This is a genomic window from Pelagimonas sp. (assembly GCF_050633425.1).
Taxonomy (GTDB): domain Bacteria; phylum Pseudomonadota; class Alphaproteobacteria; order Rhodobacterales; family Rhodobacteraceae; genus Pelagimonas.
In genome coordinates, this window is record NZ_JBOEGM010000020.1 from 226,255 (window position 1) to 435,962 (window position 209,708).

General features: G+C 56.4%; 207 protein-coding genes, 1 tRNA gene, 1 other RNA gene, 1 pseudogene and 1 riboswitch (1 of these 211 running past the window's edge). Of the genes and pseudogenes, 101 read left to right on the forward strand and 109 right to left on the reverse strand.

Features of this window, described 5'->3' with window-relative positions:
- Positions 1-306 carry the final stretch of an acyl-CoA dehydrogenase family protein gene (locus ACRBB0_RS16835; RefSeq protein WP_431375610.1) on the forward strand. Its footprint begins 1,263 nt before the window's first position, so the window shows 306 of its 1,569 coding nt (coding positions 1,264-1,569); its start codon lies beyond the left edge, outside the window; the stop codon is at positions 304-306.
- A gap of 107 nt (positions 307-413) precedes the next feature.
- On the opposite strand, the gene ACRBB0_RS16840 is transcribed toward ACRBB0_RS16835, so the two are convergent.
- The 8 genes from ACRBB0_RS16840 to cobA form a co-directional block, all read right to left on the reverse strand.
- Entirely contained in the window at positions 414-932 is a 519-nt protein-coding gene (locus ACRBB0_RS16840; protein ID WP_431375611.1) for a GNAT family N-acetyltransferase, read from the reverse strand.
- Entirely contained in the window at positions 910-1,143 is a 234-nt protein-coding gene (locus ACRBB0_RS16845) for a hypothetical protein (protein WP_431375612.1), read from the reverse strand. The genes ACRBB0_RS16840 and ACRBB0_RS16845 overlap by 23 nt, the downstream gene beginning before the upstream one ends.
- Positions 1,140-1,850 carry a CbiX/SirB N-terminal domain-containing protein gene (locus ACRBB0_RS16850; RefSeq protein WP_431375613.1) on the reverse strand — a complete coding sequence of 237 codons (711 nt, stop codon included), beginning with the start codon at positions 1,848-1,850 and terminating at the stop codon, positions 1,140-1,142. Before ACRBB0_RS16850 ends, ACRBB0_RS16845 begins: the two co-directional genes overlap by 4 nt.
- 138 nt (positions 1,851-1,988) lie before the next feature.
- On the reverse strand, positions 1,989-3,212 hold the full coding sequence (gene nirJ, locus ACRBB0_RS16855) for a heme d1 biosynthesis radical SAM protein NirJ (RefSeq protein ID WP_431375614.1): 1,224 nt from the start codon (positions 3,210-3,212) through the stop codon (positions 1,989-1,991).
- Entirely contained in the window at positions 3,212-3,700 is a 489-nt protein-coding gene (gene ahbB / locus ACRBB0_RS16860; RefSeq protein WP_431375615.1) for a siroheme decarboxylase subunit beta, read from the reverse strand. The genes nirJ and ahbB (ACRBB0_RS16860) overlap by 1 nt, the downstream gene beginning before the upstream one ends.
- Positions 3,697-4,170: an Lrp/AsnC family transcriptional regulator gene (locus ACRBB0_RS16865; protein ID WP_431375616.1), complete on the reverse strand. Its 474-nt coding sequence runs from the start codon at positions 4,168-4,170 to the stop codon at positions 3,697-3,699. The genes ahbB (ACRBB0_RS16860) and ACRBB0_RS16865 overlap by 4 nt, the downstream gene beginning before the upstream one ends.
- Positions 4,170-5,243 (reverse strand): siroheme decarboxylase subunit beta, encoded by a 1,074-nt coding sequence (gene ahbB, locus ACRBB0_RS16870; RefSeq protein WP_431375617.1) that lies wholly within the window; start codon positions 5,241-5,243, stop codon positions 4,170-4,172. Before ahbB (ACRBB0_RS16870) ends, ACRBB0_RS16865 begins: the two co-directional genes overlap by 1 nt.
- Before the next feature lie 35 nt (positions 5,244-5,278).
- Positions 5,279-6,103, reverse strand: a complete 825-nt coding sequence (gene cobA / locus ACRBB0_RS16875) for a uroporphyrinogen-III C-methyltransferase (protein WP_431375618.1) — start codon at positions 6,101-6,103, stop codon at positions 5,279-5,281.
- Positions 6,104-6,443: 340 nt separating this feature from the next.
- Between cobA and ACRBB0_RS16880 the strand changes: the two genes are divergently transcribed.
- Positions 6,444-7,637, forward strand: coding sequence for an NnrS family protein (locus ACRBB0_RS16880; RefSeq protein ID WP_431375619.1), 1,194 nt, complete (start codon positions 6,444-6,446; stop codon positions 7,635-7,637).
- A gap of 137 nt (positions 7,638-7,774) precedes the next feature.
- Here ACRBB0_RS16880 and ACRBB0_RS16885 read toward each other — a convergent pair whose 3' ends face one another.
- From ACRBB0_RS16885 to ACRBB0_RS16910, 6 genes are all read right to left on the reverse strand, one after another.
- Positions 7,775-8,743: a hypothetical protein gene (locus tag ACRBB0_RS16885; protein WP_431375620.1), complete on the reverse strand. Its 969-nt coding sequence runs from the start codon at positions 8,741-8,743 to the stop codon at positions 7,775-7,777.
- Positions 8,740-9,468 (reverse strand): sugar phosphate nucleotidyltransferase, encoded by a 729-nt coding sequence (locus tag ACRBB0_RS16890; protein ID WP_431375621.1) that lies wholly within the window; start codon positions 9,466-9,468, stop codon positions 8,740-8,742. The genes ACRBB0_RS16885 and ACRBB0_RS16890 overlap by 4 nt, the downstream gene beginning before the upstream one ends.
- 485 nt (positions 9,469-9,953) lie before the next feature.
- Positions 9,954-10,928, reverse strand: coding sequence for a glycosyltransferase (locus tag ACRBB0_RS16895; protein WP_431375622.1), 975 nt, complete (start codon positions 10,926-10,928; stop codon positions 9,954-9,956).
- Between the two features lie 21 nt (positions 10,929-10,949).
- A complete protein-coding gene (locus tag ACRBB0_RS16900; RefSeq protein ID WP_431375623.1) occupies positions 10,950-11,936 on the reverse strand; it encodes a glycosyltransferase family 2 protein in 987 nt (328 codons plus the stop codon).
- A 24-nt stretch (positions 11,937-11,960) separates the two neighbouring features.
- On the reverse strand, positions 11,961-12,881 hold the full coding sequence (locus tag ACRBB0_RS16905; protein WP_431375624.1) for a glycosyltransferase family 2 protein: 921 nt from the start codon (positions 12,879-12,881) through the stop codon (positions 11,961-11,963).
- Between the two features lie 2 nt (positions 12,882-12,883).
- Positions 12,884-14,122, reverse strand: a complete 1,239-nt coding sequence (locus tag ACRBB0_RS16910; protein ID WP_431375625.1) for an oligosaccharide flippase family protein — start codon at positions 14,120-14,122, stop codon at positions 12,884-12,886.
- A 205-nt stretch (positions 14,123-14,327) separates the two neighbouring features.
- Between ACRBB0_RS16910 and ACRBB0_RS16915 the strand changes: the two genes are divergently transcribed.
- Positions 14,328-15,551: a polysaccharide biosynthesis/export family protein gene (locus ACRBB0_RS16915; RefSeq protein WP_431375626.1), complete on the forward strand. Its 1,224-nt coding sequence runs from the start codon at positions 14,328-14,330 to the stop codon at positions 15,549-15,551.
- On the opposite strand, the gene ACRBB0_RS16920 is transcribed toward ACRBB0_RS16915, so the two are convergent.
- The 3 genes from ACRBB0_RS16920 to ACRBB0_RS16930 all read right to left on the reverse strand — a co-directional run bounded on the left by ACRBB0_RS16920 (position 15,544) and on the right by ACRBB0_RS16930 (position 20,120).
- A complete protein-coding gene (locus ACRBB0_RS16920) occupies positions 15,544-18,093 on the reverse strand; it encodes an ATP-binding protein (RefSeq protein WP_431375627.1) in 2,550 nt (849 codons plus the stop codon). The genes ACRBB0_RS16915 and ACRBB0_RS16920 overlap by 8 nt on opposite strands.
- 26 nt (positions 18,094-18,119) lie before the next feature.
- Positions 18,120-18,608 (reverse strand): molybdopterin-dependent oxidoreductase, encoded by a 489-nt coding sequence (locus tag ACRBB0_RS16925; protein ID WP_431375628.1) that lies wholly within the window; start codon positions 18,606-18,608, stop codon positions 18,120-18,122.
- Positions 18,609-18,710: 102 nt separating this feature from the next.
- Positions 18,711-20,120, reverse strand: a complete 1,410-nt coding sequence (locus ACRBB0_RS16930; protein ID WP_431375629.1) for a WecB/TagA/CpsF family glycosyltransferase — start codon at positions 20,118-20,120, stop codon at positions 18,711-18,713.
- Positions 20,121-20,368: 248 nt separating this feature from the next.
- Here ACRBB0_RS16930 and ACRBB0_RS16935 point away from each other — a divergent pair, with 248 nt between their 5' ends.
- From ACRBB0_RS16935 to ACRBB0_RS16980, 10 genes are all read left to right on the forward strand, one after another.
- Complete coding sequence (locus ACRBB0_RS16935; protein WP_431375630.1) at positions 20,369-20,983, forward strand: response regulator transcription factor; 615 nt, start codon at positions 20,369-20,371, stop codon at positions 20,981-20,983.
- A gap of 124 nt (positions 20,984-21,107) precedes the next feature.
- Complete coding sequence (locus tag ACRBB0_RS16940; RefSeq protein ID WP_431375631.1) at positions 21,108-22,595, forward strand: hypothetical protein; 1,488 nt, start codon at positions 21,108-21,110, stop codon at positions 22,593-22,595.
- Positions 22,595-23,860 (forward strand): O-antigen ligase domain-containing protein, encoded by a 1,266-nt coding sequence (locus ACRBB0_RS16945; protein WP_431375815.1) that lies wholly within the window; start codon positions 22,595-22,597, stop codon positions 23,858-23,860. Before ACRBB0_RS16940 ends, ACRBB0_RS16945 begins: the two co-directional genes overlap by 1 nt.
- 879 nt (positions 23,861-24,739) lie before the next feature.
- Positions 24,740-25,189 (forward strand): c-type cytochrome, encoded by a 450-nt coding sequence (locus ACRBB0_RS16950; protein ID WP_431375816.1) that lies wholly within the window; start codon positions 24,740-24,742, stop codon positions 25,187-25,189.
- A 12-nt stretch (positions 25,190-25,201) separates the two neighbouring features.
- The gene (locus ACRBB0_RS16955) at positions 25,202-26,569 is read left to right on the forward strand and encodes a cbb3-type cytochrome c oxidase subunit I (protein WP_431375632.1); all 1,368 of its coding nucleotides are present in this window, start codon (positions 25,202-25,204) and stop codon (positions 26,567-26,569) included.
- Positions 26,570-26,586: 17 nt separating this feature from the next.
- Positions 26,587-27,396 carry a CbbQ/NirQ/NorQ/GpvN family protein gene (locus tag ACRBB0_RS16960; protein WP_431375633.1) on the forward strand — a complete coding sequence of 270 codons (810 nt, stop codon included), beginning with the start codon at positions 26,587-26,589 and terminating at the stop codon, positions 27,394-27,396.
- Positions 27,397-27,404: 8 nt separating this feature from the next.
- Positions 27,405-29,375 carry a nitric oxide reductase activation protein NorD gene (locus ACRBB0_RS16965; RefSeq protein WP_431375634.1) on the forward strand — a complete coding sequence of 657 codons (1,971 nt, stop codon included), beginning with the start codon at positions 27,405-27,407 and terminating at the stop codon, positions 29,373-29,375.
- Positions 29,372-29,938, forward strand: coding sequence for a cytochrome c oxidase subunit 3 (locus ACRBB0_RS16970; RefSeq protein ID WP_431375635.1), 567 nt, complete (start codon positions 29,372-29,374; stop codon positions 29,936-29,938). Before ACRBB0_RS16965 ends, ACRBB0_RS16970 begins: the two co-directional genes overlap by 4 nt.
- 11 nt (positions 29,939-29,949) lie before the next feature.
- Positions 29,950-30,195, forward strand: a complete 246-nt coding sequence (locus ACRBB0_RS16975) for a cytochrome C oxidase subunit IV family protein (RefSeq protein ID WP_431375636.1) — start codon at positions 29,950-29,952, stop codon at positions 30,193-30,195.
- A gap of 14 nt (positions 30,196-30,209) precedes the next feature.
- A complete protein-coding gene (locus ACRBB0_RS16980; protein ID WP_431375637.1) occupies positions 30,210-30,890 on the forward strand; it encodes an NnrU family protein in 681 nt (226 codons plus the stop codon).
- A 13-nt stretch (positions 30,891-30,903) separates the two neighbouring features.
- Here ACRBB0_RS16980 and ACRBB0_RS16985 read toward each other — a convergent pair whose 3' ends face one another.
- The 4 genes from ACRBB0_RS16985 to ACRBB0_RS17000 all read right to left on the reverse strand — a co-directional run bounded on the left by ACRBB0_RS16985 (position 30,904) and on the right by ACRBB0_RS17000 (position 34,434).
- Positions 30,904-31,467 (reverse strand): DUF4202 domain-containing protein, encoded by a 564-nt coding sequence (locus ACRBB0_RS16985; RefSeq protein ID WP_431375638.1) that lies wholly within the window; start codon positions 31,465-31,467, stop codon positions 30,904-30,906.
- Positions 31,464-32,165 (reverse strand): Crp/Fnr family transcriptional regulator, encoded by a 702-nt coding sequence (locus ACRBB0_RS16990; RefSeq protein WP_431375639.1) that lies wholly within the window; start codon positions 32,163-32,165, stop codon positions 31,464-31,466. The genes ACRBB0_RS16985 and ACRBB0_RS16990 overlap by 4 nt, the downstream gene beginning before the upstream one ends.
- Before the next feature lie 98 nt (positions 32,166-32,263).
- Positions 32,264-33,748, reverse strand: coding sequence for a glycerol kinase GlpK (glpK, locus tag ACRBB0_RS16995; protein WP_431375640.1), 1,485 nt, complete (start codon positions 33,746-33,748; stop codon positions 32,264-32,266).
- 83 nt (positions 33,749-33,831) lie between these two features.
- A complete protein-coding gene (locus ACRBB0_RS17000; RefSeq protein WP_431375641.1) occupies positions 33,832-34,434 on the reverse strand; it encodes a response regulator in 603 nt (200 codons plus the stop codon).
- A 228-nt stretch (positions 34,435-34,662) separates the two neighbouring features.
- Here ACRBB0_RS17000 and ACRBB0_RS17005 point away from each other — a divergent pair, with 228 nt between their 5' ends.
- Positions 34,663-35,187: an oxidoreductase gene (locus tag ACRBB0_RS17005; RefSeq protein WP_431375642.1), complete on the forward strand. Its 525-nt coding sequence runs from the start codon at positions 34,663-34,665 to the stop codon at positions 35,185-35,187.
- A 35-nt stretch (positions 35,188-35,222) separates the two neighbouring features.
- Positions 35,223-37,838 (forward strand): ATP-binding protein, encoded by a 2,616-nt coding sequence (locus ACRBB0_RS17010; protein WP_431375643.1) that lies wholly within the window; start codon positions 35,223-35,225, stop codon positions 37,836-37,838.
- Between the two features lie 48 nt (positions 37,839-37,886).
- Here ACRBB0_RS17010 and tsaA read toward each other — a convergent pair whose 3' ends face one another.
- The 5 genes from tsaA to glpD all read right to left on the reverse strand — a co-directional run bounded on the left by tsaA (position 37,887) and on the right by glpD (position 42,082).
- Complete coding sequence (tsaA, locus tag ACRBB0_RS17015; RefSeq protein ID WP_431375644.1) at positions 37,887-38,360, reverse strand: tRNA (N6-threonylcarbamoyladenosine(37)-N6)-methyltransferase TrmO; 474 nt, start codon at positions 38,358-38,360, stop codon at positions 37,887-37,889.
- A 12-nt stretch (positions 38,361-38,372) separates the two neighbouring features.
- Entirely contained in the window at positions 38,373-39,221 is an 849-nt protein-coding gene (locus ACRBB0_RS17020) for an SMP-30/gluconolactonase/LRE family protein (RefSeq protein WP_431375645.1), read from the reverse strand.
- A 216-nt stretch (positions 39,222-39,437) separates the two neighbouring features.
- Positions 39,438-39,974: a DUF4166 domain-containing protein gene (locus tag ACRBB0_RS17025; RefSeq protein ID WP_431375646.1), complete on the reverse strand. Its 537-nt coding sequence runs from the start codon at positions 39,972-39,974 to the stop codon at positions 39,438-39,440.
- A complete protein-coding gene (locus ACRBB0_RS17030; protein ID WP_431375647.1) occupies positions 39,971-40,435 on the reverse strand; it encodes a thiol-disulfide oxidoreductase DCC family protein in 465 nt (154 codons plus the stop codon). The genes ACRBB0_RS17025 and ACRBB0_RS17030 overlap by 4 nt, the downstream gene beginning before the upstream one ends.
- A 60-nt stretch (positions 40,436-40,495) precedes the next feature.
- Positions 40,496-42,082 carry a glycerol-3-phosphate dehydrogenase gene (glpD, locus tag ACRBB0_RS17035; RefSeq protein ID WP_431375648.1) on the reverse strand — a complete coding sequence of 529 codons (1,587 nt, stop codon included), beginning with the start codon at positions 42,080-42,082 and terminating at the stop codon, positions 40,496-40,498.
- Positions 42,083-42,293: 211 nt separating this feature from the next.
- Between glpD and ACRBB0_RS17040 the strand changes: the two genes are divergently transcribed.
- From ACRBB0_RS17040 to ACRBB0_RS17075, 8 genes are all read left to right on the forward strand, one after another.
- On the forward strand, positions 42,294-42,878 hold the full coding sequence (locus tag ACRBB0_RS17040; protein WP_431375649.1) for an ANTAR domain-containing response regulator: 585 nt from the start codon (positions 42,294-42,296) through the stop codon (positions 42,876-42,878).
- On the forward strand, positions 42,875-44,053 hold the full coding sequence (locus ACRBB0_RS17045; protein ID WP_431375650.1) for an ABC transporter substrate-binding protein: 1,179 nt from the start codon (positions 42,875-42,877) through the stop codon (positions 44,051-44,053). Before ACRBB0_RS17040 ends, ACRBB0_RS17045 begins: the two co-directional genes overlap by 4 nt.
- Before the next feature lie 273 nt (positions 44,054-44,326).
- Positions 44,327-45,694 carry a CmpA/NrtA family ABC transporter substrate-binding protein gene (locus ACRBB0_RS17050; RefSeq protein WP_431375651.1) on the forward strand — a complete coding sequence of 456 codons (1,368 nt, stop codon included), beginning with the start codon at positions 44,327-44,329 and terminating at the stop codon, positions 45,692-45,694.
- Between the two features lie 114 nt (positions 45,695-45,808).
- On the forward strand, positions 45,809-46,894 hold the full coding sequence (locus tag ACRBB0_RS17055) for an ABC transporter permease (protein ID WP_431375652.1): 1,086 nt from the start codon (positions 45,809-45,811) through the stop codon (positions 46,892-46,894).
- A gap of 17 nt (positions 46,895-46,911) precedes the next feature.
- On the forward strand, positions 46,912-48,606 hold the full coding sequence (locus tag ACRBB0_RS17060) for an ABC transporter ATP-binding protein (RefSeq protein ID WP_431375653.1): 1,695 nt from the start codon (positions 46,912-46,914) through the stop codon (positions 48,604-48,606).
- Positions 48,607-48,610: 4 nt separating this feature from the next.
- Positions 48,611-51,061 (forward strand): nitrite reductase large subunit NirB, encoded by a 2,451-nt coding sequence (gene nirB / locus ACRBB0_RS17065; RefSeq protein WP_431375654.1) that lies wholly within the window; start codon positions 48,611-48,613, stop codon positions 51,059-51,061.
- Complete coding sequence (gene nirD / locus ACRBB0_RS17070) at positions 51,058-51,390, forward strand: nitrite reductase small subunit NirD (RefSeq protein ID WP_431375655.1); 333 nt, start codon at positions 51,058-51,060, stop codon at positions 51,388-51,390. The genes nirB and nirD overlap by 4 nt, the downstream gene beginning before the upstream one ends.
- The gene (locus tag ACRBB0_RS17075; protein WP_431375656.1) at positions 51,387-54,002 is read left to right on the forward strand and encodes a molybdopterin-dependent oxidoreductase; all 2,616 of its coding nucleotides are present in this window, start codon (positions 51,387-51,389) and stop codon (positions 54,000-54,002) included. The genes nirD and ACRBB0_RS17075 overlap by 4 nt, the downstream gene beginning before the upstream one ends.
- On the opposite strand, the gene ACRBB0_RS17080 is transcribed toward ACRBB0_RS17075, so the two are convergent.
- Genes ACRBB0_RS17080 through ACRBB0_RS17100 form a run of 5 tightly spaced genes read right to left on the reverse strand, consistent with a single transcriptional unit; the run spans position 54,003 to position 59,766 of the window.
- Positions 54,003-55,232, reverse strand: coding sequence for a Tm-1-like ATP-binding domain-containing protein (locus ACRBB0_RS17080; protein ID WP_431375657.1), 1,230 nt, complete (start codon positions 55,230-55,232; stop codon positions 54,003-54,005). It lies immediately after the preceding gene.
- A gap of 8 nt (positions 55,233-55,240) precedes the next feature.
- A complete protein-coding gene (locus ACRBB0_RS17085) occupies positions 55,241-56,707 on the reverse strand; it encodes an aldehyde dehydrogenase (protein ID WP_431375817.1) in 1,467 nt (488 codons plus the stop codon).
- Positions 56,590-58,233, reverse strand: a complete 1,644-nt coding sequence (locus ACRBB0_RS17090) for a tripartite tricarboxylate transporter permease (RefSeq protein WP_431375658.1) — start codon at positions 58,231-58,233, stop codon at positions 56,590-56,592. The genes ACRBB0_RS17085 and ACRBB0_RS17090 overlap by 118 nt, the downstream gene beginning before the upstream one ends.
- A 6-nt stretch (positions 58,234-58,239) precedes the next feature.
- Entirely contained in the window at positions 58,240-58,770 is a 531-nt protein-coding gene (locus ACRBB0_RS17095; protein WP_431375659.1) for a tripartite tricarboxylate transporter TctB family protein, read from the reverse strand.
- 54 nt (positions 58,771-58,824) lie between these two features.
- Complete coding sequence (locus tag ACRBB0_RS17100; RefSeq protein ID WP_431375660.1) at positions 58,825-59,766, reverse strand: tripartite tricarboxylate transporter substrate-binding protein; 942 nt, start codon at positions 59,764-59,766, stop codon at positions 58,825-58,827.
- Between the two features lie 165 nt (positions 59,767-59,931).
- On the opposite strand from ACRBB0_RS17100, the gene ACRBB0_RS17105 reads away from it, so the two are divergent.
- From ACRBB0_RS17105 to ACRBB0_RS17115, 3 genes are read left to right on the forward strand one after another with little or no spacing between them, the layout of a single operon-like run.
- Positions 59,932-60,708, forward strand: a complete 777-nt coding sequence (locus ACRBB0_RS17105; protein ID WP_431375661.1) for an IclR family transcriptional regulator — start codon at positions 59,932-59,934, stop codon at positions 60,706-60,708.
- Positions 60,705-61,367, forward strand: a complete 663-nt coding sequence (locus ACRBB0_RS17110) for an HAD-IA family hydrolase (protein WP_431375662.1) — start codon at positions 60,705-60,707, stop codon at positions 61,365-61,367. The genes ACRBB0_RS17105 and ACRBB0_RS17110 overlap by 4 nt, the downstream gene beginning before the upstream one ends.
- A complete protein-coding gene (locus ACRBB0_RS17115; protein ID WP_431375663.1) occupies positions 61,364-62,716 on the forward strand; it encodes an aspartate aminotransferase family protein in 1,353 nt (450 codons plus the stop codon). Before ACRBB0_RS17110 ends, ACRBB0_RS17115 begins: the two co-directional genes overlap by 4 nt.
- An 11-nt stretch (positions 62,717-62,727) precedes the next feature.
- Here ACRBB0_RS17115 and ACRBB0_RS17120 read toward each other — a convergent pair whose 3' ends face one another.
- The 4 genes from ACRBB0_RS17120 to ACRBB0_RS17135 form a co-directional block, all read right to left on the reverse strand.
- Positions 62,728-63,096, reverse strand: coding sequence for a VOC family protein (locus tag ACRBB0_RS17120; protein ID WP_431375664.1), 369 nt, complete (start codon positions 63,094-63,096; stop codon positions 62,728-62,730).
- Positions 63,097-63,158: 62 nt separating this feature from the next.
- Positions 63,159-63,470, reverse strand: coding sequence for a 2Fe-2S iron-sulfur cluster-binding protein (locus tag ACRBB0_RS17125; protein WP_431375665.1), 312 nt, complete (start codon positions 63,468-63,470; stop codon positions 63,159-63,161).
- A gap of 9 nt (positions 63,471-63,479) precedes the next feature.
- A complete protein-coding gene (locus tag ACRBB0_RS17130) occupies positions 63,480-64,769 on the reverse strand; it encodes a glutamine synthetase (protein ID WP_431375666.1) in 1,290 nt (429 codons plus the stop codon).
- A 35-nt stretch (positions 64,770-64,804) separates the two neighbouring features.
- Entirely contained in the window at positions 64,805-66,061 is a 1,257-nt protein-coding gene (locus tag ACRBB0_RS17135; RefSeq protein WP_431375667.1) for a cytochrome P450, read from the reverse strand.
- An 81-nt stretch (positions 66,062-66,142) separates the two neighbouring features.
- Between ACRBB0_RS17135 and ACRBB0_RS17140 the strand changes: the two genes are divergently transcribed.
- Positions 66,143-66,865 carry a type 1 glutamine amidotransferase gene (locus ACRBB0_RS17140; protein WP_431375668.1) on the forward strand — a complete coding sequence of 241 codons (723 nt, stop codon included), beginning with the start codon at positions 66,143-66,145 and terminating at the stop codon, positions 66,863-66,865.
- On the opposite strand, the gene ACRBB0_RS17145 is transcribed toward ACRBB0_RS17140, so the two are convergent.
- From ACRBB0_RS17145 to ACRBB0_RS17200, 12 genes are all read right to left on the reverse strand, one after another.
- The gene (locus ACRBB0_RS17145) at positions 66,845-67,495 is read right to left on the reverse strand and encodes a GntR family transcriptional regulator (RefSeq protein WP_431375669.1); all 651 of its coding nucleotides are present in this window, start codon (positions 67,493-67,495) and stop codon (positions 66,845-66,847) included. The genes ACRBB0_RS17140 and ACRBB0_RS17145 overlap by 21 nt on opposite strands.
- Positions 67,496-67,540: 45 nt before the next feature.
- Positions 67,541-68,557 carry a histone deacetylase family protein gene (locus ACRBB0_RS17150; protein ID WP_431375670.1) on the reverse strand — a complete coding sequence of 339 codons (1,017 nt, stop codon included), beginning with the start codon at positions 68,555-68,557 and terminating at the stop codon, positions 67,541-67,543.
- 51 nt (positions 68,558-68,608) lie between these two features.
- Positions 68,609-69,220: an urease accessory protein UreG gene (ureG, locus tag ACRBB0_RS17155; RefSeq protein ID WP_431375671.1), complete on the reverse strand. Its 612-nt coding sequence runs from the start codon at positions 69,218-69,220 to the stop codon at positions 68,609-68,611.
- Positions 69,217-69,858: an urease accessory protein UreF gene (locus tag ACRBB0_RS17160; RefSeq protein WP_431375672.1), complete on the reverse strand. Its 642-nt coding sequence runs from the start codon at positions 69,856-69,858 to the stop codon at positions 69,217-69,219. The genes ureG and ACRBB0_RS17160 overlap by 4 nt, the downstream gene beginning before the upstream one ends.
- Complete coding sequence (locus ACRBB0_RS17165) at positions 69,848-70,423, reverse strand: urease accessory protein UreE (RefSeq protein WP_431375673.1); 576 nt, start codon at positions 70,421-70,423, stop codon at positions 69,848-69,850. Before ACRBB0_RS17165 ends, ACRBB0_RS17160 begins: the two co-directional genes overlap by 11 nt.
- Positions 70,424-70,442: 19 nt before the next feature.
- Entirely contained in the window at positions 70,443-70,649 is a 207-nt protein-coding gene (locus ACRBB0_RS17170; RefSeq protein ID WP_431375674.1) for a hypothetical protein, read from the reverse strand.
- Between the two features lie 146 nt (positions 70,650-70,795).
- On the reverse strand, positions 70,796-71,389 hold the full coding sequence (locus ACRBB0_RS17175; protein ID WP_431375675.1) for a hypothetical protein: 594 nt from the start codon (positions 71,387-71,389) through the stop codon (positions 70,796-70,798).
- 35 nt (positions 71,390-71,424) lie between these two features.
- The gene (gene ureC / locus ACRBB0_RS17180; RefSeq protein ID WP_431375676.1) at positions 71,425-73,134 is read right to left on the reverse strand and encodes an urease subunit alpha; all 1,710 of its coding nucleotides are present in this window, start codon (positions 73,132-73,134) and stop codon (positions 71,425-71,427) included.
- Entirely contained in the window at positions 73,134-73,439 is a 306-nt protein-coding gene (locus ACRBB0_RS17185; RefSeq protein ID WP_431375677.1) for an urease subunit beta, read from the reverse strand. Before ACRBB0_RS17185 ends, ureC begins: the two co-directional genes overlap by 1 nt.
- Positions 73,436-73,585, reverse strand: coding sequence for a hypothetical protein (locus tag ACRBB0_RS17190; protein WP_431375678.1), 150 nt, complete (start codon positions 73,583-73,585; stop codon positions 73,436-73,438). The genes ACRBB0_RS17185 and ACRBB0_RS17190 overlap by 4 nt, the downstream gene beginning before the upstream one ends.
- Before the next feature lie 20 nt (positions 73,586-73,605).
- Positions 73,606-73,908: an urease subunit gamma gene (locus ACRBB0_RS17195; RefSeq protein ID WP_431375679.1), complete on the reverse strand. Its 303-nt coding sequence runs from the start codon at positions 73,906-73,908 to the stop codon at positions 73,606-73,608.
- Between the two features lies 1 nt (position 73,909).
- On the reverse strand, positions 73,910-74,698 hold the full coding sequence (locus tag ACRBB0_RS17200; protein ID WP_431375680.1) for an urease accessory protein UreD: 789 nt from the start codon (positions 74,696-74,698) through the stop codon (positions 73,910-73,912).
- A gap of 429 nt (positions 74,699-75,127) precedes the next feature.
- On the opposite strand from ACRBB0_RS17200, the gene urtA reads away from it, so the two are divergent.
- From urtA to urtE, 5 genes are all read left to right on the forward strand, one after another.
- Entirely contained in the window at positions 75,128-76,411 is a 1,284-nt protein-coding gene (gene urtA / locus ACRBB0_RS17205; RefSeq protein WP_431375681.1) for an urea ABC transporter substrate-binding protein, read from the forward strand.
- 71 nt (positions 76,412-76,482) lie between these two features.
- Complete coding sequence (gene urtB, locus ACRBB0_RS17210) at positions 76,483-78,408, forward strand: urea ABC transporter permease subunit UrtB (protein ID WP_431375682.1); 1,926 nt, start codon at positions 76,483-76,485, stop codon at positions 78,406-78,408.
- 162 nt (positions 78,409-78,570) lie between these two features.
- Positions 78,571-79,734: an urea ABC transporter permease subunit UrtC gene (urtC, locus tag ACRBB0_RS17215; RefSeq protein WP_431375683.1), complete on the forward strand. Its 1,164-nt coding sequence runs from the start codon at positions 78,571-78,573 to the stop codon at positions 79,732-79,734.
- Positions 79,731-80,471, forward strand: coding sequence for an urea ABC transporter ATP-binding protein UrtD (gene urtD / locus ACRBB0_RS17220; protein WP_431375684.1), 741 nt, complete (start codon positions 79,731-79,733; stop codon positions 80,469-80,471). The genes urtC and urtD overlap by 4 nt, the downstream gene beginning before the upstream one ends.
- 3 nt (positions 80,472-80,474) lie before the next feature.
- Entirely contained in the window at positions 80,475-81,173 is a 699-nt protein-coding gene (gene urtE / locus ACRBB0_RS17225) for an urea ABC transporter ATP-binding subunit UrtE (protein ID WP_431375685.1), read from the forward strand.
- Here the strand turns inward: urtE and ACRBB0_RS17230 are convergent.
- From ACRBB0_RS17230 to ACRBB0_RS17290, 13 genes are all read right to left on the reverse strand, one after another.
- A complete protein-coding gene (locus tag ACRBB0_RS17230) occupies positions 81,170-82,279 on the reverse strand; it encodes a hypothetical protein (protein WP_431375686.1) in 1,110 nt (369 codons plus the stop codon). The genes urtE and ACRBB0_RS17230 overlap by 4 nt on opposite strands.
- A complete protein-coding gene (locus tag ACRBB0_RS17235; protein WP_431375687.1) occupies positions 82,260-83,315 on the reverse strand; it encodes a Gfo/Idh/MocA family protein in 1,056 nt (351 codons plus the stop codon). The genes ACRBB0_RS17230 and ACRBB0_RS17235 overlap by 20 nt, the downstream gene beginning before the upstream one ends.
- Positions 83,308-84,315 (reverse strand): Gfo/Idh/MocA family protein, encoded by a 1,008-nt coding sequence (locus ACRBB0_RS17240; RefSeq protein WP_431375688.1) that lies wholly within the window; start codon positions 84,313-84,315, stop codon positions 83,308-83,310. Before ACRBB0_RS17240 ends, ACRBB0_RS17235 begins: the two co-directional genes overlap by 8 nt.
- Before the next feature lie 195 nt (positions 84,316-84,510).
- The gene (locus ACRBB0_RS17245; protein WP_431375689.1) at positions 84,511-85,524 is read right to left on the reverse strand and encodes a Gfo/Idh/MocA family protein; all 1,014 of its coding nucleotides are present in this window, start codon (positions 85,522-85,524) and stop codon (positions 84,511-84,513) included.
- Positions 85,521-86,615, reverse strand: coding sequence for an ABC transporter ATP-binding protein (locus ACRBB0_RS17250; RefSeq protein WP_431375690.1), 1,095 nt, complete (start codon positions 86,613-86,615; stop codon positions 85,521-85,523). The genes ACRBB0_RS17245 and ACRBB0_RS17250 overlap by 4 nt, the downstream gene beginning before the upstream one ends.
- A complete protein-coding gene (locus ACRBB0_RS17255) occupies positions 86,612-87,694 on the reverse strand; it encodes a carbohydrate ABC transporter permease (RefSeq protein WP_431375691.1) in 1,083 nt (360 codons plus the stop codon). Before ACRBB0_RS17255 ends, ACRBB0_RS17250 begins: the two co-directional genes overlap by 4 nt.
- 97 nt (positions 87,695-87,791) lie before the next feature.
- On the reverse strand, positions 87,792-89,216 hold the full coding sequence (locus tag ACRBB0_RS17260) for a carbohydrate ABC transporter permease (RefSeq protein WP_431375692.1): 1,425 nt from the start codon (positions 89,214-89,216) through the stop codon (positions 87,792-87,794).
- Between the two features lie 79 nt (positions 89,217-89,295).
- Entirely contained in the window at positions 89,296-90,591 is a 1,296-nt protein-coding gene (locus ACRBB0_RS17265; RefSeq protein WP_431375693.1) for an ABC transporter substrate-binding protein, read from the reverse strand.
- A 292-nt stretch (positions 90,592-90,883) separates the two neighbouring features.
- Entirely contained in the window at positions 90,884-92,089 is a 1,206-nt protein-coding gene (locus ACRBB0_RS17270) for an efflux RND transporter periplasmic adaptor subunit (RefSeq protein ID WP_431375694.1), read from the reverse strand.
- A gap of 4 nt (positions 92,090-92,093) precedes the next feature.
- Entirely contained in the window at positions 92,094-94,454 is a 2,361-nt protein-coding gene (locus ACRBB0_RS17275) for an FtsX-like permease family protein (RefSeq protein WP_431375695.1), read from the reverse strand.
- Positions 94,455-94,457: 3 nt separating this feature from the next.
- The gene (locus ACRBB0_RS17280; protein ID WP_431375696.1) at positions 94,458-95,186 is read right to left on the reverse strand and encodes an ABC transporter ATP-binding protein; all 729 of its coding nucleotides are present in this window, start codon (positions 95,184-95,186) and stop codon (positions 94,458-94,460) included.
- Between the two features lie 79 nt (positions 95,187-95,265).
- A complete protein-coding gene (locus ACRBB0_RS17285) occupies positions 95,266-96,075 on the reverse strand; it encodes a metallophosphoesterase (protein ID WP_431375697.1) in 810 nt (269 codons plus the stop codon).
- Positions 96,076-96,160: 85 nt separating this feature from the next.
- Complete coding sequence (locus ACRBB0_RS17290; protein WP_431375698.1) at positions 96,161-97,072, reverse strand: Gfo/Idh/MocA family protein; 912 nt, start codon at positions 97,070-97,072, stop codon at positions 96,161-96,163.
- Between the two features lie 194 nt (positions 97,073-97,266).
- On the opposite strand from ACRBB0_RS17290, the gene pobA reads away from it, so the two are divergent.
- From pobA to ACRBB0_RS17320, 6 genes are all read left to right on the forward strand, one after another.
- Positions 97,267-98,436: a 4-hydroxybenzoate 3-monooxygenase gene (gene pobA / locus ACRBB0_RS17295; protein ID WP_431375699.1), complete on the forward strand. Its 1,170-nt coding sequence runs from the start codon at positions 97,267-97,269 to the stop codon at positions 98,434-98,436.
- Between the two features lie 12 nt (positions 98,437-98,448).
- A complete protein-coding gene (gene pcaC, locus ACRBB0_RS17300; RefSeq protein ID WP_431375700.1) occupies positions 98,449-98,832 on the forward strand; it encodes a 4-carboxymuconolactone decarboxylase in 384 nt (127 codons plus the stop codon).
- Positions 98,829-99,554, forward strand: a complete 726-nt coding sequence (gene pcaH, locus ACRBB0_RS17305) for a protocatechuate 3,4-dioxygenase subunit beta (RefSeq protein WP_431375701.1) — start codon at positions 98,829-98,831, stop codon at positions 99,552-99,554. Before pcaC ends, pcaH begins: the two co-directional genes overlap by 4 nt.
- Positions 99,555-99,556: 2 nt before the next feature.
- Positions 99,557-100,177: a protocatechuate 3,4-dioxygenase subunit alpha gene (gene pcaG, locus ACRBB0_RS17310; RefSeq protein WP_431375702.1), complete on the forward strand. Its 621-nt coding sequence runs from the start codon at positions 99,557-99,559 to the stop codon at positions 100,175-100,177.
- Positions 100,178-100,185: 8 nt separating this feature from the next.
- On the forward strand, positions 100,186-101,031 hold the full coding sequence (locus tag ACRBB0_RS17315) for a 3-keto-5-aminohexanoate cleavage protein (protein WP_431375703.1): 846 nt from the start codon (positions 100,186-100,188) through the stop codon (positions 101,029-101,031).
- Positions 101,032-101,162: 131 nt separating this feature from the next.
- Positions 101,163-101,972 (forward strand): ABC transporter substrate-binding protein, encoded by an 810-nt coding sequence (locus ACRBB0_RS17320; RefSeq protein ID WP_431375704.1) that lies wholly within the window; start codon positions 101,163-101,165, stop codon positions 101,970-101,972.
- Between the two features lie 91 nt (positions 101,973-102,063).
- Here the strand turns inward: ACRBB0_RS17320 and ACRBB0_RS17325 are convergent, their stop codons facing one another.
- Entirely contained in the window at positions 102,064-102,576 is a 513-nt protein-coding gene (locus ACRBB0_RS17325; protein ID WP_431375705.1) for a hypothetical protein, read from the reverse strand.
- A 238-nt stretch (positions 102,577-102,814) separates the two neighbouring features.
- On the opposite strand from ACRBB0_RS17325, the gene ACRBB0_RS17330 reads away from it, so the two are divergent.
- From ACRBB0_RS17330 to ACRBB0_RS17355, 6 genes are all read left to right on the forward strand, one after another.
- Entirely contained in the window at positions 102,815-103,633 is an 819-nt protein-coding gene (locus ACRBB0_RS17330) for an amino acid ABC transporter permease (RefSeq protein ID WP_431375706.1), read from the forward strand.
- A complete protein-coding gene (locus ACRBB0_RS17335; protein ID WP_431375707.1) occupies positions 103,633-104,361 on the forward strand; it encodes an amino acid ABC transporter ATP-binding protein in 729 nt (242 codons plus the stop codon). Before ACRBB0_RS17330 ends, ACRBB0_RS17335 begins: the two co-directional genes overlap by 1 nt.
- Before the next feature lie 134 nt (positions 104,362-104,495).
- Positions 104,496-104,903: a rhodanese-like domain-containing protein gene (locus ACRBB0_RS17340; RefSeq protein ID WP_431375708.1), complete on the forward strand. Its 408-nt coding sequence runs from the start codon at positions 104,496-104,498 to the stop codon at positions 104,901-104,903.
- Between the two features lie 112 nt (positions 104,904-105,015).
- Positions 105,016-107,247: an SH3 domain-containing protein gene (locus tag ACRBB0_RS17345; RefSeq protein ID WP_431375709.1), complete on the forward strand. Its 2,232-nt coding sequence runs from the start codon at positions 105,016-105,018 to the stop codon at positions 107,245-107,247.
- 33 nt (positions 107,248-107,280) lie between these two features.
- Complete coding sequence (locus ACRBB0_RS17350; protein WP_431375710.1) at positions 107,281-109,689, forward strand: hypothetical protein; 2,409 nt, start codon at positions 107,281-107,283, stop codon at positions 109,687-109,689.
- Between the two features lie 14 nt (positions 109,690-109,703).
- Positions 109,704-110,468 (forward strand): OmpA family protein, encoded by a 765-nt coding sequence (locus ACRBB0_RS17355; RefSeq protein WP_431375711.1) that lies wholly within the window; start codon positions 109,704-109,706, stop codon positions 110,466-110,468.
- Between the two features lie 112 nt (positions 110,469-110,580).
- Here the strand turns inward: ACRBB0_RS17355 and ACRBB0_RS17360 are convergent, their stop codons facing one another.
- Together ACRBB0_RS17360 and nudC are read right to left on the reverse strand one after the other, a co-directional pair.
- Positions 110,581-111,042, reverse strand: coding sequence for an SRPBCC family protein (locus tag ACRBB0_RS17360; RefSeq protein ID WP_431375712.1), 462 nt, complete (start codon positions 111,040-111,042; stop codon positions 110,581-110,583).
- Between the two features lie 54 nt (positions 111,043-111,096).
- Positions 111,097-112,068: an NAD(+) diphosphatase gene (gene nudC / locus ACRBB0_RS17365; protein WP_431375713.1), complete on the reverse strand. Its 972-nt coding sequence runs from the start codon at positions 112,066-112,068 to the stop codon at positions 111,097-111,099.
- A 217-nt stretch (positions 112,069-112,285) separates the two neighbouring features.
- Here nudC and ACRBB0_RS17370 point away from each other — a divergent pair, with 217 nt between their 5' ends.
- From ACRBB0_RS17370 to ACRBB0_RS17380, 3 genes are all read left to right on the forward strand, one after another.
- Positions 112,286-114,259: a bifunctional 2',3'-cyclic-nucleotide 2'-phosphodiesterase/3'-nucleotidase gene (locus ACRBB0_RS17370; RefSeq protein ID WP_431375714.1), complete on the forward strand. Its 1,974-nt coding sequence runs from the start codon at positions 112,286-112,288 to the stop codon at positions 114,257-114,259.
- A gap of 188 nt (positions 114,260-114,447) precedes the next feature.
- Complete coding sequence (locus ACRBB0_RS17375) at positions 114,448-114,786, forward strand: hypothetical protein (RefSeq protein WP_431375715.1); 339 nt, start codon at positions 114,448-114,450, stop codon at positions 114,784-114,786.
- Entirely contained in the window at positions 114,783-115,421 is a 639-nt protein-coding gene (locus ACRBB0_RS17380; RefSeq protein ID WP_431375716.1) for an HAD family hydrolase, read from the forward strand. Before ACRBB0_RS17375 ends, ACRBB0_RS17380 begins: the two co-directional genes overlap by 4 nt.
- Here ACRBB0_RS17380 and ACRBB0_RS17385 read toward each other — a convergent pair whose 3' ends face one another.
- Together ACRBB0_RS17385 and ACRBB0_RS17390 are read right to left on the reverse strand one after the other, a co-directional pair.
- Entirely contained in the window at positions 115,422-116,561 is a 1,140-nt protein-coding gene (locus ACRBB0_RS17385) for a hypothetical protein (RefSeq protein WP_431375717.1), read from the reverse strand.
- A gap of 112 nt (positions 116,562-116,673) precedes the next feature.
- Positions 116,674-117,780: a THUMP domain-containing class I SAM-dependent RNA methyltransferase gene (locus tag ACRBB0_RS17390; RefSeq protein WP_431375718.1), complete on the reverse strand. Its 1,107-nt coding sequence runs from the start codon at positions 117,778-117,780 to the stop codon at positions 116,674-116,676.
- A 112-nt stretch (positions 117,781-117,892) separates the two neighbouring features.
- Between ACRBB0_RS17390 and ffs the strand changes: the two genes are divergently transcribed.
- An RNA gene (ffs, locus tag ACRBB0_RS17395) (signal recognition particle sRNA small type) lies at positions 117,893-117,992 on the forward strand.
- A gap of 281 nt (positions 117,993-118,273) precedes the next feature.
- Here ffs and ACRBB0_RS17400 read toward each other — a convergent pair.
- From ACRBB0_RS17400 to ACRBB0_RS17410, 3 genes are all read right to left on the reverse strand, one after another.
- Positions 118,274-118,840, reverse strand: a complete 567-nt coding sequence (locus ACRBB0_RS17400) for a protein phosphatase (protein ID WP_431375719.1) — start codon at positions 118,838-118,840, stop codon at positions 118,274-118,276.
- Complete coding sequence (gene ypfJ / locus ACRBB0_RS17405; RefSeq protein WP_431375720.1) at positions 118,806-119,648, reverse strand: KPN_02809 family neutral zinc metallopeptidase; 843 nt, start codon at positions 119,646-119,648, stop codon at positions 118,806-118,808. Before ypfJ ends, ACRBB0_RS17400 begins: the two co-directional genes overlap by 35 nt.
- Positions 119,649-119,781: 133 nt before the next feature.
- Complete coding sequence (locus ACRBB0_RS17410; RefSeq protein ID WP_431375721.1) at positions 119,782-121,323, reverse strand: ankyrin repeat domain-containing protein; 1,542 nt, start codon at positions 121,321-121,323, stop codon at positions 119,782-119,784.
- A 236-nt stretch (positions 121,324-121,559) separates the two neighbouring features.
- Between ACRBB0_RS17410 and ACRBB0_RS17415 the strand changes: the two genes are divergently transcribed.
- From ACRBB0_RS17415 to recR, 3 genes are all read left to right on the forward strand, one after another.
- Entirely contained in the window at positions 121,560-123,326 is a 1,767-nt protein-coding gene (locus ACRBB0_RS17415; RefSeq protein WP_431375722.1) for a DNA polymerase III subunit gamma/tau, read from the forward strand.
- 154 nt (positions 123,327-123,480) lie between these two features.
- A complete protein-coding gene (locus ACRBB0_RS17420; RefSeq protein WP_431375723.1) occupies positions 123,481-123,825 on the forward strand; it encodes a YbaB/EbfC family nucleoid-associated protein in 345 nt (114 codons plus the stop codon).
- A gap of 164 nt (positions 123,826-123,989) precedes the next feature.
- Positions 123,990-124,586 (forward strand): recombination mediator RecR, encoded by a 597-nt coding sequence (gene recR, locus ACRBB0_RS17425; RefSeq protein ID WP_431375724.1) that lies wholly within the window; start codon positions 123,990-123,992, stop codon positions 124,584-124,586.
- 143 nt (positions 124,587-124,729) lie between these two features.
- On the opposite strand, the gene ACRBB0_RS17430 is transcribed toward recR, so the two are convergent.
- Entirely contained in the window at positions 124,730-125,539 is an 810-nt protein-coding gene (locus ACRBB0_RS17430; protein ID WP_431375725.1) for an N-acyl homoserine lactonase family protein, read from the reverse strand.
- Positions 125,536-125,817 carry a putative quinol monooxygenase gene (locus tag ACRBB0_RS17435; RefSeq protein ID WP_431375726.1) on the reverse strand — a complete coding sequence of 94 codons (282 nt, stop codon included), beginning with the start codon at positions 125,815-125,817 and terminating at the stop codon, positions 125,536-125,538. The genes ACRBB0_RS17430 and ACRBB0_RS17435 overlap by 4 nt, the downstream gene beginning before the upstream one ends.
- 537 nt (positions 125,818-126,354) lie before the next feature.
- Between ACRBB0_RS17435 and ACRBB0_RS17440 the strand changes: the two genes are divergently transcribed.
- Genes ACRBB0_RS17440 through ACRBB0_RS17450 form a run of 3 tightly spaced genes read left to right on the forward strand, consistent with a single transcriptional unit; the run spans position 126,355 to position 129,158 of the window.
- Positions 126,355-127,446, forward strand: coding sequence for an isocitrate/isopropylmalate dehydrogenase family protein (locus ACRBB0_RS17440; RefSeq protein ID WP_431375727.1), 1,092 nt, complete (start codon positions 126,355-126,357; stop codon positions 127,444-127,446).
- A complete protein-coding gene (locus ACRBB0_RS17445) occupies positions 127,443-128,471 on the forward strand; it encodes a Gfo/Idh/MocA family protein (protein ID WP_431375728.1) in 1,029 nt (342 codons plus the stop codon). The genes ACRBB0_RS17440 and ACRBB0_RS17445 overlap by 4 nt, the downstream gene beginning before the upstream one ends.
- A 9-nt stretch (positions 128,472-128,480) precedes the next feature.
- On the forward strand, positions 128,481-129,158 hold the full coding sequence (locus ACRBB0_RS17450; RefSeq protein WP_431375729.1) for a GntR family transcriptional regulator: 678 nt from the start codon (positions 128,481-128,483) through the stop codon (positions 129,156-129,158).
- A 165-nt stretch (positions 129,159-129,323) separates the two neighbouring features.
- Here ACRBB0_RS17450 and ACRBB0_RS17455 read toward each other — a convergent pair whose 3' ends face one another.
- From ACRBB0_RS17455 to ACRBB0_RS17475, 5 genes are read right to left on the reverse strand one after another with little or no spacing between them, the layout of a single operon-like run.
- Complete coding sequence (locus tag ACRBB0_RS17455; RefSeq protein ID WP_431375730.1) at positions 129,324-130,877, reverse strand: polyamine aminopropyltransferase; 1,554 nt, start codon at positions 130,875-130,877, stop codon at positions 129,324-129,326.
- A complete protein-coding gene (locus tag ACRBB0_RS17460; RefSeq protein WP_431375731.1) occupies positions 130,874-131,092 on the reverse strand; it encodes a DUF350 domain-containing protein in 219 nt (72 codons plus the stop codon). Before ACRBB0_RS17460 ends, ACRBB0_RS17455 begins: the two co-directional genes overlap by 4 nt.
- A gap of 15 nt (positions 131,093-131,107) precedes the next feature.
- Positions 131,108-131,281 (reverse strand): hypothetical protein, encoded by a 174-nt coding sequence (locus ACRBB0_RS17465; protein WP_431375732.1) that lies wholly within the window; start codon positions 131,279-131,281, stop codon positions 131,108-131,110.
- A 9-nt stretch (positions 131,282-131,290) separates the two neighbouring features.
- The gene (locus ACRBB0_RS17470) at positions 131,291-132,580 is read right to left on the reverse strand and encodes a DUF4178 domain-containing protein (RefSeq protein WP_431375733.1); all 1,290 of its coding nucleotides are present in this window, start codon (positions 132,578-132,580) and stop codon (positions 131,291-131,293) included.
- Complete coding sequence (locus ACRBB0_RS17475; protein ID WP_431375734.1) at positions 132,577-133,128, reverse strand: DUF4178 domain-containing protein; 552 nt, start codon at positions 133,126-133,128, stop codon at positions 132,577-132,579. The genes ACRBB0_RS17470 and ACRBB0_RS17475 overlap by 4 nt, the downstream gene beginning before the upstream one ends.
- 304 nt (positions 133,129-133,432) lie before the next feature.
- Between ACRBB0_RS17475 and ACRBB0_RS17480 the strand changes: the two genes are divergently transcribed.
- The 3 genes from ACRBB0_RS17480 (at position 133,433) to ACRBB0_RS17490 (ending at position 138,209) form a co-directional block, all read left to right on the forward strand.
- A complete protein-coding gene (locus ACRBB0_RS17480; RefSeq protein WP_431375735.1) occupies positions 133,433-134,824 on the forward strand; it encodes a bifunctional enoyl-CoA hydratase/phosphate acetyltransferase in 1,392 nt (463 codons plus the stop codon).
- Positions 134,821-135,996, forward strand: coding sequence for an acetate/propionate family kinase (locus ACRBB0_RS17485; protein ID WP_431375736.1), 1,176 nt, complete (start codon positions 134,821-134,823; stop codon positions 135,994-135,996). The genes ACRBB0_RS17480 and ACRBB0_RS17485 overlap by 4 nt, the downstream gene beginning before the upstream one ends.
- Before the next feature lie 386 nt (positions 135,997-136,382).
- The gene (locus ACRBB0_RS17490; RefSeq protein ID WP_431375737.1) at positions 136,383-138,209 is read left to right on the forward strand and encodes a methyl-accepting chemotaxis protein; all 1,827 of its coding nucleotides are present in this window, start codon (positions 136,383-136,385) and stop codon (positions 138,207-138,209) included.
- On the opposite strand, the gene ACRBB0_RS17495 is transcribed toward ACRBB0_RS17490, so the two are convergent.
- Positions 138,113-139,012 (reverse strand): fatty acid desaturase, encoded by a 900-nt coding sequence (locus ACRBB0_RS17495; RefSeq protein WP_431375738.1) that lies wholly within the window; start codon positions 139,010-139,012, stop codon positions 138,113-138,115. The genes ACRBB0_RS17490 and ACRBB0_RS17495 overlap by 97 nt on opposite strands.
- 152 nt (positions 139,013-139,164) lie before the next feature.
- Between ACRBB0_RS17495 and ACRBB0_RS17500 the strand changes: the two genes are divergently transcribed.
- Positions 139,165-140,028 (forward strand): helix-turn-helix domain-containing protein, encoded by an 864-nt coding sequence (locus tag ACRBB0_RS17500; RefSeq protein ID WP_431375739.1) that lies wholly within the window; start codon positions 139,165-139,167, stop codon positions 140,026-140,028.
- 37 nt (positions 140,029-140,065) lie between these two features.
- Here the strand turns inward: ACRBB0_RS17500 and ACRBB0_RS17505 are convergent, their stop codons facing one another.
- Positions 140,066-141,115, reverse strand: coding sequence for an aldo/keto reductase (locus ACRBB0_RS17505; RefSeq protein ID WP_431375740.1), 1,050 nt, complete (start codon positions 141,113-141,115; stop codon positions 140,066-140,068).
- Positions 141,116-141,232: 117 nt separating this feature from the next.
- Between ACRBB0_RS17505 and ACRBB0_RS17510 the strand changes: the two genes are divergently transcribed.
- Positions 141,233-141,829 carry an ImuA family protein gene (locus tag ACRBB0_RS17510; protein WP_431375741.1) on the forward strand — a complete coding sequence of 199 codons (597 nt, stop codon included), beginning with the start codon at positions 141,233-141,235 and terminating at the stop codon, positions 141,827-141,829.
- On the opposite strand, the gene ACRBB0_RS17515 is transcribed toward ACRBB0_RS17510, so the two are convergent.
- Positions 141,826-142,308, reverse strand: a complete 483-nt coding sequence (locus tag ACRBB0_RS17515) for a PaaI family thioesterase (RefSeq protein ID WP_431375742.1) — start codon at positions 142,306-142,308, stop codon at positions 141,826-141,828. The two genes, ACRBB0_RS17510 and ACRBB0_RS17515, sit on opposite strands and share 4 nt — an antisense overlap.
- Positions 142,309-142,464: 156 nt before the next feature.
- Here ACRBB0_RS17515 and ACRBB0_RS17520 point away from each other — a divergent pair, with 156 nt between their 5' ends.
- The 4 genes from ACRBB0_RS17520 to truB all read left to right on the forward strand — a co-directional run bounded on the left by ACRBB0_RS17520 (position 142,465) and on the right by truB (position 147,583).
- Complete coding sequence (locus tag ACRBB0_RS17520; RefSeq protein ID WP_431375743.1) at positions 142,465-143,709, forward strand: MFS transporter; 1,245 nt, start codon at positions 142,465-142,467, stop codon at positions 143,707-143,709.
- A gap of 54 nt (positions 143,710-143,763) precedes the next feature.
- The gene (metG, locus tag ACRBB0_RS17525; RefSeq protein WP_431375744.1) at positions 143,764-145,476 is read left to right on the forward strand and encodes a methionine--tRNA ligase; all 1,713 of its coding nucleotides are present in this window, start codon (positions 143,764-143,766) and stop codon (positions 145,474-145,476) included.
- A 249-nt stretch (positions 145,477-145,725) separates the two neighbouring features.
- On the forward strand, positions 145,726-146,541 hold the full coding sequence (locus tag ACRBB0_RS17530) for a LysR family transcriptional regulator (RefSeq protein ID WP_431375745.1): 816 nt from the start codon (positions 145,726-145,728) through the stop codon (positions 146,539-146,541).
- Positions 146,542-146,662: 121 nt separating this feature from the next.
- On the forward strand, positions 146,663-147,583 hold the full coding sequence (truB, locus tag ACRBB0_RS17535; protein ID WP_431375746.1) for a tRNA pseudouridine(55) synthase TruB: 921 nt from the start codon (positions 146,663-146,665) through the stop codon (positions 147,581-147,583).
- 134 nt (positions 147,584-147,717) lie between these two features.
- On the opposite strand, the gene ACRBB0_RS17540 is transcribed toward truB, so the two are convergent.
- Positions 147,718-148,536, reverse strand: coding sequence for an alpha/beta fold hydrolase (locus ACRBB0_RS17540; protein WP_431375747.1), 819 nt, complete (start codon positions 148,534-148,536; stop codon positions 147,718-147,720).
- Positions 148,536-149,213, reverse strand: coding sequence for a haloacid dehalogenase type II (locus ACRBB0_RS17545; RefSeq protein WP_431375748.1), 678 nt, complete (start codon positions 149,211-149,213; stop codon positions 148,536-148,538). The genes ACRBB0_RS17540 and ACRBB0_RS17545 overlap by 1 nt, the downstream gene beginning before the upstream one ends.
- A 200-nt stretch (positions 149,214-149,413) precedes the next feature.
- Here ACRBB0_RS17545 and ACRBB0_RS17550 point away from each other — a divergent pair, with 200 nt between their 5' ends.
- The 10 genes from ACRBB0_RS17550 (at position 149,414) to ACRBB0_RS17595 (ending at position 158,816) form a co-directional block, all read left to right on the forward strand.
- Complete coding sequence (locus ACRBB0_RS17550; protein ID WP_431375749.1) at positions 149,414-149,815, forward strand: VOC family protein; 402 nt, start codon at positions 149,414-149,416, stop codon at positions 149,813-149,815.
- A gap of 97 nt (positions 149,816-149,912) precedes the next feature.
- Complete coding sequence (locus tag ACRBB0_RS17555; protein WP_431375750.1) at positions 149,913-150,341, forward strand: FKBP-type peptidyl-prolyl cis-trans isomerase; 429 nt, start codon at positions 149,913-149,915, stop codon at positions 150,339-150,341.
- Between the two features lie 208 nt (positions 150,342-150,549).
- Positions 150,550-151,338 (forward strand): 3-oxoadipate enol-lactonase, encoded by a 789-nt coding sequence (pcaD, locus tag ACRBB0_RS17560; protein WP_431375751.1) that lies wholly within the window; start codon positions 150,550-150,552, stop codon positions 151,336-151,338.
- Entirely contained in the window at positions 151,339-152,052 is a 714-nt protein-coding gene (locus ACRBB0_RS17565) for an alpha/beta fold hydrolase (protein WP_431375752.1), read from the forward strand.
- An 11-nt stretch (positions 152,053-152,063) separates the two neighbouring features.
- Entirely contained in the window at positions 152,064-153,389 is a 1,326-nt protein-coding gene (locus ACRBB0_RS17570; protein ID WP_431375753.1) for a class-II fumarase/aspartase family protein, read from the forward strand.
- Between the two features lie 38 nt (positions 153,390-153,427).
- The gene (locus tag ACRBB0_RS17575; protein ID WP_431375818.1) at positions 153,428-154,597 is read left to right on the forward strand and encodes a TCR/Tet family MFS transporter; all 1,170 of its coding nucleotides are present in this window, start codon (positions 153,428-153,430) and stop codon (positions 154,595-154,597) included.
- A gap of 77 nt (positions 154,598-154,674) precedes the next feature.
- Positions 154,675-155,751: a zinc-binding dehydrogenase gene (locus tag ACRBB0_RS17580; RefSeq protein WP_431375754.1), complete on the forward strand. Its 1,077-nt coding sequence runs from the start codon at positions 154,675-154,677 to the stop codon at positions 155,749-155,751.
- 11 nt (positions 155,752-155,762) lie between these two features.
- On the forward strand, positions 155,763-157,007 hold the full coding sequence (locus ACRBB0_RS17585; protein WP_431375755.1) for a mandelate racemase/muconate lactonizing enzyme family protein: 1,245 nt from the start codon (positions 155,763-155,765) through the stop codon (positions 157,005-157,007).
- 47 nt (positions 157,008-157,054) lie between these two features.
- Positions 157,055-157,402 (forward strand): metalloregulator ArsR/SmtB family transcription factor, encoded by a 348-nt coding sequence (locus ACRBB0_RS17590; RefSeq protein ID WP_431375756.1) that lies wholly within the window; start codon positions 157,055-157,057, stop codon positions 157,400-157,402.
- Positions 157,392-158,816 (forward strand): amidase, encoded by a 1,425-nt coding sequence (locus ACRBB0_RS17595; RefSeq protein WP_431375757.1) that lies wholly within the window; start codon positions 157,392-157,394, stop codon positions 158,814-158,816. Before ACRBB0_RS17590 ends, ACRBB0_RS17595 begins: the two co-directional genes overlap by 11 nt.
- Positions 158,817-158,825: 9 nt before the next feature.
- Here ACRBB0_RS17595 and ACRBB0_RS17600 read toward each other — a convergent pair whose 3' ends face one another.
- Complete coding sequence (locus tag ACRBB0_RS17600; protein ID WP_431375758.1) at positions 158,826-160,706, reverse strand: acyl-CoA synthetase; 1,881 nt, start codon at positions 160,704-160,706, stop codon at positions 158,826-158,828.
- Between the two features lie 148 nt (positions 160,707-160,854).
- Between ACRBB0_RS17600 and ACRBB0_RS17605 the strand changes: the two genes are divergently transcribed.
- Both ACRBB0_RS17605 and ACRBB0_RS17610 read left to right on the forward strand, forming a co-directional pair.
- Positions 160,855-161,157, forward strand: a complete 303-nt coding sequence (locus ACRBB0_RS17605) for a DUF1992 domain-containing protein (RefSeq protein ID WP_431375819.1) — start codon at positions 160,855-160,857, stop codon at positions 161,155-161,157.
- A gap of 360 nt (positions 161,158-161,517) precedes the next feature.
- Positions 161,518-162,048, forward strand: coding sequence for an IS5 family transposase (locus ACRBB0_RS17610; RefSeq protein ID WP_431375759.1), 531 nt, complete (start codon positions 161,518-161,520; stop codon positions 162,046-162,048).
- Positions 162,049-162,361: 313 nt separating this feature from the next.
- On the opposite strand, the gene ACRBB0_RS17615 is transcribed toward ACRBB0_RS17610, so the two are convergent.
- Together ACRBB0_RS17615 and ACRBB0_RS17620 are read right to left on the reverse strand one after the other, a co-directional pair.
- Positions 162,362-163,123, reverse strand: coding sequence for a YrbL family protein (locus ACRBB0_RS17615; RefSeq protein ID WP_431375760.1), 762 nt, complete (start codon positions 163,121-163,123; stop codon positions 162,362-162,364).
- 723 nt (positions 163,124-163,846) lie between these two features.
- On the reverse strand, positions 163,847-164,473 hold the full coding sequence (locus ACRBB0_RS17620) for a flavodoxin family protein (RefSeq protein ID WP_431375761.1): 627 nt from the start codon (positions 164,471-164,473) through the stop codon (positions 163,847-163,849).
- Positions 164,474-164,596: 123 nt separating this feature from the next.
- Here ACRBB0_RS17620 and ACRBB0_RS17625 point away from each other — a divergent pair, with 123 nt between their 5' ends.
- The 4 genes from ACRBB0_RS17625 (at position 164,597) to ACRBB0_RS17640 (ending at position 169,006) form a co-directional block, all read left to right on the forward strand.
- Entirely contained in the window at positions 164,597-165,835 is a 1,239-nt protein-coding gene (locus ACRBB0_RS17625) for a class I SAM-dependent methyltransferase (protein WP_431375762.1), read from the forward strand.
- Between the two features lie 4 nt (positions 165,836-165,839).
- Complete coding sequence (locus tag ACRBB0_RS17630; protein ID WP_431375763.1) at positions 165,840-166,529, forward strand: SOS response-associated peptidase; 690 nt, start codon at positions 165,840-165,842, stop codon at positions 166,527-166,529.
- A gap of 43 nt (positions 166,530-166,572) precedes the next feature.
- A tRNA-Gly gene (locus tag ACRBB0_RS17635) sits at positions 166,573-166,646 on the forward strand.
- A 572-nt stretch (positions 166,647-167,218) separates the two neighbouring features.
- Complete coding sequence (locus ACRBB0_RS17640; RefSeq protein WP_431375764.1) at positions 167,219-169,006, forward strand: ABC transporter transmembrane domain-containing protein; 1,788 nt, start codon at positions 167,219-167,221, stop codon at positions 169,004-169,006.
- A 249-nt stretch (positions 169,007-169,255) separates the two neighbouring features.
- Here ACRBB0_RS17640 and ACRBB0_RS17645 read toward each other — a convergent pair whose 3' ends face one another.
- Positions 169,256-170,815, reverse strand: coding sequence for a bifunctional metallophosphatase/5'-nucleotidase (locus ACRBB0_RS17645; RefSeq protein WP_431375765.1), 1,560 nt, complete (start codon positions 170,813-170,815; stop codon positions 169,256-169,258).
- 304 nt (positions 170,816-171,119) lie between these two features.
- On the opposite strand from ACRBB0_RS17645, the gene ACRBB0_RS17650 reads away from it, so the two are divergent.
- The 3 genes from ACRBB0_RS17650 to arsC are packed head-to-tail and all read left to right on the forward strand — an operon-like array spanning position 171,120 to position 172,956.
- Positions 171,120-171,566: a DUF952 domain-containing protein gene (locus ACRBB0_RS17650; protein WP_431375766.1), complete on the forward strand. Its 447-nt coding sequence runs from the start codon at positions 171,120-171,122 to the stop codon at positions 171,564-171,566.
- Positions 171,563-172,621 carry a quinone-dependent dihydroorotate dehydrogenase gene (locus tag ACRBB0_RS17655; protein ID WP_431375767.1) on the forward strand — a complete coding sequence of 353 codons (1,059 nt, stop codon included), beginning with the start codon at positions 171,563-171,565 and terminating at the stop codon, positions 172,619-172,621. Before ACRBB0_RS17650 ends, ACRBB0_RS17655 begins: the two co-directional genes overlap by 4 nt.
- On the forward strand, positions 172,618-172,956 hold the full coding sequence (gene arsC / locus ACRBB0_RS17660; RefSeq protein ID WP_431375768.1) for an arsenate reductase (glutaredoxin): 339 nt from the start codon (positions 172,618-172,620) through the stop codon (positions 172,954-172,956). Before ACRBB0_RS17655 ends, arsC begins: the two co-directional genes overlap by 4 nt.
- A gap of 101 nt (positions 172,957-173,057) precedes the next feature.
- On the opposite strand, the gene ACRBB0_RS17665 is transcribed toward arsC, so the two are convergent.
- The 3 genes from ACRBB0_RS17665 to ihfB all read right to left on the reverse strand — a co-directional run bounded on the left by ACRBB0_RS17665 (position 173,058) and on the right by ihfB (position 174,473).
- A complete protein-coding gene (locus tag ACRBB0_RS17665; RefSeq protein WP_431375769.1) occupies positions 173,058-173,717 on the reverse strand; it encodes a phosphoribosylanthranilate isomerase in 660 nt (219 codons plus the stop codon).
- A gap of 111 nt (positions 173,718-173,828) precedes the next feature.
- Positions 173,829-174,188 (reverse strand): lipopolysaccharide assembly protein LapA domain-containing protein, encoded by a 360-nt coding sequence (locus ACRBB0_RS17670; RefSeq protein WP_431375770.1) that lies wholly within the window; start codon positions 174,186-174,188, stop codon positions 173,829-173,831.
- A 3-nt stretch (positions 174,189-174,191) separates the two neighbouring features.
- Positions 174,192-174,473, reverse strand: a complete 282-nt coding sequence (ihfB, locus tag ACRBB0_RS17675) for an integration host factor subunit beta (RefSeq protein ID WP_097803234.1) — start codon at positions 174,471-174,473, stop codon at positions 174,192-174,194.
- Between the two features lie 628 nt (positions 174,474-175,101).
- Here ihfB and ACRBB0_RS17680 point away from each other — a divergent pair.
- Both ACRBB0_RS17680 and ACRBB0_RS17685 read left to right on the forward strand, forming a co-directional pair.
- Complete coding sequence (locus ACRBB0_RS17680; protein ID WP_431375771.1) at positions 175,102-175,797, forward strand: hypothetical protein; 696 nt, start codon at positions 175,102-175,104, stop codon at positions 175,795-175,797.
- An 80-nt stretch (positions 175,798-175,877) separates the two neighbouring features.
- Positions 175,878-176,081, forward strand: coding sequence for a hypothetical protein (locus ACRBB0_RS17685; protein ID WP_431375772.1), 204 nt, complete (start codon positions 175,878-175,880; stop codon positions 176,079-176,081).
- A 191-nt stretch (positions 176,082-176,272) separates the two neighbouring features.
- On the opposite strand, the gene ACRBB0_RS17690 is transcribed toward ACRBB0_RS17685, so the two are convergent.
- Positions 176,273-176,536, reverse strand: coding sequence for a hypothetical protein (locus ACRBB0_RS17690; protein WP_431375773.1), 264 nt, complete (start codon positions 176,534-176,536; stop codon positions 176,273-176,275).
- A gap of 667 nt (positions 176,537-177,203) precedes the next feature.
- On the opposite strand from ACRBB0_RS17690, the gene ACRBB0_RS17695 reads away from it, so the two are divergent.
- The 5 genes from ACRBB0_RS17695 (at position 177,204) to ACRBB0_RS17715 (ending at position 180,827) form a co-directional block, all read left to right on the forward strand.
- Complete coding sequence (locus ACRBB0_RS17695) at positions 177,204-177,482, forward strand: hypothetical protein (protein ID WP_431375774.1); 279 nt, start codon at positions 177,204-177,206, stop codon at positions 177,480-177,482.
- 31 nt (positions 177,483-177,513) lie between these two features.
- Positions 177,514-178,863: a hypothetical protein gene (locus tag ACRBB0_RS17700; RefSeq protein WP_431375775.1), complete on the forward strand. Its 1,350-nt coding sequence runs from the start codon at positions 177,514-177,516 to the stop codon at positions 178,861-178,863.
- A gap of 11 nt (positions 178,864-178,874) precedes the next feature.
- Positions 178,875-179,375, forward strand: coding sequence for a hypothetical protein (locus ACRBB0_RS17705; RefSeq protein ID WP_431375776.1), 501 nt, complete (start codon positions 178,875-178,877; stop codon positions 179,373-179,375).
- Between the two features lie 63 nt (positions 179,376-179,438).
- Positions 179,439-180,089 carry a hypothetical protein gene (locus tag ACRBB0_RS17710; RefSeq protein WP_431375777.1) on the forward strand — a complete coding sequence of 217 codons (651 nt, stop codon included), beginning with the start codon at positions 179,439-179,441 and terminating at the stop codon, positions 180,087-180,089.
- A 213-nt stretch (positions 180,090-180,302) separates the two neighbouring features.
- Positions 180,303-180,827 carry a hypothetical protein gene (locus tag ACRBB0_RS17715; RefSeq protein ID WP_431375778.1) on the forward strand — a complete coding sequence of 175 codons (525 nt, stop codon included), beginning with the start codon at positions 180,303-180,305 and terminating at the stop codon, positions 180,825-180,827.
- 456 nt (positions 180,828-181,283) lie between these two features.
- Here the strand turns inward: ACRBB0_RS17715 and rpsA are convergent, their stop codons facing one another.
- Together rpsA and ACRBB0_RS17725 are read right to left on the reverse strand one after the other, a co-directional pair.
- Positions 181,284-182,963 (reverse strand): 30S ribosomal protein S1, encoded by a 1,680-nt coding sequence (gene rpsA / locus ACRBB0_RS17720; protein ID WP_431375779.1) that lies wholly within the window; start codon positions 182,961-182,963, stop codon positions 181,284-181,286.
- A gap of 231 nt (positions 182,964-183,194) precedes the next feature.
- Positions 183,195-184,553, reverse strand: a complete 1,359-nt coding sequence (locus ACRBB0_RS17725; protein WP_431375780.1) for a KAP family P-loop NTPase fold protein — start codon at positions 184,551-184,553, stop codon at positions 183,195-183,197.
- 163 nt (positions 184,554-184,716) lie between these two features.
- Here ACRBB0_RS17725 and ACRBB0_RS17730 point away from each other — a divergent pair, with 163 nt between their 5' ends.
- Both ACRBB0_RS17730 and ACRBB0_RS17735 read left to right on the forward strand, forming a co-directional pair.
- Entirely contained in the window at positions 184,717-185,145 is a 429-nt protein-coding gene (locus tag ACRBB0_RS17730) for a GNAT family N-acetyltransferase (protein WP_431375781.1), read from the forward strand.
- Positions 185,146-185,186: 41 nt separating this feature from the next.
- Entirely contained in the window at positions 185,187-185,549 is a 363-nt protein-coding gene (locus ACRBB0_RS17735) for a hypothetical protein (protein WP_431375782.1), read from the forward strand.
- A 153-nt stretch (positions 185,550-185,702) separates the two neighbouring features.
- Here ACRBB0_RS17735 and ACRBB0_RS17740 read toward each other — a convergent pair whose 3' ends face one another.
- Positions 185,703-186,338, reverse strand: coding sequence for an NAD(P)H-dependent oxidoreductase (locus ACRBB0_RS17740; protein ID WP_431375783.1), 636 nt, complete (start codon positions 186,336-186,338; stop codon positions 185,703-185,705).
- Positions 186,339-186,451: 113 nt separating this feature from the next.
- Between ACRBB0_RS17740 and ACRBB0_RS17745 the strand changes: the two genes are divergently transcribed.
- The gene (locus ACRBB0_RS17745; RefSeq protein WP_431375784.1) at positions 186,452-186,832 is read left to right on the forward strand and encodes a winged helix-turn-helix transcriptional regulator; all 381 of its coding nucleotides are present in this window, start codon (positions 186,452-186,454) and stop codon (positions 186,830-186,832) included.
- A 22-nt stretch (positions 186,833-186,854) separates the two neighbouring features.
- On the opposite strand, the gene ACRBB0_RS17750 is transcribed toward ACRBB0_RS17745, so the two are convergent.
- The 5 genes from ACRBB0_RS17750 to ACRBB0_RS17770 all read right to left on the reverse strand — a co-directional run bounded on the left by ACRBB0_RS17750 (position 186,855) and on the right by ACRBB0_RS17770 (position 191,175).
- Entirely contained in the window at positions 186,855-187,469 is a 615-nt protein-coding gene (locus ACRBB0_RS17750; protein WP_431375785.1) for a (d)CMP kinase, read from the reverse strand.
- Between the two features lie 12 nt (positions 187,470-187,481).
- Positions 187,482-187,994, reverse strand: a complete 513-nt coding sequence (locus ACRBB0_RS17755) for a hypothetical protein (protein WP_431375786.1) — start codon at positions 187,992-187,994, stop codon at positions 187,482-187,484.
- Positions 187,991-189,346, reverse strand: coding sequence for a 3-phosphoshikimate 1-carboxyvinyltransferase (gene aroA, locus ACRBB0_RS17760; protein ID WP_431375787.1), 1,356 nt, complete (start codon positions 189,344-189,346; stop codon positions 187,991-187,993). The genes ACRBB0_RS17755 and aroA overlap by 4 nt, the downstream gene beginning before the upstream one ends.
- 176 nt (positions 189,347-189,522) lie before the next feature.
- The gene (gene trmB, locus ACRBB0_RS17765; RefSeq protein ID WP_431375788.1) at positions 189,523-190,236 is read right to left on the reverse strand and encodes a tRNA (guanine(46)-N(7))-methyltransferase TrmB; all 714 of its coding nucleotides are present in this window, start codon (positions 190,234-190,236) and stop codon (positions 189,523-189,525) included.
- Positions 190,237-190,302: 66 nt separating this feature from the next.
- Positions 190,303-191,175, reverse strand: a complete 873-nt coding sequence (locus ACRBB0_RS17770) for a LysR family transcriptional regulator (protein WP_431375789.1) — start codon at positions 191,173-191,175, stop codon at positions 190,303-190,305.
- 95 nt (positions 191,176-191,270) lie between these two features.
- Between ACRBB0_RS17770 and ACRBB0_RS17775 the strand changes: the two genes are divergently transcribed.
- A complete protein-coding gene (locus ACRBB0_RS17775; protein WP_431375790.1) occupies positions 191,271-191,552 on the forward strand; it encodes a DUF1330 domain-containing protein in 282 nt (93 codons plus the stop codon).
- A gap of 81 nt (positions 191,553-191,633) precedes the next feature.
- Here ACRBB0_RS17775 and metK read toward each other — a convergent pair whose 3' ends face one another.
- The 8 genes and pseudogenes from metK to miaB all read right to left on the reverse strand — a co-directional run bounded on the left by metK (position 191,634) and on the right by miaB (position 199,684).
- Complete coding sequence (metK, locus tag ACRBB0_RS17780; protein WP_431375791.1) at positions 191,634-192,812, reverse strand: methionine adenosyltransferase; 1,179 nt, start codon at positions 192,810-192,812, stop codon at positions 191,634-191,636.
- Positions 192,813-192,815: 3 nt separating this feature from the next.
- A riboswitch (SAM-SAH riboswitch) is annotated at positions 192,816-192,863 on the reverse strand.
- Positions 192,864-192,901: 38 nt separating this feature from the next.
- Positions 192,902-194,428 (reverse strand): apolipoprotein N-acyltransferase, encoded by a 1,527-nt coding sequence (lnt, locus tag ACRBB0_RS17785; protein ID WP_431375792.1) that lies wholly within the window; start codon positions 194,426-194,428, stop codon positions 192,902-192,904.
- 197 nt (positions 194,429-194,625) lie between these two features.
- A pseudogene (locus ACRBB0_RS17790) lies at positions 194,626-195,513 on the reverse strand (hemolysin family protein); the annotation flags it as partial.
- Positions 195,514-195,526: 13 nt separating this feature from the next.
- Positions 195,527-196,033, reverse strand: coding sequence for an rRNA maturation RNase YbeY (gene ybeY / locus ACRBB0_RS17795; RefSeq protein ID WP_431375793.1), 507 nt, complete (start codon positions 196,031-196,033; stop codon positions 195,527-195,529).
- Between the two features lie 61 nt (positions 196,034-196,094).
- The gene (locus ACRBB0_RS17800; RefSeq protein ID WP_431375794.1) at positions 196,095-197,069 is read right to left on the reverse strand and encodes a PhoH family protein; all 975 of its coding nucleotides are present in this window, start codon (positions 197,067-197,069) and stop codon (positions 196,095-196,097) included.
- Between the two features lie 145 nt (positions 197,070-197,214).
- Complete coding sequence (locus ACRBB0_RS17805) at positions 197,215-197,526, reverse strand: hypothetical protein (protein WP_431375795.1); 312 nt, start codon at positions 197,524-197,526, stop codon at positions 197,215-197,217.
- Positions 197,527-197,540: 14 nt separating this feature from the next.
- Positions 197,541-198,128: an OmpA family protein gene (locus tag ACRBB0_RS17810; protein ID WP_431375820.1), complete on the reverse strand. Its 588-nt coding sequence runs from the start codon at positions 198,126-198,128 to the stop codon at positions 197,541-197,543.
- 230 nt (positions 198,129-198,358) lie between these two features.
- On the reverse strand, positions 198,359-199,684 hold the full coding sequence (gene miaB / locus ACRBB0_RS17815) for a tRNA (N6-isopentenyl adenosine(37)-C2)-methylthiotransferase MiaB (protein ID WP_431375796.1): 1,326 nt from the start codon (positions 199,682-199,684) through the stop codon (positions 198,359-198,361).
- Positions 199,685-199,871: 187 nt separating this feature from the next.
- Here miaB and ACRBB0_RS17820 point away from each other — a divergent pair, with 187 nt between their 5' ends.
- Positions 199,872-200,741, forward strand: a complete 870-nt coding sequence (locus tag ACRBB0_RS17820) for a hypothetical protein (protein ID WP_431375797.1) — start codon at positions 199,872-199,874, stop codon at positions 200,739-200,741.
- A gap of 266 nt (positions 200,742-201,007) precedes the next feature.
- Here the strand turns inward: ACRBB0_RS17820 and ACRBB0_RS17825 are convergent, their stop codons facing one another.
- From ACRBB0_RS17825 to fabB, 3 genes are read right to left on the reverse strand one after another with little or no spacing between them, the layout of a single operon-like run.
- Complete coding sequence (locus ACRBB0_RS17825) at positions 201,008-201,331, reverse strand: hypothetical protein (RefSeq protein ID WP_431375798.1); 324 nt, start codon at positions 201,329-201,331, stop codon at positions 201,008-201,010.
- Between the two features lie 13 nt (positions 201,332-201,344).
- Positions 201,345-202,136: an enoyl-ACP reductase FabI gene (locus ACRBB0_RS17830; RefSeq protein WP_431375799.1), complete on the reverse strand. Its 792-nt coding sequence runs from the start codon at positions 202,134-202,136 to the stop codon at positions 201,345-201,347.
- 11 nt (positions 202,137-202,147) lie between these two features.
- Complete coding sequence (gene fabB / locus ACRBB0_RS17835; protein WP_431375800.1) at positions 202,148-203,377, reverse strand: beta-ketoacyl-ACP synthase I; 1,230 nt, start codon at positions 203,375-203,377, stop codon at positions 202,148-202,150.
- A gap of 317 nt (positions 203,378-203,694) precedes the next feature.
- Between fabB and ACRBB0_RS17840 the strand changes: the two genes are divergently transcribed.
- Together ACRBB0_RS17840 and ACRBB0_RS17845 are read left to right on the forward strand one after the other, a co-directional pair.
- Positions 203,695-203,970 (forward strand): hypothetical protein, encoded by a 276-nt coding sequence (locus ACRBB0_RS17840; RefSeq protein ID WP_431375801.1) that lies wholly within the window; start codon positions 203,695-203,697, stop codon positions 203,968-203,970.
- A 339-nt stretch (positions 203,971-204,309) separates the two neighbouring features.
- Complete coding sequence (locus ACRBB0_RS17845) at positions 204,310-205,023, forward strand: NYN domain-containing protein (RefSeq protein ID WP_431375802.1); 714 nt, start codon at positions 204,310-204,312, stop codon at positions 205,021-205,023.
- A gap of 81 nt (positions 205,024-205,104) precedes the next feature.
- On the opposite strand, the gene fabA is transcribed toward ACRBB0_RS17845, so the two are convergent.
- On the reverse strand, positions 205,105-205,614 hold the full coding sequence (gene fabA, locus ACRBB0_RS17850) for a bifunctional 3-hydroxydecanoyl-ACP dehydratase/trans-2-decenoyl-ACP isomerase (protein ID WP_431375803.1): 510 nt from the start codon (positions 205,612-205,614) through the stop codon (positions 205,105-205,107).
- 189 nt (positions 205,615-205,803) lie between these two features.
- Here fabA and irr point away from each other — a divergent pair, with 189 nt between their 5' ends.
- The 5 genes from irr (at position 205,804) to ACRBB0_RS17875 (ending at position 208,577) form a co-directional block, all read left to right on the forward strand.
- A complete protein-coding gene (irr, locus tag ACRBB0_RS17855) occupies positions 205,804-206,220 on the forward strand; it encodes a Fur family transcriptional regulator Irr (protein WP_431375804.1) in 417 nt (138 codons plus the stop codon).
- Positions 206,221-206,272: 52 nt separating this feature from the next.
- Positions 206,273-206,611 (forward strand): hypothetical protein, encoded by a 339-nt coding sequence (locus ACRBB0_RS17860; protein WP_431375805.1) that lies wholly within the window; start codon positions 206,273-206,275, stop codon positions 206,609-206,611.
- 460 nt (positions 206,612-207,071) lie between these two features.
- Positions 207,072-207,635, forward strand: a complete 564-nt coding sequence (locus ACRBB0_RS17865) for a hypothetical protein (protein WP_431375806.1) — start codon at positions 207,072-207,074, stop codon at positions 207,633-207,635.
- Positions 207,636-207,766: 131 nt separating this feature from the next.
- Positions 207,767-208,072: a molybdenum cofactor biosynthesis protein MoaE gene (locus ACRBB0_RS17870; RefSeq protein ID WP_431375807.1), complete on the forward strand. Its 306-nt coding sequence runs from the start codon at positions 207,767-207,769 to the stop codon at positions 208,070-208,072.
- A 49-nt stretch (positions 208,073-208,121) separates the two neighbouring features.
- Complete coding sequence (locus ACRBB0_RS17875) at positions 208,122-208,577, forward strand: hypothetical protein (protein ID WP_431375808.1); 456 nt, start codon at positions 208,122-208,124, stop codon at positions 208,575-208,577.
- A gap of 627 nt (positions 208,578-209,204) precedes the next feature.
- On the opposite strand, the gene ACRBB0_RS17880 is transcribed toward ACRBB0_RS17875, so the two are convergent.
- Entirely contained in the window at positions 209,205-209,366 is a 162-nt protein-coding gene (locus ACRBB0_RS17880; protein ID WP_431375809.1) for a hypothetical protein, read from the reverse strand.
- Positions 209,367-209,708 lie beyond the last annotated feature (342 nt).

Below are 209,708 nucleotides of genomic sequence, written 5' to 3' on the forward strand. Positions count from 1 at the left end.
CGAGGTCTCAAGACGCGCGGGGGCGCAGGCCCTGACGGGTTTGACGCACTGATTGGCGAGCTTACCGACAACGCCGACATACTCGCTCTGCGCGATACGTGGCGCAACGCCCGTGCCACCATGGAATCGGCCACCGATCCATCTGCCTTGGCGCATGACTTCACGCACTTAACCTGCGAGCTGTTCTTCCGGGCGGTATGGTCCCGGCTTGCCTCAGTCAGCGATCAACAGGATATGGCAGCGCTGTTCAGCTATGTGGCCAACCGCCCGCTTCCGGTGTCGGTGACCCACTTCCAAGCCGCGTAACGCGCCAATAGATACCACAAAACAGGCCTGTTCTTGCGGGCCTGTTTTTATTTGAGCTTGTGTTTTAACGGCTGTCGTTTGGCGCACTGTCCTTGCCTGTCGTGTCGTTACCTGACGGTTTGCCCATGGCCGTCAGGATCTTCTCCCAGGTCAAACACCATCTGCGGCAAGACCCGCCCTGCGATCGATCTTGATGGAACAGCCTTAACCGTTCGCAGCCCCAGCGCCTCATAGAACGGCACAGCAGCCGGATCGGCATCCAGCCAGACACAGTGAAGCCCCTTCGCCTTTGCTTGACCAATCAAATGGTCCCAGAGTAAGCGCCCAAGCCCCTGTCGCTTTTGGTCCGGTGCCACAAACAACGCGCAGACCTCTCCCGACGGGCCGTCCGTGTCCGGCTCCAAACCGATGACACCGACAATACCTTTCGCCTCCGCAGCCCAATACGCCCGCGTTTCAAAATGCTGTTCGGTGATCAAAAGCTCTTTGCAGCACGCCTCCATAAACGCGTCGTCATAGCCATTTGATTGCATTGATCGCATCGAAAGCGCGCTCAGCGTTGCGGCTTCTTTGGGGTGGGCTTGTCTGATCCGAACGCGCAGATCACACCCGCCCTTCGCCTTCATTGATCAGCCCCTGAACCCAATGTGCTGTCATGTAATTGGCGGGGATACCCAAAGGCAGAGCGAGTATCAGCGCAACAAGCGGCGGCATCACCGGGAGACCCACCGCCTGACCTAGCAAAAACAGCATAAACAGGTTGATCGCCAGCGCTGCCGCGACAAACGGGTACAAGATCAGCTTGAGTTTAAAACTGGTTTTGCGAAGCACTATCATCCATTCTCTCCCGGATCATGTTGGGCTTGGAGGCGCAGGGCATCGGCAATGATCGTTGCGGTTTGCGGCCAGTCGATAAAGGACGGCAAGACCGGGCCAGCGAACTCAGCGGCCTCGAGGGCTTCGGGCACATCGTCAATCATATGCCCAGCCACAAGGGCGAAAAACGGCAGGCACATCGCCTGGCCTGCCCCTGTTGCGATGGGCTCCAAAAACGGCTCCTCTTCGACAAACCCGGTGCGGATTTCGCGAAAATCAAACCGCTCCTGCAACCCTTTGGCAAAATCATTGGCAGCGTTTGCGCTGCGTTTCGACACCGCAGAGCCATGCGCCGCAACCACCAACGCGGTGGCCGATGCCCGCCATCCCTGCGCGCTCAACTCTTCCAACAGACGTTCCTCAACTACGTCCAAAAGCGCTGGATCAACGCCAAAGGGCCCCATTGGGGCCAAGCCATACGCCTCGAGCCGCTTGGGCAAAACCCGCCCGGTAAAATAGCCTTGCGCCATAAAATACGGGTAGACCAACGGCCTATCCATCTGATCCAAGACCGCCTCAAGCCGCCCCGGAGCCGCCAGCGTCGCGCTGCGAATGTCCCAGCCCGGCAGCAATCCGGCCACCTGCGCCGCCAATGCGGCCAGCGCGTTTTCTTGGGTCTCGGCATCCGATGGGCTGCCGTGGGTTACGATCAGGGCGGAATGAGTCATGATGTGGCTTGTCCTTGGCGCGTCGCCCTTGGATATAGCTGCCGCGCCCGCCTCTTCAACGCCAATTGCCGCCCTTGGTCCGGTTGGCACCGGCAAATCGTATTGTATGCCCCAATTGAGGTCACAAACACCGAGACCTCACAAGAACTGATGTTTCGGATCGTGGCGTTTGCCCCGAAACGGCGTCACAACCACCCCGTCGCCAGCTCCATCGTCAATCCCAACCTCTTGGTTGGCCATATAACAGGCCGGGTCTTCGGCCCAAGGATCCCCCGTCACTTGCAATGCCCGAATGCGGGTATTGCCACCACAAACCTGCTTAAACGCACATTCTCCGCAGCGACCTTTCAAGGGACGTGGGCGTTGGCGCAGGGTCGCCAACATCGGATCATCACCTGTCCACAACTCGGTGAAGGGTGTCGATTTGACATTGCCGATGGTGTAGTCGGACCAATAGGTATCAGGATGCACCCGGCCCAGCGGATCAATATTGGCGACCCCCAAACCCGATGAATTCCCACCCCATGCTTCCAGATGCGCCTGCACCTGTGCCGCCTCGGCTGCGCTGAAATTATCTTGAACCCAGCGTAGGAAATACACTGCATCCGCATCGTTGTTCCCGGTCACGAGCTCCAAAGGCTTGCCGCTTTGAAGCGCATCCCAGCCGCGCGCAATCAGCGTATCCATCGCCTTGCGGGTGCGTTTGTGTTCTGTGTCATCACCACGATGTTTGTCGCCGCGTCCCGCATAGACCAGATGGGAAAGATAAAACTTATCAACCCCCTCTGCATCACACAGATCAAGCATATCGTCCAACATGTGGGCGCTGTCTTCGGTGATGGTAAAGCGCAGACCCACTTTGATCCCGCGCTTTTTGCATTCGCGAATACCGCGCAGCGCCTCGTCATAGGCCCCTTCTTGGCCGCGGAACCAATCGTTGAAGTCTTTGACGCCGTCGATGGAAATCCCGACATAATCAAAGTTGAGGTCCGCCACCTTGGCCACCGCATCCCCGGTCAGTTTCGTGCCATTGGTCGAAAGCGCCAGATACCGAAAATCCAATTCCCGCGCGCGCTTGGCAAGATCAAAGAAATCAAACCGCGACAGCGGTTCCCCACCCGAGAGGATCAAGGCCGGAATTTTGAACCTATTCAGATCATCCAAAACCCCCATCGCTTGCTCATGGTTCAGCTCACCGGGGAACTGAACATCGGCCGACGTTGTATAGCAATGCCGACATTTCAGATTGCAGCGTCGGGTCATATTCCAGATCACCACCGGTTTCACCCCGCCCGATCCACGGCGCACCCGCACCGGTGTCGGGGTTTTCAACTGTTGCATATATTGAGACAGACGGAACATCAGGAACGTCCTTTGGTCAGGCGCATTCCGGTCTTTTTCAGAATGCGCGTGGAATAGAGAATATCGTTGGATCGGCAGGCATCGCCCAAAATGGCAATCACCTCGGCGCGATGCGCCTCAACCTCGTCTCGGGTCGAGCCATGAAGCATTGCAAACAGGTTATAGGGCCATTCCGGCAAGGCGCGCGGGCGCAGATAGCAATGGCTGACAAAGTCCAGAGCACCGATTTGTGCGCCCAACTCTTCAGACACCGTATCGTCGACATCCCAAACCGACATGCCATTCGCCACCATGCCCAGCGCATAATGGTTGGGAGCCACGGCGATCCGGCGGATCACACCGCGCTCGATCATGGCGCTGATCCGCGCCACAACCTCAGCTTCCTCAAGCCCAAGCCAACCCGCCACCTCGGCGTAGGGCTGCGCCGTCAACGGCAACCCGCCCTGAGTGGCCGCCAAAATTTTGCGGTCGAGTGTGTCAATCGTCATGCCGAGACCTTGAAGCCGATAAAAAACTCTTTGAGTTTCGGAAAGCGCTTCACCTCAATCTCGGTTTCCGCCTCAATCCGATCCGCCACCTCGTCAATGCCGCTCGGTTGGTCACAGGCCAAAACGAACCACATATTCAGGTGATGGGCACGTTCATAATTATGCGCCACCTCCTTGTGGGCATTGACCAAAGTCATGACCTCTTCGAATCTTTCCCCCGGCACCGCCATGGCACATAGGCAAAACGCCCCGCCCATCGCTGCAGCGTCAATAAACGGCCCGAACCGGGTGATCGCACCGATTTCGCGTAGATTGGCAAGCCGATCCAACACATCACTTTCAGTAATACCCAAGGTCTCCCCGACCTCGGCATAGGGCCGATGGGACAGCGGAAACCCATCTTGCAGCCGATTGATCAACTCTCGGTCAATCGCATCCAACGCCTCAGGGGCCAGGGGTTTGCGGCGCATCAGGCGGCCCTTTCTCTTCGGTCTTGCAACACCGCCCCGGTCTGCTTGAAACAGCGCACCGAAAACAGCGGTTGATGGGGAATACCCGCCAGTTCGGGTAAAGCCGACGCGGTCTTTAAAATCTCCTGCGCCTCACTGCGCGACCGCGCATGGATCATCGAATACAGGTTGTATTCCCAGACGCCAGGGACCGTGACCCGCTCATAGCACAGGGTCACACCGGGATGCTGGGCAAGCGCTTCTCCGGCGGCCATCATCCGATCCGCCGGGACTTTCCAAACCACCATTGCATTGGACGACCAGCCCACCGAGCGATGCCGCACAATCACGCCGATCCTGGTCAGAATTCCGGCGCGCAACAACACTTCCAGCCGCGCAATCACCCCATCTTCTGACCATCCCAAATGCGCCGCCATGTCCTCATAGGGGCGCGCCACCAACGGCATGCCTTGCGACATAGCATGCAACAACGGTCGGTCTGTCTCTTCAAACGCCGTCACATCGGGCTCCCCCCGGCGCGGCGTGGTCTTGCGCGCCCCCGACAAGCGAAACCCAAGGTCAATGTTAAACGGCCGACGCAGGCGCAAGTCCAAGACCTCAAGCCCGGTGTCGCGCCGGATTGCATCCAAGCTGTCCTCGAGCGCCGCACCATTCGGAGCCGTTGCGACAAACCAAAGGTTCCAGTCGTTTTCGCGCAAATAAGAGTGATTAACACCCGCCTCTTGCCCGATCCGCGCCGCGACCGCGCCCAACCGGTCTTCGGGAATAGCCATTGCCGCAAGGGTCGATGCACCCGCCGTATTGGGGCGCACCGTGCCACCAACCCGTGCAATCCGCCCATCGCGCAATAACGCGTGCAACCGCGTCAACACCTGAACGTCGCTAAGATCAAGAGCCGCTGCAATCTCCTGAAACGGCTGAGGCACGAGCGGAAAATCGCGCTGAAACTCATCGAGCAAACGTTGGTCAATTGGATCAAGACGAGAGATCATCGTGACGCTCTCCTTTTTGTACGGGATACGGGACAGGGATGGCACGCTGGGGGGCAATGCCCCTGCTAAAAGATTGGTCAAACCGGCATCTTTTCGGGCAAATGAAAGCGCTCAGATCAGCCATAACGCACCGCCTTTGCCTGCGTCTCAGGGGCGGTGATCGCCAAGGTCTGCGCTGCGGTGGGGGACAATGACACAACATGCCCAATCACAAACAGCAACGGAGCCTCAGGCACCGCCTGCCCAACCGCCTCGGCAATATGTCCAAGATCGGAAATCACCTGCGTTTGGCGCGGGGTTGTTGCGGCTGAAACCGCCATAACAGGCAGGGACGATGCCATGCCATGGCGGATCAGTTTGGACGCAATGTCTGCGATATTCATCGCGCCCATATAAACGACCAAGGTCGTGTCTGCGTTGGCAAGGCTGGCCCAATCATGATCCAGCACCGCGTCTTGGCAACGATGCCCGGTGACATAGCGCACCCCGGCTGCCAACCCGCGATGGGTCAGCGGAACGCCCGTTGCCGCAGCCGCGCCTTGCGCTGCCGTGATGCCGGGCACATACTTAAATTCAACACCCGCCGTCTTGAGTTCGGCCGCCTCTTCGCCGCCACGGCCAAAGATCAGCGGATCGCCCCCTTTCAACCGCGCCACACAAAGCCCACGCCGCGCCAGATCAACCAGCAAAGCGTTGGTTTCATCCTGCGTTAACCTGTGATGCCCCGGAGCCTTACCCACATCAATCTGCAGCACATCCTCAGGAACCAAATCCATAATCTCGGGCGAAACCAGCCGGTCATAGACCACCACATCGGCACCTTTCAGCGCGCTCAAAGCTCTGCGTGTCAGCAAGCCCGGATCGCCCGGCCCTGCCCCAATCAGCAAGACCCGCCCCGGCTTATGGCCCCCCGGCCTTAATCCCAATGTCGTTGTCGTCATGGCTCACTCGCGGTTCGAGATGGCTGCACTTTGCGGCGGAAGATTCTGTTTCCCGCCCTGTTACCCTCAACCCTGCCGAGAACGTGTTCCGCTCTCCTTGACTTTGGTCAAAGCAAAGTCAGCCCAACTCTCTGAGGGTGCTGTTGACAGCTATTCCCCTGCACTCCGCAGCCGCAAATCGGTCTATGCCTATGCCCCTTCTGACAGTCCTCGCCGCGCTCAGCGACCCGCGCCAAATACCACCCTTCTGGCAAATCTGGACACGCCGCCCATTGCGCCCCGCAACTGTGGCAATCGCGCCCCAGAAACGTGCAAGCGCCCAGCGCCCGAGGGTTTTGCGATGATCGCTGCTCCGCTCAAACGCCTGCTCTCTGCCGGGTACCGCGTCTTCTTCCTTCTGGCGGGTTTGTCTGCCATTTGGATTATCCTTGTTTGGGAAATCTGGCAGGCCAGCTTGGGGGATATCTCGCTGCCTAGCGCCCAACCGCCGCATCTGTGGCATGCCCATGAAATGATTTTTGGCTATGGTGGTGCCGCCATTGCCGGTTTCCTGCTCACCGCCGCCCCGAGCTGGACCAAATCGGGCCCGGAGCCAATGACCTTCTTCGCAGCAACCTCTGGCCTCTGGCTTGCGGGGCGGTTGGCCATATGGTGGTCAGGTTCCCTCCCCCTCACAGCCGTCGCGCTCATCGACCTGCTCTTCTTGCCCATCCTCGCAGGCCGCATCCTGCAAACCCTTCTCAAACGCCCCAAACCTCAGCAAATGATTTTGCTCGTCGCCATATTGATCTTCTGGTCTGGCAACGTCTTGGTACATCTCGAATGGGTGGGCATCACCGCTGACACCGCTGATCGCGGCCTGCGCGGCGGATTGCTCTCTCTTTGCGCGCTGATCATGATCCTTGGTGGACGCGTCACCCCCGCGTTCACCCGCAACGCCATGCTGCGCAGTGGTCGCGAAACCGGCCTGCCCGCAAATCCCACGCCGCTTGCCGTTGCATCTATCGCTCCGGCGTTGCTCACCCCCATTGCGCTGTTAACGGGCGCGCCGCACTGGGTCACCGGCACATTGGCCCTCGCCGCCGGTATATTCGGGCTTGCGCGCACCGCTCTGTGGCGCGGCACATGGGCCTATAAACAGCCAATCATCTGGACGCTGCACCTCTCCTACGCGCTCAACGCGCTTGGGTTTGTGCTGCTTGGCGCGGCATCCTTTGACTTCGCCACCGAAATCAACGCCCTACATATGTTGGGCATTGGCGGCGTTGGAGGCATGACCCTCGCGGTGATGTCACGCGCCGCGCTCGGTCATTCCGGTCGAAATCTCATCGCGCCAAAAGCCATTGTCCTCGCCTATGTTCTGATCCCGCTGGCCGCCTTGTTGCGCACAGCCGCCAGCCTCTGGCCAACAATCTACATGACCGGCATTTTGCTTTCAGGCGCGCTCTGGGTTCTTGCCTTCACCCTCTACACCGTCGCTCTCTGGCCAGTGTTTTGGGGTGAACGTCTGCACAAGCCAAAGCCTGTGGCCTAGAAACCGGCCGCGCGTTTGGCCGTCGTTACCACATCGACAGCGCTTAAGAGCAAGACGCATCGTGGGGGACAAAATTTGCCCCCAAACAGGCCATTCAGGATGGTGGGAGTCGCTTTTCAACCATCGTATCCGGGCCTTTAAACAGTCTGTGCCCAGGTCCCGTTGGGTTCGATGGCAAACGGCACTTCTTGATGGCCATCTTTCATCAGATCCCGCACCGCATCTTGCTGGCCATTGGGGCAACACACCATAACAAAAGCGGACACTTTTCCGCCCGGCAGCTGAGCAAAAGCCCCAAGCTCACGCACATTGGCAACCGTGCGCTGCACATAATCGTCGGTGAATTTGCCGGGCAAGGTCATTTTCAGACGTTGCTGTTCGCCGATAATTTCACCCACGCGCTGAATGTCACCCGCGATCAGCGTTGGTAACAGTTCAATGCCGATGGCCTTGATCTCGTGGAGGTGATCAAGCCCCTTATCCAAATGGCTTTCCAACAAGTTCAAAGACGGTTTGCTCTTGGCGTGATGGCCGCCATAAAAGAACAACAAGCTCTCTTGGAACCGGCTTCGGACCTCCTCTGACAGCGCAACAGATTTCGGATGGATGCCATGCTTGTCATACTCGATATACCGAATATCACCCAGCGCACAGATGGCCGGGTCATGATAGCCGGATGCGCCTTCCAGCACTTCGACCTCAATATGCGCCGCTTTTTCAAGCAACTCCTGCTGGGTCTTCTCAATGCCCTGGAAACGATACATCGCGTTCAGCAACCCGACACAGACCGCCCCGGACGTACCCAAACCGGATTCCCCAGCCAGATCGGTCATCACCACAAGCTGAAGCGGCTGATCAACCAGTCCGGTCACCTTCAATGCTTCCCGGATCAGATCATTTTTGATGTCCGCATGTGTGACAACCTTTTCATGCGCATCCGAATAGCGCAGGTCAAAAAAGCCATCCATGCTGGCCTTGATGATCACATACACATGTTTGTCGATCGCCATGCTTAACGTCACACCCCCAAACTGGTGCGCGTAGGATTTGATGTCGGTCAGACCACCAGCCAGCGGCAGTCTCAGAGGCGTTTTGGTAACGATCATAGGTTTACATCCATCCCTTCCAGTTGCCTGACCCGCTGGGCAATGCGCAGCGTGTTTATCTCAGGCGTGGGTTCCGTGCCACCCAGATGCAACCATTCTTCTTCAATAAGATAGCCGATGCTTTCTCCGTCGGCGATGGCGTCTTGCAGGTTGGGCATAACGCGATACTCGACTTCTTTGCGGCCGGTCAAACGCTTCACCATCGCCTCGGAAAACTTCCAAAGACCGATGTCGACATAATCACTGTCGCCTTCCCAGGCCTTGGTCACCCGGTTGCCTTCAAGCGACACACGGATTTTCGCATGTGCCGGATCCCGATCCGCCGCCACGCTCTGAACCACCGACATGTCATGCGACAGCATCGACGCGAACTGTTCGGATTTGACATAGCCATCCGCCAACCACACCACACAGGGGCCGCTAAGCTTGGCCTGTTGGTAGGCGGTCAAAATGGCATGGCCAGTGCCCAACGCCTCATCTTGGACGACATAATTGATCTTAAGTCCATTATAAGAGTCGCCAAAATAGGATTGGATTTGCTCTTTGTAATGGCCCACCACAAGCGTCAGGCTAGAGGCCGACACATCGATACCTGATTGCGTCAAATTGCGCACCGACAGCTCAAGAAACGGTTTTAGGCCAATCGGATACATACATTTTTGCAAATAACTGCCGAGATCGCCAAAACGGCTACCCTTGCCAGCTGCGAGACAGATCAGGTTCATAAAGGTTCTTTTCTTTTAATGGTTATCATTTTGGCGGTTCGCGCGGCCCGAGCACTTGGCCCATGTCCGAGTCACGTTATAGCTCAACAGCCCAAGCGCTGCGAGTGGTGATCATCACCTGTTTCACAGCCCTTGCAACGCGATCCCAAAGCACGCGATACCGTGCGAAAACCATCATAGGCCAGCGTCTTGGTCGCCTATCCACCTGCGCCGAAACGCCATCATAGTGCTACAGATCGAAACTCTGGCACCGTCCCGCACAGGTGCCAAAACAACCCGGACCTTCCTTAGTGGTGACAAGCCTGGCATGTTTTGCCTTCGTAAACTTTCAATCCTTGTCAGCAAAGTCGTTTGATCTCGGCGGCAGCTTCCCCGTCGTGTTCTCCGCGTCGATACGATGAAACACCGCCGCCTTTTCAGAGCATCGCCTTCGATTGACGAGAGAAGGTCACAAACAAACCAAGCTCGATATTTCATCACACCAATTAGGGGGAAATGACATTTCCAGCCAGATTATCGCGCCACTTCCCCAGCATCTTTTGCTTCCAGGCATCTGCGTCGCCCCGGCCCATCGGGGTCAGTTTAATCTGTTTTTCACAGAATGATTTCAGCCCTTTGGCCCATATCCCAGCCCCGCAACCGGGCACCAAAGTGATCCCCTTTCTGTCAGGTTCCTTTAGCGCATCTACGTTTGCTGCCAAAACGGGGCGGCCCGCTGCAAAAGCTTCTGCGGCCACCAAACCAAAGGCTTCCCAACGTGATGGCATCAAGACGGCATCGACCTGTGCATAAATATCACTCGACGTGGCTGAGTGGCCAAAAAACTTGATGCGCGTATCCCCCTTCGCCAATTGTTTCAGGTGGTGTTCCTCTGAGCCGCTGCCAAAGATTTTCAACTCCAATTCCAAACCTTCGAGCCTTCTAAAAGCCTTGATTGCAATGTCGAAACCCTTTTGCCGATCCAGTCGTCCGATCAAGCCAAGCCGCCTTGGCCGTGACCCAGCCGGAGGCACATTGGAAAATGCGGTAAAATCGACGATGCTGTTGCAGGTTTCCAGCGCGTGCAGTGCAACCAGGCTTCGGCTGCGCATCCAAGTGGCTTGGGCCTCGCTCACACAGATCACGCTATCGAACACGGAATAGCTTGTGCGCAATAGGTTAAAGAAACGCCTGCGGTTCGCCACGTTCAGCGCGGTGAACGATTGGGTATAACTGTGTTCAACATGGATCATCCGCGAGCGCGGAAATCGGGCGCGCATGGCCAACAACATCGGCAAATTGCGCCAACTGACCGCAAGATGCGACACGATAATGTCAGGGCTTGGGTACAAGCGACGCCAGTCTTGGAAATCCAAGACGCTATGGCGGCAGGTCGGGTCTGGTGCGCTCGTTAGGAACGATACCATACGCATCACACCACCCGGTGTACGATCATCAATCAAGTGAACGGCAGTTTTCATCAGAGCCTCCTTACGGTAAAATTAAAATCGTTTGATGGCGGTCAACGCCTTCATCGCTTGCCGTATTCGCAAAGCACCGGCCCGCTTGAGAACCTCGGCGGCCGCAAGCGTCGTGAGCGTTTTGATCGGTTCCTCAATCAGAGGTCGGCGCGACATCTGAAGGGATTGCCACGCAAAATCATGACCACGCCGCGCGAGGTTTAGGCTGATCGCGCGACGGGCGAGATAGCGATACTGATACGCTCTTGCGGCACTGGCATAGGTATCAAAGAACCCTGGGTTAAGGTCGGTAAGTTTGGCGACCATGCGTTCCCACGCGTCCAATTGTTGATCAATGGAGGCTGAAAGGCCGTTGCTGCTGATGCGGTATTCGGTCAACATCTGCGCCACGCCCTCGATCTGCCAATCTGTCGTCAGCATCAAACGCAACCAACATTCGATGTCTTCCGACTGGCGAAAAGTTTCGTCAAAAACCCAATCGCGTTCGGTTTCAAAATGCGGTCGATATGCGATGTCGGCCAGCGCAACACGCCGCGCCACAACCGCCGAGCCATTGCCAATAGGATTGCGTTTGAACACATGCGCCGGTGTCACACCGCGCCGGCGCGGTTTTTGAACAATGCCAATTGGGGCACCTGCCTCATCAATAAGCTTTGACCCTGAATAGCTTAGCGCCACATCGCGATTGGCATTCAGGTGCCGTATATGCACGTCGAGCTTATGGGGCACCCACAGGTCATCGGCATCGCAAAACCCGACATAATCGCCGCGCGCAGCCGCGATGCCAGAGTTGCGCGCACCCGCCAGACCCCGGTTGGTTTGACGCAGAATTCTTAACCGAGGGTCGGCCTCAAACTGCCCCGCAACTTGGGCTGTCTCATCGGTTGAGCCATCATCGACAACAATGATTTCAAAATCTCGGTAAGTTTGACAGAGCAAAGACCGTAGCGTGTCAGGCAATGTCTGGCTGGCGTTATAGGCCGGGACAACAATGCTGGCGGTGGGCATTTGGCAGATCCTTTCGGGATGAGGTCAAGAAAACAAAGTTGTGCGAAGTTTCGGCGGCAAAACCAGCGCGACGACGGACGCCGCAGCCGTTGCGGCTCCGCGATGAACAGGGGTGAAAAAACCAGACGGGCTATGACCGATGCCGCGCAGGGTTAATCCCAAGGCCTGCAATCGGCTGGATTTCAACCGCAAAGAGCGCCGGGCAAGGTAACGCAGATACGCCGCCTCGGCCTTGGCATCGCCCTGCACGCCGTAGTCGCGGGCGCGCTCTAATACCGCGCGTCGGCTGCGTTCCATTTCCCTGAGATCCGACGACAATCCGTCAGGCGAACAGCGGTACCAAACCAACAGCCGATCCATTCCCCTGATCACCGCCCCAGCGCCAAGCAGACGCACCAAAAGATCAAGGTCTTCGTTGTGAACAAAAACCGGATCAAACCCACCGATGGCCTCAAAGGTCGGCTTGCGCAGGCTGAGGTTGGACAGGGTGCAAACCGGATTCTCTGACAGCATGTCCGCGATCGTCAGCGCGGCGGGTTTAACAGTTGATCGTGTGTGACCATCACCGGGAATGGTTCTGAAAAAGCCGACTTTGCCATAAACGCCCTCAACATCATCTAAGCGAAACAGGTCATCCACCTGCCCAAGTTTGTCAGGCGTCCAGACGTCATCTGCATCGCAAAAACACAAGATGTCCCCGCGCGCGCACGCCAAGGCTCCAAAATTGCGCGCCGTGCTCGGCCCTTTGCCCGGATTGCGCAACAAACGTATGCGCGGATCACGGTTTTGATAGGTTTCGATCACCCCCTGCGTCCCATCACAGGAACCATCATCAACGCATAGCGCTTCCCAATTGGTGAAGCCTTGCGCCAAAAGGCTGTCCAGCGTTTCCGCCAGTGTCTCGGCTGCGTTGAAACAGGGAATGACAATTGAAAACCTTGGCATTGTTAGACCTCGTTTGGTTTTTGGAAAAGGGCATCAAACAGGATGGGCGCTGCGAACCCGGTCATGATGAGCGCACTCACCAAGAGATAACTCCACGCCATGGTGACGAGCCCAAAGGAGGCGGTCACAATCGTGCTGATCCCAAGTGCCAGCGCCAAAATTGTGCCGACTCGCAATTCGTCTTGCGGGCGTCCGTTTGCGCGCAAAAGGCCGGCACAACCCGTCCAGATCAATCCGGGGATCGCTGCCAGACATAGGATCGACACCGGTTCGATCACCGCCTCCCACCCGTCTCCGAGCAACAGCGGAACATAAAGAGGAGCCAGAAGCGACTGAGCCAAAACAAAGGGAGAGACGACGCAAACCGAGACGATCAAACTGTGGCGCAAAGCGACAGATCGGTTTGGTGCCGAGCAGAGATGCGGAAACAAGGCGACGGAAAAAGCCTGCGTCACGGATGTTGCAAGACTAAGTCCAGCGTTGAACGCCATAAAATACAGGCCAAGGGCTTCGGCTCCAAGCAAGAGGCCGACAATCAACTTGTCTGCTTGGACGCGCAAAACTTTGACAAGCTCGATGCCAATGACCGCACTTCCAAACCGCAAAAACGGAGAAAGAGCTGCGGTTCCTGCTGCTGGATTGGAAGTCCAGGGGCGCAGTCGGCGCATACAGATCAACCAGATCGGGGCGGCGACAAGGCGCGGCAAGACCAAGGCCAGAGGCGACGGCCACAAAAGGGCAAGGATCGCAGTTGCCAGATTGGCCCCAACGATCTGACCTCCGGCGATGACGGCCGTTTGCTGCAATTTGCCTTCGCGCATCGCGAGGGCGGCCTGAACCAACCCGGCAGGCATAAAGAGGTATTCCAAGGCCAAAATCGCCAGCAAAATGCCAAGCTCTTGCGCCCCCAGCGCAAACAGACCAGCGGCGATCAGCCATTGGAAACCGGTGAGGCCAAAACACCAGTGCCGAAACAGGGACTGCGCGCGGTTGCACGTCGCTTCAAGCGCCTCTTGCGGGGCGGCGATGATCCGTTGACCGACGCCGTTTTCGCTCAGAGCTTTTAGAATGTCGCCCGCAGCCAGAGCCGCAGCGGCCACGCCGATTTGCGCCGCATCCATACTGCGGGCGACGGTGATCACGACCAAAATACGTGTCATCTTGGCCGTGATCTCGGAGGCACCAAAAGCAAGGAAGTCGGGGATAAATCCGCGACCCTGTCCGTGAGTGTGTTGCGTCATAATGGGCTCCGATCCGAGAGATACCCATGTGTAACCTGCTGAAAATTAGCAGTCTTCATCCCCTCAGGATCAAGCCTGAACACTTTTGTGCGTCGCCCTATCCATTGGGATTGCCCCGCCGTCCCGATCCCCATCTCGCAGGACCAAGAGCCTTGGCGCTAATCTGAAGCCAGCCCAAAAGGACGTATCCCAAATGGACGTATTCATGACCCGTTTTTTACCCCTGAAGATTGCCTCCACCCTTGCCCTGTCGCTGCTTCCGGGCTGCGCCAGCCTTAAAACGCCTGATAACATCGAGCCGGTCGCCCAAGGGCAGGCCTATCAGGCGCAATACCGCAAACCTGCCAAGGCAAAATCGCGGTATCTGGAGGCCCGCGAGATGAATGAAACGCCCTGCCTGCCCCCGATTGGCGGCAAGCCAGAGGACTCGATTGGCAAATGGTCAGCCCCCGGTCTCAGCCCGCTTTTGGGCGAAAAGCTCACCCGCAACGATCTTGTGCAGCTGGTGGTCGCAGGCGATGACACCTTTAGCGGTGATTACGTTGTGTCCCGTGATGGTCACTTGACCTTGCCGCATATGCCCCCGGTCCCGGCGCAGGGTAAAAGCACACGAGACGTGGAGCGCGCCGTGCAGCGGGCCTTGGTCGCCTCCGGGCACTATGGCACCGCCCCCCAGCTCTCGTTGCGTATTCTGGATTTCGCCGAGGTTAGCGTTGGTGTGATCGGGGCGGTTTTTGAACCCCATGCGGTTCGGATCGGCGCGGTTTCCGGCGATCAAACCGATCGGATGCGGCAGGGCGCGATTGGGGCCTCAACAGAAGAACGCAACCTCTCTGTGGCCTTACGGGCTGCTGGCGGCGTGCGCCCGGACGCCGACCTCTCATCGGTTGAACTACACAGGGCCGGACAAATCTATCGGATGGATTTGCGCGGCATTTTTGATGGCAGCGACCCAACCGACGTCATGTTGTTAAGCGGTGATCGCATCGTCGTCAAAAGCCGTCAGTGTTTCCAAGATGACCTGATGCGCCCGAGCCCGATCAGCCCACCGGGTGTGACGCTCTATATGTCGAACTTAACACAACCCGCCACCGGCAACGCAGAATCTGCCATTGGGCGCTCGGTCCGCGAAGTGCCTTATGGTGCGCGTTTCTTGCAAGCGGTGGTTGACACCAACTGTGTCGGCGGCGTGAAACTGACCAATGCCAACCGCCACGCCGTGTTGTTTTCCCGCAATCCCGTGACACAGGTTTCCGTGGTGATTGAGCGCAATATCGAACGGTTGCTGCGGCGGGCGGATCGGGATGATTACGACCCCTATGTCCTGCCCGGCGACGCCATTGCGTGTTATGACAGCACGGTGACCAACATCGCGGATATCGGGCGGGTCACAACGGTTGTGGGCGCGGCCGCATTGGTGCTCAAATAACGGTTGAGCGCCAGTTTTCCAGCGCGGCACGGCTCTCTTGCCAACAGCCGCGCAGATCGGGCAGCGCCTGCGCGAAAGCATCCCGCTCGCCAGCCAAACAGAGTTTTTCGAGTTCGTTCAGACACAAATGCAACCGTTGTGCGCCAAACATCGCCGCACTTCCGGCAACGTTATGGGCCCGGATGGCCGTGGCAGGCAAATATGCGTCTGGCCCCACATCCGCGATCAAGTGGTCTGCATCGGACATCATCCGCGTGAACAGGGCTTCCAAAGCCGTTGCATCCAAAGTCTTGCGCATTTGTTCCAACTGGCTCTGGTCAAGAAGGTCGCCCGACTGGCCAGATGGTGCACTTGCGCCTTCTGCTGCCACCAATGCGTTTTGCAGAGCCTCAAAAGTCAGAGGTTTGCCAAGAACACCCGACAGCCCGGCCTCAAGATAAGAGCGCGTGTCATCAGGCAAAACATTGGCGGACACAGCCACGATTGGCACGTCGGAAGACGCCCCGCCGCCTTGACGAATATGCGACGTGGCGGTGACCCCATCCATGCCCGGCATCGAGATATCCATCAAGATCACATCAAATCGCCGGGCCGCCGCTTGCTGAACCGCATCCAACCCGTTGGTGGTGCAGGTCACGCCATGCCCTTCGTGTTTTAGCATCGCCGCCATGACATCCAGATTGATCTGATTGTCATCCACCACCAGGATGTTCATCTTGGGCGGCAACGCTGCTTGGTGGTTCGGGTCCGTATCAACCGTGCTTGGGGCGGTCGTGCGTTCAACCGGCAAGGTCACGTCAAATTGACTGCCTTTGCCCAGAGTGCTGGACACTTCGATACGCCCGCCCAACGCCTCGGCAAACCGACGCGCAATCCCAAGACCCAGACCCGAACCAGGAGCGGCACGGTCCAACGAGGCATCAAAGGTTTGAAAATCGTCAAACACATTGGGCAAATGATCTTGGGCAATCCCGATCCCTGTGTCGCTGACCGACAGTTTCAGCGACATGGAATCGTCGGCGGCGGGCTCGATCTGGGCGACAATCGCAATACGCCCGTCGCGGGTGAACTTGATCGCATTGCCGACAAGGTTCAGCAAAATCTGTTCAAGCTTGTGCGCATCGCTGAGAACCCAATCCTGTTCGGTTCCGTTCCACGACCAATCAATCACATTGCCCCGTTCTGCCGCGGCCCCACCTTGGGCATCTACGATTTTCTGGATCAGCAGACCGGGGTTTAATGCATCGTCTCGCACCGAAACCGTGCCTGCCTCGGCGCTGACAATATCCAAAACGGCGTTCACATGGCGCAGTAGGGACTGGCCCGAGATGTCCATATTGCGAAGCATCTTTTGCTGCGCCTGCGTGAGCGGTTCACGTGCCATCAACTGCAAGGTGCCCAGTATTCCATTGAGAGGCGTGCGAATTTCGTGGCTCATAACGGCCAAAAAATCGGTTTTGGCTTTTTCACCCGCCAAAGCCTGATCTCGGGCTTTGATCAGCTCTTTTTCATCGGCGCGCACTTGGGACATGTCGCGCAAGAACGCGACAAACACTTCTGCCTCGTCTTCATTGACCTCCGAAAGTGCCATTTCGACCGGGAAGACCGATCCATCCTGACGACAGGCTTCCAATTGCACGCGGCCTTGACCGATAACACGCCTGTCGCCACCAGCCAACATACGGGCCATTCCGTCGCGATGGGCCTGGCGCAAATGGTCAGGAACGATCAGATCGCCGACAGGCACCCCTTGGACATCCGCCGCCAAATAGCCAAACATCTGTTCAGCAGCCGGATTCAGAGTCAGAATTTCACCGGTATTTTTGGTGACAACAACCCCATCCAGCGAGGTTTCCAAAATGCCCTGCAGTCGGGAATTGGCTTGGACGACTTTGATGCTTTGACGATGGGTCTGGCGATTGAAATAGAACAGCCCAAAACTCAACATCGCCATCACGAAAAGCATGGCCCCAGTCAAATAAACCAGATGTGTCAGGGTGACGGCGCTTTGGTTTCGATCTTGGTCAGACTGACGGGCGAAAAAGGCCACGCCGTTTAGGGCCAATTCCCGAACATCAGACCTCATGGCCAGAGCGGCTGATTGTAGGTCTGGCAAGGCAAGGATCAGCCCCGCATCCGGGCCATCCAAAGTGTCGACCAAACCATCAAGCCCTGAGCCAATCGTATCAAGCAGCGTGCCAAGCTTTGGGTCTTGTTGAAACGCCGCAAAAAGCGCGCCCTGCTCAAAAAGATCAATACGAGAATAGAACAGATCAAAGCGCAGACGGATGTCAGCAAGCTGTTGCGTCGTCGCCGTCTCTGGGGTGATCGACAACGCTTCTAGAAATCGCAGGTAATCCACTTCGCTCTGGCTCATCGACCACTCAACATTGTCTGTTTTGGCAAATTTGAGGGTCTCAAGCTCTTGTAGGGCTTCGTTATAGATGAACCACGTCAGGACGGCGAAACCCGCAACGGCCAACAAGGTTCCAAGGATCGGAAGCCGAAACCGATGTACAGCCTTTGACCTAGTGGCACTCATGTAACGACAACTCCCAATACGTGGTTTCAGTCTACCACATCCAAGCTCTTCAATTGCCAAATGCTCTGGGAATAAACAGTTTCCGTTCTAAACGCGGCATCCATGTCATAGGGAAAGACAATCCAAAGCGGGCCTTTTCCACGTCGCGGGATCGTTTTACCATCCATGCGAAAGGCCACGATCGGGGCGGTTTGGCTCAAGGATGCTATGGGAATGTCGACGGCATAATCATTGGCGGCCCGAGCTCTGATAAACCCTTGTTCAATCCCAAAAGAGCTCAAAAGCCGTGACAGGGCCACACCGCTAAATTCTGATACGCCTGAGGTCCAGATGGTTGATGTTTTAAACGTTGTCTGAGTCAAGGATTGTAGTTCAGCCAAGGTGACCGCAACAGGTTCAGAAGATGCATCTTTCTGGATAAACAAGACGGGCTCGCTCCCGCTTTGGTCCGCAACGGCCACAAACGGCGCAAAAGCCATGATTACAGCGACAAGAACAGTCAGCAATTTCGTCACGATGTGTCTCCTATCAGTCTGACCCAAGCATGCGCAAAAAGACCGCCACCCGGTATGGCTATTCCGGGTGGTGTCCTATCCGTTCGGATTAGAGGGCGGGGTTTAATACGCGCCTTGCCGCAACAGAACCGCGCGAAAGGTCAATGCCAGCAACATCAGATCAAGCCAGATTGAACGCGCTTTGATATAGGCCAGATCAAGGTCGATCATCTTGTCAAAGCCAATATCGGCCCGGCCCGACACCTGCCACAACCCCGTGATTCCCGGCTTGGCCAGCAACCGCCCGAGGGCGTGTTCTGGATAGGCCTCGACCTCACCGGGGAGTGCGGGACGCGGGCCAACAAGTGACATATCCCCCTTTAAAACATTGAGAATCTGTGGGATTTCATCAAGCGACCATTTCCGCAAGAACATTCCAACACGGGTGATCCGGGGGTCTTGGCGTGACTTAAAGCATAGGCCTTCCCGATCTGACATGGCCAGGATATCAGCCCGCCGGGTTTCCGCATCCAAATGCATCGTCCTGAACTTAAAGAGTTTGAACTCGGCACCGAACTCACCAACTCTTGTTTGCGAAAACACGGCCGGCCCGCGACTATCCATCCGTATGGCCAGCGCAATGAGACAAAGGATGGGCGACAGCAGAACGATACAAGCACTTGCCAAGACCACGTCGAGCATCCGTTTCTCGATTGTGCCTGCTGCAAGCCCTTTGATCGCATGCACGGATGCCCGTCCCAAAAAGGTGGCGTTGCCAATCAGGTAACGCCGCGCCATGCGTTTGGGTTCGCAACACAGCCGGTACAGCCATTCGGCACGGGCTTTGCGGATCGGTTCTGGCGCACGCGGCACCATACCGGACACAAAATCAAAGAGCGCCCCGACCCCTATAACGAGACGAGCCTCCAGTTGATCGCGATGCTGATCAATCCACAGCTCTTGAAGGGGAACACCCTTGGCGACAAGCACAATATCGGCACCAGAGGCGTTGATGTGCGCAACCGTCTGGCGATTGTTGGCGGATTGCGCATAGCCATCCAGAATCCCTGCAACCCGCAACCCCGGACAGCTGACCATCAGCTTGTCCGCTGCCGCTTGGGCGACACCCGCGCGCGCGCCAAACAGAAAGACCGACAGACCGCGCCGTCCTGCCTCTTGCAAAAGCTCGGGCACCAAATCTGTTCCGTTCAGGTTGGTTGTGACCTGATCCCCACACATCTTGGCGGCCATTTCTACGCCGATACCATCGGGGAACACATAGTCCGCCCGCGCAAGCGCCTGAGCATAAGTCCTGTGCCGCGCCCGTATGTTTGCGCAATGCGCATTGAGGAAAAACACCGTGTTCCTCTGCCCGTTCAGACATTGCGCAATGGCCCCCTGCGTTGTCCCATCCCACAAGGGTTGGTCTAACACGGACAGGGCCTTGTTCAGCGTTGAAGTTGCGGTCGTTTTGCTCAATTGTTCGATAGGCGTCGCGCCCACGTCAAATTCCGCGTTTGATGAATGCTGCACGGTTGATCCTCCCCCATGAAGTGTGTGGGATCAGCATGACAAACAGTGGACATTTTCCCAAAGGCGCAGGGGGATGCCCCAAGGGACATGCGGTTTGCGACAGTGAAAAACAGGGTAAAGATTTCGTAAAGGCCCCGCAGACCTATCCGAACGGATGGGCGCATAGTTCTGAATAGAACACCATGACCATTGTCGCAGCCAAACGGGCAGTGTCTAATCATCCTGACCCGTGTTGATGGAGTAGACCAGTGAAACTTTTACTTGCCGATGACCATGATTTGGTGCGCGACACCTTGGTTGCATATGTCGAATCCACAGGCGACATTGACGTCGATGCCGTGGCGAATTTTGATCAGGCTTTTGAGCGCATCAAATCCGGTGTGGCCTATGATCTGGTGCTCTTGGATTACAAAATGCCCAAGATGAATGGTCTTGAGGGGCTTCATCGCATTCTGGCCTTACAAAATCCCCCACGCGTTGCGCTGATTTCAGGCGATGCCACCCGCGAGGTTGCCGAAGCGGCTCTTGAGGCCGGGGCCGCCGGGTTTGTTCCCAAAACACTGGCCGCGCAATCGCTGATCAACGCCATACGGTTTATGGCCATGGGCGAACAATACGCCCCAATAGATTTCATGACCGCACCGGAGGCACCGCCCACACATCCCTTGGCGGACAAGCTCACGCAACGGGAACTCCAGGTGTTAGAGGGGCTGACTAAGGGTCAATCCAACAAGGAAATCGCGCGGGATTTGGATTTGGCCGAACCGACAATCAAGCTGCATGTCAAAACCCTGTACCGCAAGATTGATGTCAACAATCGCACCCAAGCCGCGTTGGTCGCGCGCGAAGCAGGATTGTTCTAAGGTCTGGCCCCTAGGACATATCCAATCGGGTAGAGGACCAATCCCAATCCCCGCGCCCCCTGCCCCGGTGGGTCGGAGCGCAAGCCCGATTGGAAGCGTAAACTCATAAGCAAGGAGAGTGCTTATGAGTTTTCAAAACCCCAAATTTTTAGCCGCAACCACGACAGACGCCGCCCCGTTCGAGACCAATGACAAGGTCAATAATAAGGGCATCAGATCATGGGCGCGGCGCGGCAAGCGTTGGATTTACACAAAAACCCGACGCAATATGCGCTATCTATCTCTGCTCGGCATGGGGCTGGTGGCAGTTTGGGTGCCCAGTCTTGGCTATCTCGCCACCGCGACACCGCGATTCACCTCGCAGTTTTCATTGATCTTGCCCGGTGCTGGTAGCTCGACCTCTGTGAACCTCAATAAATTCGGACAAGCCTCCTCCTATGCCAATTCTGCGTTTTCCAATGGGTCAATCAGCCCAACGGAAACCTATAAACGGTTGATTGTTGCCGACCGGATTTTGAATGCTGCGGCCATAGGCGAACAGGTCAGTCCCGATGATTTCGGTCGCCCAAAAATCAAACTCGTCGATCAAACCAACCTGATCCATGTCGAACTCTCCGCCGATGCGGCCCCCGCAGCCCAGTCCCGTGCTCGCGCGTTATTGGCCTCGTTTTTTGCCGAGATCGACGCTTTGCGGCACGACGAAATCATTCAACGTCAAGCCGGCGGTGAAGACGCAATCGCCGATTACGTCACCTCGGTTCGGGCCAACAGAACGTCTATCTCAGACCTGCGCGAAGACAGCGGATTGATGTCCGCCGATCAATTCAAGGGGCGGGTTGCAGCGCTCGAAATCTTGTCGGAACGCCTGCAATCATTGAATGGCAAGGTCGCGTCACAGGCATCTCGTGTAGCCGATCTTGAAACAGCGCTCCAGATATCGGCCTTGCACGCGGCCGCGACTTTGAAACTGTTTTCCGACGAAGAATACCGGGTTGCCTTGGCTGAATTGGCCGAGAATGCCGCCGTACTAACGGCCGCCCAATCGCATTTCGGACCCCGCCACCCCCAGCGGCAAGCCGCCCAAAGGGCCCACGAAACTGCCCAAAACGCCGTTCTGACATTGGCCGCATCGGTGACTGGATTTTCGATGTCAGAGGTTCGCACCCTTGATCGAGCCCCTGACGGCGCGCGGGCCGAATTGCTATCCGAATTGGTGCGTGATCATGCCACCCTCGAGGCGCTGCGCAAAGAAGCCGCCACCCTGTCCGCACAGCATCACAAAGACGCTGCCGACATTCAGCGTCTGGAACCCGTGGCATCAGAACTTGAGGACCGGCATCGCGATTTTGCCGTGGCCGAAGCGGTGTTTGCCTCAGCCATAGCCCGGTCGCAATCGTCCAAAACGGATATCTATGCCTCTTACCCTTTGGTTCAGGTGCTCGAGGATCCAAACCTCCCAACGCGCCCGTCTTCTCCCAAAAGAAAACTGGTTTTGGCGGCGGCCATTGCCGCCAGTCTGATGCTGGCTATCGCGGCGGCCTTGGGTTGGTATCGCAAAGCCCTGATTGAGCGGGTTCTGGCCCGCCCGACCCCACCGGCGAAAACGCCGTGATCCGCCCCGAAACCTTGCCTGAACGCCTCGTGTTCTGGTCGCTTGTTGCGACCTGGCCGGTCTATTGCATTGGTGGGCTGTATGTTCTTGGGCCGGTGCTGGCATGGATCTTGGCGGGGTTTGCGATGCTATCGCTCTACCTTGGTCCTGCCATCCGTCTTGATTTGCGCGCCACCGGCCCGGTGCCTTGGCTGATTTGGGGGTGGGTTATTGGCATGGCTGTGATGCTGATCGCGCTCTGGGTGGGGCATCTGAATTGGGCAATGGGGATCAAAACAACCATCAAGTCTACCATCGGTTGGGCCAAGGGCTGGGCCTTGATGTGTCTGTTTCCTCTGGCCGGGGCTGTCCTGCCCTTGCGACGCCAAATCCTTGTGCGCGCTTATTGCATCCTAGGGGCTGTTACCTTGACCCTTGCGCCCCTCTTGTTGATTGCCCCATTCATCGGGCTTCCTGAACGGATTTTCACATCACCACTTAAAGCCGTTGGCGGGCCGGGGCCGGAATATTTCACCGTGTTCCTCTACACGATCGACCCCGGATCAGGCCAACCTCGCTGGCAGTTCTTTGCCCCCTGGTCGCCGTTCGCAGCCCTGCTTGGCGTCATAATGGTGTTGTTTGCTCTTGAGGAAAAAAACCGACGCTGGGCTATGGCCGGAGTTGCAGCCGGGGTGCTGATGATCCTGGCATCAAAATCCAGAATGGGGTTGGTTGGGCTGGTTTTCTGTACAACCCTCCCTCGGCTCGCACCGTTCATATTTCGCGGTTTTGCGTGGTCAGTGTTGGCAGGCCTGACCACTCTGGCTGGCCTGTTTGTCATACCGCTCCAGAACGCCATTTTTGGAACCCTTGATGCTTTCCGCTCGGCCCGTGCGGACAGCAGCCGCGTCCGGGCAACCCTGCAAAGGATCGCCTATGAGCGATGGCAAGAAGACGCGGTTTGGTTTGGGCATGGCCGGGTGCAACCCGGACCGCATCTCGTTGAATATATGCCGATTGGCAGCCACCACACTTGGTTTGGATTGCTTTTTGTCAAAGGCGTGGTCGGGGTCGCAGCCTTTGCGGTGCCCTTTGCCTGTCATGCACTGGTGACGGTTTATGATGCAGCCCAATCCCGGCGCGGTGCCTTGCCTTTGGGAATCCTGTTGACCTTGGTTTTACTATCTTTCGGGGAAAACCTGGAGATCCAAACCTATTTGATTTGGCCAGCACTGATCATGTTGGGAATTCATTGCCGAGAGATGCAGGCTCAAACACCTGCTTAACCCAAAAGACCGCGCCACTCTCGACCAAAGTATTTCTTCATCGCAGCCAGAGCACACGCCCTTCCCACCGCCTTTCAAAACTCAGCCTCGAAAGCACATCTATCCGGGTCCGCTTTGGGTCAATTCTGGCACTGACATCAAACAATCTTACCAAATAAACTGAAGCCCGTTGTGTGCCGCAACTGTGACCGGCCGGTTTTCCGATTGGCCAGCACATATAGCGCGGGCATCACGCTGCTCGGCGATCAAGGCAATCACATCTTTGCCGTCTTAACTCTTGCGAACGAATGCAATGAAGCCATCCGGGGACACAACATATAGGTTACTGCCCTCAGCGACCGGCAAGCATGATGATGGCGGTGCGCCGGAGCGACATTTTAGATGCGTTTGTTCAGGTCTATCTGATCAAGGTGCGGGGCTGTTTGGGACACCCTTCGTTGCCGTTCCGAACGACAACTTGCCCGCCCCAAAAGGCTTACACTGACGCGGCAATGGCCATCATCGGCCCCTTGCAGGCAATATTGCAACCTCAGTTACCGCCATCTGATGCTGCGTTGTTTGCAACCTGCGCGACGCAGACCTGCAACTTCCATTCGGCCTGATTTATGAGCCTAAAACCCCCGAAACCAGCGGGGGCAATCGGCCAAAAGGGTCACAGCTTCCGTCCGATCCAGTGATTGTAGCTGCGGCCAAACACAAGCGACGACCAGTAAGGCGCTGTATTCACCCTCAAAGATCCCGCTATAAAAATATATTTAAATCAAACACTTAATCGCAAAGACGTAAAACCAAGTGATCCGATTGACTATTGTTAAGGTGCGACTCGTCCCTAGCCGCGATTTTCTGACCACCAGAAAACTCAAGGGAAGGATCAGCGCGATGCGCGAAGTCATGACCAAGAGCATGGCCCGCAATATCTTCTACGGTGGGTCACTGTTCTTCATTATCATATTCCTGGCCCTTTCGGCCCACTCTCATCGGTACATCGTGACCACCTCCACCAATGAAGCAACGCTGACCGACAGCGTCAAACTGGGCAAGCACGTGTGGGAAAAACACGCCTGCATCAACTGCCACACGCTTCTGGGCGAAGGCGCCTATTTCGCGCCTGAATTGGTCAATGTGATGGAACGCTGGGGCGTGGAAGACGCGGAAGAAGGCTACGAAGTACTACGTGCCTGGATGGAAGCCATGCCCACGGGCATAGAAGGTCGCCGCCAGATGCCCAGTTTTGATTTGACCGAAGAAGAATATCGCGGCTTGGCCGATTTCTTCCTTTGGTCTCAGACCATTAACGCCCAAGACTGGCCCCCCAACGAGGCAGGCTAAGGAGATAGGGACATGAAATACAAATCTCAGAAAATTGCATTTGCCTACTTCATCGTTGCCATGGCGCTGTTCGCCGTTCAGGTCACGATGGGTTTGGTCTTGGGCTGGATCTATGTAGACGGGAATTTCCTGTCTGACCTGATCCCCTTCAATATCGGCCGTATGCTGCACACCAACTCTTTGGTTGTCTGGCTGCTGACCGGTTTCTTTGGGGCGGCCTACTTCTTGGTTCCCGAGGAATCCGAACAGGATATCCATTCGGAAAAACTCGCCTACCTTCAGCTGCTGATCCTTGTTGTCGGCACAGCCGGTGTGGTTGTCACCTATCTGTTCAATATCGCAGAAGGTAACTTCCTCTTTGGTAAAGAAGGCCGCGAATTTATCGAGCAACCCAAATGGGTCAAAGCCGGTATCGTCGTTGCGGCGCTGATCTTCCTCTACAACATTTCGATGACTGTTCTGAAGGGTAAGAAAACCGCCATCACCAACATCTTGCTGCTGGGCCTGTGGGGCATTGCCTTGCTGTTCCTCTTCAGCTTCTACAACCCATCCAACCTGGCGCTCGACAAAATGTACTGGTGGTACATCGTGCACCTTTGGGTCGAAGGCACCTGGGAACTTGTGATGGCCTCCATCCTTGCCTTCCTGATGCTGAAGCTCACCGGTGTGGACCGCGAAGTTGTTGAAAAATGGCTCTATGTTCTGGCTGCCTTGGCCCTGTTCTCGGGCATCCTAGGCACCGGTCACCACTACTTCTGGATCGGGACTCCCGGCTACTGGCAGTGGATCGGCTCAATCTTTAGCTCGCTCGAAATCGTTCCCTTCTTTGGCATGATGGCTTTTGCCTTTGTGATGGTTTGGAAAGGCCGCCGCGACCACCCCAACAAAGCAGCGCTGCTATGGTCCTTGGGCTGTGCGACACTGGCCTTCTTTGGCGCGGGTGTCTGGGGCTTTTTGCACACATTGCACGGTGTGAACTACTACACACACGGCACGCAGATCACCGCCGCCCATGGTCACCTCGCGTTCTTTGGGGCTTATGTTGCCCTGAACCTGGCGATCATCAGCTATGCAATGCCAATCCTGCGCGGACGTGATCCGTTCAACCAAGTGCTCAACATGTGCTCCTTCTGGCTGATGGCGGGTGGTATGACCTTCATGACCTTCACCCTAACCTTTGCCGGGACCGTTCAAACACACCTTCAACGTGTGAATGGCGAGGCGTTCATGGACGTTCAAGATCAACTCTGGGTCTTCTACGTGATGCGCTTTGGCTCGGGTATTGCGGTTGTTCTTGGTGCGGTTCTCTTCATCTACGCGGTTCTGAAGCCACGTAATGAAATTATCGAAGCGGGTGCCACAAGCGCCCCTGCGGAATGAAGGCTGGGATGACCACAATGGACGGAAATCCAACCAAGTTGGAGGGGGCGGCACAAGCCCCCTTCTATCTCCCGACTGGTGATGAATGTGAGATGTTCACAGCCGCCAGCCAAAACAATCTGCCGGTCCTGCTCAAAGGTCCGACAGGCTGCGGGAAAACTCGTTTTGTGGCCCATATGGCCGCCAAGCTGAACCGCAAGCTCTATACCGTGGCCTGCCACGATGACCTATCGGCCTCTGACCTGATTGGTCGCTACTTGCTTAAGGGCGGCGACACTGTCTGGGTGGATGGCCCGCTGACCCGCGCCGTACGCGAGGGCGCGATTTGCTACCTCGACGAGGTTGTTGAGGCCCGAAAAGATGTAACCGTTGTCCTTCATCCGCTGACCGATGACCGGCGCATTTTGCCGCTGGATCGCACCGGTGAAGAGATCGAAGCCACCCCCAGTTTTATGCTCGTGGCCAGCTATAACCCCGGCTACCAAAACATCCTGAAGACGCTGAAACCTTCGACGCGGCAACGCTTTGTATCGATGGCGTTCAACTTCCCAACGCCCGAATACGAAATCCCCGTAGTGGTCCGTGAATCCGGTCTGGACGAAGAACGCGTCAAACCCCTTGTCCGTCTCGCCAACAAACTGCGCGATCTCAAAGGGCAGGATCTTGAGGAAGGTGTCTCGACCCGTCTGGTGATCTATGCGGCGACGCTGATCGCCCAAGGCATGCCGGTTGAACGCGCCATTCTGGCTGCAATGATCGAACCGCTGTCGGATGACGCGGACGTGAAACGCGGGCTCCTCGACCTTGTCACTGCTATTTTCGGGTGAGGCCGGTGGTGAGCAAGGTCGAAATTGAGCCATGGGAACCCGAAGAAACTGTCGGGAAGCTATGGCACAATTATGCCAGTCGTCTGGACGCCCCTGTCGTCCACGAGGGAGCCCGCGTCGACCTTTCTGAGGTTGGCGGGCGACTGGCGGTCTTATTTCGTGGTCTGGGCGGCGATCCGTCGATCGAGCTCAAACCCGTGGGTGATGAGGTATCACATCATCGCCTGACGCTGCGCCGCAAGCTTGGCACATGGGCCGAAGCCGTGCCACGTGCCAGCTATGACGGCATGGCGCTGCGCATGCCCGAAAGCCTTGTGGTGTTTCCAGCCCGCGAGGCCAATGCCGCGTTGTATTTATGGCTGGCCGCAGCAGCGGCAGGTGCCGCCCAGGTCAACACTCCGACTGAGCAGGATGATCCCCTACGTGCAGATATGGCGGGATTGCGGGCTGTCTTGGATACGGTCGAGCAAGCGCTGGACATCGCGCCGGGCTTTGCCAAGCTCTATCGCGATCTGTGCGATGCGACGCTGTTCTTGCGCCGCACCCCCACCCTGCCCCCGGCTGAGGCTGGGATCGAGGCGGTTATTCGACGTATTCTCGGGTCTGATACGCCGCTGAACGAACGCGCCACTGCGATGTACGATGCCATAAAAGCCGGGGAGTATCACGAGTGGCAGGCCCCGCGTGGCTATTTGCCGTTCCGCCCTGTCGCGGTTTGGCCAGACCTGCGCCAATCGGACCGATCGGAATCCATGACCGTAGAGAACCCCGATACCGAGGGTGACACCGAACAAGGTGACAGCGAAGAAGGTCGCGCCCGCAAAGCGCGCCGCCGCAAGGCCGATGCGATTGACCGCCCCGACAGCTTTATTTTGCACAAGTTCGAAGCGATCCTGAGCTGGGCTGAGTTCATGAACATCAACCGCCGGGTTGAGGATGACGAAAACGACGACGCCAAGAAAGCCGCCGATGACCAAGAGGAAATCGGCCTCGGTCAGATCAAACAAGCCCCCGCGACCCGTTTGAAGCTGCACCTTGATTTGGCCCCCGAAGATGTCGACCGAGAGATGTTGTCGGCGGTGACCACCTACCCCGAATGGGATTGCCGAACCGGCACCTATATGCGCAATCATTGCCGGGTTTTGGCCTCACAGGCTGATGCCGGTGATGTCGACGTTTTCACCCATGATCCGCGTGCACAGGCCCGAATTCATGCCGTTCGACGCCAGTTCGAAGCGCTGCGCCCGGGCCGCGTGTCAACCCATGGCCACCCGGATGGAGATGAGCTGAACACCGAACGCACAGTGCGCGCCCATGTGGAGTTTTTGGCAACCGGTGTGTCGGATGATCGGGTCTGGAACCAAACCCGCGCCGAAAAGCGCGATTTAGCGGTGTCGATCCTGTTGGATGTGTCGCGCTCGACCGAAAGTGCGATCCCTGGCCATGGCCATGAGGGTCGCAGGGTTATTGATGTCGAGCGCGAGGCGCTGGCCGCCTTTGCCTGGGGGCTGGATGCCTGTGGCGATGATTTTGCGATCAACGCCTTTTCATCGCTGAAACGCGACCGGGTCTATGTGCGCAACGCCAAGAGCTTTGATGAGCCGATGACCAAACAGGTTGAAGGGCGGATTGGCGCGCTTCAACCTGGGTTTTACACGCGTTTGGGCGCGGCGCTGCGTCATGTCTCCAAGGATCTGAGCGATCAGCCGCGCAAACGCCGGTTGTTGCTCGTTATCACCGATGGCAAACCCAACGATCTGGACCATTACGAAGGTCGGCATGGCATCGAAGACAGCCGCATGGCCGTCCAAGAAGCCCGCCGCGCCGGGCATTCGGTCTATGGGATTGCGGTGGATCGGGATGGCAAAAGCTGGTTCCCACGTATCTTTGGCAAAGGCGGCTATTCCTTGATACCTGAACCGGACAAGCTCTTGCATGCCTTGCCAAAAATCTACCGGGAGCTGGTGGGCGCGGGATGAGCCAAAACATCGAACAACACGGTTCGGCACAGGGGATTGATGCCTTGCCCGGTGATTTGATGATGTGGATTTTGATCGTCTCGGAATTGTTGGTTTTTGGCGCAGGCCTTGCCGCGTTTATGGCTGTTCGCCTCACCGACCCCGCCGGGTTTGCCGAGGCGCAAACCCACCTCAACGCCGCCACAGCCGGGATCAACACGCTTGTCTTGGTCACTTCTGGCTGGTTGGCGGCGATGGCCGTGCGATCATCTGAGTTGGGCGACACACTACGCACCCGCTTGTTGTTAACAGCCGCCAGCGTCTTGGGCGTGGTCTTCTTGGTGATCAAATGGGCGGAATACGCCACCAAATCCGCCCAAGGCATTGATTTCGAAACCCATACCTTCTTTCTTTTTTACTATATGCTGACCGGGTTTCACGCCATGCATGTGATCGCTGGTATCGTCATTCTGGCCTTGATTGGTTGGAAAACCACGCCTCGCAACACCGAAGTGGGGGCCGCGTTTTGGCATATGGTTGATCTGGTCTGGGTCCTGCTCTTTCCGATCATTTACCTGCTATGAAACACCCCACCATGACCGCTACCACCGCTTGGCTCATCCTTATGGCCCTGTCGCTGATCAGCACCGTGCTCGCTTTTTTCGGCGCGGCCGGTGTGCTTGCCAGCCTTGCTATTCTGGCATTGGCTTGGATAAAAGCGCAGGTGATTTTGGGCGTCTATCTTGGCCTGCAATTGGCCCCCGATTGGGGGCGGGGCTTTGCCTTGGTTCTGGCGATTTACATGATCGTTATTATGGGCCTCGCAATCGCGGCGGGATAAGAGCAGGAGACCAAATGGCTTGGATCGAATTTGCTGTGGCGATGGCGTTTTTTATGGCGTCACATCGCATTCCATCGGCGTTGGGTCTCAAAGATCAGCTCACGGATCGGATCGGGGCACGCGGCTACACGGCGGTGTTTTCGATCCTCTCAACAGCGCTCTTGTTGTGGGTGATCTGGGCCGCCGGGCGTGCGCCAGTAATCACACTTTGGGATCAAACAACCGCCTCGCGATGGGCCGTCAATCTGGCGATGCCAGTTGTGATCGCATTGGCGGCGTTTGGGGTCGCTGCGCCCAACCCGTTTGCCTTTGAAGGGCGCGCGGGCGGGTTTGACCCTGAAAATCCCGGTGTCGCAGGTCTGACCCGTCAGCCCTTGCTCTGGGCGCTCGCGCTGTGGTCCGGGGCACATCTGTGGGCCAATGGCGATCTTGCCCATGTTATTTTGTTTGGAACCTTCGCGGTGTTTTCGATCCTCGGCATGAGCGTCGTCGAACGTCGTCGCGCGGGGCTTATGGGCGCGACCTGGGCGGTGCAAACCGCCCGCACAGGCCTCATCCCGCTTACCGCGCTGATACAGGGAAAGTGGCGGCCTGCAGGCCGACCATCCCTGCCCCGGCTGGCCATCGCCGTCGTGGCATGGGCCGTTGTATTTCGCCTGCATGAACGGGTGATTGGCGTGATACCAACCCCCTGAACTCTAACCTATTTTAGTCCTGAAACATGCCTACAAAGGGCTCGGGCAGGTCAAATTCAACCAAGACCCGCGCACGCCCTTCGGCGGACATCTTAGCCGCTGTCCGCTCAACAATGCGCGGTAAAGCTTCGGGTTTGAGTGAATCTGCAAAGGGTGAAAAATACCATTTCAGGAATACAAAACAGATCACATCCTCAAGCGCCTGTACTTCGGCGTCTTGTTTGATACCCTCTTTGCGCAACAGAACGCCAACACGTTCTTGGTCCGCCGCATTGTAACCGGCCTCGGCCATAAGACCGGCCACCCGTTCACCATGACGCCGGCCCTGCTCCTTGCGCCACGCATAGTAACCTGCGCGCCCTTCAGGAAAGTCCTTGCGCGGCAATTTCCAACGCTCCACATGCTGACCGCGACAGGCGATTTTCAACACATCCGACGCATCGGGAAACAACCGATCCACTTCAGAGCTCATCCGTTCGCCATACAAAAGCGCTTCTGGGCGGCCCTCGCTCTTGTTGGGATCGGCCTCGTTTGCGGCATCTACCAATGCCAACGCTGTCTTCAGATCACCGCTCATTTTTGTCCCCATGCATTGGCCGGATCCTCTTCGGCGTAGGTGCGCAACGCATCCAGGTCCGAAATCTCAGCCTTGTTTTGTTTGATTTTGACCCCGTGCGATTTGAGCGCCCCAAAGGCCCGGCTTAGGCTCTCGGGTTTCATCCCCAAGCGACCCGCAATCAGCACCTTGTCATACGGCAACGTCACTTCACAGCACCCATCCTCGCAATCGGCAAGTTCCAACAAGAACTCAGCCACCCGCTGGGCGCCGGTGCGCGCCTTGAGCGCTTCGACCTGCGCCACAAGACTGTGCAAATGCGCAAAGGTGGCCGACAAAATGGCGACGGCCATATCCGGATTTGAGCGAACAAGGTGCAAGAAATTCTCGGCTTCGATCCGAACCAATCGGCAATGTGTCACGGCCTCGGCAGACACGGGATAGGTGTCATGACGAAAGGCGACCGCCTCGCCGAAACTGCGGCCTTTGGTGAAAACGCCGACCACTGCCTCGGATCCGTTGCGGGCTATGCGGTACAACTTCACCCAGCCATCTAGAACGATATAGATCGCACTGGCGCGTTCGCCTTGCAAAAACACTGTCGCGCCACGATCAAATTCGCGCACCTGTGCCCGCTGCAACAGCAACTTTTGCGCCTCCGGCGTCAGCCCCCCCAACAACAGGGAGGACGAGACAATTTCAAGGTCGACTGGTTTCATGGCGGGCCTATCAGGCTTGCATACGTGCTGTTAAGCTATTGCCCATTGCGCGGGCGCTGTCGAGGGTTAGACCCGCCAATTCCCTGAGCAAATACAGATCAAAAGGCCTGAGCAGCAGCAACAGCACGCTTCCACACGCTATATTTGCGATCGCGATCAGCATCATCCATCTTGGGTTGAAAGCGTTGTTCCAACGCCCAGGTGTCGGCAAAGCCCTGCATGTCTGGGTAAATCCCGGCGCGTTGACCCGCAAGCCATGCGGCGCCCATCGCCGTGGTTTCCAAAACCTCGGGTCGGTCCACCGGCGCATCCAGAATATCAGACAAAAACTGCATAGCCCAATTTGAGGCGCTCATACCGCCATCAACCCGCAGCGCGGTTTCACCTGCGTCGCCCCAATCAGCCTGCATTGCCTCAAGCAGATCACGGGTTTGATAGCCCACGCTCTCCAACGCCGCACGGGCCATCTCCGCCGGGCCCGACCCGCGGGTCAACCCAAACACGGCACCCCGGCATTCCGCGTTCCAATACGGTGCGCCAAGCCCCGTAAAGGCAGGGACCAAGACCACGTCTTGCGCATCATCTGCGCCCTTGGCCAACTCTTGGGTTTCGGGGGCAGAGTCAATGATTTGGAGACCGTCGCGCAACCATTGCACCACCGCCCCCGCCACAAAGATCGAGCCTTCAAGCGCATATGTCGGCTGGCCATCCAGCTGATAAGCGATCGTCGTCAACAGACGGTTGTTAGACATGACCGGGGTTTCGCCAGTATTCAAAAGCGCGAAACAACCGGTTCCATAGGTCGATTTTAACATGCCAGGTTTAAAACAGGCCTGCCCGATGGTGGCCGCCTGTTGATCCCCCGCAACGCCCAAAATCGGGATGTCCGCGCCAAGATGTTCCGCCCCCGCGACCCCGAAATCCGCCCCGCAATCAAGGACTTCTGGCAGCATGGCCACGGGAATGTTCAACAGCGCGCACATCTCAGCGCTCCATTCCCCCTCAACGATATCATAGAGCAAGGTGCGCGCCGCATTGGTGGCATCGGTCACATGGCGCGTGCCGCCGGTCAGGTGCCAGATCAGCCAACTGTCAACAGTGCCAAAGATCAGGTCGCCGGCTTCGGCGCGGGCGCGGGCCCCCTCAACATTGTCGAGCAACCAAGCCAATTTAGTGCCGCTGAAATACGGATCAAGCAAAAGGCCCGTGCGCTTGGTGACCATCGGCTCATGGCCTTCCCCCTTGAGACGCTGGCACATTTCCGAGGTGCGGCGATCCTGCCAAACGATGGCATTGTGAATGGGGGCTCCGGTTTTGCGATCCCACACCAAGGTGGTTTCCCGCTGATTGGTGATACCGATCGCCGCGATGTCGGTGGCAGAAATCCCTGCCTTGTCTATCGCAGCACGGCAGGTCGACACTGTCGTTGTCCAAAGATCATCACAGTCATGCTCTACCCAACCAGACTTGGGGAAATGCTGTGTAAACTCCTCTTGCGCAGAGGCCACGATTTTCAACCCATCATCAAACACAATCGCCCGGCTGGACGTTGTTCCTTGGTCAATTGCGAGAATGAACCCCATTCTTCCCTCCATTTTCGCCAGTATTCGTATTTTTTCGAATTGTAGCGAATTTCAGAGAGGGAAACCATAGAAAACAGGTGAGGTCAGGCCAATCCTTTGTCACGGGCAATCATCGCCACATGCGTTCTGTTGCGCGCGCCCAGTTTCCGGCTCAGGGTTTTGACATGCAATTTCACGGTTACTTCCTGCAGGTCGAGATCACGGGCGATTTCTTTGTTTGCTTTGGCTTCGCAAATCCCGCGCAACACATCCAGTTCACGCCGAGTGAGCGAACCGGTTTCATCATCCGGTTTTTGCTGCATGAACTCAACCGGGGCATAGATTTCACCCGCCGCCATAAAGCGCGCCGCAGTCAAAAGCGACTTGGCGCTGAGCGTTTTGGGAATGAACCCTTGCGCCCCGGCCTTGAGCGCGGCCTCGGCCACTTCTCGTGTTGCACTGCCCGAAATGATCGCCACGGGGCGATCTTGGTTGGCAGCTTTCATGCGTGCCAGACCATCAAGACCACTCATCCCCGGCATATTGTAGTCAAGCAGCACCAAATCGAAACTACCGGTTTCCTCAGCCGATTTCACCGCTTCCTCTAATGTTGAAACGGTAACAACCTCGTCGATCTCGGCACCCGTCAAATAGGCCGCGATCGTATCGCGAACGAGATCATGGTCATCTGCCACCAGGATACGCATATAGTTATTTCCATTCCGGGCCTGGCAGGCCACACTTTTAGTCACTCTTATATATTAAGAATAACATATGATCGATTAACAAAGTCGCAATGCCCTGTCTGAGGCGCAAACCCCAGCCTTTAGCCTGCCAGCCTATACGAAAGAGAGCAACAGATATCCGACTGCTCCGAACAAGATTTTGAATTTCACCCCACAATCCGCGCATTTGGGGATCGGAGAAAGAGACGCATGATGATTCGCAGACGACGCCATTTGCTCACCCTGTTGAGCGCGTTTTGGGTGATGACTTCAACCTCCCTTCTTGTGGCAGATCAACTCCCCTCGCCTTCGGGTGATGTGGTTTTGCGCGTCTCTGGCGGTATCGAGGTGACCAATAGCGAAGACGGTGCCGAATTCGATTTGGCCATGCTTCGCGCTTTGGACAGCCACGAGATTGAAACCACAACCATCTGGACCGATGGCGACCAGACATTCGTCGGTGTTGAGCTCGGGACATTGCTTAAATACCTCAAAGCGTCCGGCTCCATCATCAGTGCCTATGCCATCAATGACTATTTCATCGAACTTCCCTTCGAAGATGCAGAGCCAGGCGCAGCCCTGATCGCCTATGAGCGCAACGGCGTTGAGATGTCCGTGCGCGACAAGGGGCCGCTTTGGATCGTGTACCCTTATGATCACTCTGAGAGATTTCGCACCGAAGTTTTTTTTTCGCGCAGCGTTTGGCAGTTGGACCGGCTCATCATTGAGCGTTAAACTGCTTTTGAACGACAAAAAGGCAGCGGCATAGTTTGACCTATAGGGCAGAGAACGAAACCGGTGAAACCGGCCGCATGCGGCGTGGTCTTACCGCAGTTATTGTTGTGTTGTTTATTGCAATGATTTCGCTGTTGGTGCTTGATGTCCGCAAACAGCTGGAACATCTGTCCTTTGCGACATCCGACAATGTTCAATGGTTTTTGGGCCAAAGCGAAACAGAAGCCTTGTCTTTGGAATTGGCCGCACACCAAGCCCTTGCATCTGAAACAAGCGACCTGAGCGAGCTGCAAGTTCGCTTCGATGTGTTTTACAGCCGCATCGACACCTTGCGCAGCAGCCCAACGTTTGAACCGTTGCGAACTCATAAGCGCATTTCCAAACACCTTGATCACATCAACCAGTTTCTAGCCAAATGGGTGGCGATCATCGACGCAGGCGATAGCCGTTTTGCAACGCTACGCCCCGATTTCGCCCGCGAAGCCAGCGCTGCGCAGGATGCTACGCGCAACGTCGCCCTTGCCGGTATTGCGATTTTCTCGGAAATACGCGACGCCCAGCGCAACAGCATTTCGCAAACCCTGACACGGATCGCCATTTTGACCATTGCCTTGGTCACGGTCCTGATCATTGTGGTCTTGGCCATGTTTCGCTTGGCGCAAATCCGCGAACAGGATGCGCAAACCAATCTTGAAATCAGCGAACGGATGGAAGCCATCATTGCCACTGCGCTGGATGCTGTTGTCGTCACAAATCGCGATGGACGGATTGTTGAATATAATGGCGCGGCCGAGGCGATGTTTGGCTATCCGCGTCAGGCGGCGCTCGGAGCCAATATCGTTGATCTGATCATCCCCGATGAATTTCGCTCGATGCACAAAGAGGGTCTGTCGCAGTATCACCGCGACGGGTTGTCGAATGTGTCTGACACCACATCGCCGCGCATGGTTGGCCCCGGCATTGTCCAGCTAGAGGCACAAAATCAACGGGGGCGCGTGTTTCCGGTTGAATTGACCTTGGCCCGAACCGACAGCCGGGATGGAGAGATTTTCGTGAGTTTTATCCGCGACATCTCCACCCGCGTTCGCGCCGAAGAAGCGATGCGCGACGCCCGCGACCGGGCCATCGCCGGAGAAAAGCAAAAGGCCGACCTGTTGGCGGTGATGAGCCATGAAATGCGCACCCCCTTAAACGGGATGCTGGGTACGCTGGATCTGTTTGAGCCGGAAAAACTATCCAAACAGGACCAACACTTCCTAAGCGTGATGCGCAAGTCCGGGCAAATCCTGATGCGTCATGTGAATGATGTTTTGGATGTCTCGCGGCTTGATGCCGGTAAAATGAGCATGCAAAATCAATCTTTTGACCTGATTGAGCTGCTCCAAGATATCATTGAGGGTCAACGCGCCCGTGCCGAGGCACGCGGCAATGAACTCATTTTGTCACCCATGCGACCTGAGCTGCATGACGCTTATAATGACCCCGACCGACTTCGGCAGGTTTTGCTAAACTTGGTTGGCAACGCAATCAAATTTACCGAAAATGGCCAAGTCATCATTGAGGCCGAGTGCCACCAAGGGTTGGACGAGGTCGAAATTCGCGTGATCGACACAGGCCTAGGGATTTCGCAGCACGACTTGGATCGGGTGTTTGGCGACTTTGTCACCATCGACAGCTCATATGCGCGCAGCAACACAGGCACCGGACTGGGCCTTGGCATCTCGCAACGGCTTGTCACCGCATTGGGTGGCGAAATGGGGGCCGAAAGTGAACTTGGTGAAGGCAGCGTTTTCTGGCTTCGCTTGCCCCTCGCGCCCCCAGCAGAGGGCGCGATTGAAGCGCCAACCTGGCCGATGGAAGACCAAACCGATCTCGAGAATGTTGAAGCCCCTGCCCCCATGTCGATCCTTTTGGTCGAAGACAACCCCACCAACCGGATGGTCGCGCGGCAGTTGTTGGAACGTGATGGGCATGACGTCACCGAGGCCACGGACGGTGCCGAGGGCGTTGCCCATGCGCGCAATGGGTCATTTGGCGCGATTTTGATGGATATTTCAATGCCCGGCATGGATGGTATCACGGCCACCGGGCTCATTCGACAGGACGACACCGAGACGCCAATTATTGCAACAACCGCGCACGCCCTTCCGACCGAGGCCGCCCGTTTCATCGGCGCAGGAATGAATGCCGTGCTGCTCAAACCGCTTACCAAAATCAGTTTGCGCCAAACCCTGACCAAAGTAATGTCGGCCCCGTTTACCATGATCCCCGGGCTGCCGAGGTCTGATGATCTTATCAAACAAAGCTTGCTTGACGAGTTGCTCGAAGAGCTGCCCCGCGACCAGGCTTTGACCTTGTTCAAGAAGTTCAGCTCCGAGATGACCCGCTTTCAAGAGGCCTACACCGTTGGCCCAGTGTCTGATTTCGAAACACTCGGCACCGAGGCCCATAAAATGGCGGGGTCGGCTGGTGTGTTTGGTGCCAACCGATTGAATCTGTTGTTGCGCGACATACAGACCGCTGCGCAGGAGTCTCAGGGCGAGTTGCCGCCGCTTTTGGCCCAGATCACACCAATTTGGTCCGCAACATATGGCGCATTCAAACAGCTTGGGCTTATCACTGACAAACACCAAAACTTGGACAAAGGATAAGCGACCACGCCCCGTGACCGGCCCAACATCGAACCGGTCTCAAAAGTGCTAGGCCTTGGGTGGAGCTTGAACGCAATATCCCCGTCGATCAGGTTTGATGTCCAGCAGCGGCGTATCATCAAGGCAATCAAGCCCTTGGACAGTCAAAACAGGCCCATCGCAAGCGACCAGTTTCACAACGGCTGTTCCAATCGGATTGGGCCGAACCGGTGATCGCAACGCAAATGTCCCGCGGGCGTTTCCATCTGACCGCGGGCTTTGCGTTAACAAGTCACGACGCGCGCGATCGAGCCAGTACAGCACCTCAATCAACACCCCAGGCTCCAAACCTTGGAGGGCCGGTTCAAAGCGCGCCTCAACTTCGATCTGGCACTCTGGTCCGTCCAAACTGCCTTGACGCGGACACTCCCGACGCGTTGCAAATGGCGTCCTTATGCGCCCGATAAACTGCAAGGCCGCTTGGTTTTGGATTGGGGCATCCAGCACGGTTTCGCCGGGGCGTGGATCGTCGCTCGGGTCCATTTCACTGCCTTCTTAAACAATCACCTGATGTTCGGCTTGCCCACGGGCCGAGACGTCTTTGGCAAAGGTCTGGCCACGCAACGGATCCTCGTCGCCCAATCCGGTTGCTGCGGATGTTGCAAATAATGTCTGGAGATCGCGGCCGCCAAAGCTTGGGCAGCTTATCTGCAACGCTGGAAACGCCACCGCCTCCAGAAATGTGCCTTCGGGGCTGTAACATGCCACCCGCGACGCCCCCCATTGCGCATTCCAAAAATTGCCCTTGGCATCAACAACGGCACCGTCCGGGTTCACGCCTTCGGCTGTCAGATCAAGCCAAACCTCCGCCTCGCCCTCAGGCCAACCTTCGACATCCAAGGCAACCCGCTGAATTTGCTTGGTCGGGGTATCTGTAAAATAGGCATACCGCGCGTCGGGCGAAAAACAGATTGCATTGGTGACAGTCATTTCCCCAAACAGCTTGCGCAGCTCGCCTTTGTAATAGCGATAGATCGCACCGGCACCAGCTTCACACTTGTAGCCCATTGTTCCGATCCAAAACCCACCCTTTGGGTCAGCCCGACCATCGTTGGAACGTGTTGCCGGGTTATCCGCCTCAAGATCAACCAGTCGGGTTTCGCGTCCGTTGGTCAGGTCAAACGCAAAAAGATCGCGCTCCGAGGCGATCAAAAAGCGGGTCTCATCAATCCAGCCCGCAGCCGAAACAGCGCGGTCAAATTTCCATTCTTTTTGGCCCTGCTCACCATGTTCGAACAATGTGTGACCCAGGATATCGAACCAGAACAAGCTCTGCCGTTCGGGGTGCCAAAGCGGCCCTTCGCCCAGAATGCAAGAAGTGTTCGACACAACAAGACCGTCCATAATGTTAGCGCTCCAAGTTTTGAGTTTCGCGCAGTGTCCACCGATGGGCTCAGCAGGTAAAGCCCTTATCCGATTTGGTCTTACCTAATCACCATGCCGACGTGTCTTTTCCAGCCACTCGGCCAGTCACTGGGTCAGTCGCCGGGCCAGTCACTGGGTCGCACCCGACATAAACAAAAGCCCCGTGACATGATCAAACGCACCGGCCAGGGCACATCACTCCGGCAGCGCTTCACAACTGTCGATCCATCCCGAATAATGCACGATCTGCGTGCCCAAAAACGGCAAGCGGATCGTCACTTCGAACCGATACCTTTGCGCTTCGGCAAACTCCGACGCTTCAACCTGCGGGCGCAACCAGCTTGGTAATGTCAACGCCCCAATCTGAAACCCAGCCATCCGTAGCTCAAGTACGCGTCCCCGCATATTCGGCACCATCGTCACGGTGACAGGCCCAAGCTTTTCCGCCAACACCCCATCCTCAGTCACCCAAAGGGTCGATTTCATCGCGACTCCATCGACAAAACGCAGCCAGTGATCCTGGCCTCCTTCTTGGCGGGCTTCGAAAATCAGGTCGCCATTGTCGGTTGGTCGCGCAAACCCAAATTTCTGACCAATCTGGGCCAGAAACGGCAAGCGGGCATAGCTTACGGTTATACGACCCGCAAACCTCCCATATCCGGCGTGCAAATCCTGACATTCCTGAGGAAGGTCATCAAACCCTTCGCCAAGCCATTCTGTGTATACTGTCATTCGCTTATGATCCGCCGTCTGAGTTCCGGGTCCGGCAAAGCACACATGTCTGAGCGCCCAAACCAATCATATCGATTGCGGGCAAGCCGAGCATAAAGCCAGTCCTGCACGGGCAACGGCACCAGCCGCAACACCACCAAAGGTTTCAACATGACGTGCAATCGCGGCGCAATTCTCAAAATCGCGTCAAGCGAGCCATACGCCACCCCGCCGTCCACGACGAGCCAGCTTTGCGGATCTTTTGGATCAAATCCGTAGTGGCGCAAAAGCCCAGTGCCCAGTGATGATTGAACCGGTGCGATGCGCATTTGGTCATGCCGGTCCCATCTCGCAATGCGACGCGCCGAACCCGAACAAACCGCGCAATCTCCATCCATGACAAGCAGCGTGAAACTGTCATCAAAATCAGGAACTTGCGCATCGTCTCGATAGGAATAGGCGGCTTTGGGCGCTGGACGCATGACATACCTCTTGCGTCACAGATAACCCGCGCATCGCCAAACGCAACTGTGTCAAATTGGTCAGGCCGCTTTGGTTGCCTGCTTGTCTTGCATCCACGCGTCGAGCGCAGCAATTTGCGCCTGATCCAAATGCAGACCCAGCTTGCCACGCCGCCACACGATGTCTTCGGCACAGGTGGCATATTCGCGCTCCATCAACCAAACGACTTCGGCCTCGCTCAGACCCGCACCAAAATCATGGCCCAGATCCTCAAAACCGCGCGCTTGCCCCAAAACCTCTGTCGCTTCGGTGCCATAGGCGCGGAACAGTCGCAAAACGGATTTCTGCGGTAAAAATGGGTATCTCTGGGCCAGTTTGGCAATGCGCGCCTCGACCTCCTCAACCGGGAAATGCCCACCGGGCAGCGCAACACCAGCGGTCCATTTACCTTCCATTCCATCAAAAAACGGTGTCAGCTTATCAAGCGCATTTTCGGCCAATCGCCGGTACGTGGTGATCTTGCCACCAAACACATGCAACACCGGTGCGCCGCCTGTTTCATCCACCTTAAGCACATAATCCCGTGTCGCCGCAGTGGCGCTTGATGCGCCATCATCATAGAGCGGCCGCACGCCCGAATAAGTCCAGACCACATCCTCAGCGCACAGGTCTCTTTTGAAATAGTGACCTGCAAAATCAATAAGGTAATCGCGTTCCTGGTCGGTGCATACAGGGCGTTCATCAAGGTTTTCATGCTCTGCATCAGTGGTGCCGATCAGGGTGAAATCCTGTTCGTAGGGAATGGCAAAGATGATGCGACCGTCAGTCCCCTGAAAGAAATAACACTTGTCATGATCATAGAGCTTCTTGGTTACGATGTGGCTACCCCGCACCAGACGCACGCCTTCGCGCGAATTAAGCCGTAGCGTTTCTTGCAGCACTTGCCCCACCCAAGGGCCGCCCGCATTCACCAAGACCTTGGCTTTGTGGCTGCGTGTTTCACCGCTGCGTTGATCGGTGGTTTCGATGATCCAAATATCGTCTTCACGACGCGCGGATGTCACCTTGGTTTGCACCATGATTTTCGCCCCCCGCGCCTCTGCATCGCGAGCATTTAGGACCACCAAGCGTGCATCTTGCACCCAACAATCAGAATATTCATACGCGGTTTCAAACCGTTCATCTATGGGGGCCCCTTCGGGCGTCCCGCTCAGAGTCACGGTTTTGGTCCCTGGCAGAATTTTGCGCCCGCCAAGATGGTCATACATGAACAGCCCCAACCGGATAAGCCACGCGGGGCGTCGGCCTTTCATCCACGGCATAAAGGTTGTCAAAAGTCGCGATGTTGGCGTGTCGGAATCAAACCGCATGTCTTTGTGGTAGGGCAACACGAACCGCATCGGCCAGCTGATATGCGGCAACGCACGCAGCAATTCTTCGCGCTCGATCAAAGCTTCGCGTACCAGACGCACCTTGAAAAACTCCAGATACCGCAGACCACCGTGGAACAGTTTTGTCGATGCAGAAGACGTCGCCGAGGCCAGATCATTCATTTCTGCCAAGGTCACCGACATGCCACGCCCGGCCGCGTCGCGCGCAATTCCGACACCATTGATCCCGCCACCAATGACAAAAAGGTCAGAAATTTTCGAATCCGCGCTGTGCATAAAGGCCTCCTATGGCTTGCCTCCGACAAATGCCACAAAACCAGAAAAAGGAAAAGTAAAATGTTCGTAAAAGTGCGATTCAACACCAAAGCGAAAATTCACCCACGCGCGCCGCTTGTTGCCGCCTGTTTTTTAGGCACAAGGGACCGCCGCGACCTAAAATGCTGCATTGCAGCTTTACATTCCGGCGCTGAGACGATGTTCATCGCGCATGTCCAATATGCTTTCTATTGTAGTGGTCGAGCCGGACCGGGACCGTGCCTTGCAAATCATCGACAGTTTGCGCACGGCAGGTGAGTATGAAATCCGGGTGATTTCAGAAACCACCGGGTTGGCGCGCCAGGTCCATCAGCACAATCCCGACGTGGTCCTGATCGACCTTGAAAACCCATCCCGCGACATGCTCGAAGAATTGGCGCTCGCCTCTGGCCCCCAGGATCGCGCCGTTGCGATGTTTGTGGATCGCAGCAAAGAAGGCCTCTCTGCCGCCGCAGTCGAGGCCGGTGTCTCGGCCTATGTTGTTGGCGGAATGCAGCCAGAGCGCGTCACTCCGGTGCTCGAAGCCGCCATTGCCCGGTTCCGCCTGTTTCAACGCATGCGCGCCGAGTTGGCCGAAACCAAACGCGCGCTTGAAGAACGCAAAGTCATTGACCGCGCCAAGGGCATGATCATGAAAGCCCGAGGTGTGACAGAAGACGAAGCCTATGCGCTGTTGCGCAAAACCGCGATGGACCAAAACCGGCGCATGGCAGATGTCGCCGAAGCCTTGGTCACTGCGGCAGGATTACTATCATGAGAAATACACTTCTTCCGATCGGTTTCATCCCTCTGGTTGATGCCGCCCCGTTGATCATCGCCCAGGAAATGGGTTTTGCGGCCCAAGAAGGTTTGGCGCTGGATCTCAAACGCGCGCCCTCTTGGTCGAGCCTGCGGGATATGTTGACGTTTGGACAGGTCGACGCGGCCCATATGTTGTCGCCCGTTCCGGTTGCCACTGCGCTGGGTCTGGGCGGAGCAGGTGTCGCGCTGGACGCCATTATGGTCACCTCGATCAATGGCAATGTGATTGGTGTTGGCAAAGAATTGGCCGACCAATTGCATGCCGATGGGCATACCTTCGGTTTCGATGACCCGAATTGTGCAGGCCGCGCCCTACGCGCGGCGGCAAAATCGCCATTGCGCATTGGGGTGCCGTTTCCATTCTCTATGCATGCGCAACTTTTGCAGTATTGGCTCAATGCGCTTGGCCCCTCTGCGCCCCAAGATCTGGAAATCCGTACCGTCCCCCCTGCCCTCATGGCCGACGCCTTGCGCGCCAAAGAGGTCGACGCCTTTTGTGTCGGCGAACCGTGGGGCTCCATCTCTGTCGATCAAAGTCAGGGGTCGCTCTTGCTTCCCGGTTCCGCGATTTGGCAACGGGCCCCAGAAAAGGTTCTCGCAGTTCGTCAGGACTGGGCCAATTCGGAAACTGATCTTGCGCATCGGTTGATCCGGGCCATTTGGCGCGCCTGTCATTGGCTCAGCGATCCAAGCTCTCGGATTCTGGCCGCGGAAATCTTGTCGCGCGCCGTCTATTTGAATTTGCCCACCGAAGTCATAGACCGCGCCCTGTCTGGCACTTTGACCATCACTCCAAGCGGCCAGCAACGGTCAGCGCCGGGTTTTGTTGAGTTCCACAGCGGGGCGGCAAATTTTCCGTGGCGCAGCCAGGCACAATGGATCGCTGGCCAATTGGCCACGCGGTTGCGATTGAACCAAACGGAGGCAATGGACGCGGCCAAGGACGTGTTCCGGTCCGATATCTATCGTTCGGCCCTGCGCGGAGTGACCGCGAATCTACCCGGAGCATCCTCCAAGATCGAAGGTGCCAACCAGTCATCTGTTACCCTCGCATCAGAAACCGGCTCCCTGATTCTCCCTCCGGACCGCTTCTTTGACGGCTCAATTTTTGACCCTAGCCACAACGCGTGACTAAAAAATAGGCGAAAAATTCGGTCAAAGCGCTGCATTGCGGCATTTCCCTTAAAATCCTTTGCAGTGGCAGCATTCCCTAAGCCACACTCATAACTAGGGTAGCAACGACGCCACCTGACATAACATTCACCCAAAGCGCCGATAGCTTTGGGCGTTTCAGAGCAAAGCCGCTCGACATATTGCCCTCCTCCCTTGGCGATTTGTCTGCGGCTTTCTTCGTTTTCGGCCCATCCGGCCAAAACACAACATCCGAAAAAGGAAATGATCCTGATGAAAAAGCTGTTTTGCGCACTGGCAGCCACCACCGCCCTCACATCCCCCGCATTTGCCGAAATGCTGGAGCTGGAAAAGGACGAGCTGACCTTTGGCTTCATCAAACTGACTGACATGGCCCCTCTGGCCGTTGCCTATGAACAGGGTTTCTTTGACGATGAGGGGCTGTTTGTGACCCTCGAAGCACAGGCGAACTGGAAAGTTCTGCTTGATGGTGTGATCGACGGCACTTTGGACGGCGCGCATATGCTGGCCGGTCAGCCGCTCGCCGCGACCATCGGCTACGGTACAGAAGCCCATATCATCACGCCTTTTTCAATGGATTTGAACGGCAACGGCATCACCTTGTCCAACGACGTTTGGGACATGATCAAACCTGATCTACCGGTTGATGCAGACGGCAAAATCATCCATCCGATCTCGGCCAGCCACCTAAAACCAGTGATCGAAAGCTATCAGGCCAAGGGTAAGCCCTTTAACATGGGCATGGTCTTCCCAGTGTCGACACACAACTATGAATTGCGCTACTGGCTGGCTGCTGGCGGTATCAACCCCGGCTACTACAGCCCCGAAAACGTAACAGGTCAGATCAACGCCGAAGCGTTCCTGTCTGTGACACCTCCTCCCCAAATGCCAGCGACGCTCGAAGCGGGCACCATCGACGGGTACTGTGTGGGTGAGCCTTGGAACCAGCAAGCCGTGTTCAAGGGCATCGGTGTCCCTGTGATCACCGATTACGAATTGTGGAAGAACAACCCGGAAAAAGTGTTTGGTATCAATGCCAGCTTTGCCGAGGAAAACCCAAACACCACGCTTGCGGTGACCAAAGCTCTGATCCGCGCAGCCCAGTGGCTTGATGAAAACGACAATGCCAACCGCGAAGCGGCTGTGGAGATCCTGTCGCGTCCTGATTATGTCGGTGCAGATGCCGAAGTGATCGCAGCCTCTATGACCGGGACCTTTGAATATGAGAAAGGGGACAAGCGCGACGTTCCAGACTTCAACGTCTTCTTCCGTCACTATGCGACGTATCCTTTCTACTCTGACGCGATCTGGTATCTGACCCAAATGCGCCGCTGGGGCCAGATCCCTGAGGCCAAGCCAGACAGCTGGTACGACGAGGTGGCCAAATCGGTCTACAAGCCAGAAATCTATCTCGAAGCGGCGAAATTGCTGGTCGAAGAGGGTCTGGTTAATGAGGCCGACTTCCCATGGGACAGCGACGGTTACAAAGCGCCAACACCGGCGACCGATATCATCGACGGCATCGGTTACGACGGCAAAGCGCCCAACGCTTACCTCGATAGCCTGCCGATTGGTCTGAAAGCTGATCAGCGCGTCATCGGTTCCAACATCGAAGGCTAAGCCTACGCTTTCACCCAAGCGCCAAAATGGGACGGCGGGTGGGGCGACGTGCACAGCACAAGCGTCACCCCCGTCCAAAAATACCCCAAGGATATAGTCCAAGGACACCCCCCCATGACTGCCATCGACCCAGACAGCCTAAACCAAGACGCCGAAGCAGAAGCCCGCCGCGCCCGTCTTTTCACCCGGATCAACGCCGCCGATAAGTGGTTCCAAGTTCTGGGCCTCGCGTGGCTCACCCCAATCCTCAAAGCCGCCGCCGGTGACAATCCCCGCGCGCAAGTCAAAGATATCTGGACCCTTTTGGGCGTACCGGTTCTGGCCATTGCGGCCTTCCTGATGCTTTGGGCGACGCTTGCACCACAGGTTCAAACCTCGCTGGGTGCGATCCCTGGCCCTTCCGCCGTTTGGACCGAAGCCAAGCTGCTGCACCAAGACGCGATTGCCAAAGCCGAAAAGAAAGAACAGCACGAAGAGCGCGTCGCCAAGCGCAACGAGCGTTTCATCGCGCAGGGTAAGCCGGAAAAAGTCAAAGACATTCCCTACACCGGCTCGCCGAGCTACTATCAACAAATCTGGACCTCTATCAAAACCGTATTTTTCGGCTTTTTGATTGCCTCCGCCATCGCCATTCCGCTCGGTATTCTCGCGGGTCTGTCACCAAGCGCCAATGCTGCGATCAACCCGCTTGTCCAGATTTTCAAACCGGTTTCTCCGCTGGCTTGGTTGCCTATCGTCACCATGGTTGTCTCCGCCCTTTACGCCACCAATGACGGGCTGTTTTCCAAGAGCTTCCTCGTCTCAGCCATCACCGTTACGCTGTGCTCGCTCTGGCCCACGCTGATCAACACTGCGCTCGGTGTTGCCTCCATCGACAAGGATTTGATCTCGGTTTCCAAAGTTCTGAAAATGAACACCTGGACCAAAATCACCAAGCTGGTGCTGCCATCGGCGCTACCGCTGATTTTCACCGGCCTTCGTCTGTCGCTTGGTGTTGGCTGGATGGTTCTGATCGCTGCGGAAATGCTGGCGCAAAACCCCGGTCTTGGCAAATTTGTCTGGGATGAATTCCAGAACGGTTCAAGCCAGTCACTTGCCAAAATCATCGTTGCGGTTCTGACCATCGGTATCATCGGCTTCCTGCTCGACCGGGTCATGTACGCTCTGCAATCGCTCTTCACCTTCTCGAACAATCGGTGATCGCCATGACAGACCAAATGACAGCACCCACAAGCCTTCTGAAGTTCGAAAACGCCAACAAAAGCTTCGGTGAAGGCACTCACCGCACCGAAGTTCTCAAGAACATCAACCTCGACATCCAGGAAGGCGAATTCCTCGTCATCCTCGGATTTTCGGGCACTGGCAAAACAACTCTGGTCAATCTGATGGCCGGTCTGGAACAGCCAAGTTCGGGCAGTGTCACCTTCAAAGGCAAGCCAATCAAAGAGCCAAGCCCAGAGCGCGGCGTGATTTTTCAAAGCTATTCTTTGATGCCATGGTTGACCGTGACGGGCAATGTCCGCCTTGCCCTCGACTCGGTCTTTCCAAAGATGCCGACGCAGGAAAAAATACAAAAGGTTGAGCAATTTGTACAAATGGTCGGCCTCTCGCACGCCGCCCATCGCCGCCCGGCCGAACTTTCGGGCGGTATGCGTCAGCGGGTCAACGTTGCCCGTGCCTTGGCGATGGATCCTGAAATGCTGCTCTTGGATGAGCCGCTGTCAGCGCTCGATGCCCTTACCCGCGCCAATCTTGCCGATGAGATCGTCAAGATTTGGGATGAGAGCAAAAAGACCTGCGTCTTGATCACCAATGACGTGGACGAGGCCATTTTGGTTGGCGACCGTATCGTCGCGCTAAACCCGGACGGCACCCTCGGCGAAGAGTTCAAGGTCGACATCCCGCGCCCGCGAGATCGGACTGAAATGAACAATGATGAGGTGTTCAAAGCCCTGCGCGCCAAGGTCACCACCTATCTGATGGATGTGGGGATCAAGGGCAAAGTGGAAGGCTCGAAAACCCTACCCGATGTCACCCCAATCCACGGTGTACCAACAGCGGTGGTTGAGGCGCAAAAAGGTCTGATCGAAGAACGTTTCCTCGACTTTTCGCAGCTTCACAAAATCTATCCGACCCCCAAAGGGCCTTTGACCGTTGTCGAAGACTTCAACCTCAAAATCAATCGTGGTGAGTTTATCTCGCTCATCGGTCACTCGGGCTGCGGTAAATCCACGGTTCTGACCATGGCCGCTGGCCTCAACGACATTTCCAAGGGCGCGATCAAACTTGATGGGCGACACGTCGAAGGCGCCGATCCGGAACGCGCCGTTGTGTTCCAATCGCCCAACCTGTTCCCATGGCTTAGCGCCCGCGAAAACTGTGCCATCGGGGTCGATAAAGTCTATCCCAAGGCCTCCATGGCCGAACGTCAGGACGTTGTTGAATACTACCTAGAACGCGTTGGTTTGGCAGACGCGATGGACCGTCCGGCGCATTCCATGTCGAACGGGATGAAGCAGCGCGTTGGGATTGCCCGCGCCTTCTCACTCAGCCCGAAACTGCTCTTGTTGGATGAACCTTTTGGCATGCTCGACAGCCTCACCCGCTGGGAGTTGCAAGAGGTTCTGATGGAAGTCTGGAGCCGCACCAAAGTGACCGCGATCTGCGTCACCCACGACGTTGACGAAGCGATTTTGCTGGCGGATCGCGTGGTCATGATGACGAACGGACCACAGGCCACCATCGGCAAAATCACCGATGTTGATCTGCCGCGTCCGCGCACCCGCAAAGCGCTGCTCGAACATCCTGATTATTACAATTACCGGCAGGAAGTGCTCGATTTCCTTGAGGAATATGAGCACGGGGCCAAGCCCAAGCCGAAACCAGCCCCAACCACAATTGCGGCGGAGTAAACCTATGACACAGAAACTTGTTATCATTGGTGCAGGTATGGCCGCTGGCCGTGTTCTGGACCACCTGACAGACGCCCAGAAAGATGGGGAAAGCGCCGACTGGGATGTGACCCTGTTCAATTCCGAACCTCGCGGCACCTATAACCGCATTATGTTGTCGCCGGTTTTGTCTGGTGAAAAGACATATGACGACATCGTCACCCATGATGCCGATTGGTATGACGCCAAAGGAGTCGACACCAAATTTGGCGTCAAAGTCACTGAGATTGACCGCGCCGCCAAGCTGGTTCGCGGCGATGACGGTAGCGAAGTCGCTTATGACAAACTGATCTTTGCGACGGGATCAAACCCGTTCATCATTCCCATGCCAGGACATGATCTGGACGGGGTGATCGCCTATCGCGATCTTGAAGATACCCAGGAAATGATGTCGCTGACATCCGCTCAAAAAGCCGTCGTTATTGGCGGCGGCCTGTTGGGGCTTGAGGCCGCGGCGGGCATGGCGGCGCGCGGTGTAGACGTGACCGTTGTGCATCTGATGGGCCATCTGATGGAGCGCCAATTGGACGAACCAGCGGGTTATTTGCTACGCAAGGCCTTGGTTGACAAGGGCATCACCGTGAAATGCTCGGCCAACTCCAAGGAGATCATCGGCGAGAACGGCAAAGTCAAAGCCCTGATGCTTGACGATGGCACCGAACTGCCCTGTGACAAGCTGGTCATGGCGGTCGGCATTCGCCCCAATATCGCTCTGGCGCAAGAAGTCGACCTGGCCTGCGGTAAAGGCATCCATGTGGATGACCAGTTGTTGACCTCGGACGAAAACATTTTTGCCATTGGCGAATGTGTCGAACATAACGGCGATATCTTTGGCCTCGTGGCTCCGATCTTTGATCAAGCCAAGGTTCTGGCCAAGGTTTTGCAAGACGAAGAAGCCACATTCGTCAATCGCGAGGTGTCGACCAAGCTCAAGGTCACCGGCTGTGATCTATTCAGTGCTGGTGACTTTGCCGAAGGCGACGACCGCGATGACATCGTGTTCCGTGATCCGGCGCGCGGCGTTTACAAGCGGTTGGTTTTGCAAGACAATAAGATCATCGGCGCGGTCATGTATGGCGATACCGCCGACGGTAGCTGGTTCTATGGCATGATCAAAGACGGCACCGATGTCAGCGATATGCGTGACACGCTGATCTTTGGCCCGGCGTATCAGGGGGGCTCCTCCTCGGACCCGCTCTCAGCCGTTGCAGCCTTGCCGGATGATGCTGAAATCTGCGGGTGCAACGGCGTTTGTAAAGGCGACATTGTCGCGGCGATCAATGAGGGCGCAACCGATTTGGGCGCCATCAAAGCCACAACCAAAGCTTCGGCCTCTTGTGGAACATGTACTGGCTTGGTGGAACAGGTCTTGGCGGTCACTTTGGGCGACGAATTTGTCATGCCCACCGCGCAATCGGTCTGTGGCTGTACCGATCTCACCCACGAAGACGTGCGCCGCTTGATCAAGGCGCAAGAACTGAAATCGCAGGATGCGGTTTGGCAGGAGTTGGGTTGGAAAACCCGCAATGGCTGTCACGTGTGCCGCCCGGCGATCAACTATTACCTGCTGGCCGATTGGCCGTTGGACTATGCGGACGATCCGCAATCGCGTTTTGTCAACGAACGCAAACATGCCAACATCCAAAAAGACGGCACCTATTCGGTTGTTCCACGCATGTGGGGCGGCATCACCACCCCGGATGAGCTGCGCGCCATCGCCGATGCGGCCGACAAATACGATGTGCCCACCGTCAAGGTTACAGGTGGTCAACGGATCGACCTTTTGGGGGTCAAAGGCGAAGACCTGCCCTCAATCTGGTATGATCTTAATCAGGCCGGTATGGTCTCGGGTCATGCCTATTCCAAGGGACTGCGCACGGTAAAAACCTGTGTCGGATCAGACCATTGCCGTTTTGGCACGCAAGATAGCACCGGGCTTGGCATCAAGTTGGAAAAGCATCTTTGGGGGTCTTGGACACCGCACAAACTGAAGCTCGCGGTGTCAGGCTGCCCACGCAACTGCGCCGAAGCAACCTGTAAGGACATCGGCGTGATCTGTGTGGACTCTGGTTATGAAATCCACGTCGCGGGCGCGGCTGGGATGGAGATCAAAGGCACCGAAGTTCTGTGCAAAGTCGCAACCGAAGAGGAGGCGATGGAGGTGATCAGCGCGATGACGCAGATCTACCGCGAGAATGCCAAATACCTCGACCGGATTTTCAAATGGGTCGACAAGGTGGGGCTCGATTGGGTCAAGGAACAGATCGTTGATGATCTGGAGAACCGCAAAGCCTTGGCCGACCGGTTTGAAATTTCACAAAGCGTCTATCGCGCCGACCCATGGGCCGAACATGCCAAAGACAAAGCTAATATTTATCAACCCCTTGCAGATTTAACACTGGAGGCCGCGGAATGAGCTGGATCGACATCGGAGACATTAACGACATCCCTTTGCGTGGGGCCCGCGTGGTGAAAACCCCGGTTGGCTGTGTGGCCCTGTTCCGCACAGATGACACCGAAGTGCGCGCCATTTCAGACCGCTGCCCCCATAAGGGCGGCCCACTGTCCGAAGGCATCGTGCATGACAACAAAGTGACCTGCCCGCTGCACAACTGGGTGTTCGATCTAAATACCGGCCAGGCCCAAGGCGCGGATGAAGGCAGCGTTGACACCTTTCCGGTCAAGGTTGATGCGGGTCGTATCCTTCTGGATGGCGCATCCGTTGGAAACAGGAGCGCCGCATGACCAAACCTATCCGCTCCACCTGCCCCTATTGTGGCACCGGTTGTGGGGTTCTGTTGACCCCCACGCCCGACGGCCTTGACGTCAAAGGCGACCCTGATCACCCGGCCAATTTTGGACGGCTCTGTTCCAAAGGGTCGGCCTTGGGCGAAACCGTTGGACTGGGCGGGCGTTTGAAAACGCCTCAGGTGGATGGAGCGGAGAGCGATTGGGATACTGCCCTGCAATTGGTCGCTGACAAGTTCAGCGACACAATCAAAGAACATGGGCCCGATAGCGTTGGGTTTTACCTGTCGGGTCAGTTGCTGACCGAAGACTATTATGTCGCCAATAAGCTGATCAAAGGCTATATGGGCACCGCAAATGTCGACACGAATTCAAGGCTTTGCATGGCCTCCACTGTTGCCGGACACAAGCGCGCCTTTGGCACCGATACCGTGCCACAAACCTATGAAGACATCGAGGAAGCCGATCTTGTGGTGTTGGTGGGGTCCAACCTCGCTTGGTGTCACCCGGTGCTGTTCCAACGCCTGATCGCCGCCAAAGAAAAACGCGGCACCAAGATTGTGGTGATTGATCCGCGCCGCACCGCAACCTGTGAAGCGGCCGATATACATCTCCCTCTGGAGGCCGGAAGCGATGTGGCCCTGTTTGGCCACCTGCTGGTGCAGCTCTATGAGAATGGGGCCTTGGATGCAGGGTTTCTGGCCAATGTGAACGGGTTTGACGACGCACTGCGCGCGGCCTTTGGGGCCGATTTGGACGTCACGGGCCTTGATCGCAACCTCGTCGATACATTCTGCGAATTGTTCATTCAAACCGAAAAAACCGTGACGATCTTTAGCCAAGGGGTGAACCAAAGTTCCTCTGGGGCCGACAAGGTCAACGCCATTCTGAACTGCCATCTGGCGACCGGACGCATTGGCAAACCGGGCTGTGGCCCGTTATCTGTCACCGGCCAACCCAATGCCATGGGCGGGCGCGAAGTGGGCGGTTTGGCCAATATGCTGGCCTGTCATCTCGATATCGAAAACGCGGAACACCGAGCCGCCGTGCAAGGGTTCTGGCAGTCCCCTTGCATGCCGGACACGGCGGGGTTGAAGGCCGTTGATATGTTCCGAGCCGTGGGTGACGGCCGGATCAAGGCCCTGTGGATTATCCACACCAACCCCGCCGTTTCCATGCCTGATGCCGCCGCCGTGCGCGCCGCAATTGAAGGATGCGACTTTGTGGTGGTGTCTGACGTCACAGGGGAAACCGACACTGCTCGGCTGGCCGATGTTCTGCTTCCCGCCACCGCTTGGGCCGAAAAAAACGGCACCGTGACCAACACAGATCGCACCATTTCACGCCAACGCGCCGCCCTGCCCGCACCGGAACATGCCCGCCCTGACTGGGCACAATTGGCCGACGTTGGTCGTCGAATGGGCTGGCAGGAGGCGTTTTCATACGACTCAGAAGCCGATGTGTTTCGCGAATACGCTGCTTTGTCTGGAATCGCAGGCGACCTTGGGCGGGATTTTGACATTTCCGGCCTCAAGACGATGACGGATGAGGCATTTGACGACCTAATGCCCACCCGCTGGCCAATCTCTCCGCAAAAACAAGGCGGACGGTTCTTTGCGGATGGACAGTTCTTTCACGGCGATGGCAAGGCCAAAATGCTGGCTCTTGCCCACCGCCCACCAGTGGCCCGGACCGGCCCGCGTTACCCGTTCCGGCTTAACACCGGACGGGTGCGCGACCAGTGGCACACGATGACTCGCACCGCAAAGTCACCGCGTTTGTCAGCGCATTTATCCGAGCCTTTTGTCGAAATCCACCCAACAGATGCCCGCCAGCTTGAAATCGGCGCGGATGATTTGGTGCACTTGCGCAGCCCTCAAGGCAGCGCGGTGATGCGCGCAAAGATCACGGACGCCGTGCAGACCGGAACGCTGTTTGCGCCCATCCATTGGACCGGCGAAACCGCCCCCGCCGCACGGATTTGCGACACTGTCGCCGGAGAGGTTGATCCGATTTCCGGCCAACCTGAAAGCAAAGCCGCCGTGGTTTCTGCGACCCGATTCCAGGCCAAGTGGTATGGGTTTGCGGTGTCGGTTTCCGATGCCACACCGGACGCGGACTATTGGGCCAAGGTCAAAACAGAAGCCGGGTATCGGATTGAATTGGCAGGGCAAAAGACCCCCGAAGATTGGGAAACCGCCGCCCGCGATTTGTTCGGTCTTCCCGATGCTGAATTGCAGATTTTGCAAGACAAATCCCGCGGCATGGCCCGCATTGCGTTGCATCAGGACGGGGTTTTGCAAGCAGCGCTGTTCATCGCGCCTGACCCGGTTGCCTTGATGCGCGACTATGCAGCGACCCTACCGGGCCAAGAGGCGCGGGATGTTTTGACCGGCCGTGCCCCTGCCGACATGCCCAACCCCGGACCAACCCTATGTTCGTGCTTCAACGTCGGTGTGAACACGATTTTGACCGCCATTGAAACCCAGGGATTGATGAGCGTCGACGCTATCGGTGCAGCGCTTCAGGCCGGGACAAATTGCGGATCCTGTCGCCCGGAAATAGCCGCGCTTTTGGCACAGACACAGGCCCTTGAAGCGGCGGAGTGATCAGCCCAGCAGGTCTTTGGCAATCCAGTCATCAAAGACCTGCAACGCCGCCTGTGTGAAGCTAGGATCGTTGATGTGACAATCCAATTCGCGCAGCTCGACCTGCGCGGGACACTGTGTGCGCATCTCGTCGATATAGGCGGCAAGCCCCTCTGGATCACATAGGGGGCCACCGAGGCGATCCCATTCATTCCCGCCATGTAGCGGGAGTAAAAACACTGTCGGGCCAGTGGCTTGGGTCATTTTATCACACATCGCCCGCGCGACCTCGCGCCTTTGATCCGGCGTGAGCATAACGGACGAGAGCAGCCGATTATGTGCATGGCTTTCCTGTCCGCAGAGCTTTTGCGGCGGGTCCTGCCAACCGACATAATCCACCAGATCATAACACCCCGGCGCAAGCAATTGCGGCACTGCTCTGCGCCCCGCGCCGGTCATGCGATCCGCCCCGGCGCTGATGGTTGACCCCATCGTGTGGTTCGACACCTCTTGGGTGGCAAAATCCATCACGGCGCGAAACACGCCTTCGGACGCAAGGCTTTCAAAGGCCCGCCCCCCCATACCAGTGGCGTGAAACACCGCCAAATCATAGCCGCGCACGGCCAAGGCCGGTTTCAGATCAACCATATATCTCAGCACAGTTTTGCCAAAGCTGGTCATGCCAATCAGGGGTCTTTTGAGGTCAGGTTTTTCAACCGCCCGCGCCGCGCCCAACACCGCCCCAGCGGCCTGAGACAGAGAGGCTTTGCATATAGCGTTGAGCCCATAGAGCCCGCCAGCCCACAAGATCATCTGGATATCCGCCGCCAACCGTTCCGGCGGCAAAAGCGGTGAAAACGATACGGTTGAGACAACGTATTTTGGCACGCCAACCGGCAAGGCCTGACAGACATCCAGCGCCAGATCGGTCCCCATCGTACCGCCCAACGTGATCACCCCGTCAAAGGCACCTTCCCGATACAAACGCAGGGCAAGAGCAGATGCGCCATCGGCCATGATTTGCATCGCCAGATTTTCATCACCCCCATCAATCGCCGCTTGAATTGATGACCCGCCGGCCTCGGCCACCTGATGTTTCGAATAATCACAAGGGTTTGTCGGATCGCCGAGCACCGACACATCCATGGTCACAGCGCCGCCACCCTGGGCGCGGATCACATCAGCCATATAGGTGAGCTCTTCGTCCTTGGTGTCAAACGTGCCAACGATGAGAATGGTTTTATCGCTCATTTTATCCCTCACAGGCTGATCCATGCGGTTTTGAGGTCGAGATATCTGTCCAAGGCATGCAAAGACTTATCGTGCCCGTTGCCAGATTGTTTGACCCCGCCCAACGGCACCGTGCCATCGGCTCCGCCATAGGTGTTCACATGGACAACCCCGGCGCGGATTTCGCGCACCATGCGATGGGCACGGCTGAGGTTCGACGTCCAGACACCGGCGGCGAGGCCATAGACGCTATCATTGGCTTTGGCCACAGCATCGGCCTCGTCCTCAAACGGTGTGACCGCCAGAACCGGACCAAACACCTCGTGCTGAGCGATCCGCGCGCTCGGTTTCACACCGGTCAAGAGGGTCGGCTCCATGTACCAACCGCCCGTGTCTTGCAGAATTTGGTTACCGCCAAGGGCGACGGTCGCGCCATCCTCTTGTGCGCCAGTGACAAAGTTGAGATGCGCCCGAAGCTGATCAGGCGAATGCACCGCGCCAATCCCGGTCGCTAAATCCAAAGGGTCCCCGACCTTGAGAGCCGCTGTGTGACGCGCAACAGCGGCAACGAAATCGTCATGAATGTCGCGCTGCACCAAAAGGCGTGATCCCGCGACGCAGACCTGCCCGGCATTGCGAAAAATCGCGTTTGCGGCGGCTTTGGCTGCCATGTCCAAATCTGGCGCATCTGCGAAAACCACATTCGGAGATTTGCCGCCGAGTTCCAGATAGCAACGCTTGAGATTGGATTGCGCCGAATATTGCAGCAGCCGCCGCCCCGTTGCCCCCGACCCGGTAAAAACAAGGATGTCGACATCCATATGCAATGCCAAGGCTTCGCCAGTGACCGCGCCTGACCCGGTGACAACGTTCAAGACCCCCGGAGGCAAGCCAGCTTCGACCGCCAATTCCGCCAATCGGAGCAAAGACAGGGATGCGCTTTCGGCCGGTTTCAAGACCACTGAATTGCCCGCCGCCAATGCCGGAGCCAGCTTCCAAGCCCCAATCATCAAAGGGAAATTCCACGGAACAATCGCGCCGACCACCCCAACGGGTTCGCGGTGCACAAGCCCAAGCACATTCTCAGCCGTAGGAGCGATTTCGCCGCTGATTTTATCCAGCGCCTCAGCATAATAGCGAAACGTCCCCGCCGCCGAGCCCGGCTCAGCCTTGAGCGCCATAGCGATTTCGGTGCCGTTGTCGCGCACCCCCAAAACCGCCAGCTCCAAGGCATTTTCTTGGATCAAATCAGCCAGTTTGTGCAGCACCTTTTTGCGCGCTGCCGGGGGCTGGCGGCGCCAACGACCGTCTTCAAACGCCGCGCGGGCCGACGCCACAGCGCGATCCACATCCGACGCGGTTGCCCCGGCGAGTGTGGTTAACTGTCGTCCGTCGATGGGCGAGAATACGTCGAGCGGCGCGCCCTCAGCGTCTTGGCTTTTTGCGTCGATAAAAAGTCTCTGCGGCGGGACAGATGCGCCTCGAAGCGCGTCGATGCGTGATTGGTCGACCATCGCTTGGCCCTTTTTTGTTTGTAGTCTAGCCAGACCCGGCGTGCATGCAGGATCAAAACCAGAAGGATCAGTCCAAAGAGGATCGCCGCAATCGGGCGATCGATGAAATCAAGCGGGGTTTTTACCCGCGCCATAGAGGACCGCAATTTGACCTCCATAATATTTCCCAAAACCATCCCAAGGATGATCGGAACAACAGGCAGTTGCAGCCGTTTGAGGATATAACCAACGAGACCAAATACCACTGCCAGCACGCAATCCGAGAAACTGTTGCGCAGGGAATAGACGCCAACAAAGCTCAGGACCAAAATGGCCATCCCAAGGAAACGATTTGGGATTTTGACGACTTTGACCAGTTGATTGGTGGAGACAAGCAAGAAAGCAACCACCAGAATGTTGAGCAACAAAAGCGCCAAATAGAGAGCAACAACAAAGTCCATGTCGTTCTGAAAGAGCTGCGGACCGGGCGTGACATTGTGAACGTAAAACACCGACAGCATCATCGCGGTCAAGGCCTCGCCGGGGATGCCAAGCGCCAAAAGCGGGATCATCGCAGCACCGGGCACCGCATTGTTGGCGGTTTCCGCAGCGATCAAGCCTTCGGAGGACCCATGGCCAAAATCTTCGGGTCGTTTGCTGGATTTTTGTGCGTAGGCGTAGCTCATGAACTGGGCGGTAAATTCACCGACACCCGGAATCATCCCCATGATCACACCCAGGCTCGCTGAGACACCTGCGATCCGCGGATGACGGGCAAGTTCCCGAAAACCTTGGAAAAAGGAGCCCTTCATTTTGGAGAGGCGTATTTTTTCGTCCTCTCCTTGAAGCAGAATAAAGGCTTGCGATAAGGCAAACAATCCAAGCACAACAACGATCAAGTTAATGCCGGAGCTGAGGAAACTTAGATCAAAGGTATAGACCTTGGAATAGGTGGCCGCGTGCAGGCCTAAGGTGCTGAGCCAAATACCAAAACATGCCAATGCCGCCGCGATCAGACTTTGACGGCGATGGGCCGTCACCACCAAAATGATCCCCAAGAGCGCCGCCAAGAAGATCTCGCGTGATCCAAACATTGGCGCGATCTTGGCCAGGACCGGGGCCAAGATGATCAGGCAGAGGACAGAAAAAACGCCGCCGAAAAACGACGACGAATAGGCCAGAGACAGGGCGCGTCTTGCCTCACCTCGGGACGTCATTGGGAAGCCATCGTAGGTGGTCAGGGCATTGACCGCCGTGCCGGGTGTGTTGATCAAAATCGCAGGAATGGACCCGCCATACATCGAACTGCCATAGATACCGAGCAGCACCGTCAGGCCAACAATCGGATCCATACTAAACGTCGCAGGAAGCAAAATGGCGATGGCGACCGCCGGGCCGACGCCGGGAATGGCTCCGATCAGCACGCCGCCGACCGAGCCAACCAGCAAAGCCAACACCACGTCCCAGCGCGCCAAAAGCGAGCCACTGGCCGAAACCTGGGCGAAAAAGTCTGTGAAAAGTTCGGTCATGCTGGCCTAGAGATAAAGGATCAAGAAGTTGCGGATCGCAGCGGGGAAGATATCATAAATCGCACCACCGGGGATTTTGACTTGCAAAAAAGTCTTGAATAACAAAACCGTGGCAAGGCCAAACAACAAGGCTGCACCAATCATCCCGCGCGAGCGATAGCCCATGCGCCACGTCAATGCGACAGCGAGCACCAATGTCACCGGCAGGTAGCCAAGCCAGGGAACCAGCCACACATAGGCTATGAACCAAACCGCATATTCGCAGACAAGCACCCATCGCAGCGCCTCGTCTCGGTCTTCGCGGATCACTTTGCGACGCGGCAGATGAAGCAAATGGAGCGCCCCAAAGCCCAGCATCCCAAAGACACCAACCGCAGGCCAAAACCGGGCTTGGGAAAACAGGTGTTTCCCCTTCCTCCAGACGGTTTGATCCCAAAGCTGAGAGGCCAGAAGCGCCGCCGCAACCACCAACACGATGGCAAAGATCATTTGCCCGCGCTTTGGAACCCGCGCGCTTTCCAGGAATTCGTCGCTCATAAGAAAGGCCTTGGCAAAGGCCGGGGCAACATGGGGTCGCCCCGGCGGATTGGATTATTCCAAGATGGTCGCAATATGCGCGCCGGTGGTTTTGTCGACCTCAATCCGGGCGGCACTGTCTTCGGCATTCATCCAGTACACCAACGCCCCGGTTTCAGCGGCAACGGCTTGGGCACGTTCGCTCATCACGGTTTTCTGTGCCACCGCTGCAATCTTGTCACGCACATCTTGCGGGGTGTCTTTGTGAACAAACAGACCGTTCCATAGCGCGATATTCAAGCTTGCGTCGACTTCGCCGATAGAAGGCGTATCCGGGATGATGGAAATACGTTCATCGGTAACGGCTGTCAGCACTTTGATGTCATTCAGGCACGGCAGAACGAGTTGCAACGTTGTGTTGATCACATCCGCATCCCCTGAGGCGAGCGTGTTGCAATCCAGCGCGTCAAATGCCGCGTCTGAGCCCCATTCAAAGCCCATATTGACCGCCAAAGCTTTGGTTACCTTGGTCGGCGTCAGCACGTCGCCAAAATGCCCCAGAGCCACTTCATTTGATTTCGCGTATTCTGCCAGTTCAGCCATTGTCGAATATGGCGCGTCACCTTTCGTCGCGATAACAAAGGGATAGGTCAGGAAAATGCCGATAGGGTCAAATTTCTCGGGGGCCAGTTCGTCGATGCCGATCTCATGGCCAACCACAGGAACGGCCGGAACAAAGGATCCGATCGTGTAGCCATCCGCCTCGGCTGTTGCGACATCAATCGCACCGGGGAATGGGCCGCCTCCGCCGCCAGGTTTGTTAACCACAGCTGCTGCGATGCCGTATTCGGCAGCGAAATCTTCGGCGATCATCCGGGTCAAAACATCTTCCAGATCACCGGGAGGCCATGGGACCACAAAGCTCACTGGTTTTTCGGGATATTCTGCTGCCGCAGCTCCGGTCAACGCAGTTAGTGCAAGGGCCAGCGCCCCACCCATCAGGCTCTTTGTCATCATGTCTTTCTCCCTGTGTTCCGCATCTTATGATCGGTTCATTTATTGAACCGTTGGTTCTTTTTTAGATTGACAGAGGCCTTGCGAGTCTGTCAACAAAAAAGAAACTCGCCGAATGCAACTTTGATGCGTCGGCCTAAAAATTGACGTCACACAAAGGCCCCGCATATGGGAACACCCTCCAAAGCCCTGTCTTTGCTTAGCTATTTCAGCCGCGCCAATCCGCAGATTGGCTTGAGTGATTTGGCGCGCCTATCGGGTTTTAACAAAGCAACGACCTTTCGCCTGATGACAGAATTGTCAGACTTCGGGTTCGTTGAGCAGGTCGGATCGGGCCGCGAATACCGTCTTGGCCCTGCATTTTTGCGCTTTGCCGCCCTGCGTGAACATAATGTCCCAATGCGAGAGACGGCGCACAAAGCGTTGAAGCGGATGTCCGAAATCACGGGCGAAACCGCGCATCTATCGCTTCTTGAAGGCGACAAACTGGTAACGCTGTCATACACTTATGGGCAGGCGCATGGCATCAGCGTTCGGATGGAAGACGCCGAGGTTTTATTGCTCCACGCCACCAGTTCCGGCCATGCGGTTTTGGCCTTTGGTGCCCCCGAACTGGTCGAGCGCACCCTCGCCGCTCCGCTTGAGGCCCGCACCGATCAGACAATCACAGATGCCGCCGCCATCCGTGAACTTTTGCCCCAGATCAAGCAAAACGGATATGCCGTTTCAACAGGCGGGTTTGAAAAAGACGTTTGTTCCCATGCTGTTCCGCTATTTGATGCGGCTTCTAAATGTATAGGTGCAGTGGCGATTGCCGCGCCGGAAAATCGTGTCACCGATGCGTTGCGCCAGACGATTGTGCACACTGTTCAAAGCCACACATTGCAACTCACCCGCGCCTTGGGCGGTTTCCCCCCGCCAGGCTTTCCAGAGGTATCCATATGACCCGCGCCCTTGTGCTTGATTTTGGCGGTGTTGTGTCGCGCACATTGTTCGAAACCCATGACCTAAGCGAGGCCGCACTTGGGCTTGAGCCGGGCACGCTGGATTGGCGTGGCCCGTTTGCCCCCGACAGCGATCCGCTTTGGCAAAAGATGCAGGCGGATGAAATTTCCGAGCGCGACTATTGGCAGATGCGCACCCAAGAGGTCGCGCAATTGACCGGCAACACCTGGACCGAGATGAGCCAGTTTGTTCGTGCAGCCCGTGGTGCAGAGCCCGCCAAAATCATCCGCCCCCAAGCCTTGGAAGCCATTGCTAGAACCAAGGCAGCGGGCCTGAAACTTGCCATCCTTTCCAATGAGTTGGATCTGTTTTATGGGTCCGACTTTCGCGGCAAGCTCCCCTTTCTTGCCGATTTTGACGTTATCCATGACGCCACCCATACCGGCATTCTCAAACCCGATCCGCGCGCCTATACCGCCTGTCTCGATCTTCTTGGCCTGCCTCCCCAGGCCTGCGTTTTTGTTGACGATCAGGCACGAAACATAAAAGGCGCGCAGGCGGTGGGGATGGCGACCGTGCAATTTGACGTTGCGCGCCCCGCTGCCAGTTATTCCGAGGCCTTGCGCCTCCTTGGTCTCGAACAGGAGAACCTCCGATGAAATCCTCGAACTTTCTCAAAGAAAACAATGCCCGTTCGCTTTGGCATCCGATGGCGCACCCTGCCGATAGCCAAAAGAATCCGCCCACAATTGTGACCGGTGCATCGGGCGTGCGGATCACCGACGTTGATGGCCACGACGTCGTCGACGGTGTTGGCGGTCTTTGGAACGTCAATTTGGGCTTTAGCTGTGATCCGATCAAAAAGGCGATTGCAGATCAGCTTGAGCGCCTGCCTTATTATTCGATCTTTCGCGGAACAACCAATGATTGTGTGATTGAGCTGAGCGAAGAGCTCAGAACCTTCTTTGAGCCAGACGGGTTAACCCGCGCGTTTTACACCTCGGGCGGCTCGGACAGTGTGGAAACCGCCCTGCGCCTTGCCCGGCAATATCACAAGATCAAGGGCGAGCCCGGACGGACCAAGTATCTCAGCCTCAAAAAAGGGTATCACGGCACCCATTTTGGTGGGGCCTCAGTCAATGGCAACGCTAATTTCCGCACGGCTTATGAACCGCTGATGGCCGGATGTTTCCACATTCCAGCCCCTTACACCTATCGCAACCCGTTCAATGAAACAGACCCCGAACGGTTGGCCCAGCTCTGCTTGCAAGCCATGGAAGACGAGATCGCCTTTCAAGGTGCCGGCACGATCGCCGCCATGATTATGGAACCCATCCTAGGGGCCGGTGGTGTTATTCCCCCGCATCCAAGCTTTATGCCCGGCGTGCGCGATATCTGTACCCGCCATGGCATTTTGCTCATTGCCGATGAGGTGATTACCGCCTTTGGCCGCAGTGGCAGTTGGACTGGCTCGCGTCATTGGGGTGTGCAACCCGATCTGATGAGCACTGCCAAAGCCATTACAAACGGCTATTTCCCATTCGGCGCTCTGATGATTGCCGAGCACGTCGCGCAGGTCTTCGAGAAGGATGAAACCGGCAAAGCCGCCATTGGCCATGGGTATACCTATTCGGGCCATCCGGTGGGGGCTGCTGCGGCCCTTGCCTGTTTGGAGGAAACCAAACGCTTGAAAGTCAACGAAAACGCCGCTGCGCGCGGGGCTGAGTTGTTTGGCGGATTACAAGCATTGGCCGAGAAATATGATGTGATCGGCGATGTGCGCGGTGGCCATGGGTTGATGTGCGCATTGGAATTGGTGTCGGATCGCACCACAAAATCATCCATCGACAAGCCGCGCATCAGCAAAGTTCAAGAGGTCACCTATGAGGCTGGTGCCATGGTGCGTGTGTCGGGCCCCAACATCATTTTGTCGCCTCCTTTGGTGCTGACATCGGACGACGTGCAGGTGATTTTAACGGCGTTGGACAAGGGGTTTGCGTCGCTCTAAGTGGCGTTTGATCACCGGTGCTGATCTATCAACACCGGATTGCCATCCGGATCGGTGACGACAAAGCTCGCCGGTCCGCTATCGCCTCCGGTTTCCTGCGTAATTTCAAGCCCTTTGGCCAATAACGCGGCTTTGATGCCATGAACATCATCGTACGGGTCAACAGCGCCTGCGGATTGATCCCAACCGGGGTTAAAGGTCAGCATGGCGTTTTCGAACATGCCTTGAAACAGGCCGATCAAAACCTCGCCGTTTTTCATGATCAGATAGTTGTGCTCTTCTGACCCGCCAAAGCTTTGGAACCCCAGTGCCTGGTAAAACGCTTTGGACGCGGCCAAATCCTTGACCGGTAATGAAATCGAAAATGCCCCGAGCTGCATGATACCCCCTTTTGCCAAAGCTTACCCATAGGAACCTTGCGTCTGAGGGTATCACATTTTGCCTATTGAGGCACGCGCAGCACAATCCCATCCAGCACATCCGACATCACAATCTGACACGAGAGGCGTGATCCCGCTTCGCGCACCGCCTCGGTCATATCGAGCATGTCATCTTCGGTGTCTTCGGCACTCCCGGCGGCCGTGACCCAATCCGGGGCAACGACCACATGGCAGGTGGCACAGCTTAGAAACCCACCGCAGTCACCTTTTACACCCGGGACATTTGCAGCCAGAGCAGCATCCTTGAGCGTCTCTCCCGCCGCAACATCCGCTGCGATCCGTTGGCCATCGGCCAGCTCCCAAGTAACTTTCATCGCAACACCTCAGACATAATAGACATAGAAATCGCGCAACTGATCCCCTTCGAGATCACGGGTTTTGCGCACCTCTTTGCGTTTCATATAGACGTGATTATAGACCAACAAACGCCCAACCGCATCGCCAAGCGCACGGTCCTTTTCCAGATCATCCATCGCCCGTTTCAGATCAAGCGCCACGCCGTCCTTGGCATCGGTATTTTCGAACCCATCGCCAATCTCATATGCGGGCAAGTCATAGTTGTTTTCGAACCCAAGTCGCGCCGCCTGCAAAACCGCCGCCACTGCTGTGTATGGATTGGCTGATGCATCCGCCATGCGGTGCTCAAGTCGACTTTTCGCGCCACCTTCAACCGATATTCGGGTGGTGACATTGCGATGGTCCCCGGCCCAATTGCGCCAATACCCGGCCAAGGCCCCCGGCTGCAAGCGTTGATAACTGTTCGCTGTTGGGGCAACCAAACCGGCCAACCCCTTGTGATGATGCATCAATCCCGCAATCGCACCGCGTGCCAGATCGTTCATGTTCTCCGGTCCGGCAACCGGCCCATTATCAAGCGCATTGCGCCCATCCGCATCCGCAAAGGAAAAGTTGATGTGCATCCCTGACCCGCCGGCCTCAGCAATAGGTTTGGGCAAAAACGACAAAACGACCCCATGATCCAATGCAATTTCCCGCGCCATCTGGCGAAACAACACGATGTCGTCCACAGCCTTCACAGCATCATCAAACCGCAAGGTCATCTCAAATTGCGGGCTGTCATATTCTGCGGTCAGCATCTCAAGGTCAAAGCCAAGCTCTTCGGCACGTTCCCAAATTTCATCGGTAAACCGCAACGGATCAGCAAAGGGCCCGGTCCCATAGACCACCGCCCCCGGCGTGTCGTAGGGCACCAAGCGCCCCTGATCATTGGTCACCAGCGCAAAGCATTCCAGCTCAATCCCGACCTTGGGGGCAAGCCCATGTTTGCCCCAATCGGCAACGGCCCGTTTGAGCGCCCCACGTGGACAAAGGCCAAGCGGCTCACCTGCACCATCAAAAAGATCACCCAGCACAATCTTGGTACTGCGTTCCCAGCCATCGCGGATCTCATCCCCGCGCCAGCGCATGACCATGTCGGGCATGCCATCCATCATTTTGGCCCCCGGAGCGTCGAGCAGATCTTTGTCGTAATGAACTCCAAAAACCGTTTGCGAAAACCGCGTTTCACCATCGCCAATTTTGGAGCCGGGAAGGTATTTTCCGCGCAAAATACTTAGGTGATCGCACCACATGGGGCGGAGTCGGTCTTTCATGTATAGTCTCCCGGTGTGGTCATGTGGGTGCCCGATTAGGCCGCGCGTATCCGCAGTGGCAGCGATTTTATCCCGCCGACAAAGTTTGAACGCAGGAATTGTTGCGCCCCGTCAGGTTCGATGCTCGAGATGCGTTTGGCAAGCTCTTGAAACATCACCCGCACTTCGAGACGCGCCAAGTGCATCCCCAAACACACATGCGGCCCACCTTGGCCAAAGCTGACATGTGGATTTGGCCCGCGCATCAGATTGACACGAAACGGGTCATCAAACACCGCCTCATCTCGGTTGCCCGATGCCCACCAGAACAATACTTTGTCGCCTTCGGACACGTTTTGCCCATGCATCTCAAAATCGCGCGTTGCGGTGCGACGAAAATACAGCGCCGGGGTCGCCCAACGGATGATTTCGTCCGGGGCAGTCTTCCACACGTCGCTGTTTTGCATTTGACCCAGCAACTCGGGCTGATGCGCCATCGCTTGCAGCCCGGCGGCGATAGAATAGCGCGTCGTATCATTTCCCGCCGCCACCAACAGACAGAAGAAATTGCGGAACTCATTTTCCGGCATGACATTGCCGTCCCGATCCGGCTGCAAAATCATATGCAGCACACCTTTGGTGTCTCCGGTGCGGTTTTTCTCTGCCATCAGCCGTTTGGCATAATCAAACAATTCCGCCCCGGCAGGTGAATTAAAGGGCATCATCCGATAGGCATCCGTGTCCATTTTGTCGAGCACATGATCGGTAAAATCCGGGTCGGTATTTGCAATCAGCGCGTCGCCCTTTTCAACCAGCCACGGCAGGTCTTCATCTGGGGTACCCAATATACGACCGAGCATCATCATCGGCAATTGTCGGGCGATTTCCTTTGTCCCATCAATATGTTCCGACTGAAGGGCCGTATCCAAAATCTGGTTGGTCAGGTCACGTAATTGCTGTTCAAAACCGGCCACAACAGGCGCAGAAAACGCCTTGGCCACCTTGATCCGCGTTTTCATATGCTCGGGCGGGTCGGTTTCTTGAAAGGTTCGACGAGCCAGATATTCTTCATAGCTCTGATCCTCCATCCGAATACCGCGGGCGGATGACATCAAAGCGGTGTCCTTATTCAGCGCCAGAATGTCGGCCTGTCGGGTGACATTCCAAAACCCTTTGCCACCCTCCCAGTCTTGCCAGCTCAGCGGAGCATCACGGCGCAACCGGGCAAACGTGTTCTGAGGGGCACCGTTGGTAAAACTGTCATGGCTCGACAGATCGGCAAAGCCATCGTCATTGGGCGTCCAGACTGTCATGTGCGCCTCCCATTTGGCATTGTGGTTTCCTATTATTATAAATATATATATGTGGCATTAAATTATGTAAACGAGGAAATCATGCGGCTCGCTATTCTGATGACCAACACCGACGATAGCGACTTTTCCCAATCTCATCCGTTGGATGGGGAAAAGTGGTGCCGTGCAATCCACGCTGTGCGCCCCGATTGGAAGCTGGACGTCTTCGCGGTCAAGGACGGCATTTTCCCCGAATCATTCGACATTTTTGACGGAGCAATCATCACCGGCAGCCCGGCCTCGGTGCACGATCAAACCCCATGGATGGTGCGCTTGTCCGACGTAATCCGCCGGTCTCATGCCGATAGATTTCCACTGTTCGGAGCCTGTTTTGGGCATCAGGCCATCGCTTTGGCTTTGGGGGGCGAGGTCACGAAAAACCCGCAAGGCTGGGCATTTGGCACCGTAGAGGTTGAGACGCTCTCCCCTCCCGACTGGATGGGACCAGGATCGCTCACCCAATATGCTGCGCATATCGAACAGGTTTCAAAACTGCCGGAAAATGCCAGACCGGTTTTGCGCGCTGCCGGGTGTGAAACGGGCGGTTACACCATGGGACATCACATTTTCTGTAGCCAATACCACCCGGAAATGAGTCATGAATTCATCACCGCTTTGGTTGAGGAACTCGCCGAGAGCAAGCCCGCAGATGTGATTGAACGCGCACGCGATAGTCTCAAAACACATGCGCAGAACGTGTTATTTATGGGCTGGGTTGCGCGGTTCTTTGAACAGGCCAAACCCTCAACCCAGAGCGGCCAATAAATCCATCGCGGTGACTTGGTCAAATTGCACATGCCGGGTCATGAAGGCAGCAGCCTGATCCGATTTACGCGCGGCGATCAAATCAAAAAGCGCGCGATGCTCAACGGCTGAATCTGCAATCGCCCCGGCATACTGATAGCGCGCTCGGTAATAGGCCAGAAGCTTCCGTGCGTTGGTCTTGATCATATCAACCAAAAAAGGGTTGCCCGACCCTTCGGCGATTGTTCCGTGAAATCTTAGGTTTAGCTGATAATACCCGTCGGGGTCATCATCCCCTTTTTGCGCAGCATGTTTTTCGCAATCCACGACGACCTGTTCCAAAACCGCCAAATCAGCACCAGACATGCGCCGCGCAGCAAGCCCCGCCGCCTGCCCCTCAAGCTGGGCATGCACTTCCAGAATCGCAACAAATTGCTCAAGTGTTGGCTTGAACAACGTCGCCCCTTTGCGCGGCAGTCGGACAATCAATCCCATAGCCTCAAGCCGGATCATTGCTTCGCGCAGCGGTGTGCGCGACACGCCGCATGCCTCAATAAGCGCATCTTCATCAATGGCACTGCCAGGGGTCAGAACCCCTTGTTCGATGTCATCTAAAACACGCGTCAGGATCATTTCGGTTTGATTGGCCATGGCCCTTTGTTCCGTGCAGATCGTCAAAATGCAAGTCGATGCGGGCTAGCCTTGGGCGGCAATCAAAACCTGTGTCAGGTTCGGCCCCAAAGCATCGGACATATATCCACCCTCTTGAACATAAAGCGTCGGCAAGCCCATCGCGGCAATCGCCGCGCCGATCCGGGCAAAACCTTGGTCCGTCACGGCAAAGCCCTGAAACGGATCATCAATCGAAGTATCCAACCCCAGAGCCACGACCACCGCGTCGCAGCCAAATCCCTGGATGCGTTGCAGGGCATGGGCGAGAGCCTCTAGATACGCATCATCCTGCGTGCCTCGCGGCAGGGGAATATTCAAGTTCGCCCCAAGCCCGTCACCAATGCCTCTCTCATGGGCATGCCCCCAGTAAAAGGGATAAAACGCGTCTGGGTCAGCATGAATGGACACGGTCAAAACATCGCTACGGGTCTCAAAAATGCCCTGTGTGCCGTTCCCGTGATGGACATCGACATCCAAAATCGCAACCCGCGCGCCTTGCTCTTGGAGGTCTTGCGCAGCGATGGCAGCATTGTTGAGAAAGCAAAAACCGCCGGCCTGATCGTGATAGGCATGATGCCCCGGCGGGCGCGACAGCACATAGGCGCACTCCTCTTCGCCCAACGCCCGCGCCCCGCCAATCGCACTTTGCGCCGACCAATAGGCCGCGTCCCAAGTATGCGCCCCAATTGGGCAGGCGGTATCGGCCTGATGATACCCGGCCTGGCCCACGGGTGATGTGGGATAGCTATCCGTTCGCGCACGCGCGTGGATATTTGGGATCACTTCATCCGAAGCCCCATCCAGCGCCTGCCACCGTCCATGGATCGTCTGCAAAAAGCTCAGATATTCGGAGGTATGGATCGCCGCAATCTGTGCGATCCCGGCATCCTCTGGTGCTTCAAACACACAGCCAGCAGCCTCAGCCCCCGCTTTAAGCCGGGTAATGCGTTCTGGTTGCTCGGGGCTCACGCGCTGCTGGCCCAGAACCAGAAAACTCTGAGGGTTATGTTTGGTTTGGCGAGGGTCGAGAAAGGCGCGCATGCGGTTGGCTCCGGGCTGATGTCTGCTCACCCTGCCCGGATTTTAGGCGCTTTACAATCCAGCCAAATCCTTGACCTGCCCTATGATCTCTTCAACCCCTTTGCTGTGCCGGAGGGCTGAGAAAACAAAGGGCCGTCCGTCGCGCATCACCGTTGCATCGGCGCGCATCACATCCAAACTCGCCCCGACATGTGGGGCCAAATCGGTCTTGTTGATAACCAACAGATCGGATTTTGTGATCGCCGGCCCGCCTTTGCGCGGAATCTCTTCGCCAGCGGCAACATCAATGACATAAAGCGTCAAATCAGCCAGTTCGGGGCTGAACGTGGCGCTGAGATTATCACCACCGCTTTCGATCAAAACGATTTGCACCTCTGGGTGACGCTCTTGCATCTGCGCGACAGCGGCAAGATTGATCGAAGCATCTTCGCGGATCGCCGTATGCGGGCAACCGCCGGTTTCAACACCGATCACCCGATCCGAGGGCAGGATTTGCATCCGCATCAGCGCTTCGGCGTCTTCTTGGGTGTAAATGTCATTGGTGATCACCCCGATCGAGTAATCATCCTTGAGCTTCTCGGCCAATCGGGCGGTCAGCGTGGTTTTGCCAGCGCCGACCGGGCCGCCGATCCCAATGCGCAAAGGGCCATTAAACTGGGTCATGATTGGAACAGCCTTGGTTGGAGAGTTTCGTGTTTCATCGCGGCTATATCGGACAAGAAAGCGTTGGACCACAGGTCATCCGGGCTTGCGCCGCGGGTCGCTACCGTCAGACGCAAACAAAGCGGTGTCATCGCCGAAACCACCTGCTGAGCCGGGGTTTGACCAAGCGGCATCAACCGTTGCGCGGCCGAGACGAGATTGCCAATAAACGCATTGAGATAGAGCGCAACAACCGCATCACCATCCATTCGTTGTCTTTGCGCGGCGGCCCCGACGGCCAGTGGCAAAAGCAGATCGGGAAAAGACGTATACCAAACCGCATTGACTGTTTTCACAAAGGCCGCGCCTTGGCGCTCTGCCTCGCGCAAACGTTCCGCCGCTGGTAAATAGGCGCGCGCCAATGTATCCAAGTCCGACAGATTGGCGTCGTCCGACATGGCAGACCGAATCCAGATGGCATCACTTCGCCCCGACCCTTGGTCCAGCACCGTCTCGAGCCAATTTTGCAGGCTGACCACATCATGTACCCACCCTGCCTCAATCGCGGCCTCAAGCCCATGCGAATAGGTAAAGGCCCCGACCGGAAAGGCAGGAGACAACCATTGCGACAGGGTCAACAGGTTGCCGTCAATGCTCATGAGAATGCCCGTGATGATGGTTGGGATCGTGGGTGTGACCGTCGTGTTCGTGCCCGTGACCATGGCTGGGATCGTGGCTGTGCCCGCTGGAATGATCGTGGGCACTGTTCCCATGATCATGGCTGTGGGTGCGTCCGTGCCCATAGGCCCCGCCTTCGGGGGTAAACGGTTCTACGGTTTCGGTAATTTCGGCCTCCAGGTGCTCAAGCATGTGCCGGATCACCGGATCACGCTGGATCAACAACCGGGTGGTTTCGACCTGACAAGGCGTGTGACGATTGCCGATATGCCATGCCAGTCGCGGTAGGTTGCCTGTGATGACCAGCACATTTTCAGCCGCAGCACGCACCTCAACCAATTGGCCATCGGACAGTTGCAACGCATCACCCGCATCCAAGGATGTGGTCTTGCCCAGATCAACGACAAAACTCAGACCGCCATCACAGGTGAGCTTTTTGCGTCGCAAAAACCGCGCATCATAATCCAAGGTCACGGTATCTGTCGCACCGGACCATTCGCCTTTGCGCAAGAGAACCTGCGCCACGGGGAGCGCCGCGCCGCTCATGCTGCACACCATTCGGTTTTCAGCTGTAAAACAGGTCGCCGAAATGCCGATCGACCACATCCGGGCGACGCAATCCGCGTTCTGCCAGGTCGGCGTCGCTTAGCGCCAGCTCTTGTGCATGACGGGCATTTTTGCTGTTGACGATTGTCCGTTTGACGAAGTCGATCACCGGGTGAAACAGACGTGCCACGGCGCGTGAAATAGGCCAATTGGCGACAAAAGCCATGAGATGCGCTTCCCTTCGTTGTTATAGGCGACGTCGTGGGCGACGTCTTGGGAGAACTCGCACCAAACGGATAAATTGGTCTCATTTTCACGTCTACTTCTCTTTCTTCATTCCGGTTACCCGTTCATTGCTTAGGTCGGCTTAGATCACCGAACGGCTTCGATACTGGTATAATCAAAGCGATCCAACTGGCCGTTTTCTTCCAGCCCTACAACGTAAGCAAGCCCCAGTTCCGGGAGATAATTCAGCAGTTCAATCCGCCCGGCTGGATCAAAACTCACCTCAATCGGGATCATGTCATAACTGCAGCTGCCAAAGGTTTTCGTGCCCTGCTCTCCAAAGGCATAGATCGCGACTTCCATGCCGTTTTCATAGCCCCCCCAACTGTAAGTCTGGGCCCGCCAATCTCCGCCTGCAACAGGTTTTGGCATAGCCGACGCCGCCATTTCATGCGCGAAGGTCAAACGCGTATGAGGAACCAAATGTCCGTCTTCCACGTCGATTATTTCAAGCAGATAGACCCCTTGGCCGAGCATCGAACGCATGCCCGTCATGTCCGGGTCTGAATAGTTTGACGCCACAACTCCGTCCGTCCATTGCACAAACGTTTCCATAGCGCCGTCATCGCCTTGAAACCGAATACCCTTGTCCAAATCAGCCGCGATCGGACAATCCGCATGACAGATTGTCGCCGTTAGGCCGAGCACCGCTAGGCCATAAATAACCCTGTTCACCTTCATTGCCCCCTCGTTAAACATGTATAATGGGCAAAAGGTTAGAACAGAAAATAGCGCTGCGCCATCGGAAGCTCGGTTGCGGGTTCACAGGTGAGCAATTCGCCATCTGCGCGCACCTCATAGGTCTCAGGATTCACCTCTACATGGGGCAATGCATCGTTTAGCTTGAGGTCTTTCTTGCCAATGCCGCGGGTGTTTTTGACCGCCAAAGTCTGTTTGGCCAACCCCAAAGACTGTGCAATCCCGTCCGCTTGTGCCGCCTCGGATACAAAGGTCACAGCCGAGTTTTCAACGGCCCGGCCATAGGCTCCAAACATCGGGCGGCTATAGACCGGCTGCGGCGTTGGGATCGAAGCGTTCGGATCACCCATTTGCGCACAGGCAATGGTGCCCCCCAACAAGACCATTTCGGGTTTTACGCCAAAGAACGCCGGGTTCCAGAGCACGAGATCGGCGCGTTTGCCTTCTTCAATCGACCCAATCTCATGCGCCAATCCATGCGCAATCGCCGGGTTGATGGTGTATTTGGCAATATAGCGGCGCACACGGAAATTGTCGTTTTCGCCCGTTTCATCCGCCAAACGCCCGCGCTGTTTCTTCATCTTATCAGCAGTTTGCCAAGTACGGATCAGCACTTCGCCAACACGGCCCATCGCCTGACTGTCACTCGCGATAATCGAAAACGCGCCCATGTCGTGCAGAATATCTTCGGCGGCAATTGTTTCGCGGCGAATCCGGCTCTCGGCAAAGGCCACATCCTCGGGGATGGATTTGTCGAGGTGATGGCAAACCATCAGCATGTCGAGATGCTCTTCGACCGTGTTCACCGTGAAGGGGCGTGTCGGGTTGGTCGAGCTGGGGAGCACATGCTCCTCTCCGCAGATTTTGATAATGTCCGGCGCGTGACCACCACCCGCCCCTTCGGTGTGAAAGGCGTGAATGGTGCGCCCCTTCATCGCCCCGACGGTGTGTTCCACAAAGCCGCTTTCGTTCAGCGTGTCAGTGTGAATCATCACCTGCACATCCATGGCGTCGGCAACTGTCAAACAGCAATCAATCGCAGCCGGGGTCGTGCCCCAATCCTCATGCAATTTCAGCGCGCAGGCACCAGCCTTGATCTGTTCCTCAAGCGCAGCCGGCAGAGACGCATTGCCCTTGCCCGCAAAGGCAAGGTTCATCGGAAAAGCATCCGCCGCCTGCATCATCCGACCAATATGCCATGGGCCGGGGGTGCATGTTGTCGCCAGCGTCCCATGGGCCGGACCAGTGCCGCCGCCCAGCATAGTGGTGAGGCCAGAATGCAACGCGTCTTCAATCTGTTGGGGACAAATGAAGTGGATATGGCTGTCAAACCCGCCCGCCGTCAGGATACGCCCCTCGCCCGCGATCACTTCTGTGCCGGGGCCGACGATGACGTCGACGCCGGGCTGTGTGTCTGGGTTGCCCGCTTTGCCGATCTTGTGAATGCGGCCGGATTTGAGACCAACATCCGCCTTGTAAACACCGGTGTGATCAACAATCAGCGCATTGGTGATAACCGTATCGACCGCACCCTCGGCCCGTGTGACCTGGGATTGCCCCATACCGTCGCGGATGACTTTCCCGCCGCCAAATTTGACTTCTTCACCATAGGTGGTCAGGTCGCGTTCGACCTCAATGATCAGATCCGTATCCGCGAGACGCAGTTTGTCACCCGTGGTTGGGCCGAACATCGCGGCATAATCGGAGCGTTTGATTGTTGCTGGCATCAGAGATCCCCCATCACTTGACCGTTAAATCCAAACACCCGACGCGCGCCTGAAATCGGTATCAGGTTCACCTCGCGGCGCTGCCCCGGTTCAAAGCGCACCGCGGTTCCGGCTGCGATGTCGAGACGCAAACCGCGGGCCGCGTCCCGATCAAACTCAAGCCCAGGGTTTGCTTCAGCAAAGTGATAGTGCGATCCAACTTGCACAGGACGGTCGCCCGTATTGGCGACCATCAAGGTGATCACCTCTGCGCCCTCGTTCAATGTCAATGTCCCTTCGGCAGGGAACAGCTCGCCGGGGATCATTTGCGCACCTTTGCTGCAATCAAGGCCGCGCCCGCCAGAACAGCGACAACACCAAGCCACATGCCGCCATCATGCGGATGCACATGGGCACCTTCATGGGCAACGGCAGGAGAGGCGAACAGAACGAGGAAGGGAAGATATTTCATGGAATGTCTCCTGCTGAGAATTATCGAATAGGGTTGTGGACGGTCACCAGCTTGGTGCCATCGGGAAAGGTTGCCTCGACTTGCACTTCCACAATCATCTCGGCGATGCCGTCCATACATTGCTCGCGCGTGATCACTTCGGCACCCGCTTGCATCAGATCACTGACCGAGCGCCCATCGCGTGCGCCTTCGACAACCGCATCGGTAATAAGCGCAATCGCTTCGGGATGGTTTAGCTTCACGCCACGTTCAAGCCGCTTGCGGGCAATGATGGCGGCCATGGCCACCAACAGCTTGTCTTTTTCGCGCGGGGTCAGTTGCATATCAAAGTCTCCAAGACGTGGGCAGTGTGTCGCCGCTAAGGCGATCAAGAATGGGAAGCAAGGCGCAGCGCAGTTCAAAACTGTCATCTGCGACCAAACGAATGGCCAAAAGATCGGGTTGCAAAAGCGATGCGCCCCCCGTTTCGGGCAACATGGCGCGCACGGCGTTCAGATGTCGTTCGGCATCGGGCGCGACGAAAACCAGACTGGCCATGGCCCCGGCACCGCGCGCCAAACGCGCCATCTGTGCCACCAAATCGCCATCCAATTGCACCGCGTCTCTATATAGGGGCGCACCGTTGCGCGAGATTTCAATGCGATCATGGAACGACACATGATGCAGCCGCTCTCCCATGGCCGCACGGCCAAACACCACGGGTTCCACCATCAACAACTGCGTATCGCTTGCCAGTTCGATCCGCAAATTACGACGCAGTGCCGCGCCTTCGAACAAGATCAACTCTTGGGGCAACCAACTCAACTGCGCGCCGGCCTCGACCGTCAGGTGACTGTTTGCGACCGCATAGCCTTCGGCGCTGCGATAGGCCCGTTCGGCGGCTTGCGTGGTCAGCGACACATGCGCCCCGGTTTCTGCAACCGCATTAAGTGAGACGCGGTCCCCCCCGGTCAACCCACCGGCGGTATTTATAACAATGGCCTCAAGCGCATGTTGGCTGCGCGGAAACAGCGCCTTCATACAGCCAGATGACCGCAAATGCCCAATCGCACTGCGGCCTCCGCGGGCTTTTGCCTTTAGGGTCAGCGCTCCAATCGCGCGAGGTTGCCTCAAAGCTGTATTAGCCTCTTTATGTCTCAACGTGGCGTTGATTGGATTACCCTCAAATCATCTCGTTTCGCCACTTTGTTCAGCACGTGACCCCGATTCCGGCAATGTTTCTGGCAAAAAGAGAATGAACGACCGGGCATTGTGTCTAATTTTTAATCGAAACCGCAGGAAACTGCCCAAATATTCACCAAAAACGAGGGAGTCACCGCCCATTTTCGCGCCGCAATTGACCCTAGGCCCGGCTAACAGAATGACTAAGGCACCCGCCGGGGACGCTAGGAAACGCATTATCGGAAAACGGGTGTGTGACGACCCATATGAATTGGACCTCAGCAGGGCCGCCACACGAGATGCAACAAATGTTGCGGGACAAAGCTAAGCCTTCGCCTAAACGGGCGCAATGGCAGCATAGCGTCCCGCAGGGAGAATGTGATGAACTGCTTCACCAAACTGCTCACCAGCACCGCCACTCTTGCTGCCCTGTCAGCTCCGGCTTTTGCCGAATGCGCCGACCCAGTCAAAGTTGGCGTTCTGCACTCGCTGTCCGGCACAATGGCGATTTCTGAAACCACACTAAAAGACACCATGCTGCTGCTTATCGAAGAGCAGAACAAAAAAGGTGGCCTGCTGGGCTGCGAGATCGAAGCGGTTGTTGTTGACCCGGCTTCTGACTGGCCCCTATTCGCTGAAAAAGCCCGTGAGCTGATCTCGGTACATGATGTAGACGTGATTTTCGGCAACTGGACATCGGTATCGCGCAAATCGGTTCTGCCGGTCATCGAAGAGCTGAACGGCCTGCTGTTCTACCCTGTTCAGTATGAAGGCGAAGAAAGCTCCAAGAACGTCTTCTACACCGGTGCCGCCCCCAACCAACAGGCGATCCCGGCCACTGACTATTTCCTTGACGAGCTGGGTGTTGAGAAATTCGCACTGCTGGGCACTGACTATGTATACCCACGGACAACCAACAACATCTTGGAATCCTACCTGAAATCCAAGGGCATCGCGGCCGAAGACATCTTCGTCAACTACACACCATTCGGCCATTCCGACTGGGCAACAATCGTTGCTGACGTTGTGAAGCTGGGTGAAGACGGCAAGCAGGTTGGCGTTATCTCTACCATCAACGGCGACGCCAACATCGGCTTTTACAAAGAACTGGCCGCGGCTGGCATTTCGGCTGACGACATCCCAGTTGTCGCGTTCTCGGTGGGTGAAGAAGAGCTTTCGGGCCTCGACACAGCCAACCTGACCGGCCACCTTGCCGCTTGGAACTACTTCCAATCTGCGGAAAGCGACGCCAACACCGCATGGATCGACGCATGGAAAGCCAAAATGGGCGAAGAGCGTGTGACCAACGATCCAATGGAAGCCCATTTCATCGGCTTTAACATGTGGGTAAACGCAGCGACTGCGGCTGGCACCACCGATGTCGACGCCGTGCGCACCGCGATGTACGGCCAGGAATATCCTAACCTGACCGGCGGTACAGCGACCATGTTGCCTAACCACCACCTGGCCAAGCCGGTTCTGATCGGTGAAATCAAAGCCGATGGTCAGTTCGACATCATCAGCCAAACTGCCGAAGTTCCTGGCGATGCATGGACAGACTACCTGCCAGAATCTGCGGTTCTGAAGTCCGATTGGAAAGACCTGGAGTGCGGTATGTACAACACCGAGACATCCTCCTGCGTTCAGATCAAATCGAACTACTAAGCTAATCTTTGGGTGCGCGTTTGGCGCGCACCCTTTTTGCCCAGACGCCCCTCCCCAACAGGTAATCTCCTATGCTCCGTGCCCTTCTCACGGTCTTGACCCTGCTGTGCCTGCCCGCTGCAGTCCTTGCCCAAGACCTTCAGTCGATCCTGCAAGAGCATTCCGCTCAGATTGCCAAACCTTCGCGCAAGAAAATCGGCCCGGCCCTTGACGCGCTTGCCGCATCTGGTCTTCCGCAAGCGCCTGAATTCCTTGAGCGCTGGCAAAACAAAGAGGTCTATCAGCGCAGTGAAGACGGGTTGTTCTTCTACGCTGCCAAGTCCGATACCGGACTGACCCTCACCGATATTGACAGCGGCGACCAGACCCAAGCCGCTGATCCCAAAGCCTTAAAGCAGATCAAACCCAATGGCGGCGTGCGCAAAGCCATCGCCCAAGCCTTGGTCCAATTTCAACTCTCCTCCCCCGACCTTCAACGCCGCCAAGACGCCGTCGCCGCTTTGGCTGGCAAGCTTGATCCCGCGCAACTCGGCGCGCTTGAGGCGTCTATTGACGGGGAAACCGACCCGGCCCTGAAAATTCGCAAGCAAAAGCTTGTGACCTACCTCGCCGCCAAATTTGGTGACACGCCTGAGGCCCGGATCAAGGCCATCGACGGTCTTGCCGGTGACATAAGCGTCGAAACCCGCGCCGTGTTGTCCCAGATCCTGACAACCAAGACCGTCGCCGCGCAATCAGAGCCGGATGGCAATGTCGCCGGTGTGATCGACCTCCCGCGTGATGAGACCTATGCCCTATTGGTCGACACCCAAGGTCTCCCTGCGCCAATCACGTCCGATGACATCCGCAAAACTCTTGAGGCCAATGTCGACGGCGGCAAGGTCGGCACGGTATCCACCGTTTTACTGAACACAGAAGCCGCCCGGATCACTGCCTATGATCTGCTCGCCGATGCAGGTAAAACTCAGCCCCGCGTGTCGGATGCAGACATCACCCAAGCTCTGAGCGACTGGCAAATCTACGAAATCTACGACGAACCCAACGCCGAGATCACGACAGCCGCCAAAGCCGCGCAGGATGAAGTGAACACCCGCGTTAACGTAAGCCAATCCGCAGACCTCGCGCTTGACGCGATCTCGCTCGCCTCAATCTATTTCCTGGCGGCAATCGGTCTGGCCATCACCTTTGGCGTGATGGGCGTCATCAACATGGCCCATGGCGAATTCATCATGATGGGGGCCTATACCGGCTATGTCGTCCAACAGATCATCCCCAATTACACCGTGTCGCTGATTGTTGCCCTGCCACTGGCCTTTGCCGTCACCTTTGCCGCCGGTGTGGCGATGGAACGTCTGGTCATTCGCTGGCTCTATAACCGCCCACTTGAGACATTGCTGGCGACATTCGGTGTTTCAATCGTCCTGCAACAGTTGGCCAAAAACATCTTCGGCACCCAGGCCCGCCCCCTGACCTCACCTGCATGGCTCGACGGCGCGCTGGTCTTTAACGACGTGATCCAGATCAGCTATATCCGCATTGCCATTTTCGTGCTCGCTGTGATGTTCCTTGGCTTGCTGCTCTTTATCCTCAAACGCACCCGCCTTGGTCTCGAAACCCGCGCCGTGACACAAAACCCAAACATGGCAGCCTCCATGGGCATCAATCCCGAGCGCATCAAAATGCTCACCTTTGGCCTTGGCTCTGGAATCGCCGGCATCGCCGGTGTGGCCATCGGTCTCTATGCCAAAGTCACCTCGGAAATGGGGTCTGATTACATCGTCCAAAGCTTTATGACCGTGGTCGTCGGCGGGGTTGGCAACATTTGGGGCACCCTTGCCGGGGCCAGCATGATCGGCAGCCTGCAAAAGGGCATCGAATGGCTCAACCCGTCCAACACGTTGGCCGCGCAAACCTATATGATCCTCTTCATCATCCTGTTCATCCAATTCCGGCCCAAGGGCATCGTCGCCCTCAAAGGCCGCGCCGCAGGAGATTGATCAGATGTCTCGCCTCTTATCCCCGTCTTCAACTTGCCCCCGACACTCCGCGGGAGCGCCACAGGCCCCCTTTAAAAATGCGCCTCTGATGCATCGGCAGCACCTCCTCCCCCCGTGCGAGGGGCACGCCCCGCGCGAACTCTCCCCCACCGGAGCCCAGACATGAGCCAGACCTTTATCACGCGCCATCCCTCAACCCTCTGGGTTCTTGCGTTTCTCGGGCTGTTTACCTTGCTGGTGTCGGTCTTCTCCGAAGCCTCCGGTGTCGGCCTGATCTCCACCTCCTTTGTGAAAACGCTGGGCAAAACCCTGTGTTTGTGCCTGATCGCCATCGCCATGGACGTGGTCTGGGGCTATTGCGGCATCCTTTCGCTGGGGCATTTCGCGTTCTTTGGCATCGGTGGATACGCCATCGGCATGTGGCTGATGTATGCCCGCACCGAAGCCATCGTCGCCAAGAGCCTGTCGGCCAATATCATCCCCCCCACCGATGCAGAAATCTCAAGCGCCATTGGCAACCAAATCTTTGGCGTTGTCGGCTCGTCTGATTTCCCGTGGATCTGGGGGTTTGCCCACTCACTGCCACTGCAACTCCTGATGATCCTGATTGTTCCCGGCTTGCTTGCCCTCATCTTTGGCTGGCTCGCCTTTCGCAGCCGCGTCACCGGTGTTTACCTCTCAATCCTGACCCAAGCCATGACCCTCGCTCTCGCGCTCTACCTGTTCCAAAACGACAGCGGCTTGCGCGGCAACAACGGTCTCTCGGGGCTGCAAAACATCCCCGGATTTGAAGCCACACCCCAGGCGACCATCTCGATCGCCTTCTTCTGGGCCTCGGCCGCCGCCCTTGCGCTTGGGTATGTCCTCTTCGTTTGGGTCACCGCTGGCAAAATGGGATCGGTTATCCGTGCCATCCGCGATGACGAACGGCGGGTCCGGTTTCTGGGCTATCATGTCGAAAGCTACAAGCTCTTTGTCTTCACCCTCACAGCTGTGGTCTCTGGCATTGCGGGCGCTCTCTATTACCCGCAGGCGGGCATCATCAACCCGGCTGAAATCGCCCCTATCGCCTCAATCTATCTCGCGGTGTGGGTCGCCATTGGGGGGCGCGGCAAACTCTATGGTGCCGTGATCGGCGCGGTCTTTGTCTCGCTGCTCTCAAGCTACTTTACCGGCGGTAGCGCCCCTGACATCAACCTTGGCGTCTACATCATCAAATGGACCGACTGGTGGCTAGTCCTTCTCGGCCTGTCCTTTGTTGCCGTCACCCTGCTCCTCCCCGGCGGCATCGCCAGCCTGTTTGACAAATTCACGAGGAAATCATGAGCACGCTTCTCGAAATGTCCGGCGTCTCGGTCTCGTTTGACGGGTTCAAGGCGATCAACAACCTGTCCTTTCAGATCGCCGAGCCAGAAATGCGCGCGATTATTGGCCCCAATGGCGCAGGTAAAACCACCTTTATGGACATTATCACCGGCAAGACCAAACCAGACGAAGGCCGGGTGATTTTTGGCGAAAAATCTGTGTCGCTTCTTGGGATGAGCGAAAGCAGCATCGCCCGTATTGGCGTTGGTCGCAAATTCCAGAAACCCACGGTGTTCGAAGCACAAACCGTGCGCGAAAACTTTGCGCTGGCCTTGAAAAACCCCCGCGGTCCCTTTGATGTCTTGCGTCACCGCAAAACCCGCAATGGCGCAGAGCGGATCGAAGCCCTCGCGACGCGTGTTGGCTTGATAGACGAGCTGCCCCGCCTTGCCGGAGAGCTGTCGCATGGTCAAAAACAATGGCTCGAAATCGGGATGCTTCTGGCCCAAAGCCCACGCCTGTTATTGGTTGACGAACCCGCCGCCGGTATGACCCCGGCCGAGCGCGAAAAGACCACCGATATTCTGGTCGACGCCGCCAAGAGCCACGCGGTTGTTGTTGTCGAACATGACATGGAATTTGTCCGACGCCTGAATTGCAAGGTCACTGTCTTGAACGAAGGGTCTGTTTTGGCCGAAGGCAGTCTTGACCATGTCACCCAAAACCCTGACGTCATTGACGTTTATCTGGGACGCTGAGCCATGCTTGATATCAAAAATCTCGACCTGCATTACGGCCATTCGCAAATCCTGTATGATGTTTCCATGCAGGCCGATTTGGGCAAGATCACCTGTTTGATGGGCACCAACGGGGTTGGCAAAACCTCACTTCTCAAGGCGATTTCAGGCACCCATAAACGCTCAAACGGTGAGATGGTGATCGATGGGCAAGCAACCTCCACAACCACTCCGGCGCATGCGTTGGCACAGATGGGGGTTGGCTATGTTCCACAGGGGAGGGATGTGTTTCCGCTGATGACCGTGCGCGAAAACCTTGAGACCGGGTTTGCGTGTCTGCCCAAGTCAGAGCGCTTTGTCCCCGACGAAATTTTTGAGCTGTTCCCGATCCTCAAAGACTTTATCAATCGTCGCGGCGGCGATCTGTCAGGCGGTCAACAACAACAGCTCGCCATTGCCCGTGCGCTGGTTGCCAAACCTAAATTGCTGCTGCTGGATGAACCCACCGAAGGGATCCAACCCAACATCATCAAACAGATCGGCGAGGTCATCAAATATCTGCGCGACCGTGGCGATATGGCGATCCTCTTGGTCGAGCAGTTCTTTGATTTTGCATATGATCTTGGGGATCACTTCGTGGCAATGGAGCGCGGAAAAGTCATCCACGATGCCAGCGCAGATCAAACCGAACGCAGTGATCTCCTGGCAAAGGTTTCGGTTTAATCGCCGAAAACCTCTGTCAGAAACGGCAAGACCTGCGCCCAATCCTCGGCCAGCATATCATGCCCACCTTGGCGCATATGATAGCCTAATGCCCCGTTACGATGCGCGCGGGTTGTGCCAAACAAACTCTCCACGTCGGGCCATGCGCGCGGCTCTTGCCCCCATGCGGAACTGGATTGCGTCAAGGAAAAATAGCTGCCTAGCGGATCGGCCCATTGGTCATCGTCTGCCTCACTCAGATAGACCCCACGCGGCGCGCAAAGCGCCAATAATTGGTGCTGATCCGAGCTTAGATCGTCGGGCGTGATCACCGCCCCCTTCCGCAACCAATGCGGAAAACGGCTGTGAAGCTGTTGCAATGTCTCCCCCACCGGGTGACGCGCAGGTGCCGCCCCCGCGCAGCCGGAATTGTTCGCCCAGACCGCAGCGATCCTTGGGTCATTCACCCCCGCCCAAAGCGCTGTTTTGCCCAGCCGGGAATGCCCCGCCACTGCAATCGCCTCGCTGTCGATTTGCGGCAGTTGCACCGCAACATCGACCATGCGCATCAAGGCCCATGCCCAGAGCGAAAACGCCCCTGTGTCTGGCCCGCCCAACAGGGGTGAAACCCCGTGTTGTCTCCACAATTCGGGATGATCCGGCACCCAAGAGCCATAGCAGCTCACCATCACTGCAAACCCGGCTTCGGTAATCATTTCAACCGGCCAACGATAGGCAAACTGCCCGGCCATGGCCGCCGTCAGATGCCCGTCGGCCTGCCATTTCGGTTCACTATAGACCCGCGCATTTGGGTCTAGCGCAAACTGCCCTTGTGGTACAATTCCAAACGGACCGGAAAAATCCAGCGCCGCAACAAGCGGCGCAGGATGCCCGGTCTTGGGCAACCACAAGCCCACCGAAACAGTCAGGGTTCCGCCATTCGCAGCACAGGTTATATCAAGCTGAGTAAACCCCTGTTTCTCGACAGCCGACCAAGTGACGTTGTCAGGTGGCGGCGGCACCGCCCCATATAAATCCGTCTCAAAAATCGCACGCGCATCAGCCGAGGCCACCAAGTCTGGAAGCTCCGGCGCGCCCGCCCAAAGGTCACTCAGGGAGCCAGCCATGATACATCTCATGATCTGCGCCAAGTGGTAACGTCACTGGCTGGTTGCTACGAGACGAGGCATAGATCGCCGTCACAAATTCAATAGAGTCGCGCCCATCAAGAGCGGTCACTTCGCGCCCTCCTTTGCCATCCAACGCATCTGCCACGGCGGTGAACAAGCCCGGAAAACTGGTTAAGGCCGGGCCGACCGTGGCCAAAACCGCGTCAATCTGGGCCTGCGTGTTTGGGGCCCGCGCGGTGAACGTCCATGGCTCGGCGGCAGGCGCATAGGGCGACGCCCCGCTTTCAACCGTGAACCCTTCAAACATCAGCCGCAGGTGGCTGTAATCCAACGCCGAGCCCAAAGTCACCGATGATGTCACCAACGCCCCGCTCTCAAGCCGGATCGACAGCGCGGCACAGTCTTCGACTTCGATCTCGTTCACGCGTGTGCCCAGGTCGGCAAAGACCTGCGCCACCGACCCCAAGAAGGCCGGAATAAAGTCATGGATATGAATGGCATGGCCCAAAATACAGCCGCCATTTTCACCAGCCCAAGTACCGCGCCAATCCACAGCATAATAATCGGCATTGCGGTTCCAATGGGTCTCAATTGAGCCGGCATAAAGCTTGCCCGCAAGGCCTGCGTCCTGCAGCGCCTGAAACTGGGCCGTGCCGATCCCATAGCGATACTGGAACACCGGAAACAGGTTTTTGCCGGTCTCTTTGACCTTGGCCATCAACAGATCCGCATCGCGCACCGAGGCCACCAGCGGCTTTTCACACACCACATGTTTGCCCGCCTCAAGAGCGTCGATACAACTTTGAAAGTGCAGATGCGGCGGCAGGCAGATATCTACGATATCAATACTGTCATCGGCCAAAATCTGGGCAAAGTCATTGGTAAAACCAACTCCATTTGCCTCGGCCACCGCCTTGCCGCGCTCTTCGTTCAGATCGCAAATATAGGTGACGTCAAATCGCTCAGGCAGGGCCTTGTACCCCGCCAAATGTTCCTTGCCGATCCCGGCCCCAACGATTGCGACTTTATACATTTTCTTCTGCCTTCATCTGCGCCTTGATACAGACCTCCATCGTCAAAAACGTATGCGCCTGCGGGCATGCCGTTTCTGTTCGGTCCTGAACATCTGCCGCAAGCCGTGGAAAATACGGCAAATCGACATCGCGGCAGTCAATATAGGTGTTCTCGGTACCATTCACCAGAAAGAGGTTATCTGTCCGATGCGGCTGGCCAATATCGGTGTATTTGCGGCATTCAATCGTGCCTTCGGTGCCAAGCAAAAACAGCCGCCCATCACCCCACGTCGGCAATCCATCCGGCGTAAACCAATCAAGCCGCATATAGCCGTGGCCACCATCGCCATGCAGAGTCATTTCGCCGTAATCCTGAAAGCCAGGATATTCGGGCCGGGTGGTGTTTTCCACATGGGCCGCAGCGACGGTCACATCGGTCGAGCCGGTGAAATGCAGGAATTGATCGACCTGATGGCTGCCGATATCGGTCAGGATGCCGCCATAGCGTTCACGCTGAAAATACCAATCCGGGCGGGTTTTGAGATTTTGCTTATGCGGAGCCAAAGTGACAACTTGGATGACCCGGCCAATGGCCCCTTGGGACACCAATTCACTGGCTTTGGTGGTGGCGCGCACTTCAAATCGTTCAGAGAAGTTCACCGACCAAATGCGCCCCGTGCGGGCCTGACATTCCTTGATCGCCTCAAGCTGTTCCAAGGTAGTGCAGCCGGGTTTGTCGACCATCACATCCTTGCCCGCTTCCATCGCTTGGATGGCCAGCGCGGCACGATCGGCGGGCACGGCCGAGATCAGGACCATGTCGATATCCGCATCGTCCAAAATCGCACGGTGATCCGCGACTTTGGTGAGCTCGGGAAATGTTTTGGTAAACTTGTCTTCGGTGACCGCCGCGCCGTCTGTCCAATAGGCGTCACAGGTGCAGCCCTGCGCCTTCATATTGGTGAGCATCCCAAAAATATGGCCGTGATCGATACCCAATACGCCGAGTTTGAATGGCATGTGTTTTGTCCCTGTTTGTCCGCTTTTGCAGTTGTCATCAGGGGGAATTGTCCAGCCCGGCCATGGGCCAGGCCGCGCCCGACCTCCCCCAGGAGGGCGCGTTTGCGACGTTTCAACAGACGGCACCGTTGCCCATTTTGCGCTAACAGTCCATCCAAAGATGTTGGGAAACGCCCACCAGGTCGGGCGCGCCCCTTAGCGTTTGACCTGAACCGTTGTCCCGGATTTCCCCGACGCTTCAAGCGCCGTTATCAGACGATGCACTTCAAGGGCGACGCGCCCCGGCACCAATGGCGCGCGGCTGTGCGTTACCGCCTCGGCGAAATCTTCGATCACAAAGCGGTGCCAATCGCTGGTAAAGGCCATCGGATCGGCCCCTGCCCCAGACGAGGCCGCCTGCCCCACGGTTTCAGATCGACCGTCTTGCCAGTTGATCTCCAACAATCCGGCCTCAAGATGCACTGATCCGGCGGCAAAATGCAGGGTGATCGTTTCCCCTTTGCCCGGAAAGCTGGATGTCGTGGCGAACAATTGCCCAACGGCACCATTTTCAAACCGCATCCCGGCACAGACGAAGTCTTCGGATTCCATATCGTGAAAATCACTGGTGGCCGTCATGGCCGTGACCTCGCTCACCGGGCCGGTGAGGGACAGCATCAAATCCATCGTGTGGATCGCCTGCGAAATCATCACCCCGCCGCCGTCACGCGCATAAGACCCACGCCCCGGTTCGTCGTAATAAGCCTGCGGGCGCCACCACGGCACGTTAACTTCGGCCATACGCAGCGCACCGAGTTCAGGCAGCAGCTTGCGCAAATCATCAACCACCGGCCGGGCGCGGTGCTGCAACATAATGCCCAAAGGCACGTTTGCTGCCTCGCAGGTTTCGACCAGTTTGATCGCGCCTTCCAACGTGCGCTCCACCGGTTTTTCCATCAAGATCGGCTTGCCCGCGGCGACCAATTCTTCGACGATCCCGACCCGCGCATTCGGCGGTGTGGTGAGCAAGACAAAATCGACATCCGAGGCGGCGATCTCCGCCACAGATGTTGCCTCAACCGCGCCCAAATCTGGCCAATCCGCCAAAAACCGCGCCCGGCTTTCGGCCGAGCGCGCATAGACATAGGATAGTTCAACAGCGTCCGAATTCCGAATGGCATCACCAAAGGTGCGCGACACCATCCCAAGCCCAATCAAGGCGACCTTCATCTTGTGAGCTCCATGGAGGCGTCGGACGCATCAAACAAATGGAAGCTTTCGGTTGGAAAGCTTACCCCAATCTCCTGACCTTTTTGGAGCGGAATCTGGTGGGCGTGTTGCACGGTCAGCGTGTCGCCGTTGGCAAAGGTCGCATAAATATAGGTGACCGCACCAAGCTGTTCAAAGTTCTGAACCCGGACCGTTTCGTCGCCCTTGCCCTCCAAGTCGACAAGGATGTTTTCGGGGCGAATGCCCAATGTGACCTTGCCGTCACCGGGCTGCGCCACCGGAACATCGCGCACCATGCCACAGTTCAAGGACATGACATTGCCGGCCAATGTCCCCTCAAGAAAATTCATCTGCGGCGCGCCAAGAAAACCGGCCACAAACTTGTTCTTGGGATGGTTATACAGATCGAGCGGGCGACCCACCTGTTCGATATTGCCGCCGCGCAGCACCACAATCCGGTCGGCCATTGTCATGGCTTCGATCTGATCATGGGTCACATAGATCATGGTGTTTTTGAGTTTGGCATGCAGGTCCGAAATCTCGACCCGCATCTGCAAGCGCAGCTCGGCGTCAAGGTTCGAAAGCGGTTCGTCAAACAGGAAGATCACCGGTTCGCGGACAATGGCGCGACCAATGGCAACCCGCTGGCGTTGCCCCCCCGAAAGCTGACCGGGGCGCCGCGACAACAGGTGATCGATTTGCAACAACTTGGCGGCGTCGTTGATCCGCTTGTCGATCTCCGCCCGATCCATCCGCAGGTTTTCCAACCCAAAGGACAGGTTTTGCCCCACGGTCATATGCGGGTAAAGCGCGTAGGATTGAAACACCATCGACAGCCCACGTTCAGACGCAGGCACGTTGTTGACGCGTTTGCCGTTGAGGTTGATGTCACCCGACGTCGGATCATCAAGCCCCGCAATCAGACGTAGCAAGGTGGATTTCCCACAGCCTGACGGGCCAACAAAGACGATGAATTCGCCCTCTTGGATTTCCAAGTCGATGCCGTGAATGACATCCACGTCGCCAAAGCTTTTGCGGATATCGTTGAGTTGAAGCGCCGGATCTTTTGCGGCGTGTGCTGTGTCGTTCATTTCATACCTGTCGTAGCAATGCCGGTGGTGATGAAGCGTTGAAGCCAGACGAACACCAGCGTGATCGGGATCAACGTCACCACAGTCATGGCGAGAATATAGTGGAAGTTGGTGTCAAACTCACCGGCGAATTGGGTCAAGCCCAATTGCAGCGTGTGCGCGGCGGGGTCCGAGATCAGCACGATCAGCGGCCAGAGGAAATCATTCCACCGCCAAATGACCGACAGGATCGCCAGAACCGACAAAGCCGGAAGCGACAGCGGGATGATGATCCGCCAGAAAATGCGCCATTCGCTGGCCGCATCCATCCGAGCCGCTTCGAGCAGTTCGTCGGGGATAGTCAGCATGTATTGGCGCAGCAAAAACACCCCGGTTGGCGTCGCGGCGGCGGGAATGATCACCCCCCAAAGCGACCCAAAGAGACCAAAGCTCCAGACCACAAAGAACAGCGAGACAAGGATGATCGAGCTGGGAATAAGCAATGTCGCAACGATCAGGATCGTAAAGGTGAGCCGCCCTCGAAAGCGGTATTTCGACAAGGCAAACGCGGCCATCGCGTTGATCAACAAGGTCACCAATGTCGCAGCAACGGTCACAAAGACTGAGTTGTACAGATAGGTGAAGAAATGGAAGTTATCCTGCCCGTGTTGTTTCAGGATCGGATCAAGATAGTTCTCAACCGCGACCCGCATTTCTTCATGCGGAGCGAGGCTTTTACGCGGAACTTGGAACACCGCTCCGGGGTCTTCCACGGGCGCGACATCGGTCAATTTCCGCGTTGGACCCGCTTTGTAAACCAGCTGGGTACTGCCATCTTCTGCGGTATAGACCCAGACATCCTTGTCGCCGACCTCTTCGATTTGCTGCGAAATCTGATCCATCGGCAGAAGCCGCGTGTCAAAGCTTTCGACCGCCGTGTCGGATTTGATCGAGCTAAAGAACGTCCAAAGCACCGGGACCAGAATGACCAACACGCCAACCAATAGGTAAGAATAGGCGAGGAAATCCTGAATGGAGAAGGTTTCGGCCTTGTCCTTGTTGCCCGCGGTGCGGGTGAGGAAAGTTGTTAAACGGCTCATTTAATAGCCTCCCGGATCGCGCGCTTGGAAGGATTGGATGCCTCCGGCGGGGATATTTGGGGAAAGTAGAAACACGGGGGCGTGGGGGAAAAACACATCATAAGTCAGATTGCCTCCGTGTCAGCCACAGCTGGAAGAAGGTGAACACCGCGATCACAATCGCCATGAGGATCGAGCCAGCCGCGGCTTGTCCATAGTCGGGGTGATCGTTGGCGAAGGCCACTTCGTAGATGTTTTGAACCACCATGAAGGTTTCGCGGCCCGGCCCGCCCCCTGTGAGCAGATAGACTTCATCGAAAATCTGAAAACTTCGGATCAAGCTGAGCACCAACACCACAGTGAGCGTCGGCATAACCAAAGGCAAAGTGATGCGATAAAACGCCCGGAATGGTTTGGTCGCGTCCATTTTCGCGGCTTCATATAGATCGCTTGGGATGGCTTGCAGGCCTGCCAAAAGGATCAGCATATAAAACCCCATATGGCTCCAGCAGAACACAAAGACCAGCCAGAAGAACGGCCAGCCTGTTTTGGGGGTGACCAGCCAATTGATTGGGCGGTAGCGGCCAAAACTAAACACGGCGTCGAATTGGATCATCAAAAGCAAAATCACGGCGAGGATGCCCGCGCCAATAATGGCCATGCGTGCAAAGCTTTGTTCGGTCGAAACCGCCCAATACAGCGCAGCCGCCAGAACAAGGCCAAGCCAGCCAGAGCCGGGCAAACCAATCACACTCAGCGGCTGTGACCAATAGACCAGCATCGCAATCAGCACGCCAAATACGGCGGTCCAAGATGCCGATGGTCCGTCATTTGAGCGCAAGCTGCGTTCAGACACGATCAAGAGGATCACGGCAAAGATCACTGTAGCGACCATGTCAAATCCGCTGAGCCCTGCAAGGCCGGTCATGGCATCACGCGCTTCTCCGATGCTGGCGTTGAGCGCGCCTTTGCGGTGCAAAACCCAGTTCCAGATATTGGCGATAACCACCGGTGACAGCATCACAGGGTAAAAGAACATCGCCCGCCAAAACCCGCGCCCACGGATGTTTTGATTGACCACCAGCGCAGTGATAAGCGCCGCGACGCACAGGATTGGCACTTGGATCAACACGAACCACAGCGTGTTAAACATGCCGGTCCAGAAATTATAGCCGGGGTTCGAACAGGACTTGGGTGACAAGAAGTTTTCGCAGGTGAAGATATCTGCGTATTTTTCCCAACCAACCCAGGGGCGATCAAAGAGTGAGATCGACGCGCCGCCTGTGAATGAGACGTAAAAGTTAAGGATCATCGGCAAAAAGGTGAAAAAGCCAAAGATCAGCATATTCGGGAGCAACAGCGCATAGGGAACGCCGGCGCGGCCAAACAGGCTTTGGGCCAGTTCCACCGGAAAACCCAGGAGATCCATAAAGAATTGCGGTATCTGGCGAAGCGTATATCTCCGCCGCATAAGGAGCCAGATCGCCCCGCCCAAACCCCAAAACAGGGCGGCGAAGGCTACTGTAAAGCCTGCTGGTGTCATGAAACGTTCCGATCAAAACGCCCCTTTGGGGGGCAAAAGGGCGGGCACCGCATAGGCACCCGCCCCATTTTAAAACGCCTTACTGGTTTGCGTTTGTGTCCAGCTCTTCTTGAACTTTGGCCATGGCCTCATCCAAGGACAGCTCACCGTTCAGGGCTGCGCCAACATACTGAACCGTTGCGTTATACATCACAAAACCCTTTGGGCTGCCCTGCAGCTGGTAGGCTTGTGGTGTTTGTTCAGCGGCAGTGGCTGCCATCGCGGTAAAGGCGGCAAGACCATCAGACACGGCTTGGCTTGCGCCATTGCCAATGTAATCAAGCCCTTCGGCCTGAAGACCGGCATGCGCAGGAATCGCGAAGGTTTTGGAATACCATTCGCGTGCGATGTCGGTGCTGCCCATCCAAGCAACAAACTTGGCGGCCGCTTCTTCTTGGGCTGCGTCACCTGATTTAAACGCAACAAGACCGGAACCGCCTGGCATCACGCCGCAACCCGCTGGGCCACAGGGCACGGGTGCCACGGTCCAGTCAAACTTGTCGCCGACGTTGGATTGTACGTTGCCGGTGTTCCATGAGCCAGACATGTAAAAAGGCACGTCCGAGTTGAAGAACATTTCGTTGCCATTGGCGTATTTGGCACCCGAAACCGCAGGCCAGACGTCTGGTGGCATCAAGCCCGATGTGTGCCAATCAATCATCAGCTGCGAGAAGGCTTTGAAACCGTCATCCGCAATCAGCTTCCCATCGGGGCTGAAATACGCCGCGCCGTAAGACATCGCGGGGCCCGCCATGCGGTGGCCCGAACGGTCCATGACCATACCGGCATAGGATCCGGTGTTGTCCATAACTTGTTGCGTGGCATCCGCCCACTCTTCCCAAGTCGCGCCAGCCGCAGGAATCTCGACCTCAGCTTCTTCAAACATGGTCAGGTTCACATAAGGGCCGGTCACGGTCATTTCAGTGTGGAAACCGAAAATACCATCCGGTGCGCCTGCACGATACCACGGCAGCACCGCGCCATAGTTGGCTTCCCACTCGGCCGCATCCACATGCGGGGTCAGATCCACATAGAACGGGTTCAAACCGCCCAAGTTGGTGACAAAGGCCAGATCAGGGCCGGTGCCGGCCTCTAGCTGAACAGCCAGCTGTTCGCGAATGACGTTATATCCAACAGCGTTGATGGTGATCTTGGTGTCTGGATTAGCTTCCTGATAACGCTCGGCCAATTCTTTCACCAGACCGGCTTTGCCGTCGACGTCTGAGATCATCAAATCAATCTCGGCAGCCGATACGGCCCCGGCAACCAGCATCGCAATCGCAGACACAGAACCCGCTGCAACTGAGCGCGCAGTCATCCCTTTGACATGCATCATTTTCAATTTCCTCCCTTAATTTTTTTCCTGCCTAATGTGCAGGTGATGAGACGATAGTGTGAAACCAAACACGTCCGGTCAACCGCTGACCGCAGCCCGAAGACAAAAATTGATCCATTATTGCTACACGTTTTGCTTTACAAATGCCCACGTAGACAGATCGCCGCTGCGAACAGGGGCGAAAATTCGGTGAAATCCGCGATCAACAGGCGAATCACCCCGTTTCAGGTCGAATCGCCACCAGTCCAAAATATCACATGGTTTGTAACAGCCGAGTGTATCAATTCGCCTTTCACGATTGCACGCGCAGGGTGATAAGCGTGCCCTCCAGAACGCTATCGGGGGGATGCATGATCACCTCTGCCCCGGCCTCGATCCCACTCAAGACTTCCGCATGACGGCCATCGCGCCGCCCCAGATCAATTGCGGTCTCACGGGCTTTGCCTGCGTCGTTCACATAGGTCAGCCATTGACCATCCCTTTGAAAAACCGCTGACAATGGGATCAACAGCACATCTTTGCTGTGCCACTCCTCAATCCGAACATACACGGCAAAGGCCTCTCCTAGCCCGGTCCAGTCCTGCGGGTCCGACACAAAGTCCAAAACCGCATCCACCCGTTGCTCTTCGATCCCAAGCGCCGAGACCACCGTGCGCGCTGCTGGCTCGATCAGCTTCAACTCCGCATCCAGCGCTGCCCCGCCCCAGCGCTCAACCGATGCGGGGGCACCGGCAACAAGGCGCGTCGCCTCCGAGGACAGCAGATCAACCACAAGCTCCAAATCGCGCGGATCGCCCACGCTCAACAAGGGCGCACCGGCTTGAACCGGGCGTTCGCTGCTCCCGTTTATTGCGACAACAACACCATCCGCCGGGGATAGGATTGGCAAACAACACTTGCCATTGCCCCTGTGTAATTCCGGTTCGGCCAGCGCCGCTTTGGCCCGCTCAACAGCAGCCTCCGACATCGACAAACGCGCCTTTGCCGAGGCATGGACGGCTTGGGCCAGCGCCAACCGCTGTGCCGCATCCTCCAAATGGGTGAGCGAGGCCGTGCCGCTTTTGGCCAAGGCTTCGGCCCGATCCATCTGGGCCTGAGCATAGGTTTCAGCCGCTTGTGTTCGGGCTTGCTCGGCCTTGGCATATTCCACCGAGGCCTCCGCTTCGTGCAACGCGGCTTCGGCTTGTGCTCGCGATCGGGCGTCCAAAAGCGGTGCGGTGGCGGGCTCAACCTGCGCCACCATGGTTTCACCCGCGACAACCACATCGCCAACGGCCACCGGCAGGCGTTGCACCGTGCCACTGATCGGCGCTGAGACTTCATAGATGTCGCGGATCCGGGTTTTGCCTTCGGCATTTACCGTCACGCTCAGATCACCGCGCGTCAGGCGCGCCATGTCGACCGCGACTGGATCATCGCCAAATGCGGTCGAAACCAACCCCGCAACAATTGCAAGGCCAAGCGCCGAAAGGCCTACAGTTCGCAAAGAGAGTGTCATCGTGTCATTCCCTTGTTTTCATAACAGAAATAAGATCAAGCCGCGTCAAACGCCGCGCCACCAGCGCCACAGAAATCACCGCTGCACCCAGCACAATCAGGCTCGCCTTGGCATAGGTGGCCCCGCTCAACACAAGCGGCATGGAATAGAGATCAGAGGAAAACCCGTCGGTCATCAGGCGGGCAATACCGCCGCCGATCCACCACCCCACCGGCTGTGCAATCAGCGCAAGCAGCAACACTTCACCAGCCAGAATATAGGCCACCTCACCCTTGCTAAAGCCAAGGATGCGCAGGCTGGCCAGTTCCCGCGCCCGCTCAGACAGCTGCACGCGGGTCGCATTATAAGCCACGCCAACCGTAATGATGGTGCCAAGGATCGCGTAAACCGTGGTCATCACCAGAATATTGCTCGATAGCGTTTCAAGAAAGCTCTTGCGGTTCTCGGTCATGTTGATGGTGCCCATTAACCGCGGAAAGTCCTTGATCCTGTCTTCAAAGGCCTCGGCGGCGTCAGGATCGGCCAAGGTGACGTTGACGGTGGTGGTTCGGTCAGACTGACGCAACAGCCGGTTCAGCGCGTTCAGGTCCACATAGGCCCCAAGGCCGAAAAACTGGGTCACAATGCCCGAAACCGGCAGGTCATAGGTCTCGCGTCGGCCGTTTTCAAAACGGATCTGCACCATGTCACCAATTTCAGCATGGAGCGCTTTGGCCAGACGATCCGACAACATGACACCATGGGGATCGGGTGTGATCACCCGGCCGTCGCCATCAATCACCCGTGCCAAATCTGACCCTTTGGGCGATGACGTCAGGCTGACCTGCTTCTCAAAAGGCCCGCGCGACAAGGTCGCGGGTTGGTATTGCTGCGGCTCGACCTGAAGCACCCCCGGCAGGCGCGCAACCTCATCCAACGCCGCCAATGGCACGTCTGGATCAAACAACAGCAAGACATCTTGCCGGTTCGATTGGTAAAACGCGGTGTCGATGATCTCATCCATTGAATCAGGGAAAAAGTTCGACGCGACCAACACCGAAACCGCCAAGGCCATGCCAAGCATTGTCATGGCTGCGCGCAACGGCCATCGCATAAGGCTGCGCAAAATCATGCGGCTGGGCTGTGACAGGCGTATTTTCGCAACGGCCCAGTCGACGATATTGCGCTTGTAATTGGGCGGCGCGGGCGGGGACATTGCGACAGCCGGGGCCAAACGCGCCGCGCCCAGCGCGCTGCGCAGCGCCCCGACCGACGTCGCCGCCAAGCCCAAGACCGCTGAAAATGCATAGACCGACCACGGCACGCCAAAGACCAAAAACGGAAAGCTGTAATACTGAGCGTAAATTCGCGCCATGCTTTGCGCCAACCAGGTGCCCGCGCCCCAGCCAACACCAACACCGATCAAGGCAATCAACCCGGCCAACATCAGATAGTGCAGGCAAATCTCAAGGTCCGTGTAGCCAACCGCCTTGAGCAGCCCAATCTCGGCGCGTTCCAATTGCACGATCCGGCCCATCACCATGTTGACCAAAAACACCGTGATCCCCAAAAACACCGGCGGCAAAACATAGGCCAGCACTTCAAGCTGGGTGATCTCGGTTTCCAGAAACGCGTTGGATTGCTGCTGGTCACGCCCCATCGGCGTTGCCGCTCCATAGGGATCAAGCAGGTGTTCCACCTGATCTTTGATCGGCTCAATCGACGCGCGTGGCAGCACCGTCATAGCCAGCGAATTGAACGCCCCAGACATCCCAAACCCGGCATCCATCACGTCATCGGGCAACCACAAAATCCCAAAGCTTTCGTTTTGTGGAATCAAGGCACCGGGACCGATTGTATAGACAAACTCAGGCGATAGCGCTGTGCCAATGATGGTCAGTTGCTGTTTCCGACCGTTCAGATTGACCCCAAACTGATCCCCAAGTTCAAAGCCATTTGCATCGGCGAACGGTTCGTTCACCACCACTTCACCCGATGCCATCGGCCAGCGACCGCTGCGCAGCAACGGCACGTTCAGCAATGGCTCGCCGTCTTCGGGCCGCGAAATCAGCAACCCGGTGGCCGATTTTGCCTTGCCGGGAATATCGAGCACAGCGTAACTGCGCACCTGCGCTTCAATCTGTGCCACACCGTCGATAGCGCGCAACTCACTCATCAAACTGTCCGGGGCCCGCCGCGCCGAGGCAAAAACATGCGCAAATCTATGCTGGTCATAATAGGTCGCGCGTGTCTCGTTTAACGCCCGGCTCATTCCGACCGACATCAAAATAACCGCCACCCCGGCCGCAAGAACCAACGCAATCGCCGCGCCTTGCATCCACAGGCGGCGAAAGTCTCGGAGCAGTTTGAGATCAAGCGCTTGCATGGTTTACCACACGATCTCGGATGGGGCGATTTGGCTGTCGTTGACCTCGACACTTGCAATATTGCCGTCTGCAAACCGGATCACCCGATGCGCCATTTGCTGAATGGCCGCATTATGGGTGATCACCACCGTTGTCGTGCCAAAATCCTGGTTCACCCGGCGCAGCGTCTCAAGAACCTGCGTCCCGGTTTTACTGTCAAGCGCGCCCGTCGGTTCATCGCACAGCAACACTTCGGGTCGTTTCGCAATCGCGCGCGCAATCGCCACCCGTTGTTGTTCCCCGCCCGACATCTGCGCCGGAAAATGATCCATCCGATGGGACAAGCCAACCAGATCAAGCGCTTCGGCTGGTTTCATCGGGCGTTTGGCCACATCGGTAACCAGCTGCACATTTTCACGCGCTGTCAGGCTTGGGACCAGATTGTAGAACTGAAAAACAAAGCCGACAAATTCGCGCCGATAGCGCGTCAGTTGGCGATCAGTGGCCTGGGTGAATTCTTTGCCGCGAAACCAAAACTTGCCACCTGACGGATGATCAAGCCCGCCCAAAATATTCAACAGGGTCGACTTCCCCGACCCCGACGGCCCAAGCAAAACCGCCAGTTCCGCCGCATAAAGACGCAAGTCCACCCCGCCAAGGGCGCGGACTTCCACATCACCCGTCTTGTAAATCTTGGTCAACGCCTCGGTACGAAACACCACGTCAGCGCGATTTTCGACTCTGCCATCCATGGGCACACCCCGCACATATCACCGCCAAGCTAATGCGATTCCAGTGGGGCGCGTTGATCCGGATCAAGCGGACAAAGCCTTATTGCCAGTCACCCCAATCATTGCCATGCCACGTCACCTCGCCGTCCCAGGCAAAGGGGATTTGGTGGATCACAACATCCTCCCCACGCAGCAGGACAACCCGATACGACGGCTCAAGCGGGCCCGAAGGTGACTTGTTAGACGGAGCCAAAACCGGGATCGTTTGATGCATGGTCGACGCCACGCCGGAAAACGGAATGCCCGCCAAGGTCCCACACAGCGGCTCATGGACATGGCCGAAAAAGATGTGGCCAATCTTGTGGCGATACGCCTTGAGCACGGCACGCAGTTCCGCTTGATCAGCCTTATCCAGCGACAGCTCATCGGTGCACGGATCGCCTAGATCCAGAATATTGTGGTGGAAAAACAAATACGCCGTTTCCGCCAGTGCCAATTGCGACGCCAACCACGCGCGGCGCGGTTCACAAAACGCCCCGGCATGGGATTTGTCACGCACCGTGTCACAATAGATAAACCGCACCCCCTGCACCTCTTCGGCATGGTTCACATAGCCATTTTCATCTTTGGAGTGGTCTGGAAACGCGTTGAAAAAAGCCTGCCGATCATCGTGATTTCCAAGCATCAAACGCACCGGCATCGGCAAAACCCTGAGCGCGCTCTGAAGCGCACCATAGGCAACCGGATCGCCGTGATGGGTCAGATCACCGGTGATGACCAATCGCGCCGCATCGGCGTGATGCTCGGCCATATGGCCAAAGGCCCGCGCCAAGCGATCATAGGGATCAAGCCCTTCAATCAATGCGCCCGGCGCACCCAGATGAATATCCGACAGATGAATAAATTTCATGTCACCCTCGCAAGTTGGCCCAATCAAGCCAACCCTTAGCGACAGGCTCTAACAGCTTTGCGACAGCACGTGGCGCAAACGCAGATTACCAGTCAAACGCCTCGACCTGGACGCGTTTACCCAACATGAATGCATCGGCCACGTGACGCAGTGGGGACACATCCATCTCGCTTGCTCCTCTGGCAACCAAATCCGCCATCTGCGCATAAAGTGCCGGGTATTCCCCTGCGATAGCCGGATCATGCCCGGCGTCCTTCCCGTCGATGGTCATATGTGCGCCGCCTTGGGTCAGATGCAGTTTTCCCGCAGTGGTCCAGACCTCCACATCCCACGTCTGAGGCCCGGTTTGACGCCAATCAAAATCCGCCGTGGTATTGCCGGTGAACTGCAACTGCACCGCAATTGGCATCTGGCGGTTGGCTGGAAATTCCAACTCAGCCCCTAATAAATGAACCGGCGACGGCAAAATTTTTGTCATCACCGACAACGCATTAATCCCCGGATCCATCACCCCCATACCGCCCGGTTCAAACACCCAATCCTGATTGGGATGCCATGTGCGCACGTCTTCGCGCCATGTGATATGGGTCTTGGTGATCTCTTTGTCTTGCAACCAATCACGCGCCGCCGACACCCGCGCCGCTTCGCGCGAATGCCAGGTTGCAAAAATCGACACCCCGGCCGCGCGCGCCATGTCTTCAAGGGCATGGCATTCTGACAGGGTCACACCGGGTGGCTTTTCCAACATCACATGACGCCCTGCCGCAATGACTTTGCGGGCGAATTCATAGCGCGGCACAGGCGGCATGCATAGCGACACAACTTGAATGTCGGGGTGGGCCGACATCATGTCCTCGAGATCGGTATAGGCCGGAATGCCATCAATATGGCCCGCGCGCGAACAGGTGGCCGCCAACGCCCAATCCGGGCTGGCTGTGATGCTGGGCACATGTTGATCGCGGGCGATCTTGCCGATTCCAACGAGGGCAATTTTCATGGCGGGCATCCTTTGGCGCTGATCCGGTGCCTGCCTGTTAGCGCAAAAGCTCAGACAGGGTAAAGACATCGCTCCGCACTCAAAAGGCACACCTCGCCAAATACTTTCCCTTTTTGGCAAGTATTTGGCCGAACAAGTCATTTTACTTGTCAAATCATATCAGTCACTCTCATCATAACGACTGGGAGAGAAACATGCGGACACAAGTGGCAATCATTGGCGGCGGACCATCTGGCCTGTTATTGGGTCAACTTTTGCATCGTCAGGGCATCGACAATATCGTTCTTGAACGCAAAACCCGCGACTATGTGCTCGGCCGCATTCGTGCTGGCATTTTGGAAACCGGATTGGTTGACCTGATGCGCAAGGCGGGCGTTTCTGAGCGGATGGATCGCGAAAGCTTTGTCCATGACGGCACGGTCATCACCGATGGCAACACACATTTTGAAATCAATTTCAAAGAGTTGACGGGCGATCACGTCATTGTCTACGGCCAAACCGAACTGACCCGCGATCTCTATGATGCGCGCGAAGAATGTGGTGCACAGACCGTCTTTAATACGGAAAACGTGCAAATTCACGATGCCGACAGCGACGCCCCCTATGTGACCTACGAGGTTGACGGCGAACAGCACCGCATTGATTGCGACTATGTTGCCGGTTGTGATGGGTTCCACGGTGTCAGCCGCAAAACCATCCCCGAAGACGTCCGCAACGAATATGAAAAGGTTTATCCCTTTGGATGGCTCGGCATTTTGTCCGAAACACCCCCCGTGCACGACGAGCTGATCTATGCAAATTCCGAACGCGGTTTTGCGCTTTGCTCAATGCGCAACGAAAACCTCAGCCGCTACTACATCCAATGCTCGCTGACCGACAGCCCCGAGGATTGGTCCGATGACGCGTTTTGGGAGGAACTCAAACGCCGCATTCCCGCCGAAATGGCAGACAAGCTCGTTACCGGGCCGACGATTGAAAAATCCATCGCACCGCTGCGCTCCTTTGTGACCGAGCCGATGCGCTGGGGCCGTCTGTTTCTCTGTGGCGACGCGGCCCATATCGTGCCGCCAACCGGTGCCAAGGGGCTGAACACCGCCGCCAGCGACATTCACTATCTGTTTGAAGGCCTGTCCGCATTTTACGCCAACGGCGATGCCTCTGGCCTTGATACCTATTCCGAAAAAGCGCTGTCCCGGATTTGGAAAGCCGAACGGTTCAGCTGGTGGATGACCAACATCCTACACCGTTTCCCCGATCAAACCGATTTTGACATCAAAATGCAGCGCGCAGATTTGGACTTTTTGCGTTCTAACCGCGATGCGCAAAAAGTAATGGCACAAAACTATATTGGCTTGCCGTATTAAAGGAACCCACCGATGACAGACATCGAAACCGGCATGCAGGTGCGCCGCAACGTTCTGGGCGACGCCCATGTCGACCGCGCCGAAGCTGCCAAAACCGAATTTGATACGCCGTTTCAGGACTTGATCACCAAGAGCGCGTGGGGCACCGTTTGGGCCGGCGATGGCATCTCGGACCGCGACCGCTCTATGTTGACCTTGGCGCTCTTGGCGGCGCTCGGAAATTTCGAAGAAATTCCGATGCACATTCGTGCCACCGCCCGCACCGGAGCAAGCAAAACTGACGTGCTCGAAGCCTTTCAACACGTTGCAATCTACGCCGGAGTCCCGCGTGCAAATCACGCGCTGAAACTGGCCAAAGCCACTTACGCCGAAATGGAACAAGGGGATCAGACATGAAACCAGCCGAGTATTACCAGCGTGACCGCCAGTGGCACGCCCCTGCCCTCACGCCAGATTACAAAACCTCTGTCACCCGCTCGCCCAACTTTGCGGCGATCAGCCTTGACAACACCGTGTCCGAAATCACCGGCCCACGCTTTGGCCATTCGGACATTTCACCAATCGACAACGACCTGATCCGCAACTACGCGGCAGATGACGCAAGCCCGATTGGCGAACGCATCATCCTGCACGGCCGGGTTCTCGACGAAAACGCGCGCCCCGTGCCAAACACCATGGTTGAGATTTGGCAAGCCAACGCCGGCGGACGGTATCGCCACAAAAAAGATACCTATCTTGCCCCGATTGATCCCAATTTCGGCGGCTGCGGGCGCACAATCACCGATGAAAACGGCTATTACTTTTTTCGGACCGTCAAACCCGGAGCCTACCCTTGGCGCAATTGGGTGAATGACTGGCGCCCGGCCCATATCCACGTGTCGATTTTCGGCTCGGGCTTTACACAACGCTTGATCACGCAGTGCTACTTTGAAGGCGACCCGCTGATTGCGAAATGCCCGATTGTACAAACCATCCCTGATCCTGCTGGCGTTCAACAACTCACGGCGGCGCTTGATCTCAATGCGACAATCCCATTGGATTCAATCGCTTACAAATTTGACATTGTGTTGCGCGGCCGCCGTTCAACCCTGTTTGAAAACCGTTTGGAGGGCAATTAATCATGGCACAGCCGCTCGACTATCTCAAAGAAACACCCTCTCAAACTGCTGGTCCCTACGTTCACATTGGCCTAGCGCCCGGCGCTGCTGGCTTTGACATTTACGACCAGGAACTCGGCAAAGACATTGCAGGGCCCAACGCCGCAGGTGAACGTATCACCGTCGAAGGCATTGTCATTGATGGCACTGGCTCGCCGATCAAGGACGTGTTGCTCGAAGCATGGCAGGCGAACGCCGACGGCAACTATGCCCACCCCGAAGGCGGCGGCGACGTCGAAGACGGGTTTCGTGGTTTTGGCCGTGTGATCACCGAATTTGAAACCGGTGAATGGACCTTTGACACGATCAAACCGGGGCCCGTCCCAGGGCGCAGTGGTGCCACACAAGCCCCCCACATCAACCTGTGGGTCGTGGCGCGTGGCATCAACCTTGGTCTCAACACCCGTGTGTACTTTGAAGACGAAGCCGAGGCCAATGCCGCCGATCCGGTGCTCAACCTGATCGAATGGGAAAACCGCCGGGCCACGCTGATCGCCAAACGCAGTGACCGCGATGGCAAAACCGTCTATCGTTTTGACATTCGCGTCCAAGGCGACGGCGAAACAGTCTTCTTCGACATCTGAGGCCATCTATGCAAACCCCAAATGACTCCGGCCCCTGCATCATCTGTGTTGCTATCACCGGATCGGTTCCGCGCAAGGAAAACAACCCGGCGGTGCCGATCACTGTGCCCGAACAAATCGAAAGCACACAGGCGGCATTTGAGGCGGGGGCCAGCATTGCCCACTGCCATGTCCGCCTAGATGACGGCACGCCCACAAGCGACCCAGAGCGGTTTGGCCTGCTAATGGAAGGCATCCAAAAGCACTGCCCCGGCATGATCGTGCAGCTGTCAACCGGCGGCCGGTCCGGTGCCGGAACCGAGCGCGGCGGCATGTTGTCCTTGCGCCCGGACATGGCGTCGCTGTCGGTCGGGTCCAACAATTTCCCGACCCGCGTCTATGAAAACCCGCCGGATTTGGTCGATTGGCTCGCCTCGGAAATGCGCAAATATGACGTTATGCCCGAAATCGAGGCCTTCGATTTGTCGCATATCCACCAAGCTGTGGCGCGCAAACAAAAGGGTGATATCGCTGGCAAACTCTATGTTCAGTTTGTCATGGGCGTAAAAAACGCCATGCCGGTCGATCGCGATGTGTTTGATTACTATGTCAAAACCATGCAACGCCTTGCGCCAGACGCCCAATGGTGTGCCGCCGGTGTTGGCCCCGGCCAGATCATCGTAAACGAATGGGCCATTGCAGCGGGCGGACACACGCGGACCGGCCTTGAGGATAACATCCGTCTGGACGGCAAAACCCTCGCCCCCTCCAACGCAGCACTGGTCGCACGCGCCGCATCCCTATGCGAGAAATACGAACGCCCCGTCGCCACATGGCAGCAGGCGCGCGATATTCTCGGGTTGCGCCCAAGCTAGGTCCAGACCCTCAGGGCAAGGCTTACCAAGTGATCAAAACACCCCCATGTGGGGTGTTTTCCTATGTCTAAACACTGGACATTGCCGCAGCAGACCGGTCAACTGCTGGCACAAATCAGTGAGGGATGATCATGAAATTCTGGACAACCGCCGCCGCCATGATGCTGGCCACCACCGCCTATGCCGACAGCTGCGCCACCGGCAAAACGCTGACCGAGGGCACCTTGACCATCGCCACTGGCAATCCGGCCTATTATCCGTGGGTCATGGATGATGCCCCCGAAAGCGGTCAGGGCTTTGAAGCTGCGGTCGCCTATGCCGTTGCCGCCGAAATGGGTTTTGGCGCCGATGCCGTCACATGGATCCGCACAAGCTTTGATCAGGCGATCCAGCCCGGTGCCAAAGACTTCGATATCAACATGCAACAGTTTTCAATCACGCCCGAGCGTGAGGAAATGGTCGACTTTTCCGTACCTTACTACACTTCGGCGATGGCTGTTTTGACCACCAAATCGGTTGTTGATGGCGGGGCGTCTGCTGATGTTGCCTCGCTTAAGTCGTTGATCTGGGGGGCGGATGCCAACACCACGGCGGTCCCGATGCTTCAGGATTTGATCGCCCCGGAAAAAGATCCGCTTTTGTATGATGACAATGCCGATGTCACCGCCGCGATGCAAGCCGGTCAGATCGACGCCGCCCTGTTTGATCTGCCCACCGCTCTGTATCTCTCGGCGGTTGTGCTAAACGACGGTGCCTTGCTCGGCCAATTCCCGGCGGATCGCAGTGAAAACCCGGATCAATTCGGGATGTTGATGGCCGAAGGGTCTGCGCTCAAAGAATGCGTTGACGCCGCCATCACGACGCTCACCGACAACGGAAAACTGGCTGAAATCGAAGCAAAATGGATGCAAGCCACGACTGGCGTCCCGCTGATCAAGTAGATTTTTATTAACCCAAGTTACTGAAAATTAACGAAGTTGACAGCTGTCAACTTCGTTAACACACCGTTAGAAAGCGGTGTTTCAGGGCCTCTTATTTCGTCTCACTGATCTTGAGGATCGTGTAAGAATTCCCTCGAATATATCTGACATTCCCAACCTGCCGCACTCTCGGATTCCGGGCGACCTGATCATAGACCAAAACATCGAATGTCTGCCCCTCCAAACGATAAACACCTTCGTACCGACCAGAGGATTTTTGCGTCAGCGCGTCCTGCGGCGAAGACGGTTTAAACCCTTGTCGCGCCAAACTCGCGATGGCTTCGGCATGTGCTGATTTTGCGAATGTCCCCACGCGTTTGAGCCGACAAGACAACAACCTTGTGTCCCAGGTCCGATCCCCTTTGGCAGGTTTGGAAACAACTTGACCAATCATAATGTCGGCCGAAAACTTTGAGCGAGCGCTTGAACTTCCCCGCGTATAGGGCTCCCGGTGTGAAACCTCGGCCGCTCGGAAAACGTCAATCGCTTGGCGCATACTGCGCTTAGGATTGAGGCAACCTTTTTCAAAAACAGACGCCACTTCACGTGTTCTCATGTCTGTCACAGAATTGCCTCCTGCTTGGTCAGACATACAGCCACCCAGGGCCAATGTGCTTAAAAGGAGAAGTGGAAAAACATGTGCTTTTACAGGCATTAAAATCGTCCTAGGGAATGAGAATTGCCACAATTTTTGTCAAGGCGTGAGACCTGCCGCAACCGCTTAATATTAAACGCCTCTTGCATCCCATATTGGACCCTGACACCTTGCCCCGAGGACTCCGCCGTTGACAGGACCGATGGATATGCCCACACAAACTCGCCGTCAGATTTTTGAGGCCCGACAGCGCAAACGCGCCAATTGGATCGCCGCCTTATCGACATGTGCGGTACTTGCCGTGATCATCATTTTGATCCCGTTGACCCCCGGCTGGGAAAACGTCAAACGCAGCTTTTTCAACGGTGCGGTGTTTGCCAAAACATTCCCCGGATTGCTTGAAGCCTTTGTCATGGATGTGGCGATCTTTTTGTGGTGCGCGCCTTTGATTGCGGCGCTCGGGCTCGCCATTGCCATCGCCCGTGATTTACGCAGCCCGGCGCTTTATCCGATCAAGCTTTTTGCCATCGCCTTCACCGATATTTTTCGCGGTTTGCCGGTCATTCTGGTGATTTACCTGATCGGCTTTGGCATCCCCGGGCTTGGCCTGCCACGGCCTTGGAATTCGCCCTATATCTGGGGCTCTTTGGCGTTGATATTGGTCTATAGCGCCTATGTGGCCGAGGTGATCCGATCCGGGATTGAATCCATCCATGACAGCCAACGTAACGCGGCGCTGTCGCTTGGGTTATCGTCTTCGGATACAATGCGTTACGTTATTTTGCCCCAGGCCGTGCGCCGTGTTGTTCCGGCCAATATGAACTTGTTCGTTGCCTTGCAAAAAGACGTCGCGCTATTGAGTTTCATTGGCCCGGTTGAGATCTTTCGCCAAGCCGGTGTTTACAAATCCCTGATGGCGAATTTCACCCCCTATGTCGGGGCTGCGCTGATATTTTTAGCTCTGACAATTCCCGCAACGCGTTATGCGGATTACCTGATGAACAAACAGTCAAAGGCGCGCAGTTGATGGCCGATCTCAGACTTGAAAATGTCCAGAAGTCCTTTGGCGACAATGCGGTCATCCGGGGCATCGACCTGTCAATATCCAAAGGGGACATGGTCTGCCTGATTGGGGCTTCGGGTTCGGGGAAATCGACGCTATTGCGCTGTATGAATCTGCTCGAACCGATTGATGACGGCCGGATTTTGCTGGACGGGGATGATATTTCAGAACCGGGCAAAGACCCACAGCCGGTGCGCCAACGCATTGGAATCGTGTTTCAAAGTTACAATCTCTTCCCTCATATGACCGCGTTGGACAACGCCCTGTTGGCCCCGCGTCGGATTATGGGGAAATCCAAGGCCGAGCTGCGCCCTGAGTTGGAAGAGATGTTTCATCGCTTTGGCTTGGGCGACCGGATGACCCATTTCCCCGACCAGCTTTCTGGCGGGCAACAACAGCGCGTGGCGATTATTCGGGCGCTGGCGATGCAACCCGAGATTATGCTTTTTGATGAGATCACATCGGCGCTCGACCCGGAATTGGTTGGTGAAGTGCTCGACGTTTTGCGCGATCTGCGCGCCCAAGGCATGACGATGGTTCTGGCCACCCATGAAATGGGATTTGCCCGCGAATTGGCAGACAAGGTCTGCTTTCTCGATCAGGGGCGTATCTTGGAAGAAGGCCCGCCGGAACAGATTTTCGAAGCCCCCAAACAAGAGCGAACACAGGCGTTTTTGGCACGGGTCTTGTGACCAGTTGCGGCCACCTAAGCGGCGGACGAAAGCCGGACGCCTGACCGTATAGGGTGTCTTTCAGCGCTTGCGCAAAGACATTTGGCCATTCAATCTGGTGCAAAAGACCCTCGCATAGAAGAGAAAGGTCACCGATGCGCAAACTCAAAATCACAGCCGCCGAAATGGTTGCCCGCGCCCGCGCCCGCATCACCGAATTTGAAACGCCCGATCTGATCAAACGCGTGGATGACCCTAAGACCGTGATTGTAGACATTCGCGATGTGCGCGAACGTCAGCGCGCCGGCTTTATTCCCGGCGCATTCCATGCCCCGCGCGGGATGCTGGAATTCTGGGTGGACCCAGACAGCCCCTATTTCAAAGAGATTTTTGCCCGCCAAGACGGGGATGGCAAAACCTTTGTGCTGCATTGCGCGTCGGGATGGCGATCCGCCCTAAGCGCGGCGACCTTGAGCGATATGGGCTTCGAAGTTTCCCACTTGCGCGAAGGATTCTCGACTTGGGAAGCTCAGGGTGGGCCGGTGGAACACGTCAAAAGCTGACATGTCACAAACAGATACCCTAGGGTCAGGTTTTCCCTCGTTGACTCATTTGCCCTGACTGGTCGATCATCAAAGCACTTGCCAGACAAGGCTTTTTTGAAAGGGTAGTTCCGTGCGCAATTTTGTCGCCATTACAGCATTGATAGCAGGCCTCGCCGCATCAGACCCGGCACAGGCGCAGGACATTGTCGGATTTGACCGTGGCGATTTTGGCAATATCGTTCTCAATCGCAAACAATCTGCCGCCGCCGGTGACATCGAATTTGAACTGTCGGTGGGGGACTACAATAACGAGAGCATTCGTAATTATTCGCCGCAAAGTATTTTCGCCAAGATCGGACATTCGGTCGGGCGGTTGGATATTTTAACCGACAAGGGCATTTTTCCCTGCACGGCGTTTATCGTCGACAAGAAACATATCCTAACCAATTACCACTGTGTTCCGGGGATTTTGGACAATGAACGCGCCGGGGCAACCCGGATTGACGCGGTGCAATTTGTCGCTGGCTACACCCAACAAGGTGTCGAAGAAGGCACCAAGAAATTCACCGTCAGCCCGACGCCGGTTGAGGCGCATCAAGATCTTGATTACGCCCTGCTGGAAGTTCTGGGCGATCCCAGCGCCGAATTTGGCATGTTGAAACTGGCTTCGGCCACCCCCCATGATGGTGATCCCTATTGGGTGATCGGCCATCCCATGGGTGAGGCCCAGCGCATCAGCCGTGAGAAATGCAAAGCCAACAACCCTGCCCTGTCCAATGCCAAGCTATTGCACACTTGCGATACGCTGCCGGGCAATTCCGGGTCGCCGGTGATTGATGCGTCTTTACAGATGGTTGTCGGCCTGCACCATGCCGGATCCAAGCGCGACAGTGTCAATTTCGCCATTCCCATGTCGGATATTCTTGAGCGCTCGGACGTGCTTGTTGCGGCGCTGACCACACAAGATGATGTGACGCCGGTGGACCCGACCCCGCCGACTGAGCCGGTTGATCCCGTTGAGCCGCCCAAAGATACCCCCCCCGCCCCTGTGCCCGATCAGGACGAAGCCGGTGCGCTTTGTGATGCGCTCTATGCCGAGGCCAAGGGATATGGCGAATGCTTTGCCTATCGCGCCTATGCCGAGCAGTGCCAGGGCCATAAATTTGCCCCCTTCGCCCAGAGCTTTATCAACCACCAATGCAAAAGCGCTGAAGTGACACCGCCTGTGACGCCGGCCCCGATCGAACCAACGCCGGTTCCCCCCAAACCTGTTACCTATTTGCGCCCATGGTGCAGCGCGTCGCATTTGAATGCGACAGAGACAGCGATTTGTGGCGATGCCTATTTGGCCGGTCTCGATGAGCGGCTGAGCCGCGCCTATAGCAACCAAAGTGGCCGGAGCACAGCGCGCGAACAATCCAGCTGGCGCACCGCGACCCGTGACGGCTGTGGCAGCAACACATCCTGTATCGGGCGGGTTGTATTGAACCGGATCACCTATCTGGAGACCCCAGTCGCGACGCCTCCTCCCAGCAATAACAATTACCGGATCGTTAAAGGCTCTTACCGCCTGCCATCGAGCCAGTGCTATATCGTGACCGCATCGCGCCCCTCGATTGCCGAAGCCGTCGCCTTTGCCAAACAGTGGTTTTCAAACCGCTCGGGTGTGCGGTTGTTCCAGTCGACCAATGGCTATTACGCAATCACAATCCGCACCGTCGCCAAATCGGAATCAGACTGGCAGATCAACCGCTTAAAGTCGCAAAATGCGGTGCCAAGCGATAGTTTCTGTTCCTCTGGGCGCCGCTATGTGGCCGAGGTTTTGTGGCAAGGTGGCTCTGCAAACGCCCCAACGCCAGTGCCTGCGCCAGCGCCCTCCAACCGTATCATGTATGCGGACAACAATAACGACGGCGGGCTGAACGTCCGCCCCGGACCAGGCACCCAATACCCGTATTTCACCGAAATCGACGCGGGCACCAAATTGAGCGTCATCGGCGTATCGGGAAAATGGTCCAACGTGATTTTGCCAACCGGCCGCAAAGGGTGGGTCTATAGCCCGCTTTTGACCGCCACCAAGCCATATGTGCGCCAATGCAGCGCCCGTGTCGTGAACCTTGATCCCTATTCCAGCCGCACCCGCGCCTCTGGTTCTGGCTATTTGAATGTACGTTCCAAACCATCACCCAAAGGCAAGAAATTGACCGAAATCTATTTGGGCGATCAGGTGCGGGTGCTGGCCCAGCGCAATGGCTGGGCACGGCTTGAATGCATCTCGGGGCAGTGTTTGTCGCCCTATGCCGGACGCGCAGGTCAGCGCGGCTGGTCTTCGAAAAAGTACCTTTCCATCAGTTGCAGATAATTTCGCCACCCTCTCGGTAGCAGGAGACTTGATATGAGACATCGCCATTTATTTACCGCCAGTGTGCTGGCCATCACGGCCTTTGTCGCCGCCCCCGCCAGCGCCGAAGCCCCAGCCCTGTCGATGGATGCCAGCGAGAACGAAAAAGCCGCTTATGCGGTGCTCGACAAATACTGTGCAGGATGCCACCAGGACGGCGTTTTGAACGAAGGTTTGACCAAAGCCAAATCCGGGTTTGGGCATGTTTTGGACATGAACCGTCTGGCCCATGACCCCAAGTTTGTGTCACTGGGTGATCACACCAAATCCAAGCTGTATCAAGTGATTGCCGGGGGATCTCCGCCCATGCCCGACAATTGCTGGGACGCGGATTGCACCCCAACGGCGCAAGAGCTTGAGGTTTTAAAGCTGTGGATTGATGAGCTGGATGACGGCGTCGAGGAGAAGAAATTTGTCTCGCTCGAAGATCTGCACCGCATGGCCCACGAAGACCTGCAAAAGCAGCCCACAAACCGCCGCGACCGCATTCGCTATATCTCGCTCAGACCATTGTACAACGACAAAGATGTCAGCGGCGAAAACTATGAGGGGTACCGTCAGGCCACGATCAAGCTGATCAACGCGCTGAGCTGGAATCCTGAGCCCTACACATGGGAAAAGGTTGATGAATACGGCGTTTTGATGCGCATTTACCTGCCGGAAATCGACTGGGACAGCCATAAGTGGCACAAGTTGGAAACCATTTACCCGTATGGTTACACCAGCGATACCGACCCCTATTTGAACCCGCTCAAGCATATGGCCGGAACCAATATTCCGATCATCCGCGCCGATTGGTTTGCCGCCACTGCGCCGGTGTCGCCGCTCTATTATGACCTGTTGGATATGCCGGATACGGTCCAGGGGCTTGAGGCGTTGTTGAACCTTGATATGGCCAAAAACATCGCCAACGAACAGGTGGTGCGGGCGGGCTTCCAGAATTCTGGCGTCAGCACCAACAACCGCCTGATCGAACGTCATGCGCTGGGAACCGGATTTTTCTGGACATCCTACGACTTTGCCGGATCAAAAGGGCGTCAAAGCTTCTTTGAATACCCGCTTGGCCCCAAAGAAGTTTATGGCGAGGAGCTTGCCTTTAACCATGATGGTGGCGAGTCAATCTTTACCCTGCCCAATGGGTTCCACGCCTATTATCTAAACACCGCCGAAGGCACGCGTTTGGATGTCGGGCCAACCAGCATTGTGCGCGACGACGATTATTCGGACGGCACTGGCGAAGTGGTCAATGGTATCAGCTGCATCTCCTGCCATTCCAAGGGGATCCGGTACAATGACGATGCCGTGCGCGATGTCGCGCTGAACAATCTCGCCCTCTCGTCTGAGGCCCGTCAGACCATCGACGCGATCTACCCCGGTCAGGATGTGGTGCAGGATTGGTTCAAAAAGGACGAAGCCGCGTTTTTCGACACGTTGCGCTCGGCCGGAATTGACCCGGAAACCGCAGCGGGGGGCCTTGAGCCGATCCGTGGCTTGTTTGTCTATCATGTCGATCACTTTGTTGACCTGCAACAGGCCGCAAATGAGCTTGGCATGGACGAGGATCAGCTGCGCAAACGTATGCCCTTTGTTGGCCACCAGTTTGCCAGCCTGATGACACGTCTGGAACAGTCGCCGATTGCACGCGATGAATGGACTGCGGCCTATCCCGCCTTGCTGGAGAAGCTGACGGATTATCGCCCAATCATCGGTGATCACAAGGCCCCGGCCAACCTGACGGCCTCGGTTGCCGCGGTTGTCAAAGACACGCCCTATGCGCCGCCTGCCGCAGATCACGCCGCCACCTATTCGGCGCCGCCTGCGAAGAAGGACACGCCGATCACCACCTATGCGGATGTGGCCAAGCCTGATCACAAACCCCACAATCCGGTCGCGCATTCGGTGCCAAGCCAAAGCCATTTGACGGTCTACACCGACAAGCCGGTTTATACCGTGGGCGAAGGGCTAAAAGTGTTCATCGAGCCGCGTCATGATTGCCGCCTGACCCTGATTTCGATTGATGATCGTCACCAGAGCTGTGTGCTTTATCCGTTCCCCGGCTTGGATGACATCGTGATCAAGGGCGGTTCGCAATATGTGTTCCCACCACGTGGCACGCTGAAAACCACCCATGCTGGTCTGGAGACCATTCTGGCGGTGTGTAACGGTGGCCATGACGCGATTGACCTGCACACCCGCGATACCTCGAAGGTGTCTTGTGCCGCCGATCATAAGCCTTTGACCAAGGACCAGTATTCCGAAGTCGTGAATGAGGTGCTGGCGCTTGATCTGGGCGACGACGGCAAAGACAAGCACAATGTCGCCGGGGTCGATTACCGAGGTGTCAGCGATCACAACCCTGATGTGGTCAAATCGCAAATCTCGGTCGTCGTGACCGCACATTAACAAGGAGACAGCAGATGTTGAAGTTTCTAGCAACCTCTGCCCTCTGCCTGGGGCTGCCGATGGTGGCCCTGGCGCAAAGCGGAGAGATCTTTATTCCCGGCGCGGACAATGCCGTGCCAATGATGAAACCCAAACCAACCAACCCTTTGGCGCGTTGTATGTTTGACGCCTCGGCCGCGAATTGCGCCGATGTCGGACGAAGCGACGATGGGGTGCAGTTCGAAAGCGCGGTGGTGCCTCAGTATGAGACGCTGGTGCTGGATTTGAATGACCACAAAGTTGCCATCAGCACAGAACCACCGGCCAAACCGCCGGTCTATGATGCGCCGCCGGTCGATGATCATGTTGTGGGTCACAGCGATCACAAAGACCCCAATTACAGCGGAGGCAAAGTTGCGCTGCCGTCTGTCGCGATCTCGATCGAATTTGATTACAACAGCGATGGCATTCGCGCCGATCAGCTGGGCAAGCTGACGCAATTGGTGCAGGCGCTGCAAGATCCGGCCCTGTCAGGAACACCCTATGCGGTGATCGGCCATACGGATGCAGTGGGATCGGCAGGTTACAATTGCGATTTGTCGCTGCGCCGTGCCGCGTCGGTGACACAAGCGCTTGAGCTGAGCTATGTGCAACTGCCGCTCTATCCGGTCGGTTTTGGCGAGCATGTGCTCAAGGATGAGTATAATCCAAAGGCTGCCGCAAACCGGCGGGTGACATTCTTGCGTCTGCCCGATCATCCCGGTGCTGTGTTGCAAACTGCAAGCGCGGTTTGCCATTGAGGGCTTGAATGGGCGGGGCAGGGTCGCAGCTGGCGTGGATGCCCGGCGATCACGCCCCGCCCAAATTTCCCCGCCCAAATTCCATGAATGGATTTTGCAAGTTTGGGGGGCGTTACCCTTTGAGGCGGTTTTCCAGATCACCGGCCAGATGCGCCATCCGAGATTTGAAGCGTTTCTCCAAACCACCTTTGGCCAGTTTCAAGGACTGAACAAGCAAACGCGCCGATAGCGTTTTGGGGGTGAATTCGGTCAAAACACCGATCCGCGTGCGTGTGCGTGACAGGGCCACCAGATCCACGGTGGTCCGCGCTTCAAGCCCGCCGGACACGCTTTGGAACACCATTTGTTCCGGCGCGCTGAATTCCGACAATTCAATTTCGGCGGTGCGGGTCTTGCCACGAAATTTAAAGCCAGCTTGCCAGCTTAGCCCCTGCCCCACCTCACCCGGGTCATTGGTGCGCTGCACCTCAATACCACGGCGCAGAATTTGCCGTTCAATTCCTTCGAAATTAGTGATCTCTGCAAACACCCGATCAAGGGGCGCTTCGATATCTTCGCGTGCCTTCAGTTCCATCTGTCCCGCCTGCCTATTGTTTTTTGTTTGTGGATTGATACCCCAAAAAAATGGTTAATCCAATCGGTCAGCAAGCCAATTTCGCAGAAGAAAATGCGCAATTGCGCCTTTTCGGCCCGGAAGAATGTCCTTGCGCTGTCCGGCATAGGCTTGGATCATGTCTTCTCGGGTGACCCAGCGGGCATCTTCGATCTCGTTTGGATCAAGGGTAATGTCATCGCTGGTCGCTTCTCCGTGGCAGCCAATCATCAGCGAGGATGGGAAGGCCCAAGGTTGGCTGGCGAGGTATCGAACCGGACCAACCGTCACACCGGCTTCTTCAAAGACTTCGCGCCGAACTGCGGCTTCGATGGTTTCGCCCGGCTCAAGAAACCCGGCGAGACAGGAATACATTCCCTCGGGCCACCCCGGTGAGCGGCCCAGCAAGGTTTTATTGCCGCGTGTGATCAACATAATCACAACAGGGTCGGTGCGCGGAAAATGCTGCCCACCGCAATCGGGACAGACCCGTTGCCATCCAGCCATGAACAGCTCAGATTTTGACCCGCATTTGCTGCAAAATCCATGACTGGCGTGCCAGGCAAATATGGATCGCATCGTCGCGGCGAGTTCCGCATCGCGGGCAGACAGACGCACCATAATGGCCCGCAATTCGGCAAATCTCTCGTCGCCGTCAAAGGCGGGGTGGCGTTGTTCCGACGGGTCAAGGAATTGCCCCATTGCTTCGGCATCAAGCTCCGGTGGCTCCCATGCGATCAACTCATGAGCGAAAACGGCAGCCCCATCATCTTCGCGCCCCATAAAAATCGGGGCGTCGCGCGACGCCGATAAAACCGGATGATCCATCGGGACCCGCACCAATTCAAGCGCCCCATCGCCGCGAACCATAGGCTTGCCGCGCCAAATCAGGAGACACCGCGCGCGGGCCTCTTGCATCAATGCCGCCAGTGCCGGAATATCACCGCGCAACTCCGCCGCCCGGTCAAGCCCAGAGCCGCCAAATGTGACCTCTTCGGCATGTTTCATACTGTGTGCCCCAACGTCTCGTTACCTGTCATGATCACCGTTCTTGATGACCGTTTGGGGCGACTGTGCCGCGCTGCGCTTGGGGATGCAATAACCATCACACCATGCAATCAATCGATGATGGAAACGCACGGGGATGTGATACCCTTTCACAATCCTGTTGAGATTCGCTGTCATGCAGCTTTTGGGATTAATCATAAGAATCAAGAGGTGACTCATGTCCAAGTCTTTGAATTCGCTAACGCGCCGTCAGTTTCTAGCCAGTACAACAGCCGGAGCGACCGTCATCGCGCTGCACCCATACTCTGCCTCTGCGGCCACCAATCAGGCCCATCTACGTATCCTTGAGACCACCGACATTCACGTTCATGTGCATCCGTACGACTATTACGCGGACAAGCCGCGTGACACGGTTGGCTTGTCGCGCGCCGCCTCGATTATCAATGACATTCGCGCCGAAGCGACCAACTCGCTCCTTGTGGACAATGGCGACTTTTTGCAAGGCAACCCGATGGGCGATTACATTGCCTATGAGCGCGGCATGAAAGAGGGTGACATGCACCCGATCATCACCGCGTTCAACACGTTGGGGTATGACGCCGCGACCATCGGCAACCATGAATTCAACTACGGTCTAGACTTCCTGATGAAGTCGACCGCCGGTGCCGAGTTCCCCATCGTTCTGGCGAATATCGCCAAGGAACAAGGGGCAAGCGCGCGGGAAGACACCACGTTGTTCAAACCCTATTCAATTCTTGAGCGCACTGTCACTGACGGCAATGGTGACAGCCACCCGATCAAGGTCGGCGTCATCGGTTTCACCCCTCCCCAGGTGATGAACTGGGATCGCCGCCATCTCGAAGGCAATGTCTCTGCGCGTGATATTGTTGAAACCGCCAAGGCCTATATCCCTGAAATGAAAGAACAAGGGGCCGATATCATCATCGCCCTGTCGCATTCTGGCATTGGGTCGGCAGATCATTCAGATGGAATGGAAAATGCGGCTGTTCCGCTGGCGGCGGTTGATGGGATCGACGCTTTGGTCACCGGTCACTCGCACCTTGTGTTCCCGTCGGCCACCTATGCAGATTTCGCCGCTGTCGATGCCGAGAAAGGCACACTCCATGGCAAACCGGCCGTCATGGGCGGTTTCTGGGGCTCGCATTTGGGGGTGATTGACCTGCTGTTGGAACGCGATGGCAACGCCTGGCGTGTTATCACCACAACGTCGGAAACACGTCCAATCTCAAAGCGCAACGAAGACCGCTCCATCACGGCCTTGGTCGAAGACGATGCCGCCGTGTTGGCGGCAACCGCGACCGATCACGAAGAAACGCTGGCCTATGTGCGCCGGGCGGTCGGCAAAACATCCGCGCCATTGCACAGCTATTTTGCGCTTGTTGCCGATGACCCGTCGGTTCAGATCGTCTCCATTGCGCAAAAATGGTATGTTGAACAGATGCTTAAGGGCACAGAGCACGAAGGCCTGCCGGTTCTGTCAGCCGCAGCACCGTTCAAGGCCGGTGGTCGTGGCGGCCCAGAATATTACACCGACGTGGCAGTGGGCGATGTGGCGATCAAGAACGTTTCCGACCTGTATTTGTACCCCAATACTGTACGAGCCGTGCGGGTTACTGGCGCGCAGGTCAAAGGCTGGTTGGAGCGCTCTGCCGGGATGTTCAACCAGATTGAAACCGGATCCAAGGATGCGCTTTTGCTCAACCCCTCCTTCCCATCCTACAACTTTGATGTGATCGACGGGGTGACCTATCAGATCGACCTGAGCCAGCCGTCGCGCTTTGCCCCCAAAGGCGAACTGCTGGATGAGGCCGCAAGCCGGATCGTCGACCTGAAATTCAACGGAGAGCCGGTGACAGATGATATGGAATTCATCATCGCCACCAATAACTACCGTGCGTCCGGCGGCGGGAACTTCCCGGGCACCAAAGACACCATCGTGTTTGAGGCTCCAGACACCAACCGCGACGTGATCGTGCGCTATATTGTTGAGCAAGGCACCATTGACCCTAAGGCCGATGCCAACTGGTCTTTTGCGCCGCTTAATGACACCTCGGTTCTGTTCGAAACCGGGCCCAAGGCGCGCGACTACATTGGGGATGTCAAAGGTGTGGTGATCGAAGATGCCGGTGACGGTGCCGACGGTTTTGCTGCGTTCCGGATCAAGCTTTGATGCCCTAAGCCACGACACATCAACAGGCGCGGTTCCCTCCGTGCCTGTTTGACAAACGAGAGAGCGACAGCCATGGGACGGCGGGCGGGGCGATGTGCCCTATGGGGCACGAGCGTCGAACAGCCTCCCCGTGACAACTCCCAACGGCTGGCTTATGTCTGAGATGGAACGCTCAAACAGGACCACTTATGTACAAGTTTCTCGCTGGTATGCTCGTTATGGCCGCACTCGGGGCCTATTTTACCAAACCCACCAAAGATGACGCCTATGAAGAAATTGCACATCTGACCCGCGTCAACCTTGAACAACAAAAATTGCACGAAGCCCAAGGGGTTCGCGCTGCCGCGCTTTTGGCCTGTCGACTGTCGCCGCAATCCTGTATCGAGCTGTTGATTTCCGGCCTTGATCTCGATTACCAAGACCGACACCTCTATGCCAAAATCGATTTGGAAGGGTTTGGCATGTCCGCCAATTGTTACGGGCTTTATACAAAATTTTATTGTCCTAACGGTCTGGTCAAAGAGTGACCTACCGCGCGGCTATATTTGACCTGGACGGCACCTTGCTCGACACCGAGGCCCAAGCAATCGAAGCAGGCCGCCGCGCGTTTGACCAATTGGGGATCGCAGTGCCCAATGGCTTTTTCCAGCAGCTGGTCGGCGTCGATTTTCACACCGGTATGGCCCGGATCATTGATCAGTGGCCCGATATCGACACAGGCGCGCTTGACAGGATTTGGTCAAAAGAAGCGCGTGCTCTGCACGCAGAAGGCATCCCGCTCAAGCCTGGGGTGACATCCCTTTTGGACAAGATAGACGCTTTGGGATTGCCCAAAGCCATCGCCACCTCATCTTTTGCCCATTCGGCCAAGCACAAATTGGCCGCATCCGAATTGGAAGGTCGATTTGACATCGTCGTGTCGGTCGACTGTGTCACACATGCCAAGCCACACCCAGAGCCCTACCTGCTCGCCGCAACAAGATTGGGCATGTCGCCCGAGATGTGCCTGGCTTTCGAAGACAGCGAAACCGGTTCAAAATCCGCCCATGCCGCAGGCATGACGGTTGTCGTGGTCCCGGACGTGGCGCAACCCTCAGGTGATTTCGCCCATCACATGGCGACAGACCTTATCCAGGGGGCCAAATTGGCCGGCTTGTTCTGATTACGCAGCCAAAGCACTGAGCAACCACTCACGCATATCTTGATCTTCCAGTGCGTAACTGCCCCGCCCCGGTTTCCAGACCAACCCTTTGTCGCGCAATGCATCCAAGGCTTTTTGCACCTTTGGGGCGGTGGGCATGTCGCCCATACGCTCACCGATGCGCTCAAGTGTGCGCGCCGCAAAGGGCGAGAACCCATTTCCGTCCTCAATGAGCAATGTCAAAACGGATCGCTGCATCTCGTTCAGGGTGCCAAACCCATCTTGATGTTGCTCCCAGATTCGGCGGCGCAATATGTCAGGGCTCCGCGTCACGGTTTGTCGGAGGCCGTCACTCCCGGCCGTGCCCATTGCATGCTCCATCAACACCTGGGTGAGTGTCTGCGGCTGGTAGCCGAGCAATTCAAATGCGGCCTCGACATCCTCGGTATTGAGCTGATTGGCCGACGCCAATCGTGGGTTTACCTCACCAACGAGCGCTTCGATAAAATCGCGGCCCAGACGTGTAAATTCCCGAACCTCGGCCCCATAAAACGGTGCATTGCGTTTGTGAACAAGCGCCCCAAGCTTGCCGCGATGGGACCCCGCAAAAATCAAGTGTAGTCGTGCTTCGCCTTTCGGTCCAAGATCACGAGACGCCTGTCTGAGAGCCGCTAGAGCCGCTTGACCGGTCGAGGTTTCCCATGCCTCCTGAACTTCGTCGACAATGAAAACGACAGGTTTGCCGCTATAGGTCGCGATCTCGCTCAGCGCGGTGGACAAACTGCCTTTGCGACGCCCACCGACAACAGGAAGCGCGGACATATAGCTCCCTAAGGCCACTTTTGAAATCCGCAGGTCAGTGAGTTTTACACCGTGCTGCACGGCTACATCCGTCAGTTCCCCGGCCAGAAAATCCGCCAGTGCCTTGCCTGAATCCTTGTTTGGCTGAGCCCATAAATCAAAATAGAGCGTGTGATACCCAGAATCTCGTAACAATGGGATAAGATCGCGCTTTAAGAACGCCGTTTTTCCGGTGTGCTGAGGTGAGGTCAAAAACTGAGCGTAAAAATCTGACGGGTTTTGGGCTGCTTCGCCACTTGTCAATTTGTCCGCAATAAGTTCGGCCTGAAAGGGACGGGAATAGTAAAAATCATGGCACATTTTGAATACCAACATACAAAAGTTAACGGAAACCGCTCATCTATCCTTGAAAAATAGACAGGACGACAAACACAATTTCATCTTAAGGTTTAAATTTTGATAACACTAGACGCTAAAGTGCGTCAACCTGGTAAAGCTTTACCTTGAGCCCCCCAAAGGAGATCGCAGGCCCGGATTTAAAGGGTAATCCAGATGATTTCGCCAAGCCAGCATCGCTCGTAACCATGCCAACACGCCAGCCAGAAAAACGGTCTTTCAGAGTTTTACCAAGACTTCCATACAATGAAAACAATAGCTTGCGGTTTCCAATACGTGCGCCGTAGGGCGGGTTTACGATCACCAATCCCGGCTTGCCTTGGGGGCGCTGCAAATCAGACACCGCAGCCCGATTGAAATGGCAATACGCATCAACACCCGCCCGTTTTGCATTGGACAAACTGGATCTGATCGCCCCGTCATCACGATCTGAGCCACAAAAAGCGGCCCCTACGTCAACTCTCTCTTTGGTTGTTTGACGCAAATCAGCCCAATGGTTGGCGTCAAAATTGGCCAGTGTCTCAAAGGCAAAGTTGCGCGATCGTCCCGGCATCAAGCCCGCAGCAATTTCTGCCGCTTCGATCACAAAGGTCCCGGAGCCACACATCGGGTCAACCACGGTTTCCGAGCCGGTGTAGCCGCATTGGCGCAAAAACAACGCCGCGAGATTCTCGCGCATCGGGGCCTTGCCGACGGCTTCTTTGTGGCCGCGCCGGTGCAATGGTTCGCCCGAGGTATCCAGGCTGATGGTGACGAGATCGTCTTCGATGCGCACCATCACGCGCAGGCTCGCCTCTGCTGAAATTTGCGCGCCCAACGTTTCCTTGATCGCGGTTTCAACCCGCTGTTTGGCGGCGCGATCATGGTAAATTTTCGACTCGCGGCAGGTGACTTCGACACGCACCGGCACATCCGGGCGCAGCACCGCCGCCCAATCAAACTTGCGCGACCGTTTGTCGAGCTGCGCCAAATGAAACGCCCGAAAGGACCCTATCCGCGCCAGCACCCGCCCGGCCCCGCGCAAACAAAGATTGGCGCGCCACACGTCGGGCCATCCGCCGCGAATGGTGACACCCCCCGCAACCGGCTGCGGATCGGCAAAACCGGCATCGCGCGCCTCGTCGGCCAAAATGGGTTCCAGCCCAGGAGGGGCAGCGAGGAAAATTTCAAAATCGTTTGTCATGCTTCCCTTTAGCCCCAAGCGCCAGTCGGGGCGAGCAGAAAGGCGCAAATGCAGATTACGGCAGATTTGAAACAGGGCATTGCAAAAGCTGTCGCGCTCTCTTAAATGGAGCGCTGAGAGGTTGCGCGGGCGAACGCCTCGCCAACCTGGTCAGATCCGGAAGGAAGCAGCCACAACGAGTCCCGTTTGGGTCGATGCAATCTCTCACCTTATGTCCTGTTGCACCGCCATGCTGTTTGAACTGCTATGTGGTGGCTGGACATCCTGTTTTCAAACAGTCGCAAACAGTCGCCATGTCATGATCTGCGAAGACATAGACCAGCCCATCCGCCAGCCCGTCCAACCGCCGCTTCACTTTCGAACCGGTTTGAACGCAGGCTGTTTGAGCGCTCAGATTGAGCGCCCAAAATGAGCGCACTGGGTGATCAATAGCGTGTCGGATCAGGACAAGACTGGACGTCACCGAGAGCGGGCCGACGTTTTCAACGAAACCTCATTCGGAATGACGCATGAACAGGGGCATGTTTTGCTCGGCCCCTTTGGCCCAATTGATCTGACTATCGTTGCCAATACCCGCCGCTTGGGCAGAGGCCAGACGGTCTTTGGTATCGCCCGGCGCAGCGCCCGTTTCGATCATAAGCCGAAGCGCCACCATCGCAGATCGCGCGCCACCATCACCGCATAAAACCACAACTCGCCCGCCGCCTTTAAGGGCGCGACGCGCGCGATCGCTGACTTGTTCCCATGTCTCACCACCGGCGATTTCAGGCACTTCATCCGAGGAAATTTCGAAATGAACCCAACGAGTTCCATGATCTTGAACGTCCGCCGCCAAGCCGTCGGCTTGGGCCTCTGCCAGCTCATCCTTGGTGGCGAGTGTTATCACCATTGCCGGCATCCAGCTGGCAAGATGTTCCAAATCCCCATCGTAATCCCCCCCTGCCCCCGGCAAGGTCGATAGCGCCAATATGCCTCCGCCAACGGGCAAGGCATGGATGACAATGGGATCACAATGGCGTGGCGGTTTAGAGCCGGTCGGCGCCGAAGGTGTCACAGTCACGCACGTCCCCCCCTTTGTAACCGCGCGCAAACCAACGCGCCCTTTGCTTAGACGTACCGTGGGTAAAAGTATGCGGCTGCGGCACCCGACCTGCGCGGCGTTGCAGGTGGTCATCCCCGATTTTGCGCGCCGCATTCAGCGCCTCGTTGAGATCCCCAGGCTCTAACAATCCATCGACATATTTTGCCCAAACGCCAGACAAGCAATCGGCTTGCAGCTCCAGCCGCACAGTCAGGGCATTGGCCTGTGCTTGGGTGGCGGTTTGGCGGCGCTTATGAACTTCGCCCAGGATACCCAATTCGTTTTGAACATGATGCGCCACCTCATGTGCGATGACATAAGCCGCAGCGAAATCTCCTTTGGCCCCAAGGTTTTGCGACAGCGTTGCGAAGAATTCAGTGTCCAGATAGGCCTTTTCATCTGCCGGGCAATAAAACGGCCCCGTGGCACCAGATGCCCCCCCACAGGGCGAGGCCGTTTGACCCGCAAACAGCACGAGCACAGGCGGTTCATAGGGGCGGTTTAGCTGATCGGGAAAGATCTTGGACCAAACCGTTTCAGTGGTGGCCAGAACTTGGGATGAAAACTGCGCGGCGCGCTCATCCTCGGCCGAGATCTGACGCGGCGTGTTCTGCTGCGAGCCTTCGATCTGTTGCAATAGTCCAGAAACGTCGACACCGGCGAAATAGCCCACCGCGAGAACGATCAATAGACCAACGCCGCCGATTTTTGCGCCGCCCCCGCCCGCGCCAGAGCGCTTGCGCCGATCCTCAATATTACGGCTGCCGCGAATACCGCGCAGTTTCATACCCTGTCCCCCATCAAGTCACGGCAGGAATGATACACATCACAAGCGTTTGGCCTAGCGATTCGTTCACCGGGCAAGCGGGGAAAACAACGGCGTTGTGGTCACCGCCCTCGCGAAACGTTGGAACTTGATCCTAAACAACTTGGCCGGGATGCGCCTCGGCCCAGTCGTCGAGAAAGGCCCGCAGGTCTTCCCGTCCGGTCTGAAGGATCGTGTTGCGCGGCAAGGCCACACCTTCACGCAAAGCCAAGTTCAAACAGCTCTGATAGTCACGGCCCGCGCGATCGGGGTTGTTTTCCGAGCCATGGATAATTGTCGACAAAAGCGTGCCGCCATAGCCATTGATATGGCTCAGATCGGGTTTGAGGCTCAGGAAATACTTCATCACATCGGCCAGCCCCTCCCATCCCGCGATCTGCACCGGGGTCAGCCCTTGGGCATCCGGTTTGTCCCATGGCAGGCCAATATCAATCAATCGTTTCACCTGATCCAGCCGACCCGGCAGGTGCAGGATTTCCCGAATAAGATCGCCATAGGCTTCGGGAAGCTTGGCCGGGTCAACAAATTCGCCGTGAGTGTCCTGGCCATCCGCAGCCTTGGCCAAAAGCGCCTCTTCTCGGCCAAGAGGCGTGTCCGCCCCGCGCGCCTCAATCGCCAAAGCCACGGCAGAATTTCCATGCACACGGGCATAGCCATAGGCGCTTGCCCCTTTGTAGCGCCGCGACGGATCAGCCCCCGCCGCGAGCAGGAGATCAACCATTTTTGCATCACAGCCCCTCCGCGCCGCTTGATGCAGCGCAGGCATCACCCAAGGCTGTTCGCCGCCAACCTCAGCATCGTTGAAATCATCCGCCTTGGCCCCATGCGCCAGCAACAGTTCAACCGCGCGGTGATCCTGAAAATCCATGGCCCGCAGCAGCGCATTGGTGCCTTTGGGGTCAGCCCCTGCCTTGAGCAACATATTCAGGCCGTTATGGTGGCCGAGCTCGGTGGCATGATACAGGCTTTCGCCGTCATTTGGATCAGCGCCATGATCCAACAACCATTGGCCCAACACCATGTTATCCGCATGACCAATCGCACCATATAGGGCCGATAACAGGTGATCGGCCCCCGGTTCATAGGCAAAGCCATCGTTCACATCGGCCCCATGCGCCAGCAACATGTCTGCAATTGCCAGCATGTCGGTTTTGAGATCTGGCCACGCGTGAATCCATTTCGAAAAGGCCAAATGGAGGATCGGGCGGCGCGGGCCTAGCTGGGTGGTGGCAAGGGTCGAGTCCGCCGCCAAAGCAGCTTGCACGGCGGCAGCATCATAGAGCGCGACTTGCAGACCAAAGTGCCCCTCTGCCAAATCAGGTGTGTCACGCAACAGGGTCGAGACAAGTGTGTTTTGACCATGAAAGAGTGCGATCTTGAGCCGCTGGATTTTTGCTGCGCGATCAAGGCCTATGGTTTGTGCGGCATGTTTCAAACGCGGCCAGCTGTCAAAGCCTGTCTCTTGGGCAATGATATGCAGAAAATCGGCCCGTTTGAGCGCGCTCAGATCTGGGCGTGGCGGGTGCTGTTTGACACGCTGGATGGCTTGCGTGTCACCGGCAACAAAGGCGCGGTGCAAGCGCTTGGCTGCAAAACGCAGCTTGTCCAAGTGCAGATCGGGGTGTGGATTTGTCATGATCGGGTTCCTCCGTCATGCCCGCTGATCCGCTAACCGGGCAGAGAAACCGAATTTTCGGCGAAAATTCGACCGGCGATAAACGCCGTGGCAGGTGCTTGTGCTTTCCGCGGATCAGGTGGCGCCCTGCTAGGGACCTTTGCGCACCCTGCCCCGTCGTTTCGAGAAAATCAAGCGGTAGACGCCCCCGTCTGCAACGCGTAGCTTATGCGCTGACTCTTTGAGACTGGACCAACATGACCGACACGCCCGAATATCAGGTTCTTGCCCGCAAATACCGCCCCGAGACCTTTGTTGATCTGGTTGGACAAGACGCCATGGTGCGTACGCTGCGCAATGCGTTTGAGGCTGATCGCATCGCCCAAGCCTTTGTGATGACGGGCATTCGCGGAACCGGTAAAACCACCACGGCACGGATCATCGCCAAGGGCATGAACTGTATCGGTGAAGATGGCAACGGCGGCCCAACAACCGACCCTTGCGGCAAATGTGAGCATTGCGTCGCGATTATGGAAGGCCGCCATGTCGATGTGATGGAGATGGACGCCGCATCGCGCACCGGTGTGAATGACATCCGAGAAATAATCGACAGCGTACATTATCGGGCGGCGTCGGCGCGCTACAAAATCTACATCATCGACGAAGTTCACATGCTATCGACCAGCGCTTTCAACGCGTTGCTCAAAACGCTGGAAGAGCCGCCAGCGCATGTGAAATTCATTTTTGCCACCACCGAAATTCGCAAAGTTCCCGTAACAGTTCTGTCGCGCTGTCAGCGGTTCGATTTACGTCGCATTGAACCCGAGGTGCAAATCGCATTGCTGCGAAAAATAGCCCAAGGCGAAGGCGCAGAAATCACCGATGAGGCGCTCGCCCTTATCACCCGCGCCGCCGAAGGCTCGGCGCGGGACGCGACGTCTTTGCTGGATCAGGCCATATCTCATGGCGCGGGTGAAACCACCGCCGATCAGGTGCGGGCCATGTTGGGGCTGGCGGATCGTGGCCGTGTGATGGACCTATTCGAACGTATCATGCGCGGCGACGCGGCCGGGGCGCTTGAGGAAATGGCCAGCCAATATGCCGATGGCGCCGACCCGCTGGCTGTTTTGCGCGATTTGGCTGAGCTGACCCATTGGATTTCCGTGGTCAAAATCACCCCTGATGCCGCGGATGATCCTACGATCTCACCTGATGAGCGCGCCCGTGGGTTGGCCTTTGGCGACGGTCTGGGCATGCGGACGCTGAGCCGGTCTTGGCAGATGCTTTTGAAAGCCATCGAAGAGGTGTCGAACGCGCCATCGGCGGTGATGGCGGCGGAAATGGCAATCATTCGCCTGACCCATGTCGCCGACCTGCCATCGCCCGAAGAATTGATCCGCAAGCTGCAAGACACGCCCATGCCCACCGGTCCTGGCCCTCAAGGGGGCGCGCAGGGCGGTGGAATGGCGCATCAACGAGGGCCTTCCGCCCATGCGCAAGGCATGCCCGCGCCAACCCATCCCGGCCCGAGTGGCCCGGTTGCCCATGGCGGCGGTGCCGTCACAGCTTTGGCAACCGATCAAGCGCTGGCAAAATACCCAACCTTCGAACATGTTCTGGAACTGGTCCGGGTGAACCGGGATGTGAAACTGTTGGTCGAGATCGAAGGCAGTTTACGCCTCGCGGCTTATCAGCCGGGACGGATTGAATTTGCCCCAACCGAAACCGCCGCAGCCGATTTGGCCGCGCGGATTGGGGGCGCTTTGCAACGCTGGACGGGAAACCGCTGGGTCGTCACGGTCGTCAACGATTGCACAGCCCCTACCATTGTCGAACGGCGTGACGCAGCGCGGTTGGCGTTGCATGCACAAGCAGCCGAACACCCGTTGGTACAGGCGGTCATTCAGGCCTTTCCAAAGGCTGAAATTGTCGACGTCCGAACGCCCGAAGACATCGCCGCTGAAGCGCAGGAAGACGCCCTACCGGAGGTCGAAGATGAATGGGACCCCTTTGAAGAGGACTAAGGGACCAGTGTCGCCTTCGTTCCAAACACGGATTTTACAATTTTCAGTGATGAAATCTGCCGCGCGGCTGACTACTTGTGTCCCAAGTTCAGCGTTGCGATAAACGCGGCCAAATTCAGGGTGGTTTTACCGCCTCACATTCAGGAGATATACAATGCTCAAAGGACTGGGACAGCTTGGCGATATGGCCAAGATGATGAAATCCGCACAAGAAATGCAGGCCAAGGTCGTGCAAGTACAAGAAGACCTTAACAGCACCATCGTTGTTGGCGAATCCGGTGCCGGTTTGGTCAAGGCACGCGCAACGGCCAAAGGCGAACTCACCGGGTTGGAAATTGATCCGTCGATCTTTGTGCCATCGGAAAAAGAAGTGGCCGAGGATCTGATCCTGGCTGCGATCAAGGATGCACAAGCCAAGGCCAAAGAGCGCGAGCAATCCGAAATGCAAAAGATCACCGAAGAGCTTGGTCTGCCGGCGGATATGAAACTGCCGTTTTAAGACGATTATTGGGGCCTGTCGGTTTGCGATAGCCCCAACTGCCGCCAGAGATCACGAGCTGGATATCACCGCTCTGATATCACGGGACGGAAATCAAGAGAATGTGGACCTCTGACCAGCGGAACGCTAGATAGAGGGACATCCTCTGGCTGGCGAACCCCTTTATGTCCCAATCTACCGACAAAATCGAAGAGCTGATCGCCCTGATGGCACGTTTACCCGGACTTGGGCCGCGTTCTGCCCGCCGGGCTGTTTTGCACCTGATCCGCAAGCGCGGCATTTTGCTCTCACCTTTGGCGGACACCATGCAAGAGGTCGCAGCCAGCGCGCGCGAATGTCTCAATTGCGGCAATGTCGGCACGTCTGATATTTGTGAAATCTGCGAAGACACCCGCCGCGCCAACGGGATTTTATGCGTTGTCGAAGATGTTGCCGATCTCTGGGCGATGGAACGCTCTGGTGTTTTTAAGGGGCGCTATCATGTGTTGGGCGGCACACTCTCCGCGTTGGATGGTGTCGGACCAGAAGAACTTCGGATTCCGCAGCTCGTCACACGGGTGCAGGCCGAAGAGATTTCTGAGGTCATTTTGGCTCTGAACGCCACCATCGACGGCCAAACAACCGTGCATTACATCGCCGATCAGTTGGAAGGACGGGTCGAAATGTCATCGCTGGCGCAAGGCGTGCCAATCGGTGGCGAATTGGACTATCTGGATGACGGAACGATTACTGCGGCGTTGACGGCACGCAAGAAACTCTAGCCTTTGCCTCGCAGACTTTGGCGCGAACTGAGCCACTGGCGGAGCGTCCATTCCCCCACCACATCCTCCCTAAAAGACGCAGTTTACTTGGCACGGGCATCGCTTGGTTTGAGGCTCAGCCTCTCCTAGGAAGAGGCACACGGTTAGAGTTGAATCGGGGCGATCGGGCCAAGGTCGAGGCGGTGGATGTGCTCTGCTGGCCCTTGGGCGAACAGCTGACGCACCAGAGGATCATGACCGGGGACAATCAATTCCGGTTTGCTCGCCAGACGATAGAGCGTGTCGAACCCATCCAGCATGTTTTGCAAATCGACAACGATCGGGAATGGTTTGCGCGCCATAAAATTCTCGTAGTAATGCGCGGCATCTGACGCGAGCACCATCCAGCCTGACTGCGTGCGCACCCTGACCGCTTGCAAGCCTCGCGAATGGCCTCCGATGCAATGCACCGTCACACCCTCCGCGATTTGGGAGGCACCGTTATGAAAGGTGAGTTTGCCACCATACAACCGCATGATGGCCTCGCAAATATGGCCTGCAGTAAAGGGCATACGCAGGGTATCGTGACACATACACGGGCCTGTGGCATAGGCCATTTCCGCCTCTTGCAAATGCAAATGTGCATTGGGAAAAAGGTTCAGCCCGCCAGCGTGATCATAGTGCAGGTGGGTCACAATGATCTCGGTCACGTCGTCAGGTGTGAGGCCCAAGGGTGCCAAAGCCTCTCCTGGATTCAGGCGAATGGGGCGGTCGCGACGGGCGGCTTCGGCATCGTCATATCCGGTATCAACAAGGATCACCCGGTCACCGTTTCGCAGCAACCACATGAAATAATCCATCGCATGGGGCGCATCATGATTGTCGTCGAAAATGAAGCTATCGGCGCGGGTTCGGGCGTTGCGATCAGCATATTTGATCGCGTGGATTTCCCACGTATTCTCAGGCGCGCTCATCGGATCACCTCATCAAAGAGACGCACCTGTTTGTCGATGACCATGTCTTGAATGGCTGCATCAAACCGTTGGAAATGCGCGCTTTGTAGGTGGTCATCAAAGGCGGCACGGTCCGTATAAATCTCATAGAGAAAGACTTCATTGTTATCACAGCAGACATCAAAGAGCTGGCACCCGGCCTCGACCTTGCGCGAGGTTCGGGCGTTATCAACCATCAGCGGCAAAAACGCCTCCATGTGCTCCGGGTGAATCTGAAAGGTCACGGTCACGACATACATTGGGCTTTGCTCCGTTTCAGGCGGCCAAAGAGGCGTTTGATGGCTGGGATTTGAGCCGCGATCAACGCAACATTCAAGCCCAGAAGCACGGCGCCACCGAGGCGAATGAGACCCAGCGGACCAAAGGAACCTGCCAACACGTTCATGAAATAGGGTCGCGGACTTGGGTCTTGGACAGGGCGACCGGCGTTTCGTCACCGTCAGGCTGGGGTGACACATACGCCACCCCGTTCGACCCGAAGACGCCCCGCTTGAGTTGATCCCGTTTACCGAAATCCGCAGATGTTTTTCCATCTTGACCATGATCATGGGGGTGATCGTGTTGGCACCTTCTCTGGCAGCCCAGAGAACGGCGGTTGTGGTGTTGTCGCAGCGACTGCACCTTGCGGACATTCGAACATCATGGGGAGTCTTTCCAGATCGGCACGCTTTTTATTGCATTTATTTACGTATACATTAAACGATGCATTGCCAACTATTTACTGCACAACCCACGGAAGCATGTCACCAATGGACATGCGATAAGGACAGGCTGACATGACGAAGACCTTTGAGATTGCGGTATTTGAAGGCGATGGAATCGGCCCGGAAATCACTGATCCGACAGCAAAAATCCTCGATAGATTGGCGCGCAATTCAAACAGCTACAGCCTAATCTTTACCGATGCGCCCGCAGGGGCGGCGCATTATGCCAAGACTGGAGAATCGCTCCCCGATGCGTCGATGGATATCGCCCGGCGTGCCGATGCGATTCTGCTTTCGGCCATGGGTTTGCCTGATGTTCGCTACAAAGACGGAACCGAGATTTCCCCCCAGATTGACCTGCGCAAGGCGCTGACGCTCTTCGCAGGTGTGCGCCCTGTGACGGTGCGGGCGGGGCAACGCACACCGCTGCACATGCCGGACGGTAAAGAGATCGATTTTGTGCTGATCCGCGAAAGCACCGAGGGGCTGTTTCACACCCAAGGGCGTGGAGAAGTGTCACAAGATGAAGCCCGTGAAACCCTGCTGATCACGCGCGACATATCGGAAAAGCTCTTCAAATTCGCCTTTGATCTCGCCAAGAACCGCAAGCAGGCCGGGCGCGGACCGGGACGGGTCACCTGCGTTGACAAGGCCAATGTCTTTCGCGCCTTTGCCTTTTTCCGCGAGATTTTTGATGCCGAGGCCGCCAAACACCCTGATGTGACGGCGGATCACGCCTATGTCGATGCGACGGCGCTTTGGATGGTGCAAAAACCCTGGGATTTTGACGTGATGGTCACCGAAAACATGTTCGGTGATATTTTGTCTGACCTTGGCGCGGGTCTGATGGGCGGGCTTGGGCTTGCCCCTTCTGCGGATATCGGCTTGGAAAACGCTGTGTTCCAACCTTGCCACGGGTCCGCCCCCGATATTGCAGGCCAAGGCAGCGCCAACCCCTTTGCGATGATCCTTTCGGGGGCGATGATGTTGGACTGGCTTGGTCTTCGCCATGAGGTGCACGCCATGCAACAAGACGGGGCACGATTGCGCGCGGCCGTAGATCGTGTCGTTGCAGACGGCGCGGTTTTGACACGTGATTTGGGCGGGTCGGCAAGCACAACCGAGGCGGCAGATGCCGTGGCACGGGAGCTGGGACAGCGATGAGGGACGCAGGTTCAATCAGGGTCGCCTGTGTTGGGGCCGGCTATTTTAGCCAGTTCCACTATGGCAGTTGGGCGCGCATTGATGAGGTTGATTTGGTTGGCTCTTGCGATCGCGATATCGAAGCCGCCAAGCGCACCGGGCTCCCGGCCTATAATGACCTTGGTCAGATGATAGATGCGACCAAGCCGGACCTCATCGACATCATCCTGCCACCGGTTGCGCATGCCAAGATGATCCAGGTTGCCTTGAACAAGGGGATAAAAACACTGATTTGCCAAAAGCCGTTTTGCCAAAACAAGGCGGAAGCCGAAGCTATGGTGGCGCTGGCTAACGCCCATGGCGCGCAGATCATTGTCCATGAGAATTTTCGCTTTCAACCATGGTATCGCGCGCTCAAATCCCATCTGTCCAAAGGCGCCGTTGGGGTGATCCAGCAGATGACCTTTCGCCTGCGTCCCGGCGATGGGCAAGGCCCGCGCGCCTATTTGGATCGCCAGCCCTATTTTCAGGATATGCAACGGTTTTTGGTGCATGAAACGGCGGTGCATTGGGTCGATACTTTTCGCTATCTGCTCGGAAACCCATCCGCCGTCTATGCAGATTTACGCCGTGTGAACCCGGTGATTGCGGGCGAAGATGCCGGGTATATCCTCTTTGATCATCCGGCGGGCGTGCGGGCGTTATTTGATGGCAATCGCCATCTTGACCATGCCGCTGACAATCACCGCCGGACCATGGGCGAAGCCTTGGTTGAAGGGACCAAAGGGGTGATCACGCTACGCGGTGATGGGTCTCTTTGGCTGCGGCCGTTTCAAGACATGCGTGAAACCTGTCTCTTACAGGCCGATGGATGGGAGGGGTTCGGCGGCGATTGCGTGCACCACTTGCAAAGCCACGTAATTTCAGGCCTTTTGAATGGGACGCCGCTGGAAAACCTAGCGCAGGATTACCTGCGGGTGATCGACATCGAAGAGGCGATCTATGCCTCGGCGGACAATGGGCACAAGATCACGCTAGACCCCTAGAGGCACATTTTGAAGCAGGCTGACATCAAACCACAATCCAACACCCAACGCGCCATCCAAGCACTGCGCGACATGATTTTTGCAGGTGATTTACCCGCTGGATCAGATCATTTGGAGAGCGAATTGGCCGTGCAATTGGGCATGTCTCGCACACCGATCCGCGAGGCGGCCTTGACGCTTGAAGGCCAAGGATTACTGGAAATGCGCCCCCGCAAAGGTGTGCGCATTTTGCCGGTCTCGCCGAGCGACATGCGTGAAATCTATGATGTCCTCACCGAGCTAGAAAGTCTGGCGGCAAGACAAGCAGCGCAACGCCACCCCAGCGCCACAGACATGGCCGCGCTCGCGCAGGCGATGACCGACATGGACACTGCATTGGCGGCAAACAACTTGGAAGATTGGGCCGAGGCGGATGACCGGTTTCACAAGGAATTGGTGGGGTTGGGGGGCAATGGTCGGGTGCGCATGGTTGTTAACATGCTCTCAGATCAGGTACGCCGCGCCCGAATGATCACCCTGCACATGCGCCCTGTCCCGTTGCAATCTAACGAAGATCACCGCGCCGTGTTTGATGCGATAAAATCCGGCGATGCGGATAAGGCCCACGCCATCCACCGCGCCCACCGTCAAGCCGCCAAAGATCTGATCGTTGCCCTTTTGGAAAAGCACAAACTGAACCGGGTTTAATACGGAAACTGGCAAACCGGCATGCATCTGCCCTGTTCGGACGCGTGACCCAACCGTCGCGTCTCCCCCCCACTGCCGCCGGGTTGGCGACATGAGTGCCCAGGATTCGACGCGACGGGAGCTTGTCACCGTATGGGCAGGGCACCGGATGGGCAGACCCAAACCTCAGCGGAACCAATAATCCCAGCCATCCAGATAATAGGCCACCAACGGGTGCGATTGCATTGTGTTGGGCTCGGCATCAACAGCGTCCATGTCTGCCCCAAAAACCTGAGCAGATTGCCAAACGTTCGGGGTCAGGTAACTGAGTCCCTCAGGAAAGGCCGGTGTGCGCTCGGTCGGCAAATTGGGGCCTGCGATAACGAACCCCCATTCACCAAAACTTGGCACATAAGAATGATATGGAATAACCCCAAGTCCCTGCCCCGGCGCGCCGGGATTGCGGGAGCTTTCCAAGGTCGCGGCAATGGACCAAAACGCCTGGCGCGCGAAAAAGGGCGATCCGGCCTGTGTCACAACAAGCCCCTGAGCCGTCAATCGCTCCATCAGCAGGCCGTAAAACTGACGACTATACAGCTTGGACAAAGCAACGGTTTTAGGGTCTGGCAGATCGACGATAATCACGTCAAACGCGCGGGTGCTGTTTTCAACAAACTGCCATGCATCCGCATTCTGAATCTCGACCCGTGGATCGGACAGGGATTTGTCATTTAGCAAAGACAAATCAGCGTGGTCGCGAAAAATTTCGGTCACGCGCGGATCGAGATCAACCAGAGTGACGGTTTGCACATCCCAGTGGCGCAGCACTTCGCGCACCGCCATACCATCGCCGCCTCCAAGGATCAGAACATGGGTGCGGCGCGGTGCCAAAGACATGACCGGGTGGACCAAAGGTTCGTGATAGCGGTGTTCATCGAGGCTATCGAACTGAATGGAATGATTGAGGAAAAGCCGGGTTCGATCACGATACCGCGTGACTGTGATCTGCTGGTAAGGCGTGGCCTCGGTCAAGATCACATCGTCTTCAAACATCTGGGTTTCGGTGATGGCCACGAGGCGTTCTGATTGGATCAGACCATAAAAGGCACCGCTCAGGGCCAGCACCCAAACAATGACGATGGCACGGGTCACATGTTCGCGGAACAGATAGATCGACAGGCCCGCAACCAACAGGTTGAGAACGCCAAAGGCCAGACTGGCAGACATCAACCCAAGATGTGGGATCACCAACAAAGGAAACGCGACGGACGCCACCAAGGCACCGACGTAATCAACACTCAGGACGTTTTCGAAGCGGTTTTCAAAGGCCCCGACTGCTTCCATAGCGCGGGCGATCAGCGGGATTTCCATCCCCGACAGCACGCCAATGGCGATCAGCATAGAATACAGCGGCGCGGCGACACTGCCCAAGGCGGCATAGTGCAGGAACAAAACCGGGGCCATAAAGCCGCCAACCAGGCCCAAGAGGATTTGCGCCCAGATAAAGCCCGTCAAAGGCTGAGCCACAAAGCGTGACAGCCACGCACCCACCCCCATCGCGGACAGGAATATCCCGATCACAAGCGAAAACTGACGGATCGAGTCGCCAAGAAGATAGCTGGAAATCGTCGCGGCGATCAGCTCATAGATAAGCCCGGCCACGGCCACCAAAAAGGTGGCCGCCAACAGCCAAACCTCCCGCGCCCGAGGATTGGACACAGGCAAAGGCACGTCATTCATGAAACGATAACGGCCGCGATGATGATCGAGATTGAGATGAAGAGCATGCCAATCACAACCGCCAAAGCGATGTTCTGATCCTCTTCGATTTCCTTCATGATTGGAAACGGTGTGATCCAGTCAAGCACCTTCCAGGTCACCCACATCAAGAGCATACCGAGAAAGGTGTAGAAGATGGTGCCAAGGAATTCGGCGACGTTGATTGCTTCTAGCATATTGAAATGCCCCCGTTATTTTACGCGATTATTGCTGTAGTAATAGCCGCCACCACCACTGCCCACGCGAACAGAGTTGGATGTATCGAGATCGGCGCTCGCGCCGCCGACCCCCTGGCTGCCTAGATATGTCGTGCCCGCGACCAAAAGGCCCGAGATCGACAAAAAGACGATGCGAAACAAATTCATATCATCACCTCAATCATTCCAATCACCGCCGGCCCAGCGCTTGGACTGGTGACGCCAGCGGCGGTAAAACTGCCACAATGCGACCACGCCAAAAACCAGCCCGAGCAAGAACAAAAGCGTCCCGCTGGTTTGGCCTTCGCGAATGCGCAAGTCGAGCTTGCTGATCGCGGTTTTTGGCTTATACGCCGCTTCGGCCCAAACGCCGCCCTCGGCTTCGCCCAAGTTGAGCTGATACGTCCCCGCAACGGTGGGGTGAAACCGCAGATTGGCCTTGCCGGAGCCTTCGGTCCATCGGCCTTCGCTATCTTGGCCATGATAGCGTTCGATGGTGCGGCCTGCCCCAAACAAGATCTCGCCCTCTGGGTCAGATACTGTCAGACCAATGCTGGCCCAACTGTTTGACACATCCGCGGCCAAGGCAATTTCAACCAGCTTGTTGGCTTGGGTCACTTCGAACGGAATTTCCACCGGCAACCCGGCAACCGGCAATCCGATTTCCGTCATCACCGCCTTGCCCGAGCTGAGGCCAAAGACAAATGCGATCACCATACACAACACCGCAAATCCGGCGGCGGCTTTGCGCATGAAGATGGCGTTTGGACCGGCCTTGAACGGCGATAGCGGGTGTATTTTCTTGGTTAATTTTGGTAAATCTATGCCAAAACTCTTGGCAATCTCTTTGCGTGGCAAATAGGTGGAGCGGTAGGTCTCACGCTCTGATTTGGTTTGCGAAAACCCCAACATCGCATCTTCGGCCAGGGTGCTGACCGTGGTGGATTTATCGCCGATCTTCACTTCCCAAGTGAATTCCCCCTCCGCAAAGCTCACCGAGCTGGTGGAGGTGTCGTAGTATTTGAAATTCTCGCCCTTGATCCGCAGAACCGGCGGAGTTTCGGCCTTTTCGACCTGATGTTCAGACACCCAGCCAGGGCCGCGGTACCGGCGTGAAAATATAAAATGCCCGTCCTCAAGCGTCAGGAAAGCATAGCCGTGAGTTGGCGAATACAGCTGGTGGTCGATCCAAGTCCACGTCCGCCCGGCATAGGTTTCGGTATGTTCCAGCGTGCCGATAATCGTATAGTCGACATCGTGAATTTTGCCTTTCATCCCAAGGGAAAACGGCGTGTCGGGCCGCTTGAGATCGCTAAAGGTCCGCAGTGCTTTATAGCTATCAAGCGCATCAAGTTCGGTGCCGCAATAGGGGCAGATGTGAACCGTCACACGCCCGCCACCCAAAACATCAAGACCGGCCCCGCAGGCGGTGCAATTGATGGTTGTCAGATTATCGCTTCGCGTCATGTGCCCGATACCACCTTGATGTCAAAGGGATCGAACCATTCCCCTAAGAACCAGCTTTCACCGCCGTCCCAGAATTCGCCCGATAACAAATCACCACCTTGGTTCGTGGCGTTGATAAAGGAATGGGTATCGCCAACGTCAATGGGTTCGTCAAAGCTGCCGCGAATGGCGACACATTCAGCGGTTTCAATTTCCTTGATGCGATAGGTGCGGCGCTCAAAGCTCACCTTTTGCCCCAATTTCGGCGGACCGGCCAACCGCGGCCCACCCTTGGCCGGCAAGGGTTCTTGGGCAACAATATCACCCTCGTCAACAGAGACCCAAATGGGATCGCCCTTGCCGTTTACGCCCCAGAATTCATCCCAGAATCCCCGGCCATAAGAGTACCGGGCATGGCCGTAAATATCGACTTTCAAACTCCCAAGGATCACCTTGTCACCGATCCCAAACAGCATCGGCGCGTCATGCATCTCACCGCCTTCTCCGGCGGTCAGGGCCTTATCATCCGCCAAAAACAGCGAGGTCCCGCACGCCGTGCAGGTTGTCATTTTAACAATAGCCAGGACTTGTTCGACCTGGTTCCCGCAATTGGGGCAATTAAAATCCGTCATACCCGCAGGTTGCCCATGACGACGCTAAATTCAAGTAAGGATTTCATACCTATGCAAATCCAGCCGAATATTTCAGCAACCTTTCCGCTATGCATCACATGCAAAGCGGGAATACCACCCAGTTTCAGAATGCGGTCACGTAAACCGTTACATTTGCCACGATCCCGCGTAAATCTGCGCAGGAGGATCGGGGGGAAACTGGGAGGTTGAACCTGCGAAAGGGCCGAGACAGGTGAAACAGATGTTGATTGAAAACAAAACCTTTGACGAGTTGAACATCGGTGACACGGCCGAATTGCGCAGGCTCTGCACCCAGGATGATATGATCGTTTTTGCCAATGTGTCTGGCAATCATAACCCCATGCACATGTATGACGCCGATGGTGACGCCGATGGCCACCCCGAAGCGATCATGCCGGGCATGTTTGTGGGCGCGTTGATTTCCGCAGTTTTGGGAAATGTTTTACCCGGTGCCGGAACGCTATATCGTTCGCAGAACTTTGAATTTCACAACCGTGCTCATGCGGGCGATGAGTTGCTGAGCCGGGTGATTGTCACCGACAAGAATGACAAAGAAGGCACCGTCACCTTGTCGACCGAAGTGCGACGCGTGCGCGATGATGCGGTTGTGCTGGATGGCTGGGCCGAAGTCATGGCTCCGCGCCGTAAGGTGACCTATGACAGCCACGATTTGCCCGGCCTTGTTGTTCAGCGCCACCGACATTTTGAAAAACTGCTAAAGCGGGCTGAACCGTTGGACGCGCTGGCCACGGCCATTGTCTGTCCCGAGGATAAGAATTCGCTTGGGGGCGCGCTTTTGGCGCGTGACCACACATTGATCGACCCGATTTTGTTGGGGGATGCCGATAAGATCGCAGCAACCGCCGAGGCACTGGGCCGATCGTTGGAGGGGATCGAAATCCTCGACATCAAAGACCATCGCGGCTGCGCGCGGCGCGCTGTTGAGCTTGTCCACGAGGGGCGCGCCAATGCGTTGATGAAAGGGCACCTTCATACGGATATGCTCCTGCGCCCACTGCTCGACAAATCCACGGGCCTGCGCATGGGCCGTCGGTTTACCCATATTTTTGTGATGGATGTGCCGGGTTTGGCCCACCCGCTATTGGTGACAGATGCCGCGATCAACATCGCCCCGGATTTGAAAACCAAGGTCGACATCACTCAGAACGCCATTGATCTCGCGTTGAGCCTTGGCATCAAGGAACCAAAAGTCGGCGTGCTCTCTGCGGTCGAAACGGTGAACCCGGATCTGCCCTCCTCGATTGACGCTGCTTTGTTGTCGAAAATGGCGGATCGCGGGCAAATCACCGGCGGATTGGTTGACGGGCCATTGGCTATGGATAACGCCGTCGACATTGCCGCCGCGCGCACCAAAGGTATCGTGTCCCCGGTGGCGGGCCGCGCGGACATCCTTGTTGTTCCCAATCTTGACGCGGGGAATATGCTTGCCAAACAGCTAGCCTATCTTAGTCACGCCGAAAGCGCCGGGGTTGTTTTGGGTGCGCGTGTGCCGGTTATTCTCAACTCTCGCGCCGATGATGATATGGCGCGGCTTGCCTCTTGCGCCGTCGCCGCCCTGCACCATAACCGTCTGAGCGGAGCCTCAAAATGAGCCATGTTTTAACTCTTAATGCGGGCTCTTCGACCTTGAAATTTGGCCTGTTCAAGGCTGGCCCAGACCCCAAGACCTTGATCACTGGGTTGATTGATCACATCGGAGGCAAAGCCACGGCCAAGCTCAAAGATGCGAACGGCAATACCGTGTCCTATTCGGACTTGCCCGAACAATTCGCTGCCAATCATGATGGCGCTCTCAAGGCGGCTTTGTCCAAAATCAACAACCGGTTTCCCGACGCCCAAATAGACGCCGTTGGCCACCGGGTTGTTCATGGCGGCACCGATTTCTCTGATCCTGTTGAGCTGACAGCCGATGTTATTTCGGAACTGGCCAAGCTAATGCCCTTTGCGCCACTGCATCAACCCCACAACCTTGCCGGGGTCAGATCGGCGTTGGCGGCGTTTCCCAAAGCCCGTCAAATCGCCTGTTTTGACACCGCGTTTCATCGTCAGCACCCGTTTGTGAATGACACTTTTGCCCTGCCACGCCAATATTATGACAAGGGTGTCCGGCGGTATGGGTTTCATGGGCTAAGTTACGATTATATCGCGGGAAAACTGTCTGAGATTGCGCCGACATTGCATGCAGGCCGGGTGGTTGTTGCGCATCTGGGCAATGGCGCTTCAATGTGCGCGATGGAGCACGGTCGCTCAGTGGCGTCTTCTATGGGATTTTCATCTCTGGACGGGCTGCCAATGGGGACACGATCCGGCCAATTGGACCCCGGCGTTCTGTTGTATCTGATGAATCAGGAAGGGCTAAACGCCGAAGAGATTTCCGAGCTTTTGTACAAGAAATCCGGCCTCTTGGGGCTGTCGGGCGTCAGCCACGACATGCGGGCCTTGTTGGAGTCTAACGATCCCAATGCGCGCGAGGCCGTCGATTATTTCTGCTTTCGTATTCGGCGTGAATTGGGCGGTCTTGCCGCCGCGTTAGAAGGGTTGGATGCGGTGGTTTTCACCGGGGGGATCGGAGAGAACGCAGCAAAAATACGGCGACGTGTCTGTGCAGGGATGCATTGGATCGGCGTCGAACTTGACGAAGCGCGCAACGAGGCCAACGAAACCATCATCAGTTCAAGCTTTAGCCGCGTACATGTTATGGTCTTGCCGACAAACGAAGAATTGGTCATCGCCAGAGCTGCATCAGCATCAATCGCGGCCTGAACAGAAAAGCATTCGGATGAGTTTTAACCCGCTCAGAGAGCCCTAAGCGGCACAGGACCGAGACGGTCAAAGTGTCGTGGAAAAGGGCTTTCTCATCACCAAACGTTCCTTCGTGTGCCCTGTCTGCCGTTGCCGCTGGCAGGCAGTGCTCGGGTTGCCTTTGCGGAAAACCTGACAATTTATCCCCGAGAGTCTTCTCAAGATGAATAGCTATGCAGCGACATCCAAACAGCCATTCAATGTGCAAGTAGACTTGAGACCAGTGTCCCTCACTTCGTTCAGATTGTTGCAAAATACCGGCTTGCTCAATCCTAAATGAACGAAATCTCAAAGGATATGTCGCTAGGCAGGCAAGAGCATCAATGTGAAGCCGCTGGATAAACCCCATGAAATGGTTCGCAAACTGGTCGATCCGCCGCAAACTCTTGGTCCCAGGGTTAGCGTCACGAATGGTATTGGTTCTGGTGATCACCTTCTTTTGGGCGATGCGCTATTCTCAGGCCCTCAACGATGCCTTCGCTCAAGAAATTCAGCTTATCGAAACTTACGTCACTCCTCTATTGTCCTCAGCCGCTTGGAACTTCGATAACGAACTGGCTTCAAACACTTCATTGTCCTTTTCTGACTACAAAGGGTTTGTCTTTGCGACGCTGATGACAGATGGCGCAGCGATGGCCGAACACACAATTTCCGAGGCGGTTGATCCCGCTTGGGCGGAAACTGGTGCGACATTGATCGAAACCGGTGATCTTCGAGCAAGGCTGAATAACCTTGAAATCATCCGAACGCCTCTTGTCTTGGACGGTCATACAGTTGGTGATTTGGTTTGGGGAGTGGATGTTTCCATCATCAGCCACGCCATTTCTAATGCAAATAAAACGGCCGCCATGATTGGCATAATTTCATACGCCGCTTTTGCTGGCGTTTTGTTTTTGATCTCGACTTCTGTCGCTGGTCCATTGACCCGTGTTGTTGGCCGATTGGAAGAGCTTCAAAAAGGCAACACAGATGTGGAATTTCCAGAGCTAGAACGCCGTAATGAAGTCGGAGCCATTGGTAAAGCACTGGCCAATCTGTGCGACGGATCGATTGAAAAAGAGCGTTTTGCCGAAGAACAAGTCGCGCGACAGAAACATCAGATGGAAGTTGTAGCACAGCTCAGTGAAAGCCTCTCTGGGCAGGCTCAGGGTGATCTTACGGCTCATATTTCCATGGAATTTCCGTCCGAATACGAACAACTGAGAAACGACTTCAACGCGACGTCAAAACAGCTTCGTGAAACTGTGGCCGCCGTTGTTGAGTCTGCCCATGATATTCATGCGCGTGCCGCTGAAATCACCGGGGCATCAGATGATCTTGCGCGCCGAACCGAAACTCAGGCCGCCACGCTCGAGGAAACCGCTGCCGCGTTGGACGAACTGACCGTGGGTTTGAAAAACACCGCAGATGGTGCAACAACTGTTTCAAATTCCATGCAGGAAACCAAAGAAGCCGCTGAGCAAGGTGGGCAAGTTGTTGGGCGTACGGTTTCGGCCATGGGTGAAATCGAAAGCTCCTCCGAACACATCTCACAAATCATTGGTGTGATTGACGACATTGCCTTCCAAACCAATCTTCTTGCCTTGAATGCAGGCGTTGAAGCCGCCCGCGCAGGCAAAGCTGGCGTTGGCTTTTCGGTTGTTGCATCTGAAGTCCAGAACTTGGCCCAACGCTCTGCTGAGGCTGCAACCGAAATCAAAGCATTGATTGAAGCATCGACAGATCATGTCAACAACGGTGTGACCCTTGTCGGCGAAACGGGATCGGCCCTGAACCACATCGTGACCCGCATCAATGCTGTGTTTGCCCTAAACACCGACATTTCTGAAGGTACCCAAAACCAATCTCTCGGGATTAGCGAAGTCAACACAGCTATGATCGGCCTAGACCAAGTAACCCAGAAAAACGCAGCCATGGTTGAGGAATCAACAGCCACCAGTCATGCGATGACAGACAGCGCCACGACCCTTCTCAGCCTGGTGTCGCATTTTAAAACGAAATCCTCTGACCCCATTGCACAAGCTGGTGATTGGGAAAACGAAATGGAACAAGAGATGCGCCAAGCGTCGTGGCCCAATCACAGCCGGTTTGTCTTTGAGCATACTTTTGACCAAAGCGGATGCGGCACTGGGTCTTTGGATTTAAACAAAAACAGGTTGAACACCTGCCAATAGGACGCAAAGGTATATCCGCGGTTTCTGGTCAAATAGTGGTCTTTGTTTTGCTTGTACTCTCTTGGTAACCGATACCACGGCAAAGCGGGATGCATGTGGTGCACCACATGAAAATTGTTGTTGAGGAAAATCCAAGACAACGGCCCACGGTCTTCAACAATGACAGTGCGACCCGCTGCATGCCTATCCGCGCGATGTTCCAGAAAAGTTCTGATTTTCAGGAGCGACATTGCAAAATAGACAGAGCAAGCCCATACCCAGATCGGCATCGCGCCAATCGAAAGCATCCACCAAAAAACCAGGCCAACCGCAGGGATATGCAGCATCCAACCATAAACAGTTCTGCGATCTCCGGCCCGGATGTTTTTCAAATCTGCCCTCAAAAACGAGATTGTTCCTATTGCAGGGCCAAGGATCAAACGCCCCGCGAGCGTATTGTTGACACGTAGCAACCTTTTCTTCCAACGCGGCAAGCGTGCCCACCGTATCGGATCCAGATAATTGCTTTCCGGATCATCATAAGGGTCAGTCAAAATTTCATCATTGTGGTGCGCCAAATGGGTATCTTTGAAACGCAGGTAAGGAACGGTGACTGACAACGCCGGGAAGACAAGACCCGCGTTGAGCAAAGCTGATCTGGTTGGGTGCCCATGCAGCGCCTCATGAGACAGTGACGAATGAAATGCCGCCGACACGGTGGCCACCACGACGGCCAATGGCATCCAAATTTGTGCAAGCCAAGTGGTGCCGAGCCCCCAAGCGACATAGCAGACCGCCAATCCCACAATAGTCGGCCATTCCATGCTTCTTGCGGTTTCTCGTGACGCTAGAATTGTCGTCCTGTGGTTTAGAACCGTTTGCAGTGTTTTCATGCCCAATCGGTACCAGCCCTCACTCATGCGCGGCATTCTGTGTTTGATTACCAAAGCTCTACTTCTGTGATATTTGTCACCTTATGAGACAAAACACTGACAAGCGCCTCCGCGCATCGTTGTTTCGCACCCGCCTCACCTCGGCCATGCGGACAGCAGGTAGTAATCAAACCGCCCTGGCTCAGAAAATCGGTGTCGACCGTTCGACAATTTCCCAGCTGCTCAAGGCAGACGGCACTCGGTTGCCCAATGCTCATCTCGTCGGCAGTTGCGCTGAAGCGCTCGGGATTTCGTCCGATTGGCTCCTTGGCTTGTCCGACAGACCTGAAAATGCGGCTGACCTGGTTGCGACATCGCTGAGCATGACCCAAGCCAAGCGAGCACTTGTCGATGATACTATTTTTGGGTGGTACCAAGAGGCCGATGGCTACAAAATTCGCTATGTCCCGGCCATGCTCCCCGACATGCTCAAAACGCGCGCCGTTTTGGATTGGGAATATGAGCAACATCTCGGCAAGAGCGCATCCCAAGCTATCGCCGCATCGCAAGAACGTCTGAATTGGATGCGGCAATCTCAGTCAGACTATGAAATTTGCATCGCCGTCCATGAAATCGAAAGTTTTACAGCTGGAACAGGCTATTACTCAGGGCTCGCCCCGGACATTCGGCGCGCACAAATCGATCATTGGATTGAGTTGAGCGAAACTCTTTATCCGCGCCTGCGGCTGTATCTGTTTTGCGCGCGTCAGCTGTACTCAGCTCCGATCACGATATTTGGTCCATTGCTTGCCGCCCTTTACATGGGCAGCAACTATTTGGTTTTTCGCGATACAAACCGCATCGCAGCCATGACCGATCACTTTGACGACCTGCTGCGCAAGTCCGATGTGACCTCTCGCGCGCTTCCGGATTTTCTTCGAACCCAGAAGACGCGCGTCAATTCCTAACGGTCTTTACCGCTGAAACGAGGTAGGGGTTGTGCCCTTAATAGGGCATCGGGTGACGTTTATGCTTGGCGTCCAAAGCCGCCAACAACTCAGGCGTCAAATCAACATTTACCGCACCCAGCGCGTGTTCGAGCTGCGCCAAGGTCGTCGCGCCAAAAATTGAGGACGCGACAAATGGGCGCCGAGCAGACCATGCAAATGCCATATGCACAGGGTCCAAATCGAAGTCTTTCGCCACTTGCAAATAGGCCTCAACAGCATCGAAAATCCGGTCTGTCTTGCGCCCCCCCATTTCCGCGTTGATCGACATGCGCGACCCGTCTGGCACGGCACCGCCTTGGTATTTTCCGCTCAAAAACCCTGCACCCAGTGGGGAAAATGGCAGCAATCCGACGTCCTCAAACATCATCAATTCGGCCAGGTCCGTATCGGCCAATCGACAGACCAACGAATATTCATTCTGGATCGAAGCGACCCTCGGGCCACCAACACGCTCTGCCGCAGCAAGCCATTGCGCCGTTCCCCAAGCGCTCTCATTGGACAACCCAAAGGCGCGGATGGTGCCGCGGTCGACCTCTTTTTGCAGCGCACCCAGACAGTCTTCCATCTGTGTAATCACCTCTTCGCGGCTCATACCAGCTTTGAGCGGGTCATAGCCCCAGTTTTGCCGAAACATATAGCTGCCCCGGTTCGGCCAGTGGAATTGGTACAGGTCAATGTAATCTGTTTTCAGTCGTTTCAGTGACCCTTCGATTGTCCCCGGAATCGTGTCGGCGCTGATCATTCCCCCGTCGCGAGCATAGGATACGCCTGCACCGGAATGCTTGGTCGCCAGCACCCATTGGTTCCGACGCGAGGTTTTGGCAAACCACTCACCAACAATTATTTCTGTGTTGCCCATAGTTTCTGCGCTGGTCGGATTGACCGGATACATCTCGGCGGTGTCCATAAAATTGATCCCGGCCGCCAAGGCGTAATCGATTTGGGCATGCGCCTCTTCGAGACCGGTTTGCGTCCCAAAAGTCATCGTGCCGAGGCAGAACTCCGACACTTCCATGCCGGTACGGCCCAGTTTGTTCATTTTCATTGCTCGATCTCCTTTTCGCGTCTCGTCGCGAAAGATAGCGGTATCATCTCAATTGCCAAGGGCCACTTTAACAAATCGGCACTTGAGAACATTAAGTGAACATTGTAACCTGATTTTATGACTGCTGCCGCCCTCCTCTCTCGCAAAAGCCATCGCCCGCCGCCGGGGTTGCCGTTGCTGGATGGGGTGAGCCTGCCATTGTCGCGTGTGCACGAAATCTGTGGGCGCGCGCGCCGCACTTTGGCCGTGCGCATCGCCGCCAAACTGCTGGATGAGGTCAAAACCGGCCCGATTTTCTGGATCACCCCAAAATGGGAACGCAACCGGCTCAACACCGACGGGTTGGTGTCGCTACTGCCACCGCAATCCTTGATCTATCTGGATCCATTGCGCGCAGAAGACATTTTGTGGAGCATGGAGGAGATTTTGCGCAGCGGGGCCGCGCCCATGGTGGTCGCCGATCTGCCAGACCCGCCCGGTATGACCCAAGTGCGCCGCCTGCATTTGGCTGCTGAGACAGGCACCGGCGAAGGGCGGTTTCGCCCGCTTGGCCTGATGCTGACTCCCGGCACTGGTGGCGCGCCGGGGGTGGAAACCCGCTGGCAGATGGAACCCGAGCATACCCCCGGTCGCGTCCGCTGGCGGTTGGATCGGGTGCGCGCCCGCATGGCCCCGCCCAAAAGCTGGCAACTGGGTGGGGACCACCTCTTTTAGCCGCGCATGATCATGCAGGTTGTTGACCCGGTGGCATACAGCTTGCCATCGTCCTTGCCACGCAATTCACCATTGGCCACACCTGTAGATCTGCCACTGTGCTGCGCGGTTCCAATCGCCTGAACCGTCACGCCAAGGGGGATCGATCGGATGATATTCACCTTATATTCCAAGGTTGTATAGCCTGCGCCCTGAGGCAATGTGGTATGCACCGCGCAGGCCATACAGCTGTCCAAAATGGCACCATACCAACCGCCATGCACCGTTCTCAGCGGATTGGCGACAGCCAATTCCGGCGTGCCTTCAAACACAACGTGCCCCTCATCGGCCTCAACAGGCCAAAAACCCAGCGTTTCGCCAATCGGAGGTCCAGCCCGCTGTCCGTCGACGATAGATCGCATCATCTCAAGCCCCGGCACTGACAAAAGCTCGTCCATGCTTGGCAACTCATCTATCGACTTTGCATATTTACGCACCATTGGCCCTCCCCTTCACGACACGGCCACCAAACGCCGGGGGCGCACAAATCAAAAGTGTGACGCCACGTCCATCTTTATCCACGAACGGACCAAAACGACCTTGCAAGCGTCGCAAAGCGCCAAGAAAAGCCTCTCAAAGCATGGCCCAAAAACACCATGCGTATGATGATTTCCTTTGCCGCTTTGTTTGTCTCCGTCATCTTGTTGCAGCTGTCATCAGGCGGTGTTGGGCCACTTGATGCGCTGTCGGGTCTCAAGCTGAATTTCACCACGCAACAGATCGGCTTTCTGGGATCGGCCCATTTCTTGGGGTTCTTTATCGGCTGTTGGTGGGCCCCCAGATTGATGGGGTCCGTTGGCCATTCCCGCGCCTTTGCGGTCTTTACCGCGCTTGGGACCATGGGAATTCTGGGCCACATTCTCAGCGAAAACCCCTATCTTTGGGCCTGCATGCGCATCGCGCAGGGGCTTTGTATTGCAGGGTGTTACACCGTGATCGAAGCCTGGTTGCAGGCCAAAGTCACCAATGACAATCGAGGCCGGGCCATGGGCACATACCGGGTGACCGATATGTTGGCCTCACTCGTGGCGCAGTTGATGATCTCGGTTCTGGAACCGGCTTATTACGTGTCTTACACGCTGCTCGCGATGATCTGCTGCGCCGCGATTCTACCGCTGGCTTTGACCCGTGCCAGCCAACCCGACACCCCCGATGCCCCCCGCCTGCGCCCCAAACTGGCCTTTGCCAGTTCGCCTTTGGCGGTCGCGGGCGTTTTGGTCGCCGCTTTGTCGAGCGCATCCTTTCGGATGGTCGGGCCGCTTTATGGCACCGGCGTTGGCCTCCAAACCTCTGAAATCGCGTTATTTCTCGCGGCGTTTGTCGCCGGTGGCGCGTTGTCTCAATACCCGGTTGGCTGGCTCGCTGATCGCTATGACCGCCGCTATGTGTTGATCTGGCTGTCGATTGCTGCCGTCGCGAGCTGTCTGTTCACCGCGACCCTCACAGATCTGGGCACAACAGGCACAATGCTAACCGCCGGTGTCTTTGGCCTCACCACATTTCCGATTTATTCGGTCTCAGCCGCCCACGCCCATGACTTCGCCAAAAGCTCCGAACGTGTCGAATTATCAGCCGCATTGATGTTCTGGTATGCCTGCGGAGCAATCGCGGCCCCATGGGTCGCCTCAACGTTAATCGAGGCATTCGGTCCCCCCGCTCTCTTTGCAATGATCGCTTTGGGCCATGCCCTGTTGGTCGTTTTCGGCTTTATGCGAATGCAATCGCGCCCCTCGACCGAGGTTCGGACACCCTATGTTTATGCGCCGCGCACCTCCTTTGTCATTGGGCGATTGATGACGCGCTTTCGCGATAACCCAGAGACCAAAGACAAAACACAGTAGCCCTTGCCGCATCCATGGGTTAAATCACGCCCAAACCGTACGGGACGAATACCAATGGCACGCCACCTCATCACCTCCGCGATTCCCTATATCAATGGGATCAAGCACCTGGGCAACCTTGTCGGTTCGCAGTTGCCTGCCGATCTTTATGCCCGCTATCTGCGCGCACGCGGCCATGAGGTGATGTTCCTGTGTGCCACCGATGAACACGGCACCCCTGCTGAACTGGCCGCTGCCAAGGCCGGCAAACCGGTCGATGAGTATTGCGCCGAAATGTGGGGCGTTCAGGCGAAAATCGCGGATGGGTTCCGCCTGTCTTTTGATCATTTTGGCCGGTCTTCTTCGGAGCAAAACAAAAAGCTGACCCAGCATTTCGCCGCCCAGTTGGACAGCCAAGGTCTGATCCGCGAAGTCAACGAAACCCAAATGTACAGCCACGCCGATGGCCGTTACCTGCCTGACCGCTATATCGAAGGCACTTGCCCCAATTGTGGGTTTGAGGATGCGCGCGGCGATCAATGCGACAACTGCACCAAACAGCTTGATCCGGTTGACCTGATCAATCCGCGCTCGACCATTTCCGGATCGACCGATCTGGAAATGCGCGACACCAAGCACCTGTACCTGCGCCAATCCGAGATGAAAGATCAGCTCGACACATGGATCGATTCAAAGACCGATTGGCCGATTTTAACCACCTCGATTGCCAAGAAGTGGCTGCATGACGGCGATGGCCTTCAGGACCGCGGCATCACCCGCGATCTCGATTGGGGTGTGCCAGTGATGAAAGGCGACGCGCCTTGGCCCGGCATGGAAGGCAAGGTGTTCTACGTTTGGTTCGACGCACCGATTGAGTATATCGCCTGTGCGCAGGAATGGGTGGATGCGGGCAAGGGCACCGATTGGGAGCGCTGGTGGCGCACCGACAAAGGTGCCGATGACGTGCGTTACACCCAGTTTATGGGCAAGGACAATGTGCCCTTCCACACGCTCTCTTTCCCAACCACGATTCTAGGATCGGGCGAGCCGTGGAAGCTTGTCGATTACATCAAATCGTTCAACTATCTGAACTACGATGGTGGCCAGTTCAGCACATCGCGCGGGCGCGGTGTGTTCATGGATCAAGCGCTTGAGATTTTACCCGCAGATTATTGGCGCTGGTGGCTGCTGTCCCATGCGCCCGAAAGCGCGGATAGCGAATTCACTTGGGAAAATTTCCAGACATCGGTGAACAAAGATTTGGCCGATGTGCTTGGCAACTTCGCCAGCCGTGTCACCAAATTCTGCCGCTCCAAATTTTCCGAAGCGGTGCCCACAGGCGGCACATATGGCGCGCGCGAAGAGCAGTTGATCACCGATCTGACCGCCAAAATCGCCGAATATCAAACCCATATGGAGGCCATCGAAGTGCGTAAAGCCGCCACCGCCTTGCGTGCGACATGGGCTTTGGGCAACGAATACCTGCAAGAGGTTGCGCCTTGGACAACCTTCAAAACCGATCCCGATCAAGCCGCCGCGCAAATCCGGCTGGCGCTGAACATGATCCGCCTCTACGCGATCATTTCCTCGCCCTTCATCCCAGACGCAAGTGCCGAGCTTTTGGACGCGATGAAATCGGACGATGACGCATGGCCAACCGATATCAAATCCGCCCTCGGCGCAATGCCCGAAGGCCACGATTTTGCCGTGCCAGAGGTGACATTCCGCAAGATAACCGATTCCGAGCGCGAAGAATGGCAAGAACGTTTCGCCGGAACCCGCGACTAGATCGACGCCAATCTGTCAAAAAACAAACAAGGCGCAGCCGGTTCCGCCGACTGCGCCATTTTTTATGGCTGCGGATGCGGTTTTCGATATGTTGGCGTTCTTGCGACACAAAACAGCGTTCAATTCTTAGCGGTACGATCAACATCGGGGGCCTCTTGTTTTGCCAACTAGTTTCAAAATCAAGATACCCGATCCATTTTCGTTGCATAAATCCCCTCATTGGGCAACCCTACTTTCATGAATGAAAGCATGCCCGACCTATCCGACCTCGCATTGTTCCAACTTGTTGCGACAAGTTCGTCCCTCACCAACGCCGCCCAAAAGGCCGATGTGCCGCTCCCGACCATGTCGCGTCGCATGGCGCATCTCGAACGCAGCACCGGGCGGCGCTTGTTTTTGCGCGGCAAGGGTGGGTTTCAGCTAACCAAAGACGGTCAGAGTTTGGCCGATGAATTGACCGGCTTGCCTGAATTGCAAAACCGCATCACCCGCTGGCTGTCCAAGACCGAGCACACCCCAGTTGTTCGGATCACCGCCGGGTTATGGACATCGCAGTTTCTCGCCCAATCCCTACCCGCCATCGCCCCGCAGACTTGGGTGCCAAGCTTTGTTCCCTCAAACGCGCAATTGGACATTGCCCGGCGCGAAGCCGACATCGGCATCCGCAATTCCGAGCCGGATCACCCGTGGTTGGCGCGTCAAAAACTGCGCAACATCACCTATGCGATCTATGCCAAATCTGATGCAGTTTCCGGTTTCGTCAGCTTGCCGGGGCACATGCCGCTCCCGCCATCGCAAGCCTGGCTCCATCGCGAATTTAGCTCCAAGATTGCGCTTACAGCGACGGATATGCGGCTCTGCCTTGATCTGGCCCGTTCCGGTCACGGCCGCATTGTCCTGCCCTGCTTTATCGGCGCAAGGGACGAATTCCTCACGCAACTCTCTGACCCAATTGAGGATTTGACACATGACGAATGGCTGGTCTCTCATCATGACACCCGCCATGATCCCCCCATTCGCGCCGCCTTATCAGCGCTGAAAACAGCGCTGCTCTCGACCCGCTGACACCCTCCCAAGCGCTCACCCGCCGCCCTGTTCCCACTGATGTAGCCAAAACGCCCCTGTTGAATTGACAGACGGCACCGACCTTGCTACCTCCGCCGCCTTATCAATCCAAAGGACGCTCATGGGACGCAGACGTAAGGGCCGCGACATTTCAGGTTGGCTGATCGTAGACAAACCGGCGGGGATGACCTCCACCTCGGTGGTCAACAAAGTTCGCTGGGCGATGGATGCCAAAAAGGCCGGGCATGCGGGCACCCTTGACCCCGAAGCCACCGGCGTATTGGCCGTCGCTTTGGGAGAGGCCACCAAAACCGTTCCTTATATCACGGATGCGCTCAAGGCCTACCGGTTCACTGTCGTGCTGGGGCAAGCCACCAACACCGATGATGCCGAAGGAGAGGTTATCTCCACATCCGATCTGCGCCCCACGGATGAGGACATCAAAGAAGCCCTGCATCAGTTTGTCGGCGACATCACCCAAGTGCCGCCACAGTTCTCTGCGGTGAAAATTGATGGCGAGCGGGCCTATAAACGCGCCCGTGACGGTGAAACGATGGAGATTGCAGCCCGGCCTCTGTTTGTCGAAGAGTTGGTGATGATCTCACGCCCGGACGCTGATCATGTCGAGCTTGAAATGACCTGCGGCAAAGGCGGCTACGTCCGCTCAATTGCGCGCGATTTAGGTGAGGCGCTGGGGTGCAAAGGCCACGTGTTGCGTCTGCGCCGGATCTGGTCCGGGCCCTTTGAAACGAGCGATGGTCTGACAGTTGAACAGATCGACGAAATGGCCAAGACGCCTGCTCTGGATGCTTACCTGAAACCGCTTGAAGTCGGTTTGGATGACCTTCCCGAATTGCGCACAACCCCCGACGGGGCGGTGAAGTTGCGCAATGGCAACCCCGGACTGGTATTCGCCGCTGACGCCGAATACGGCGACGAAGCATGGGCCTCCTTAGATGGAGAACCTATTGCGGTCGGTGTTTTCAAAGGCGGTGAGTTACACCCCAAGCGGGTCTTTGTGCGACCTGAAACGGCCGAGTAACGCGTTTCAGGGGCCAGTGATCGCTTTGTGACGCGCCTGCAATCAGCCCGAAGCAGGCCCGAAACAGGCCCGAAACAGGCATGCAATGGGACGGTGGGCGGGGCGCGTTTTCAAAGAAAACAGCGCCGCCCAGCTCACATCCGCTTGAGCCATTTTCGCAATGCGCCCACGGCCTCTGGCTCATCCAAAAATGGGATATGGCCGCGATCCGCAACCTGTACCGCGATGGCATCCGGCCGGCGCGCCATCATTTTATCAAAGCAATCCTCAGACAATAAATCCGAATGGGCCCCTCGGATCAAACACAGCGGTAAGCCTGCCAAAACCTCAAAAAACGGCCACAAGTCAGGCACAACCTGCGCACCATCCGCCAAAACCGCGTCACGCAGTTTTGGATCATAGGTTATGTCCAACCCATCCTCGACCACACGGTAATGTGTCTCGGCCTCACGCTGCCAGCGTTCAACGGGCACATTGGCAAAACCAGCCATAACTTTGGGCCGTGCCGCCACGGCCTCTTCCATTGTGCCCCACACCGGTCTACGACCCAGATATGTCTTGATAACCTCTAGGCCACGATCGGCAATTTCGGGACCAATGTCATTCAGCGCGACACCCAAAAGCCGATCCTTGACCGTAGCCGCCAAGCCCATGGCAATCAGCCCCCCGCGAGAGCTGCCCAATATCGCCGCTTTTTCGATCCCTAAATGATCCAACAATTCAACCGCATCGCGCCCCTCAACAGGGATCGAATAGGTCTCATGGGCAGCCCAGTCCGATTGCCCGCGCCCCCGGTAATCCAATCGGATAAGGCGCACGCCCTCCAACAAGGGGGCGACATAGTCAAAATCGCGGCCATTTCGGCTCAACCCCGACAGGCACAACAGCGGCAGGCCCTCGCCTTCGTCCGTATAGTACAATGAGACACCGTCAGAACTTGTAAATCTTGGCATCAGACGAGCTCCGGGATGGTGGTCAAATCACTTAGAACATGTGCCGGTTTACCCGGCAGCCGGTCCATGGGCAATCCGCTGCGATTGACCCACACGGTTTTGAACCCATAGCTGGCCGCATGGCCTGCGTCCCACCCGTTTGACGACACAAACAACACCTCATCTGGGGCACAGCCAAACTCAGCCCCAACCAGATCGTAGACCTGTGACGCAGGTTTAAAAATCCCGACCTTATCCACCGATAACAGCGCATCAAAATAAAGGCCAATTCCGGCGCTATCGACAGCGCCATCCAGCATATCCTTGTTGCCATTCGACAGGATCGCGCAAGTCTTGCCCGCCGCTTTGAGATGAGCGAGCATAAACGGCACCTCCTTATAGGCGGGCAATTCCCAATACAGCGCCAACAAGCGTTCACGCAGCTCCAAATCTTCCAGCCCCGCACGTTCCATCGCCCAATCAAGCCCGTCTTTGGTCACGTCCCAAAACGGCACATAGGCCCCAGAAACGGCGCGCAACCAACTGTATTCTAACTGTTTGGCCCGCCAATCCGCAGCAATTTGCGGCCACACCTCGGCCAACTGTTCGCGCCCGGGCTCTTGGGCTGCGACCCGCGCCGCTGCTGCGACGTCAAACAAAGTGCCATAGGCGTCAAAAACGCATGTGGTGATAGTCATTAGGGCCTCCTCCTGCGGACACGGCCCCAACCCTGACACGGAACGGCAGCAGCCGAAAGACCCAGACGCAATCGTTGATGTCGCAACCAAAAGGCGTGCGAACCTTCACCGATACCGATTCTGTACCAAGTTCTAAACCAAGGAGTTTTCAAAGGACGAGACATAGGGCCATTCATGGGGCCATCTGGTGGACTGAATTGATGACCCGCGACCTTCCCAAGGCGCTCGAATACTATGGCACCATGTGTGGTTGGGCGGTCGACACCATGCCCGATCCTGACGCTGACGGCCCGACGCTGACGGCCCGACGCTGGCGGCCCGACGCTGGCGGCATGTATCATATTGCCCAAAAAGATGGCCAGCCGGTCGCCGGTTTGATGGATATCAGCGCGATGGAACAGCTCAACGGCGTGCCAGCACATTGGTTTACCTATATTGCCGTTGACGATGTCGACGCCGCAGTCGAGGCAACCGTCGCCGCAGGAGGTGAAATCCGTCGCCCTTGTTGTGACGTGCTGGGCATTGGCCGCATCGCCATTATTGCCGATCCAATCGGGGCGGCCGTGGGCATCATGTCACCTGACACTCCTGCCAAAAGCTAAGCCGTTTGCAATCAGTTCCGGGGTCTCATAGGGTGCGCGCCCATACGAGCCCCGGACGTTCCGGCCTCGTCCGTTCATTTTGATACACGAGGCCCTGATGACACAGGCTAAATCCGGCGACACCGTTCGCATTCACTACACCGGCACTTTGGATGACGGTTCCACCTTTGACAGTTCAGCAGGCCGCGACCCGCTCGAATTCACATTGGGGTCCGGTCAAGTGATTCCAGGCTTCGACAAAGGTGTCGATGGCATGACGGTAGGTGAGAAAAAGACCATCAACATTCCCGCCGATGACGCCTATGGTCAGCTTGATGATCGCGCCCGTCAGGCGGTTCCGCGCGAACAAATCCCCGCGGAAATTCCGCTTGAAGTTGGCATCCAGCTTCAAATGCAATCGCCAACCGGTCAGGTTATGCCCGTCACTGTGGTTGAGATTTCCGAAACCGAAGTCACACTTGATGCCAACCACCCGCTGGCAGGCAAAGACCTGACGTTTGAGTTGGAGCTCGTCTCGGTCGGCTGATGCCCCCGATTCAAAGCCCCCGGTACAAAGCCCGTGTTTCAAAGCCCGTGTTTCAAAGCCAGCGCTTCAAAATCATAGGCTCAAAGATGTGACAAGGCGGGGGCTTCCCCGCCTTTTGCGTTTGTGGCCCTGTTGCATCCTACGCCTCACACGCTAAACCTTGCTCAAGACTGCGCCCAGATCGGCGTGCTAAGAGGGAGGAAACACCATGCAAATTGCTAATCTGGACGGGCTGCGCCTGCACTACCACGTCGAAGGTCCCGAAAATGGCACGCCCGTGGTGTTCGCCAACTCTCTGGGCACTGATTTTCGGATGTGGGATCCGATCATGCCGTACTTGCCGGAAGGCTTGCGTATCTTGCGCTTTGACAAACGCGGCCATGGCCTTTCGGACACCCCCGAAGGGCGTTGGTCGATGGGCAATCTGGTGCGCGACATCGAACAACTCATGGATCTCAACGGCTTCAAGAACACCATCTTTGTTGGCCTGTCGATTGGCGGGCTGATTGCCCAAGGGCTTGCTGCCAAGCGGCCGGATCTGATGCGCGCGATGGTGTTGTCCAACACAGCAGCTAAAATCGGCACCCGCGACATGTGGGCCGAGCGGATCAAGATTATTGAAAACGGCGGGCTGGAAGCCGCAGTAGATGGCACAATGGAGCGCTGGTTTTCAGCCAAATTCCGCGACACCGAAGAGTTCCACGGCTGGCAAAACTTCCACCTGCGCACGCCTGCGCGCGGGTGGACGGGATGCGCGGACGCCATCGCCGGAACCGACTTTTTGTCCTCGACATCGGGCCTGCGTCTCCCAACCTTGGGCATTGCCGGGTCCGAAGATGGGGCCACTCCTCCTGATTTGGTTCGCGAAACAACCGCCCTTATTCCGGGGTCTGAATTTCACTTGATCAAGGGCGCGGGCCACCTGCCCTGTATCGAAGCGCCGCAAGAATATGCCGGACTGTTGACCAAGTTCTTTGCCGCGCAAGGTGTCTCCTAAGTGGCGCGTTTCTTGCTGATCCATGGATCATGCCACGGCGCATGGTGTTGGCGGGATGTGATCCCGGCGTTGAACGCGCTGGGGCACGAGGCGCAGGCGATTGACCTGCCCTCTCATGGCGATGATCCAACCCCGGCGACAGATGTCACGCTCGACCTCTACGCCAACGCAATCTTGGACGCGCTGGAGAACGAGACCATTGTGGTCGGTCATTCAATGGCGGGTTTTCCGATTTCGCGGGCGGCTGAGCTGGACCCGGCAAAATTCGCCCGTCTTGTCTATTTATGCGCATATGTTCCCTGGCCAGGTCTCGGACTGGCCGATCAGCGCCGCAAGGCCCCGTACCAACCTCTGGCCGAAGCATTTCGCGTGGCACCAGATCGGGTGACCATGGGGTTTGATCCTGACATGGCGCTGGAAAAATTCTATCACGATTGCCCACAATCTCTTGAATTTGCGCTCCAAAACCTGTGTCCCCAGCCAATCCTGCCCCAAGAAACCCCTGCTGAGCTGGGCACAAATTATGCTTCCGTTCCGCGCAGTTACATCACCTGTGACGATGATCGCGCCATTCCCCCAGAGTTTCAGCGAGAGATGGCGGCGGACATCGCGGCGGCGGATCGCCATAGCCTTCCCAGCTCTCATTCACCGTTCTTTTCGATGCCAAAGCAGCTTGCACAGCTGCTCGACCAAATCGCCCAACACACGCCCTGACCGGAGCCCCTATGCCCGCAACGCCCTTTGACAGCCTGCACCTAAGCGCCCTTTTCTCTGCCGGAGACACCACCCGCCTATTCTCGGACAGCGCCGAAATCAGGGCGATGATGCTCGTCCAGGGGTCACTGGCGTTGGCTCAGGGCGAAGCCGGCGTGATCCCACTGGACAGCGCCAAGGCCCTGCACCGCGCCAGTTTGGAACTGCAAATCGACCCGGTCGGATTGGCCGAATCCTGTGGGCAAAATGGGGTCACCATCCCCGGATTGGTCGCCGCCTTTCGCAAAAACCTCCAGGCCCCTGAACATGGGCAATACCTCCATTGGGGCGCGACCTCGCAGGACATCCAAGACACCGGTTTGATGCTACGGATGCGCAGCGCCTTTGGGCATATGGAAACCGCGCTCACTGCCATTCTGACAGATTTGGCAACCCTCGCCGAGACCCATGCCGACACGCCAATGGCCGCTCGAAGCTATGGGCAACACGCCACCCCCACCAGTTTTGGGGCCGTTGTTGCCAGCTGGGGCTGGCCGCTGCTTGATGCACTCAAAGGTCTCGATGATCTCAAACGCGACACCCTGCTTGTCTCGCTCTCCGGGGCGGCTGGCACCGCCTCTGTTCTGGGGCCTGACCCTGCGGCCCTGCGGGCAGCCTTGGCCGAAAAACTGGGGCTAAATGACCCGGCGCGCAGCTGGCATAGCGACCGAAGCCCGATCCTCAAACAGGTCCAGTGGATGGATCGCACCTGCACAGCTTTGGGCAAATTCGGCGAGGATCTGGTTTTGGCCACCCAGTCCGGGGTTGGTGAAGTCATCTTGGGGGGATCCGGCGGCTCCTCGACGATGCCGCAAAAACAAAACCCGGTTGGACCGTCGGTTTTGGTGGCTCTGGCGCGCCATGTTAACGGCTTGTCCTCGACACTCCACGGCGCGGGATTGCATCAAAACCAACGTGATGGTGCCGCTTGGTTCACCGAATGGCTGACCTTTCCGCAATTGGTTCAAAGCACGGCGGCGGCACTGGCGCATGGCCGAAAGCTGGCCCAAGGGCTGTCCCCAAACCAGCAGGCCATGCAAGATGCGCTCGACAAGACCGGCGGGTTAATCTTGGCCGAAGCGCTCAGCTTTGCCTTGGCGGCAAAAATGCCCCGCCCCGAGGCGCAGGCCGAGACCAAAGCCTTGTGTATGTCGGCGCGTGACACCGGCACGTCTTTGCGCGCGTTGGCCCAAACCGCACATCCTGATTTGGCCGACGCCCTGTTTGACACCGGCAAGCAAATGGGCAGTGCGCCCCAAGAAGCACGCAACTTTGCCCAAGCGGCCAAGACCCTGTGAAGCTTCCATTACCGGTCATCTTCGTCCTCTTGACGGTCATGATTGATACGATGGGCGTTGGCCTGATCATGCCCGTCATGCCCGATTTGATCAAAGAGGTCACCGGTGGAAACCTGGCCAATGCGGCGCTTTGGGGGGGGGTGTTGACGGCGGCCTTTGCGGCGATGCAATTCTTGTTTGCCCCCTTCTTGGGGAGCCTCTCCGACCGCTTTGGCCGTCGCCCTGTTCTGCTTCTCTCGCTCGCCATTATGGCGGTGGACTATGTCGTCATGGCCTTCGCCGGAACCATCTGGCTTTTGCTGATCGGGCGCATCATTGGCGGCATCACCGCCGCAACCCACGCCACAGCCTCCGCCACCATGGCTGACCTCTCCGAACCGGGCAAAGAATCCGAAGGCTTTGGACTCGTCGCCGCGGCTGTTGGGCTAGGCTTTATCGCCGGGCCGCTGATTGGCGGGGCCTTGGGCGAATTTGGGACACGGGCCCCCTTCTGGGCCGCAGCCGTGCTTGCAACCGCCAATTTGATCCTCGGCTGGGTTGTCCTGCGCGAAACCGTCACTGATGACATCCGTCGCCCGTTTGAATGGCGGCGCGCCAACCCATTTGGGTCATTCCATATCCTGTCAAAGCTACCGGGCATCGGCCGCAGATTGGTGAGCTTTTTCCTCTACCAGTTTAGTTTTGCTGTGTACCCGGCTGTTTGGGCCTATTTCGGCAAGGCGCAATTTGGCTGGAATTCTGGCATGATCGGCCTGTCTCTCGCGTTGTTCGGCGTGTCTATGGTTTTGGTTCAAGGGGTCTTGATCCGCTCAATATTGGCCCGTTTCGGAGATCACGGCACCGCCCTGCTCGGGCTGGTCTTTTCCGCCGTGGGCTTTGGGGCATTGTCGGTCATTTCATCCGGGACGATCGCGCTGATCCTAACCCCTTTGGCGGCGGTTGGCGCTGTGTTTTCGCCCGCGCTACAAGGCCTTATGTCCAACCAACTTGGCCCAGAGCGGCAAGGAGAGTTGCAAGGCATCCTTGGGTCCGCCTCGGCTGTTGCGATGGCCAGCGCCCCGTTGATGATGGGATGGATTTTCGCCCATTACGCAGCCCCGGATGCCAATTGGTATTTTCCCGGTGCTCCCTTTGTCGTCTCGTTGTTTTTGACGCTTCTGGCGACGGTGCTATTCCTCGCCCCAACGTCACAAAGCCAAAAGTCGTAAAAAGAGCTTTTGGTCGTTTTTTGGGCTTGCCCTGCCGCTGCGACGCCCACAGGCTGGACGTGTAAGAGGAGAGCCATATGACCAAAATCAAAGCCGCCGTGTGCACCGAATTTGGCGCACCCCTACAAATAGAAGAGCTTCACCTGCGCGCGCCCACCGGCGGTGAAGTTGAGGTGACGCTTGAGGCGGTGGCGATTTGCCATTCCGATATTTCCTATGCCGATGGGGGCTGGGGCGGTGATTTGCCTGCGGTTTACGGCCACGAAGCAGCGGGCCGCGTTACCAGTGTCGGTGACAGCGTGCGGTCGCTCAAACAAGGCGACCGGGTTGTGGTGACCTTGATCCGCGCCTGTGGCACCTGCCCCAATTGCGCCACCGGCAAACCAACGACCTGTGAAACACCTTCGGTCGGCTCTCCGATCACCCGCGCAGATGGCAGCGAAGTCGTTCAAGCGATGAATTGCGGGGCCTTTGCCGAAAAAGTCGTTGTAGATCAAAGCCAAGTCGTCGCCCTACCCGATGATATGCCCGCCGAAGCCGTGGCGCTTTTGGCCTGTGGTGTGATCACCGGCATCGGTGCCGTGGTCAACGCCGGGCGTTTGCAAGCCGGTGAGGACGTTGTCGTTATCGGAGCTGGCGGCGTTGGTCTCAACGCCATCCAAGGCGCACGTATTGCGGGCGCACGCCGCATCGTCGCGGTGGATATGAGCGAAGAGAAACTGGAAATCGCCAAGGAATTTGGCGCAACCCACGGCGTGTTGGCCACCGGCAAAGCCCCCTGGCGAGAGGCGTTCAAAGCCTTGGGCCGTGGCGCAGATATCGTTGCGGTCACCGTGGGCGCGATCCCGGCCTATGAAAGCGCGATGCGCTATTTGGGCTATGGCGGGCGCATGGTGATGGTCGGTATGCCCCATTCCGGCGCGATGGCACAATACGAACCCGTGGTGCCAGCCTTTATGAGCCAACACATGATCGGTTCCAAAATGGGCGATGTGGTGATTTCGCGCGACATCCCGTGGATGGCCGATCTCTATAAACAAGGTCGGCTCAAACTGGACGAACTCATTTCGGGCCGCTGGACCCTGGAACAAATCAACGAGGCCATTGCCGACACCAAAACCGGCGGGGCGCGCCGCAATGTGATTTTGTTCTAAAGGGGCGTATCATGAAGCTTCGTGATATCGACATCATCGTCACGGCACCGCCTGCCCCTGGTTGGGGGGGGCGCTATTGGATATTGGTCAAACTGACCACCGATGACGGAATCACCGGCTGGGGCGAATGCTATGCGTCGTCGGTCGGGCCGGATGCGATGCGCGCCGTGATCAGCGATGTGTTTCAGCGCTATTTCGAAGGCGAAAACCCCGAAAACATCGAACGCATGTTCCGCCGCACCTATAGCTCTGGCTTTACTCAGCGGCCCGATCTGACGGTGATGGGGGCGTTTTCGGGCCTCGAAATCGCCTGTTGGGATATTCTCGGCAAGGCGCGGGATCGCCCGGTTTGGGCCTTATTGGGCGGCATGATGAACGAACGCATCCGCGCCTACACCTATCTTTACCCCTTGCCGGAACATCCCCTGCCCGCGTTTTGGGGGAGTGCCGACATGGCGGCCGAGGCGGCTTTGGACTGTGTCAATCGCGGTTACACGGCAGTCAAGTTTGACCCCGCTGGCCCCTATACCATGCGCGGCGGCCATCAACCGGCCATGTCCGACATCAGCCAATCCGTTGCCTTTTGCAAAGCCATCCGCGAGGCGGTTGGTGACAAAGCTGATCTGCTTTTCGGCACCCATGGGCAGTTCACAACATCGGGTGCGATCCGGTTGGGACAGGCCATCGAGCCCTATAATCCGCTTTGGTACGAAGAACCCATTCCGCCCGATAATCTGTTGGAGTTTGAACAGGTTGCGCGCTCCGTCCGCATCCCTATTGCCACCGGAGAACGCTTAACAACCCGCGCTGAATTCTCGGCGCTGCTGCGTACTGGTGGGGCGAAAATCCTGCAACCCGCCCTGGGCCGCGCAGGTGGTATCTGGGAGGCACGCAAAATCGCCGTGCTCGCCGAAAGCTTTAACGCTGAAATGGCCCCGCATCTTTATGCCGGTCCGGTGGAATGGGCGGCGAACATCCATCTCGCAGTGTCGATCCCGAACCTGCTGATCGCCGAAACCATCGAAACTCCATTTCACGACGCATTGATCAAGGGATCACTCAAAGTTGAGGGCGGTTTTGTCACAGCGCCCCAAGCGCCCGGCCTTGGGATTGAGATCGACGAAGATCTGGCCCGCGCGCATCCCTACACCGGCGATGGGCTGCATTTGCAGATGCAAGATGCCCCTTGCGATTACGTCAATGGCAACCTCTTTGCGGGCGGCGCTCCGGTCATTGTGGCGGCCGATAAAACCTAAACTCGCAATTTAGGAAAAGCGCTGTTAATGTTTGCGGAAACACCGATATGGATTGCTATACCGTGAACCAAATGCCCAAACCTCCAGCCCCGCCTGAGGAAATGTCGACCAATGCCCGCCACGCCGCCGCGTTCCTTAAAACGCTGGCGCATGAAGGGCGGCTGATGATCCTGTGCCATCTCGGATCCGGTGAAAAGTCGGTTGGTGAACTCGAAGAGCTGCTGGAAATTCGGCAAGCCGCCGTAAGCCAAATGCTCGCGCGGTTGCGCGAAGAAGGTCTTGTGACCACGCGACGTGATGGAAAAACCATCTATTACCGTCTGGCCAATGACGACACCAGCCGGGTTATCGCCCTGCTGTATGACATGTTCTGCGCAGATTCAAATGCCTGCTAGGCCAGCGTTTTCCGGCCCTGAGCTATGCGCGCTGACAGCCTGTGACGCGGTTGATTTGCTGAAGGCGCGCGAGGTTCAGCCAAGCGATTTGGTTGAGGCAAGCCTTGCGCGGATCAGCCAAACCAGCCCGGCCATCAACGCCATGGTCACCCAATGCGCCGCACGGGCCCAATCGGCGACAAAAGCGGCCACGCCAAACCAAGACCTGGCCGGATTACCCATTGGTATCAAAGACCTATCTCCCGTTTCAGGTGTCCGAACAACCTTTGGCACCAAGGCACTGGCCGAGTTTGTTCCCGAGACGTCAGAACCGCTTGTCACCCGGCTCGAAACACGCGGAGCCATTGTGATAGGCAAGACCAACACCCCCGAGATGGGGGCCGGGGCGAACACATTTAACGCCGTCTTTGGCAAAACCCGCAACCCGTGGGACACACGATTGAATGCTGGCGGCTCATCTGGTGGGGCGGCGGCAGGCCTTGCCACAGGGGAAGTTTGGCTGAGCCAAGGGTCGGATTTGGGCGGGAGCCTTCGCACACCGGCGAGCTTTTGCGGCATCGTCGGCCTAAGGCCCTCGCCCGGTATTGCAGGCGGTGGTCCGGCTCTCCAAGGGTTTGACTTTTTGCCCGTGAATGGCCCGATGGCCCGCACCGTTGAAGACTGTGCTCTGATGCTTGATGCGATGGCTGGGTACGATCCGATCTGGCCCATTTCCTACCCAGCGCCGGTTAACAGTTACCTCAGGACCTGCCGCACAGAATCCGGACCAATCCGCATCGCCTATGCGCCAGATTTAGGCGGTTTGGCACCGGTGACCCCCCGTATGTCTCAGGTCTTGAACACCGCGCTGGCGCGGATCGCAAGCAAGGATCTAGACGTGATCGAGGCGGCTCCTCAAACAGAGACAGTTGAGCAATGCTTCCGCACCCTGCGGGCTTTTGGCTTCTGGACCAACGCGCGCAACACACCGGAACGGATCACCCAGCATTACAAGCCGACCCTGCAACAAAACATTTCCGAAGGTCGCGCTCTCCTGATGGATGATGTCGCCGAAGCCATGACGCAGCGCTCAGCGATATATCAGTCCATGCTCTTGTTTCTAAAGGATTACGACGTGTTGGCCTGCCCTGTGACCGGGATTGAGCCCTTGCCTGTTGAGATCGAATATCCAACCGACGTTAACGGCGAGCCGTGCAAAGATTACCTGGACTGGCTGCGTTTTGCGATGCTGGCGACGGTGTGTGGTTTGCCCGCCTTGTCCTTGCCCGTTGGCTTTACCGATACGGGAGTCCCTGTCGGTCTCCAGCTTATTGGCCGCCCCCGTGGTGAGGGCCGTTTGTTGCAGGTAGCTCGGGTTATGGAAAAGGCGCTGAACCTTGGCTCAGCGCCCATCGACCCTGTCATACGCCATTAGGGCGATGGTTTAAGCGGCCCATTCCCAAGGCCGCACAAACGCCCCCAGAACAACGCCAACCTGCGCGTCATCGGCCCCGTTTGCCTCGAGCTGAGCAACCAATCCGCGCTTTTTGTCGTCCAACACCGACACAACGCGCGCCGGGCAATCGGCCGCCTCAAGTGCCTCATTGTAGATCCGAGTGATCGCATGTCTGCGAAGGTCAGGCTTAAACACTTTTCCGACCGCAGTCTTGGGCAATTCATCCAATATGGTCAGATGCTTAGGATGGGCGGCCCGTTCGTGAACGTGCTTCTTGGCATGTTCCTTCAGCTCTTCAACCGTCACCTCGCCGCCGTCAACCAACTCAACAAAGGCGCAGGGCAATTCACCCGAATGCGCGTCTGGCTGACCAATCGCCCCGGCAAAAGCGACCGCAGGATGCGCCAATAGCGCTTCTTCGATTTCCGCCGGGTCGATATTGTGACCGCCTCGAATGATCAGATCTTTGGCGCGGCCCGTTATCCACAAGTATCCGTCTTCGTCCAATCGGCCCAAATCGCCGGTGCGCAGATAGCGGCCAAAGTGGAAAAGATCTTTGTTTTTATCGACTTCGGTATAGGTGCTTCCCGCATAAACGCCCGGGTTCGAGACGCAAATCTCACCAATCTCATCGGCCCCGCATGCGACCGGTTCTCCGTCCGCCAATTTTAGGATTTTCACGTCATTGTAGGGCAAAGGAATCCCCACAGAGCCAACTTTTTTGACACCTTCAGGCGGGTTAACCGACACCAGACATGTGGCTTCAGTCAGGCCATAGCCTTCGCAGATCGTCACGCCACAGGTTTTCTCAAACCGCTTAAAAAGCTCCATCGGCATCGGAGCAGAGCCCGAAAAGGCCGTCTTCACAGCGGAAATATCCGCATCCACCGGGCGCTGCATCAGGGCCGAGACCGCCGTTGGAACCGTGATGATAAAGCTGATTTTCCAGCGCTCACATAGCTTCCAAAAGTTATCAAACACCCCTTCACCACGATAGCCCTGCGGTGTTGGGAACACCACGTGAGAGCCGGAATGGATCGCCGCCATCAAGATCACATGAACCGCAAAAACATGGAAAAGTGGCAATGGACACATGATGTTATCGGTTTCATCGAAGAGCAGTGTCGCCCCAAGCCACCCGTTGTAATGCATGCCGGAATAGAGGTGCTGGGCGACCTTGGGCATGCCGGTTGTCCCACCTGTGTGGAAATAGGCGGCAATGCGGTCTTCTTTGGTATCTTCAAAATTCAGCGTTGTGTTGTGCTTGGCAATTTCTTTGGTGAAATTGAGAACGTCAACATGGGTATTGCCGTCATTCTTGGGGCGGATCAGCGGCACAATCCACGATTTTGGTGGGGTCAGATGCCGGTTGAGATCAATTTCAAGCACCGTGTGCACATGCGGTGCGTGACGCACAGCTTCGGCGACTTTCTGAGCCACATCCGTTTTGGGAAAGGCCTTGAGGGTGACAACAACTTTGGCGTCCACCTCGCGCAGGATCGAGCCGATTTGCTCGGGCTCAAGCAGCGGGTTGATTGGATTGACAATACCGGCCACCGCGCCGCCAAGAAGCGTATAAATCGTTTCTGTACAATTAGGTAGCACATAGGCCACCACATCATTCTCACCAATACCCAGCTTGCGCAGCATGTTGGCGGATTGTGTGACCTTGTCTTTCAACTCGCTCCAGCTAACGGTTTCCGCCTTATCTGTGGCACCGGACATCAGCTGATAACTGGTTGCGGGACGGTTTGGAAACTTCTCGGCCGTGCGGCAGATTTGACCGTAAAGACTTACAGGAATGTCCCGATCTTGCCATGCCACCTGCTGTTCAATTGCGTTACGATCGTCCATGCCTGTATAGGCCATGATGCCCTCCTCCCCTATTCTCGCTGGGGTGTATTGTTAGGAATAAAGGGGTGTGGCGCAAGGGTTTAAGACGTGGGGGCAGGCGGAGTTTGACGCAGCGTTTCGGGCCTTGATGACAAATCGCGGCGGGCGTGGCATGAAGAATGTCATGGACCATCCTTTGATCGATCTTATCAATGCCCGGATTCGCAAAGCGGAAGCTGAGGGCGATTTTGACAATCTGCAAGGCGCAGGTAAACCCCTGCCCTTGCACGATAATTCCGAGGACGCGGTGATGAACCGCATCCTGAAAGACAACGGGGCCGTGCCCGAATTTGTCTCACTCAGCCGGGAGCTGTCGCGGCTGCGCGAAGAGCTTTTGGAGACCGCAGATCGCACTGACCGCAAGCGATTGATCGCCGATATGTCCATGATCGAAGCCCGGATCGAGATCGCCCGCAAACGCGGTTAGCCGCCAATTGTTACCACAACGCACGCTACGGGTAACGAACCGCGCGACGACATTGCAACGGGGGAATCTGTACAAAACCTGTTGAGTTTGGGGGAGATTGCACAGGTTCAAATGGGGCCCCAGATCAAGGCTTGGGTCAATCTCACAGGCAATCTGTCCGATTCTCACCAAGTTTAGGAGAGATTGCCGCCCCCGCCCCACAAAGCCCCCAGACAATACCGCGAGAACGGCTCAAACCTGATCAAAATCTCTTTAGAAAGGTTACTTCTGCGCTTCGTGGGCCCGTTCGGAACTAAGGTCAGGATGCATTGATTTCCGTCGTGCTGCGTGATTCACGGCTTCGAAAAACGGAACCGTGACGTGTCTAACCTTTACTCGCTGAGCGACGCGCAACTTTCCAAGCTTGAGCCCTTTTTCCCGAAGTCCCATGGCAAGCCGCGTATAGACGACGGACGGGTATTGAGCGGCATTGTCATTATCAATCGCAATGGCTTGCGGTCGCGTGACGCGCCTGCCGAGTATGGCTCTCACAAGACGCTGTACAGCCGGTGGAAGCGGTGGAGCGAGACGGGCATCTTCGCCCGGATGCTGCTGGAACTGGCCAACCAAGACAGTAACCTGGACACGCTGATGATCGCGCAACCCACCTCAAGGCGCACCGCAAGGCCGCCAGCCTGGGGTAAAAAAGGGGGACGAGGCTGCCTGATTGGTCGGACCAAAGGCGGCATGAACTCTAAACTTCATGCTGTAACGGACACGGCGGGCCGCCCCCTGCGGATGTTCCTGACGGCTGGGCAACGCAGCGCTTACATCGGCGCACGCGCTCTGCTGAAAGGTCTGCCTGACGTAAAACACATTCTGGTGGATCGTGGCGATGATGCGGATTGGTAGCGCAAAGCCCTAGAAGACAAGGGGATTACCCCGTGCATCCCGTCTCGCAAGGGGCGTAAAGTTCCAATCCCGCACGACGAAGCCCGGCACAAAAAGCGACATATGATCAAGCACAGCTTTGCCCGCCTCAAGGACTGGCGCCGTGTGGCGACCCGTTGCGACAGGTGCCCGAAGGTTTTCCTGTCCGCATGCGCCTTGGCGGCCTTGGTCATATTCTGGTTATGAATCCTGCCCCTAGAGACCTCTGATCTGGCACCGATCAGATATGGGGCCGCGCACCATGAATTGCAGGCAATCAGGGAATTGCGGCCAATCAGGTCCGAAACTGACGCGCGACATGATCCCATTGCAAATCCCAACCCCGCGTTAAATCGCGACAGCCTTGCGCAATCCGTTTGCGTCGCACCCGCGAAAACCACCGGGCCATCGGAAACCGCCGGTAATCTCCAAACCCGTCGACCAGAACAAATTGATACTGGCCATTTCGACTGCAAAACACAAAGTTCCCGGCATTCAAATCTGACACCGGAATATCCCAGTCTTCGAGTTTGTGGATCAGCTCATTCAAGCGCTTGAGCCGCCCGCCGTTGACCTGACCAATGCGTAGGAAATGGCGCAGGGTCGGCGCGAGCTGAACCCCCTTGGGACCATAGAAGGCCTCAAAGACATCGGCAGGCCCCATATCCGTATCCACAACGCCAAAATACTTGGGGATGGGTGGATTGGGATCGGTTTTCAACCGCGCAGCGACCCTGTCCAGCAGATGTTTTTCGCGGCCAATATGACGGTTCATGGCAGCGGCACCATCCGTGCCATAGGGAATTTTCAACACGAAACGCCGGTCGCCCGGATGCGCAAAAATCAACCTCTGAGTGCCTTTTGCCAGATGTTGTTGGCCAGAGATTTTAAGAACTTGTGAAATTGTGATCCTCGTTGAACGACCGTTTGGTTTGGGGCTTGGGGTTAGGGCTTTGGCGCGTGTTGAACCAAAACGCCTGGCACGACCGCGACCCAGAATTTGGAACCGCAAATGATGCATCAAAAATAGATATTTCCAAGCAAGGGGTGCTGTCAAATCGCTTTGCAGGAATATGAGCCGATACAAATGGCCCCCCCCGCCCGGCGACCGGCAAGAGGGGCTAGCGACAGGGGCTGCAAAACCCAGCCCATACCAGTTACAACCAGACAGCATGACGACGCAGAGTATCTAGCAATATTTCGACATTGAACGTGTTGGTAACAAATAGGTTTTCGAGCCACGAACCAAGTTTTGCGTCAGGCGTTTGGAGCTGACACCGGTCATGAGACCGTTCATGAAAAGGACGTAGACGGCACTCACAAAGGCCGTGCCCTTGTGACCTTGTCGGCAGCCATGCGACGTCGAGATGCCATGGCATTATATCATGCAATTTTATCAGGCCATTACATCAGGTTGTGGTCGGTCACTTTGGGACTCTCATCCGAGTGTGCGCATAGTCATTTAGCTCTGGTACATCTAACCCTTCGCCGTCGAGGTGAAGAATTCGATCATACGATGGCGTTCCGTGACATCTCCAAGCGCTCAAGCTTGCTAAATCTAGGCGTGCCACCAATTTGCAAACAAAACACTCGGTCAACGGTTCCCGCAAAACGGCCATTCGACCCTGTGACATTCGTCTTCTAAATAGTCGGGCGGATATGACGTGTCCTCCGAGGACTGAAACTGGTGGTTGCTTGAATTGAGGGCCATGGCGGCTGTGGATACAGTCTTGGTTGGCAAATGGTCTAGAGTCAGCCTTTGCGGGGCGGTTGTGTGGTCTTATGGGCGGCCGCTTTGCCAGCGGGTGGCGGTTGCGGCCAAGCGGGTGCCGAAGTGGCGCGCAGTGGTTTGGTCATTTGGGGAAATCAGCTCGGATTTATCGCGTGAGGCGGTGGCCATAAGGCCGAGCCAACTGCCGTCGCGGTTCAGGCCGGGGGCGTCGGGGAAGACCGGGGCACCGATGCTGGTTTGACCGACCCAGATCATGCCCATTTGTGCCCCATAGATCGACAAGCGCATCAGCGCCGAGAGCTTGTCGCCGGAGGGGTGGGTTGCGACGGTAAAGCCCGCCGCGAGTTTGTCGCCCCAAGTGAGGTTGGGCCAACGCGAGGCGGCCTCTTCCAGGAAGATGTCAAACCGGGCGGCGGTGGAGCCCATATAGGTCGGGGCACCAAAGGCAATCAGGGTGGCGGCATCGAGCGCTTGCCAATCGTCGTTCCTCAGGTCCGTGACGTCGATCAGGCGGGATCGGACGGTATTGCTTTGGGTTTTGTCGGCGGGGGTTTTTTCGGCGGGGGTTTTGTCGGCGGGGGCGATGCCGGTTGCGATATGGCGGGCCAGTTCCGCGGTGTGGCCGGAGCCCGAGAAATAGGGCAGGCAGATTAGCGGCGTGTCGGATTGGGGCATGGGCGGTCTTTGCGGCTATGGACAGATGCTCGGCAATTGCGGCTCGGGGGGTGCGCTCGGGGGTTGCTTCTGGGGCACAGGTTGGGCGATTGTCGCGCCAGTCACAAGAGCGAAAGAGCCGCCATGGTCTCGGTTAAAGAGCAGTATGAAACCTACCCCTATCCCGAACGCGATCCGGCGGATGAGGCCAAGCGGCTGATCACCGGATCACCGTCACATCCGCTTGAAATGGATCATTATCTGTTTGGCGGTCAACGTGATTGGTCCAAGCCATTGCGGGTCTTGGTGGCGGGGGGCGGCACTGGGGATGGGTTGATCCAGCTGGCGCAGGTGATGACACACGCCGGGGCCCCCTATGACATCACCTATCTGGACCTGTCGGCGGCATCGCGTCAGGTGGCAGAGGCGCGGGCCAAGGCGCGGGGTCTGACCGGCATTCGGTTTGAAACCGGGAGCCTGTTGGATGGGCCAAACTATGGTGAGTTCGATTACATCGACAGCTGCGGGGTACTGCACCACCTGCCCGATCCCGCGCAAGGGTTTGCCGCGTTGCGGCGCGCGCTGGCCCCCGGTGGCGGGTTTGGGTTCATGGTCTATGCGCCCTATGGCCGGTCGGGAGTGTATCCGTTGCAAGAGGGGTTTGGTGCCTTGTTTGACGGGCTGGCCCCCGAGGCGAGACTGGCGGCGGCGCAAAAGATCGTGGCGGGGCTGCCGGACGGGCATCCGTTTCGATCCAATCCAAACCTGAGCGACCATCAGGCCAGCGATGCGGGGTTTTACGACCTGCTGCTACACGGCCAGGACCGGGCCTATGATGTGCCCGATTTATTGGCGGAACTGCGGGGGGCGGATTGGCGGTTGCAGAGTTTCTGCACTCCGCAGCTCTATGACTTGGCGCGGATTGCCCCCCGCCCTGAGGGGATGGAGGAGGCAACGGCGATGGCGATTGCCGAAAAGCTGACCGGGACCATTCGGGTGCATGTGGGCTATGCCGTCCCCGCCGAGGACGAGCGCCGGATTGCCAAGGCCAGCAACCGCAACTTGGTGCCACATTTGCGCGGAGTTCAGGCGCAGGCTTTGGCTCAGGCCGTGGCCAAGGGCAAAGCCGTGCCGGTGAGTTCGGACGGGGTGAGCACGCGGGTGACGCTTCCCAAAGCCGCCGCACCGCTGATTGCGGGGATCAATGGCAAACGCAGTCTGGCGCAGATCGCTCAGGCCTGCCGGATGGATACGCTGGGCTTTGGGATGGCTTGGACACCGGTGGAAAAGGCACTGTGTGGGTGGGGCTTGATGCTGTATTCTTCGCTGGGAACTTGGGCCGCACAACACAGCGGACAAAAATCCGGGCAACAAAAAGGATAGGGCTATGTGCGGGCGATTTGCCGTGACCCTGCCAAATGAGGCGATGGCGCAGCTGTTTAACGCCGCGCCTGCCAATGACTTGCCCGACGTGCCCAACTTCAACGTCTGTCCAACAACGCAGGTGCATGTCATCGAGCCAGCCGGACGTCAGGGCGAGCGGCGATTGCTGCGCCCGATGCGCTGGGGATTTATTCCGCATTGGTATGACAAACCAAATGGCGGGCCGCTGTTGATCAATGCCCGCGCCGAAACCATCGCTCAAAAACCCGCCTTCCGTGACGCCTGTCGGACGCGGCGTTGTTTGATCCCGTGCAGCGGATTTTATGAATGGACCAAAGACCCGGATGGCAATCGGCTGCCGTGGTATATCACCCGCACCGATGGCGCGGTGATGGTCTTTGCCGGGGTTTGGCAAGATTGGGGCGCGCCGGGCGATCAGATGCGGACCTGTGCCATGGTGACGATCGGTGCCAATGAGGCGATGCGCCAGATCCACCACCGGATGCCGGTTATTTTAGAGCCCGAAAGCTGGGGCAAATGGCTTGGGGAAGACGGGCATGGCGCGGCGCGGCTGATGATGCCATCGGATGAGGATGTTTTGCAGTTTCACCGCGTTGATACGGCGGTGAATTCCAATCGCGCCAGCGGGCCGCAATTGATCGAGGAAATTCAGACCGATTTTCCCGCAGGTTGAGTGTTGACGCCGCCCGACGGCTGGCCTAAACCCCAGTCCTACTGCGGGTATGGTGAAATGGTATCATAAGAGCCTTCCAAGCTTAAGGTGCGGGTTCGATTCCCGCTACCCGCTCCAAAATCTCTCAAATCACCAAAATCTCTTAAATTGCTGAAATTCATGACATCAGCTCATGATCGCCCTTTGCGGTGCCGCAAGCGCCTGAGACGCTTTGGCATTTGGACTGGCGAGACACAGCGGTGAGCCGGATGGTTTGGAGGAAATCGGAAAGCGGTTGCGCCGGGCCCTTGTGTCGAAGGTGACGGCCTGACGAATGCCAAGCCCCAACCGGTGCAGAAGACCCAATCAGCGCATAAAATCGGGCACTCTGTTGCGTTTGGCCAGCGCTTTTGGTGAGAGCATTTCGAATGTGTCCGCGAATTTGAACCGGGCCGTTTGTCCGGGCCGCCTATCCGGGCCGTTGATCAAGGCAGGGGTTCCAGACAAAGGGCGGGGCAAGGGTTCCGGGCAAGACTTGGCCGAATCCCTTATAGGGTGGCCGGGGGATGAGCCGATGTTGCGCCCCGGCCCTAAGCGTCGGTGCGCTTTGGCCATGATTGGGGGCGAATGTCGCTTGCCGCGTCAACTCAGCGCTTGACCCGCACGCCCCACGTGGCAAAACCGCGTGACCGTTATGCAAAGGAAGCACCATGGCCCGTGGCACTACCATGACCTCAGCCGAGGCTGATCGCGAAAAGTCCAAGAGCCTTGGATCGCTGCGCGCCCTGTGGCCGTTTATGCGCCCCTATCGCGGCCAGATGATCGCGGCTCTGTTGGCCTTGATCACCACAGCGACGCTATCGTTGATCTTGCCGATGGCGGTGCGCCGGGTGGTGGATAACTTCAGCGTCGAAGATGGCGCGCTTTTGGACCGCTATTTTGGCGCAGCCCTGGCGATTGCTGCGGCTTTGGCGATTGGCACGGCCTTGCGCTATGCGCTGGTGACACGGTTTGGCGAACGGGTTGTGGCCGATATTCGCAAAGCGGTGTTTGACCGGGTGATCGGGCTGTCACCGGCATTTTTCGAAAAGACCATGACCGGCGAAGTTCTGAGCAGGATCACCACCGATACAACGCTGATTTTGTCGGTGATTGGGTCATCGGTATCGGTGGCGTTGCGCAATGTGTTGATGTTCTTTGGCGGCATGACGCTGATGCTGTTCACCTCGCCGAAATTGACCGGATTGGTGTTGCTGATCGTGCCCGCTGTTGTCATCCCGATTATGGTGTTGGGCCGCCGATTGCGCAAGCTGAGCCGCGAAAACCAAGACTGGATCGCAGAAAGCTCGGGTAATGCATCCGAAGCGCTGAGCGCGGTGCAAACCGTGCAGGCCTATACCCATGAAGCGCGGTCGCGCGGTCGGTTTGGCGATGTCACAGAAAAGAGTTTCCAATCCGCAGAACAGCGGATTTGGACCCGATCCGTGATGACAGCGATTGTGATTTTTCTGGTGTTTACCGGGGTTGTTGGGGTGTTGTGGATCGGTGCATGGGATGTGCGCGCCGGGCTGATGAGCGCGGGAACCTTGGTGCAGTTCGTGATCTTGTCAGTGTTGGTTGCCGGGGCGGTCGGGTCGCTGTCCGAAGTGTTTGGCGAGTTGCAGCGCGCCGCCGGAGCGACCGAGCGGTTGATCGAATTGTTGCAGGCCGAAGACAGCGTGCAAGACCCTGTGAAACCAGTGGCTTTGTCCGAGCCGGTCAAGGGTGAGATCGTGTTCGACACTGTCGGGTTCTCCTATCCGTCGCGCCCGGATGTGTCGACCTTGGAGCAGGTTGCGCTGACCATTGCGCCGGGCGAAACCGTGGCGCTGGTGGGGCCATCCGGGGCCGGTAAAACCACCATCGTGCAACTGATCCAGCGGTTTTATGACCCCTCATCAGGGAAGATCACGCTGGATGGGGTCGCCCTCCCCGACATGACGCGCGATGACTTTCGCAGCCACATTGCGCTGGTGCCCCAAGAGCCAATGATCTTTGCCACTTCGGCGCGTGAAAACATCCGTTTTGGGCGCCCAGATGCGTCAGACGCCGAGGTCGAAGCCGCCGCCAAATCCGCCGCCGCGCATGAGTTTCTCAGCGCCTTGTCTGAGGGCTATGACACCTGGCTTGGTGAGCGCGGCGTGATGTTGTCGGGGGGGCAGAAACAGCGCGTTGCGATTGCCCGCGCGATCCTGCGTGACGCGCCGGTTTTGTTGCTGGACGAAGCGACGTCCGCCCTTGATGCCGAAAGCGAACGCGCGGTGCAGGCCGCTGTGGATACCCTGTCGGAAAACCGCACAACCGTGATCGTGGCACACCGTTTGGCAACGGTGAAAAAGGCCGACCGGATTGTGGTCATGGATCAAGGCCGCGTTGTCGCCCAAGGCACCCATGACGATCTGGTGGCCCAAGGCGGGCTTTATGCGCGTCTGGCCAAGATGCAATTTACCGACGGCTAAGACCCGCGGTTCGGGCCTGTGGTGATGGGCCTGAGCTGATGGGTCTGAGCTGATGGGTCTGTGGCGATGGGTCTGTGGCGATGGGGCTTTTGTGATGGGTCTGAGGGTATAGATTGATGGGATGGTGGGCGGGGCGATGCTCCCTTGGGAGCGAGCGCCGATTTACCATCTCCTTGCGCAAGGCACATGACATAACAAAAGGGCGGAGGTTTGCACCTCCGCCCTTTGTCTATTCTGTATCCTTCGGGCTTACTTCGCCGTGATACGGCCATCCAGCTTGGGCGTCACAGGGCCCATTTTCGCCATGTATTCCGCCGTCACATCGGCCAGATCAGGGCCGAAGTCATAGGCGTTTTCAGCGTCACGGAACATTTTGAAACCGTCGCCGCCGTTGCGCACATAGTTGTTGGACACAACGCCATAGGTCTTGGCCAGATCAATCGGAGCATCACCAACCATCACGTCTGAAATCCGCTCACCGGCTGGTTTGGACACATCAAATGTGTATTTCATGCCTGCAACCTGAAGGAAGCGACCTGCGCCCTCTTCGTGCTGGCTCACCGCGTTTTCAAGCGCCGCCATGATGGTTTCACCCGACACTTCGAAGGTCGACAGGGTGTTTTGGAACGGCAGAACCGTCAGAACTTCGCCCATGGTGACTTCGCCCGCATCAATCGAGGCACGAATACCGCCACCGTTTTGAACGGCGATTTCAATGCCTTGATCTTTCACACGATCCAGCATTGCGTCGGCGATGATGTTGCCCATCGCGCATTCAACCGCACGACAAGAGCCGCGCTCGCCGTCAATGGCTTCGGCGGTTTCGGCAACAACCTTGTTGCGGATTTCCTCAAGCGGCGCTGCCGCTTCGGCGATACGCGCCTTGGTGGCTTCTTCTTCGGCCACGGAGGCATCCAAAAGAATTGGTTCACCAACGGCCGCAGTGACTTCGCCAGCGTCATTAAAGGTGACGTTCAGCTCACCCAAATATTTGCCATAGGCATAGGCCGACAGAATTTGCGTGCCCCCAACAACCGTTGGATAAGCGCCATCTGCCTTGTCATTCGCATTGGACAAGAGCGTGTTGGTGTGACCACCAACGATAACATCAATACCTTCTACGGCAGCCGCAAGCTCTTGATCTTTGCCATACCCCAAATGCGATAGAACGATGATTTTGTTCACACCCATTTCGGTCAATTTGGCGACTTCGGCACCAACCGCGTCAATCGGATCCATAAAGATCACATTCGGGCCAGGAGAGGCCAATTCGTCGGTGTTCTGAGGTGTCGCGCCAATCAAACCAAGCTTTTCGCCGCCCCGTTCAATCACCGTGGATTTCTGCAATTTGTCATGCAGCAAAGGTTCGCCAGAGACATCGGCGTTCGACATCAGGACCGGAAAATCGACGGAATCCATAAAGCCGCGCAGAACTTCGGGGCCATCGTCGAATTCGTGGTTGCCCACTGTCATCCCGTCATAGGCCAACTGGTTCATAATTTCAGCGGTGAGCTTGCCTTTGTAGTAGGTGTAAAACAGCGTGCCCTGGAACTGGTCGCCGCCATCAAACAAGACCGAATTATTCGACCGAGCGCGTGCTTCGGTGATCGCAGTCTGCATCCGCGCAGAGCCGCCAAAACATTTGCCCTCGGCATTGCTATCGGCGCTACAACCCGAATCATACTTGCTGATCGGTTCAAAACGCGCGTGAAAATCGTTGGTGTGTAAAATGGTCAGCGAGTAGTCAGCGCTCGCGGCCCCTGCGCACAAAGCAAGCGCGGCGGCAGATGTGAAAAGACGAACAGACATTGTTATAACCCCTCTGTCGGTTTTTATTATCGCGTTATGCTGCACCCCGGCGCGCGGCTTGTCAAAGGCTCCCTTACGGCGCGGGTTTGGCAAGGCAATCCCCCGCCCAATAGAACGGCAGTGTATCGGTTTCATGTCACGACTCATTGCAGAGGCATCCCCCCGCAGAGCGACCACTTGCGAGCGCAAAGGTGGGGAGATTGGTGAGCCTCTTGACAGTCCTTCATTCGGGCTTTCATTCGGGCTTTCCTTTGGGGAATGAGCCGCTCTGGGACTATCCCGGCCATTGCGATGTGATCGGGCTGTGCGCGCAGAGGTCTTTTCGCCCGACCGCAGCGCGGTTCGCGCCAATCCCGACCATGACAGGGCCTATGCGCTTGACCCGCCCTCTTTGGCACGGCATCACGCCCACATGCTGATCTACAAAATCCTCCGGGCCCCGGAATGGGCCGATTTGCAGGCCAAAGGCGAGACCGCCGGCGCGCCGATTGATGTCTCTGATGGCTTTGTGCATTTCTCGACCGCCGCACAGGCGCGCGAGACCGCAGCCAAGCATTTTGCCGGTGAGGTCGATTTGACCCTTGCCGCCCTGGATGCGGAGCGTTTGGGCGCTGCGTTGAAATGGGAAGTGTCGCGCGGTGGTGCCGAATTCCCGCATCTTTATGCGCCTTTGCGTCTGGCTGATATTGTCTGGAGCGAAGAGTTGCCGCTGGGTGATGGCGGGCATCAGTTTCCGGAGACGATGGTATGAAGATGCTGGAAAACATTGGCATGGGATTGCTGCGCAAGCTTGATCCCGAGACATCGCATGGGGTGGCGCTTAAGGCACTTAACGCCGGGTTTGCCCCCCTGCCCGGCCTGGTGAGCTCGGAGCGGCTGCGTTGTCATGTGGCGGGGTTGAACATGGCCAACCCGGTGGGCATTGCCGCAGGTTTTGACAAAAACGCCGAAGCCCTGCACCCGCTGAGCCGAGCGGGGTTTGGCTTTGTCGAAGTGGGCGCTGTGACGCCGCGGCCCCAACCGGGCAATCCCAAGCCACGGCTGTTTCGCCTGAGTGAGGATCAGGCCGCAATCAACCGGTTTGGCTTTAACAATGAGGGCATGGACGCCGCGGCAACGCGTCTGTCCAAACGCCCGCGCGACATGGTTTTGGGGCTCAACCTTGGGGCCAATAAAGACAGTGATGACCGCGCGGCCGATTTCGCCAAAGTGCTGAGCCGCTGTGGGGCGCATCTGGATTTCGCAACGGTGAATGTCAGCTCGCCCAACACCGAAAAGCTGCGCGATTTGCAGGGCAAAGAGGCGTTGGCGGCCCTGCTGGCCGGGGTGATGGAGGCGCGAGCCGCGCTGGACACTCCGATCCCGGTGTTTCTGAAAATCGCGCCGGATTTGGATGAACAAGGCCTGCAAGACGTGGCCGAGGTGGCATTGTCATCGGGGGTCGCGGGGGTGATTGCCACCAACACCACCCTGTCGCGCGATGGCTTGAAATCACAGCATAAAGGCGAGGCTGGCGGTTTGTCGGGCCAGCCTTTGTTTGAAAAATCAACTCGAATTCTGGCGCAACTGTCGGTGCTGACCGATGGCCAGCTGCCGTTGATTGGGGTTGGCGGGATTGGATCAGCCGAGCAGGCCTATCAGAAAATCCGCGCCGGGGCGTCTGCGGTGCAGCTCTATACGGCGCTGGTCTATGGCGGGTTGACCCTGGGGGCCGAGATCGCACGCGGGCTTGATACGCTGTTGGCCCGAGATGGGTTTGCCAATGTGTCCGATGCGGTGGGCAGTGGCCGGGGGGATTGGACATGATTTTGTGGCATAATCCGCGCTGTTCGAAATCGCGCGAGACGCTGGCGTTGCTAGAGTCGCGCGGGGTGGCGCTCGAGGTCCGCAAATACCTTGAAGACGCGCCGTCTTTGGAGGAGTTGATCGCGGCACAGGCCGCATTGGGCGTGCCCGTGATCGAGATGATGCGGCCCAAAGAGGCGGTGTTCCGGGAGATGGAGCTAAGCAAAGACAGTGACGCAGCAACCTTGCTACAGGCGATGGCCGATCAGCCGAAACTGATTGAGCGCCCGATTTTATTTGTCGGGGACAAGGCGGCGATTGGACGACCGCCGGAACAGGTTCTGACATTGTTGTAAGGCAAAGTTGTAAGGCAAAAGCCTCGATATTGCGTCGGGGCTTTTTCTTGGGATCGGCTTTTAAGGTCTGGCCCATAGCGTCTGGCCTATAGTGTCTGGCCCTAAAGCTTAGGGATTTCCTGGCTTGATGTTGCGGCACTGACAAAGGCCGCGATTTTGGCAACATCCTTTTGACCCGGTGCGCTTTCAACGCCAGAAGACACATCGACCTGCGCCGCGCCCGTAAGCTCAACCGCGCGGGCCACATTCTCCGGGGTCAGCCCCCCTGCCAGCATCCAAGGCCGTGCCCAACGCCGACCGGCAATCAGTTTCCAGTCAAATGCCAGCCCGTTCCCACCGGGAAGCGCCGCGCCTTTGGGGGCCTTGGCATCAACGAGGATTTGGTCGCAGACCTGTTCATAAGTCGCGAGATTTTGCACATCCCCCGCCGAGGCAACACCGACCGCTTTCATCACCGGTAGCCCATAGCGGGCGCGGATTTCGGAGACGCGCTGGGGGGATTCTGAGCCATGGAGCTGCAAGATGTCGATGGCCACCTTGCCGGTGATCTCATCAAGCAGCGCATCATCGGCATTGACCACCAAGGCCACTTTGGCGAGGCCTATGGGGGCGAGAACAGCAAGATCACGGGCAGTGTCTATGGCGACATGGCGTGGCGACTTTGGAAAGAACACAAACCCCGCATAGGCGGCCCCGGCCTGCGCTGTTGCGTCAACGTCTTGGGGCTTGGTTAGCCCACAGATTTTCACTCTGACGTCCATTGTCGCCCCATCGGTATTTGCCCCAATTTTCAGAGGCTTGCCACAAAAGCAAGAGGGGGCATTGCCCCCTCTTATGATCCCAAAGCGGGACCCGTATCTCAGGTGATCAGATTAGCTGGCCTGATCAAGCAGGGCCAGAACCTCATCCTTGTCTTTGTCACGCTCAGCCTGAGTCTTTTTCAACTCACGCTCAAGCTTGCGAACCTGCTGACCTTTTTGGTTGGCATCGACCCGGATTTTATGTTCGCGGAACCATTCCAGAACCTCACCCAGAACCACGCCCAAGATCAGGCTACCCAACACGATAACGAACAATGGCAGTTCGAGCGAAAAGGACAGCCAGCCCATTCCGGGCACGGCAGCGACGCCACTTGGCAAGGTGTTAAGCGTCACCGACCCCAGATTGGCGACGGAGAAGTTCACAAGGACAATAGCAAGCGCCGCATAAAAGGCGTAGCGAATGTAACGCATCGGTTATTTTCCGTTCAGGCGGTCCCGAAGCAGCTTGCCGGTCTTGAAGAAGGGCACGTGCTTTTCCTCGACCTCAACAGATTCCCCTGTCCGGGGATTGCGGCCGGTGCGCGCGTCCCGCTTCTTGACCGAAAACGCCCCGAAGCCCCGCAGTTCGACCCGGTCACCCCGAGCCATAGCATTGGTAATCTCTTCGAAGATCGTATTGACGATCCGTTCCACATCCCGCTGATACAGGTGTGGGTTCTCGTCTGCAATCTTCTGGATCAATTCTGACCTAATCATGGCCTCGTTTCCCCCCTAAAGGTACGGCTTTGCGCACTTTGATATGGCCCGACTATAAGACGGGTTTTGCTTTGCGAAAACTCTTCAATGACGGAAATATTCATGTTTTGCAGCTATTTGACTAGAAAATAGCCGTACTTGGGCAAATTCGAGCGATGAATTGCCGACAAATCATACGATGCACCCGCAGCAATCACTGCGGCGATTCGCCTGCCCGCATCCCCAAGGCGCGGTTGGCGCGGCGCGAATGCGATGGGGCAAATCCAGTTTCGCGGGCTCTAATGACACAACCGCGATCAGAAATCTTGCCCCGCTGATGGCCCTTTGATGTGCCGTTCGATGTGCCTTGGGCAAAGGCGACAATTTTACCGATTGGACGCTGCGCCGTTAACACTTTGCTCAGGACTCTGCCTCACCTTGCCTTCACAGAAGTTGCCGCCGCGGCAGTTTCGAACTGGTTGGAGTTTAACAATTGGGCCTGATGCGCGTGTTTTTCAGAATTTCGCTCTGTGCTTTTGTGTGTGCTTTGTCGGTGCCCAGTTTGGCGACTGCGGGTCAAACACATGTTGTTGCGATTGGTGCCTGCCCCCCCTGGAAAGGGATGGATGCGGCGGTTTGCAGCCAATCTGTGACTGATGTGAGCAGCGCATTGGCCCGTCGTTTCGATGTCGCGGCAGCCAATGTTCATACACTTGTAAATGCCAAGGCAACGGTGTCGGGTGTGTCCGCCTTTCTCTCCAAGATCACAACAACAGCGGATGATCGCGTGGTTCTTTACGTGAATGTCCACAACGGAAGCGCCCAGTCCGGGCATTCCGCGACACCTGATAGCGACGTCATGGTGTTTTGGTCCCAAGACGATCCGCGGGTTATCGAATTTGCACTTGCTGAGGGCAAATGGCTCTTGGCCAGCGACTTTGCCAAAATGCTTCACACAGTCGAGATGACAGAGCTGATAGCCATTTTTGACGCCTGTGAATCAGGGGCCTTGGCGACGGAAGTCATGCATGACGCCGCTCAGGAAGGTCGCCGCGTCGCGACAATTGCCTCGGCGCAACCTGGCCAAGTCGCCAATTTGACCCAAAACCTAAAACAGCCGCTGTTCAGCAGCCTATTTGCAAACGACCTGGCCAATGCCTCTGCGGCCAAACACTCTCAGTCTTTCTCGACGCTCTTGACCGAGGTCACAGAGCAAACCCAATCTCGCGCAAAACAGGTGTGTGCCTCACGCCAGGCGCAAATGAATGAGCAAGCTGGCCATGCGGTCAATTGCGATCAAGTCCCCATTATTTCGGATCCAACAGGCCTGTTGAGCCAGCTTTGATCCCCCGCCATGCGACCTTGAACAGGGGTCCATAACACGACCAGACCGCCACTTCGGCATTTTAAACAAAGGAAACTTCCATGAAATATGCTCTCGCAACTGCCCTGATCCTGTCCTCAACCGTCACCGCACAGGCGTTTCACATTTCCATCGGTTTCGGCGCAGATGGCACAAATGCCGTTATCTGTACCGTCAAAGAAGTGAGCCTGTTGGCGCAGTCGGCAGAAGAATGCAGCGCAGCTGGTGGTTCTGTGAGCCATCTCGTGAAGTCCGTAGAAAACTAAAGACATTGTCTCCTAGCCCTAGTTTTTCGCAGGAAATCCACAGGGCTGAGAGACGGTTTTGAGAAGCGACTAAGGGTTCCGCCGCCGCGGAGCCCTTATATATGTCTCTCACTAGATATATGTCGCTCACTGGAAATTGGCTGTGGCAACAGAACACCTATGAGCAGCGTTTGCCACATCGGGCGGGGCCTTTATTTGCAGACTGCTTCAAAAACTCTGAGGCCCTTGGAGTTGCGACCCTGAATCTTGAAGCTGGCCAGTGGTTTGCCGATCTCACCGCAATTCTTCGCTGCCTCGGCCTGAACCTGCCCCGGCTCCCATTCAGTGCCAAAGACACCGATCATCATGTGGACACCGTCCTCAACCTTGAATTTCATCTTCAAGGTCTCCGCACCCGCCGCAAAACCCGGCATGGCAACCCATGCCAAAACACATCCGCAAATCAATCGCTTCATATCGCCCCCCAAAAACACATACCTATAATGACGTCAGACTAGGGTTGGCACCTAGGTGAGCGCAACTCGTTTTTCGAACCTGTTGGGTGTCGCGGCTGGTCGCTAAGCGGACCTTACTATGGTTCGCCGATAAGGGAACAAGGACAGATGTCAGCCCTTCCATGTCATACGCAAGAGCCGCAGTGAAGAAGGGCAGCAGGGGCCAGGACATCACTGGATTTTCTCGAAACCGGACATGCGAGTTGCCGCGGACCCTCGACCGATACGGCACCTAGATCAAGAGCCAGCCCAACCTTGCTTGAGATCACTGTCTGATCGAAAACACATCCATATCAATATTATAGGTGGTCCATCTCCTGCATTTAGCAAAGACGTTCGTTTTTGTAATGCAGCCCGCTGCACTTAACGCCGCCACATCGGCCTCCCCAATCTTTGGAGTATCCACCAACTCAATCGGAGTCGCCTCACCGCAGCTGATGGATCTCCACGTCTTTTGAGACAATGGGGTGTTTTCCAATGGCCACGTTGGATTTGCCGGGGCGCTTTTCACCTCAATCTGAGAGATTGCCAGCCAAAGGAGAAGCGGCCAGTTAAAAAACAGCCAGAGGTATTGCTGTTTCGGAGAATAAAAGATGTATTGAACCAGGGTAATTTACGGAAGTACATAATGCGCGACCTCGACCACATCTCCTACATTCAATCGACTTTTGAACCATCTGATATACGGTTGTATCAGAAAATTATTGATAAGGAACAATCGGCTGGCGATGAGAAACGTCACAAGGTGATGATCGATTTCGACATCCATCTTGATACATCACACGCCTTTTACAAATACCTTATGGATAACACCGATCTCGCGTCAGTGGAGATTGTTTGTGACAAACTCACACTAGATTGCAAGATCACTTTGCCAGGTGTTGATGTGTCAATTTTTTGCGCGTGAGTTTATGCTAAAGTCTGGGGGCGGAATTGATGTGTCTGGGACCCCCCATGACGACCCGACTGATCCAAAAAATGACTATATTGACGTCATTGATGGTGATCAACAGGGCGCGCAACGGCGAAAACCCGTAGCGCACGGGAATGATGTTGGTAGCTTGGCAATCTTAGTCGACAAGTTCGAAAACCAAGCGGGATCAGGGGCAGTCTTCAAAGCCAACGGCAGCGACGGTCAGAAGTTGCTTCCGGGTAAATTTGGTGAAGATGGCAAAGACTTCCCGTATTATTTCGATAGCTCAAATGACATTTATCATCTTCCATCCAAAACCAAGAGCACGAAAAGTATGACGATGAGCTGGCTGGCTCGTGCATACAAAGACGACAACAGCAACTACGAAAAATACTCAAAAAGCGTGGGGCGAGGATTAGCCTATGCAAAGATCACATACGACTCTTCCCCCGGAAATTTGACCGTACGCGATTGGAAGTATGAGTTGGACAACCAAGGGGGGCAGCCTTCGCATGCGTTAGGGGATAGCAGCCCATCAAATGGCGGGAATGGCGGGGTGGTTCAACGCGCACCAACAATTCCGGCGCGCTTCTTTCAGAACAAGGGCGGTAAGGCGCGCGATAGCCAGGCCCAGTCAGGTGGCCAGGCGCTATGTATGCAGAAAAATCCCGGAACGAATGGGCGGAAATACTTTGGGATATCGTTCACAGTTGATCAGAAAGCCGTTTTTTCTTGGCATGGTTATGAGTATTTTATTCGCGATTTCCAAGTGTATGATCTTCCGGCGCCAACTGATGGAATCTCATTCCCGGTTGAGCGCGGCATTCCTGGACGGCAACCGGATAAAACCGTTGGTTCAAACTATAGTTGGCTTCACCCCGCGCTTGTTTCTCTGGTTCTTGATTTGGCCAATGATCTCTTCGCTTCCGGGCATATCGATGTTTCGCCTTCGGGCGGTCCAAGCGTGGAAACACTGGTGACAAACTACCGTGAGGCAATCAAGCAGCTTGCCTCCAACCCGGATGATTTTGGAATGGTCTTTCCAATCATTGGAGATTTGTGGCGGCACAACCCGCATATCAGCATCGCCAGCGCTGCCGCTAAATTTGGAAATATTATCAAGAATTTCGACCTGGGTCTGGACCATTTTGGACATTCGCGCGGTTACATGCCAGCGGTGTCTGTGGCCCAAGCGCAGAGATTTTATGAGAAAAAGCTCAAGAAAAGCCTGCCTGTCGCCGTGATTTCCAAGGCCATTATTGATCAGTCACAATCAGCGGAAGCCGAACAGGAAGTGATCCTGCGCACCATCGGGTCACTAAAGACATCGGCCACTGAAAACGAACAGCTGATCAAAGATGAGCTAAAAAGCTGAACGCTTTGGAAATGAAACTGTTTGGAGACCAATTGGAGCGCGACGCCAAGGTGACCAAAAAGGACGTGGCAAACGTCGAATATATGGACATTGGCAGCAAGTTGGAGACCTATGCCCCGGTCGAAAAGAAAATCCAGTTTCTGACACGCATGATGCAGAAGCGAGAAAAGTTTCTGAAAGACCAGGCAAAGAAAGACGAGGAAAAGCTCAAAACCATTCGCAATGTCATGAAGATCGGGTCAATCGCCTGTCGGGTTATCCCGTTTGGACAACCTGCCCTTGGAGCCATCGGGTCGACCGCTTTTGAAATGTCTGCGGCATGTATGACTTACGCCAGCGGCAAAGAGGTGAATTGGGAAAAGGCGGTCGATTTCTCGCGGGTTGGAAATTACCATACTTATCGCAAGCAAAAAAACGATCTGACAAAAGGTGTGAAATTTGCAGCCCGTACCCTGGCCTCCAGTGAGCAGGGAATGGCCAATGTCTACAAGTCTAAGTCCAACTATAGCTAAAAAAACGAAGCAGGTGAGACATACACGTTGCCGCCCAAGGAATGGGCCAAACAGAACCAGAAAGTGTTCGATGGTATTCAGAAGGATCTGGATGGAACGCTCGACAAGATGAGCTCTAGCAATAGCACCTCCGCTTTGTCCGATGCCGGGGCGTTGTTCAAGAATTGGTCGGTGTCAGACGAAGAGGTCGAAAAAGCCTATCAGGCACTTGCGGGGCATGATCTGATCCTTGAGGCTATTGCCGGGTTTCTCAAACAGCAGAACAAACGCCAGTCGACTTTGTATCAGGATATCATGCGTTGCCATCAGGCTATTGATGCCGCCTATGCCGCGGTTGCAGATGCGGTTCAAACGATGCGGTATTTCTCAAATCTGAGCAACACCGTTGCCGAGGATTTCAACACGGCCCTCACCGGTATTCTTGAGGCTGAGAACCGCAAGGCGTATGAACATATCGCCTATTACCACTATCTGTTGACCAAAGCTTATGAGGGCTACTTCCTGAAGCCAAGCACACTTGCCCCGCGCATCAAGCGCTTTGCCGAGGAGCTGGACACCGCGTTGAAAACGCTTGGGAAATCGATGGAGTCCACCGGCAGCCTTTATGAGAAGGTGATGGGGGACGCCAAGCTGATCGAAGCGTTTTATGATATCGAAACCCTATCTCAGACCGATATCGCCAAGGTCGGAAACCGCAATCTCAACAGTATCTAATGGGACATCGAAGAAGACGCGTTAGAGAGTTTGAACGAGGCGCTGGCGGCGTCGACGTAAAGTAAGGCAGATGCACAGCGCTACTTCCATACCTACAATGAAAGTTCGTTAAAGTTCATTTTCCTCGAACAGGAAAACGCCCGGTTCGTCGGGATCGAGCTGCGCAATGAGGGCAGCTGGAACTTTGAAGTCTGCGATTTGGACGGGCAAAGGTTGGGCGAGTTTCAAGCCACGACCATCGACCCGCTAAGCGGGTCATTCAATGCCCCCAAGTTCATTCCTGATGCGCACTCGGGCCTTGCGGAAGATGCCATCAAGCTGAAGGGGCGCCATCGCCTTTACCTGAACGTCGCCGGGAGCGGCATCGTCAGTGGCAGCAATGGTGAGAGCTATTTCCTTTCGCCTCAGTCATCTTTTGGGTTCAGCTGGGACGTGGACCTGGGGCGTGGACAGGTGTCGAAAGATGTTGGATTGAAGCTCAACGACAAAGAGGTCGAGAAGCTCTTGCAAGATGGTCAGAAAGACAATCTGCCGATCGAGTCTATCCTCGCCATGCCGCCCTTGGATGGTCAGATCGGGATCAGATATTATGCGGAACCTTCGGTTGCGACTTTGCAGCGTGCGGGGGAAGATAAGCAAGAGATTCCGGTGCGTGTATCAGTGAAAAAGCTGAGCTTTAAGGTCCACTTTGCATCCGAGTTGCGCCCGATGCTGAATGTTAATCCGACCACAAAGTAGCGCATAAAACCTAGCCTAGGGCGGATCAATTGTTTGGCCCTAGGCTTAGATGGCCCCTAGAGAACAACTTTATGTTTGGATGGAGTGAAACAAGTAATTGCGACTGTTTGCACCATTCTTGTTCCGTTCGTAAATCAGGTGGGCGGATGCGCAATGTGTTACCGAAGTTCGAATGGAAAATGCATGCGTAATCCCGTGTTCAAAAGACAAACAGAGCACGCGAGGCCTTTCGCAGCGAATATCTGCTCTTAATCTTGAAAAGAGCAGACCAGAGCTGTGGCTTGAAGTCACTCAGATTGTGCAGCCGTGCAAAGTACGTTTCCCACGCGGACTTGGCATTGGGGCGGCACTTAACAATGATTGAAACGGGCTAAAAGCAAGCATCTCCGCGCCCATTTCAAACGCAAAAGGCCCCGGATTTCTCCGAGGCCTTTCGTTTCATCAAAGGGGAAACGATTACTCGTCGCCGCTCTTCAGGGCCGCGCCCAGGATGTCGCCCAAGGACGCACCGGAGTCGGAGGAACCATACTGTTCCACGGCTTCTTTTTCTTCTGCGATTTCGCGTGCTTTGATCGACAGGCCAAGACGACGTGTCTTGGAGTCGATGTTGGTAACGCGAACGTCGATTTTGTCGCCGACATTGAAGCGCTCTGGGCGCTGCTCTGCACGGTCACGCGACAGGTCGGAGCGGCGGATGAAGGATTTCATGCCTTCGTATTCCACTTCGACGCCACCATCTTCGATGGCTGTCACTTCGACGGTTACGATCGAGCCGCGCTTCACGCCGCCAACCGCATCTGCGAACTTGTCGCCGCCCAAGGCTTTGATCGAAAGCGAGATACGCTCTTTTTCGATGTCCACTTCGGAGACAACCGCCTGAACGACGTCGTTCTTGTGGTAGCTCTGGATGGCTTCTTCGCCGCGCTCGTCCCAGGACAGGTCGGAGAGGTGAACCATGCCGTCGATGTCGCCTTCGAGGCCAATGAACAGACCGAATTCGGTGATGTTCTTGACTTCGCCCTCAACCTGAGTGCCCTCAGGATAGGTTTCTGCGAACTGCTCCCATGGGTTGCGCTGAGTCTGCTTGAGACCAAGGGAAACGCGGCGCTTGGAGCCGTCGATTTCCAGAACCATGACGTCGACTTCTTGCGAGGTGGAGACGATCTTGCCGGGGTGTACGTTCTTTTTGGTCCAAGACATTTCGGACACGTGAACGAGACCTTCAACACCAGGCTCCAGCTCAACAAATGCACCGTAATCGGTGATGTTGGTGACGCGGCCTTTGTGGACCGACGACAGTGGGTACTTGGCGCCAACGAGATCCCATGGATCTTCCTGCAGCTGTTTCATGCCGAGGGAGATACGGTGGGTGTCTTTGTTGATCTTGATCACCTGAACCTTGACGGTTTCGCCAATTGTCAGGATTTCAGATGGGTGGTTCACACGGCGCCATGCCATGTCGGTGACGTGCAACAAGCCGTCAACACCGCCGAGGTCAACAAACGCACCGTATTCGGTGATGTTTTTGACAACGCCGTCAACAGAATCGCCCTCTTGCAGCTTGCCGATAACTTCGGCGCGCTGTTCGGCACGGGATTCTTCGAGGATCGCGCGGCGCGATACAACGATGTTACCACGGCGACGGTCCATTTTCAGGATCTGGAACGGCTGCTTGAGACCCATCAACGGGCCAGCGTCACGCACGGGGCGTACGTCAACTTGCGAACCGGGCAGGAAGGCAACGGCACCGCCGAGGTCGACAGTGAAGCCACCTTTGACGCGGCCAAAGATTGCGCCTTCGACACGTGCATCGTCTGCATACGCTTTTTCGAGGCGATCCCATGCTTCTTCACGGCGCGCCATCTCACGGGAGATAACAGCTTCGCCACGGGCGTTTTCAGCGGCGCGGAGGTAAACCTCAACTTCGTCGCCAACATTCACGCTCGGTGCTTCCCCGGGTTCTGCGAATTCTTTAAGTTCAACGCGGCCTTCCATTTTGTAGCCTACGTCGATAATGGCTTGGCCCGCTTCAATTGCGATTACCTTGCCTTTGACAACCGAACCTTCGTCCGGTGTGTCCATCTCGAGGCTCTCGTTCAAGAGGGCTTCGAATTCTTCCATTGTTGCATCAGCCATGTGGCGTCAAATCCTTTACATTGGTTTATTCGGGCCGCGCGGTTGTCTCCACGGGTCTTGGTTTCGTTGCATCCGACGGCGTTTTTGGCAGGGTGCAGGCATGGTGACACAACACAAACAAGAAGGGCCGGAGGCAATCCCCAGGCCCTGCTCACCATAACTGCGACTCTTAACGGTCGTCAGATAGCGCGCGTATTACAGGGAAACCGGCCCATGGGCAAGCCCGCGGTTCTAATTCGCGTCGATCTGGTGGATCGCATCGAGCATGGCCTGGTGGCGGGGGATGTAGGAAGAACAAAAAGTCCCACAGTGTACATAAAACTCTTCATCTGCGATTTTGGAATCATGTTCCGCAAGTCTCTCAATAATTCGGTGCAACTCTCTACAGGATTGGTTCATAATTTGCCTCGGGTTTGCCGTTCCACCGCCATCCGAACGCATCATCATCGCACCACTGACAATCAAATCGCCAAAATGTGGAGATAATTCAGCTCTGGGCAAAGCTGTAACTGCAAAGTTCGGGTTCAAACCTTGATCACAAAACGCCAACCAAACCATCAGCGCGCAGTCAATCGGCTCGTCCTTGTAACAGAGCAAGGCCATCTTGATCCTAAGGAGGACGCGCTTCAATTGTCGCGGGGACAAACCGCTCATGGGAGCCAACTCACCCGCTAGCCGGGCAGCCTTTGCCACTGCAAATTCCTCATGATCACCAAACGGGATCGCGAGAGGCAGGTCCATAGCCAGATGTTCAACCGCCGTCGATAGCGCCGCATCCGTCATCGGCAGGGCCAATCGCATATCGACAAATTTGTCTAGATAGCGCTCGCCTTTCTCCATCTTGCCAAATCGGTGTTCTGCGATCCGTTCCAGATAATCGGCGTTGACCATCAGGACAAAGACAAAACCCGGTTCGTCAAAGACAAGTTTCATCGCTTCGAGCAGGGCCAAGGCATAGTCCGGGTGGCAGCGGTCCAGCTCATCTATCAGGATGATGACGCGGCCACCCTGCTCTTTTCCGGTCAGGGCCTGACGCAAAACCTCTAGCTGTTTGGGGATACCTTCACGTGCCTTTTCTGTTGCTAACTGCTTGACGATGACTGCGCCTGCAGCTTTGGTGAAGGCGTCTCCGCCCTTTTCTATGGCATCTTCGAAGGCGTCCCAGCCTTCGACCTCAGCCAACAACGCCTGCTGACCTTCGCCGATCAATTCGTCGGCCCCTTCACGCAGTACAAACCGCGCACCTGCCCGCACGCCCATGCGTCCATATTTCGTGAGTGCAAGCAAAGCTTTCTGCGCCTTGGTTTCTTCCTTTTTAAGCTGCGCGGCCAATGCGCCGACAAACGTTACCACCGGATCGCCGGAGTGATCCGATTTTTGCGCGTCCAACTCGATGACCACTTCTCCGGCATTGCGCAGCTCTTGTGCCCAGCCCTCTCGGAAAAAGGTTTTGCCGCGCCCAAACCCCGCTTCGATCGAGACAACCTGCCCCTCATCGAATGAGGTGACCAAGTTGGAGAACGTCTTGCTGATCCCGCGAAAATCCAGCAGATCCTGTTTCCAAGGATCTGCAACACTTTGATCTTTCATAATGCCCCCACTCACCGATCTACAATACGCACCCAAACACAACCATAGAGTTTTCAGAAAGACACTCAATTGCCCTTGGGTGTACATCTGATCGGCCTGCCCCTTATGACGAGCAAAAGGACATGACGAGCAAAAGGACATGACGAGCAAAAGGACAAGCGCTTTGACTGAATTAACCATCGGACCCGTTGCATTGGACACTGTTCTGGATATCCGCCACGCCGTGCTCTGGCCGGATAAACCGCGTGATTTTGTCAGCGTCACAGGGGATGAAATGGCCTTGCATTTGGGGGCTGAATTGAGGGGGCGGGTTGTGTGTGTCGTGTCGCTTTATGACACCGACACCGGCGCGCGGATGCGCAAATTTGCGACCTTGCCGACGTTTCAGGGGCGCGGGATTGGCGCTCAGGTTTTGACCGAGGTGCTTGTCCGCACGGCTCAGACGCATCGCCGCATCTGGATGAGCGCGCGTCTGGACGCCCTGACATTGTATAGGCGGTTCGGTTTTGTTGAATTTGGCACCCCGTTCGAGAGATCAGGACAAAGCTATTGCTATCTCGAACGTCCCCTGCCCCTTGCTTTGGAAGGCTGAGACCGCTTAGGGTGACAAACCGTTGTAAAAAGGAAACTATAATGAAGTTTGTTGCCCCATTGATCGCTGCGGCATTCGCCCTTGGCGCCTGCCAAAGCACGACAGATGCGCCTATGGAAAAGGCCCCCACATCCATGATTGCCCCCCTAATCGGGAAAACACTTGTCGCAGAAACGGGCGCAACCTTTGTCTACAATGCCGACGGCACCGTTTCCGGCGAAATGAGAAACCTTCCGGTTGCTGGCGTCTATACGATCAACGCCAAAGACACCTGCACGGTCTTTTCGGCCCCCGACCAGCTGAAGGGCCAAGAATTCTGCAGCAAACCAGAGATCAATGGCAATACGGTTGTCTTCCACCGTCGCGATGGCAGCACATCTCCAAAATACGAAATCAAAGGCTAATTAGGCCGAGATTTTCTATCTTAGATTTGATGTATTAAATAGGTCAGGCCACGTTTTGCGGTCTGACCTTGTTTTTGAGCCCAGCGTTTTCAGGTGTATTGGTATTTGGGCCTATTGCTTTTGGGCGTTTTGATATTTTGCCCTTGGCGCGGGTTAGGCGATCTCTTTGATGAAATCGGCGCGCGGTTTGCGGACTTTCTTCATGTTGACCAACCAATCCGCATCCTCTTGGCGATAGCCAAGCGGCAAGAGCGTGGTCGAGCGCAGCCCCATGTCGCGAAGGCCGAGAATTTCGTCAACCTTGTCAGGGTCAAAGCCTTCCATCGGGGTGCTATCAACCTCGAGTTCGGCGGCGGCAGCAAGGGCAAATCCAAGCGCGATATAGGCCTGACGGGCGGCGTGGCTGTGGTTCATCTCTTCTGTGCGCGGCAGGTAGGTGTTTTTGAGATTGTCATAATAGCCGGTCAGCATATCGCTTTTGCCGCGCTCGTCTTCCATTTGGCTCAACACCGCATCAATGCGGTCGGCCGAATAATTATCCCACGCGGCAAAAACCAACAGGTGTGAGCCTTCGGTGACTTGGGCCTGATCCCAGGCAGCTTTGCGGATTTCGGCGCGGATTTCGGGGTTTGTGATGACAAACACTTCGAAAGGCTGGATGCCCGAAGAGGTCGGCGCAAGGCGGATCGCCTCAAGGATTTGGTCCAGCTTGTCCTGAGGAACCGATTTGGACGGATCCATCTTTTTGGTTGCGTAGCGCCAGTTCAGTTTGTCGAGCAGGGAGGTCATTTTTGGTGTATCCTTGGAGGGTGGTATCAATTTGTAACTGGCTATATAAGAGGTACTAAGCACCCCGCAAGAAGGCACATTTTTGTGCCCCGGTATCAAACAGGGAACCACCCATGGCAGAGAAAGCCAAATGCCCGCAATGCCAGCGGATTAACGACGTTTTATCCCGTGTCGGCGATCGCTGGAGCGTGCTGATCGTTATATCTCTGACGGAATATGGCGTGTTGCGGTTCAACGAATTGAAACGCCATTTGGGGATTTCACAACGGATGCTGAGCCTGACCCTGCGCGAATTGGAGCGCGATGGATTGGTCAGCCGCACCTATTACCCAACCATCCCGCCCAAGGTGGAATATGCGCTGACCCCATTGGGGGAATCCTTTCGCGAACCAGTCAAGGCGATGGGCTATTGGGCGATGGACAATCTGGACAATATCGACCAGGCCCGCGCCAAGTTTGACGCCGACGCTGAGAGCGAGGCCAAGAGCGCCTAGGCCCCTTCCCCCCCCTTGGGCCTTAACCCACGCTTTGGCTTTCGGAAATGATCGCAATGGCGGTCTGAACCGCATCAGCAATATTGAGATCTGAGGTGTCGATCAGAACGGCATCTCTGGCAGGTTTGAGCGGCGCATCGGCGCGGTTCATGTCGCGTTCGTCGCGCTCTTTGACATCGGCCAAAACCGTTTCATATTCGGTATCCAACCCGTTGCCCTGCAATTCGGCAAAACGGCGTTGCGCACGCACTTCGGCCGTGGCGGTCACAAACAGTTTCGCATCAGCCGCCGGGCATATCACCGTGCCAATATCGCGCCCATCCAGAACCGCGCCACCGGCACGCCGGGCAAAGGCCCGCTGAAAATCGACCAAAGCGGCGCGCACTTCTGGGATGGTAGCAACCTTGGAGGCCGCTTGCGCCACGTCAGGGGTACGCAGGGTACTATCGTCAAGATCGCTGGCCTGGAGCGATTTGGCGGCTTGGACGGCTGGGATTCCGACGATCACTTTGGCCCCGACCGCACGGTACAACAGGCCGGTGTCGAGATGGGCATAGCCAAAATGCGCCGCCACGGCCTTGGAAATCGTGCCTTTGCCCGCCGCTGCTGGACCGTCGATTGCAATTGTAAACGCCATGATTGCCCTCACTCACGCCTGTTGGGGTTTGCGCCGCAAAAGCCATAAAACCCCAAGCAACGCCACAGAAATCAGCACAAGCACCCATTTGGTGATGGTGAATTCCGAGGCCAGATTGACCATATCAGCGTTGACCCCATCGGCACCGGCGCGGATTAGCCCGGCCACAAGGGCATTTTCGCACAGATCCATCAGCGCATAGGCGGCGGCCGGCAGGACGAGGATCATCCTCGACCAAGGGTGCATCCAATGCGCTGCCCCCAATGTCAGGTGGCCCAAAAGCAAGGCAAAGGTGATTGGGAACAGGGTGTCGAGCACCCGCAATTCAACCAGATAAACCGCCCGCCCGGTGTCGTCGAGCGCGGTCAAATAGGCTTGGGCATCGGCCAGAGTATAGCCCAGAACCCGCGTATCAAACGCCGCAAGCGACCCGGCATGCGGGGTCAAGATCGTTGCAGACAGCCAGAGCATGACCCCCATGAGAGCCACGGGTAAAGCGGCCAGAATGGGGGTTGCGCGCATCATGTGGCGCCGGCCTCGCGCGTGATATTGGCACCAAGGTTGCCCATCAGGCTTTCGAAAATCGGGAAAGACGTGGCGATTGGCCCGCCATCATCCACCGACATCGGTTTTTGCGTGGCAAAGCCCAAAACCATAAAGGACATGGCGATGCGGTGATCGAGCTGGCTTGCGGCGGTGGACCCGCCCGGCACATTGCCATGGCCCAGCCCGTGCACTGTCCACCAGTCTTCGCCCTCATCAACCCGGACACCGGCGGCGCGCAGGCCGATGGCCATGGCGTCGATCCGGTCTGATTCCTTAACCCGCAATTCTTTGACGCCAGGCATATAGGTTTTGCCCTCGGCAAAGGCGGCAACGACCGACAGGACCGGATATTCATCAATCATGCTGGCGGCGCGATGTGGCGGCACTTCGATGCCTTTGAGATTGGGCGAGAACCGCGCGCGCAGATCAGCAACAGGTTCGCCCCCCTCTTCGCGTTCATTTTCATAGCTCAGGTCTGCGCCCATCTCACGCAGGGTGGTAAAGAGCCCCGCCCGTGTCGGGTTGAGGCCGATGTTGGGCACCAGAACGTCAGAGCCTTCGCAAATCAGAGCGGCGCAAACAGGGAAGGCCGCCGAGCTGGGATCGCGCGGAACAATGATAGTTTGCGGTTTGAATTCAGGCCTGCCTTGCAGGGTGATCACCCGACCTTCGTTGGTTTCCTCGGTCGAAATGGTGGCCCCGAACCCGGCCAGCATGCGTTCAGAATGATCGCGGGTTGCTTCTTTTTCGACAACAACCGTGTCGCCCGGCGCGTTCAGCCCGGCCAAAAGCACCGCGGATTTCACCTGTGCCGAGGGCACCGGCACCTCGTAGCGCACCGGCAGCGGATCGGCCGCCCCGACGATGGTCATCGGAAGGCGTCCGCCTTTGCGGCCATAGGATTTTGTGCCAAACAGCGCTAAAGGATCGGTGACACGCGCCATGGGACGACCGTTCAGGCTCGCGTCGCCGGTAAAGGTTGCGGTGATCGGCGATGTCGCCATGGCCCCCATGATCAGGCGCACGCCGGTGCCAGAATTACCACAATCAATGACGTTTTCAGGCTCAGCAAAACCGCCCACCCCAACCCCGTGAATATGCCAAGTGCCATCGCGCTTTTCGATCTCAGCGCCAAAGGCTCGCATGGCCTTGGCGGTGTCCAGCACGTCCTCGCCCTCGAGCAATCCGGTTACCTTGGTCTCGCCCACGGTCATCGCGCCCAGAATCAACGAGCGATGCGAGATCGACTTATCGCCCGGCACATGCGCCTCCCCCTTGAGAGGGCCAGAGGCACGTGAGGTCATTGGGATCGGGGCACCGTGGCTGGACATAGGTAATAATCTTTCCTGTTAGCGGTCGCGGGAGTGATAAAACATGCCCGACGCACTGTCCATGCGTTGTAAGTGTTCGCGGCGATGTCTTTGCCACAAAAGATCACGCCGCGCTTTCGGTGTCATCTGACGCCAACATTCCAACAGGGCACCGCGCCCTTGCCCGATGCCCCAGGTTAGCGTTTGCGAAACGTCATATAATGGGGCACGCGGCCTTCGCGCAGGGCTTTTTGCTCGTAACGCGTTGAAATCCAATCGCCCCAAGGGTCACGCCAATCAGACGGCCCTTCGGCCAGCCATTCGAAGCCAGCCTTGGGCACTTCGATCATGGTTTGGCGCACGTAATCGGGAATATCCGTCGCGACGCGAAATTCGGCACCCGGTTTCAGCGCGCGCGCCAATGGCTCAAGATATTCGGGGGTCACTGCGCGGCGGCGATGATGGCGCTTTTTCGGCCATGGATCGGGGTAGAGCAAAAAGGCCTTGTCGAGCGAGGCCGCAGGCAGCACATCAAAGAGATTGCGCACATCGCCGGGATGGACCTTGAGATTGCTGGCACCCGAGCTTCGGATTTTGCCAAGCAGCATGGCCACACCGTTGATATAGGGTTCACAGCCAATGATACCGACATCGGGATTTTGCACGGCCTGATGCACCATGTGTTCGCCGCCGCCAAAACCGATCTCAAGCCAGACTGGCTTGCCATCAAACATAGCCTTGGTATCGATCGGGTTGCGCTCTGGGTTGTCGTCCCAGTCAATGGGCCCCGGAGACAGAGCTGCTAGGTCTTCGTCAAGATACGCCTCTTGCGATTGCTTGAGGGTCTTGCCTTTGATGCGGCCATAGAAATTGCGCCACGGTGCGCCGGGATGTTTGTTTGATGTGGTCATGGGCGCGCTTTTATCAGAGCGGGCGCGCAAGGCAATCAATCAGATTGAGATGTGGGCCACAGCCCCCTAACCGACAAACTCGGCGCGTTTGCGTTTCATGTAGGGGACCAGAATGTCCCGGAAGGCGGTGACGCGAGCCGAGGGCCAAACATCGGGATGCGCGACAACCCAGATATCGGCGTAGGGTTGGGGCGGCAAAATCGGGAGCTGCACAAGGCCAGGTAAGGCACGGCCAAGAAACATAGGCATGCGGGCGACGCCAAGCCCGGCCTGCGCCGCCCCGGCCATGGCGACCATATCGTCAAAGCGAAAGCTGATGCGCGATCCGGGTGCCTGTTTCATCACCTGCTCGGGCAGCGATTTATGGGTGGCGTAGACGATCCAATCTAGGGGAGCGTTGCGATCGGCGAGATGGCGATCCGCCCAGGGTTGGGTGGCAAAGCTGGCGGTGTCTTGTTCCGCCAGCCGTACCCCCATGAGGCTGTCGCCGGGCGCGCGGCTGACGCGGATGGCCAGATCGGCTTCGCGCCGAGTGAGATCAAGCACATCATTTGTGGCCCGGACATGCAGAGCCACATCGGGATGCGCGGTTTGGAAGTCGGCCAAAACCGGTGCAAAAACATGGGCGATCATCAACTGCGGGGCGGTGATGGTCAGATCACCCTTTAGGGTTTGATCCCGCGCCGTGAGCCCGCGCATCAGCTCATGTTCCGCCATTTGCATCTGTTCAGCGTGTTGCGCCACCAAGATCCCGGCCTCGGTCGGGCGGTAACCATCGGATTGGCGCACAAACAGACCCACGCCCAAATGCCCTTCGAGCCGAGACACCCGGCGGGCCACGGTGGTGTAGCTGATCCCCAGGACTTTGGCGGCTTCGGCAAGGCTTTGGCGCTGAACCAGAACCATAACCGTTTTGAGATCGTCCCAATGTGCATCCATACATGCGTTGTTGCATGTGGTGAGTGCAAAAGCACTCGTTTTCGCACAAGATCATTGTGCCTAGATCAGGTCCATCATCAAAACAGGACAGACCTATGATCTATGCATTTGTACAAATCACCGTCACCGACCCGGAGGCTTTTGCCGCCTATGGCAAACAGGCCTCGGGTGCCTTGGCGAAATATGGGGCAAAACCCGAAGCGATGAGCACGGCGCCAACGCGGCTTGAAGGCGAGGCCCCCGCCCCTGGACGCGCGGTTTTGCTGGCGTTTCCGAACCGGGACGCGGCGCTTGGCTGGATCAATGATCCGGAACTGGCTGACATCCATGCGCTGCGGCGCAAGTCTGGTCCCTGTGAAATCACGCTGATCGGTTAAGACAAAAGGCGCGCGGGTGAACCGCGCGCCTCAATATTCCTTGCAGGGAATTTGCATATCTTTTTGTTAAAGATTGGGGCGTTACACGGCTTTGCGCAGGGCATCGACCAGATCGGTGCGTTCCCAGCTGAAACCGCCATCCGCCTCTGGTTCACGGCCAAAATGCCCATAGGCTGCGGTGCGCTGATAGATGGGTTTGTTCAGCTCAAGATGCGTTCGAATACCGCGCGGTGTCAGGTCGATGACCTGCGGAATCGCCGCCTCAATCGCATGGGCTTCGACATCGCCGGTGCCATGGGTATCGACATAAATCGACAGTGGTTTGGCCACGCCAATCGCATAAGACAGTTGCACCGTGCAGCGATCAGCCATGCCAGACGCCACGACGTTTTTGGCCAAATAGCGCGCCACATAGGCCGCCGAGCGGTCAACCTTGGTCGGATCTTTGCCCGAGAATGCGCCGCCACCATGGGGTGCCGCACCGCCATATGTATCGACGATGATTTTGCGCCCGGTCAGCCCTGCGTCCCCGTCAGGGCCACCAATCACAAACTTGCCCGTCGGGTTGACGTGCCATTCGGTTGCATCGGTCAGCCAGCCATCGGGCAGAGTTTCGGTGATATAGGGTTCGACGATGGCCCGAATGTCTTCAGAACTGAGCGTTTCATCCAAATGTTGCGTCGACAGAACCAGTGAGCTGATGCCGACGGGTTTGCCACCTTCGTAATTGACCGAGAGCTGAGATTTCGCATCGGGGCCAAGTGCGGGTTCGCTGCCGTCTTTGCGCACTTCAGCCAAACGGCGCAGGATCGCGTGGCTGTATTGAATCGGTGCTGGCATAAGGGCTGTGGTTTCATTGGTGGCATAGCCAAACATGATCCCCTGATCACCCGCTCCTTCGTCACCCTGTTCTCCGGTCACCCCTTGGGCGATATGCGCGGATTGTTCGTGCAGAAGGTTGGTGATTTCGACAGTTTCATGATGAAACTTGTCCTGCTCATATCCGATGTCTTTGATACAGGCGCGGGCGATCGCGTCGATCTTGCCCATATAGTCGTGCAATTTTTCCTGATCGGTCAAACCGACTTCGCCGCCAATAACCACACGGTCCGTGGTGGCAAAGGTTTCGCATGCCACACGGGCCAGCGGATCTTCGGCGATAAGAGCATCAAGGACGGCATCCGAAATACGGTCGCAGACCTTATCTGGGTGGCCTTCGGACACGGATTCCGAGGTGAAAGTATAGTTCTGACGGGACATGATCGCTCCATTGGGTTACGCCGTCACGCCAGGAAGCCGTTGTGACGGGTATGAGAATATGACCCGCCTAGGGTGGGCCGCGACAAAGGTCAATCGCTATTGCGCAACCTTGGCCTGAATAGGCCGAAACACAATACGATAAGAAAGGTAAGTGTTGGTAAATCGCCGAAGCGTGAATAAACTGTTACACGCGCGGGCGGTGGAAGCGGCGCGTCAAGCTTTCCCGCAACACCCATGCCCAGCTCTGCGGTGATCCGCCCGGCCCCATCAATGACGGCAGAAACGCCGGTATTGGCGGCCCGCAACATCGGCAAACCCTGTTCAATGGCGCGCATGCGGGCTTGGGATAGGTGTTGGTAAGGACCGGACCATTTCCCGAACCAGGCGTCATTGGTGATCTGCAGAAGGAAATCGGGGCGCGACGGGGAGCGATAAACGTCCTGCGGAAACACAGCCTCATAGCAGATCAGTGGCAAAGCCGCGCCCAGTTTGCCAAGATCGAGCAACTCAGGGCCCGGCCCGGCCGTGTATCCGCCATCGGCACGCGCGGCCAAACCAGCGATATTCCAGCGCTGGAAAATCGCCGCCGCCGGCATGTATTCGCCAAAAGGAACGAGGTGATGTTTGTCATAGACCTGCGCAAGCTGGCCTTGCTCGTTGAGGAGCGCAAGGGAATTGAAATAGGTGCCATCGCTGCCACGCTGAACGCCGACCACAACCTGCGCCCCTGCTGCGGCATCTCTGACAATGCGCAGCGCGTCATCGGCGCGCTCCAACATCACGGGCAGGGCCGTTTCCGGCCAGATGATCAGCTCGGGCTTGGGGTTTCCCGGTTCCGGCAGGGCTTCGGTCAGGGCAATCTGGCGATCAAAGAAAACGGGGATCATGCGCGGATCCCACTTTTCGTGCTGTTCGGCATTGGGTTGGATCAAGCGGATATGCGGACGGTCCGACATGTCTTGTTCGGCGGGTGTCATCGCCCAACCGCCTGCAATCAGCGCCAGGGCCAGTGTCGCAGCCGCCCCGGCCCATTTGCGGCGCTGGGTTTGAGAAGACACCGCGCCAACAGTAAGCCCGGCCAGTGTCAGGATCAGCAGCGTCATACCATGTGGACCAACAACCGAGGCCCATTGAATCGCGGGGATCGGCAAAAACATGTAGCCCAGCAAAGCCCAGGGGAAGCCGGTAAACACATAGGCGCGGGCCAATTCTGCGGCGGTCCAAGCCAGGACCAAAGCCGCCAGCGGCGCGCGTCTATTATGGGCCGCACCCCAAAAGGCCAAGGCCCAAAACAACGCCAGCCCCCCCGACATGCCAAACAAGGCAAATGGAGCCATCCACCCGGTGGCGGCCGCGTCGACCATAAATGGTTCGACGATCCAGCCCAAAGCAACGCCGAAATAGCCCAAGCCAACGCCCCAGCCGGTTCCGACCGCAAAAAGACCAATGGGCGCGGCGCGAAACAGCCAGAAGGCGGCCACCAGACCGGCAAAGCCCAGATACCAAAGATCGTAAGGAGCGAGGCCTAAGGCCATGACACCGCCCGCCGCAATCGCCAAAGGCAGGCGAATCCAACGGATCAGCGGCGGCGTCGCAACCTGCGCGCTATCCGCCATTGCTGTTACCCACCGGAGGCATTCGCGGATTTAACACCCGATCTGTGGGCCGATGACTGACCAGTTGCAGGGCCAGTTGCAGAGCCAGTTGTTTGGCCATTTGCTTGGCCCGGCGTTTGGATTTGGCTTGGCATCGGAACGGGCGCCGATGTCAGAGTGGGCGTCTGAGAGGATGCCTGAGTGGAAGTCAGGGTCCGTGCCGCCCCCGGAAGGCGGACTCGCAGCCGTTTGATCCGTCGGGGATCCGCATCGACCACCTCAAAATCCAACCCGGCCGGATGCGGAATGATTTCGCCGCGCGTCGGCACATGACCGGCCAGCATAAAGACCAAGCCGCCAAGCGTGTCGATCTCTTCGGCGTCGATGTCATCGTGATCGGTGAGCTGCATGCTCAGCTCTGCTTCAAACTCCTCAAGCGGCGTTTTCGACAGGGCCAGATAACACCCAGCACTCTCCTTGGCCCAGTTTTGGCCTTCTTCTGTGTCGTGTTCATCTTCGATCTCACCGATGACCTGTTCGATCAGATCCTCAATCGTGACGAGACCATCAACACCGCCATATTCGTCAATCACCAGCGCCATATGCCGCCGCTCGGTCTGCATCTTGGTGAGCAGAACGCCGATGGGCATGGAGGGCGGCACAAATAGCAATGGCCGCAGCATTTTTGTGAGATCAAAGTCACCACCAGACCCGTTGAATCCTTGGCTCAGCGCGAAATCCTTGAGATGAGCAAAGCCGATTGGTGTGTCCAAGGTTCCGTCAAACACCGGCAACCGCGTCAGCCCGGATTCGCGGAAGACATCAACCAACTCTTCTTTGGTGATGCTGTTAGGGACCGCGACAATGTCGGCCTTGGGGCTAGCCACGTCTTCTACACGCATCCGCGCGAGGTTGCCCAATCCCAAGGTAGGTGCTTTGTATTCCGTCCGCAGCGCCTTGGCCGGTTCCGGTTCTGGCGCGACCTGCTCACCCCCTATCCAGCTAAATAGCCGGTGGAGAAAGCCAGAGTCGCTCTGCTTCGTATTCAATTTTGTCGTCCCGAGCGCGCTTTGCGCTGCGTTAGACGAGCCGTCTGTTTCGCCCATCAATCCATACCAATCACAGGCCGGTTGGCCCTGTATCATCCCTATATGGGTCCGGCAGACCGAGCTTGCCAAGTATTTGAACCTCTAACTTTTCCATAAGCGTGGCATCTTCGTCACGGATATGATCATAGCCCAACAAATGTAACACACCATGAACAAGCAAGTGAGTGACGTGATCACCCATCGGTTTGCCTTGTTCCATGGCCTCACGTTCGCAGGTTTCAAAGGCAATAGCGATATCCCCCAGCTCTTCGGACTCTGGGGCAAGCGGAAGCCCGCCTGCATCTTGGGCAGACAGGTCTTCAAAGGGCCAGGAAAGAACATTTGTCGCACGGGGTTTGTCGCGAAAATCACCGTTTAGCTCGGCAATGCGGGCATCATCACAGCCCATGACGACGATTTCATGCGCCTCTGCCGTCAGCCCAAGATCGATCAGAACCTGACCGGCCGCACGTTCGGCCAAAGCAGGCAAGTCGAGGTCTTGCCAGCGCGCATCTTCTACGACTGTATCCGTCAACATAGGTATCTCTTTGGGCCATCAGCCCGTCGCCCATCAGAAAAAAAAGGAACAATTTAACCCATTATGGGGTTTCTGCGTCCTTCTCATAGGCTTCAATGATCGCCGCCACAAGCGGATGACGCACAACGTCTTTGCTGGTGAAATAGTTAAAGGATATCTCAGGGATGCGATCAAGCAGGCGTTCAGCGTCAGCCAACCCCGAAGGCATGCCGCGTGGCAAGTCGATCTGGGTGCGGTCGCCGGTGATGACCATGCGCGACCCCTCACCCAGACGGGTCAGGAACATTTTCATCTGCATCGAGGTGGCGTTTTGCGCTTCGTCCAGAACCACAAACGCGTTGGACAAAGTCCGCCCACGCATAAAAGCCAGCGGGGCGATTTCGATGGTTTTTTCTTCCATCATCTTAGCCAGTTGCTTGCCCGGCAAAAAGTCGTTCAGCGCGTCGTAAAGCGGCTGCATATAGGGATCGACCTTGTCTTTCATATCGCCGGGCAGATAGCCAAGCTTTTCCCCGGCCTCCACCGCGGGGCGGGACAAGATGATTTTGTCGACGGCACCGGTGATCAGCATATTCACCCCGACGGCAACCGCCAGATAGGTTTTCCCGGTGCCCGCCGGACCGATACCAAAGGCCAGTTCATTGTCAAACAACGAGCGGACATAGGCTTTTTGCGCATCGGTGCGTGGTTCGATGAGCTTTTTGCGGGTTTTAATCTCGACCTTTTCACCGACTGACATTTCCAGCTGGCTGTCGGGGCCCGGCTCTTCGCCCATGCGGAATTCGCGGTCGATATCGCTGTGGCTCACTTCGCGCCCCTGCTCGAGCCGATCATAAAGCGATCGCAGCACTTCGGTGGCTTCGGCTTGTGCTTCGGCGACACCATGAATGGCAAGTTGATTGCCGCGCCGCAGGATCTGAACCCCGGTGCGCGCCTCAATATCGGTCAGGTTTCGGTCGTATTCCCCACAAAGTTCAATCAGCAGACGATTGTCAGGGAACTCGAGAACAGCTTCGGTCAAAGGGCTAGTGGTCACGCATGTCTCCTGCGCCAGAATACATAGATATGGTGCCAAGCCGCGCCGCGATGCGCAAGTGTCGTATGCGATTCTTCTGGGGATAGAATCAAAACTGGCCGTGCAAATGCATGCACGGCCAGAGTTTAATCAGTTGAGACGCGTCTTAGCGCGGGTCACCGATGATCGATGTCGACCCTTGCTTGAAGTCGCCGGTCGCAATCGTTGGTGGTGCTGTACCGGAGCAAACAGGTTTGCCGTATTTGTCGAGACGTGCCGACAGGTAACCTTCTACACCGTCATCAATGATCCAATGATCACAGCCATTCGGGTCAACCCAAATGCCCGCATGCATTGTGCTCAGATCATCCTTGTCGAACAGACCACGGTCGAGGCTTTTGTCAGGACCGATAGGAGTACATCCCGCCAAGAACGCGGCTGCAACACCAGTCACAAGGGCCATTTTCGTCAATGTCATTTCCGTGACCCCTCTTAGCGAATGCAGATGATTTCGACGCGGCGGTTTTTCGCCATGCCGGTGGTTGTGCCATTGGACGCAACAGGCATACGTTCGCCAAAGCCGCGAACATCCGAGATGTTGGCCCCGGTTGAACGTGCGACCTGAGCAACAGCCATGGCCCGGTTGTAAGACAGCTTCATGTTGTAGCTGTCAGACGCGCGGCTATCGGTGTGACCGGCAATGATGTAGGCGGTCGCGGACGCGTTGTTAAAGAACTCTGCAAGACGCTGTTTGCCAGACGCCGAAATCCGGTGGCTGTCAGTCGCGAAGAATTGGTCAGAGTTCATGACGCCGCAGACGTTACCACGGTTACACACGGGAATACCCTTGCGGTCGGTGCGTGGGGACATGTAGCCCTCAACACCGTCGTCCATAACCCAGTGCTGGCAGCCATCCGGATCAATCCAGATACCTGGGATATATTGCTCGCCCTGAATGGTGCGTGTGTTTTGCGTCGAAATGAAAGGTGATTTTTGCCCCGCTACATCGGCAAATGCCGGCGCGGCGGCCGAAATGCCAGCGAGAGCAGCCAACGCGATTGCGCCGACGGCTTTGGTCATACGATTAGCCACAGCCACTGTCCCTTGGTTTGTGTTTCCCCCACTGCATGCGCCAATATTGGCAGCGGCACACGCAAACTTACTATAATCAACACATTAGCAAACAATTCACGCGTGTGAAGCGAAAAGGCCCGCGCATTGGCGCGAAATCGGAAACAATTCCCGAATTCCCAATGCTTTCTTGTGGATAAATCTGTTCACCATTGTGAAACAATAGCTTGTTGGGTGGATTAACGCCGTATCACGTCGCCATTTAGCGAATTTCGACCCGACGAAACGATTCGCACCGGAACCATGTCACCGGGGGCGATTCCCTCGGCTTGGCCCTCAGCTTGGACGTGAACGGCGTGTAGATATTCCGACTTGCCGACCATCTGCCCCGGCTCGCGACCGGCTTTTTCGATCAGAACCGAGACGTCGCGCCCGATCATCGCATCTTGGAGGGCGCGTTGTTGTTGGGACAACAAAGCCTGGAGGCGCTGCAACCGGTCGTTCTTTTCATCTTCGGGCACCTGAGGGCGCTCTGCTGCGGGGGTGCCGGGGCGTTCGGAATACTTGAACGAGAAGGCCGAGCCGTATTCGACCGCCTTGATCAATGCGAGCGTGTCCTGAAAATCTTCTTCGGTCTCTTCGGGGAAACCCACGATGAAATCGCCTGACAGATGCAGATCCGGGCGCACGCCGCGCAGCCGCTCGATGAGCTTCAGGTAATCCTCGGCTGTATGGGAGCGGTTCATGCGTTTGAGGATCTTGTCGCTGCCCGCCTGCACCGGCAGATGGAGATATGGCATCAGCTTGTCGCAATCGCCATGCGCGGCGATCAGGTCATCATCCATGTCATTGGGGTGCGAGGTGGTGAAGCGGATACGTTCAAGCCCGTCGATTTTGGCCATGTCGCGGATCAACCCGCCAAGGCCCTTGTCGTGGCCGTGATAGGCGTTGACGTTTTGACCAAGCAATGTCAGCTCGCGCACGCCGCGTTCGACCAGATCGCGGGCCTCGTCCATAATGCGGGTCGCCGGGCGGCTGACTTCGGCACCGCGGGTATACGGCACCACACAAAAGGCACAGAATTTGTCACAGCCTTCCTGGACAGTCAGAAAGGCGGTCGGGCCGCGCTTGGCCTTGGGGCGCGATTTGAGGGCGGCGAATTTGTCATCCTCGGGGAAATCGGTGTCGAGGGCTTTTTGGCCGGAGCGGGCTTTGGCCTCAAGCTCGGGCAGACGGTGGTAGCTCTGCGGGCCGACAACCAAGTCGACCATCGGCTGGCGGCGCATGATTTCCTTGCCCTCGGCCTGAGCCACACAGCCTGCAACGCCGATTTTCAGGTCAGGCTTCTCGGCCTTGAGGCCCTTGTAGCGGCCAAGTTCGGAGTAAACCTTCTCGGCGGCCTTTTCGCGGATATGACAGGTGTTGAGCAGAATCATATCTGCGTCATCGGGGGTTTCGGTTTGAACATAGCCCTCGCCGCCCATGGCTTCGGCCATGCGTTCACTGTCATAGACGTTCATCTGGCACCCATAGGTCTTGATGAATAGCTTTTTGGGCTCGGTCATGTCATGTCCTGTCGCGTTAGGCGGGCGTGGCTGCAAATTTTCGACGAAAATTTTATCCCCGATCAGAGGCGGCAGATAACGCATAAACACCCCGTCTTGCAATGCACGAGATTTTCACCGATTCTGGGAGAAAATCCCATGGTGGCCTCGGAGTGACCTTGGGGCGATCTCGGCAATGAGGCGATTCATGCAATACGACGGGCTTAACGACTATCTCAAACGTGGCGGCGCAGCGCTGGCGCAGGGACCGGTTGCATTGGTTTTTGCCGAAGATGAGGCCGAGTTGGGGACAACCCTGCGCCATCATCTGCATTCAGGTTTCAGTTCCGTGACGGTGTTTATGTCCTCTCTTTGGGCCTTGCCCCCCGATCTTGAGGCCAAGGTGCACCGGGTTGCGTATGATATGACCGTCGACAACGCCCTGCCCCATGCCATGAACGCCGTGATCGCGGCGGCCCCGAATGTTTGGATGTATTACTGTTATAATGCAGAATACTTGTTCTACCCATTCTGCGAGACCCGCACCGTGGGAGAGATGTTGAGCTATCACGCCGAAGAGCGCCGTGATGCGATGCTGGCCTATGTTGTCGATCTTTATGCTGGCGATTTGAACAAATGCCCCAATGCGGTTTCTCTGGATGATGCGCATTTGGATCGATCCGGCTATTACGCATTGGCGCGGTCCGACCCAGCCAACAATAATTACCCCAAGGAACGGCAGCTTGACTTCTTTGGCGGCTTGCGGTGGCGCTATGAGGAACATGTGCCGGTTGAGCGGCGCAAGATTGACCGGGTGGCTTTGTTCAAATCCAAGCCCGGCCTGCATATGCGTGACGATCACACGTTTGATGACGAAGAGTACAACACCTATGCCTGCCCATGGCATAACAACCTGACGGCGGCGGTGGTGTCGTTTCGCACGGCAAAAGCCCTAAAGCGCAACCCTGGGTCCACGTTTGAGATACGGAATTTTCGCTGGTATAATTCAACGCCGTTTGAATGGCACTCACGGCAGTTGCTTGACCTTGGGTTGATTGAGCCCGGTCAGTGGTTTTGAGATAAGGCTGTTTAGTAAGGAGTTTTTTAAGGCTTTTGTCACATCAATTGAAAAAGACGACGAACGCAATGTTCGTTCAGCACATCCGACCCAACTGGCTTGCAAATATTTCTGCGACGAAACTGATAAAGGCGTCAGGGTTTTCCAAATCAACAGCTACGGTTCGTCAGATAGGGAAATACCTGACAAACTAAGCCAAACTTTGCAATTTGATCGAAGGTCAGCCCAGCAGCTTTTTGATGCGTTGGCATTTGAGTTCAAGTTTTCTACGTCGAAGTAGAGTATGAACAAATCTCAAAATGCCCATCCGTCGCCCGTGTCAGCGCATCGTTGACAAAGACGGCGTGCACATATTTCGGGGCTTCGGTGGTGCCGTAGTTATAGCTCACGCAGGCCTCGTCCCAATTGGCCGGGTTCCGTTCGAACCCGGCATCGGGGCCAAGGGCAACGGCGGCTTCTGACGGTGACACGCCTTTAGAGAGTTTACGCGCAACACCGTCGCTTTTGGGGGCATCAGCACCGGGGGCTGCGCCTTGCATACATCCGGCCAAGCTCAGCATGGCAACACTCGATAGAACAAGACGCAACATTGTCATCCCCTTTTTACAGATTATCCTGCTGAGGCATGCCCAGCACATGGAACCCGCCATCAACGCGGACAATTTCACCGGTGGTGCAGGCACCCGCGTCAGAAATCAGCCAAACCGCCGTACCGCCAACCGCATCCAACGTCGCGTTCGAACGCAAAGGCGCGTTTTGGTCGGTGTGTTTATAGGTCTTGCGCGCGCCACCAATGGCCGCGCCTGCCAGGGTTTTCATCGGTCCCGGTGACAGCGCATTCACACGGATACCTTCTGGGCCGAGATCATTAGCCAGATAACGCGTGGTCGATTCCAGCGCCGCTTTGGCCACCCCCATGACGTTATAATTTGGCGTTACGCGGGTTGAGCCCATATAGGTCAGGGTCAACAAAGTGCCGCCATTGTCTTTCATCAGGGGATGGGCGCGCCGCGCCACCTCGATAAAGCTATAGGCGGAAATATCGAGCGAGTTTTTGAAGTTTTCGCGCGACGTGTCCAAAATTCGGCCTGTCAGCTCATTCTTGTCAGAATAGGCAATCGCGTGCACGACAAAATCGAGGCTATCCCACCGCGCGCCAAGCTGTTCAAACGCAGTGTCAAGCGAGGCGTCATCTGTCACATCGACATCGACCATAAAGTCGCTACCGACACTGGCCGCCAGCGGTTCCAGCCGCTTGCCAAATGCCTCGCCCTGATAAGTAAAGGCCAATTCAGCCCCAGCTTCGGCACATGCTTTGGCAATGCCCCAGGCGATGGAACGTTCGTTGGCAACGCCCATAATAAGGCCGCGCTTGCCCTTGAGATCAATGGTCATAACTACTCGCCTCAGTCTTTGTACTTGGACATTACCATCGAGCCATTGGTCCCACCAAAGCCAAATGAGTTTGTCATCACCGAATCCAGCCCGGCATTTTCCACCAGCTCTGTCGCAATCTCTTCGGGCTTAAGCGCCGGATCAAGGTTTTCGACATTGATCGATGGGATCAAGAAATCATGCTCAAGTGCCAACAGGCAATAGATCGCCTCTTGGGCCCCGGTTGCGCCTTGGCTGTGGCCGGTCATGGATTTGGTCGACGACACCGGCGGGGTCGAGCCTTCGCCAAACACGCGGCGCACCGCTTCGATTTCACCGACATCGCCAACCGGGGTCGAAGTTCCGTGAGCGTTGATATAGCTGACTTTTCGGCCCTCTGGCAGTGTTGACAGAGCCACGCGCATCGCCCGCTCGCCGCCTTCGCCGGATGGCGCAACCATGTCAGCGCCGTCAGACGTCGCGCCATAGCCGGTGATTTCTGCATAAATCTTGGCACCGCGCGCCTTGGCGTGTTCCAAATCTTCCAGCACCAACATGCCGCCACCGCCGCCAATTACAAACCCGTCGCGATCCGCGTCAAAAGCCCGGCTCGCGCGCTCTGGAGTGTCGTTGTATTTCGAGGACATCGCGCCCATGGCGTCAAACAGGCAGGACAGCGTCCAATCCAGCTCTTCGCCGCCACCAGCAAACATAACGTCCTGCTTGCCCATCATAATTTGTTCCGCAGCGTTGCCGATGCAATGCAGCGAGGTCGAGCACGCCGAGGTGATCGAATAGTTGATGCCTTTGATTTTGAAAGCGGTCGAGAGGTTGGCCGAGACGGTTGAGCACATGGCTTTGGGTACTGCAAACGGGCCGATCCGCTTGGTCGCGCCGGTTTTCAATACGGTCTGATGCGCGGCCAACATGGCGCTGGTCGACGGGCCACCGGAACCGGCAACAAGGCCAGTGCGTGGGTTCACAACGTCGCTTTCTTCCAGCCCGGAATCTTCGATTGCCTGCTGCATGGCGATATAGGCATAGGCCGCGCCGGGGCCCATAAAACGCAGCGTGCGTTTGTCAATGTGATCTGCTGGGTTCAGGTTAATGTCGCCAGCGATCTGGCTGCGAAACCCATGTTCTTTCATCGCCTCATTGGCGGTGATGCCGGATTTCCCGGTCTTGAGAGATGCCAAAACTTCTTCGGCATTGTTCCCGATGCTGGACACGATCCCCAGCCCTGTAACGACGACGCGGCGCATACGGCCTCCCTAACTTTGCTTGCCTCTTAGTAGGGCATTGCGCCGGTCAGGTGCAAGGTGGGTTGGAAAATGTACAAACTAAAGCGACCAGTTGGGAGCATCTTCGGTGCCCTGCATTTGCCTAGCCCAGAACCCGTGATGATCGGCACAACAAGAGCAACCGCTACGCGCGACCTGAAGTCCTCTCACGATCCTCTAGTTCCTTTTTAAAAACGGCAAACAGCGTTACGCTAACCGGATGAGATCACCCTTTACGAGACCTTAATCTGTGGAGCGTGCGGCGTGGTGCCAGCGGCACTTTGGTAAAGTGGGAGAGTTTGGAAAATGATCGAGAGAATCAAACAGGCGATCTTGAACAACTTCCGCTTCAAGTTGCTTTACGTTTCATTGTTCCTTTTTTATGGGCATTTTTCAGGAGAAATCCCGGTGACAACACCAAACTCTTGGATCGTTTGGCTTTTTGTTTTCATTATTTTCTTTGGTCCTGCCGTTTCCGTATTATCCCGCTGTCTCCTTGCGCGTTTAAAAAGCAGCCACCGGAGTTGATCGAAGGCCATGCCAGATCGGAGGCGATTTGGACGGTCTCGCGCTGAAATGACTCTCAACGCCAGTTATGTGATGCCCCAGAATGTGGATCAATACGCGTGAGTGTGGCTCGGTTTTCCACGTTGGATCATATCCCGCATCCGGTTTTGAAACTGTGACCTTAGTTGGAAAATCCCAATCGCCCCCCGTAATGCCACCACTTGCTTTGATAACCCGCTAGACGCCCCCGCAGAAAATGGGAGCAAGTGCCTATTCTACAATAAGACGAAAAGGCGCTGTTTTTCAGCACCTTCGCAGAAGCCCGCCTTAATCATTGAAATTCGTTACAATCCCGCCAACATAGAAAGCGAAAGTATTTTCTAGCATTTGTGATTTAGGCAAAGTGTATGACGCCCAGAAACCGCCCCTTGCTCGCCGTGCTGATTGACGCGGATAACATTCCATCCAAATTTGCCTCGGCGATTTTGAAAGAGATCGGGACCTTTGGCGATCTCACCCTTCGACGTGTTTATGGAGATTGGTCGACCGATCATCTCAAGGGCTGGTCGGAACAGGTCCGCCAACACGGTCTCGTCGCGCATCAAAATTCCGCCAATACAACGGGTAAAAACTCAAGTGACATTGGCCTCGTGATTGATGCGATGGATATTCTACATTCCGGCCGTTTTGATGGGTTTGTGTTGGTCAGCTCTGATAGCGACTTTACGGCCCTGGCCAATCGCATCAGGGAACACGGGCTTCATGTGATCGGCATCGGAGAAAGCAAAACCCCGGCCAGCCTGCGCAATGTGTGTAACCGCTTTGTGTTGCTAGAAAATATCGTTGATGACGCCCCTGCCCGCCCCAATGATCGCACCAAAACCGCCAGCAAGCGGCCAGCAAAAGAGGCTGTGCCCCTGATCCATGCGGCCATGGACAAAATCGATCCTGACAGCGACCGTTGGACACTTTCCAGTCTCGGCAAACAGATCATGTCCGCAAATACGGATTTTGATACACGCAGCTATGGGTTCAAAAAGCTCAGCGATTTGATTAACAATCTTCCGCAATTTAAACTGCGCAAGACCGAAACGGGGCTACAAGTTCAAAGGGTCGGTTAAAGCACGTTACCAACCTCAGAGCGTAAAAAAGAGGCCCAAGGGCCCCTTTTCATTCATCCGAGCGGTTTGAAACCTGTGCGTTTAGCTCTCGCTCAGGGCGACCTTCATGTCTTTGACTTCATAGGCCAATTCACCGTCTACTTCGACGATACCATCGGCGACGCCCATGGTTAGACGGCGGGTTTGGATGGCTTTGGTAAAGTCGATTTTATAAGTCAGCAATTTGGCATCCGGGCGGACCATCGCTTTGAGTTTGATCTCCCCAACGCCAAGCGCATACCCGCGCCCCTGCCAGCCGCGCCAGCCAAGATTAAAGCCGGTCAACTGCCACAGGCCATCAAGGCCAAGGCAGCCAGGCATGATCGGATTGCCGGGAAAGTGGCACTCAAAGAACCAAAGGTCAGGCGTGATGTCGAACTCGGCCAGAACGTGACCTTTGCCATGAGCGCCGCCGTCACCAGAGATATCTGTTATCCGGTCCATCATCAGCATAGGCGGGGCCGGAAGTTGGGCGTTGCCGGGGCCAAACAGATCGCCTGCGGCACATTTCAGAAGGTCTTCTTTGCTGAAGCTGGATGGAAAATCGGCCATGCGATCACGCCCTTTATTGTTCTTTTCAGTCTTGGTTAAGTGTCCTCTACCATCCACCCCGAGCGAAGCCAAGTGCGGCGGCGATGCGCGCTGGTCTGCGGCGCAGCCCCTCATGGGCTGCAAATTCGTTTGAAAAGATACCCCGATCAGTCGTATATAAGGTTTGCAGCATATGGGAACCGGCACCTAATGAACTCTGAGGCACTGACACGCGGCAAAAATTGGCTTGGCAATTCGGACCTGCGTCCGACCCGGCAACGTCTTGCTTTGGCTGCGCTTTTGATCGGTGACGGCCAGAATCGTCACGTCACAGCCGAGAGCCTTTTCGAGAGCGCCAAGACCATGGGGGAGCCCGTGTCGCTTGCCACGGTTTACAACACGCTCAAGGCGTTTTGTTCGGCTGGTTTGATGCAAGAGGTCACGGTTGACGGCTCACGCAGCTATTTTGACACCAACACCCACGAACACCCGCATTTCTTTTGGGAAGACAGCGGCAAGCTGACGGATGCTTCGGCCGAACAGCTGAAAATCGTCGAATTGCCGGAGGCCCCAGAGGGCATGGAAATCGCGGCAGTGGATGTGGTGATCCGGTTGCGCAAGGTTTGAACGCGCCACATAGTCCGATTGTAAGAAGTCTTTGCAATTGGAAACTTTTCGAATGCCGTATCAATATATCAGCGCAATCGCTGGTCTCGCATGTGTCCTTGGTCTAGCGGCCTGCGAACCATCAACTCAACAGCAAGAAATCCAAAATTCGCCCTTCGTGGCGGTTTCTTATTGCGTTTCGGAACAGGGTATAAAACCGGTTTCCAAGGGCAGTGGGAGTTTATTCAACGGCAACGAAACCGTTGATGAGTCGATAAAAATGCTGGAAAAGCCATTCGGCTTGACCACGGCGCAAAAGAGCGAAGTACGCCGATGTGCGGTCAGCAAACTCAACGCTCAGAAAGTTGGTCAGAGCGCTGGTCAGAACGCTGGTCTGAGCGCTGGTGGGTAACTGCCGAATCTAAGATTTTGTCACTGGTACCCGCGGCCTGCCACAGATTTTCTTTTAAAAGCAGATCACTCCACCCCTTGAAGCGTAAAAAAAGCGGAAGTTTATTCCTCTCCCCTCTGATTGCTCAGCGGATTAACACCCGGATCAAAGCTGCGCGTGATCTTGAAACCGTCACGCGCGCCGCATTGGGAGCAAACCAAAGTGATGGGCTGGCCCTCAAACTGACGGCTGACCGTGGGTAGGTGCGAAACCTTGCCGACATAGCGACACCGGTTGCAGGCTACATAAAGGATATTTCCGGGAATCGCGGACATTGAGAACATATGTCGAACAGTATCGAATTCGGCAAGTCGCAACCTTTATGGGCTGCAGTCCATTTTTTACTTTACAATTAGGGCCGCAGCCCATAAGGTAATTTCATTGGACGGGATAAGAGATCCCACAGAATTAGGAGATACCGATGACTGCAATAACCCAGATCCGCCCCGACAACTCACAGAAAATTTTTGTCAAAGGCGGCTTGGCTACCTTTTTCACCTACAGAAATCTCAAAGGACAACCTTGCGTTTGCTACTATGTTGGCAAGAGCGCTAAAGCAAAGCGCTACTCATTCCCAACCGAAGAGAAACGCGCCGAATTTGTAGAGAGAGTGATAACGAATCTTCGCGCCACTGCAGATGAGAAAGCTAAGCGCCGGGCGGAGCAAAACAAACCCCACAATCTTGAAAAAGGCCTAATCCTTTACACAAGTTGGGGCTACGACCAGACCAATACAGAATTCTATGAAGTGATCAAAGTTCCTTCCAAATGTTATGTGGTTCTACAGCAAATAGCGGCCCCCCTGGTTGGCGGAGAGACTGACCACATGAGCGGCAACCGGGTTCCAAATCCAGACAACAAAATTGGTGAGCCGCTACGCCGCAAAGTTGATATGTCAGGCTCTCGCCCAAGCGTGCGGATCTGCGATGTCGTGACCGCTTGGATCTGGGACGGAAAAGAAAAATCAGTGAGCTGGTATCACTAAAAAATCAGGCGGGGGAAACCCCGCTTTTTTTCACAATTGGGTCATATTGCGCTTGCATCTTTGGGCCGCAGCCCATATAAATAAATCATCGACAAGGGATAAGAGATCCCACGAAACGAAAGGAGAAGTCGATGAAAGTAGAACTGATCATACCCGCACAGGATAACGACGGTTCGGATAATTCCGCCATCATCACCGCAGCTATCAAGGACATGTGCCAGCTTTATGGCGGTGCAACCGTCTATGATGCCGCCGGGTACTGGATCAACGACAACGGCCACCTCTATGAGGATGCCGTCAAGGTTCTGGTCAGCGCCGCAACTAAGCCTGACGAAGCCAAAGCCGAGTTGACCAAGTTGGCTCGCGATATCTTGGACGCCACCGATCAAGAGGCGGTTTTCGTCTCAGTTGGTGGTGACGCCGAAATCATCGAATAACAAACCGGGGCGGCACCAGCCGCCTCACCATGCCCCGAAAGGAAAGACTATGCCTATCGCAATCGTTATGTCGCAGTCGGGCGCAATCCCGGCCATCATAGCAGAAGACACCACAGCCGATCTGGTGGCGGCGCTGACCGCTCTAGCTGACGCCCCAGACCTCGCAAACGAAGGCGCAGCGCGACTGTGGTTGCAATCCCTCCCCCAGCCATCTGGATGGTTCAAAACCGCTGAGGAAGCCCGCGCGCACGTTCAGCGCATGAAAGAAGATGTGCCAATCTTACCCGGCGCTGAAATCGCTGCGGCGCGTGAAGCACTTGGTTTAGGTCGTGCGCAATTCGCATCGGCTCTTGGCATGGGCGGAAACGACAACACCCGTCACAAGGCGATATTTGATATTGAAAACGAAGCGATCAACAAGAGCAGTGGCAGACCAAGGGTGTTGAATCCAAACGCGACCCTGCGACTGCGAGCGCTCATGGCAGAAAATGGTTTGGGAAAATAGCTACAGCGGAAAAAAGGGTGGCGCAGAATGCCACCCTTTCGCTTGAAACCACCACCAAACCGCTAACGCCTAGCTTGGGGCTCATTGATCCGACAGCTAACCTGTTAGCTGCTTTTGACGATCGTCAAGACTACCTTGAACCGACCGACGCGAAGGACTGAGCCTTCGACCTGTACTTCGAATTTTTTCTTCATGGATTACCCCATAAATAAAATATGATTGTATCCAGGCCGATGGGGAGATAGAGTTTCAATTGTCTAGGTTGAAAACTCCACGTCGCCCCTCGGGCACTGATTGCTTTTCGGCTAAAAGGTCAGCCAATTGGTTGGCCTTTTTTCTTGGTCTGCTTGCGACGCCACGCCGATCCTGGAGCAAGCCCAAATCTATCATTTTGTGTCGATCCTTTCTAAGGTTCGTTACCTTGTCGATCAGCTTATCCCTCTGCCCCCTGATCGACAAGCGCCCGGTGACCAGGAGTTGGCGGAAAGTGTCAAATCTCCTAACTACCCTTGACATGTTTCGACACACCAAGGGAAATTATCGTTTATTTATATGGTGGTTACAGGTTGTATTGACCATCTCAGCCGAAAACCGTTCTCGATCATGGGCTTACCCAAATTCATCTTGTCAAATATGAGCAGAGTGCAAAGGTTTTTCCAGATGTACATAAATAGAACGGTACAAGTCCGCCAGCTTGAGCATGCCCAACCTCGCCTCCCCAAAAAAAAATTTCCCACGAAGTTTCGGGACCGGCTCTCCGCCTTTTGCGGCGGCAAAAGCGTCGGGCATCGACCTTTTCCAGCCGATTTTCGCAGCGAAGTGATTCGGGTTCACCGTAAAAGGATCAGACCAAAGCCGCGATGCTTTAGGGAATTCCTTTGCAAATGACGACTTAACTGCCCCAATTGCGTGCTTCAGGATCAACCCGCCGAAAGTAGGAACGCATAGTGAACAAAAATCACCTATCAAAGGGTTTTGTTAATCCCTACCCCGATACTTTGACCATATGAAAACAGTAAGAACATTCGCGCCCGAAGAACTCGAAATTCTCGAAATCGAAGTTTTTGGCAAGACCGTCAAAATCGGTTGGCCGAAAGAGTACCTGCGCCCTAGGGCGTCACATCCTCAAAC

Excerpts from the sequence above, each read along its gene's own strand:
- ACRBB0_RS16840 (WP_431375611.1), bottom strand. The coding sequence starts at position 932 with ATGAAGGCGAAGGGCGGGTGTGATCTGCGCGTTCGGATCAGACAAGCC.
- ACRBB0_RS16845 (WP_431375612.1), bottom strand. The coding sequence starts at position 1,143 with ATGATAGTGCTTCGCAAAACCAGTTTTAAACTCAAGCTGATCTTGTAC.
- ACRBB0_RS16850 (WP_431375613.1), bottom strand. The coding sequence starts at position 1,850 with ATGACTCATTCCGCCCTGATCGTAACCCACGGCAGCCCATCGGATGCC.
- nirJ (WP_431375614.1), bottom strand. The coding sequence starts at position 3,212 with ATGTTCCGTCTGTCTCAATATATGCAACAGTTGAAAACCCCGACACCG.
- ahbB (WP_431375615.1), bottom strand. The coding sequence starts at position 3,700 with ATGACGATTGACACACTCGACCGCAAAATTTTGGCGGCCACTCAGGGC.
- ACRBB0_RS16865 (WP_431375616.1), bottom strand. The coding sequence starts at position 4,170 with ATGCGCCGCAAACCCCTGGCCCCTGAGGCGTTGGATGCGATTGACCGA.
- cobA (WP_431375618.1), bottom strand. The coding sequence starts at position 6,103 with ATGACGACAACGACATTGGGATTAAGGCCGGGGGGCCATAAGCCGGGG.
- ACRBB0_RS16880 (WP_431375619.1), top strand. The coding sequence starts at position 6,444 with ATGATCGCTGCTCCGCTCAAACGCCTGCTCTCTGCCGGGTACCGCGTC.
- ACRBB0_RS16885 (WP_431375620.1), bottom strand. The coding sequence starts at position 8,743 with ATGATCGTTACCAAAACGCCTCTGAGACTGCCGCTGGCTGGTGGTCTG.
- ACRBB0_RS16890 (WP_431375621.1), bottom strand. The coding sequence starts at position 9,468 with ATGAACCTGATCTGTCTCGCAGCTGGCAAGGGTAGCCGTTTTGGCGAT.
- ACRBB0_RS16895 (WP_431375622.1), bottom strand. The coding sequence starts at position 10,928 with ATGAAAACTGCCGTTCACTTGATTGATGATCGTACACCGGGTGGTGTG.
- ACRBB0_RS16900 (WP_431375623.1), bottom strand. The coding sequence starts at position 11,936 with ATGCCCACCGCCAGCATTGTTGTCCCGGCCTATAACGCCAGCCAGACA.
- ACRBB0_RS16905 (WP_431375624.1), bottom strand. The coding sequence starts at position 12,881 with ATGCCAAGGTTTTCAATTGTCATTCCCTGTTTCAACGCAGCCGAGACA.
- ACRBB0_RS16910 (WP_431375625.1), bottom strand. The coding sequence starts at position 14,122 with ATGACGCAACACACTCACGGACAGGGTCGCGGATTTATCCCCGACTTC.
- ACRBB0_RS16915 (WP_431375626.1), top strand. The coding sequence starts at position 14,328 with ATGACCCGTTTTTTACCCCTGAAGATTGCCTCCACCCTTGCCCTGTCG.
- ACRBB0_RS16920 (WP_431375627.1), bottom strand. The coding sequence starts at position 18,093 with ATGAGTGCCACTAGGTCAAAGGCTGTACATCGGTTTCGGCTTCCGATC.
- ACRBB0_RS16940 (WP_431375631.1), top strand. The coding sequence starts at position 21,108 with ATGAGTTTTCAAAACCCCAAATTTTTAGCCGCAACCACGACAGACGCC.
- ACRBB0_RS16950 (WP_431375816.1), top strand. The coding sequence starts at position 24,740 with ATGCGCGAAGTCATGACCAAGAGCATGGCCCGCAATATCTTCTACGGT.
- ACRBB0_RS16955 (WP_431375632.1), top strand. The coding sequence starts at position 25,202 with ATGAAATACAAATCTCAGAAAATTGCATTTGCCTACTTCATCGTTGCC.
- ACRBB0_RS16960 (WP_431375633.1), top strand. The coding sequence starts at position 26,587 with ATGGACGGAAATCCAACCAAGTTGGAGGGGGCGGCACAAGCCCCCTTC.
- ACRBB0_RS16970 (WP_431375635.1), top strand. The coding sequence starts at position 29,372 with ATGAGCCAAAACATCGAACAACACGGTTCGGCACAGGGGATTGATGCC.
- ACRBB0_RS16975 (WP_431375636.1), top strand. The coding sequence starts at position 29,950 with ATGACCGCTACCACCGCTTGGCTCATCCTTATGGCCCTGTCGCTGATC.
- ACRBB0_RS16980 (WP_431375637.1), top strand. The coding sequence starts at position 30,210 with ATGGCTTGGATCGAATTTGCTGTGGCGATGGCGTTTTTTATGGCGTCA.
- ACRBB0_RS16985 (WP_431375638.1), bottom strand. The coding sequence starts at position 31,467 with ATGAGCGGTGATCTGAAGACAGCGTTGGCATTGGTAGATGCCGCAAAC.
- ACRBB0_RS16990 (WP_431375639.1), bottom strand. The coding sequence starts at position 32,165 with ATGAAACCAGTCGACCTTGAAATTGTCTCGTCCTCCCTGTTGTTGGGG.
- glpK (WP_431375640.1), bottom strand. The coding sequence starts at position 33,748 with ATGGGGTTCATTCTCGCAATTGACCAAGGAACAACGTCCAGCCGGGCG.
- ACRBB0_RS17000 (WP_431375641.1), bottom strand. The coding sequence starts at position 34,434 with ATGCGTATCCTGGTGGCAGATGACCATGATCTCGTTCGCGATACGATC.
- ACRBB0_RS17005 (WP_431375642.1), top strand. The coding sequence starts at position 34,663 with ATGATGATTCGCAGACGACGCCATTTGCTCACCCTGTTGAGCGCGTTT.
- tsaA (WP_431375644.1), bottom strand. The coding sequence starts at position 38,360 with ATGGACCCGAGCGACGATCCACGCCCCGGCGAAACCGTGCTGGATGCC.
- ACRBB0_RS17020 (WP_431375645.1), bottom strand. The coding sequence starts at position 39,221 with ATGGACGGTCTTGTTGTGTCGAACACTTCTTGCATTCTGGGCGAAGGG.
- ACRBB0_RS17025 (WP_431375646.1), bottom strand. The coding sequence starts at position 39,974 with ATGACAGTATACACAGAATGGCTTGGCGAAGGGTTTGATGACCTTCCT.
- ACRBB0_RS17030 (WP_431375647.1), bottom strand. The coding sequence starts at position 40,435 with ATGCGTCCAGCGCCCAAAGCCGCCTATTCCTATCGAGACGATGCGCAA.
- glpD (WP_431375648.1), bottom strand. The coding sequence starts at position 42,082 with ATGCACAGCGCGGATTCGAAAATTTCTGACCTTTTTGTCATTGGTGGC.
- ACRBB0_RS17040 (WP_431375649.1), top strand. The coding sequence starts at position 42,294 with ATGTCCAATATGCTTTCTATTGTAGTGGTCGAGCCGGACCGGGACCGT.
- ACRBB0_RS17045 (WP_431375650.1), top strand. The coding sequence starts at position 42,875 with ATGAGAAATACACTTCTTCCGATCGGTTTCATCCCTCTGGTTGATGCC.
- ACRBB0_RS17050 (WP_431375651.1), top strand. The coding sequence starts at position 44,327 with ATGAAAAAGCTGTTTTGCGCACTGGCAGCCACCACCGCCCTCACATCC.
- ACRBB0_RS17055 (WP_431375652.1), top strand. The coding sequence starts at position 45,809 with ATGACTGCCATCGACCCAGACAGCCTAAACCAAGACGCCGAAGCAGAA.
- ACRBB0_RS17060 (WP_431375653.1), top strand. The coding sequence starts at position 46,912 with ATGACAGCACCCACAAGCCTTCTGAAGTTCGAAAACGCCAACAAAAGC.
- nirB (WP_431375654.1), top strand. The coding sequence starts at position 48,611 with ATGACACAGAAACTTGTTATCATTGGTGCAGGTATGGCCGCTGGCCGT.
- nirD (WP_431375655.1), top strand. The coding sequence starts at position 51,058 with ATGAGCTGGATCGACATCGGAGACATTAACGACATCCCTTTGCGTGGG.
- ACRBB0_RS17075 (WP_431375656.1), top strand. The coding sequence starts at position 51,387 with ATGACCAAACCTATCCGCTCCACCTGCCCCTATTGTGGCACCGGTTGT.
- ACRBB0_RS17080 (WP_431375657.1), bottom strand. The coding sequence starts at position 55,232 with ATGAGCGATAAAACCATTCTCATCGTTGGCACGTTTGACACCAAGGAC.
- ACRBB0_RS17090 (WP_431375658.1), bottom strand. The coding sequence starts at position 58,233 with ATGACCGAACTTTTCACAGACTTTTTCGCCCAGGTTTCGGCCAGTGGC.
- ACRBB0_RS17095 (WP_431375659.1), bottom strand. The coding sequence starts at position 58,770 with ATGAGCGACGAATTCCTGGAAAGCGCGCGGGTTCCAAAGCGCGGGCAA.
- ACRBB0_RS17100 (WP_431375660.1), bottom strand. The coding sequence starts at position 59,766 with ATGATGACAAAGAGCCTGATGGGTGGGGCGCTGGCCCTTGCACTAACT.
- ACRBB0_RS17105 (WP_431375661.1), top strand. The coding sequence starts at position 59,932 with ATGGGAACACCCTCCAAAGCCCTGTCTTTGCTTAGCTATTTCAGCCGC.
- ACRBB0_RS17110 (WP_431375662.1), top strand. The coding sequence starts at position 60,705 with ATGACCCGCGCCCTTGTGCTTGATTTTGGCGGTGTTGTGTCGCGCACA.
- ACRBB0_RS17115 (WP_431375663.1), top strand. The coding sequence starts at position 61,364 with ATGAAATCCTCGAACTTTCTCAAAGAAAACAATGCCCGTTCGCTTTGG.
- ACRBB0_RS17120 (WP_431375664.1), bottom strand. The coding sequence starts at position 63,096 with ATGCAGCTCGGGGCATTTTCGATTTCATTACCGGTCAAGGATTTGGCC.
- ACRBB0_RS17125 (WP_431375665.1), bottom strand. The coding sequence starts at position 63,470 with ATGAAAGTTACTTGGGAGCTGGCCGATGGCCAACGGATCGCAGCGGAT.
- ACRBB0_RS17130 (WP_431375666.1), bottom strand. The coding sequence starts at position 64,769 with ATGAAAGACCGACTCCGCCCCATGTGGTGCGATCACCTAAGTATTTTG.
- ACRBB0_RS17135 (WP_431375667.1), bottom strand. The coding sequence starts at position 66,061 with ATGACAGTCTGGACGCCCAATGACGATGGCTTTGCCGATCTGTCGAGC.
- ACRBB0_RS17140 (WP_431375668.1), top strand. The coding sequence starts at position 66,143 with ATGCGGCTCGCTATTCTGATGACCAACACCGACGATAGCGACTTTTCC.
- ACRBB0_RS17145 (WP_431375669.1), bottom strand. The coding sequence starts at position 67,495 with ATGGCCAATCAAACCGAAATGATCCTGACGCGTGTTTTAGATGACATC.
- ACRBB0_RS17150 (WP_431375670.1), bottom strand. The coding sequence starts at position 68,557 with ATGCGCGCCTTTCTCGACCCTCGCCAAACCAAACATAACCCTCAGAGT.
- ureG (WP_431375671.1), bottom strand. The coding sequence starts at position 69,220 with ATGACCCAGTTTAATGGCCCTTTGCGCATTGGGATCGGCGGCCCGGTC.
- ACRBB0_RS17160 (WP_431375672.1), bottom strand. The coding sequence starts at position 69,858 with ATGAGCATTGACGGCAACCTGTTGACCCTGTCGCAATGGTTGTCTCCT.
- ACRBB0_RS17165 (WP_431375673.1), bottom strand. The coding sequence starts at position 70,423 with ATGAGCGGCGCGGCGCTCCCCGTGGCGCAGGTTCTCTTGCGCAAAGGC.
- ACRBB0_RS17170 (WP_431375674.1), bottom strand. The coding sequence starts at position 70,649 with ATGGCTTTTGTCGCCAATTGGCCTATTTCACGCGCCGTGGCACGTCTG.
- ACRBB0_RS17175 (WP_431375675.1), bottom strand. The coding sequence starts at position 71,389 with ATGAAGGTGAACAGGGTTATTTATGGCCTAGCGGTGCTCGGCCTAACG.
- ureC (WP_431375676.1), bottom strand. The coding sequence starts at position 73,134 with ATGCCAGCAACAATCAAACGCTCCGATTATGCCGCGATGTTCGGCCCA.
- ACRBB0_RS17185 (WP_431375677.1), bottom strand. The coding sequence starts at position 73,439 with ATGATCCCCGGCGAGCTGTTCCCTGCCGAAGGGACATTGACATTGAAC.
- ACRBB0_RS17190 (WP_431375678.1), bottom strand. The coding sequence starts at position 73,585 with ATGAAATATCTTCCCTTCCTCGTTCTGTTCGCCTCTCCTGCCGTTGCC.
- ACRBB0_RS17195 (WP_431375679.1), bottom strand. The coding sequence starts at position 73,908 with ATGCAACTGACCCCGCGCGAAAAAGACAAGCTGTTGGTGGCCATGGCC.
- urtA (WP_431375681.1), top strand. The coding sequence starts at position 75,128 with ATGAACTGCTTCACCAAACTGCTCACCAGCACCGCCACTCTTGCTGCC.
- urtB (WP_431375682.1), top strand. The coding sequence starts at position 76,483 with ATGCTCCGTGCCCTTCTCACGGTCTTGACCCTGCTGTGCCTGCCCGCT.
- urtC (WP_431375683.1), top strand. The coding sequence starts at position 78,571 with ATGAGCCAGACCTTTATCACGCGCCATCCCTCAACCCTCTGGGTTCTT.
- urtD (WP_431375684.1), top strand. The coding sequence starts at position 79,731 with ATGAGCACGCTTCTCGAAATGTCCGGCGTCTCGGTCTCGTTTGACGGG.
- urtE (WP_431375685.1), top strand. The coding sequence starts at position 80,475 with ATGCTTGATATCAAAAATCTCGACCTGCATTACGGCCATTCGCAAATC.
- ACRBB0_RS17230 (WP_431375686.1), bottom strand. The coding sequence starts at position 82,279 with ATGGCTGGCTCCCTGAGTGACCTTTGGGCGGGCGCGCCGGAGCTTCCA.
- ACRBB0_RS17235 (WP_431375687.1), bottom strand. The coding sequence starts at position 83,315 with ATGTATAAAGTCGCAATCGTTGGGGCCGGGATCGGCAAGGAACATTTG.
- ACRBB0_RS17240 (WP_431375688.1), bottom strand. The coding sequence starts at position 84,315 with ATGCCATTCAAACTCGGCGTATTGGGTATCGATCACGGCCATATTTTT.
- ACRBB0_RS17245 (WP_431375689.1), bottom strand. The coding sequence starts at position 85,524 with ATGAAGGTCGCCTTGATTGGGCTTGGGATGGTGTCGCGCACCTTTGGT.
- ACRBB0_RS17250 (WP_431375690.1), bottom strand. The coding sequence starts at position 86,615 with ATGAACGACACAGCACACGCCGCAAAAGATCCGGCGCTTCAACTCAAC.
- ACRBB0_RS17255 (WP_431375691.1), bottom strand. The coding sequence starts at position 87,694 with ATGAGCCGTTTAACAACTTTCCTCACCCGCACCGCGGGCAACAAGGAC.
- ACRBB0_RS17260 (WP_431375692.1), bottom strand. The coding sequence starts at position 89,216 with ATGACACCAGCAGGCTTTACAGTAGCCTTCGCCGCCCTGTTTTGGGGT.
- ACRBB0_RS17265 (WP_431375693.1), bottom strand. The coding sequence starts at position 90,591 with ATGATGCATGTCAAAGGGATGACTGCGCGCTCAGTTGCAGCGGGTTCT.
- ACRBB0_RS17270 (WP_431375694.1), bottom strand. The coding sequence starts at position 92,089 with ATGACACTCTCTTTGCGAACTGTAGGCCTTTCGGCGCTTGGCCTTGCA.
- ACRBB0_RS17275 (WP_431375695.1), bottom strand. The coding sequence starts at position 94,454 with ATGCAAGCGCTTGATCTCAAACTGCTCCGAGACTTTCGCCGCCTGTGG.
- ACRBB0_RS17280 (WP_431375696.1), bottom strand. The coding sequence starts at position 95,186 with ATGGATGGCAGAGTCGAAAATCGCGCTGACGTGGTGTTTCGTACCGAG.
- ACRBB0_RS17285 (WP_431375697.1), bottom strand. The coding sequence starts at position 96,075 with ATGAAATTTATTCATCTGTCGGATATTCATCTGGGTGCGCCGGGCGCA.
- ACRBB0_RS17290 (WP_431375698.1), bottom strand. The coding sequence starts at position 97,072 with ATGAAAATTGCCCTCGTTGGAATCGGCAAGATCGCCCGCGATCAACAT.
- pobA (WP_431375699.1), top strand. The coding sequence starts at position 97,267 with ATGCGGACACAAGTGGCAATCATTGGCGGCGGACCATCTGGCCTGTTA.
- pcaC (WP_431375700.1), top strand. The coding sequence starts at position 98,449 with ATGACAGACATCGAAACCGGCATGCAGGTGCGCCGCAACGTTCTGGGC.
- pcaH (WP_431375701.1), top strand. The coding sequence starts at position 98,829 with ATGAAACCAGCCGAGTATTACCAGCGTGACCGCCAGTGGCACGCCCCT.
- pcaG (WP_431375702.1), top strand. The coding sequence starts at position 99,557 with ATGGCACAGCCGCTCGACTATCTCAAAGAAACACCCTCTCAAACTGCT.
- ACRBB0_RS17315 (WP_431375703.1), top strand. The coding sequence starts at position 100,186 with ATGCAAACCCCAAATGACTCCGGCCCCTGCATCATCTGTGTTGCTATC.
- ACRBB0_RS17320 (WP_431375704.1), top strand. The coding sequence starts at position 101,163 with ATGAAATTCTGGACAACCGCCGCCGCCATGATGCTGGCCACCACCGCC.
- ACRBB0_RS17330 (WP_431375706.1), top strand. The coding sequence starts at position 102,815 with ATGCCCACACAAACTCGCCGTCAGATTTTTGAGGCCCGACAGCGCAAA.
- ACRBB0_RS17335 (WP_431375707.1), top strand. The coding sequence starts at position 103,633 with ATGGCCGATCTCAGACTTGAAAATGTCCAGAAGTCCTTTGGCGACAAT.
- ACRBB0_RS17340 (WP_431375708.1), top strand. The coding sequence starts at position 104,496 with ATGCGCAAACTCAAAATCACAGCCGCCGAAATGGTTGCCCGCGCCCGC.
- ACRBB0_RS17350 (WP_431375710.1), top strand. The coding sequence starts at position 107,281 with ATGAGACATCGCCATTTATTTACCGCCAGTGTGCTGGCCATCACGGCC.
- ACRBB0_RS17355 (WP_431375711.1), top strand. The coding sequence starts at position 109,704 with ATGTTGAAGTTTCTAGCAACCTCTGCCCTCTGCCTGGGGCTGCCGATG.
- ACRBB0_RS17360 (WP_431375712.1), bottom strand. The coding sequence starts at position 111,042 with ATGGAACTGAAGGCACGCGAAGATATCGAAGCGCCCCTTGATCGGGTG.
- nudC (WP_431375713.1), bottom strand. The coding sequence starts at position 112,068 with ATGAAACATGCCGAAGAGGTCACATTTGGCGGCTCTGGGCTTGACCGG.
- ACRBB0_RS17370 (WP_431375714.1), top strand. The coding sequence starts at position 112,286 with ATGTCCAAGTCTTTGAATTCGCTAACGCGCCGTCAGTTTCTAGCCAGT.
- ACRBB0_RS17375 (WP_431375715.1), top strand. The coding sequence starts at position 114,448 with ATGTACAAGTTTCTCGCTGGTATGCTCGTTATGGCCGCACTCGGGGCC.
- ACRBB0_RS17385 (WP_431375717.1), bottom strand. The coding sequence starts at position 116,561 with ATGTGCCATGATTTTTACTATTCCCGTCCCTTTCAGGCCGAACTTATT.
- ACRBB0_RS17390 (WP_431375718.1), bottom strand. The coding sequence starts at position 117,780 with ATGACAAACGATTTTGAAATTTTCCTCGCTGCCCCTCCTGGGCTGGAA.
- ypfJ (WP_431375720.1), bottom strand. The coding sequence starts at position 119,648 with ATGAAACTGCGCGGTATTCGCGGCAGCCGTAATATTGAGGATCGGCGC.
- ACRBB0_RS17410 (WP_431375721.1), bottom strand. The coding sequence starts at position 121,323 with ATGACAAATCCACACCCCGATCTGCACTTGGACAAGCTGCGTTTTGCA.
- ACRBB0_RS17415 (WP_431375722.1), top strand. The coding sequence starts at position 121,560 with ATGACCGACACGCCCGAATATCAGGTTCTTGCCCGCAAATACCGCCCC.
- ACRBB0_RS17420 (WP_431375723.1), top strand. The coding sequence starts at position 123,481 with ATGCTCAAAGGACTGGGACAGCTTGGCGATATGGCCAAGATGATGAAA.
- recR (WP_431375724.1), top strand. The coding sequence starts at position 123,990 with ATGTCCCAATCTACCGACAAAATCGAAGAGCTGATCGCCCTGATGGCA.
- ACRBB0_RS17430 (WP_431375725.1), bottom strand. The coding sequence starts at position 125,539 with ATGAGCGCGCCTGAGAATACGTGGGAAATCCACGCGATCAAATATGCT.
- ACRBB0_RS17435 (WP_431375726.1), bottom strand. The coding sequence starts at position 125,817 with ATGTATGTCGTGACCGTGACCTTTCAGATTCACCCGGAGCACATGGAG.
- ACRBB0_RS17440 (WP_431375727.1), top strand. The coding sequence starts at position 126,355 with ATGACGAAGACCTTTGAGATTGCGGTATTTGAAGGCGATGGAATCGGC.
- ACRBB0_RS17445 (WP_431375728.1), top strand. The coding sequence starts at position 127,443 with ATGAGGGACGCAGGTTCAATCAGGGTCGCCTGTGTTGGGGCCGGCTAT.
- ACRBB0_RS17455 (WP_431375730.1), bottom strand. The coding sequence starts at position 130,877 with ATGAATGACGTGCCTTTGCCTGTGTCCAATCCTCGGGCGCGGGAGGTT.
- ACRBB0_RS17460 (WP_431375731.1), bottom strand. The coding sequence starts at position 131,092 with ATGCTAGAAGCAATCAACGTCGCCGAATTCCTTGGCACCATCTTCTAC.
- ACRBB0_RS17465 (WP_431375732.1), bottom strand. The coding sequence starts at position 131,281 with ATGAATTTGTTTCGCATCGTCTTTTTGTCGATCTCGGGCCTTTTGGTC.
- ACRBB0_RS17470 (WP_431375733.1), bottom strand. The coding sequence starts at position 132,580 with ATGACGCGAAGCGATAATCTGACAACCATCAATTGCACCGCCTGCGGG.
- ACRBB0_RS17475 (WP_431375734.1), bottom strand. The coding sequence starts at position 133,128 with ATGACAACCTGCACGGCGTGCGGGACCTCGCTGTTTTTGGCGGATGAT.
- ACRBB0_RS17480 (WP_431375735.1), top strand. The coding sequence starts at position 133,433 with ATGTTGATTGAAAACAAAACCTTTGACGAGTTGAACATCGGTGACACG.
- ACRBB0_RS17485 (WP_431375736.1), top strand. The coding sequence starts at position 134,821 with ATGAGCCATGTTTTAACTCTTAATGCGGGCTCTTCGACCTTGAAATTT.
- ACRBB0_RS17490 (WP_431375737.1), top strand. The coding sequence starts at position 136,383 with ATGAAATGGTTCGCAAACTGGTCGATCCGCCGCAAACTCTTGGTCCCA.
- ACRBB0_RS17495 (WP_431375738.1), bottom strand. The coding sequence starts at position 139,012 with ATGGAATGGCCGACTATTGTGGGATTGGCGGTCTGCTATGTCGCTTGG.
- ACRBB0_RS17500 (WP_431375739.1), top strand. The coding sequence starts at position 139,165 with ATGAGACAAAACACTGACAAGCGCCTCCGCGCATCGTTGTTTCGCACC.
- ACRBB0_RS17505 (WP_431375740.1), bottom strand. The coding sequence starts at position 141,115 with ATGAAAATGAACAAACTGGGCCGTACCGGCATGGAAGTGTCGGAGTTC.
- ACRBB0_RS17510 (WP_431375741.1), top strand. The coding sequence starts at position 141,233 with ATGACTGCTGCCGCCCTCCTCTCTCGCAAAAGCCATCGCCCGCCGCCG.
- ACRBB0_RS17515 (WP_431375742.1), bottom strand. The coding sequence starts at position 142,308 with ATGGTGCGTAAATATGCAAAGTCGATAGATGAGTTGCCAAGCATGGAC.
- ACRBB0_RS17520 (WP_431375743.1), top strand. The coding sequence starts at position 142,465 with ATGCGTATGATGATTTCCTTTGCCGCTTTGTTTGTCTCCGTCATCTTG.
- metG (WP_431375744.1), top strand. The coding sequence starts at position 143,764 with ATGGCACGCCACCTCATCACCTCCGCGATTCCCTATATCAATGGGATC.
- ACRBB0_RS17530 (WP_431375745.1), top strand. The coding sequence starts at position 145,726 with ATGCCCGACCTATCCGACCTCGCATTGTTCCAACTTGTTGCGACAAGT.
- truB (WP_431375746.1), top strand. The coding sequence starts at position 146,663 with ATGGGACGCAGACGTAAGGGCCGCGACATTTCAGGTTGGCTGATCGTA.
- ACRBB0_RS17540 (WP_431375747.1), bottom strand. The coding sequence starts at position 148,536 with ATGCCAAGATTTACAAGTTCTGACGGTGTCTCATTGTACTATACGGAC.
- ACRBB0_RS17545 (WP_431375748.1), bottom strand. The coding sequence starts at position 149,213 with ATGACTATCACCACATGCGTTTTTGACGCCTATGGCACTTTGTTTGAC.
- ACRBB0_RS17550 (WP_431375749.1), top strand. The coding sequence starts at position 149,414 with ATGACCCGCGACCTTCCCAAGGCGCTCGAATACTATGGCACCATGTGT.
- ACRBB0_RS17555 (WP_431375750.1), top strand. The coding sequence starts at position 149,913 with ATGACACAGGCTAAATCCGGCGACACCGTTCGCATTCACTACACCGGC.
- pcaD (WP_431375751.1), top strand. The coding sequence starts at position 150,550 with ATGCAAATTGCTAATCTGGACGGGCTGCGCCTGCACTACCACGTCGAA.
- ACRBB0_RS17570 (WP_431375753.1), top strand. The coding sequence starts at position 152,064 with ATGCCCGCAACGCCCTTTGACAGCCTGCACCTAAGCGCCCTTTTCTCT.
- ACRBB0_RS17575 (WP_431375818.1), top strand. The coding sequence starts at position 153,428 with ATGATTGATACGATGGGCGTTGGCCTGATCATGCCCGTCATGCCCGAT.
- ACRBB0_RS17580 (WP_431375754.1), top strand. The coding sequence starts at position 154,675 with ATGACCAAAATCAAAGCCGCCGTGTGCACCGAATTTGGCGCACCCCTA.
- ACRBB0_RS17585 (WP_431375755.1), top strand. The coding sequence starts at position 155,763 with ATGAAGCTTCGTGATATCGACATCATCGTCACGGCACCGCCTGCCCCT.
- ACRBB0_RS17590 (WP_431375756.1), top strand. The coding sequence starts at position 157,055 with ATGGATTGCTATACCGTGAACCAAATGCCCAAACCTCCAGCCCCGCCT.
- ACRBB0_RS17595 (WP_431375757.1), top strand. The coding sequence starts at position 157,392 with ATGCCTGCTAGGCCAGCGTTTTCCGGCCCTGAGCTATGCGCGCTGACA.
- ACRBB0_RS17600 (WP_431375758.1), bottom strand. The coding sequence starts at position 160,706 with ATGGCCTATACAGGCATGGACGATCGTAACGCAATTGAACAGCAGGTG.
- ACRBB0_RS17605 (WP_431375819.1), top strand. The coding sequence starts at position 160,855 with ATGGACCATCCTTTGATCGATCTTATCAATGCCCGGATTCGCAAAGCG.
- ACRBB0_RS17620 (WP_431375761.1), bottom strand. The coding sequence starts at position 164,473 with ATGCCCCAATCCGACACGCCGCTAATCTGCCTGCCCTATTTCTCGGGC.
- ACRBB0_RS17625 (WP_431375762.1), top strand. The coding sequence starts at position 164,597 with ATGGTCTCGGTTAAAGAGCAGTATGAAACCTACCCCTATCCCGAACGC.
- ACRBB0_RS17630 (WP_431375763.1), top strand. The coding sequence starts at position 165,840 with ATGTGCGGGCGATTTGCCGTGACCCTGCCAAATGAGGCGATGGCGCAG.
- ACRBB0_RS17640 (WP_431375764.1), top strand. The coding sequence starts at position 167,219 with ATGGCCCGTGGCACTACCATGACCTCAGCCGAGGCTGATCGCGAAAAG.
- ACRBB0_RS17645 (WP_431375765.1), bottom strand. The coding sequence starts at position 170,815 with ATGTCTGTTCGTCTTTTCACATCTGCCGCCGCGCTTGCTTTGTGCGCA.
- ACRBB0_RS17655 (WP_431375767.1), top strand. The coding sequence starts at position 171,563 with ATGAAGATGCTGGAAAACATTGGCATGGGATTGCTGCGCAAGCTTGAT.
- arsC (WP_431375768.1), top strand. The coding sequence starts at position 172,618 with ATGATTTTGTGGCATAATCCGCGCTGTTCGAAATCGCGCGAGACGCTG.
- ACRBB0_RS17665 (WP_431375769.1), bottom strand. The coding sequence starts at position 173,717 with ATGGACGTCAGAGTGAAAATCTGTGGGCTAACCAAGCCCCAAGACGTT.
- ACRBB0_RS17670 (WP_431375770.1), bottom strand. The coding sequence starts at position 174,188 with ATGCGTTACATTCGCTACGCCTTTTATGCGGCGCTTGCTATTGTCCTT.
- ihfB (WP_097803234.1), bottom strand. The coding sequence starts at position 174,473 with ATGATTAGGTCAGAATTGATCCAGAAGATTGCAGACGAGAACCCACAC.
- ACRBB0_RS17685 (WP_431375772.1), top strand. The coding sequence starts at position 175,878 with ATGAAATATGCTCTCGCAACTGCCCTGATCCTGTCCTCAACCGTCACC.
- ACRBB0_RS17690 (WP_431375773.1), bottom strand. The coding sequence starts at position 176,536 with ATGAAGCGATTGATTTGCGGATGTGTTTTGGCATGGGTTGCCATGCCG.
- ACRBB0_RS17695 (WP_431375774.1), top strand. The coding sequence starts at position 177,204 with ATGCGCGACCTCGACCACATCTCCTACATTCAATCGACTTTTGAACCA.
- ACRBB0_RS17705 (WP_431375776.1), top strand. The coding sequence starts at position 178,875 with ATGAAACTGTTTGGAGACCAATTGGAGCGCGACGCCAAGGTGACCAAA.
- rpsA (WP_431375779.1), bottom strand. The coding sequence starts at position 182,963 with ATGGCTGATGCAACAATGGAAGAATTCGAAGCCCTCTTGAACGAGAGC.
- ACRBB0_RS17725 (WP_431375780.1), bottom strand. The coding sequence starts at position 184,553 with ATGAAAGATCAAAGTGTTGCAGATCCTTGGAAACAGGATCTGCTGGAT.
- ACRBB0_RS17735 (WP_431375782.1), top strand. The coding sequence starts at position 185,187 with ATGAAGTTTGTTGCCCCATTGATCGCTGCGGCATTCGCCCTTGGCGCC.
- ACRBB0_RS17740 (WP_431375783.1), bottom strand. The coding sequence starts at position 186,338 with ATGACCTCCCTGCTCGACAAACTGAACTGGCGCTACGCAACCAAAAAG.
- ACRBB0_RS17745 (WP_431375784.1), top strand. The coding sequence starts at position 186,452 with ATGGCAGAGAAAGCCAAATGCCCGCAATGCCAGCGGATTAACGACGTT.
- ACRBB0_RS17750 (WP_431375785.1), bottom strand. The coding sequence starts at position 187,469 with ATGGCGTTTACAATTGCAATCGACGGTCCAGCAGCGGCGGGCAAAGGC.
- ACRBB0_RS17755 (WP_431375786.1), bottom strand. The coding sequence starts at position 187,994 with ATGATGCGCGCAACCCCCATTCTGGCCGCTTTACCCGTGGCTCTCATG.
- aroA (WP_431375787.1), bottom strand. The coding sequence starts at position 189,346 with ATGTCCAGCCACGGTGCCCCGATCCCAATGACCTCACGTGCCTCTGGC.
- trmB (WP_431375788.1), bottom strand. The coding sequence starts at position 190,236 with ATGACCACATCAAACAAACATCCCGGCGCACCGTGGCGCAATTTCTAT.
- ACRBB0_RS17770 (WP_431375789.1), bottom strand. The coding sequence starts at position 191,175 with ATGGATGCACATTGGGACGATCTCAAAACGGTTATGGTTCTGGTTCAG.
- ACRBB0_RS17775 (WP_431375790.1), top strand. The coding sequence starts at position 191,271 with ATGATCTATGCATTTGTACAAATCACCGTCACCGACCCGGAGGCTTTT.
- metK (WP_431375791.1), bottom strand. The coding sequence starts at position 192,812 with ATGTCCCGTCAGAACTATACTTTCACCTCGGAATCCGTGTCCGAAGGC.
- lnt (WP_431375792.1), bottom strand. The coding sequence starts at position 194,428 with ATGGCGGATAGCGCGCAGGTTGCGACGCCGCCGCTGATCCGTTGGATT.
- ybeY (WP_431375793.1), bottom strand. The coding sequence starts at position 196,033 with ATGTTGACGGATACAGTCGTAGAAGATGCGCGCTGGCAAGACCTCGAC.
- ACRBB0_RS17805 (WP_431375795.1), bottom strand. The coding sequence starts at position 197,526 with ATGACATTGACGAAAATGGCCCTTGTGACTGGTGTTGCAGCCGCGTTC.
- ACRBB0_RS17810 (WP_431375820.1), bottom strand. The coding sequence starts at position 198,128 with ATGACCAAAGCCGTCGGCGCAATCGCGTTGGCTGCTCTCGCTGGCATT.
- miaB (WP_431375796.1), bottom strand. The coding sequence starts at position 199,684 with ATGACCGAGCCCAAAAAGCTATTCATCAAGACCTATGGGTGCCAGATG.
- ACRBB0_RS17820 (WP_431375797.1), top strand. The coding sequence starts at position 199,872 with ATGCAATACGACGGGCTTAACGACTATCTCAAACGTGGCGGCGCAGCG.
- ACRBB0_RS17825 (WP_431375798.1), bottom strand. The coding sequence starts at position 201,331 with ATGTTGCGTCTTGTTCTATCGAGTGTTGCCATGCTGAGCTTGGCCGGA.
- ACRBB0_RS17830 (WP_431375799.1), bottom strand. The coding sequence starts at position 202,136 with ATGACCATTGATCTCAAGGGCAAGCGCGGCCTTATTATGGGCGTTGCC.
- fabB (WP_431375800.1), bottom strand. The coding sequence starts at position 203,377 with ATGCGCCGCGTCGTCGTTACAGGGCTGGGGATCGTGTCCAGCATCGGG.
- ACRBB0_RS17845 (WP_431375802.1), top strand. The coding sequence starts at position 204,310 with ATGACGCCCAGAAACCGCCCCTTGCTCGCCGTGCTGATTGACGCGGAT.
- fabA (WP_431375803.1), bottom strand. The coding sequence starts at position 205,614 with ATGGCCGATTTTCCATCCAGCTTCAGCAAAGAAGACCTTCTGAAATGT.
- irr (WP_431375804.1), top strand. The coding sequence starts at position 205,804 with ATGAACTCTGAGGCACTGACACGCGGCAAAAATTGGCTTGGCAATTCG.
- ACRBB0_RS17860 (WP_431375805.1), top strand. The coding sequence starts at position 206,273 with ATGCCGTATCAATATATCAGCGCAATCGCTGGTCTCGCATGTGTCCTT.
- ACRBB0_RS17865 (WP_431375806.1), top strand. The coding sequence starts at position 207,072 with ATGACTGCAATAACCCAGATCCGCCCCGACAACTCACAGAAAATTTTT.
- ACRBB0_RS17870 (WP_431375807.1), top strand. The coding sequence starts at position 207,767 with ATGAAAGTAGAACTGATCATACCCGCACAGGATAACGACGGTTCGGAT.
- ACRBB0_RS17875 (WP_431375808.1), top strand. The coding sequence starts at position 208,122 with ATGCCTATCGCAATCGTTATGTCGCAGTCGGGCGCAATCCCGGCCATC.
- ACRBB0_RS17880 (WP_431375809.1), bottom strand. The coding sequence starts at position 209,366 with ATGCCCGACGCTTTTGCCGCCGCAAAAGGCGGAGAGCCGGTCCCGAAA.